Here is a 230,686-nt window from a genome sequence, read left to right on the forward strand (position 1 = left end):
GACATTGAAGGTGTTGAAAACGGTAAATACGTATTTAATCAGGAAGATTATAATGTGCCACTTTTAAACATCTACTCAGACTCAGTCTACCCACATCTTTTTGAGGCTGATTTTTCCGAATATGCCAATAATAAATTATTTTTAGAGCGTTCGAACGAACAGTACACAACTATCCATTACGAGGGTGTGGGACACATGGGACTTTGCGACTTATCACGACAGTCACCAATCTTAGCAGCTATGTTTAGTGGTGGCTTCCAGAAAGTAAATGCCAGAATACAGCTGGATACTCTAAATAAAGATTGCCTGGAATGGATAGAAAATCTGAGCAAATAGATTTTTTACATCGCGGGGGGAATGAAATGGTTACAACTGCAAGATTTGCTGTGTCATAGACTTGAAATAAGAGGGAAAAAATGAATTATAAAATTATTGATAAAGAAAAATATTACAGACAGGGTGTCTTTCGACATTTCATGGAGGACTGTAAGTGCTCAACATCAATTACTGCAAAGATTGATGTTACTGAGCTTGTAAATTATTCAAAGCATACAGATACTAAATTTTACATTAATTTTTTGTATCTGTTATCAAAGGTTTTAAACTCTAGAGACGATTATAAAATGGGATTTTTATGGGAAAGTGGAGACTTGATTTGCTATGAAACAGTGAATCCTATTCAGTACATTTTTCATGAGGATACAGAGACCTGTACACCGGTTTATACTACCTACTATGAAAACTATGAGACATTCTACGTAAATGCGATAAATGATGTTGAAAAAGCAAAGGAAACAAGAGAGTATCAATTAGATATGATGAATCATCCAAATTGGTTTGATGCATCATACATTTCATGGCTTTCATATGATGCTTTACATGTTGAACTTCCAGATGGATATCCTCACTTTGCACCTATTATTAATTGGGGCAAGTATAGCCAGCAGGATGGAAGATTTATGATGCCACTGACAGTTAGGTTGAATCATGCTATTGCAGACGGTTATTTAGTTTCATTGGTATATAGACTTTTGGAGAAGGAAATAGCTTCTTTTTGCAGAGGTAATAAGGGATGAGAATAGAGACAGAACGACTAATAATTACAGAAATGACTATGGACATGGCTATGGATGTACATAAGAATTCTCTTGACGAAGATATCAGAAGGTATGTACCAGATGAAGTATTTGAATCATTAGAGGAAGCAGAAGAAACTATAGAGTTCATAATCTCTCAATATGGGCATACAGAGGGACCTTTAATATATGCTTTACTTACAAAAGAGACAGATAAAAACATAGGATATGTACAGTTGGTTCCAATCGGAGAAGGTAAATGGGAGATTGGCTACCATGTTGCAAAAACATTTACCAGAAATGGATATGCAACTGAAGCGGTCAAGGCATTTCTTCCTGTGATATCAGAGTATGTTGGAATAACTGAAGTATACGGAATTCGACTAAAGGAAAATGTTGCCTCAGGGCGTGTTTTGGAGAAATGCGGTTTTAAAACATTTTTTGAGGGAGAAGGACCTTATCATGATGGAGTATATGAGATAAGTAAGAGTGTTTGGAGAAAAATTTGCTGAAGATAGGAGAATTTTATAGTTATGCGAGTAAATGATAGCTGTGCAAAGTGTATGTATGACCGACAATGTGCTAAAAATGACAATAAGGAGTATCTTTCTGAGATAAAAAAGCTTCTTGATAATAGACCAGAGGATATAACTAGTGCTGAGCTTAATATGGAGTTTAATAGACTTCATGAGAAATATATTGGAAAGCTGCCAGATTTTAAAGATGAAAAGAAGCAGTTTAATGATTTGGTTCTATCTATGGAATCGGATTTACGTAAAGAAATAGAGGCAAGTGAAGATCCTCTTGCAACAGCTATTATTATGGCAAGAATCGGGAATTATATCGATTTTCCAGTACTTGGGAATGTTGATCCAGATGAGTTCCTGCAGCTATTTGATAATACGCAAATGCGAAATGATGAATTGGATGTATATCATTCATTTTGTAAGCAATGTGCAGAGGCAAAAAGCTTCTTGCTTCTCACAGATAATTGCGGTGAGATAGTATTGGATAAGCTGATGTTGGAGCAGCTGAAAAAGCGATTCCCAAATATGGAATTAACTGTAATGGTTAGAGGAGAAGATGTTTCAAATGATGCTACCATGGAAGATGCCACTTATGTTGGTATAGATAAAGTGGCAAATGTAATTACAAATGGAAGAAAAATGGCAGGAACAGTGTATGAACTTGTTTCTGATGAGGCAAGGGAAGCAATTGATAATGCAGATGTAATATTATCAAAGGGGCAGGCTAACTTTGAGTCATTTTCAGGTGATGGCCGTCATGCCTTCTATACATTTTTATGTAAGTGCCAGTTATTTATAAATAGATTTCAAGTGCCTAAATTTACAGGAATGCTTGTGGAAGAATAAAAAAATATAGGAGAATAAAATGCAAGAATTAGTATTACACAGAGTGTATAAGCACTTTAAAGGTGATTATTATTTAGTGGAAGATGTGGCCCGTGATTCTGAAACACAGGAGGAAATGGTTGTGTATCGCAAGCTTTATGATGATGGTTCTCTATGGGTCAGACCTAAGGAGATGTTTTTATCTGAAGTAGATCATGAAAAGTATCCTGAAGTAAAGCAGAAGTATAGATTTGAGCTTCAGGAAATTGCAAGTAAAAAACATTAAGCTATTTAAGAAGAGATTTTTTTGAAGATAAAAAATTCACACTTTTAATTTTCAGTGTATGATATAATAACTTTGCTAGAAAGAATTTTGTACATGGGGTTATTAATTTGGCGTTAATAAAAGGGGGTTATTATGCTAAAAGAGTATACTAAAATTCCTGCACCACTTAATTCAGAAGTTGCACTGAAGATTATTCCTGGTCACTTCGCTACCAACCACTCACACATCACTAATTATATGGAGATTGGTACAATGAAGACCAGATGCAACGAGGCACAGGGTGTTGCCCAGCTTCTTGCAATGCATTATTCAGTACAGACTCCCGTTGACACAATCGTATGTGCCGATGACATGGAGGTTGTTGGAACATTTTTAGCTATGGAACTTACAAAAGCCGGTGTTGCTAACTACAATCAGCACAAGACTATTTACGTAACATCACCAGAGCTTACCTCAACAGGACAGAGTATTTTCCGTGATAATATGCAGCTGACAGTCCGTGATAAAAATGTGCTTTTACTCTTTGGCTCTCTTTCAACTGGACGAACAGTAGAAAGTCTTGCAGAATGCGTTAAGTATTATGGAGCTAAGATTAGCGGAGCATGTGCTATTTTCTCAGCTGTACGCCAGGTTGCTGGTATCGACATTACAGCAGTATTCCATGATGAGGACATACCAAATTATGCATCTTATCCTCTTCATGATTGCCCACTTTGCAAGCAGGGAGTACCAATCGATGCCATTGTAAATTCATTTGGATATTCGGAATTACGATAATCAATCAAGCCACCTCAACCGAGGTGGCTTATTTTTTGAAAAATGTTTTCGGTTCACAAATCTGATATTAAATCATGGATTTGATAACAATTTTCAAAATCGCAGCGTATAATACGACACATCATAAGAAAACAAATTTTGTGAGGGGTATGGTATGTTAAAAACAATCAATACAGATAAGTTTGAGTTTTTAGATGACAAAGGAAGCTTTAAAATTGGCAGAGCTGAAGACACAAGCTACCTATATTTTCCTATAGCTGGTGAGAAAGGATTGAAGTCATCTGTCACACCTAATCTTGGTGGTGACGCTATGGTGAATCAGGAAACATTCCTTCTTGAGCCAGTGAGCGTGGAGAATCTTCACAATAATAAAAATGGCCGTAACTTCTGGCTGTATATGGATAATGGTTCAGTATGGTCAGCAGTTGGTACTTCTGCAGAGCAGGAGAGTAAGAAATTCACTATGGAGCAGGATGAAAGTCTTGTTTCAGCAGGATTCATGTGGCATACAGCTACAAGAGCAAATAGCAGTTTTGGCGTATTGGCAGAGATTACATCATTTGTCCCAGTGGATTTAAATGTTGAAGTCATGTCAGTAACAATAAAAAATATCTCCGATCAGACAAAGGTTATAACCCCTATCGCAGCAATTCCTATTTTTGGACGTTCTGCGGATAACCTTCGTGACCATAGAAATGTTACATCAATGCTCCATCGAATTTCTACTATAGATGAAGGTGTTACTGTTAAGCCTACCATGTCTTTCGATGAGAAGGGACATAGACTTAACAATAAGACATATTTTGTAATTGGATTTGACGAGAATGGCAAAAAGCCAGAGTCATTCTTCCCTACTGTAGAGTCATTTATCGGTGAGGGCGGAAGCTTTTCAAAGCCAAGAAGTGTATATCGCCAGGAATCAGGATGTGGCGCTGGGGAAAACTTCGCCGGTCTTGAGGCTGTTGGTGGATTAAAGTTTGCCAAAGCAACACTTGCACCAAAGGAGGAAATCGTATATACGGTTTTAATCGGTGTAGCTGAGGATGAGGCAGAGCTTGAGGCTGCAAAGAAAAAGCTTGCATCAAAGGATGATGTTGAAAAGGCTCTTGAAGCTACAAAGAAATATTGGAGCGACAAGGTAAATGTAAGCTTCCACACAGGCAATAAGGAATTTGATCAGTTTATGGCATGGGTAGCTTTCCAGCCATTCCTTAGAAGAGTATATGGCTGCTCATTCCTTCCATACCATGATTATGGTAGAGGTGGAAGAGGCTGGAGAGATTTATGGCAGGACTGCCTGGCACTTCTCTTCATGGAGCCAGATGATGTTCGCAAGATGTTAGTTGCAAACTTTGGTGGTGTCAGAATGGACGGAAGCAATGCAACAATCATAGGTGACGGTCTTGGTAACTTTATTGCAGACAGAAATGGAATCGCAAGAGTCTGGATGGATCATGCATATTGGCCACTTAAGACATTGCTTCTATATATTCACCAGTCAGGTGATTATGAGATTCTCAAGGAGAAGGTTCCTTACTTTAAGGATTCCATCGTACACAGAGGAAATCTCATAGATAAGAAGTTTGAGACAGAGGGCAACCACCAGTACCGTGAAGATGGCAAGGTTTACGAGGGCTCTATTATCGAGCACCTTCTTGTTCAGAATCTCTGTGCATTCTACGAGGTGGGAGAGCACAATACATTAAAGCTTCGTGGTGCTGACTGGAACGATGCTCTTGATATGGCATCACACAATGGAGAGTCAGTTGCATTCTCATATGCATATGCAGGAAATCTTAAAGATCTTGCTATCCTAATCCAGGAATATGCTAAGAATGTAGGCATCGACACTATTTCCATTGCATCTGAGTTAAATGTGCTTTTGGATTCTCAGGTTCGTATTTACGAATCAGTAGCAGAGAAGACAGAGCTTCTAAATAATTATTGTAAGCTTGTAGAAGGTGATGTCTCTGGTAAGCAGATTTCACTGCCAGTTTCAACACTTGTAGCTAAGCTTATGGAAATGTCAGAGTGGTTCACAGCACACTTGAATAAGCAGGAGTGGATTTCAGGTGATGAGGGCCAGGGATGGTTCAACAGCTACTATGATGACAGCTGCCGCAGAGTAGAGTGCTACGACATTGATGATGAAAAAACTCGCATGATGCTGACAGGTCAGGTATTTGCAATTATGGGTAATGTGGCAACTGACCAGCAGATAGAATATATAAGTAAGGCCGCTGACAGATATTTGTACAGGGAAGAGATTGGAGGTTACAGATTAAACACTGACTTCCATGAACTCAAGGGAGACCTTGGCAGAATGTTTGGCTTTGCTTACGGGGAGAAAGAAAATGGCGCGGTATTTTCACATATGGCTGTAATGTATGGAAATGCATTGTATAGAAGAGGCTTCGCAAAGGAAGGTTTCAAAGCATTAAATGCTCTTTCTGAAGCATCAATGAATTTCAATGTAAGTCACATGTATCCTGGTATCCCTGAGTATTTTGATGCTAAGGGACGAGGCAAATATCCTTACCTGACTGGGGCAGCATCATGGTATTTATTGACTATGATTACTGAAGTATTTGGTGTAAAGGGTGAAGCAGGAAATCTGTGTCTTGAGCCAGCTCTTTTAAAAGAGCAGTTTGATGAAGCCGGTGAGGCTAAGATTAGTTTGAACTTTGCTGACAAGAGATTTGATATCGTATATGCGAATCCATCAAAGTTCCAGCATGGTACATATAAAATAAAGGCGGCCAGCCTTAACGATGGTCAGCTCGCCTTTAATGATTCTAAGGTTACTATCTCGCGAGATGTTATTGATAACCTACCAAAATGCAATAGCATTATCGTGACTTTAGGATAACAATATATATCTTCATTCTTCATGGGGGATGTAATCCATTATGTCCCCCGCAGTTCCTTTCCAATGAGTACCGTAATACTTTTCACGGTACTTTTTTGGTGTAAGGCCAGTTTCTTTTTGGAAGAGCTGGCAGAAATGACTCTGAGATGTAAATGAAAAATAATTTGCTATATCAACAAGAGAGTAATCGCTATATCTAAGAAGATTCTTTGAAGCTTCCAATTTCGCATTTCTAATATAATCGCTGGTGGAAACACCTAATTCCTCTTTGAAAAGACGAGAAATATAGCTGGCTGAGTTGCTAGTGTACTCAGCGAGATCCTTTACGGTGATACGATCCTTTAAATGTGAATAGATGTAATTCATACATTCTGTCATAGGACGGGAAAGTCCAGCGTTCTGACGAATGATTTTCATCTTATATGTATAATCAGTAACCATTTTGTCGTGGAGTTGTTCCATCATTTCTATAGAAGTAATATCATCCAAACGCTGGATGTAAAAATCACTTAGTCTATAAGATTTTTCCATTTCCATTCCATTATCTACGCATAAGCGAGAGATGATGGCAACAGAAACTACAAAATGATATTTAAGATTCTGAAGGGGATCTTTGGAAAGCTGACCTACACCAGCCTGATTTAAAAACTCATGATTAAGACAGTTATCACGAATGGCGTCGATATCGCCTTTTGCAACCTGCTGATAGAATAGCAGCTCGGCATTCTGATGACGATGAACAATAGTTTCATCATCGTCGTTGACATTGTAAATAAAGAAATCTTTTTCCGCTTTCATAACATTACCTCCGCGGGTGGCCTAACAAAATTTTTATAAAGCATAGCATGAATTTATTATTTTCGCAATGAATTTGATATTAAAAAAATCGCCGAAAAATTAATATAGTAAACGTTTAAGGGAGATAAAAAAGAAATCCCAAAGTAGTTTTCTTTAAGGAGGAAAAAGTAATGAAAAAAAGAGTAGTTAGTCTTATGCTTGCCTTCTCGATGGTAGCAGGACTTACAGCTTGCGGGGGAGACGCAGCTGGCGCGGGCAGCGGTGCAGCAGATGCTGGTGCGGACAGCAGCTACGTTGCAGCAGGCGAAGAAGGAAAGGTAATTAACATTTACTGCTGGAACGACGAGTTCAGAACAAGGGTAGAAGCAGTTTATGACAAGGTTGATCACACATCTGACGATGGAACAATCACATACCTTACAGATGGTACAGAGATTCACTGGACAGTAAATCCTAACCAGGATGGTGTATATCAGTCAAAGCTTGATGAGGGTCTTTTAAATCAGGCAACAGCAGCTGATGATGACAAGATTGATATGTTCCTTTCAGAGACAGATTATGTTGTTAAGTATACAGATGCTGCAGCTGATGTAGCAATTCCACTTACAGACCTCGGTATTGACCCAGCAACAGATTTAGCTGATCAGTATGATTTCACAAAGACAGTTGCTTCTGATGCTAATGGTGTACAGAGAGGTTCTACATGGCAGGCTTGCCCATGTCTTTTCGTTTATCGTAGAGACATCGCTCAGGATACATTTGGAACAGATGATCCAGACGAGATTCACGCAAAGGTTGCTGATTGGGCAACAATGAAGGCTTCTGGTGAGGAGCTTAAGGCTAAGGGTTACTACACACTTGCAGGTTACGCAGATACATTCCGTGCTTATGGAAACAGCATTGCAAATCCATGGGTTGAGGAAGGTTCAACAGAGATTAACGTAGATTCACAGATCATCAACTGGATCAACGATTCAAAGGATTGGCTTGATGCAGGTCTTCTTGACAAGAACATCAAGGGTCAGTGGACAGATGATTGGAATAAGTCAATGGGTTCTGCTTCAAAGGTATTTGGTTTCTTACTTCCAGCTTGGGGTATCGATTTCGTACTTAATCCAAACTGGGATGGCGAAGCTGGTGCTTGGGCTGTAACAGATGGTCCACAGGCATTCAACTGGGGTGGTTCTTTCGTTCACGGTTGTGCTGGAACAGATAACCCAGAGCACGTTAAGGAAATCATCCTTGCAGTTACAGCAAACAAGGATAACCTTATGAAGATCACAAAGGATTACCTTGATTTCACAAACACAACTTCAGGTATGAAGGAAATCGCAGAAGATGACAGCTTTGGTGCAGAGTTCCTTGGTGGTGAGAACCCATTCAAGTACTTCCAGCCAGCAGCAGCTTCTATTGAGATGACAACACTTTCACCTTACGATCAGGGTTGCGTTGAGCTTATCCAGAGTTCATTTGGTGATTACTTCCAGGGACAGGTTGATTTCGATACAGCTAAGGCAAACTTCGAAAAGGCTATCATGGAGAGATATCCAGATATCACAGCTGTAAATTGGCCTGAGTAAGAATATTAAGTAGCTTTCTCTATTCATCCCAAATATATAAATGGGGCAGGCTTAAGTCTGCCCCGAATTTTTAAGGAGATTTACATTATGAAAAAAGCAAAAAGTATAAGCCGTGCAAAGTATGGCTACCTCTTTATCTTGCCTTTCTTTGTGACTTATTTCATTTTTTCATTGATACCACTGTTAGACACGATTAGGTATAGTTTTTATGAATATTACCGCTCTGGTCTTCGTATCGTAGGACCATCTTTCGTGGGATTTGATAACTATATCAATGTGATGGGTGCGGATTTCTTCACATATATGGGAAATACCTTTATCCTTTGGATGATTGGATTTGTTCCACAGATTATCATCGCACTTTTACTTGCTTCATGGTTTGTAGATGTTCGATTGAAAATCCATTGCGAACAGTTCTTCAAGGTGGTGATATATTTACCAAATCTTATTATGGCATCAGCTTTTGCAATGTTGTTCTTTACACTGTTTTCTACTTCAGGTCCTGTTAACAACATCCTTACAGGTCTTGGACTTGTAAATGGCCCAATCGATTTCATGGGTACACCAGTAGGAACAAGACTTCTTATTGCACTTATGAATTTCCTTATGTGGTTTGGTAATACAACAATCATGCTTATGGCGGCAATTATGGGGATCAGCCCTGACATTTTCGAGGCTGCATCAATCGACGGCTGCACACCTAGACAGTCATTCTTCCACATTACATTGCCACTTATCAGACCTATTTTGACTTACACATTAATCACATCACTTATCGGTGGTCTTCAGATGTTTGACGTTCCTCAGATACTCACAAACGGACAGGGAAATCCAAACAGAACAAGCTATACACTTATTATGTGGCTTAACAACTTACTTCGCGCTCCAGATTACGGTCGCGCAGGTGCACTTTCAGTTTATCTGTTTATTGTCAGCGGTATTCTTTGTCTCTTTGTTTATAAGATGGTAAACGGACAGGATAATGATGCCAAGGCTGAAAAGAAAGCTGCCAAGAAGAGAATGAAGGCAGCGAAGGGAGGAAAGAACTAATGGCAAGAAAAGATTTTGCGGGAGTTGCAAGAAGCTTCATAGCACATTTAGTTTTAATTATTCTTGCTTTTATGTGCTTATTCTTCTTCTATATTTTGATTATTAATTCTACATGTTCACATGCGGATTTACAGAAGGGCTTCTCAGCTCTTCCAAAGAATTACTTCGGTAAGAATTTTAGCGCAGTTGCTAATGACGGTACATTCCCAATGATGAAGGGTATCGGAAACAGTATTATCGTATCCAGCCTGTGCGCTGCAATCTGTACATACTTCTCAGCTCTTACAGCTTATGGACTTTATGTTTATGACTTTAAGCTTAAGAAGGTGGCATTTACATTCATCATGATTATCCTTGTAATGCCTACACAGGTTACAGCACTTGGTTTCCTTCGTCTTATTACAAATATGGGATTATACGATACATTAATCCCACTTATTTTACCTTCGATTGCAAGTCCAGCTGTTTTCTACTTCATGTACAGCTACCTTCAGTCAAATCTTCAGCTTTCACTTGTAGAGGCTGCAAGAATTGATGGATGCGGCGAGATGAAGATATTCAATAGAATTATCTTCCCTATCATGAAGCCGGCTGTTGCAGTACAGGCTATCTTCACATTCGTAGGTTCATGGAATAACTACTTCGTTCCAGCCCTTGTCCTCCAGTCAAAGGAGAAGGCTACAGTACCTATTCTTATTGCTACTCTTCGTGGTGCTGATTATATGAACTTCGATATGGGTAAGGTTTACATGATGATTACAGTTGCAATCGTACCTATTATCATCGCGTACTTGTTCCTTTCTAAATTCATCATTGCAGGAGTTGCTCTTGGTGGTGTAAAGGAATAGTGCTCCTTTAATTATTGAGTCTCCTTCGGGAGGCTCTTTTTTTGCCTAGGATAATTATCAGATAATACTCTCTAAAACTGTGAAATTTAATAGATAATTCACAGTTTTTTAATCTATGTTCCGTATACTAATTGGGGAGACATATGCTTACTAATAGGGCAGGAGGGGAAAACTTATGAGAAAGCAGATTAGTGTGTGGATGTGCTTGTTCCTGGTTATGGCCACTGTTTTGGGTGGTTGTGGAAAGCAGGAAGAGGCAGCAAGTGGTGATACTGGTGATACATCTGCTGGTGGCTCAATTACGATGGTAAACATCAAAAGTGAGATTAATTCTCAGGTTGAAGAGCTTGCTAAGGCTTATCAGGCAGCCACTGGCGTGGAGGTAAAGGTGATTAATGTCCCAGCTGGTGTTGATGCACAGGCAACATTAAAGGGATATTATCTGTCTGATCAGATGCCAGATATTATTGCCTGCGAGGCATCGGGCTTTGGCAATTGGGAAGGTCTGCTTGTAGATATGAGCGATCAGGATTGGGCAAAGAAGACAGAGGCAGCTTATGTGGACAGTACATATGGAACGTTGGGATTTCCATATACTACTGAGGCCATCGGCTTGGCATATAATGCTGATATTTTAGAGAAGTGCGGTGTTGATCCTGCTTCCATTACAGGACCAGATGCTCTTCGTGCTGCTTTCGAAGCAGTAGCTGCTAATAAGGATGCATTAGGACTTAAAGCAGTAATTGGTTATTGTGCAGAGCCAGTTAATTTAGGCTGGTCAGCTGGTAATCATATTACTGGTGCATATATAGATTCTGGATTGGCACGTGATGATACAACCTACATCGATATGATTGCAAATGATAAGAAGGTGGATGATTCCAGATTCCTAAATTTTGCAAATATGATAGGTTTGTTTAATCAATACTCTGACCCAGAGCTTTTAACAACTGGTATTTACGATGATCAGGTTGCAAATTTCGCAGCTGGAAAGTACGCATTTATCACACAGGGTTCATGGATTGGTGCATCTCTTACCTCTTCTGAAGCTTATGCAGCCGCAGGAAGCTTCAAGGTAGGAATGGTTCCATATGCATTTGAGGATGGAATGGAGACAATACTTACAGCGGCACCTTCATGGTGGGCAGTATTCAAGGAAGGAAATGTGGCAGCATCTGAGGCGTTTCTTCAGTGGTGTTCAGAGGATGCAGGCCAGAAGATTTTGGTAGAATCAGCAGGTTGTGTAAGCCCATTTACAGATTGCAAGTATGTGGCTTCAGATCCATTCGCACAGACTATTTCAGACTACATTGCGTCAGGAAAAACCTCCAACTGGCATTGGATGAACCTACCTGAAGGTATTGGTAACGGAGAAGGAGGCTTCTGCTACAGCTATTATAGATATGCAAGTGGAGAGCTTACTGCGGAAGGCTTTAGGGATGAGTTCAATCGTACCATTGAAGAATGGTACGCTAAATTGTAGGAAAGGGGGGATTATAGTGAACGAGAATAAAAAAGTAAAAGTAAGCGGAATTCATTCTATTATTGTTCAGATATCAACCCTAAATGTAGCAATGCTTATTTCGTTCCTGGTTGTTATGAGTTTGAGTATGAGGGCTATGAATACCTCTACAAGCAGCAGTGTGGAGATGTTTGACTCAATGATGGCGCAGACTACTCATGAATCAAATCTTAAAACTGATGTTATGACCCTATACGATCAGGTTATTGGATACGTTGCATCAGGATCGGTAGAAACCCAGGAAGCCCTCCTTCCTCAGATTGAAGTTGCAAAATCAAATATTGAACAGGATATTGCTGATTTAAAGAATGATTTTACTACATATCACAATGAGGCAGCAGTAGCACAGCTTGAGGAAATATCCGGTCAGTATACAAGAATGTGCAAATTTATAGATAACGCAATTGCAAAGAGCGATGCAGGTGATCAGGAAAATGCTTATGCGTTGCTTTTTGATAAGGCTGAAATCCAAAAGGTAGCAATTATTCATTCCATGAAGGTGCTTGATGAAGCTATCAGCGCTAATGCCGAAAGCACTAAGGCTGATATGAATTATTTGCTTAATAGAGGCACGATAGTAGCAGCTATCGGTACAATAGTTATTATTCTCCTTCTCACAGTCAACTTCATCATCAGCTACAGAAGTATTGTTCTTAGAATTAAGCAGATTAGCGATGAGGTTAACGGAATTATTGATAACATCCAGAAGGGACAGGGTGACCTTACAGCAAGAATTAATACAAAGACCAGATCAGAGCTTCTTTATATCAAGAATGGTATAAATCATTTCATTGAGACACTTCAGGGAATCATGAAGGATGTTAAGGACGGTACAGTTGTCCTTACAGAAAGCTCTGAGGAGGTTAATTCGCAGCTTCAAATTGCAGATGACAACGTAACAAGTTCTTCTGCAGCTCTTGAGGAGCTTTCAGCTAACATGGAATCTGTAGTTGGCATTCTTGCATCTATTAATCAGAGTGTAGAGGATGTTAAGGAAGCTGCTGAGAAGATTACAAATCAGGCTGAGGAAGGCGCGCAGACAGCAAACGAAATTAAGACTGAGGCAGATGAGCTTCAGATTAAGGTTAATACCAAGAAGTCAGATGTAGGCATTAAGATGGCAAATCTTTCAGAGACACTTGAAAAGTCAGTTAAGGATTCAGAGAAAGTTGATCAGATTAGTGATCTTACAAATGATATTTTGGACATTGCCAGCCAGACAAATCTTCTTGCTCTTAATGCTTCTATTGAGGCTGCAAGAGCAGGTGAAGCAGGAAAGGGCTTCGCAGTTGTTGCTGATGAGATTAGTAAGCTTGCTGCTAATTCAAGACAGACCGCAGCTACTATTCAGGAGATAGCCAGTGAAGTTACAGCGGCAGTTAAGACTTTGGCTTCCAGTGCAGAAGAGGTTCTTGATTTCATCAATGGAACTGTAATCGGAGATTATGATGAGTTCGTTGATACTGGCGAGAAGTATGGACATACTGCAGAAGTTATGAACGAGATGCTTACTGAGTTTACAGAAAAAGCTGAGAGCCTCAACGTGATAATGAAAGATATGGTTGATTCTGTAGATACAATTACAAATTCCGTTCAGGAGAGCTCTACAGCAATTACAATGAGTGCTGAAAATTCGGCTGAGATTGTTACCGGTATCAAGAACATTTTCAAAGCAATGGACAAGAATACCGAGGTTACAGAGCAGCTGAACGATACAACTCAGAAATTTACATCTCTGTAAAATAATAGTTGCAATTAGATTTGGTGCAACGTATAATACGGACATGGGTTAAAAGGTTTTCGCTTATTATGGCGAAAACCTTTTGTTGTCTAAAATTCTTTTTTATCTCTTTTTATCCCCAACAAAAGGTTCGAGCTCTGTAATTATAGTTTTATGTAGTAGAGAGAGGTCGACGATGACAATTGGAAATAAATATAGAATAACTGTGCTTACCAGCAGGCTTATTCGAATGGAGTATCAGGCTGATTATGATTTTGTTGATGCCCCAACTCAGATGGTGGTGAACAGATCATTTCCTAAGGTGGAGTACACAACCCTTCACAAGGATGGACTCCTTATTTTAGAGACAGATGATTTGATTTTTAAATACGATGGCAGGGAGTTTTCCACAGATGGTCTGACTATTGAGCTAAAAGAAAACGGCGAGGTTTGGCATTATAGCATCGTATATGGTAATTCTGACAGAAATCTTTACGGCACTGCCCGTACACTTGATAACGCAGATGGTGGTGTCTGTCTTGAATATGGAATTTTTGGAGAAAAGGGTTTTGCTGTCCTTGATGACAGTGACAGTGCATTGCTGATTGATGGAGAATTTGTAGCAAGAGAAAATAAAGGGCATGATCTTTATTTCTTTGGATATGGAAAGGATTACAGAGGCGGATTGAAGGATTTCTTCACACTCTGTGGAAAAACACCTATGCTGCCTAGATATGCGCTTGGCAACTGGTGGAGCCGTTATTATGCCTATTCAGCAGAGGAATACAATCAGCTTTTAGATAAAATGGAGCAGGAGAATATCCCTGTTTCAGTGGCAGTTTTGGATATGGACTGGCATGTTACAAATGTTGATCCAAAGTACGGAACTGGCTGGACAGGCTATACCTGGAATGAAGATTTATTTCCGGATTATAAGGGCTTTTTGAAGGGACTAAAAAATAGGGGACTTGCAACAACACTTAATTTACATCCAGCAGATGGAATCAGAGCATTTGAGTCAATGTATGAAAAGATGGCAAAGAGACTGGGAGTGGATCCTGCCAGTGAAAGACCAATTGAATTTGATTTTTCAGATGCTGAATTTAGAAAAGCTTATTTTGATATAGTAATGGATCCTTATGAGGATGAAGGTGTGGATTTCTGGTGGATTGACTGGCAGCAGGGCACCGGAGAGGAAAATGCTGTAGACCCATTATTTCTTTTGAATCATTATCACTATGAGGATTCAAACAGAGGTACTCGCCGTGGAATGATTTTCTCTCGCTATGGTGGAGTGGGAAGCCACAGATATCCTGTGGGATTTTCAGGAGATACTGTAGCTACATGGAAGAGTCTGGATTTCCAGCCTTATTTCACAGCGTTGTCTTCAAATATTGGATATGGCTGGTGGAGCCATGACATCGGTGGCCATATGATGGGAACAAAGGATGAGGAGCGTCTTATCAGATGGATTCAGTTTGGTGTGTTTTCACCAATTATGAGACTACACAGTAGCTGCAGCCCATTCTTTAACAAGGAGCCTTGGAATGTTTCTGAGCCTTATAGAAGAGTTATGGGAGAATTTATGCGCCTTCGTCATCAGCTGATTCCATACATCTATTCTATGAATTATAAGATGTACACAGATGGTCAGATGCTTTTGGAACCAATGTATTATCGTATAAACGATAAGAAGGAAGCTTACGAGGTAGGAAATGAATATTTCTTTGGAGATAATCTTTTGGTAGGAGCAATTACTGAAAAGACAGATGATAATCTCCGTATGGCAAAGGCAAATATGCTTATTCCAGAGGGCGTCTGGTTCGATATTTTCACAGGCTACAGATATACAGAAGGCAGAAGAAATCTTTACAGAACAATTGATTCCATTCCAGTTCTTATTAAGGCTGGTGGAATAGTGCCATTATCATTGAATGTTGGAAATGATGTAAGTAATCCAGTAAACATTAAACTTCTTATCGGTGCTGGAGAAAATGGTGAGTTTACCATGTTTGAGGATGATGGTTGCAGCAAGAACTTTGAAAATGGAGATTTTGTAACCACAAGATTTACCACTGAATATATTAGTGATAGGAATGTCACTCGTGTAGTTATCCATGGGGCAGAGGGCAATCTTGCACTTATTCCAGAAAAACGTATATACGAAATCCAGGTTATTGGTCTGGAAGGAAAAGTGGAGAACCATATTACTCCTGAGATTCCAGTTCAGCAGGATTATATTTGGGAGATTGAAGGAAGGCTTAAAGAGGAAAATGATATTGAGCAAGCAGCTTTTTCTATCCTTGAGAATGGCTGGATGGATATCTTGGAAAAGGAGAGAACCTTTGATGCAGTCAGAAGCTGTAAGTCTATGGATGAGCTAAAGCAGTGGATTTCAGGTGCTAATATTAACCTTATGGTTAAGGATGCTTTGCTTGAGTTAATGTAGGTGAATTAATTGACAATCAATTGGCAAAAGGCTTATAGTTATTAGTGGTTAATCGTTTAATCTAAGAATGGGGAATAAAGATGAATTTAAAAGATATTGCGGCACTTGCCGGGGTTAGTACCGCTACAGTGTCAAATGTTCTAAATGGTAACAATAGCAAGGTTTCTCAGGAAACCAGAGAAAAAATAGAAAAAATCATCAAAGAAGTAGACTATAAGCCAAATGCCATGGCCCGCTCTCTGGCTAAAAAGGAGAGTAAGATTCTGGGCCTGGTGGTTCCATATATAGGGGCTGAGGATGATTTCCTCATGAACCCATACTATGCCCGCATGGTGGCTGCCATCGAGCGTTTTGTAAGAAACAGGGATTATTATCTGATGTTAAGATGTGTTCCAGATTGCAGGGCGGTAATACCTCTGCTTTCTTCATGGAATGTGGATGGAGCATTTTTCCTTGGTGTAATGGAAAAGGATGTGGCAGAAATACAGGACGCTCTGGGTGCGCCTGTAGTATTTCTTGATACATATTCAGACATCAAGGATACAGTTAATGTTGGTCTGGATGACTATAGAGGTGGATATCTTTCTGCCAGATATCTGGCTGGAAAGGGGCATAGAAATATAGCTTTAGTCTGCCCTGACTATCATGAGGCAGGAGTAGTAAGAGAGCGATATCTGGGCTTTACTGCAGCCCTGAAGGAGCTTGATATAGATTTTACTGAGGATGATGTTTTCAAGGTAGATACTATATACAAAAACGCAGTAAGCGTAGGCCTGGATGTAATGCTGGCAAAGAAGAAATACACTGCGGTAGCCACTATGTCTGACGTGGTTGCCTTTGGTGTAGTGGAAGGAATAAAGCAGTGCGGTCTTAAGGTGCCGGAGGATATTTCCGTGGTAGGCTTTGATAATTTACCGGAGTGTGAATTTATGACACCTAAGCTTACTACAATCTCTCAGGATTTTGCTGCAAAGGCCAAGGCAGCTGTGGAAGGAATGTTCATGATTCTTGAGGGCCAAAAGGATGGCGGAGAGGATCTGCATCTGCCGGTACAGCTGATAGAACGCCAGTCAGTTAAAGATATAAGTGAATAAAAAAGAGTCAGCGCAGCTGACGGATGAGGTGTAAGGCTTCCCATTTTTGGGGAAGCCTTTTTTGTATTTTTTAGCCAAATTAAATTGGTCTCTTTTTGTCAATTAATCACAAAATAAAAAATCCCTCTTGACGATTTGGGGTTCGATGACTATATTTTAGTTAAGCGATTAACCTAAAACAAACCCAATGAAACAAATGAAGAAGATTGTTTAACTTCTCAAATGGAGTTAAACGCAAAACCAAAGAAAAGGTATGGAGGGAACAAAGAATGAAAATGAAAAGATTAGTAGCTACCATGCTTTCAGCTGCAATGGTAGCAGGCACAGTGACAGGCTGTGGAGCTAACAGCGGAAGTAGCGAGGGTAGCGCTACAGCTTCTACAGCTCAGGAGGGAGAGACACAGGATGTCACACTTAAGATCTGGGTACCTGAAGAAGAGGTAGAGATTACAGATGCAATGGTAAAAAAGTTTGATGAGATTCATGAACAATTTAACATCACTTATGAGATTGCAGTAGTCGGTATAGACGAGGCGCCACAGGCACTTGATACAGATGCTGATACAGCAGCAGATATTTTCTATACGCCATCAGGTGGTGTAGCTGATCTTGCAGGAAAGGGACTTCTTCTTCCAATCACTAAGGATTACGAAGAAATCAAAGATGAGCTTCCAGAGAGTGCATTAAATGCAGTTACAGTGGATGACATCACATATGCAGTTCCATTTTCACCAAACACATTCTTTATGTATTACAACAAAGATCTTCTTACAGAAGAAGAGGTGAAGGATCTGGATACTATCATGGCTAAGGATTTAGGAGATGGAAAGTACAACTTCAGTACACACATCACTGATTCATGGTACTCAGAGATGTTCTTCCTTGGAAATGGATGTACATTATTCGGTGATGACGGTAAGGATGCAACAGATTGCACATTCAACAACGAAGCAGGTCTTGCAGCAGGTCAGTATGTAATTGATCTTGTTAAAAATCCTAAATACATCGAGGACTTGGATGGTGCAGGCGGTTCTGAATTTAAGGCAGGAAACCTTGGTGCTATCACATCTGGTGCATGGTCAGCACCAGAGTTTAGAGAGGCTCTTGGCGATAAGCTCGGCGCAGTAGCGCTTCCTACAGCTACAATCGCAGGCAATAAGGTGCAGCTTTCAAACTTCGTTGATTTCAAGACAATCACTGTAAAGTCAAATACACAGTATCCACTTGCAGCACAGCAGCTTGCAGTATTTATGGGAAATGCAGAGAACTGTCTTACAAGATATGAGAATCAGGGAGATATTCCAGTGCTTGAGTCATTGGCTTCTAGCGACGCAATCTCAGCTGATTTCGTAGCAAAGGCACTTAATGAGCAGGCATCTTACGCGACAAACCAGCCAAGCATTCCTAAGATGGGAGACTACTGGGATCCTATGAAGGCTCTTGGCGAAGGAATCTACTATGGTGATATTACATCAGCAAACCTTCAGGCTCAGCTTGATTCATTAGTAGACAGCATTACAGGAACTCTTACAGAATAGAAGAAATTATTATGATTAAGGATATTTATACAAAATTATCATATGTGGTCTGGGGTCTTTTAAATATTATCCACGGACAGATAGTTAAAGGTTTGATTTTTCTTTCATTAGAAATTTCATACATACTCTTCATGATTATTAGCGGGGCGAGAAATCTCGCCCAGCTAATCACTCTTGGTGACAAGCTGCAGGGTATGAATTTCAATGAGGAAATCGGAATATACGAAATGACAGCTGGAGATAACTCCATGTTGATTCTTCTCTACGGAGTAATCACAATAGTCATTTCATGTGTTGTTATATCAATTGGATTATTTTCAGTTTCATCTGGAAAGGCTGCCAGAGACAGAGCTTTGGCAGGAAAACATAACAACAACTTTTTGGAGGATGTAAGAAGTCTTTCAAACAATAACATCAGATTTTTATTACTCAGTGTTCCAGTGGTTGGACTTATCGTATTTACGGTAATGCCACTTCTGTACATGATTCTGATGGCTTTTACAAACTACGATCAGAATCATCAGCCACCGGGAAATCTTTTTGACTGGGTAGGAATAAAGAACTTTATAACATTGCTTTCTACAGGCGACAGACTGGCATCTACATTCTGGCCTGTACTTGGCTGGACTCTTGTATGGGGATTTGCAGCCACATTTACCTGCTATTTTGGTGGAATGATTTTAGCAATGATTATCAATTCAAAAGGAATTAGATTTAAGAAGTTCTGGAGAACGATATTCGTATTTACCATGGCAATACCAGGTTTTATCTCACTCAGAGTAGTGGCTACTATGCTGGGTGAAAAAGGAATATTCAATGTGCTTCTTCAGCAGTGGGGATTTACCAATGCAGCACTTCCATTTTTATCAAATGCTACATGGGCCAGATTTTCAGTTATCATTGTAAATTTCTGGATAGGTGTTCCAGTTACAATGTTGATGGTGAGCGGCATATTAATGAATATTCCAGGGGAATTATATGAGGCAGCTAGAATCGATGGAGCAGGACCTGTGACCATGTTTAGGAAGATTACCTTCCCATATATGTGGTTCGTAACTACTCCATATCTGATTTCAAACCTGATTAGCAACTTTAATAATTTCAACACTATTTACTTCCTGACAGCAGGTGAACCACACACACTTGATTACTATAAGGGTGCAGGAAAGACAGACCTTTTAGTTACCTGGTTGTACAAGCTGACTAAGGATAGTAACGACTTTAATTTGGCGGCAACAATTGGAATTATTATCTTTGTTATTTCAGCGATTTTCACCCTGATTTCATTTTCAAGGTCGAATTCACTTAAGAATGAGGAGGGATTCAGCTGATGAAAAAAGCGGTTATAGGATTAAATATAAAGTATTTCACAAGGGCAGTTTTATTTGGCGTATTGCAGTTTATCTGCTTATTCCTCCCTTATGTGAATTTAAACGGCGACAAGCTTAACTTTTTTAAGATAGCAGGAATGTTAGCAGGCGCAGATGGCGCAAGCAGACTCAATGTAGTGGTCTATGGAACTATCGTATTTACGATATTATCTTTTGCATTTGTGGTTGTGAACTTAATCTCAAAATCAAAGGTAAAAGTACAGATATGGCAGTGCCTTCAGGCAATTAACACGGCTGCTATCACAATCTTATTGTTTTCTACAAAAACAATAGTTGAAAAGGCTGGACTGGCATCTGGATTTTTAAACAGAAATCTTGGAGCAGGTTATTTCGGCGGATTGATATTTGCTTTTTTGACATTAATCTTTGTTATGAAGGTAAATGAGACCAACACAGGCTACATTGTACTGACTATCATGGGAATAATCTGGATGTTTCCAATTCTTTGGATTTTACTTACAGCACTTCGTGCGGAACAGGGATATTATGTAGGATATTTCTTCCCAAAGGGACTTACACTTTCTAATTTTACAAAGTTATTTGCCAAGGATAGCGTAATTCCATTCGGAAAATGGTGGGTAAACACATTTATAGTGGCTATCTGTGGATGTGTGTTAAATACACTGATTATTCTTGCTACATCCTTTACACTGAGCCGTACAAGATTCGCAGGACGAAAAGCATTTATGAACGTGCTTATGATTATTGGTTTGTTCCCAGGATTTATGTCGCTGATTGCAGTTTATAACATCCTTAAGGGAATCGGACTTAATCAGTCACTTGTGGCACTTATCATTGTAAGTGCAGCGGGAGCGGCTATGGGATATCACGTAAGCAAAGGATTCTTTGATACTATTCCAAGAGCTGTTGATGAGGCTGCAATAATTGACGGGGCATCACGCTTACAGATTTTTACTCACATTACATTGCCTCTTTCAAAGTCAATTATCGTATATACGGCACTTGTTAATTTCCTTGCAGCATGGTCGGATTACATTTTCCCAAGTATGCTGTTTGGCGATAAGCAAAGCTCGTACACAGTTGCAGTAGGTTTATACTGGCTGACAGATTTCAGACGTATCGACAGATACTATACACAGTTTGCTGCCGGGGCAGTGATAGTAGCAATACCTATTGTCATTCTATTTATATGGTTACAGAAGTTTTATGTAGAAGGATTATCCGGTTCTGTAAAAGGTTAAATTACATGCGCAACTCTATTATGGGGTTGCGCATTAAAATGACAAAATAATGCTATTGACCTTTTTGTGTCAAAGCCTTATATTTTAAATTAATGGGGGAAGGAAATCTCTAAAAATACTTATGCGCAAGTAGTTGCGCAGATGCCTTAGGCAAGCATCAGAGAACCAGTATGTTTAGGGAGGTCAAATTAATGAAAAGAATGGGTAAGATGGCGAAGAGATTCGTCGCAGTTGCCATGTCACTTGCCATGGTAGCAGGCATTCCTGGTGCAAATCTTAGTGTGTTTGCTACAAAGGGAATGGATTCAGTTCAGGCAGCATCTGCTGTCACTAGGTCATCAATTCATGATGGCACGATTCTACACGCATTTTGTTGGAATTTTAATACTATAAAGGAGAATATGCCAGAGATTGCAGCTGCAGGTTACACAGCAGTTCAGACATCTCCAATCAACGAATGTCTTTCTATCCATGATGGAATGGCTCTTTATGGAGACACAGAAGACGAAGGCCGTTGGTACTATCACTATCAGCCAACTGACTGGAAGATTGGAAACTATCAGCTGGGTTCACGAGATGAGTTCAAGGCTATGTGTGACGAGGCTGACAAGTACGGCATTGGTATCATCGTAGATATCGCTCCTAACCACACAACACCTTTATATGATCAGGTTTCTGAGGATTTAAAGGCAGCTGCAGGTGGAGAGGATGCTCTCTATCACATCGGCGCAAAGGTTGAGAATGGCGATGATGGTGGAATGAAGTATGACAACCGTGTATCTGTTACATACGATGCAATGGGTGGTCTTCCAGACGTTGATACAGAGAATCCTGGATTCCAGCAGTATTTCTATGAGTTCCTTGAGGATTGTATCGACTGTGGAGCAGACGGTTTTAGAATTGATACTGCTAAGCACATTGCACTTCCTGATGACAAGGTACCAGAGGAGTATGCAGGTCAGGATGACAGAAATAACTTCTATCCTAATATGAAGTCTGCCATTGATGCATATGGTTCAAAGGACTATGCAGACCTTTTCGTATACGGCGAAGTACTTGATGGCGATGCATCACGTGTTGCTGCCTATCAGGATATGCTTGGCGGAACGGTTGCCAGCAATTACGGTGGAGCAATCAGAAATGCTACATCTTCAGGCAATGTTTCTGTAAAGAAGCTTCAAAGCTACAAGATTAGTGATGACACATCTATGGGAACTACCTACACAGCTGATTCAAACAAGCTTGTAACTTGGGTAGAGTCTCACGATAACTACATCAATGACAAGAGCTACAACGAGGTTGATGACAGAGAGGTTATTCTTGGCTGGGCAATTATTGCTGCACGTGCCGATGGAACTCCACTTTTCTTCAGCCGTCCAGAGGGAAGCTCAGCTGAGAACCCATGGGGTGCTAATCGCATCGGTGATGCAGGTAGCGATATCTACAAAGCACCTGAGGTAGCTGCTGTTAACAAGTTTAGAACAGCAATGGACGGACTTTCTGAGAATCTTAGAAATCCAGGAAATAACTCATCAATCTTAATGATTGAAAGAGGTACTAAGGGAGTTGTAATTGTAAATGCAAGCGAAAATGATTTTGCACTTGATTCGCAGACAAATCTGGAAGATGGAACTTATGTTGATTCAGTAGAGGGAAGAGAAGGACTTTATACAGTATCAGATGGAAACATCTACGGTACAGTTCCAGCTAAGTCAGTTGTTGTTCTTGATACACCAGCTGACGGAGATTATTCCACGATATTCTTCCACAACACAGATAATTGGGCTAGCGTTAGCGCTCTTGCTCTCGGTGATAGTTTTGCTTGTGATTATACACAGGATAACTGGTGGAAAGTTACTATTCCAGCGAAGGAATACAAAGTAGTATTTACAGACGGAACAAATAAGTCTGCTGAGTTTGCTATTTCTGCTACATCAGGCAAATTCATGACAGCTAAGTCAGATAAGGTATATGCTTCAAAGGCTGAGGCAGAGGATGCTCTTGGCATCGTTACAAAGACAGTTTACTTCCTCAACACAGAGGAGTGGAAATCCGTATATGCGTATGCGTGGACAGACGGAACACAGCACTTTGGTGGATGGCCAGGTGCACCAATTGTTAATGAAGAGGGATACTGGTGGAAAGCTGACGTAAAGATGGTTGGCGACCATGACTTCTCAATTATCTTTAACAACAACGACGGCGCTCAGACAGTTGACATTTCAATGTCAGACATGAGCAAGAATGTAATCGTAATTGCTGCAGAGCAGCCAGGTGGAAATCTTGCAGTAGAAAGATATTCATCTAAGGCAGAGGCAGAAGAAGCTACAGGTATCAACGGTACATCCACAACAGTTCATTTCTATGATGCAGCTGGTTGGGGAAAAGTTGGTGTTTATACCTGGGGCGATGTGGATTTAGGCGGCTGGCCAGGAACAGAATGTGAATATGAAGGTGATGGCTGGTGGAAAAAGACTATTGAGTGCGCTCCAAGCTCAAACTTCAACATCATCTTTAACAATATGCCAACAAGCGATGATGACAAGCGCCAGACAGATGATATGAAGTGTGACAGCCTAAAGAAGGTTTACTTCATCGGTGCTAATTATAAGTATGGTTCAAAGGCGGCTGCTCTTGAGGCACTTGCAAATGACAATCTTAAGTTAGAGAAGAACCTTCATCCAGAGCTTAATCCAATCGACGAGCCAACAGACAGACCTGTTGAGGAAGAGCCAGCTCTTAATGATGGAGAGGTAAAGATTTACTATTACAACAAGGCTGACTGGGATGAAGTTAGCATGTATTGCTGGACAGACGGCGCCAACACAGAGTACTTTGGCGGATGGCCAGGAAGACAGATGCAGCACATAGGTGGCAACTGGTATTCAGTAAGTGTCAGCGAGGCAGCATTAACACATGAAGGTTTACATCTCATTGCCAACAACAATGGTGATGGTGAGCAGATTAACGATGTTGATCTTATTTCAGAGAGACCTGATGTAAATGATAAGCCACAGGAGCCAGAGGAGCCTGAAGAGCCAGAAGTAAAGGTTAAGCCAATTCAGGAGGAAGAGGCTGACAAGGAAGGTTACACAAAGGTTTACATTAAGCTTGATGTTGAAAAGTATCCAGAGGCTGCAAACTTCTATGCATGGGCTGACGGTATCGGAGACGTTGAAGGCGTAGGCGGATGGCCAGGGCTTGCAATGACTCACATCGGAAATGGATGGCATTCAGTAAATGTTCCTGACAGCATTTTGAGAGAAGTGGCTGAGGATGCAGCAGAAGACGAAGAAACAGCCGATGAAGCAGAAGTGGCTGAGACAGCAGATGATGCTGAAGAGGTTGTGGAAGATGCTGAGGATGTTGTAGAGGAAGAGTCAGAGGAAGTAACAGAGGAACCAGAGGATGCTTCTGATGAGGATTCAGAGGAGACAAGTGTACTTGAGGATGTAGTTGAGGAAATCAAGGAAGTTGTAACAGCAGTTGTAAACTTCATTTCATCAGCATTAAATCCTACATTAAAGGTAATGGCTGCAGAGAGTGACATCTTTGCAGATGGAATTCATGTTATTGTAAACAATGGCAATGGATTCCAGGAGGATGATGTAAACGCTAGATGCACATTAGATAGACCAAGTGCAGAGGAGCTCAAGCAGGAAGAAGAGGCTGAGGAGCCAGTTCCAGCACCAGCTCCAGGCGGATCAGGAGAACCAGCTCCAGCAGAGCCAACACCAACTCCAGAGCCAACACCAGTACCAACTCCAGAGCCAACACCAGTACCAACACCAGAACCTACACCAGTTCCAGAGCCTACTCCTACTCCAGTAGTAGAGCCAACCCCTACACCAGAGGTTGAGCCTACTCCAGTAGTTGAGCCAACCCCTACACCAACTCCAGTTGTAACACCAACACCAACACCTGAAGTTAAGCCAACACCAACTCCAGTTCCACAGAAGCCATCTAGGGAACAGGTAGAGCAGGTAGTTCGATATGTGGTTCAGCAGGTAATTATCTTTGTTAAAAAGGTTGTAGATTTCTTTAGAAGTTTTTGGAGATAATAAAATGATTTTAGCCTGAGGCACTTAGCCTCAGGCTTTTTTTCTGAATTAATACAGGAAGCTGTGCTATAATGTGATTACATTTTTGAAAGGACACAATTTAAATGCCAAAGGAAATTAAAGCAGTTTTATTTGATTTAGATGGAACACTTACAGATACAGAGAAGATTTACCAGGAGCAGTGGCCAAAGGCCATGGAGCATTTTGGATATGAAATGACTCCTGAAAAGCCGCTTATTTTAAGATCACTTGGTAGTGCTTTTGCTACAGAGCAGTTTAGAGAGTGGTATGGCGATGATTTTGATTACATTAAGGTTCGCAATTATCGCAGACAGCTGGTGGAGGATGTTGTATCGGAAACAGGTATTCCTTTGAAGCCTGGTGCAAAGGAAATTTTGCAATGGCTTAGAGAACATGATATATTTATTGCTCTTGTTACTGCCAACGTAAAGGAAAGAGCAGAACGTTATCTTAAGAAGATTGGTCTTTTCGAATATTTTAATGCAGTGGTATGTGCAGATATGGTTAAGGTGGGCAAGCCAGCTCCAGATATTTATGCATATGCATGCGAGAGCCTTGGCATCAGCCCAGAGGAGACTTATGCTGTGGAGGATTCTCCTAATGGCTGCATGAGTGCTTACGGAGCAGGATGCAATGTTATAATGATTCCAGATTTGACTGAGCCAGATGAGGAGCTTAAGAGTAAGCTTTTTGCAAGACTTGATTGTCTTATGGATATAAAGAATTTATTTGAGGTATAGGAGTAAAATATGTCAGAAGCAATTGTTACTTTGAAAAAGGGAGAGGGACGCACTATTAAGGCAGGCGGTGCTTGGATTTTTGATAATGAAATTGATAGTGTGGCTGGTTCCTTTGAGAACGGAGATATAGTTATCGTTCATGATTTTGATGGATACATGATGGGCCGTGGCTTCATCAATACTAATTCGAAAATACGAATCAGAATGATGACTCGCAAAAAGGATCAGGTAATTGATGATGACTTTTTATATATGAGAGTGAAGAATGCATGGGAGTATCGTAAATCCGTATTACTTCCAGTGGATTTGAATTGCTGTCGTGTAATATTTGGCGAGGCAGATTTCCTGCCAGGTCTTGTTATTGATAAGTATGATGATGTGCTTGTTGTGGAATCACTTGCACTTGGAATCGACAAGCTGAAGCCTAAGATTGTAGATATGCTTAAGGAGATTATGGCTGCAGACGGCTTTAAGATTCGCGGTGTCTATGAGCGAAGCGATGCAAAGGTTCGTGTTAAGGAAGGTCTTGCTCCATACAAGGGATTTATTGGTGATGAGTTTGATACAAATGTGGAAATCGTGGAGAACGGTGTTCACTACATGGTTGATGTTGTTAATGGACAGAAGACTGGCTTCTTCCTTGACCAGAAGTACAATCGTCTCAGCATTCAGAGATTATGTAAGGATAAGAGGGTCCTGGATTGCTTCACACACATGGGAACCTTCGCACTTAACGCAGGTCTCGGTGGTGCAGCAGAAGTTACAGGTCTTGATATCTCAGAATTTGCTGTGGCTCAGGCTACTGCAAATGCCAAGCTCAATGGCCTTGATTCTACTGTAAAGTTTAAGCAGGCTAATGTTTTAGATGAGCTTCCAAAGCTTGCCGAGGCTGGAGAAAAGTTTGATGTGGTTATTCTTGATCCACCTGCATTTACAAAGTCACGTGAGGCTACAAAGAACGCCATGAAGGGCTACCGCGAGATTAACATGAAGGGATTGAAGCTTGTAAAGGATGGCGGATATCTTGCCACCTGTTCATGCTCACACTTCATGACTCAGGATTTATTTATAAAGGTAATCGGCCAGGCTGCACAGGCTGCACACAAGCGCCTCCGCCAGGTTGAGTTCCGCACCCAGGCTCCAGACCATCCAATTCTCTGGGCTGCAGATGAAAGCTACTACCTGAAGTTCTTAACATTCCAGGTTGTGGATGAGAAATAAAAAGCTTTACCCTCGAGAGGAAGGGGGACCGCTTTGGCTGTGGATGATGTGTCAAAAGGACTCTGTAAAGAGTCCTTTTTTTAATTTCACATTCTTAAAACAAATGAGGAGTATTATTTTCATAGGGAGAGTGGAGGAAGACTATGACTAGAATGATGAAGAGAGCTCTAATTAACTTCTTTTTTAGAGTATTTGTATTCTTCTTTGTATTTGGAATATATTTGACTGAAAAAGAGCGACTGATAGATTTCATGACCCATGAGTTTACATTTGGTATCTCTGAGTATGGAATTAGTCCACTTCATGTTCTCTGGTTTGTTTTCATGGTGATGATGATTCATCATATTTTCCCGAATAAGCAATTATCCATGGCTCATAAGAAGGGGAAGATTGAGGAGTTTAAAGAGGTTCCAGGATATTCCAGATTGGAGCTTTTAGAGTTTGTGCAGAACATGAATGTTAAGGCCTGGATTGTAATGCTAAGCTGGCTTATATTTAATTCTGTATTTGCGGTTCTCTATCTGTTTAAGATAATAGATGTGGCGGACATGCTAATGCTGACGGTGTTCTTTTATCTTAGTGATTATCTGTGCATTTTGTTTTTCTGTCCATTCCAGACAGTCATCATGCACAACAGATGCTGTATCAATTGCCGAATCTATGACTGGGGACATTTCATGATGTTTACACCTATGTTGTTTATAAAGAACTTCTTCTCATGGAGCCTGTTTTTTACATCACTGATAGTGTTAATCAGATGGGAAGTAAATTATGCCAAGCATCCAGAGCGTTTTTGGTACGGAAGCAATCAGCGGTTACAGTGTAGTCAGTGTAAAGAAAAGCTTTGTGTCATAAAGAATAAACTGAAAAAATAATAAAAAAAAACAGGTCGCTTTTGGCGGCCTGCTTTCGTATATGCGATATTAATTTAATTTCATATCTCCACTCTTTACCCAGCCAATTTTCTTGAGCCAGTTGTTGATAGCAGGGCAGATTATAGCAGGAAGTACAAAGCAGATAAGTACGAGACCTACCCAGTCCATTGTAGTGATAGCTGATTTTGTACCAGCTGCAATATCATTTACCCAACCTGTGTAGACACCAATCTGTCCAACGAGACCGCAGGTACCCATTCCTGAAGAAACTGCAGCGCCGTTCATCTCCATCTTGAAGATGCAGGTAGCAATAGGTCCTGTGATTGCAGAGCAGAGGATTGGTGCAATCCAAATGCGAGGGTTCTTGATGATGTTTGGCATCTGAAGCATGGAAGTTCCGATACCCTGTGAAACAAGGCCACCCCATTTATTTTCCTTAAAGCTCATTACAGCAAAGCCAACCATCTGTGCACAGCAGCCTGCTACGGCAGCACCACCAGCAAGACCAGTAAGTGAAAGGGCTGCGCATATTGCAGCAGATGAAATAGGAAGTGTAAGAGCGATTCCTACGATTACTGAAACAAGAATACCCATTAAGAATGGCTGCTTTGTGGTAGCCCACATAATAAGAGTACCTACTGAGCTGGCAGCTTTGCCAAGGGCTGGAGCCCACCATGCAGAAAGGGCGATACCAACACCGATAGTAACAAGTGGAGTCACAAGGATATCAATCTTTGTTTCCTTTGAAACAGCCTTTCCAACCTCAGCTGAGATGATTGCTACAAAAAGTACTGCAAGTGGACCGCCTGCACCACCTAGCGCATTTGAAGCAAAACCTACAGTGATGAGAGAGAAGAGAACAAGTGGTGGAGCCTGAAGGGCATATCCGATAGCCACAGCCATGGCAGGACCACTCATTGCCACTGCAAGACCTCCTACTGTGTACTCAACCCCGGCTACAACAGCTACTGGAGTAGTCAAAAAACTAATACCAAACTGTGCGCCTATAGTATTGATGATAGTACCAATAAGAAGGGAGCAGAATAATCCCTGTGCCATGGCACCTAAAGCATCAATAAGGTATCTCTTAACAGATATCTCGATATTTTTTCTTTTCAAAAATTCTTTCATGATAAGATTTTCTCCTTATACAAATTACTTTAATATTCTATATGAAAAATAATGTGTTCACAATCTCTTCACATGACAAAAATATGAGTGGATGTTATAATTCGGGATACAAAAAGAGAGATACGGCATAAATATAACGATGTAAAGATTGAGAAAGGTTTTAGATATGAGGATTCAATCAAATATGAATACATCACTTATTAAGAATACAAATAACCATATGAAGGTTACAGAACATAATCACAATAAATCAGCCAAGGAACTTGCATCAGGCAAGAAGGTTAATACAGCAGCCGATGATGCAGTGGCACTTTCAATCAGCCAGAAATTATTAAAGGAAGCATCATCACTTAAGGCTGGAACCAATAACATTTCTTATGGTATTGATGCTACAAATATTGCTGATGGAGCACTTGCAGGTATTTCAGATTCATTAGGAGATATGGAGCAGAACACTGTTAGAGCTATGAATGGTCTTTATTCAGAAAGTGATCGTCAGATTATGCAGGAAGCAAATAAGCAGTCTGTAGAGACAATTAATCAGACAATCAACCAGGCTAAATATAATGAGAAGAATCTCTTAGATGGCAGCACAGGTGATATCAATATCTACACAGGTGCCGGAAGTTCTACAATCAAGGAGACAGACGCCAGAGCATTAGCAGCAGATTTAGAGAACTTTGATATCTCGGGGAATCCAGATAAGATTTCTACTGATACACTTGATAAGGCATACTCATCACTTAATTCTATGAGAAGCCAGATTGGTGCTGAGGCAAACGGACTTGCTGCAGCATACAACACAAATAACAACACAGCTGAGAATCTGGTTAATAAGCTTTTTGAAGCATAAATTTTAAGTATATGATAGGTTCCAAAGCCTCACGTTTTCTTGCGTGAGGCTTTTTCTACAGCAGGAAACTGTTTTCGGGGAATTAGTTTATTTTCAAAACGTTATATGATATAATGCCCGAGATAAGATTTTTATCAAGGGAGGAAATAATTAATGAAAAAGCATTGCAAAGCTGCTTCTTTGGCACTTGCAGGAGTACTTGCTACACAAGTACTTATTCCTATGTCAGCTATGGCTGAAGAAGAGGAAATCCAGGTATTAGTAGAGAATGATGCGATAGAAGATTCAGTTGTAGAACAGGCAGAGCCATCTACAGAGGAGACAAGCAGTATTGAGACCACAGAAGTAGCTGTTGATCTTTCTAATAATACTGAAGAGACAAATTCAGAAAATGATTCAGAAGAATCTGATTCACATACACCTTCTACAGAAGCACCAGAAGAGGATGCTTTAGAAAATCTAGTCGAAGATGTTACCCCAGAAGACGAAGAAGTTCAGATTGAAGTGGATGAAGCTGAAAAGCAGAAGGAAGAGGAGCTTTTAAATGACGAAGAGCTTGAGCTTCTTGAAGCAAAGGCAGATGAGGATTTCAATGGCGACGGCATCAGTGATTTACACACAAAGATGCTCTGCGAAGGTCAGATTCTCACAGAGACTGGAAAGAGAGTATTTGGAGATTATTCATATCTTCATGTACAGGGCTCAAATGACTTAGACAGTGACGGTTTATCAAATGGTCAGGAAGTAGTCATCCAGGAAAGAGAAGATGGTTCTTTATATGCCATTCTTTCTTCAGATCCATGCAAGGCAGATACTGATAATGATGGTATCAGCGACAGCGATGATACAGACAAGTGGCATCGCGGATTACTTGGTGGCGTTATCGGAAATGTAAGACTTGTTGCTCGTCATGATGATGAGAAAGATTTCCATGATGGTCACGTTTACATTGTTTACACAAGCTATGTAGATAACAATAAGATTTCAGTTAGCAATCTTTACGGATATTACATCTCCAGTCCAGAATATAAGGACGACCTCAGAAAAGCATGCGAAGGCGAAAATGAGGATGTAGTTTCATGGAGAAGTACACTTGCTGAAATCGAGGAGTCAGAAAAGACTGATGCCAATGAAGCTGTCAGATTAGCAGCTGCAGAAGGCATGTATGTGGAGCAGCCACATACTCAGCATGATGGTGGTTACGTTGTACTTAACCGTGGTGATTATGTTTCTATCGGAAACTACGGTATGGCTACCACCAAGGAGATTATTTGCAACGATTACATTCCATTTTTAATGACAGAAGGCAACATGTCTCAGGTAGATATACATAAACTTACAGCCTTTGCAAGCAAGGTACTTAACCACCAGCTTACAGAGGAATATGTAGTTGAGAACCTTGATGAGATACTTGCTTTATTAGGTACTAATGGTGAGTTGTTCTTTGATCACATTACAAACGAAACTACTAAGGGTGGAGTTTATATTAACAGAGAGCTCTTCAATCAGAAGTATGCTTATGATCAGGGACCAAATGAGATAGTAGAGCAGGAAGCTACAGCAGATCAGTTAAATGTTATGCTTAACTACTTCAGTTCACACAGCTACTTCAATGAATTCACTCACAACTGTACAACAGTAGGTGCTGGTGCATGGAATGAAGTGTATGGTACAACAACTGATGAGAATGGCGACAAAGTTAAGACAGAGTATTATGTAAATTCAGGCACTCCTATCAAGACTACATTCAACAACCCATACACAAACAGCGAAGTAAACATCGATACACAGATTGATCATCCAGGTGCGGTTAAGAATTCTATTAAGAGCATGAAGGATATTCCAGGATATATCGGAAGCAAAGTGTACGTTACAGGTAAGAAGGTAGTAGACACTATTGCAAATGTGGTTAAGTTTGATATCTCAAATCTCTTCAGAAGAAAGGCTGCTTCGCCTGTTTCACCAGCTGAGAGATTTGCAGAAAACAGAACTACACCATCACAGAGTTCAGCTGGTTCTTCAAGCACATTAAACAATGTGGGAACAGTTGATGTTATCACAAGTGTCCCTGGCTCAGAGGACTTAGTTGGTGAAGAGGTTGAGGTTACAATCAATGCAGCTTCAGCTTTAAAAAATAATACAGTTAAGAAGACAGCTTCTGTTGAGACTACTGAGGAAGAGAATGCAGAGGATGTAACAGAAGATACAGCAGATACAGACGATACTCAGGTTTCAGAAGATGAGATTGAAAAGAAATCTTCAGTAGATGAACAGATTGAGGATACACCAGTACCTCTTTCTACTGAGAACCGTAATCCATTATTATGGGTATGGCTCACTCTACTTGGTATCATCGCTGTTGGTGGTATCACTACAGCTATTGTATTCGCAAGAAAGAAGAAATAAGCATTTATAACGTTTAAGCTTCAATACCCCAAGGAAAAAAGCCTTGGGGTATTTTGTTATTTCAGGAAACTATTTTCTTTAAATCAGTTTACAACCGAAAAAATTATGCATAATGCCAAAGCATATTTTTTTGGAGGATTATTTAGATGAAAAAGATTTTCAGGTATGGATTGGCTCTATATGTCTGTAATTGCAGTTGTTACATTAACAGCTATTGCAGTAGTTGCATTATTTAAGAAGAGAAACTCTTAAAAAGCATTTAACAAAATATTCAATTATTGATAATATAATTGATAAAGGCTTTGGGATATCAAGTCCTAAAGCCTTTTTTAAAATTTAAAAACACTGTTGACAAAAACAATTTAATTGTGTACAATTCAATTATAAAATAATTGTACGCAATTTAATCGAGATGTCAATGGAGGTATTAAATATGGAAAGGTACGATGTAGCAATAATAGGTACTGGACCTGCAGGTCTTGAAGCAGCTATTACAGCAAAGGTTAGAAATAAGTCAGTTCTTCTTATTGGAGGAAAGGGTTCATCAGATAAGGTTTCAAAAGCTCACACTATCCAAAATTATCTTGGTTTACCAGATATTGCTGGAGAGGATATGGCTAAGACATTCTTAGATCACGCCGCTAAGATGGGTGTTGAAATTACAGAGGATAAGGTAAATGCAATCTACTCTATGGGACAGTATTTCGCAATCCAGTGCCATAATGGAGATTATGAAGCGAGCTCTGTAGTTGTTGCAGCTGGTATGACAGCCATGAAGCCATTCCCAGGTGAGATGGAAAATCTTGGTAGAGGAGTAAGCTACTGCGCTACATGTGATGCAGCTCTTTACAAAGGAAAGACCGCTGTTATAGTTGCTTACAGTGCAGACGAGGAGCCAGAGGCAGAGTTCCTTGCAGAGAGAGCAGAGAAGGTTTACTACCTTCCACAGTACGAATATGCTGGTAATTTAGGTGGTAACATTGAGGTTACTTTAGATGTTAAGCCAGAGTCAATTGAAATGAAGGATGGTCAAGCAGTTGTAAATGCCAAGGATACTTCATTTACAGCAGACGGAATATTCATTTTGAGAGAACAGATTGCTCCTTCTCAGCTTGTTCCAGGTCTTGAGATGGATGGTAACCACATTAAGGTTGACCGTTCAATGGCTACAAACATCAAAGGCTTATTCGCAGCTGGAGATATTACAGGGGCTCCTTATCAATACATCAAGGCAGCCGGTGAAGGAAATGTGGCAGCACTTTCAGCTGTAACATATTTAAATAGCTTAAAATAACAATAAATTCACAAAATTAAATTGATTAAAATTGAAAGGAGATTTATTATTATGGTAAAGAAAATTACAACAGATGAGTTTAATTCAATGGATAAGGCAGGGGTTTCAGTTTTAGATTTTAATGCTGTATGGTGCGGCCCATGTAAGATGCTTGGCCCAGTTTTGGAAGAAGTCTCTGAAGAAATGGCTGACGATGCAAAGTTCTACAGCATCGATACTGATGAGAATCCAGATTTAGCAAAAGAATTTGGAATTATGAACATTCCTGCAGTTGTTATCTTGAAGGACGGACAGAAGGTTGATATGAATGTTGGCTTTGTTCCAAAGGATGCTCTTAAGGACTTCGTTACAAAGAACCTTTAATTTGTCCCCAATTAAGCTCTGATAAAAATTTTTAAACGATGAGGTGATAAATAATGGGTGATAAGTACGATTGCTTAAAAATTTCAAATCAATTATGTTTTCCACTTTATGCCTGCTCAAAGGAGATTGTTAAGAGATACAAGCCATATCTCGATCCAATCGACCTTACCTACACTCAGTATATTACTATGATGGTAATATGGGAGGAAAAGGAGATTACAGTTAAGGCTCTTGGAGACAAGTTATTCCTTGATTCAGGAACTCTGACTCCAGTACTTAAGAAATTGGAGCAGAAGGGCTATGTTAAGCGCAGCAGATCAAAGGATGATGAGAGAAATCTTATTATTACTTTGACAAAGGATGGAGAAGAATTAAAAAAGCAGGCATCTGCGATACCTGCTAAAATGGGTAAATGTGTGAGCCTTTCTCCAGAGGAGTCAGAACAGTTATATAAATTGCTCTACAAGATTTTAGGTACTTTCGAACAGGAATAAATCACTAATTGAAAAAGTTTAAAATATTTACATTTTCACGAGCTTGAGAAATGACATCGTCTACGAATGAGGCGGTGTCATTTTTTATTCTGTTCCAATCGATAATAGTGACATCTGATAAATCGGCATGAGCGTTTTTGAAAACATCACCCATGTCTTCTTTAGTTGTAATGCGACCATTGATATAACCTTCTGCAAGAACAGTGCTGTCCTGATTTACAGATATATCTGTGGCCTCGAATTTAATGCCGTCATCAACATAATTCATTAACATATTGAAATCAATAGAATAACTGCCACCTATGTCAGTGATATAGGTAATGTTATTAGTGAATGAATTAGTGTAATTGTTTTGACCATTACGAGTGATTGTGGCAACGACTCTTTCGTTATCTGGAAGAGGAGCAAAAATCTCGATTTTGTTAAAGTTCTTTCCAACGATGGAAATGTATGCTCCCGGTGTCTTATAAGAAAGGTCAAATGTAATCTTTCTGGTGTGATTGAATCTGTCCAGGAAGAGAGAGCATTTAATGTCATGGTCTGGAGCTTCCATACCTAAAAGATCCCAAATGAAACCGCCTTCGCCCTCAGGAATGGCGATTCTGAATTCGTTACTTTCAGTGCCGTCCTCGTCAACAAAGATAACATCGGTTTGTTCTATCTGAATCTTCTTAACAAAATTATAGATATTGCGTTTGTTCTTATGGAACCACTCATGGTTGATATCGTTATTCAGATTTGGCGCAGTCGGAAATAAATCAGAGCCTGTGTCAAAACCGTAGGAGATGCCACCCATAAGAGGCGCAACAAGATATACAGTCTCATCCTGAGCATATATATCCATTTCTCCTACATCTAAAATGAGTACGTCTAAATTAGATTTGCATGAGAACTTCTTTTGAGAAGCAGAGCGCTGACCCTTGATGCCGCCACTGATAGAATAAGGGAATCCCTTTAATTTTTTAATGTAGGCGTTTCCAGAGTAATCGATATCTGCGTTTGTGTAATTTCTAAACAAATCCTTCAAATCGATATTGTAGGCCAGATAGTCTGGATTATTTAAAGTACTCTCAGAAAAATGAAAAACTGAGGCAAGAATTCTCGCTGAAGGATTATAAATCAGCTCTGCTTTTGCAAGTATGGTCAGAGCCAGAACCATAACAACTATTATCCCAATTTTTTTCTTATTCATAAAATTCATTATAGTAATTCTAGTGGAGTGTCTGCAATAGACAAAGCAATCGATGTGTCCATCTCCATCAGGTGCTCTGCATCCTGAGCTTTCTGATAAGCTATGTTTTCTTCAGCATAAAGAACGCAGGCCTGGCGGTATTTATCCTCATCCCCACTTCTTTTATAGATATTCATATAAAGTTTTGCTGTCTCAAGCTTCAGGTGGTGATTATCTGTAATTGTGGCAGAGGACTCCAAATTTCTGGCAACAGCCTCAGCCCTTTCATATTCTTTCATACTACAGAAGGTCTCCACCAACAGTTTTAAATCCTCCAGATAATCGTGAATGGTTATGGAAGGATCTTTCATAAGACCAGCCAGCTCATCAAGGTGGTCATATATGTATTTATCATCACCCATTTGATGATGTAAGCTTGCATTTAAAACGGTAAGACTGAAGTCGTGATAATGCATGTCATTTTTGGTGGCAATGTCACTGGCTCTTCTAAGATATTTTTCAGCATCATTAAAACGGTGAGTCTGCAAATAACAATAGGCAAGATTGAGACATGCTACCAGATATGAGTGAGGTTTATTGTCGAAAGAATCACCATAATCCTCCAAATCCTGCATGGCCATCTTTCCGTAGTTGATGGCACTGTCATAGTCGCCCAGTAACATGTATCTGTTGCAGATAGTGGCATAGAAGAAATGCTTTGCACCACGAATTCTATTTTTATCTATAAAATCAAAAGCGTTGAGACACTTGTAGAGCATTTTAGAATCGTAGCCCATGATTCCATATGCAATGGCCAGTCCGCGGAGGGTCATAATGTAGTTTGTGGAGTCGTCTAATTCCTCATAAATACTTTTAGCCATATTGAGATTGTCAATTCCAAGCTCAATGCTATTTACGCGAATAAGCTCCATTCCTTTTTCATAATATTCTTTTGCAATTTGCTCTGAACTTGCCATAATGACCTCCTGAGAATAAGCCCATAATTCAATATGTTATAAGTATAAGAAAACTTTGTGACAATTTTCGTAAATTGTTGTTTATTCTCAGGCAAAATTTTATACTATAAAGTGATATTATGTATAAACTACGGGGATTTTTAGTATGAAAAAAACTAGTACATTTTTATATGGATTGATTCTAATTGTAGGACTTGGAATATTTACCTTTGTAATCGGTCTGGTTTTTATAGGGGAATTTACTCTTTCAGATGAGAGAACCTACACAGATACAACAGTTGAAAATTATAGTGATGGATGGGAAAGGGTTCATTGGGATGGCAGTACTGAAAGTATAGCCTTGCCAGGAAATTATGAGCCGGAGGGTTCCCACGAGTTTACGCTGAGAAAAAAGCTACATGTGTGGCAGAATCAGGACAGCTACATCAGCTTCAATTCTAACAAGCAGGATGTAGATGCCTATATTGATGATGAACTGAGATATTCTTTCTCTACAAAATCTACAAGAATATTGGGAAGCAATACACCAGGAACAATGGTGTTCATTCCATTACATCCATCAGATGAAGGTAAGACAATCAGGATTGTTCTTACCGGTGACAATAATTATTCTGGAGTATTAGATGAGATTATAGTAGGTACTCAGGTGGGTATAGTTATGCACACCTATAATCGTGAGCGATATACCCTGTTGCTTACATTATTCCTGTTGGTACTTGGCGTAATCGCATTTATTATTGGTGTAAGCGTAAAGATAGCATATAAAAAGACATTGTCATTATTCTTTATTGGATGGGCAATGATTTGTGCTTCCTTATGGTCTTTGGCAGAGACGGATTGCAGGCAGTTCTTTGTGCCAAACTTCTCGCTACTTTCATACATGACATATCTTAGTTTGATAATGTTGCCGTACACAGTGGCGTTGTACTTCGACCGTCTGCAGGAAGGCAGATATAGAGCATTATATATGGGACTTGCTGTACTTGAAGAATTCAGTGCTATGATTGCCATATTGCTCCAGTTCTTCAACAATACAGATTTGATAGGAATCCTGCCAATAGCGTTTGTTTCTATCGGATTGACTATGATTACATATATCATTACGGTAATTCCGGATATTATTCATGGCAGGGTTAAATCTTACTGGTTTGAGTTTATTGGCATTTGTGGCGCCATTATAATGGGTATCATGCAGATGTGCGATTACGCATTCCTGCATCCAACTAATATTGAACAATTGTATTTGATTATTGGTCTTTTGTTCCTGACAATCATGGCATATTTCCGCGCGTTGAAGGATATTAGAAATACTGAGCGAGAGATGTATGCAGCAGTACAGGCTCAGGATGCCAGCACAGCATTTATGACAAGAATGTCTCATGAAATGAGGACACCTATCAATGCTATTCTCGGAATGAACAAAATGATTCTGAGAGAGAGCAAGGATGAAAATATACTGGAATATTCCAGAGATGTTAACAGTGCAGGAAATTACCTGCTTGGAATCGTTAATGAGGTTTTAGACCTTGCAAAAGTTAGTGCTGGAAAGATAGAAATCGTTCCTGAAGATTACGATTTGATGGATATGATCCGAGAATGTTATTCTCTGGCACGACCAAGAGCGAAAGCCAGCAGACTTTCATTTGAGGTAGATATGAGTGATGTACTTCCTTCCAGACTTCGCGGTGACAAGGAAAGAATCATTCAGATAATAACAAATCTTTTGACCAATGCTGTTAAGTATACTCCTGAGGGACGTGTTACTCTTTCTGTGCAGGGTAAGATATCAGAAGGAAAGCTGATGCTTATCGTCACAGTAACAGATACAGGTATTGGTGTGGCAGAGGAAAATATTCCTTATCTCTTCGATACATTTACCAGAGTTGGTGAATTTAATAAGAAGAGAATTGAAGGCACTGGACTTGGACTTACAATTACAAAGCAGCTGGTTGATTTGATGGATGGTACAATTTCAGTTGAATCAGAGCTTGGAAAGGGGTCTTCATTTACAGTAATGATTCCACAGGAGATTCGTTCAGTGGAGCCATGTGGAATGTTCTCCATGGGACCAAATGGAGACCGTCGTGTTGCTGATCGTCACGAGATATTCGATGTACTTGGAAGAATTCTTGTAGTAGATGATGTGGCAATTAACCTTAGAGTTTTTTCTGTTCTGTTAAGTAATACGGACATTACTGTGGATACAGCTATCAGTGGTCCGGAGGCTCTTGAGAAGATTAAGAGAAATAAGTATGACATTATTTTTATCGATCATCTTATGCCAGGCATGGATGGACTCGAGCTGAAGAAGCTCATAGATTCAATGGAAGATAATCCTAATAGCAATACACCGCTTGTAATGCAAACCGCAAATGCGGTAGTAGGTGCAAAGGAAGAATACGAAAGACTTGGATTTACTGATTATATTGCCAAGCCAATTAAGGAAGAAGAGTTGCGAAAGCTGCTAAGAAAATATATTCTATAACTAGATTTGTTATATGAGAAGGAGTGAACTATCATGGCATTTAATCCAGCTGACTTATTTAAAGTAAAATCTGCAGCAGAGACATTTAACAGTAATCATCCAAAGCTTGTACCATTTTTCCATGCTATTCAGGGCAAGGCGATGACTCCTGGCACAGTTATTGAGATGGCTGTTACAGATCCAAGCGGAGAGCGAGTAGAGACAAATCTTCGCGTGCAGGAATCAGATATTGAATTGATCAAACTTTTAATGGAGATTGGTTCTAAAGGATAATCTAAGAATAACAAAAGCCAACCAGTTACGGCTACAAGCCTAATGATTTCTAAGTTCAGCTGAAGTTTAATGATACTCGCCCATTTTAAAATTGCTTCGCAATGGGCGAGTCATGTTCTAGATTTGCTTAGCAAATCTAGAAGTTTTTCACTTTAGAAATATTAGAGCTTGTTGCCTACTGGTTGGCTTATTTAAATTCAAAAAATTTTGTATCTAATTCCGGATACGCACGCTTCATGGAAATAGGGATGCCGGCTTTGCCTACAAAGCAGTGCACAGTTCTTGCAACAGCTCTGTCTTCACCAGTGGCTTTATCGTATATACGGTATGCTATTTCCATTTCATGTCCGTCATAAGAAATTAATTTCGTATCTATAATGACAGTCTCATCAAATTTGATGGCGCTTCTGTGCTCAATAGATGAAGATACGATAGGAGAGCTAATCTCCATATCAAGCATCTGCTTGAAACCAAGGCCCATCTGTTCCATTAAATCCATGCGGGCATCTTCCAGCCAGTTAGCATAATTAGATGTATGGATAATTCCCTGCTGATCTGTCTCATGATATTTTGTGTGATGCTCAAAAGGGGTAATCTTAATCTGCCTCTTAGCACCAGCAACTTCAATTTCTTGTTTTGCCATAGTCTTACCTCCTGATGAAATTCCTATCTATATTATAACACTAGAATTAAAAATCGATTAAAAAAATTAGTGAAATAAAAGACGTTGAATAGAGATTGTATAAGTGATAGAATATAATTAATTGATAATTTTTTAACGAGCGGAGGTTATTATGGATTTTCAAGCTGAGTATAAGAAGAAACTTACTACAGCAGCAGAGGCTGTAAAGGTAGTAAAGAGCGGTGACTGGGTTGATTACGGTTGGTGCACAGGCACACCTGATGCTTTAGATAAGGCACTTGCAGCCCGCACAGACGAGCTTAAAGACATTAAGGTTCGCGGTGGTATCTTAATGAAGCTTCCAGCAATTTTTGAGCGCGAGGATGCTGGTGAGCACTTTACATGGAACTCATGGCACATGGGTGGTATTGAAAGAAAGCTTATCGCTAGAGGATGCTCTTTCTATGCACCTATCAGATACTCTGAGCTTCCTAGATATTATAGAGAGCACATCGAGCCAAACGATGTACTTATGATTCAGACTACAACAATGGACAATCACGGATATTTCAACTTCGGTCCTAACGCATCACACCTTATGGCTGCAGTAGAGAAGTCAAAGCACATCATTGTAGAGGTTAACGAGAACATGCCTCGTTGTCTTGGTGGTTTCGAAGAGGGCGTTCACATTTCTAAGGTTGATGCTATCGTTGAGGGCAGCAATCCAGCTATCCTTGAGATGGGTGGCGGCGGAGCTCCTACAGACGTTGATAAGGCAGTTGCAAAGCTTATCGTTGAGGAGATTCCAAACGGTGCCTGCTTACAGCTTGGTATCGGTGGAATGCCTAACACAGTTGGTGCTATGATTGCTGAGTCAGATCTTAAGGATCTCGGTGTTCATACAGAGATGTATGTTGATGCGTTCGTTGACATTGCCAAAGCTGGCAAGATTACTGGTGCTAAGAAGAACATCGATCGCTTCCGTCAGACATATGCTTTCGGTGCTGGTACAAAGAAGATGTACGATTATATGGATGAGAATCCAGAGCTTATGAGTGCACCTGTTGATTATACAAATGACATCCGTCAGATTTCTGCACTTGATAACTTCATTTCTATTAATAATGCAGTTGATGTAGACTTATTCGGTCAGATTAATGCTGAGTCTGCTGGAACAAAGCACATTTCAGGAGCAGGCGGACAGCTTGATTTCGTACTTGGCGCTTATCTTTCAAACGGTGGAAAGAGCTTTGTATGTCTTTCATCTACATTTACAACAAAGGATGGTACTGTAAAGAGCCGTATTCGTCCTACTCTTGCAGAAGGTTCTATCGTTACAGATACTCGTGCTAACACACATTACCTTGTTACAGAGTATGGTAAGGTTTGCCTTAAGGGACTTTCAGCTTGGGAGCGTGCAGAGGCTATCATCTCTATCGCTCACCCAGATTTCAGAGACGAGCTTATCGCAGAAGCTGAGAAGATGAATATCTGGAGAATATCAAATAAATAATCGGATTTTAATGAGGCCAGATGGGTTGCAAGACTCATCTGGTCTTTTTTGTTTCTTAAAATACACACTCGTGTAAAACGTTATTTCAGACATAGATTTTTCATAATTTACATATAGTTATAACACAACTTCAAAGTAGAATCTCTATGTTTTTTGTAATGGTTTTTACGAGTGAGAGGGTTTTATGACAAAAGAAAAATTGTCTAAGATAGATAAGATAGATTTGATTAAATGCTTTATTAAAGCTCTGATAAAGAGTGCCCGACGGGCAGTTCGCCAGAGCAATCTTCGATATTTAATTCCATATAGAAAAATAATCAAGCATGCTTTTGGCACCCTTGTTATTATGGTAGTAATTATAAGCATGGCGTTGCCAAATTCTCTTGCGGCAGATATTGATGAAACAACTGCAGCTGGCACAAATGCACCTGCAGTTATGTCTGAAGAGGAGGCATTAGAGGCGTCTATCAGAGAGTTTACAGTCTATGGAATGTATTTGAAGGATGAAGAGACTGAAAGCCAGGCAGTAGAAGCGACTTTGCCAGTAGGTGATATTGGTAATAATGGATATCCATATGCCAAGAAAGCCGAAGAAGGAGTGACTCTTTCTATTAAATTAAATGATGGCGTCGCAGAGCCAACATATCAGTGGCAGTACAGCGATGATAAGACCCAATGGTCAGATATAGAAGGTGCTACAGATCAGACATTTGCGAATACATCACCTAAGGATGGAAGATGGTATAGATGTGTAGTCAATGGGCAGGAGAGTCAGCCTGTTCAGGTGGTAGGTCAGTTTAAATGTGAGTCTGCCAGTGAGAAGGATTCCCAGGGAAGAATTTGGACCAACCCACTTATGAAATGGTATGTCAGCAACGGAACAGTAGCCTATGGCATTAATGCTGCCGGTACAGTATTTGATGTAGTTGGTTTATATAGCAAAAGCGGCAACACATACATGATTCAGACAGCATATTCCGATGGGTGGAAAATGGTAACATCAGCCTCGGATGCTCCAGCGGTGGACTACACTGCGGCGCAGCTGGATGATTTGATTTGCAGCTTTAATGAAACAAATCCTTATGAGATATATTTAAATGCTGATCTTGCAGCAGGACAGTCTGCATTTGCCTTTGGATGTGATACTATGCTCGGCAATGATTCAACATCAAGAGCTCACTCTGATTTTGCAGCTCTTGAAGTTAACAAGAATCAGGATAATACAGTGGCAAATATTGCCATGGTAGGAGCAGGTTCATCCAGCCAGGCTGTGGGAAGTAATCCGGCATTTATGATTACACCTATCACATCAGAAGAGTTGGAATTCTGGCTTGGTCAGTACGATGAGAGACAGTATTTCAGCTTCAACTCTGGCACAGGAAATATCACTGTGGATGGAGAATACATTGACAACATAACCACTAAAACACAGGGCATTGACGCAGGAATGACTATGTCCTGGTTCAATGTCTCAGATGGTGGAGATGTTAGTTTCAAGTTTGCAGTTGGAGATGCATCAAGCATTGGTGTAGCAACTAACGGTGGAAATCTCAATTATATTGCAGAGCTAATTGAGGGACTCAAGCAGGATACAGATTATACGGTAACTATAGAGGGTGACGAAACTGCTTATTCAGTTAAGTCAAACGCCTTAGGTCATATTACATTAACAGGAGTGGATACAAATGGAAATTATTTCGATTTTACTGGTAAAACTATTCATATTACAAAGAATGGTAGTGAGAGTGAGAAAAGCACTGTCAATGTAAGTTCTCGCCCTTACAATGTACAGGAGATTCCGGATTCAGATGAAGTGGTTTCTATCGGAGATACTTCAATCAATGTAAGCATTCCACTTGGAAGTCTTCAGATGTTTGCTCAGGAATATCGTATCTGTGACCAGGATGGAAAAGAAATTGAAGGTTTTGGATGGACAAGGCTTTCAGGTGATGGAAGTCTTTTGTTCTCAGGACTTCAGTCTGGTACAACTTATATTATTAAGGCAAGAGTCTTTGCAAATGAGACTACACCAGCATCTATTGGACGCATTGTTTACAAGTTCATAACAAATTAATCAGTTATAGATTAGTTCTACTTTTTTGGTTCAGACTATGATAGAGTAGTGAAAGAATCAAAAGGGGTGGAACAGATGACTGAAAAAAGAGTATGTACCCGATGTCTGCTTCGCGACATGATTGATGCAGACATGGGAATGATAGAAAAATATAAGGCAGCCTTGAAGGCTGAGGATACAGTGGACGATGCCGAGTATGAAAGACGTCTTGGTATATGTACCAGCTGTGAGAAATTAAATGAAGGCACCTGCATGTCATGTGGGTGTTATGTGGAGCTTAGGGCTGCAGCAAAGATTTCTAAATGTCCTACCAAGAAATGGTAGGGCATTTATTTTAGATATTTATTTTAATTAAAATTAAAATAGTTATTGAAAATCTAAAGATATTTTGATATATTCTAAATGGATGCAGGTAGATACCTCATCCAAACTAAGCATATTATTTAGGGGCTTGATGCTTAGCGATAAGACAATTATGGAGGAGGAACCATGAAAAGATTTCTTTCATGTGTTCTGGCTATTTCTATGGCAGGTGGTCTTGTGGCATGCTCAGGCTCAGATTCAGAAGTGAAAAACTATACGGTCAGCTATGATGGCATTGCCACTGGCGACGTTTCTTCGGGCGTTTCTGTCCATGACCCATCTATACTAGAAGTAGACGGAACATATTATATTTATGGCTCTCATATGACAGCAGCAAAAAGTGATGATTTGCTAAGCTGGAAAAAGGTGGCCGACGGCTACAACAAGACTAATCCTGTTTACGGACAGATTTATGATGTAAAAGAAAAATCTTTTGCTTATTCTGGTAGCAAGGACAGTATTATCAAAACCGACGATGGAAAGACTCACGTGTGGGCTCCAGATGTGATTTACAACGAGACCATGGGGAAATATGTGATGTACTACTGTACCACAAGTACATTTAATGCATCAAACCTCTGCTTTGGAATCAGTGATTCTCCAGAGGGACCATTTGAGTGGCAGGGAGCTTTAATCTATTCAGGTTTTACAAACAAAAATATAGACGCCACAGATGTTCTTGATTATGTGGATGAAGACTATGCGAAGAAGCACTACATAAAAGGTGGTGCATATAATTTCGAGGATTATCCAAATGCCATCGATCCAACAGTTTTTTATGACAAGGATGGCAGAATGTGGATGACCTATGGTTCTTGGTCTGGTGGTATTTATCTGCTAGAACTTGATCCGGTAACTGGTCTTGTGATTCATCCTGAGGCTAATGAAGCAGCACGTGTGGATGCTTATTTTGGTAAAAAGCTTTTAGGTGGTGGGCACATTTCCATTGAAGGTCCATATATTATGTATGATGCTAAAACAGATTACTATTATCTGTTTGTATCTTATGGCGGACTTACAAGCAATGGTGGATACCAGATGCGAGTTTTCCGTTCTAAGACAGTGGATGGAGACTATGTGGATATGAATGACACATATCCTGAAAAGAGTGCTCTTCATCAGAATTTTGGACTTAAGCTTTCAGGAAATTATAAGCTTCCAAGTATAGACAAGGCATACATGGCAACAGGTCATAACTCAGCCTTTGTAGATTCGGATGGAAAAGAGTATATCGTTTATCACACCCGCTTTAATGACGGCGGTGAGGGGCATTCTCCAAGAGTGCATCAGATGCTGATGAATGAAGAGGGATGGCCATGCGAACTTCCATATCAGACTCAGGGTGAGACTGTTTCTGAAGCAGGATATGACAAAAAAGATGTTGTTGGCCGTTACTTTATGATTAATCAGGGAATGGATATCTCAAGTGATATCGCAAATCCGATAATTGTTTATCTTAACAAGGATGGAAGCTGTGATGGCAAGGAAGTAAGTGGTAAATGGGAAATGAAGGATGGCACTTACTATATGACTATTACTATTGATGGTCAGGACTACAGTGGTGTTTTTTGCCAGATGAAAGATGAAGCTGGCACAGATGTAATGACATTCTCGGCTGTTGGGAACAATCAGTCGGTTTGGGGCGTAATGTATGATAAATAATAAGGGAGATTATAAGTAATTATGGATAAGAATTTTGAATACAATAAACCGTGGATATTGCATCGTGCAGATCCATATGTATACAGACACACAGATGGAAAGTATTATTTTACTGCTTCAGTGCCAGAGTATGACAGGATAGTTTTGCGCTGTAGCGACACTCTTGAAGGGCTTAAGGATGAGTCAGAACTTGAGGTTTGGCATAGACATGAGTCAGGTCCGATGTCCAAGCATATTTGGGCTCCAGAAATCCACTTCCTTTTTGGGAAATGGTATATCTATTTCGCCGGAGGTGAAATGGAGGATATATGGAAAATTCGTCCATACGTATTGGAATGCCAGGGACCAGATCCTATGAAAGATCCTTGGGTTGAAAAGGGAAAGATTACCAGAGCTGAGACAGACGAATTCTCTTTTGAAGCCTTTTCTTTGGATGCTACTGTATTTGAGAATAAGGGTGTCTGGTATTATATTTGGGCTGAGAAAGTTGGTGTTGGAAAACAGATTTCAAATCTTTATATCGCCCGTATGAAAAATGGATATACTTTGGAGACTGACCAGGTGCTTCTCACTACTCCTGATTATGATTGGGAGCGTCATGGATACTGGGTAAATGAAGGACCATCTGTAATTATTAGAGATGGCAAAGTGTTTATGACATATTCAGCCAGCGATACAGGTGTAAATTATTGCATGGGAATGCTGACTGCTGATGCAGACAGTGATTTGCTTGATCCACTTTCGTGGAAGAAGGAGAGATATCCTGTATTGGCATCATCACCTGAACATGTGGTATATGGTCCAGGCCATAATTCATTTACTGTGGATGAGGAAGGCAATGATATTCTTGTTTATCATGCCAGAACTGAAACAGAGATAGTGGGAGATCCACTGTATAATCCTAACAGGCATGCGATGCTAATGCGTTTTACGTTTGTGGATGGTAAGCCAGTATTTAAGTTTTAGGACAATAAAGAAGCCAGTCTGTAGTTGACAAGCTCATAGATTTCTCAAGCGAGACGTGTTGTCGAGCGGAGAAATACTATGGCTTGTCAGCGTAACAGGCTGGCTATTTTTAATTATTCTATAGGCATATAATTTAATGACACTCTGATGTCCTGACTGTAATTTCCGAAAGTCTTTCCGAAGAGTGTTACACCTCCGATGTGCTCTGCATCATCATCTACAGCAATTCTGAAATCTAAAGGCTGGCCCTGTTTGATGTTTAAATCAGCGATAGTGAGATCTGAAATCTGAAGACCATCAATAAATGTGCCGTGCTTGTTTATAACAAGCAGCTTAAGCAATCCGTACTGATTCCAGTTCTGTGGCCACCAGTCTGGTGTAAACATTCCTAAGATATCTCCACCAAAATCTCCAGGGCTGGTCCACATACCAAGCTTGGTTCCGTTAAGATAGAAGCTGATATCGGAAGGCCAGTTGTTATCAACCCCTGGTGCCTCAGAGGAAATCTCAAAAGAGATGGAAATCTGAGTGATGCGGTTGTTGCTAGGTACAAGATTAGGGAAAGAGTACTCCACAAATCCCTTTGTAAACCACATAATATCTGCATTGAATCTGTCCGGATGACTAAAGTATCGTGCATCGTCGATTTCACCAATAACAGAGGTGCTGTTAGCAAGACCACAGGTAGGGCAGATATCATATTTTGAAAACTGTCCAACCTTTATGTCTGTAGTGAATACATTTGAAAGGTCGACAGGCTTTTCGATTTCTACAACTATTTTATCTTGAATAACAGAACATATTTTGGAATTTCCGTGACTAGCTGATTCATTGGATGTGGATATAAGTCCGCATTCTTCTAATTTCTTGATATGGCCAGTGAGTGCACCATTACTGAGGTTTAGCTGTGTTGCAAGCTGGTTCATACTCATGTGGTCATTCTCTAATAAGATATTAAGTATCTGGATTCGCACGTCTGAGCCTAATGCTTTAAATAATTCTAGTCCTTCGTCTAGTGAAGTGATATGAATCATCGTACTGCTCCTTTTTGTTAATAATAAATTACTTCATATAATTATAAAATTTGCTAATAACGCTGTCAATATGGGTGTGTAGAAAGGATTAAATATTTCAATTAGAATTAAAAGTAGAAGCACTTTGACGTGCTAAAGTCAATTAATTTGATGTCAATTAGTGAAATTTACTAAAAACAATGTGAAGTATTTGTGTATATTAAAAGAATATCCAAAATAGTTTAGTTTTTCCTAAAATAAATATTGACGTTGAGAACATCCAGCTTTATTATAATACCATAATCGTTAATGAGTTGTGCAGTTTCCGATTCATGTGGCTAACAAGCCTCAGCCTATTGAAGTAATAAACTGCAAAACCAAACGCAAAACATTTCTTTTTTTACAAGGAGGAGAAGAATGAAGAAGAAATTGGTTAGTGCATTACTTTGCACATCAATGGCAGCTAGCATGCTTGTTGGCTGTGGGGGAGCAGCTTCAGAAGGAGGAGTTGATCCAGACGCTGCAGAAGCAACAGAGGAGACTGCAGAAGAATCAGCAGAAGCTGAGGTAGTAACAAACACATTTGGTGATCCAAATGGTACTCATCTTGAGATGTGGACATTCGTTGAGCTTCACGGACAGCATTACGGTGTAATGGCTGAGGAGTGGAACAAGCAGCATCCAGATAACACAATCGAAATTACATGTACAACATATCCATATGGCGATATGCACACAAAGCTTCTTACAGCTCTTGAAGCAGGAACAGGTGCTCCAGACATCTGTGACGTAGAAGTAGGTCAGTTCCCTAACGTAGTTGAAGGTCTTGATCAGTGGTTAGTTCCACTTAATGACTACGCAAAGGATTATCTTGATACAATGGTTACATCTCGTATGGAGACATACCAGGGCGAGGATGGAAATTACTATGGTGCTCCTTATCACGTAGGTGCAACAGTAATGTACTACAACGTAGCTGCTATGTCAGAGGCAATGGGAATTAGCCAGGAAGAAGTTATTGCAAAGATTGACGCTGTTAAGACTTGGGATGATTATTCAAAGCTCGGCGAAGAATATCTTGGATCAGTTAATGAAGATGGAAAATACTGGACATCAGTTGATACAGGCGGAGTTGATTGGCTCTGGATTGCTATGGCTGAAAACGGAGATGACTGGACAGGTGGATTTGATAATCCAGCAAACGTAAATATTGATTCAGTAAAGACAATGCTTGAGATGCAGCAGGGATGGTTAAAGAGTGGTCTTGCAGAGGTTTCTCCTGATGGACACGTTGACCTTGAGGCTGGTTTCCAGAATATTATGGATCACAACATCGTTTCATTCCCTAAGGCAATGTGGTACATGTCACGTTTCACAAACTATATGCCTGATGAGAAGGGCAACTGGTACATTGCTAAGTGTCCTGTATTCAAGGCTGGACAGAAGTGCTCTGTAGGTATCGGTGGTACAGGTACAGTAGTAACACAGCAGTCTGAAAATAAGGATCTTGCAGCTGAGTTTACTTGCTGGGCAAAGATGTCTGAAGAAGGCGAGCAGCACATTTGGGATACACTTGGATTTGATGTATGTAATTCAGCTTTATGGAATGATGATGCATTCGCACATGATGACAACAACCAGTACAATCAGTTCTTTATAAATTATCCATATGATGTACTTAGCGATATTGGAATGGAAAACATCGGAAAGATTTCTGTTGTATCTATCAGCCCAACAATCAATGAGTACTTCTGCACAACAACACTTAATCAGGTTCTTGAGGATCCAGATTACTCTGTTGATGATGCACTTGAGGAAGCTCAGAATGCAGTGGACATGGAGCAATAATAAAAAAGGAAGATTTCTATGGATATAAATACAGCAAGGATGCCTGCCAGAGGGCAGGCATCCTCTTTTAAAAAGGTAGAAGGAGCAAAAGGCTTTATGAAGTTTAAGAAGTTATTCTATTCTCAAAAGGTTGCACCATATGTTTTTGTTGTGCCTTTTGTCCTCAGTTTCTTTTTCTTTTGGGTTTATCCTCTTATCACAGCTTTTACTATGAGCTTTCAGGATATAGGAGCGATAAAATCTGATTGGGTTGGTTTTGCAAATTACGCAAAGCTTTTAAAGGATAATGTATTTCATATTGCAGTTTTTAACAGTGTAAAATACATGTTCTTCACATTAGTACTTCTTATTCCATTCCCAATGCTTTTTGCTGTTTTGATGGATAGCAATTTAGTAAAGGCAAAGGGTGTATGGAAAGCCGTTCTTTATATGCCAGCTTTAACATCAGTAGTTATTTCTGGTACATTATTCCGTCTCATGTTTACAGAGTACACAACAGGTCAGATGAATATGGTAACAGCGGCTCTTGGCCTTGGAACATATAAATGGTTAAAGATGGGCTGGTCAGGAATGCTTGCTCTTTTAATCGTAGCTTGCTGGAGATGGACAGGAGTAAATATGCTTTACTTCCTTTCAGGACTTAAATCTATTGATACAGCTCTCTATGAGGCTGCAGATATAGATGGAGCGTCAAGCTGGCAGAAGTTTAGATTTGTAACACTGCCTCTTTTAAAGCCAACAACAGTATACGTACTTACAATATCTGTATATGCAGGTCTTGCAATGTTCCTCGAGTCATACATGTTATGGGCAGGAAATTCATCACCAAACAATATCGGTCTTACTATCGTAGGATACCTGTATAAACGTGGTATTGAAAAGAATGATATGGGTTATGCCTGCGCTGTTGGTGTAGTGCTTCTAGTTGTAGCTCTCATCATCAACTTCGCACAGTTAATTTTTAATGGAACATTTAAGAAGGAGGAGCAGTAGTATGGCAAAGCAGAAAACTATGGCAGCCACTCCTCAAAGAAGAATAGGAACAATTCTAGGAACAGGCTTCTTTCTGATTCTTAGCTTGATTATCGTATTTCCGGTATTTGCAGGATTATTGGCATCATTTCGACCAGGCACACAGCTCATTCGTAGAGGTTTATCTATAGATTTAGATTTCTCTACAATGAATTTAAATAATTATACCTATTTATTTAGTGGTAATGCAGACAGCCAGAAGTACTTTATGTGGTACAAAAACTCACTCGTTATCACAGTACTATCAGTGGCTCTTACACTTATTATTTGCTACTTTGTTGCATATGGACTTACAATGTACGATTTCAAATTTAAGAATTTACTTTTTACAATCGTACTTGCAACAATGATGGTACCATTTGAGATCCTTATGCTTCCATTATATAAGGAAATCATTGCACTTAAGTTGATTGACACCTACACAGGTGTAATCATAATAGGCGTGTGCAGCGCTTCAACAATTTTCTTCTTCAAGCAGTACCTGTCGGGTTTGCCAAAGGATTTATTGGATGCAGCGCGCATTGATGGCTGCAGTGAATATGGCATTTCGGTAAGAATAATCCTTCCACTTGCCAAACCAGCTTTTGCATCCATGGGTATTTTATGTGCAATGGGCAGCTGGAATGCCATCCTTTGGCCACTGCTTGTACTTAAAGGCGCAGAGAAGTTTACACTTCCAATTGGACTGAACACACTCCTTACACCATACGGAAATAACTATGATGTTCTTATTGCCGGTTCGATGTTCGGAATTTTACCTATTTTGGTAATTTTCTTAATCTTTAACAGATACATTATTGACGGAATGACTGCCGGTGCGGTAAAAGGTTAATAAACAATCGGAGATTGTTTATTAACCCTAATTGAAGGAGAAGAATTTAATGGCAAAATTAGTAATCAATAACGAAAATAAGAAAAGCACAATCGCTCCAGAAATCTACGGCCATTTCTCAGAGCATCTGGGCAGATGTATCTACGAGGGACTTTATGTAGGAGAGAACTCAGACATTCCAAATGTAAATGGAATGCGTACAGATGTAGTTGAGGCTCTTAAAGAGATGAAGGTTCCTGTACTTCGTTGGCCAGGTGGATGCTTCGCAGATGAGTATCACTGGATGGATGGAATCGGTCCAAAGGAAAAGCGTAAGAAGATGATTAACACCCACTGGGGCGGTGTAGTAGAAGATAACAGCTTCGGTACACACGAGTTCTTCGAGCTTTGTCGTCAGCTTGGATGTAAGACATACGTAAATGCGAATGTTGGCTCAGGCACAGTTCGTGAGATGAGTGAGTGGGTTGAGTATATGACATTTAACGGAGTATCTCCAATGGCAGATCTTCGTAAGGAAAATGGTCATGAAGAGCCATGGGTAGTTGATTACCTTGGCGTTGGTAATGAGAACTGGGGATGCGGCGGAAATATGCGCCCACAGTTCTATGCTGATGAATACAGACGTTATCAGACATATGTTAGAAATTACAACGGCAATCAGCCAATCGCAAAGATTTGCTGCGGTGCCAATGTAGATGATTATCACTGGACAAAAGAGGTTCTCGATACCTGTTTTGATCATACACCAGAGCACTTCCATGGATTTATGGATGGTCTTTCTCTTCATTATTATACCCTCCCAGAGACAGAGGATGACTGGAACTTCAAGGGAAGTGCAACAGATTTCACTGAGGAGGTATTCTACCAGACTCTTAAGAGATCTTACTTTATGGAAGAGCTTATCAATAAGCATGGTGCAATCATGGATCAGTACGACCCTGATAAGAAGATTGGCATGATGATTGATGAGTGGGGTATCTGGACAGATGTTGAGCCAGGTACAAATCCAGGTTTCTTATATCAGCAGAATACAATGCGTGATGCCTTAGTAGCTGGTATGAACCTTAATATCTTCAACAAGCATTCAGACAGAGTTAAACTTGCATGTATTGCGCAGATGATTAACGTACTTCAGTCTGTAATGCTTACAGATGGCGAAAAGATGATTAAAACCCCTACATATTACGTCTTCAAAATGTATCGTCATCACCAGGGAGCGACACTTCTTGATTCAAGCCTTGTTGGAAACAGCACAGTTGGATCAGAGAAGAATGAACTTCCAAAAGTATTCGAATCAGTATCAGAAGATGCTGATGGTGTTATCACAATTACTCTTACAAACAATTCACTTGAGTCTGGAGAGGAAGTAGATATCCAGCTTACAAAGGATGGAAATTCTTACAATGTATGTGAGGCAGTATTCGTATCTGGAAAGATGAATGCTCACAATACATTTGAGAATCCTGAGGTTGTTAAGGAAGAAGAGTTCAAGGATTACAGCAGAACTCCTCTTGGAATCACAGTTAAGCTTCCTGCTTGCTCTGTTGTTAGCATCAGAATCAAGAAGTAACTAAACTTTTTTTCATTCTTAAATTGGAAAGGCAGTCCTTAGGGGCTGTCTTTTCTTTTTGGGGATTGTGGAAGAGCCCACAACCTTATCAGGCAGATAATATAAGTGAGATTGTAAATATATCTGCTAAATCATCAATATCTGGCAGATAAAAACAAAGTTATTTTATACTTATCTGCTGAATCATCTGTAATCGGCAGATAAAATAAATGGTATTTTAAATATATCTGTTAAAAGCTCTTTATCAGGCAGATAGATTAGGAAGTATTACAATTATATCTGCTGGGAGTCCCATATTCAGATGATAGAATGAACAGAGTTTATCGCAATTCATATAGAAAATGCGGGGGGCCAATAACTTTTGTGATTATAAAAAAAGAATACTTGATTTAATTGCGTGCAATTGATATAATGGCCATAGTTAGTTTAGTGAAACATTTAATTTTATAAAGGAGGTCATGATGGGTAAGGCAGTTAGATATTATTCAAGAAGTGGTAACACAAAGGCTTTAGCAGCGGCTATTGCAAATGGCGCCAGCTGTACAGCAGTTTCTGTTGATGAGGCAGGGGCAGAGATTAAAGAGCCAGTAGAAATGTTATTTATAGGTGGTGGACTTTATGCCTATGGAATTGATAAGAAGCTTAAGGCTTATATCAGAACATTAGATGGAAATAAGGTTAAGAAAGCAGCTGTATTTTCTACATCATGGCTTTCAAAGCACGCTCTTGATTTACTTAAGGATGCGTTAAAGGGACGTGGAATAGAAGTAGTAGAGGAGACATGCTACGCTAAGAATATGCCAGGAGTAGAGGAACTTAAGGCAGCAGAGGAATTTGGAAAGAGGTATTAAAATGGGAGATTTTCTTGAACTTGCCAAGACCAGAAGAAGTGTAAGAACTTTTGATGGTAATAATGTGGATGAAAAGATTGTAGCGGAATTAAAGTCGTTTGCCGAAGGCATTGAGAATCCTTACGGCATTAATATTCGTTTTGAATTTTTGGACGGTGAGGCTAATAAATTATCAAGCCCTGTTTTAACAGGAGAAAAGCTTTATATAGCAGCTCTTATGGAGCCAGGCACACATGCAGAGGAAGCCTATGGCTATTCATTTGAGGCACTTCTTATGAAGGCTCATGAGATGGGGCTTGGCACTGTTTGGATTGGTGGAACACTTCCAAGAGAAAAATTCGAAAAGGCTTCTGAATTAAGTGGTAAAGAGGTTATGCCTTGCATGAGCCCTATAGGTGGAATTGCAAAGAGCATGTCACTTAAAGAAGGCCTTATGAGAAAGGGAGTTAAAGCAGATAAAAGATTAGATTTTGAAGAGTTATTCTATCTTGATAGTTTTGACAATCCATTATCAGAGCAGAAGGCTGATGGACTTGATATTAGAAAAGCACTTGAGGCGGTAAGAGTGGCACCATCTGCGGTAAACAAGCAGCCTTGGAGAGTAGTTATCTCTGACAATATGGCGCACTTCTTCGAAAAGCATGATAGAGGTTACGATAATGGTACCTATGATTTACAGAAGATTGATCTTGGAATTGCATTATTCCATTTTGAAAGTCAGATGAAATCAGAGGGAAGACCTCTTGAATTAGTAGTAGAAGATCCAAAAATTAATCTTCCTAAAGATGTTGAATATGTTGCATCATACAGATGTAAATAAAAAAGATGGCGGCAATAGCAGTAGCTTCGGAGTTGTCCACAGATGCTCTTAAAGATGGTACATTTACTGGCGAAGGAATGGGTAATAATGGTACAATAGCAGTTGAAGTAACCATTACTGGTGGAGAAATTTCTGATATCGTCTTTACGAAGTTTAGTGATGATGCAGAATATTTTGATGTGGAAAAAGATGGCAAGGAGATGATTGACCAGGCCGGTCAGTAACAATAATGTTTTTGAATTGTAATTCTTTTAAAATGAATTTTAAGAAAATGGGCGCAGGTTTACTTTGCGCCCTGCTTTTATGTGGTTGTGGTGCTGAGAAGAAAGTTCAGGAAAAGCTTACTGACACCAGTTCAACCACTTTTTTTGCAATGGATACAGTTATGGAAATCCAGATTACTGGAGATCAGGAGCTTTTATCTGAGGCAGAACAGAAGGTGGTTGCTCTTGAAAAGCAGCTTTCTGTTACAGAGGAGAATAGTGAGGTCAGCCAGATTAACAAAAATAAGATTGGGCGACTGACAGGAGCTGGCGCTGAGATTTTCAAAGGTGGTATGGATATTTGTGCAGCCACAGATGGAGCGCTGGATTTGACCATCTATCCTGTATTAAAGGAGTGGGGTTTTACAACTGGTGAATATAAGGTGCCAGATGATGAAGACATTAATCAGCTTTTAGAAGCTGTTGATTATAATAAAGTAGAGATATCTGATATGGAGAATGATTATATTGACATAGTTCTCCCTGAGGATATGGAGATAGATTTAGGAAGTATTACAAAGGGTTACACCAGCCAGATGCTTCATGATTATTTTGAGGAAAATGGTGTAGAATCAGCACTTATAAATCTTGGTGGAAACGTTCAGTGCCTTGGTGGAAAACTCACTGGAGATCCATGGAAGATTGCTATTAAAAGTCCTTTCCCTGACAGTAAGGACGGAATCCTTGGAGTGCTTCAGGCGAAAGATTTGGCCATAGTTACTTCAGGTGGATATGAGCGTTACTTTGAAGAGGATGGAAAAGTTTACTGGCATATTTTAGATCCAACCACAGGCAAGCCTGCAGACAAAGGCATTGCAAGTGTTACAATAGTGGGTAAGGACGGTCTGAGATGTGACGGATTATCTACAGCACTTTTTGTTAAGGGCTTGGATGAGGCTGTGGAGTATTGGAAGAATAGTGATGATTTTGACATGATTATTGTTATGTCAAATGGGGATGTACATATCACTGAGGGGATAGCAGAGGATTTTGCTTTGGCTCAGGAGTATGCCACATCAAAGCTTATTGTAGAGACGAGATAATATTATGAAAAAGAACGATTTGATATTAATAGGGGCTCTGCTTATTATCGCATTTACGATACTAGGGATTACCAGAGTATGGCAGAAGAATAATACTGATGAAACAGCTATGGTAATCGTCACTGTAGATGGGCAGGAAATGGGGAGATTTCCTCTTAATGAGGACATGGAGCAGCGTTTTGATTTCCAGGACGGAAGCTATAATGTTCTTCGTATATACGATGGTAAAGCAGAAATATCAGAGGCTTCATGCCCAGATCAAATATGCGTAAAACATCACAAGATTCACTATACAAAGGAGACTATTGTATGTCTTCCAAACAAGCTGGTGGTGGAAATCGCCGGCGGTGAAGAAAGCGATATTGATGCTGTGGCAAATTAAGGGGGGTAAGATATGAGTATGAACACCAGAAAAATTGCATATCTCGGACTGCTAATTGCCCTTGCATTTGTACTCAGCTATGTGGAGGTGCTTTTACCATTAAATATAGGCATTCCTGGGGCAAAGGTGGGACTTGCAAACATTGTTATCGTAGTGGCCCTTTATACCATTGGCGGGAAAAATGCCGGGATGCTTTCGCTGGTTCGTGTGATTCTTGTGGGACTTACCTTTGGCAATTTTGCAATGATGATGTATAGCCTTGCAGGAGCAACTTTATCATTCGTGATGATGTATGTGGCTAAACGTACAAAGAAGCTTTCAATAACAGGTGTCAGCGTAGTTGGAGGAGTGTTTCATAATGTTGGACAAATCATAGTTGCCATCTTTGTTTTAGAGACAAGTCAGCTGGTTTATTATTTACCATTTTTGATTGTTATAGGAACAATTTCAGGTGTGGTAATAGGTATACTTTCAGGTATGATTTGTAGGCGCGTAAAGGTTGCATTTGCATAAGCATATGGAGTATACTCTAACAGATTAAAAAGATTATTAATAGAATAGGATATTAGTATGAGCGATTATGTTATTAGCTGTTGTTCCACAGTAGATGTTACTGAAGAGTTTTTAAAAGAGAGAAATATTGAACACGTATGCTTCCATTATTATATGGACGAAGTGGCTTACACAGACGATTTGTTTAAGTCTATGTCAGCAAAGGACTTTTATCAGGCTATGGTTGACGGAGCAATGACTCGTACATCACAGGTTAATGCGGAAGAGTACACAGCTTACTTTAGAAAATTCTTAGAGCAGGGTAAGGATATTATTCATCTTACACTTTCAGGCGGTATCTCAGGAACTATTAATTCTGCACGTATTGCAGCTGAGGCACTTCAGGAAGAGTTCCCAGACAGAAAGCTTGTTGTATTTGACAGTCTTACAGCATCAGCAGGCTATGCCCTTATGATGGATAAGCTTGCATCACTCAGAGATGAGGGATACGATTTTGACAGACTTGTTAACTGGACAAATGGCCATATCCAGAATCAGAATACATGGTTCTTCACAACAGATCTTACATTCTTTATCAGAGGTGGACGTGTTTCAAAGCTTTCAGGATGGTTCGGAACAGCGCTTAATATTTGCCCATTGTTAAATATTAACGATGAAGGAAAGCTTATTCCTAGACAGAAGTGTCGTGGCAAGAAGATGGTTAAGAGAGCAGCTCTTGATGCAGTCAAGGCACGAATTGATGATGGAGAGAATTATAGTGAGAACATCATCATTACACATTCTGTTTGCTATGATGACGCCAGAGAGATGGCAGATATGCTTGAGTTTGCCTTCCCTCACATGAAAGAGAAGATTCGTATTTTCGATATAGGACCTACTATCGGTTCTCACACAGGCCCTGGAACAGTTGCAATCGGCTTCTGGGGCTCATTAAAGGAGCATTAATAAGTAGTACAAAAGTGTTGAGTTTATTATAATGAACTCAGCACTTATTATATTGGAGGGAGAAATAATGAAAGAAAAAATCAAAGGCTTACGTCTAAACATCACAATCTCAGGAATCATCAGTGTTGTAATAGGTATTCTTCTCTTGGTATACCCAACAGAGAGTCTTACTACAATCAGCAGAGTTATTGCTGCCATTGTTATTCTTTCGGGTATCTTTGTCATTATCAGCCAGGTATTTGAAAAAGGCTTTAATGCTATGGGAATAGCAGTTGGTGGAGTTCTTGCAATTATCGGATTATGGATTTTCCTTGCACCAGGTTCTATTGTTTCAATTATTCCAATTGCCATTGGTGTACTTCTGGTAGTTCACGGTCTTCAGGATTTAGGTCTTGCTATCGAGGCTATTAAGACAAAGGCTCCAAGACCATGGCTTACATTTATAATTGCTATTGTCACAATTCTTCTTGGTGCAGTTTGTATCGCAAATGCATTCCATTTAGTAGAGATTGCTACAAGACTTATTGGTTTAATGCTTATTTATGATGGCGTTACAGATGTCTTTACTGTTCACAAGGTTAACAAGGCAGAAAAGATTATTGATGTTGAGCTTTTACGCGAGGAAGATGTTATATAATGGGTCAGATGGAATTTAAAATGGAACGCACCGGTCTTCTTGAAGAAGGAGAGGTGCTTCCAATTACTGAATATGCCCTTTCCAACTCATATTACTATGTGTTGGGAAGGTCATTTGCCATGTCGGGTAATTACACTACTTTAGAGCGAATCAAAGCAAAAGAAGGTAAGGTAATCGACATTAAAGAAACACCAAAAGGATTCTATGTTACAGTAGAATACGAGGATTCTTAAGGAGCAATAATGAACAATCAATCACAAAATGCTATTGATATTGTGCTTGCTGAGAGTTTGAAGGAGCTTGCAGCCACCAAGCCAATTGAAAAGATTACAATAAAAGAAATTACAGATAAGGCAGGAGTTATTCGTCCTACCTTTTATAATCATTTTCAGGACAAATATGAATTGCTTGAGTGGATCACTGTAAATGAGCTTTTTGCGCCTGTAGAGCCATTTTTGTCTAACGGTATGTTGAAGGAAGCGGTGACGTTTATCCTTACAACAATGGAAAAGGAAAAAGATTTTTATAAGAGAGCTGCCTTGTTGGAAGGGCAGAATTCTTTTAATGAGATTTTTAACAGATGCGTTGCCAATGCAGTGCAGAAGTATCTTGATTTGGAAAGTCTTGCAAAGGTTGCAAATTATCCATGGCTGAAGGAGGAGCTTGTGGCGGACTTTTTAGCTCACTCTATTAGCTGGGTTACAATCCAGTGGATAATGTGCGGAATGAAAGTTCCGGTAGAGGAGCTTACTGACGTTTACGTTAAGATTTTCCACAGTCCATTCATAGAAATTGTTTCCAGTCTTAAAAAATAATACAAACTAAATGCATTGTATCTTGTACACTAACTGGGTTTAGTGGTTGAATATTAGATATAGGGAAATGTGTAAAATATGCGAACAATGTTCGTATTTTAATGGATTGGAGTATAATAATTCTATGAGTTTATTAGAAGACTTGCTAATTATAGTAGGTGTGCTTTTAGATGTGTTTGCCACAATGGAAATACAGGGGGCTATGATAGCTCAGATTAAAAAGAAGACGCTGTTTATTGCCTGCGGCGTGGTTGCAGCTATTGAACTGTCCTTCTTTTTCGCAGGATATACCATCTGCTGGCTGTTAGCCGGAAGAGGAGCTATCGATAATCCGTATTATTATGGTGAGACTGTGGCGGTCATTGTCCTGACTATTCTTGGAATCAGACTTATTGTAAAGGCTGTTAAACAGGAATTTGTTCAGGAACATTTAAGAGATTCACTTAGAGTTTGGGACTATGTGAGATTTATCGTAGTTTCCAGTTTTTATACAGCCGCAGCGGGCTGTGTTTGCGGATTGGTTGGTATTACAGTATGGCACGTAATAGTCATTATTACTGTTATATCGATTCTCATGGTTATAATGGGCTTATATACAGGCCTTCATTTTGGCTTTGAGAACAAGACTATTGCCTATGTTATCGGGGCAATATTGTTATGGGGAGTAAGCTTGGAAATGTTATTGCATAGGATATTTGAGGTTATCTAGTAGGACATTTTTAGGGGCAGGAGTTTGAAAAAACATTATTTTCCTAAAACATTATTTCAAAAGCTGATTTTTACATTTATCATTATGGCGGCTTATTTGGTAGGTAGAGAGCTGCCGCTTTATGGTGTGGATTTAGCAGCTTATGATGCTTTTAGGGATAAAAGTGCGGATTTAATAATGCAGACTATTGGAGGAGATAGGTACAAGACAAGCTTGCTTGCTCTTGGAATATCTCCTTTTATGTTTTCTACACTGTTTGTACAGATGATAGTGGCTTTTAAAAGTGCAGACAGCAAATCACATACATCACCTAAGAAAATTACAAGAGCCACTCTTATTCTTATGGTTATCTGGGCCAGCGTTCAGGCCTATCTCACAACGAAATCTACAATTTACATTTATGACGGTGGTACAGAGCTGATCCTTGCCAAGGTTATTTCAGGTATTGAAATGGTGACAGGAGCCTTTGTTATTCTGTGGCTTGCTACAAGGAATGGAAAGTATGGAGTGGGCGGTCAGACTATTTTGATTTACGTTAATATCCTGGATAGTGTTGTTAATACCGTTAAAAATATTGAGTTTAAAGAGCTAAAGGTGGTAGGAATTCTATCTGTGATAGCCCTGGTATTTACCATTATTTTTGAAAATACCGAATACAGAATCCCTATGCAGCGCATCTCAATTCACAGTATTTTCTCAGATAAGAATTATATTCCTATTAAGCTTAATCCTATTGGTATGATGCCAGTAATGTTTGCTTCAGCCTTTTTCCAGTTGCCAGCATATATAATTACCTGGCTTGCTGAATCCTTCCAGGATAATGGAGATTTGCAGTGGCTTAGTGAAAACATGGATACAAATCATCCTCTTGGAATCGGGATTTATATTGTGGTTTTATACGTAATTACGATAATATTCTCATTTATTTTTATCAGCCCGAAGAATCTGGCAGAGTCTTTGCAGAAGGCTGGAGATAGTATCACAGGATTAAAAGCTGGAAGAAAGACAAGGGTTTACATCAGGAATCGACTGCTGATTATAGCTATTTTTTCAGCTACGTTTTTGAGTTTGTTCATTGCATTGCCATTGTATTTGCATATGGAGGGAATGATTCCGGCAGCTGGTATGAGCCTTCCTTCAATCCTCATAGCAATGGCCAGTATTAATTGTAATTTGTACCGAGAGTTCAGGGCGGTTAAAGAGTACGACGCATACATTCCGTTTATATAATTGGGGGAGCCTATGCTTTACTTCATTCCTGCATGGTACCAACAGAATAAGTGGAAAGAGCTGGAGCAGAGCTGGCACACCAGAAGAATGCATACTGAGTTTGATGATACCGTAAAACAGGTGCAGATGTTCCACAGAAGTGGAATGCACGACTTCAGAATTCTTCTTTTGAGCCACACTCCAAACTTCAGACATTTCCTTCATCGCCAGGGTGTTTTGCATGCATCTTACTGGTCTTGTTTTGATGCCATTCAGGAAGTTACAAAGAAGAAGGCAGTGGTTTTCTCTTTCCACAATTTAAACTGGCCTGAAGGAATTGAATTCGTATATACCCCATTTGTTGTGGTGGCTTATTTGAAAAATGAAAAATATGCTCAGATAGAATTTGGTGAAGCGGGAAATCCTATCGAAGTGGCCATGTATAAAAATGGTCTGGTGAGCAAAAGAAATATATATGATGACAGAGGATTTGTGTCTGCCATGGAAGTATATGATCAGGGCAAGCTTTTGTACACTGACTATCTTACAGAAGCAGGCGTTGCCAAACTCAGAGAGTATGCAGATGATGGTCGCGTGGAAATCAATCCGCAAAATAATACATTCCTGGTTTTTGTCGATGATGAAGTGGAAACAGTAGAATTTAGTTCTCTTAATTACCAAAATCTGGGAGAGGTGATCCGAGAGGTTTTCTACACTCATATTTTGATGAACAACGAGGATGACATTTTCTGCATTGCCATGCATGACCAGAATGTTTTGGTTGCCAATGAACTGATTGGACGAGAAAAATGTATTCTGTCATTTTATGGAGACAGATATCGTATAAAGGATCATCCTGAGGCAAAGGAACTGGTAAAGAAGGCTGGATACATCATCACTGATTCGGAGGCTACCAGTAGATATCTGGTGAGAGAGCTTGGTGAGGAAATCGAGAATCTGATTGACATTTCTCCATATGATTCACGAATGGATTTTGGTATCAGTGGAGAATTAACTGTGCAGAAGGTACTGGTGCCTGTTGATGATTTACCTGAGGACAGATTTAAGGCGTTGATAATTCAGCTGGCCACATATCTTCCTCAGAATGAGAATGCAATGATTCATCTGTTTACCAGAAATGCTACCTACAACTGGCCGGATGTGCTTTTGAACAGGGTGGCAGATATAGTTGAGGAAGCAGGATTTGACAGAAGGATGGTCATTCCGGAAGAAATCGAAGATGATACAGCAGAAAATGACCTGGATCTGGAAGACGAAGATGAAGAAGAGATTCCAGTAAGATTTTTTGTAGAACAATGTGTGGATGAACTTTCTGTAAGTAAATGTATCCGTGAGCAGCGAATCATGGTTGATATGAGACATAATCCGGATTTGTACTTACAGATAAACTGCATCAGTACTGCAATACCTCAGATTATCAGGCGCGAGACTCAGTACATGCAGAATATGTACAACGGTTTTGTTGTGAAGGATTTTGAGCAGATTCCAGCAGCCCTGGACTATTTCCTTGGTTCGCTTGCAAATTGGAATCAGGCTAAGGTTTATTCCTATGAGATAGCCCAAAAATTTACAACCAGAAAACTTTTGGAAAAGTGGAAGGAAGTAAGGGCCTATATGGAAGGTCAGGAAAGTAAGTAATTATGGAAAAAGCCAGTTGGACAGTTTATTGGAATGAATATAGTTCGGATACCTATCTCTATGGCTCTGAAATAGAGTATGTGGCCAGGAATAATGTGCGCTTCAAAAATGAGCTGATGCCACCGGGAACTGTTATTAAACAGTGGTATTCCCTTACAAATTATCAGGCCCAGAGAATAGAGCCGTCATTGCCTATCATCGATGGAGAAAGCAGGTATCGAATAAAGGTAAATGTGGAGACTCCTGGCGATACAGGTTGTCTTATCCGCCTGGTATTTCTGGACAGATACGAGAGAGAGGCGGGAGATTTTACATTGAGAGGCAAGGAGGCAGAATTTTCCTGCCCATTAAAAACCTACAGCTACAGAATGCAGTTGATAAATGCAGGTATGACAGAGTTTGTTTATCATTCAGTAATCATTGAAGAGATAGAAAACGAGAAGTAATGAAAATCAAAAAGACCAAGGGTATCGTAAAGCAACTTTATAAGGAGCTGAAGAAGGTAAAAAGCTACAAGGAAGAGATGGCGGCTCTCACTGACGAGGAGCTGAAGGCTAAAACTGGGGAATTCAGACAACGTTTTGAGAACGGGGAGAGTCTGGATAAAATGCTTCCTGAGGCTTTTGCTGCTATGTGTGAGGCAGACATGCGAGTGCTTCACATGTTTCCTTTTGATGTTCAGATTTTGGCGGGTATTGCTTTGCATTTAGGATATCTGGCCGAGATGAATACGGGAGAGGGAAAGACCCTTACTGCGACCTGTCCTATGTACCTTAATGGTCTTACAGGAAAAGGCGCCATACTGGTTACAAATAACGAGTATCTGGCTCTTCGTGATGCTGAGGAGATGGGACCTGCTTATGAATTTATGGGTCTTACTATTTCAGCCGGTGTAAAGCGAGATGCTGATGATAAATTTGAAAATGATGAGAAGAAGGAAATCTACAATTCAGATATCGTATATACCACACATTCTGCTTTGGGATTCGATTATCTGATTAACAATCTGGTGAAGTCTGCAGAAGAGCGGTTCATGAGAGATTTCTATTACATCATCATCGATGAGGCAGATTCGGTACTATTGGACAGTGCCAGCACTCCTCTTGTTATTTCTGGCGCACCACGTGTCCAGTCTAATCTTTATGATATGGCAGACTTTTTTGTACGAACACTTCAGGAGGATGTGGACTATGAGGTGGAGGAAAAGAATGTCTGGTTTACAGAAAAGGGGCTGGAATATGCTGAGAGTTATTTTGGAATAGATAATATTTTTAGCCCAGATTATTTTGAGATATACAGGCATCTGGTGCTTGCCCTTAGGGCTCATAAGATAATTGAAAAGGGAACGGAGTATATGATTTCTGAGTCTGGTGAGGTGGCCCTTATCGACGCCAGCTCAGGTCGTATGTTAAAGGGTGTAAAACTTCGTGGAGGACAGCATCAGGCTCTTGAATGTAAAGAGAAGGTGGAGATTACCCAGGAGAACCGTTCCATGGCATCTATCACTTATCAGAATTTCTTCTCTATGTTCCCAAAGATGGCGGGCATGAGTGGAACTATTTATGATGCCAGAGACGAGCTATATGACGTGTATGGAAAGAAGGTTGTGGTTATACCTACCAACAATCCAATCCAGCGTGTGGACTGTCCGGACTGGTTCTTTAGTGATTCTGAAAAACAGTTTGAGGCAGCCATTAAACTGGCGGTTAAAAAGCATGAGACGGGGCAGCCTGTTCTTATAGTTACCACTATGATTTCGGATACAGAGATAATATCTCATCTTCTGGTAAAGGAAGGATTGGCTCATTCGGTTTTGAATGCCAACAACGCATTCTGGGAGGCTGAGATTATTAAAGAGGCTGGTCAGATGGGAGCTATGACAGTGGCTACATCCATGGCTGGTCGTGGAACTGATATTAAGCTGGGACCTGGTGTAAAAGAGCTTGGTGGACTGGCTGTTATCGGTGTAGGCCGCATGCTTAACATTCGTGATGAACGTCAGGCCAGAGGAAGAGCAGGCCGTCAGGGTGACCCTGGATACAGTAGATTTCTTGTATCTCTTGAGGATGACATTGTGGAGAAGGGTACTGACCCTGAGAAACTAAAAAAATATATTGATGGTAAAAAACGTATAAGCGATAGAAGGATTAAAAAGATTGTAAACGGCGCCCAGCGAACCAACGAGGAAATGGGTGTAACAAACAGAAAGAATTCCAAGGATTATGATGTAGTTCTCCAGCTGGAAAGAAAGCTTATGTATGATACCAGAGATATGCTTTTGGATGGTGGTACAGTTGAAAAAGAAAAGCTTATGGCCATTGCAGGGGAAAACATAGATGAGTTCCTTAGGGAAAATCGAAAGCTCGATGCATCAACTTTAAACAGATATCTTCTGGATAACATTTCATACAGGATGGAGAAGGAAAGCAGCCTGATTAATCTTTCGAACAAGGCCAGAGTAAAGGCTTATATTCTGGCTAGAGTGGAAAGGTCTTTAGAGGAAAAGAAGGAGGCCATTGGCTCTGAAAATGGAATGAATGATTTTATCAGGGTCTCAGCTCTTTCAGCCATAGATGAAGCCTGGATTGAACAGGTTGACTATTTGCAACAGCTTCAGGGAGCTGTCTCAGGAAGAAGCTCCGCCCAGAGAAATCTTATGTTTGAGTACCAGGGCGAGGCTTTGGAATCCTTCAGAAAGATGGAAAGCAGAATTAAGAGAAACATAATCAGAAATGTATTGTTGTCGGAAGTCAGCATGGATAAGAAAAATAAGTTAAGGATAATTCTTCCATAGGTGTCGTATGATTTATAACTTTAACCTTGGCATTGGCTGGGCGTCTTCAGGTGTTGAGTATGCCCAAAGCTACAGAGCCAACATTCTAAGAAAAATAAATAAGCCTGCCAAATTCATTTTCACCGATATGTTTCCAAGGGATAACCTTATCGATATGACAAGAAACATAGGCTTTGAGGATGATGAGATTATCTGGCTGTACACTTTCTTTACTGACTTTGTTCCTGAGCCGGTGACCTATGAGCTAAAGGATTTTAAAGCATCCATAGGTCATGATGAATACACTTACGAGAGAGAAGGAAAGATAGGCAGGGTAATTTTTGGTGGAAGCAATAATTTTTTTAGAATCTATTTTTTGAATGAAACTGAAGAAAAGATACATAGAGTGGAGATGGTTTCCGCAGGTTGTCTGATTCGAAAAGATTACTTCATGTCTAAGAGAGTTTTTACGGAATACTATGCGCCTCTTGATGGCAAGGCACATCTTTACCAGAGAAGATTTTTCAACAGGGATGGTTCCGTAGCCTACGAGGAAGCCATTGATGACGATTCTGTAATGTATAAATTCCCTGATAAACTGATTTGCTCGAAGGAAGAGTTGATAGGTTATATGACCCAAAGGCTTAACCTTACAAAAAATGACATTGTCATAATTGACAGAGCTACCGGGCAGGCGCAGGCAATCCTTGAAAATTCTGGTGAGGCCAGAATAGGTGTAGTTATTCATGCAGATCATTTTAGCGAAGGTTCAACAGACGAGAATTATATTCTCTGGAACAACTATTATGAGTACACATTCTCAATGAACAGGCATATTGATTTTTATATTACGGCCACTGATGATCAACGTACTCTTTTGATAAGTCAGTTTGAAGAGTATATGGGAGTGACTCCTACCGTATATACGATACCTGTAGGAAGTCTCACAGGGTTAATGTATCCAACTGAGCCTAGAAAGAAGCATTCCTTCATTACAGCTTCACGACTGGCTACAGAAAAGCATGTAGACTGGCTGGTTGCAGCAGTTGTGGATGCCCGTAAGAGGGTGCCGGATATCAGTCTTGATATCTATGGCAAAGGCGGTGCTGAAGAGGAACTGAAAAAACAGATTGAAAAGCTTGGGGCTGAAGATTATATAAAGCTCATGGGTCAGCATGATTTAACAGATGTTTACAAGAACTATGAGGGATATTTATCTGCATCCACAAGCGAGGGCTTTGGATTGACATTGATGGAGGCCATCGGTTCGGGACTTCCGATAATTGGTTTTGATGTAAGGTACGGAAATCAGAATTTTATAGACCAGGGATTAAATGGCTATAAACTGCCATATCTGATTGGAATGGAAAGAGCAAGACGCCAGGAGAAACTGGTTCAGGCAATAGTAAAGCTGTGCACAGAAGACGATATAGAAGCCTTTAGTAAGCATTCATACGAAAAGGCAAAACAGTATTTAACTGAAGAGGTAGAGTTGAAATGGAAAAAGCTGATAGAGATGAAATAATTTTATTATTTGATTATTTTAACAGAGGCAGCCAGAATCTCTTTGAGTCTTTTTCCAATGCAGAGATTCCAGTGAAGGCGTTTGTTATCAACGATGATGGTTTTCTTCCTGATGGTGTAATCAATATTTATGAACACTTTTTGGGGGATTATCGTAAATGCGATAGTTGTCCGGGAAAGCCGCTGTATTTTAATCAGATTACTGTGCCTGACTACTGGGAGATTAGTGCAAATAACACCAGTGGAAGTATTCATGATAAGGACAAGGAAAGGGGCAGAATATTCTTTGCACAGCCTACCCACAAACGCTATGTCAGACTTGTGGATTATCTTGATGAAGTGGGGAATGTTCGGTGTACAGAGCACTACAACAAATATGGCGCCCTATATGCCCGCACTATGTTTAACAAGAAATCAGAGAAGGTGAACAAAACCTTTTTTGATATTGAGGGCAGAGAGGTAATCGTAGAAAACTATGTTACCTCAGACATTATTTTAAACTATCAGGGCAAGACTTTTATTTTTAAAAACAGGACGGACTTTATCTGTTTCTTCCTGAAGCTGAGAGGGCTGGAAAACAACAGAATTTATTTTAATTCTCTTTCTGTTCCATTCTTTGTTTCCAATACGTTAAAGTCTCCGGGGCAGCCAAAAGAAGACCTGCTTTTCTGGCAGGAGCCACCGAGGGATGATATCCCTGGAAATATGCAGGTGATTTTCGACGGGAAGGCCAATAGCTGCGGCAGGGTGGTAGTTCAGAATCGACAGGCATATGAGAAGCTGCTGGAGCTTGGAGCACCAGAGGAAATGATGACTCAGATGGGATTCATTTACACCTTCCACAAGAAAAACATGGGAAGACCGGAGGCTTTGATTTGCACCAATACAGAAAATGTGGAGAAGCTGAAGGAGATTGTAGAAGGATTGCCACAGGTGACATTCCATGTGACAGCCATAACAGAAATGTCCGCGAAACTTTTGTCCCATGAAAAATATGACAATGTGATCATGTACCCGAATATAAAGGCTATAACCCTTGAAAGATTGTTTAATAGATGCGATTTTTACCTGGATATTAACCATGAAGGGGAAATTGTGGAGGCAACAAGAAGGGCTTTTGTATATAATCTTCTGATACTTTCCTTTAAAGATACACAACATGGAGTATATACAGCCAAGGAAAACCTATTTGAAAGTACAAATTATACTGCATTAATCCATAGATTGAATAATCTGTTAAAAGACAAATCAATGCTAGATGAGGCAATAACCACACAGCATTCGGAAGGTTCAACAACTAGCACAAAAGAATTTAAACAAATTTGTGAACATTAACGAATACGGCCCATTTTGTGAAGTAAAATTGCACAAAAATGAGGGCCGTTTTTTTATGTTCCATACAACCAAATTCCTTGAATTGGGGTGCAATCTGTGTTTAAATAATAGCGGACTGTCTGTAACCCCTTAATTGCAGACGGTAATTTTCAGTTTTTTTATTTTTAGGAGGATATTGTAATGGCTAACAAATGGGTGTATATGTTTAGCGAAGGTGACATGTCAATGCGCAACCTTCTCGGCGGAAAGGGTGCTAATCTTGCAGAGATGACAAGCATTGGCTTACCAGTACCACAGGGTTTCACAATCACAACAGAGGCTTGTACTCAGTACTATGAGGATGGCCGTAAAATTAACGACGAGATCATGGCTCAGGCTATGGAGGGTGTTAAGAAAATGGAAGAGATCAACGGCAAGAAGTTCGGCGATCTTAAGAACCCACTTCTCGTTTCAGTTCGTTCAGGTGCTCGTGCATCTATGCCAGGTATGATGGATACAATCCTTAACCTTGGTCTTAATGATGAAGTAGTTGCAGCTATGATCGCTGGTAACCCAGATCCAGCTTTCGAGCGTTTCGTATATGATTCATACAGAAGATTTATCCAGATGTTCTCAGATGTAGTTATGGAAGTAGGTAAGAAGTACTTCGAGCAGCTCATCGATGAGATGAAGGAAAAGAAGGGTGTTAAGTTTGACGTAGACCTTACAGCTGCTGACCTTAAGGAACTTGCAGAGCAGTTCAAGGCAGAGTACAAGAATCAGCTTGGTTCTGACTTCCCTTCAGATCCAGTAGAGCAGTTAAAGCTCGCTATCGAGGCAGTATTCCGTTCATGGGACAACCCTCGTGCAAACGTTTACAGAAGAGACAACGATATCCCTTATTCATGGGGTACAGCAGTTAACGTAATGCCAATGGTATTCGGTAACTTAAATAATGAGTCTGGTACTGGTGTTGCATTCACTCGTGACCCAGCTACAGGCGAGAACAAGCTTATGGGTGAGTTCCTTATCAACGCACAGGGCGAGGACGTAGTTGCTGGTGTTCGTACACCAATGCCAATCGCTCAGATGGAGAAGGAGTTCCCAGAGGCATACGCAGAGTTCATCAAGGTATGTGAGACTCTTGAGAATCACTACCATGATATGCAGGATATGGAGTTCACAGTAGAGAACAAGAAGCTTTACATGCTCCAGTGCCGTAACGGTAAGAGAACAGCTCCAGCTGCTCTTAAGATTGCTTGCGACCTCGTTGATGAGGGACACAAGACTCCAGAAGAGGCTGTAGCAATGATCGACCCACGTAACCTTGATACACTTCTTCACCCACAGTTCGAGGCTGCTGCTCTTAAGGCTGCAACTCCACTTGGTAAGGGCCTTGGTGCTTCTCCAGGTGCTGCATGTGGTAAGGTTGTATTTACAGCAGACGATGCTGAGGCATGGGCTGCTAGAGGAGAGAAGGTAGTTCTTGTACGTCTTGAGACATCTCCAGAAGATATCACAGGTATGAAGGCTGCTCAGGGTATCCTTACAGTTCGTGGTGGTATGACATCACACGCTGCAGTAGTTGCTCGTGGTATGGGTACATGCTGCGTTTCTGGTTGTGGCGACATCAACATGGATGAGGAGAACAAGAAGTTCACTCTTGCAGGCACAACATTTACAGAGGGGTCTGAAATCTCTATCGATGGTACAACAGGTAACATCTACGCTGGTATCATTCCAACAGTTGACGCTGTTATCGCTGGCGAGTTCGGTCGAGTAATGGCTTGGGCAGATGAGTTCAGAAGACTTAAGGTTAGAACAAATGCAGATACTCCAGCTGATGCTAAGAAGGCTAGAGAGCTTGGTGCAGAAGGTATCGGTCTTTGCCGTACAGAGCACATGTTCTTCGAGGCTGACAGAATTGCAGCATTCCGCGAGATGATCTGCTCAGATACAGAGGAAGAGAGAGAAGTTGCTCTTGATAAGATTCTTCCTTACCAGCAGGGAGACTTCAAGGCTCTTTACGAAGCACTTGAGGGATGCCCAGTTACAATCAGATTCCTTGATCCACCACTTCACGAGTTCGTTCCTACAGAGGATGCTGATATCGAGAAGCTTGCAAAGGCTAAGAATAAGTCAGTAGAGGAAATCAGAAACATCTGCGAGTCACTCCACGAGTTCAACCCAATGATGGGTCACAGAGGATGCCGTCTTGCAGTTACATATCCTTCAATTGCTAAGATGCAGACAAAGGCTGTTATCCGTGCAGCACTTGAAGTACAGAAGGCTCATCCAGATTGGAATGTTAAGCCTGAAATCATGATTCCACTTGTATGTGAGGTTAAGGAGCTTAAGTATGTTAAGGACGTTGTTGTAGAGACAGCTGATGCTGAAATCGCAGCAGCAGGCGCTAAGCTTGAGTACGAAGTTGGTACAATGATCGAGATCCCACGTGCAGCTCTTACAGCTGATGAGATTGCTAAGGAAGCTGACTTCTTCTGCTTCGGTACAAACGACCTTACACAGATGACATTTGGTTTCTCTCGTGATGATGCTGGTAAGTTCTTAAATGCTTACTATGATACAAAGATTTTCGAGAACGATCCATTTGCTAAGCTTGACCAGACAGGTGTTGGTAAGCTTATGGAGACAGCTATTAAGCTTGGTAAGCCAGTAAATCCAAACCTTCACGTAGGTATCTGCGGTGAGCACGGTGGAGACCCATCTTCAGTAGAGTTCTGCCACAAGATTGGTCTTGACTATGTATCATGCTCTCCATTTAGAGTACCAATCGCTAGACTTGCAGCTGCACAGGCAGCTATCGCTAACAAGTAATTGGCGGTTTTGTTGTTTGGCTAGTGAAATATAATTGAGTATTGGGCCCAGCCCTTCGGTTCTGCCGAGGGCTGGGTCTTTTTTTGTGGGTTTGCCTAGGCGTTTCCGGTGGCGCGGGCAGTGCTGGCGGCGGTTTTAGGATTTGCACTGCCTGGAAACAGCTGCACAGGCAGTGCAGATTGGGAGATTTATGATTTGAACTGCCCTTATAGAGCGATTCGAGCAGTGCTGGAAAAGAAAATGAAATTAGCACTGCTTTAGAGAAGAGATTGGAGCAGTGCAAAGGGAGAAAATGAATTCAGCACTGCTCTGGAGAAGTGAAAAGGGCAGTGGTAGAAAAGAAAAAGAATCCAGTACTGCTTTAAAAGATAAGGAAGATGTGGCCTGGGTATTGAAACAGAGAATAGCGGGACTAATATAGATTCGGTATTTCATGAAGACTAAGGAATCTGTATAATTAAAGGCAGTGAAATTTACAAAACGAGATTTTTAGAGGCAAATTATATTTCAGTAAAACTTTCCATGGAGAGAAAAAGAATGAAGTTTCATTCATATGGAGATAAAAAGAATAAGACGATACTGGCATTGCACGGAATGCTTTGCGACTGGCAGAAATTCCGGGAATTGCTTAAACCGTTGGAAGAAACATATTATGTCATATATCCCGCAATGACCGGATGCTATGACGGTTCAGAGAATTTTGTTTCTTTTGCAAAAGAAAGTGAGCAGATTGAGGCCTATGTTACGGAGAATCTTGGCGGCGAACTCTATGCCGTTTGGGACGCTTCTCAGGGTGCAACCGTACTGACAGAGCTTCTTGCAAGAAACAGGATTAGTATAGAAAAAGCAATCCTCGACGGAGTATATCTGGCGCATCAGGGGAAAATATGTGCCAAGCTGGGGCTGAAGGCATTTCTGAAGATGCAGAAAAACGGCGGACAGATTTCAAAACGAATGCAGGTCGTGAGTAAACTTATGGGACTTGGCAAAGAAGATCTCGCTGAGTTTTCGTTACTGTACTGGGGAAGTAGCAAAGAGTGTATGCAGGCTAATCTTATCGAGAATTATACATATCGCGTGAATGAAGATATCAGCAAGACCGAAACAAAAGTATATCTTTGGTGTGGCAGCAAGGAACCTTATGCCATAAAATCCCATGAGATTTTGAAAAAGTACTTAAAGAACTATGAAGAACATATTTGGCCGAATGTCGGTCATGGAGTCATGCTGTATTTTCATACGGATGAGTATGTTGATGCAGTAAGAGAAAAATTGAAGGAATAACTTACAGGATAATGAAATAAGCAAATCGGGATTAGTGGAGTAGAACATGGATAAAAAAAAGGCTTTGTCTGGCGCCATAACATTTATAACCCTGATGGGAATCGTAAGTCTGTTTTCGGACATGACTCATGAAGGCGCAAGAAGCATATTGGGCGAATATCTGAACCTCGCAGGGGCATCCGCTGCAACCATCGGATTTGTGTCCGGTATAGGAGAATTGTGCGGGTATTCACTAAGGCTCATATCTGGATTTATAGCAGATAAAACAAAGAAATACTGGACATTTGTTATCACAGGCTATGTAATACAGGCTCTGGCGATTCCTGCACTGGCACTCGTACCTGAACATGGCTGGATTTGGGCCTGCGGTCTTGTGATCCTGGAGCGTATCGGAAAAGCGATAAAAAAGCCTGCCAAAAACACATTGGTAAGCTTTGCGGCAAGCGAGATCGGAACCGGAAAAGGCTTTGCCTATCAGGAGTTTCTGGATCAGCTTGGCGCGTTTCTCGGACCGGTACTGCTTTTTGTAACAGCTCTTGTAAAAGGTACAGACGACCTTTTTACAACATATAGAATCTCTTTTGCGATACTGCTTGTTCCTGCAATGATCACCATAGCTCTTGTTTTGACAGCAAAGATAAGATACCCTGATCCGGAGATCTTTGAAAAGCAGGAAGATAAACCGGCAAGCTTTGAATTCAGGAAGTCATTTGTTCTGTTCATGGCGGCCATCTGCTTTTTTGCTTTTGGCTTTGCAGACTTCACCCTGATCACACTTCATTCGGCTAAAACCGGAGCATTTAATGAATCCATGCTCAGCCTGCTATATGCTGGGGCAATGGCTGTGGATGCCTTTGCTGCACTATTCTTTGGCTGGCTTTATGATAAGGTCGGGCTGAAGGCTCTGATCATTTCCACACTATGCAGCACATTCTTCTCATGTTTTGTTTTTATGACTGGAAATGCCTGGTTGATCGGAGCTGGGATAATTCTGTGGGGGATTGGAATGGGTGCGCAGGAAAGTATTATGAAAGCAGCTGTCAGCGGAATCGTCCCGCGTTCCATGCGAAGCACCGGTTTCGGAATATTTGAGACAGGATTTGGTATTGCGTGGTTTCTGGGCAGTTGGCTTCTCGGTGCCCTGTATGATTTGAATCCTGTGTATCTTGTCACTGTGTCTGTGGTATCACAGTTTCTGGCGATTGCATTTTATGCTTTATGCCTCCGGTGCAATAAGACAGAGTGTTAACAATTCCAGTTTGTTGGAATGAGCATTATATCGGAAGTTAATCGCACAACTTCCAGTTTGCGGAGGTAAAGATGGTAATAATTATAACGGGAGCATCCCATGTCGGGAAAACGATTCTGGCACAACGGATGCTTGAGAAATACAAATACCCTTATTTTTCAATTGACCATTTGAAAATGGGACTTATTCGTAGCGGCATTACTCATCTCACCCCAGAAGACGATGATGAACTTACTGACTATCTTTGGCCAATCGTTCGAGAGATAATAAAGACTGCTATTGAGAATGAGCAGAACCTTATTGTTGAAGGCTGCTATATACCTTTTGATTGGAGGAATAGTTTTGGTGAACAGTATCTTCAGTCGATAAGATTCATCTGTCTTGCTATGTCAGATGAATATATAGACACGCATTTTGAAGAGATAAAGTCACATGGTTCAGATATTGAAACAAGACTAGATGATTCTTATTGCACAGTCGAACAGCTGAAGCAAGACAATCACCAGGTCATAGATGGTTGCAAGTCTAATGGAGAAAAGATTACTCTGATCACCGAAAGCTATGAGGATTCTATAAAACACGTTTTGGATTAACAAATTCAAGTTTGTCCAGCTCTTAATTGAATAATGAACATTACATATGGCAGTTATCGAAAGATAACTGCCATTTTTTACTTTCAAAAAAATAAATATATTTAAAGTTTTGAAAATGCGGCGTAAAAATTTACGTTGCACTTGCGTCGGGTTTAATAGTTTTCGCCTGTAAAAATGTATTTCTACACTAATTTAAAAGACTGCGCGGATATAAATCGAAATATATGCCGATATATGTTAAAATATAATAGAAAAGGAGGCGGATATTATGACTAATGCTGACGCATGGAATTATGCAATAGGTATGATTAAAGTAGACGGTCTAGAGCCAACTAAAGATTTTAAAGAATATATAGAAAAAGAAAAACGTGGTGAAGTAACAATGGAGGATGCAAAGCGTTTTTTAGATAAGAAATATAAGATGAAGGAGTCCACAAATGCGTGATCCTTATCTTTATGAGGACGTTCCTGTACTAAAAAATATTCTTGGTATAAAATCTCAAGAATTGCTGGATGAAGCTGAGGCTGATTATGTTGTATATCGATTAAAAGATGTAGCAATTAATCCATTGCCTGGAGATTATCACACGGAACATTTTCTTAAGATGCATCAGGTTATCTTTCAAGATATATTTGATTGGGCGGGTTCGCCTCGAACTATTTCGATTTATAAAGAGGAAGATGTTTTAGGTGGACAATCTGTAGAGTATTCTGATCCGTTTGATATTGTTTCTGATATTCATCATGTATTGAAAGACATGAGAGAAAAAGAATGGGATGCATTTAATCATGAAGAATTAGCAAATCAATTCTGCGATTCTTTAGCGGCATTGTGGAAAATTCATCCATTTAGAGAAGGAAATACTCGAACTACAATAACTTTTTGCTGTCAATTCATTGAAGCACAAGGAATAATGATTAATCGAAAGCTTTTTGAAGAAAATGCTGGCTATGTTAGAACTGCTCTTGTTGCATACAATGCATTCTTTTCTGATGGAAGTGATTTTAGCAAAAAAGAGTATTTATATAAAATTGTTTATGATGCTTTTTCTGAGCAATAATGTGAACGTTGCAAAAAGTGTCGTAGGATAGCACACCACTACAGGCAGCTATCGCTAACAAGTAATTGGCGGTTTTGTTGTTTGGCTAGTGAAATATAATTGAGTATTGGGCCCAGCCCTTCGGTTCTGCCGAGGGCTGGGACTTTTTTTGTGGGTTTGCCTAGGCGTTTCCGGTGGCCTGGGTTTTGAAACAGAGAATAGCGGGACTAATATAGATTTGGTATTTCATGAAGACTAAGGATTCTGTATAATTAAAGGCAGTGAAATTATCAAATCGTCTTGGATTTGAATTGAAATCATATGAGGAAGTGGCAGACGTCAATTTATACGATACAATTATTTATGTTGGTGCATTATATGCTGGCGGAGTACTGGGGATGAAAAAGACATTTAAGGGCATGAAGAATCAACTGCCAACAGAAGTATATGATAAAGCTTCTATTTTCCATTTGAGAGGTGGAATAGATTATTCAAAGTTAGGATTTAAGCACAAAACCATGATGGGAATGCTTTATAAAAAAGCTGTAACACTGCCGGAAGACAAGAAAACTTCTGAAGTAAGGGCAATGATAGAAACCTATAATAAACAGGTGGATTTTGTGGATTTAATCACGATAGAGCCAATTGTCAAAGCATGTTTTGAAATATAATTCCTGTTTATTGACATAAATAATTATGAGATTTGATTGCAAGGCAATTTGTATTAAACTTATATGATGATTAGTAATTTAAGAAGCTGGAATTTATTATGTGAAGAGAGGGCGGGTTTTTCGATTATTTATGTTTTTCAAGAAAAAAATTGAGAAAAAAGAATATGATAAATCAACCAAGAAACCTGTTATTAAGGCTAGTATATGCACTGGTGAACAGGTTGCGGGTTTTAAAGATATTTCCACAGGGGTATTTGAAGATGTAATGTTGATTAAAACTCCTGAAGATCTTGCAGTCTTTAAAGAAATGTATGATATAAAAGAAGAAATAGAAAAGATATATTAAAAAGATAAAACATATTTTTGCTCAAGCGAATATGTTTTATTTTTTTATCAAATAATAGTTGACACAGTGTCAAGAAGGTGATATGATGCAATCATCAATTGACACGATGTCAACAGAAAGGAGTACATAAAAATGATAAAAGCATTACCTAAGATCGCACTTGGTGCATGGGCATGGGGCAATGATATGTGGGAAAAGAAGATGTAAGGAGAAAAAACATGGCAGTAGAAAATAAAGAGACAATTGATAAAAGAAGAGAGGAAATAATGGATGCCTGTGAGAAGCTTTATGAAACAATGGGCTTTCAGAGCATTAACATAAAGGTTATTAGCACAGAGACCAGCTTTTCCAGACCTTCCATATACAATTATTTCCAGACTAAGGAAGAAATCTTTTTAGGACTTTTGACCCGTGAATATATGAAGTGGAATGAAGATCTTAAAAACATTATCGGAAGAAACTCTGATATGGATAAAGATTCCTTGGCGCAAGCAATAGCAAAATCTATGGAAGAACGAAAGACACTTCTGAAAATTTCTGCCATGAATCTGTATGAGATAGAGGAAAATAGTAGGGAAGAACTTCTTGTTGACTACAAGAGAACTTTCAAGAATTCGATAGAACTTTTTGATGAATGCTTAAAAAAACACCTTAAGGTGTCCAATCAAAAGAGCGAACAGATACGATATGCATTCTTCCCATATATGTATGGAATCTACCCATACTCATATCCTACAGATAAACAGATATCTGCAATGGATGAGGTAAAGCTCTCTCATATGGATACGACAATTTATGAAATGACTTATCAGTTTTTAAAGCTGATCTTATGATTGAAGAAAGAAGGAATTAAAATGAAGAAGAATATTGGAGCAACACTTGCATTATATCCATCACCTGTAATCGTTGTAGGAGCAATGGTTGATGGCAAACCTAATTGGACACTTGTAGCACATGCAGGAACAGTGGCACATAGTCACCTTATGGTTTCTATGGTTCAGGCGCACTATACAAATAAGGGTATCCGTGAGAACAAAATGTTTTCAGTAAATGTGGTAGACGAATCTTGGCTTAAGGAAGCTGACAGAATGGGAGTCATCTCAGGAAATAAGGATGATAAGTCGGAAGCATTTAAATATACCGTTGGAGAAAACGGTGCCCCACTTATTGATGATGCAAAGGTATCCATTGAGTGTGAGATGGATTATAACTACGAGCTTGAGAATTTTGATAATTTCATTGGAAAGATTCTTGCTACTTACGCAGATGAATCTGTCTTAAACGAGGCAGGTAAGATTGATTATCACGTATTTAAGCCTGTGCTCTTTGAATTCCCTACATATGAATACTTTGTAACAGGTGAAAAAGTTGGTAACTGTGCAAAGATGAATCAGTGATTGGAGGTTTATGATGAGTATTACAGTCAATTTACGTTATAAAGGAACAGATGGTGCTGCAAAAAGATTTGCAGAGGAAATGACAAAAAGCGGAACTGTTGAAAAAATACGAAACGAGGCAGGAAATCTCAGGTATGAGTACTATCAGTCATTCGATGACCCTGAGACTATCCTTCTGATAGACAGCTGGGAAGATCAGGAGTCTATTGATGTACATCATGCTTCACCTATGATGCAAACAATAATGGACCTTCGTGAAAAATATGATCTTCATATGACGGTGGAAAGATACGTATCTGATACAAGCATGCCAGACAAGGATGCTGATTTTATAAGAAAATAAGAGATGTGCAAAATGAGATAAAAAATTGGATATCAGGATTAGAGATTGATTAGAAGGAGTGAGGAACATGAGTGAAAAGATAGTACAGACAGCAGGAAGAGAACAGCTTGGAGAATTCGCCCCAGACTTTGCGCATTTTAATGATGATGTTTTATTTGGAGAGAACTGGAATAATCAGGATATTGATGTAAAGACGAGGAGTATCATTACAGTTGTGGCATTAATGTCTCAGGGAATTACTGACAGCAGTTTGAAATATCACATTATGAATGCAAAAAATCATGGTGTATCACAAAAGGAGATGGCTGCTATTATCACACATGTGGCTTTTTATGCGGGATGGCCAAAGGCGTGGGCTGTATTTAACCTGGCAAAAGAAGTTTATAATGAGCCTGTTGCTGAGATTACTCGCTAAAATATATAAGGCTGCAAGGAGTAATCTTTGCAGCCATTTACTTTACGGGGTGTGTCTCAGATGGTAGAGCGCTACATAGCAGTTATCTCAAATCGAGATAGCTGCTCTTTATTGTTTCCATATTTTAATTGTAGCCAAAAGCTTTTCTTTTTGATTATCATTAAGTGTTTTTATTGCATTCTGAAGGAGAGCTTGATGAGACTTCTGTCGGTATTTCCGACAAAAGTTCTGGAGGTAGAAAACCAAAAATTTATAATTGCTATTACACTTATGATTGCAGAATCAAATCCGGAAGAAAAAGATATCATGACAACATTGGTCATGAATTTATTGAAGATGTAGGCAAATCGGCAGTTTGTAAGGTTCTTATGTTAGAGAAGGAGCTCGATAACTTCCAGTTTGAAGAATTAAATAATTGAATTGTTAGAGCCTGCCCTTGTGGCGGGCTCCTTTTTTTCTGTGAAGGTATAATCTTGGGCTGATATGGGAGGTGGTTATACCTTTTTGTCTAGTAGGTAAGTTTCAATGGTTCTTTTAATAATATCTTCAGTAAGCGGTGAATTAATGATATGTGTGGATTATTTTAATTTGGCTTTAGGTTTTGTATAATTGAATGCAAATAAAGAAGTGGCATTAACTAGAGGAGACAACCGAAATGAAAATTTTATTCATAGGCAACAGCCATACATACATGAATGACATGCCAGAGCTTGCCAGACGTATGATAGAAGATGCGACAGGAGAAGCTTGTGAAGTTTACATGCTAGCTTATTCAGGTAGATCACTAAGGTGGCATATGGAAGAAGAGTATTTCTCGGAGCGATTTAATATTTTACATGGGAAATATGATTACTGTGTTATTCAGGAACAGGCGCATCCAATGCCTGCAGAGGAAGACACTATAAAGTACGCAACAAAGATAGTGGAACTCTGCAAACGGGTGGGGACAGTGCCAGTTATCTTTGAGACCTGGGCTGAGAAGGCAAAGCCAGAAAATCAGATAGAGATGAACCGTAGATACAGAAGCCTTGCGACAAAGCTTGATGCTAGGCTTGCACCAATTGGTGAGTTATGGAGTGAAGTTTTAAATTCATCTGACGTTGATTTATATTTTAGAGATGGCGAACATGCATCAGCAATTGGTGATTTTCTGATTGCAATTGTACTTACGAAGGTTATTGCAGGAAAGCTTCCTAAAGAGAGCTTTAAAACTGCGTTTGATTTCACTGTGCCAGAGCAATTCCAGCCAGTTAAGGAAAATGTTCAGGATGAAGTGGTTGAGTTGGAGGCAGCAGTTATTTCATTAATAAGAGAACAGGTAGGCAAGGGATTATAATGACAGAAGAGATTTTTGACATCGTAGATGAAAAGGGACAGCCTACAGGTGAGACAGTGACTAGATCGCAGGCTCACGCTGAAGGTGTTAGACACAGAACTGCTCATATATGGGTGGTTCGTGACAATGGAGACAAAACAGAGGTACTTTTGCAGAAGAGAGCATTAAACAAGGACTCTTTTCCAGGCAGATATGATACTTCATCAGCTGGTCATATCCAGGCGGGTGATGAGCCGTTGGAATCTGCAATTAGGGAGCTTTCTGAGGAGCTTGGTATTCAGGCTGATGCAGATGATTTGAATTTTGCAGGAACATTTCCTATTCAGTATGAGAAGGAATTTCACGGCAAGATGTTCAGGGACAATGAGATTGCATTTGTATATGTGTATGATGAAGATGTAGACATTGATAAACTTACTATCCAGAAGGAAGAACTGGATAGCGTGGAATGGTTTGACCTGGAGGAAGTGTATCAGGCTTGCCAACCACCGAGGGATGAGAAGTTCTGCGTTCCTATGGGTGGGCTGGAGATAGTTCGTAAATACGTTAGTAATCAAGAGAATGTGGCTAAGAGTATGTCTTTAGGAATGTCTATGGGTATGCTTTTTGGAATGGCTATTGGAATTACCACTCACAAGATTGGCACATGTATGTGTACAGGAATGATGTTGGGAATGATTCTTGGTTTGGTCAATGGAACAAGGAAGAAAAGAAAGTAAAGTACAAAAGCAAGGGGACCATCCCTGAAAATGAATATGAAAATGAGTTGTTAGGTGAAGAATAAGTAATATCGTGGAATGAATATTAAATTAGGTGCAAAACGCAATGGAAATGCACCCAATAGGTTCGAAAACTTGACAGATTTATGCTTGTGGATGTAAAATACAATCAGAGTAGTGATATACTATAGCTTACAAATTGGAGGTTTATGATATGGGACAGGCAACTTTTAGTGTTCGTATGGATGAGTCATTAAAAAAGCAATTTGATGGTCTGTGTCAGGAATTTGGCATGAATGCCACTACAGCAATTAATGTATTTGCAAGAGCTGTTGTTAGACAACGTAAAATTCCATTTGAAATAGCATCGTCATCAGCTGAAATTACAAGAGAGGGAGCAATGCAAGCTTTTATGGATCTTCGTAATCAGGCTAAAGCTAATGGTGTCTCTGATATGAGTTTAGAAGAAATAAATAAAGAGATTAGCCTTGCTCGCAAGGAGGCTAATAGTTAATGGGATATTATGTAGTAATTGATACGAATGTATTCGTGTCTGCACTTCTTTCTAGTAGAGATGATTCGGCTACAGTTCAAATTATTTCAAAAATGATTCAGGGTGAGATAGTACCTGTTTATAGTGAAGAAATAATGAGTGAATATAGGGAAGTTTTGGCCAGAAAAAAGTTTAAGTTCTCACCTGAGACAGTTAACTACTTATTGGCTGCTGTTGAAAAATATGGTTTGAATGTTACACCATCACCTACAAATACTATACTTCCAGATATGAAAGATCTTCCTTTCTATGAAGTAGTAATGGAAAAGAGAGATGATAATTCGTATTTGGTTACAGGAAATAAAAAGCATTTTCCTATAGAGCCTTTTATTCTAACACCAAGAGAGTTTTTGGATATAATTAAATAACATGACAAAGAGTAGGACTTACAGATTAAAAATCTGTAGGTCCTTATTTTTTGAATAATTTTTGGATTTTACATTGCGCGATATAGCCTCACTGGAAAATTGGTAGCACCAATGCATTAACTATAATGATATAATAAAAGCAGAATAAGCGAGGGATAATAATGACTTATGGTAGTGCAAATCCACACCAAAAACACCTAGCTTGACAAGAAACCAATCTATTCTGTGCAAATTTGCATCAATATGAACTTTCGAAAGCATCAACTTTGGTTGGTGCTTTCTTTTTTGAAAAGAAGTACAATACCCTTATACAAAACATAAGTAAGGGGGCAATAATGACAGAAAAGATTAAAGTATTTAAGCACAACAGTATTTGCATTGATGTTGGAGACAGGGCGGTTTATGTAGATCCATTTGAGATGGATGAAACACCACGTGATGCTGCATTTATATTAGTTACTCATGACCATTATGATCACTTTTCGCCAGAAGCCATTGAAAAGGTCGCTAATAAGAATACAGTGTTAGTTGTTCCTGAGAAGATGAAAGGAAAGGCAGCAGAAGTTTCAGCAATTGTTGGCAAAATAGAATATGTCAATCCAGGAATGAACTATGATGTGGATGGATTAAGGTTTGAAACTGTTGCTGCTTACAATATTTTAAAACCATTTCATCCAAAGAGTGCTGGTTGGGTTGGCTACATCATTTCTGTAGATGGAAAACGTATTTACGTAGCGGGAGATACTGATGCTACTAAAGAGGCTAAAGCCGTAAACTGCGATATTGCCCTAGTGCCAGTTGGCGGAACTTATACTATGGATGCAAAGAAGGCAGCTGAACTAATCAATACAATTGCACCAGAAGTGGCTATTCCTGTTCATTATGGTCTGATAACTGGAACTTCTAAGAATGCGGGAGAAGAGTTTTCTAGGTTAGTAAAGTCGCCTGTAAAGGTTGAAGTAAGGATATAGGAGGGGCTTCATGAAATTCATCGGAAACGTAATTTGGATAATATGCGGCGGTTTGCTCAGTGCCATAGGCTGGTGGCTAGCAGGAGCATTGTGGTGCATCACAATTATTGGCATTCCAGTAGGTGTACAGTGCTTTAAGCTTTCATCAATCTCACTTAATCCATTTGGAAAAGATGTGGTAGATGAGGGCGGCGCTGTGTCTTGCCTGCTGAACATAATCTGGTTTTTTGTTTCAGGGTTGGAGCTTGCTATCGGCAATGCGTTAATAGGAATATTGCTATGTATTACAATTATCGGGTTTCCATTTGGTAAGCAGTTTTTCAAGATTGCAAAGCTTGCGATTGCACCATTTGGAGCCAGAGTTGTGAAGGTGGGGTAACTTAGCATGTACAAAATTGAAACTTTCATACCAAAAGAATCACTGCAGGAACTTCGCCAGGCATTGCTTGAAGTGGATGCAGGTCATATAGGAAATTACAGGGGATGTTTGTCTTACTATCCTGTTACAGGCGTATGGTTCTCAGATGAAGGCTCGAATCCTACAGTTGGCCAGAAGGGTCAGTGGAGTGAGGAGCCAGAGCTGAAAGTAGAGTTTAACGTAGAGGATGCTAACAAGGATAAAACGGTTGAAGCTATCAGGCGGGTTCATCCATATGAGGAGCCGGTAATTAATGCAATTAGGTTAGAATAACGTGGGGGGCGAATAAATGGCATCAAGCAAAGAGTACTTAGAATATGTCTTAGAGCAACTGTCATCACTGGATGATATCACATACAAGGCAATGATGGGTGAGTACATCATTTATTTTCAGGGGAAGATTGTAGGTGGAATCTATGATGATAGATTTCTTGTGAAGCCGACAAAATCTGCCATGATTATGATGCCAGAAACTTCTCGAGAATTGCCTTATGAGGGAGCGAAGGAAATGTTGCTGGTGGAGGATATAGATAACAGAGATTTCCTGCATGAGTTATTTAATGCGATGGTAGATGAACTGCCAGCACCTAAGAAAAAGTAGAAAGAAGGAATTAGCTTGAAGTACATTGTAAAAAGAATCCAGGAAGCAGACTATGGCTGCGAGGAGCGGCCAGCGGGTTATCTGCCGCAAGTGTTGCTTCGCTTACGTGACGAGACAGGACAGGAGATTGATATGGAGGTGGCGGATGCAGAGCTGCTGGCCAAGGATATCAATGAAGGCGACTGGGTATTCTTTGATAAGGATAATGAGATTTTTAAGGAAGATTAGAGGCTTATGTTTTTTATGTAGTAATTGTGGCTATGAGACAGCTGAAGATTTTGATTATTGCCCAAAGTGTGGGGTGAGGTTTTAGAAGTAGATTTAGGTGGTTTGGGAGAAGAAGATGATTGACTGCAGAGAGATTACAGAAGCGGACAATGCAGCAGTAGCTGCGCTTGTGCGCGATAATCTAAAGGCTCTTGGGCTGGATATCCCTGGAACGGTATATTTTGATGAGGGCTTGGACCATCTGAGCGACTTTTACAACAATGATGAGCGCAGATACTATGTCATTGAGGATGATGGCGGTCAGGTGATTGGTGGTATAGGATTTGCCAGGTTTGAACCTATGAAAGATACTGCGGAACTTCAAAAGTTGTACCTTTCAGATGGAGCGAAGGGCTCAGGTCTTGGATATGAACTGATTGATTTTGTTGAGGAGAAGATGCGCGAGGCAGGATACAAGGTTTCCTATCTGGAAACACATGATAACCTGCAGGCTGCTATTCATATTTATGAGAAGAAGGGGTATGTAGAGATTGAACGGCCAAAGGCAGTTGTGCATAGCACGATGAATAGGTTCTTTAGAAAAGAGTTATAAAACCGCATAAAATCAAGGAAAATATATGTGATTTACTGTCCAATAAACCGCGCATAAAAATGATAGTAATGAAGTTGGAATTTTGATAGATTTATCCAATTGGTCCGATATACTTATTAAGGGAAATGAAAATAGTATATCTATGAAGAATAATGCGGATGCTATGATGAAGATGAAATATTCACCTAAGAATAGTTTGATATTCCTTCATAATCATCCACAAAATACTTGTTTTTCCGAGGTTGATTTACGATCGTTTATGACTGCAGATGCAATATATATGATGTCTGTGATTGGTAATAATGGAAGGATTTTTTTTCTAATTAAGACAGATGATTATGATAAAGCTGCATCTCTGGTTTTTTATGAAAAATTATTTGAAAACTTTGAAGGAAGCAGTGTAAAAGAATTTTTGCGCACTTGTAGAAAAGTCGGTTTGAAGTTTGTATATGGAGGTGAATGATATGAGAAAACGTGATTTTGTTCAACCTACAGCAGAAGAGATAGAAAGTCGTGAAAAGATGTATGAAGAAGCTGAGCGTCTAGGAATAGATTTAATGAGTTTTGATGGAAAGAATGAGAATGATGCAGCTAGTAGAGATATTCGCAAGGCTATCGTATATCTAGGAACAGGAAAATCAGTTCCTAAAGATTTAGAAGAGCGTATTTTAAAGAGGAAGACAGTAGCCAAATAGGTTGATTAATAAGGATTTTTAGTGAATCTTGTACCATAAATTACCCTCTGTGATATACTAACGATAGTTATCACAGGGGTATTTTTATGGCAAAAGGGGCAAATCAAAAACTAAAGCTAAGCTATCTATGTAAAATCATGCAGAAGAAGACTGATGATGAGCATAGTCTTACATTGGCACAGATTATAAAGGAATTAGAGAAGTACGAAATTACTGCTGAGAGAAAGAGTCTTTATGATGATTTCAAGGTTATGGAGAATGATCTTGGAATTGAAGTTATAAAAGAGACTGTGGGCAGAGAGACTTTATATCATGTAGGCAGTCGTGCTTTTGAATTAGCAGAGGTTAAGCTACTTATCGATGCAATTCAGGCTTCTAAATTTATATCTAAAAGCAAATCAGATCAGCTGATTAAAAAGATGAATACGTTCGTCAGTGAGTACCAGGCTAAGCAGCTGAAAAGACAGGTCTATGTAAATGACAGAATCAAGACCATGAATGAGAGCATCTATTATTCAGTGGACTCTATTCATAATGCTCTGATGAACAATAAGCAGATAGAATTCCTGTATTGTGCCTGGACCTTGGATAAGAAGCTGGAGCCGAAGAAGGAAGGCAAGAAGTATAGGGTAAGCCCTTGGGCTCTTATCTGGGCGGATGAAAATTATTATCTGGTGGCTTATGATTCTGAAGAAGATAAGGTTAAGCATTATCGTGTAGATAAGATGATAAAGCTTTCTGTTGCGGATGAAAAAAGAAAGGGCGAGGAGCACTTCAAGAACTTTGATATGACAACGTATGCACTTGAAAACTTTTCAATGTTTGGAGGAGAGATTAAGAAAGTGCATATTGAATTCCCGAATGAGAATGTGGGAATTTTTATTGATAGATTTGGTAAAGATATTACTATTCGTCCAGCGGGAGAAGGAAGAAGCAAGATAGCAGTTGATGTGGCTGTTAGCTTACAGTTCTTCGGATGGATATTCAGTCTAGGAAAGGATGTAGCCATTATTGGTCCAGATGCAGTGGTGGATATGTATAAGACTGAACTTCAAAATAGATTAACAGTTTAATAACTAATCTATGTGAATTATATATGAGCAGCATTTGGTCTTAATTGACTGAGTGCTGCTTTTTTGGATGCAAAAACACAGTAAAACCAAGACTTTGAGTAGTCCAATTTATCTCCACTGTCATATGTACAATAAAGATTGATGAACCAACGAAGCTGTAATAAATATTGGAATTCATAGCTCGTTGAAAAAACATCAAAATTGATGTATTATACAGATAGGAGCAATGTAATGGAAATTTATGATTATCAAACTTCCGGAGGTAAAAATGTAATCGTAGATTATATTGATGGACTTTCTAAAGCGGAGCAGTTAGAAATATATGATATCCGCGATGAAATAAGAGAATCTGGTTTAGATGCCTTTGAAAAATTAAATACTCGACAGTTGCGAGGGAAGCTTTGGGAGATTAAGGCATCTCAAACAAGAATTATGTATGTAATTATAGATAGTGAAGGAGTTGCTTTTCTACATATATGTAAGAAACAGAAGGGTAAAGCAGAGAAACAAGAAATTGATAAGGCAATTAAGCGTGCAAAGCGTGAAGGTCTTATGTAGGAGGTTGGAATGTTAGTAAAGAGTGATGCAAAGAAAGAAAAGAAAATTATAGATCAACTTATAGAAAATGATCCAGAGCTGATGAGGCAACATGAATTATTTAAAGCAGAAATGGCATTCAAGCAAGAGTTGATTAATACAAGAAAAATGAATAGTCTTACTCAGAAGGATATTAGCAAATTGAGCGGGTTATCTCAGCAGGCTGTGAGTAGAATGGAGAATGGGACAGGCGGAACAATTGAAACTATTATTAGATACTTGAGTTCCATGGGGTATTCATTATCCATAAAGAAAAATAGCTAATTTAAGGAAGGATGGAAATCGGCTTCGCCGATGGGGGACGAATAAAATAAGCCCCATAAATCCGGCTTTTATGCTATAATTTTACTAGCGTTTTGCTCAATAAATTCACAGGGGAAAATATATTGGGGAAATTAGTAAGGGACAAGATTCCTCAGATAATTAAGGACGATGGAAAGCGCCCTATAATTAGGACTTTATCCATTGAGGAATACTTAAAGGAATTAGATATAAAACTTAATGAGGAAGTGGCAGAATACCAGGCGGACAAATCCATAGAGGAGATGGCTGATGTACTAGAGGTACTAAATGCTATATGTGTAGCTAGAGGCTATTCTTTAGAGGAGCTAGAAAAGATTCGTAAAGAGAAGTGCGAAGCTAGAGGAGCTTTTAAAGATCGTATCTATTGGGAGGGGTAATTGCTGATGGTTCTGCCTTATTCTGATGAACTTCATATAGAATATCTTAGTAGACTTTTTGATAATACTAGCGAGTGCTACAAATTCTTTTGGTTCAAAGCGATTCTTGAAAAGGTAATTGCTGGCACCAATGAAATATCATTCAAAGAGCTTGTGGATGATATGATTGCGAATGCTTGGTATATGGGTACAGAGTACTGTCTGAACCTAGGGCCAAAGGATACTCTGGAGGATGTTGTAAAGCTCATCCAAAAGAAAAATCCTAGCTTTAAATCCAGCATCAAAAAGTCCGACCTTTTAGCGTATCTATCAGAAACAAAAGATAAAGAAATCATTTCAAAGAAGAGGACATTGATACTCAATGTACCTTATCGCCTTCAGGCTCCTTTTATGCCAGGAATAAAAGGTAAAGCCTGGGATGTTCCAAAAGATAATCTTATGGAGAATATTAATAATCACAGTCATATTATGTATTACTTCTTGGGAATTAATGGCCTGTCATCACGAATCGTTGTGAAGGATGAATGGGTTAACTATTTCGTGAAAAATCAAGAGATAATACGAGGCTGGCTAGAGTACAATATGATTCTCTATCTGCAAAGAAGAAATCCAAACGTGCCTGGCATAGCAGACAAATTATATCCACCACAGGAAAGAAAGCTGGATGATGTTAAGAAATACTGGAAGCTGATTTTGGCGGTTTCTCCAGAGCCAGTGAAGGAGATTTATGGCGAGAACATTCTTACCGCGAAGGATATTTCTATAGATCATCATGTGCCATGGTCGTACGTGGCACATGATGAGATGTGGAACCTGAATCCTACCACGAAAAGCATTAATAGCTCGAAGAGCAATAATTTGCCAGACTGGAACACATATTTTATACGCCTGGCGATGTTAGAGTATCAGTCATACAGAATGATGCGAGAGTATGATGTGGTGCATAAAGAGTTTGAGAAATGCGCAAAGAAGCATTTCAATGATGATAGATTAAGATATCGTATATACGAATCTGATATTGAATACGAACGATTTGAAAAGGAACTGGAGGCAGTGATTCTTCCGGTTTATAAGTCTGCTCAGAACTGTGGGTTTGGGGAGTGGAAGTATATATAGGTGATTAGCATTTTACTACTGAAGATTTTGATGTCTTCAAGGAAACGTATGATACAAAAGACGATAAAGCTGACCTATCTCAATATATATCTGAGATAATAAACTGATATGCTATATCACGGTTAACCCTGATGTAGAAATATATTTTGATTGTCTATATTATTAGATAAGTTATTTACTAAATGGATAGACGAGTAATAGATATACATAGGTATGTTCTGATAATAAATAATTATGAGAAGGAGCATGTACATGAGCAATTTTACATTTTTAAAATCTCATTGGGAAGATTTAAGTAAAACTGGTGAGTTAGCTGAGGCTTATGTTTATTCAGATCCAAACGGTTCGATGTTTAAGCAGGGCTTATTTGCTGAACGAATAGTAAAATATATGTTGGCTTATGATGGAATAGCTGAGCCAACTTATGATAATACCCACGCTAATAGAATAAAGCTTTTAAAATATAATGGCTTACTTCCAAAAGATATCGATGATGCATTGTATGTCATAAGAAAAACTAGAAACGATGCATCACATAATGATTTGGATAATCAGAAAAAGGCAAAAGATAACCTTCAATTGGCTTTTAATGTCGGTGTTTGGTTTATGCAGACTTATGGAGATTATACTTTTGAGCCACAGCCATATGTTGAGCCTGTCGATGTAGCAGTTCAAAATGAAGAGCTTTCTAAAGAAAATGATGAACTTGAACAGAAATTGAAAGCGCTTGAGGCTGAAATTGAGAATATCAGAAAGAAAGGTAAGTCTGATTCTAACCGAAAGAGTAGTGCGTTCAAAAATGCTCAATCAGTTCATTTGTCTGAGGCTCAGACAAGAGAATTGATTGATGAGCAATTGCGCCTTGCAGGGTGGGAAGTAGATACGCCTAATATCAGATATTCAAAAGGTAGTCGTCCAGAGAAAGGGCGTTCTTTAGCAATTGCTGAGTGGCCTACTGATAGTAGTCTTGGGAATAAGGGATTTGCTGACTATGCTCTTTTTATTGGAGAGCAGATGGTTGGAATCATTGAGGCTAAAAAGATGGATACAGATGTATTTGGCGCTCTGAATGTCCAGGCAAAAGACTATGCCAAGAATATCCGTATGCAGGATAGAGCATATGTGCTGAAGAAATATGCTGAGTATTTTGTGCCATTTGTATATGCAACTAATGGTCGTCCATATTTGGAACAGTATAAGGAAAAGTCTGGCATCTGGGGATTAGATACAAGACAGCCATATAATGTTCCATCAGCTGTTGCAGCATGGCCAAGACCAGAAGAGTTAGTTCTTGATTTGCAGATGGATATTGATGAAGCTAATGACGAACTAGAGCATACTGGCTTTGACGATTTAGAGAATCCTGATGGATTAAATTTGAGATATTATCAGATTGAGGCAATAAAGGCTGCAGAAGATGCAATTATAAAAGACCATAAGAAGACTGCTCTTTTAGCAATGGCTACTGGAACTGGCAAAACTAGAACTGTTTTAGGCATGGTTTACCGATTCCTCACAGCAAAAAGATTCAAAAGAATCCTTTATTTGGTAGATAGAAACTCACTTGGTGAGCAGACTATGGATACATTTAAAGAGGTTAAGTTGAAAGACTTGCTTACACTTAACCAGATTTATGATGTTAAAGAATTAAAAGATAAGGAATTTGATAAAGATACAAAAGTACACATTTGTACGGTTCAAAGCCTTGTAAAACGAGTACTTTATGATGAGTCTGATCAGAAGTTGGGTTCTACAGATTATGACTTAATTATTGTTGATGAAGCGCATCGTGGTTATATTCTTGATAGAGAAATGGCTGATGAAGAATTACTTTATCGAGATCAGGAGGATTACAGAAGTAAGTATCGTTCTGTAATTGATTATTTTGATGCCATAAAGATTGCACTTACAGCCACTCCAGCTTTGCAGACTACCGAGATATTTGGTGCCCCAGTTTATACATACGATTACAGAACAGCCGTAATTGACGGATATCTTGTAGATCATGATGCACCACATATTATTGGAACAAAGCTTAGTAGAGATGGTATTAAATTTGCAGCTGGTTCAACTGTGCCTATTTATGATCCAGACACAAAACAAATATTGAATTCAGCTGAGCTGGATGATGACTTAATATTTGAAGTAGATAAGTTTAATAAAGAAGTAGTAACAAAAAATTTTAATACAACAGTGCTAGAAGAGATAGCAAAAGATATCGATCCAAATGCACCAGGAAAGACTCTTATATTTGCTGTGGATGATGCACATGCAGATATGGTTACAAATATTTTGCAAAATATCTATTCAAAGCAGGGAGTTAGCTCAGAGGCAATTATGAAGATTACTGGTTCTATTGAAAACGGTAATCAAAAACGAATAAATGAAGTTATTCGTAAGTTTAAAAATGACACATTCCCAAGCATTGTTGTTACGGTGGATTTATTAACAACAGGTATCGATGTTGAAGAGATTGTAAATCTTGTGTTCTTAAGACGTATTAAGTCTAGAATTCTCTTTGAGCAGATGCTTGGACGCGCAACAAGACTCTGCGATGACATCGGAAAAGATCACTTTGAGATCTATGATGCAGTAGGCGTTTATAATGCACTTGAGCCAGTAACAAACATGAAGCCTCTTGTAGTTAGTAATAAAACTACATTTGAGGATATTATTGATGGATTTGACTCATTGGAAACAGAATCTCAAAAAGAGAATCAGGTTGATATTCTTATTGCGAAAATGCGTCGTAATAAGAATGGAATGAGCGATGAAAACTGTGAAAAATTTGAGTTTTCAACTGGGTTTGATCCAGATGAGTTTATTGCTCAGCTTAAGAAGAGTAATGCTAAACAGGCAGAAGAATTAATAAAAAAGAACCGTGAGGCATTTAAATATGTAAAGCGTATGCCTAGGGAGCGTGGAAAGGTAATCAGCGATAAGCCGGATGAACTTATAGAGCATTCACGTGGTTATGGCGATGCAACAAAGCCGGAGGATTATCTTAAAGAGTTTTATGATTTCATAAATACGCATGTAAATGAAATAGCTGCTCTTAAGATAGTTAAGACAAAGCCTCAAGATCTGACTAGAAAATCTTTGAAGGAATTGAAACTGATACTTGATCAGAATAATTTCAACGAAACCATGCTGAAAACTGCTTGGCGTAGTATGACAAACGAGGACATTGCAGCGGATATTATTAGTTTTATTAGACAGCAGAGTATCGGTGATGCATTAATTAGCAAGGAAGATAGAATCCATAATGCATTAGCAAAGGTAAAGAAGGCCCACCCAGAGCTTACTAAAATACAGTTAGGCTGGTTAGACAGAATTGAAGCTCAGTTATTAAAAGAGACTGTATTGAATCGAGAGACATTTGATTCAGCCGCATTTAAAAATAAAGGTGGTTACAATGTTGTAAATAAAGCCTTTGATAATAAGCTGGAAGATTATATTGCGGAAATAAATGACGCAATGTATGCAGCACAATAAAAAACAGGAGAGTTATAACTAATGACAAACAATGAAATAGTAGCTAAGCTTTGGAATTTATGTAATGTATTGCGTGATGATGGAATTACATATCAGGATTACGTAACAGAGCTTACATATATTTTATTTTTAAAAATGGCCAAGGAGACAGGTGCTGAGAAAAATATTCCAGAGGAATATCGCTGGGATAATCTTAGTAGCAAGGATGGTATTGAATTAAAGAAATTCTATGCAACTCTTTTACAGGAACTTGGAGAAAATGGCACTGGTAAGATTCAGCATATTTATTCAGGTGCTAGTAGTAAGATTGACGAGCCTGCAAACCTAAAGAAAATCATTACAAGCATCGATGATCTTGACTGGTACAGTGCCAAGGAAGAAGGTCTTGGAAATCTTTACGAAGGTTTATTAGAGAAAAACGCTAATGAGAAAAAGTCTGGTGCGGGCCAGTATTTCACACCTCGTGTTCTTATTGATGTAATGACTGAACTTGTTGCCCCACAGCCTGGAGAAAGATGTAATGATCCGGCGTGCGGTACATATGGTTTTATGATTGCAGCAGATAGATATGTTAAGAATCACACAGATGACCTTTTCGACTTATCTGAGGATGAACAGCATTTCCAAAAGTATGAAGCATTCACTGGAGCAGAGCTTGTACATGAGACACATAGGCTTGCACTTATGAACTCAATGCTTCATGACATTGAAGGTGAGATTTACCTTTGTGATACGCTTTCTAATCAGGGAAAGGTTTTAAAGAATTACGACGTTGTTCTTACCAATCCACCATTTGGAACAAAGAAGGGTGGTGAGCGTGCTAGTCGTGATGATTTAACATTTATGACAAGCAATAAGCAGCTAAATTTTTTGCAGCATATTTATCGTTCATTGAATACGGATGGTAAGGCTAGAGCTGCAGTGGTTCTTCCTGATAATGTTCTTTTCGCTGATAACGATGGAGAAAAAATTCGTAAGGATTTAATGGAGAAATGTAATCTACATACGATTCTTAGATTGCCTACTGGTATTTTCTACGCCCAGGGCGTAAAGACAAATGTGTTATTCTTCAACCGTGGGACTAAGGATGAAGGAAATACAAAGGAAGTTTGGATTTATGATTTACGTTCCAATATGCCATCTTTTGGTAAGACAAATCCTCTTACTAGGGAGCATTTCAAAGAGTTTGTCGAATGCTATTGCGCTGGTCATATGGAAGATCGTAAGGAAACTTGGTCAGAGGAAAATCCAGACGGACGTTGGAGAAAGTATACCTATGAGCAGATTCTTGAGCGTGACAAGACGAGCTTAGACATTTCATGGATTCGCTCTGGCGATACTGTTGATGACAGATCATTAGCAGAGTTGTTGGATGAAATCGAAGAGAAGGCTTCTAACATTAATAATGCAGTAGAAGCATTGAAATCATTAATTGGAGATTTGGAGGAATAAGTTAATGGATACAAAGGCATTACGCCAGAAAATATTAGATTTAGCTATCCGTGGCAAGCTTGTTCCACAGGATCCTAATGATGAACCAGCATCAGTTCTTCTCGAAAGAATACGTGAAGAAAAGAAGCAGATGGTTAAAGAGGGGAAGTTGAAGCCAAAGGATATTAAGAACGATACTATTATCTTCAAAGGTGAGGATAATATGTATTATGAGAAGTTTCAGGATGGAACGGTGAATTGTATTGAGGATGAGATACCATTTGATATTCCAAACGGATGGGAATGGAGTAGAATAGGAAGTCTTTTTTTCACTGTTACTGGTAGCACTCCTTCTACAAAAAATAACGAATACTATGGTAATGATTATCCCTTCTATAAACCTACTGATTTAGATGATGGTTATGATGTCCATGATTCAATTGATCATGTTTCAACAGCGGGGTACGAGACAGGACGATCATTACCTGTAAATTCAGTTTTAGTTACATGTATAGGCGCAACAATAGGAAAAACTGGATTGATTCATTCTGCTGGTATCTGTAATCAGCAAATAAATGCATTGCTTCCTAGTCCATATGTTAATTCGGACTATACGTTTTATAGTATGTGTTCTGAATTTGAACAAAACCAGATAATAGGTAATGCTTCTGCAACGACCTTGCCTATACTCAACAAAGGTCGATTTGACAATTTGCTTTTTATTGTTCCACCAATTCATCAGCAAATCAAGATATCGGAGGAAATAAAAAAGATATTGGAATTAGTAAGTGTTCTTGAAGAAAACAAGGATAGTCTGGTTGATATTATTTCTGATACTAAATCAAAAGTTTTGGACATGGCAATAAGAGGAAAGTTGGCTCCACAGAATCCAAATGATGAACCTGCATCTGTTTTCATTGAACGTCTCAGGGGAGAAAAAGAAGCGTTAATAAATTACGATAAACCTAAACGTGATAAGAGGAAATCTATCATTTATAAAGGGAAGGATAACTATTATTATGAGAAGTTAATGGATGGAACTATAAAATCTATCATGGACGAAATCCCATATGAGTTACCCGCTAACTGGACGTGGTGCAGAATACGTGACATTGCCTCTATTAAAGGAGGAAAAAGAATTCCAAAGGGATACAGCTTTTCTGATAATGAAACTGCCCATGCTTACATCAGAGTTACCGATATGAAGTATAATACAATAATTATGGATGGTATAAAATATATTGATGATGATATTTATGAGAAAATAAAAGCATATACTATTTCTTCAGATGATTTGTACATTACTGTTGCAGGAACAATTGGTGCAGTGGGAACAGTACCGAAAGAAATGGATGGTATGAATCTAACTGAAAATGCTGTAAAAGCTACAAATATACAAATAAATAAGAATTATTTATGCGTAGCTATCCAGAGCTCTTTTATACAAAATCAATTTCAAGATAAAACGCACCATGTCGCAATGCCTAAGCTGGCTATTGAAAGAATTCTTAGTACATTAATACCGATACCTCCAATTAAAGAGCAAGAAATAATTGCCGATACTGTTGTAAATATAAAGGAACATATTGCACAGATTGAAGCCAATCTCATTTGAGATTGGCTTCAATTATATCTATATTAGTACCTGTTATATATAGATTATATTATATGAATTCTGTTAGCATTATGATTGGTGGAACTATAAAACATATAGTGATTTACTATAGAAATGTGTATAGCTTTAAACGGTTGTTCCATTAGAATGGGCATATATTAGATATTAATATGTTGGATTGAATGAAATGCTTAAAATGCTATACTTTAATTTAGATGAAATTAGTTGATTTTTGAATAGAAAGATAGAAGCGGAAGGTGAATCGATGAAGTTAGTATATATAAAAGTAGATGGATACAAAAATCTTAACAAGTTTGAATTGAATTTTGAAAAACCAAGTTCTATAGCAGCAATTATAGGAAATAATGGAAGCGGTAAATCAAATCTTCTAGAGGCGGTAGCTATTATCTTTTCATCTATTAAGGTAAACGAAGAAATCCCTTTTATTTTTGATATTGAATATTATGAGGGGGATGAAAAGTATAGATTGTCAAATGAAAATGGTAAATATTGCTTGAATGGCGAAAAGATTACTCCAAGCATGCATAAATATTTGCCTAGATCTCTTTTCCTTTATTATTGTGGAGAGACTAATCGTTTGAGAATGATTGCAGAGTCAAAAATAGATAAGTCGTTTGATAAATCCTTAAAGACAGATGGTGAATTTGTGCTTAAGTACAACACATATATTGGACTTAGAGAATTTGGCCCTGCAATGCTTGCCACAACAGCTTTTGAAAATGAACTCTATTATAAAATTTGTAGATTGCTAAATATCGATGGAATGACAGGAAAGGCCGTTTTTAAGCTAAAGAACCCAGGCTGGAGTAAGTCAGCTAAAGTTAGCGATAATTCGTTTTGGAATGCGAGAGGAACCGTCGATTATCTTCTTAATGCTATAAAGAGAACAGGTACACTAAAAATATTGAGTAACGATAGTGCGGAAATTCTTGTAAATGATTTTTCTAAAATAGATTTTCAGGCAGAGAATGCATTTGATCTATTCATAAAATATGAATTGTTGGTTCAGGCTGGAATATTGGATAGCATTGATTTTGAAGTAAAAAAATGTGATGCTTTGTTTTCAGCTAATGATTTGAGCGAAGGTGAAAAACAACTTGCTTTAATTCTAGCGATTATGGACATTACTAAAGAGTACCGAGCATTATTTTTATTGGATGAGTTTGATGCGTTTTTACATCCAGGATGGCAAAGAAAAATTTTGCAAATACTTTCTAGTTATGAAATTAATGGACAAGTTATTTTTACAACACATTCCCCATTGACATTAGGGAAAATGGAACATGACAACATAAGAATACTGAAAGATGGAGAAGTGTTTAAGCCTACCACAAGTTCATATAATAGAGATGTGTCAGAGGTATTAGAAGAAATCATGGAGGTGAAAAAACGTCCGGAGGAGGTAACTCAATTAATTAGTTTATTCAGAAGTAGTATAGCTAAAAAAGAAATAGATAATGCAAAAAGAACATATGAGGAAATCATTAAGTATTTAACAAGTGAAGATCCGTTTATTTTACAGGCAGAAAGCAGCATTGCTAGATTGGAGAGACATAAAAAGTGAAGCATATAAAAAAGGAAAGTGAACCAGAAGATTTAAAAGAATATAAAAAATTGGAAGGCGCGTGTTTTAGGGATTTATCGAAAAATGTAAAAAAAAATCTGAGAGATTCTCTGAGGCAGGAGCAAGGTGGGATATGTTGTTACTGTGAACGAGAATTAAAGGGAAAAACTGTGATAGAACACATTAAACCTAAAGAACGCTTTCCAGCGCTACAACTTGAGTATTCAAATTTGGTTCTATCATGTGATGGCGGTGAGTGTGAGCGAAAGAAGCATAATAGAAGAGAAAATAAAAACTATCCACTGTATTGTGATGCCAATAAAAATAATAATCGTATTTGTGTTTCGCCACTTGATGATAATTGTGAAAAAATGTTTGGTTATGGCGAGGATGGAGAAATCTATGGGCTGTCAAAGGAAGCAAATGATACTATTGCTGTTTTAAATCTTAGTGTTCCATTTTTAAATCACCAAAGGAAAGCTGTCATTGACAGTATTAAAAACACAGATTTGTCAGAGAGCGAATGGGAAGAAGAATTGGTTTATTATCAGAATAGAAAATTTGATGGTGATTTTGAACCGTTTTGTACAGCGGCAATATATTATATTGAAAACTATGTTCTATAGCTTGCAAACAAATAATGTGTGGGGGAATTTTGTTGTAATTGTGAGGGGGAATAATGGCTGTTTGTTTTTTTAATAATGATTTGAATAATAGATATCGTTGTACTTATACTATCGAAAAGGATTCCATCACTGTGTCTGCCGAGTATGATATTTTTGATGAAATTCCAAGTACTAATGGATTTCATGCAATTGGTAACAATAATTTTGAATCAAGAGATATTTTAATAGCGGATTCTGATAACAGTAAATTTTATTTACTTAAAGATGCTTATTATGCTGGTAACAGTAATAGATATGCATTGCTAGATAATAAGTCAGTTACTATTTTTAAGTCAGGAATATATTTTTCACATGGTAAATATGACAAATTGACAAGTCTTCCAGAAACACCAAAATGTTCGTCTATACGTATTTTTAGTAAAGACTTCATTGCAATTGTGGGAAATAACTCTTATCAAAAAAAGAAAAATGATGATGAGTTGATTATTTCATTGAAAAAGAAAAATGAGCCAATAGATTTTGACATTTCCACATCGAAAATAAAGAAAATCCTGTTTAATGATTGGTGGGAACAGAATGAAGATTGGAAGATAGGAAAAGTTGTTATTGATATCACTCCGTATGTTGAAATCCAATTTAAACGAAGACAAAATTACAATGATATTTATAAATATGTATATGAATTTGAAATATATATGCAGTTGTATACAAAAGGCGGGTTTAAGGTTGATGATATTTGGCTCAATATAGAAGATTCATTTTATAGATTTAAATGTCAAACACGTGGTTTTGAATACAAAGAACGGAAAAATTATGTTGTTACCGATAGTATGGCGTCTTTCTTGGAGAAATGCTATTCAAATATAAACTATGCTCATACAAACAAGATGTGGCTACGTAATATTCCTTATGCTATTGGTGTGACATCAAGAAATATAGAAGATTCATTTTTATTATATTACAAGTTTGTTGAATGCTTCTTTAAATCTAAAAATGAAAAAGGTGCTTCAAACAGATTTATTGCTAAAGCTATAGAAGAAAACTATAAGTGTATGAAATACACAGATGATGAAGTATCCTGTCTTTCAAGAGAGATTGTTTGTTTACGTAATCATTACATACATTCTGGCTATTTTATAAAAAATAATAAATTAAAAATAAGTAGGCCTAAAGAGGATTCATCATTTCAAGAGTATGTAGCAAATGCGGATTTTGAATGGTTATATGAGCGGACTAGTATTTTGAAAAAGGCATCAATTGACATTATTTATAAAGAAATATTAGGGTATGATAACTACTCATATTAATTTTACTCGGGGAGGATTTTGTGACAGAAGCAAGAGAATTTAGACTTATGGAATGCAATAGTATTTCTGAGTTTCTTACTATGTTTTTTGGCTTAGGTAAAAAGGAAAAACAGAGTGTTTTTTCGGAGAGAATGTATATAAAGAAAGGGACGGAATTTTTCAGGGTTCGCCGAGCAAAAGGGTTTAATAATTCAAATATTTTTGATGATAATGAGTGGGGGCCTGTTCCTCTGAAATATGCAAGGCAAGGAAGGTTTAATGCAGATGGTCAATCTGTTTTATATTTAGCGTCCTCTTCAGAATACTTAGGTAGAGAAGTTGGATTATAGGAGGGGGAAGAGTATTACCTTGCAAAGTATGTATGCACAAAATCTTTTTGGGTAGGGACATTTTTATCTACAAATAATTATGTCAACGCTTTAATGTATAAAATAACCATGTCTGTTGCAGAAGATACAGATTTAACCGTACGAGAAAGAAATCTTATAGAAGATTATTTTAAACAAGGACATTTGGGCTCTTTATGTGATATCGCAGTTAATCCGTTATCATCATTATTTCTGCATAGAATGATAAACAACTTGTATGATGTTACAAATAAACTAGGACGGATTGTAATGGAAAAGGAAGAGTGTGGAATAAGATACTCGTCGGTATATGTCCCAATAGAGTTTTCTGGCGGGCCACAGATTTTAACTCTTGATGGTGTGGAATACGGAAACTTTGTTTTGACAGAAAAAGGATATGAGAATATTGAGCTTTGTTCTGTTGAAAAGAAAAAATATGTGACATCCGAGGATTTGAGCAAACTAATTGAAGTATTCATTGAGGAGGAGCAGAAAGCATCTGATGGTTCTGGGGGAAAAAGAATTGTCACAGGAAATAGATAATAAGTATCTTTTGAGTGACTTATATCTTGTTCTTGTAAATATTGAATCTAATGTAATTGAAAAGGTTAAAAAAGGAAAACTGCTTGGAAAAGAGGATGATGTTGATTTATTAGTGCCAGCATTAACTTCAAGTTTATCATTATTACGTCAAATTATTTATTTGTGTGAAAAAGGATTTCCTGACGGTGCATTAATGCTTGCTAGAAATATCTATGAGCAGATGATTATTTGCTCATTTATAGAAAGCCAAGAAGATGAGGATAATCATAATGAACTGCTAAAAAAGTATTTCCAGGATGCTGATCTTATAAAAATAAAGTATCAAAATGAATTGTCTAAAAGGTTCGGTTTAGATAAAGAAGTACATAAAACGAGTAAATTAATAAACATCATAAATGGTTGAGAAAGATACAATACAATCTACCCAAAATGCTTCAGGATATTATAACTACTCGTTTCTATGAGAGAGATTATAATGATATTACCAAGAAACTTTTGTACGAAGATGTGTCATACGATGAGGCTATTGATAAAGGGATAAAGATTGTTGCATATTGGAATCTTTTTGAATATAAATATTGAAAGATAAAGTCATGACTCATTCTTGAGTTATGGCTTTTTTTTAATCGTATTCTATTATAATGGGATGATAGTACACGCTAAACTAATTTTTTCAAAAAGAATAATCATAGTGGCTACAGACATTCGCACAATAAATTTCTCTAAAATAATGTGTGAATGCTCATAATTTTATTGACATTCACACATTATTCGATATAAAATTAATGTGTGAAAGGTGGTGGCGAAATGAGCAATATTATTGAAAAATTAATTGCAGAATCGACAGATGGCCTTGTAAAAGTTACTGATGTTGAAGCTTATGGCGGAGATCGTCGAGCATTAAAATCTTATGTAAATAACAATAAACTGATGAGAGTCGGTCGAGGACTATATCAGATTACGGATGAATGGGAAGATGATTTATATATTCTTAGCGTAAAATATCCCAAGGGTATAGTGTCTCATGATACAGCATTATACATTCATGGATTTACAGATCGAACTCCTGCTATATATTCATTTACATTTCCCCAGGGCTATAATGCACCATCTTTAAAAAATGAAAACGTGATTATAAAAAGAGTAGTACAAGAAAAATACTCTTTAGGATTGAGTGATGCACTGTCTTTCAGTGGGAATCCAATTCGAGTCTATAATATAGAAAGAACTTTGTGCGATATTGTTAGGGGCGAAGGTTCTGATATTCAAATTGTTCTTGACGCAATGAAGAGATATGCAAAATATGAAAATAAAAATATCAATCTTTTAATGGATTACGCAGAACAATTACATGTTAAGAAAAAGATTTTGCGATATATTGAGGTACTACTATAAAAACCAAAAATGCTCTTGTTCGGGCTAATTATACAAATATTAAAGAAGGCATTTATGAAACGACGGAGTTTCTTGAATTGTTTTTGAGGGACCTCCTGTTAAGTGAAAAAAATGAACTACATAATCGAGAGATGCATGTTAGTGGAAAATTTTTATTGGGTCATGATGACCCAATAAATGACCCAATAAATGACCCAATAAATGACCCAATAAATGACCCGATAAATTTGGAGTAGGAGAAGAACATGTTTGAACTTACATTTTTTGTCCCGGTATTGATAGTTGCCGGTGTCTGGGGATTTTTCCTTTTGAATTTTGCAGGAAATAACCGAAGAATTCTGGATGATGACATCCTAAGCGCAAATGAAAAGCAGCGTAAAGAAGCTGAGAGCAGCATGCGGGTGATTCGACTGATGACACCTGTATTAGTAATCGTGGTGGCTATAGCTGTTATTTTTCTGGTGAATGCATATCATCCATTTATAAAAGTCAGCGTAGAAGGTGTGGCGCTGATTGCAGGGGGACTTTTCTCCGCTTACCTGGGCTGGGCACTTGGGATGATTTTCAGAGGACTCAAGGATCAGATGAGTGAAAAAGATTCCAAACTCTGTTCAAGAGTGTTTATGATTTCTTTTATGGGCACAGGGATTATTTTGATTGTGATTGGTGTCATAGCTTGCATTCCTCAGCTCCAGGCTGCAATTGCAAACAAGTAATTTGCAATCATTAATAATTTAGTTAGCTAACAAAAAATTTGTTTATATAGAAAATAATGGAGATGACTATGTATTACGTACCAGAAGGAACTGCTTTGGCAGGATTTTATGAATGTAAGGAATGTGCAAATAGATTTTTATCGGTGCAGGTAGGGCCAAGCCTTGTTTGCCCATACTGTGGTGAGCAGCCAAATATGGAAATTGGTCCAGATGAGGAAATGCCAGTAGCTCAGGAAACAGCAAAGCTTTTGCAGGTGGTTCAGGGTGAAGAAGAGGTGGAGCGAATGGATGCACTTCTATCACTGGCCGTTACTGGTGGAGATTATAATTGGATGTAAAAAAAGGAGAGGCAGTAGTATCGCCTCTCCATTTTTTATCTTTAATATTATTTTTAGAAATCAACCTCTGTGTCATAGTAGCAGCACTTAAGAAGTTTTTCCATTTCCTCCTGACTAGGCTGTCTTGGGTTAGAGCCTGTGCAGGCATCTAAAATAGCATTTGCAGCAATATCGTGAAGTCTCTCAAGGAAAATGTTCTCAGGTACAAAGCCCTGCTCAGCTGGAAGTCCATCGGCACCGTAGTGATTGATACTGTGAGGAATGTTAAGGTCATCATTCATCTTACGTAAATAATCAATAAGAAGCTTAACCTTCTCATCATCATTTGAACCGCCAAGATGCATGTAATCAGCAATTACGCCATAACGCTGTTTAGCAACAGGGTCCTTAGCGTTGAATGCGATAACCTTTGGAAGATACATTGCATTAGCAGCACCATGGATAATGTGAGCTCCCAAATCTGCAAAAGCAGCACCAGTCTTATGAGCCATAGAGTGAACAATACCAAGAAGAGCATTAGAGAATGCCATTCCTGCAAGGCACTGTGCATCATGCATTTCATCTCTTGCATCCATATCCCCATTATATGATTTTACAAGAGTGTTCATAATCATCTCGATTGCATGGATTGCAAGTGGGTCTGTGTAAGCGCAGTTTGCAGTAGAAACATAAGCTTCAACAGCGTGTGTGATTGCATCCATACCTGTGTGTGCTACAAGTTTTTGTGGCATTGTATGAGCAAGCTCTGGGTCAACAATAGCTACATCAGGTGTGATTTCAAAGTCAGCGATTGGGTATTTGATTCCCTTCTGATAATCAGTAATAATTGAGAATGCTGTAACCTCTGTAGCTGTTCCAGAAGTAGAAGAAATAGCGCAAAATTTAGCTTTTGTGCGGAGTTTTGGAAGTCCGAAAACCTTGCACATATCTTCAAATGTTGTCTCTGGATATTCATATTTAATCCACATAGCTTTGGCAGCATCGATAGGTGAACCTCCACCGATTGCAACAATCCAGTCAGGCTGGAATTTTGACATTGCCTCAGCGCCTCTCATAACTGTCTCTACTGATGGATCAGGCTCTATTCCTTCAAAAAGCTCAGTTTCCATACCAGCTTCTTTTAAATAGTCCTCGACCTTCTGTAAAAATCCACCCCTTTTCATGGAACCGCCGCCAGTACAGATGATGGCACGTTTGCCTTCAAATGTTTTTAGCGCTTCAAGAGCGCCCTTTCCATGATAAATGTCTCTGGGCAAAGTAAATCTTGCCATAGTAAAATACCTCCCTTTTGTTAAATAATTTTAGCTTTTATATATTATACATAATATGGAAATTTTGTTCCATATTCCACAATATGTTTGCTAAAAAAGCCAATTTTATTAGGCAAAATATCTAATTTGCCAATACCAACTTTAGCGGTTATAATAAGAAAGATTTTGTTTTAAAGGAGTATAAAATGAGAATAGCAGTTACATATGAGAACGGTCAGGTTTTCCAGCATTTTGGACATTCTGAGCAGTTTAAGATTTATGAAGTAGAGGATGGCAAGGTAGTATCTTCTGAGGTTATTGGTTCTAATGGTCAGGGACATGGTGCTTTAGCAGGTCTCCTTGGTAATAATGGTATTGATGTACTTATCTGCGGTGGTATCGGAGGTGGCGCTCAGGCAGCTCTTAGCGAGCGTGGAATCGAGCTTTGCGCTGGTGCATCAGGTGATGTTGATGCTGCAGTTGAGGCATACCTTAAGGGTGAGCTTATCAACTCTGGCGTAAATTGCAATCACCACGGTGAAGGTCATACATGTGGCAATCATGAGGATGGCCACAGCTGCGGCGGACATTCTGGTTGTGGCGGATGTCATTCTGAGCCTGAATTCGAGGGTAAGAATGTTGGTAAGACCTGCCGTACACATTACAGAGGTACATTCAACGACGGTACACAGTTTGATTCTTCTTATGACAGAGGCGAGCCACTTGAGTTCGTTTGTGGTGCTGGAATGATGATTAAGGGATTTGATAAGGCTGTTGCTAACATGGAAGTTGGCGAGAAAGTTGATATTCACCTTATGCCAGAGGAAGCTTATGGACAGCGTGATGAGGATGCAGTTATTACATTAGAGATTGCACAGCTTCCAGGTTCAGAGGATTTAGTGGTTGACCAGCAGGTGTACTTACAGGATCCATATGGCAGACCATTCCCAGTAAAGGTTGTTGCAAAGGATGAGACTAATATCACTCTTGATGCAAACCACGAGATGGCTGGCAAAGAGCTTAATTTCACAATTGAACTTGTAGAAGTAATCTAGTTTACTAACATATAAATAATGTAACCTATAATTAAGGTAGCTATCGTTGGGGTGGCTACCTTTTTCATACGTTTAAATAGTATGCAATCAATTTACGAATATTGAATGAAATATCTGTGAAATTTAGAAATCAGCTTTCTTAGATGTTATTATAGCAATATCAACCGCTGTATTACTTTTGGGGAAAAGGAGTACATATTTATGGTTAAGAAGAGGGGTTCTTTAAAGACAGTACTTATAGCAGTCATTCTGGCAGCTGTAGTAATTACTGCAGGTATCATTTCAACATTCACAGTTATTAACACATTAAATACTAACGCTGAGCAGACAGCGGCATACAAGGATAGACTTTATGCTGATGTAAAGAATCAGCTGAAGTTTGAGACAGAGGAGGCAATGAGTATCTGTGCCTTTATGTATGCTAAGTCTCAGGCAGGGGAAATGACTCTTGAGGAGGCTAAGAAGCAATCTGCGGATATTATCAGAGAGCTTAGATATAATGATGGAAGTGGTTATTTCTGGGTTGATACCTCGGAAGGTGTAAACGTAGTTCTTCTCGGTAGAGATACTGAGGGACAGTCTCGTTGGGATGCCACCGATTCCAGTGGAAACAAGTACATACAGATGATGATTCAAAATGGTTTGCAGCCAGGTGGTGGATATACAAGCCTTATGTTTGCTAAGCCAAATGAGACTGAAGAGCTTCCTAAGATTAACTATACAGCTCATTACGAGCCATTCGACTGGGTAATGGGTACTGGCGTATGGGTAGATGACTTGGATGCCATGTCTGTAGAATATGGTAAGACTGCCAATGCAGCTCTTAGAAAGAGTATTATTGCCACAATTATAATTCTTATTGTACTTATTATTTGTGGTGTTGTTGTAGCTCTGTTCTTTGGTACAAAGATTACACAGCCTATTTCCCTTGCTGCAAGTCAGATTGTTCGTATGTCCAACAGTGACTTTACAGAGAATGAGGAGATGGATAAGGTTAGAACCCTTGTTAATAGAAATAACGAGATTGGTCTTATTGCTGACTCCCTTGATATGATGCATAGAAATATCAGAGATTTGATGATGGAGATTTCTGAAACTACAGCTTCTGTTGCAGCTGCATCAGAGGAGCTTTCAGCATCAGCATCTCAGTCTGCAGAGGCATCAGAGATGGTTGCAACTTCATGTACTAACGTTGCAAATTCATGCTCAGGCCAGATTAATGCCGTTACAGGTGCAAGTAATGAAACCGATTCCTTTGTTACCAATATGGAAAACTTCCAGGAAGCTATTAATCGTACTACAGATATGATTAAGTCTACAAATGAGGCTGCTGTTAACGGTGCTACCGACATGACTAATGCTACAGATATGATGGATAGCATCAGAGAATCAGTTGAGAATACAGCTCAGGTTGTAGAAGGACTTGGGGAGAGACTTAAGAGTATCAATGATTTCGTTGTTACTATCTCAGAAATCGCCAGTCAGACAAACCTGCTTTCACTTAATGCAAGTATCGAGGCTGCCCGTGCTGGTGAAATGGGTAAGGGCTTCGCGGTTGTAGCAAGTGAGATTTCAAAGCTTGCCGATGATTCTAATCAGGCGGCTCAGAAGATTACTGAGCTTATCGCCGGAATTACAAAGAATTCCGAGGAAGCTGTGGAGGCAATGCGTGATGGTGCCCAAAACGTTGTAAATGGTGCAGAGCTTGTAAATGAAGCTGGTAGCACATTCAATAACATTGTAAACATGGTTAACTCTATCTCAGAGGAATCATATACAATGAGCAGCATTGTAGAACAGCTATCTAGTGGAACAGAGACAATTGCTAAGAATATCAAGGATATTGAGCAGATGAGTATTGAGGTTGCAGATGAGACATCAAATGTATCTGCAGCATCAGAGGAGCAGACAGCATCATCTTATGAAGTTGCTCAGGCATCTGATAAGCTTGCTGGAAATGCTCAGGAGCTTCAGGATTTTGTGGCTCGATTCTCTCTTTAATATTTGTTTTCAAAAGTCACCCTGTAAAGGGTGACTTTTTTGTGACATGACTATACAATAGCGGGGCGAAAGTGATAGAATTTAGACAAGTATATAATATAGTGGTTGAATTCTACGCATCATTAAAGGGAGAAAAGTGTATGCATGAAGAATACAAAGGGAAATCTATATTTACTCGTAGATATGTTGGCATGAGTGAAGAGGCCATCAGAGATGAGATAGACAGACTTCAGGGGCAGGTTTACGCACTGGAAAAGGCATTGGATTCTCTGAAGGAAGATGACAAGAATTTCATAGATGCCATAACGGATAATCAGGCTAAAATGGAGAGACTGATTAATGATATAGATAAGAAGATTACCAAGCTTCAAAGTTCGCTGGACTATGATGCGCCAATTAAAAATCAATTGGATATTGCCACAAAGGATATTGGGGCTAAGCTGAAAGCGGCGAACAAGGAAAGCCTGGATAAACTGATTCGAGTATTACAATTTAACACAGTAATTTTAATACTGTTATTATGTGTGGTGATTTATAGATTTGTAGTTATTTAACATCGGGGGCTACTATGAATTGGTTTACAGTTAATGTGGTAGTTTTTTTGGCTGCGCTAAATTTAATGATAGGTTTGCCTATTCATTTTGTTAGAAAAAATGCCAGAAGAGCTGCACAGCAGCAGTTCCAGGAATATTGGCAGGGGATGGTAAGTTTGGACAAAATTTATGCCCCTCATATTAATGAGCTCAATAAGCATCTCAACACAATTAACTATTGGCTGAAGACCACAATTGATCCTACTGAGTCTGAGGAAGATCAGGAAAGAATCGAGCAGGAGGACAGGTTCTTTGCAGGCTTAATGAATCCACTGGAAGCAAAAAAGTGGAAGGAAGCTGTCAAAGCTGCGAAGGATGAAGCAGCTACAGACGAGAGTATAAAAGAAGCTCGCCAAAAGGAATTTTACGTAGATGGAATGGAGCCTATGGAGGTGGAGCAGACAAAGATGAACTTTGTTTATGCTCCAGAGCACGATGATTGTATTTATTATTGCGTTACTCCAGAGGCTATTATAAAGAAAGAATACAGACACATTATCTTTTTCACTACATCAAGACCTACCAGTATTCCAATCTCATATCCGTTTAAATATGAGGGGGCACAGATGCTTTCACTGTATAAGCATCCTGCTCAGACAGTATGGTTCCTGAAAAATTGGAAACTAATAAGAGAAGGTCTGGAGGGTGGTCCACCTGAAGATATAGTTGAGCTGGATGATAGTGTTGTAGATTTCGACCTATAAAACAGTATTTTAAATTTTTACAGGTGTTTTTATGGGGAAAAAAGAAGATATTGAAAAATTCGAAAAAGAGTTCCTTGAACGTAAGCCTAATCGATGCTCCAAGTGCAAAGGCCGTCTGAAATATATAGGCGGCGGCTACTACGAGTGCTACGACTGTGGTCATCAGGAAATCGATGATTTCGGTAGAATCAAGGACTATATCGATGAGTATGGAGCTGCTCCTGCGGTTGTAATTTCTGATAACACCGGAGTTCCAATTGAGCTGGTAAACGGAATGCTCAGGGAAGGGCGCCTGGAAATACCAGAGGGAAGCAGCGTGTATATAAAATGCGAAACCTGTGGTTGCAGCATCCGCTACGGACGTTATTGCCCAGATTGCATTCGCAACCGCACCAACAGCTTAAAGGGGGTGTTCTTTAATCCCGATGTTGGAGAAAAACCTCAACACGAAGTAAAGACCCAGGACGGGCGTATGCATTTCTTAGGGTTTGATAAGTAATTAAGGTAGCTGGTATGTCACAAGCTCTTAGGTTTCTGAATGAAGCATTCTAAGCTGAATGAGGAAACACTAAGGCTTGTGACAGTAACCAGCTTTTTTTAGTATGGTGGAAAACACTTTAGCGTGCTAACGCATTACCGTGGTGTGCTGACAAATGTCCGTAGAAGGTGTACAATCGGTCTTGTTGTGTTACAGAGAATAATTTTATGGAGACACTATGAGACAGATTTTTAAAACAGCTTTGATTGTAGTATTAGGAAATTTTTGTTATGCCCTTGCGGTGGCGTTCTTTATTGAGCCATCACATTTGATTACAGGCGGTGGTACGGGACTTGCACTGTTTATACATCATATGTGGGGTATTCACACATCCTATGCGGTATTTGTAATAAATACCATATTGTTCCTGGTTGGCTGGCGTGCTATGGGTAGAAGATTTGCGGCCAACACTTTATTGTCTACGTTTTGTCTTCCAGTTGAAATTCATATAGCTGAGATTATTGCAGCTCAGTATGAGCCAGTCGATGATATTGTTTTATGTACAATATTCGGTGGCCTTATTATTGGTGCCAGCCTGGGCGTTGTTATTCGTACAGGCGCATCTACCGGTGGTATGGATATCCCACCTATCGTTTTGAATAAATACCTAGGTACATCCATTTCAGGTGTAATGTGGATATGTGATATCTGTGTACTTGTTGTGCAGGCTTTGTTTACAGACAAGACTATGGTTCTTTACGGAATTATCCTTGTGGTTATTTACACCATGACACTTGATAAAACTTTGATTCTTGGAAAAGCCAAGACGCAGATTAAGATAGTAAGTAAGAAGAGCGACGATATTAGAAGAGCTATCTTACAGAGCATCGACAGAGGTGTTACTGTAATGTACGGTCGTACAGGCTACCTTGGTAAAGATACAGAGATTTGTTTATCAATCGTATCCACAAGAGAGCTTGCCAAGACAGAGCAGCTTGTTCACAGCATTGATCCAGAAGCATTCATAATTATCAGCCGTGTATCCGAAGTAAAAGGCCGAGGATTTACAGAGCAGAAGAAATATTTATAAAAGATTCAAGAGTCATCAGAAGTTTCTGATGGCTCTTTTATTGCATATACACTTTACTACACTAAAGCGTTTTGCTAAACTAGTTGTGAGTATAAGAAAAGGAGAGAGAATGTTATGCCAGTATTTGATTTTGCAAATGATGAGAACGTGAAAAAAGAAGCAGTGGTGACATACACTACTTTTAAGTCAGATGAGCCTGTTGCTACTGCAGAGAGGCCTATTCTTGTTTTAACTGACAAGAATGGGAATATGAAGCATCACACAAATGGTACTTTTACAAATCCTGTTACAAGAAGCAGCTTTGAATTTGAATCAGATAATGGCGTTATTTCTTCAGATATATTACGAATCGATTCCAGATTTACAAGCCTTATAGGGTGGCTTGGAGAGAATCATATTCCAGTGAGACTTTCAGGCGCAAATACTCCTGAGGGCTATGCTGTTTACAAAATCAGAGAGACTGCCACAGGCAATGGAAAGCTTTCTTCGGAGGATGGATTTCTTCAGTTTATGATGGAGAGATTGTTTGCATCATCAGCTCCTTCAGAGGAAGAACTTGATGAGGAGGATGCTGAAGATGGCGATGATATGAAACTCACCAGTATTCAGTCCATCACTGATTTTATTACCTGTGCAGGCAGAACTTTCCCGGACAATATCAGACTTTGGGCAAGGAGAAATCTTGCTGTTGCAAAGTCTGCTGAGGTAACAATTGAAGAGAGAAGACATGCCCAGCGAGCTCTTTCTATAATGACCAGCATCCACTGGAAGAGTGATTATTTTGAAGCCATTGATCCTGTGGAAGCAAGAAGAATTCTTGATGAAGAACTTTACGGTCTGGAGTCTGTAAAGCAGAGAATAATGGAAACAGTAATTCAGGTAAACCGCACCCATACTCTGCCAAGCTATGGTTTGTTACTTTGTGGACCTGCAGGTGTAGGTAAATCTCAAATCGCATATGCGGTAGCAAGAATTTTAAAGCTGCCATGGACTACACTTGATATGAGTTCAATTAATGACCCAGAGCAGCTTACTGGTAGCTCACGTATCTATTCAAATGCAAAGCCTGGAATTATTATGGAGGCATTTGCAAATTCTGGCACAAGCAACCTTGTATTTATCATTAATGAGCTTGATAAGGCAAACTCCGGTAAGGGCAATGGAAACCCTGCTGACGTGCTGCTGACACTCCTTGATAACCTTGGATTTACGGATAATTATATGGAATGTATGATTCCAACAATGGGTGTTTATCCAATCGCTACAGCAAACGTTAAGGCCGATATTTCTGCACCACTTATGTCACGTTTTGCAGTCATAGATATCCCTGATTACACGGTGGAAGAGAAGAAGGAAATCTTTAGAAGATTCTCTCTTCCAAAGGTATTAAAAAGAATGGGAATGTCACCGGAAGAGTGTCAGGTTACAGAGGATGGAATTGATGCTGTTATGGAGAAATTCGTTATTTCAACAGGTATCAGAAACGTGGAACAGGCCGCTGAACATCTTGCAGCTAATGCCCTCTATCAAATAGAAGTAGATAAAGTAAAGTCTGTTGTCTATGATAGAAAAATGGTTGAAAAACTTTGTTTATAGGGTAGCAAAAACTCATTTTTTGTGTTAAAGTTTTCTTGTTAATATCTATAATATATTCAATTAAAACGAAAGGAGAGCAGCTATGGATAAATCCGACAGTCACGGGCGATTATGTAACTATTTTGCAGCTGCTCTTTTCTTATTTTAATCGGGCAGTTTTCCTTTATTGTGTTTTTGCAATTACATATTCAGTGACTTTTTTATGCCTATAGTTCAAGTGAAACTATGGAAAATAAGGACTTATTAGAGGACAACAAGATTCAGGAGATTATAGACTTACTGCGCTCAGATATGGGTGCGGAGCAGATGATTGAGGCGTTGGATGATTATCATGAAAATGATATCGCCGAAGCTTACGAATCCCTGGATACAGAGGACAGACAAAGACTTTTCGGCATCTTAGGTGCAGAGCTTCTGTCTGAGATTTTCCCTTACATCGAGGATGTAGGAGAGTACTTAACTGAGATTACACCAGAGCAGGCGGCAGATGTCCTTGAAAACATGGATGCCGATGATGCGGTTGATGCCTTGGAAGACATCGAAGATGAGGAGCAGAGAGAAAAGCTCATCGAATTGATGGATGAAGATGCATCCGCTGACGTCCGACTGATCAATTCTTACGATGAAGATGAAATCGGTAGTATGATGACTACTAACTTCATTGTTATCGAAGAGGATTTTTCAGTTAAGCAGGCTATGCGCTCGCTTATTTCGCAGTCTCAGGACAATGATAATATCAATACTATCTACGTTGTAGATAAGGAACAGAAATATTGTGGTGCTATCGAGCTTAGAGATTTGATTCTTGCTCGTGCTGATACGCCTCTTGGAGACATTATCAGTCACAGTTACCCAAGCGTTCAGGCTGATGCTTCTATTTCAGACAGCATCGAAATGTTAAAGGATTACGCTGAGGATTCTATCCCAGTACTTAATTCAAACGACGAAATTATCGGTGTAATTACATCTCAGGATATCATCGAGGCCGTAGATGATGAGATGGGTGAAGATTACGCTAAGTTGGCTGGTTTGACAGCAGAGGAAGATTTGAATGAATCCCTTCCAGAAAGTATCAAGAAGCGCATTCCTTGGCTGTTATTACTTTTAGGACTTGGACTTGTGACCAGCTCCGTTATCGGTATTTTCGAAGGAGTTGTTGCATCTGTTGCAGTGGTAGTAGTATTCCAGTCTCTTATTTTGGACATGGCCGGAAATGTTGGAACACAATCACTGGCTGTTACCATCCGAGTTCTTATGGATGAGGAGATTTCTGGTGTTGAAAAAGCAAAGTTTGTACTGAAAGAAATGAGAGTAGGTGGTACCAACGGACTGATTCTTGGATTGCTTGCATTTGTATTTGTAGCTTTATACCTCCATGGATTAAAGGCTTACGCATGGTATGCAGCCTTTAGCGTATCAGGTATTGTTGGTTTCTCACTTTTTATAGCGATGATTGTATCAAGCTTTATTGGTACCATTATCCCAATTTTCTTCCACAAAATTAAAGTCGATCCTGCTGTAGCATCTGGTCCACTCATTACGACAGTAAATGACTTGGTTGCAGTAGTTACTTATTACGGTTTGGCTGGCCTTCTTTTGGTTGGAAGACTATAAAATATACGTATTTTAGATAACCCTGTATATTGTTATTTATTATAACAATATACAGGGTTATTTTCACACAATTATCATAAAAAACAACAAAATGTTGTAGAACTTACTGTGCAAATAGGATAGAATTAAATTATAAAAACTACCTTCTATACAGTCGATATATTAAGTACAGAAGCTCTTGTTTTTTAAAATTAAATAGGTAAGGAGTGTGACCCCATATGAAGAAAAATTACGTCCTGGATACCAACATTCTGATCCATTGTCCTACTGCGATATTTGGTTTTGATGATAACAATGTTATTATCACCACCACCACTCTTCAGGAACTTGATTCCAAGAAGACAGCCTTTGCGGAGGTGGGCTATGGCGCCAGAGAGTCAATTCGAAACATCGAATCAATCGAGGGAGATTATGCCAACGGGGTTACAATGCCGAATGGCGGTACCTTTAAAATCGCCAAAGAATCTGAATTTGAGAAGCTGGTTCCAGCTGAGTATACGCTAGACAGACCTGACAACAGAATAATTAATGGTGTGCTTGCTATTGCGAAAGCCAGTGAGCTTGAAACCATTCTTGTAACTAATGATATTTCAATGAGAATCAATGCTACAATGTGTGGCTGCGTGGTACAGGGTTATCACAATGAGATGATTCTTGATAATGAAAATTATACAGGACGAAGGGATATCACACCGGAAGATATAGAGAGCCCGTTTAATAAGGGATTTCTTGAAAATGAATTTGGAATTTGTAGAGATGGCAGCAATTCAGCCCTCTATACATTTAAAGAAGATGGATGGCATTTATTGAAGGACAGAGATTACTATACTCCATATTGCCAGCCTAGAAATGTTGGACAGAGATTTGCTTTATATGCACTCCTTGCTCATCCAGAAGATTTGCCGCTGGTTATTTTAAAGGGTAGTGCTGGTACAGCTAAAACATTCCTTTCACTTGCTGCGGGACTTCAGGGTTATTATCACAACGGATACGACAGAATCATGATTACGAGAAGCAACACTCTTTCTGATAATGATTTGGGATTTTTACCAGGTGATTTGGAAGAGAAGATGACTCCTCTTATTGCTCCATTTATGGATAACCTGCAGGTACTTCTGAAGGGGCAGAATGAAGAAAAGGAACAGGTTAAGCTTCAAATTGAGGATATGTTTGATACAGGTATTATTGAAATCTGTTCATTGGCTTATATGAGAGGTCGTTCTCTTGTAAATTCATTTATTATCGTTGACGAGGCACAGAACTGTACAATTGGTCAGATTCTTGAAATCATCACAAGAGCCGGCAAGGGTTCGAAGGTAGTTCTTCTTGGTGATCCAGACCAGATTGATTCTCCAAAGCTGGACAGAAAGAATAATGGTCTTTCTTTTGCGGCTGAGAGAATGAAGGGCTCAAAGCTCTGTGCACAGATTACATTCGATGAGAGTGAGACAGTTCGAAGCCCACTTGCAGCTGAAGGAGCAAAACGATTGGTTATTAAGTAAATAATTCTCTTGGTTATTTATAAATCCTCCTTTTTATGGCCCCGGGAAAAGCTCGGGGCCTGTTCTTTGAAATTTATTAAGAATTCTTAAAAAATCACTGTACTACTTGATACAATACAGGGGATGTGTATACTGAGGTACAAACATAGTTTTAGAGTTTTAGGTAATACGGAGGGAACGTTTAATGAAAAAAAGAATAGCTATGCTTTTAATCTGTGCAGTAGCAGGTGCATCTATGATAGCCTGCGGAAAGAAGACAGAGCCTATAAATACTGACAACACTCAGGCTACAGAACAAACACAGCCTGCAGAAGATAATAATGAATCAGATAAGGAGCCAGTTAGCACATCGGCACCAGATATTACATTTACTTCTGTAAAGGCAGAGGACTATGACTATTTCATAGGAAGTGTTCAGTGCATTCAGGTTACGGATGACAAACACCCAGAGCTTAAGGCGGCTATGGATGAGTATTTTGACGGTATAGTTAAGACATTTAACTCTGGTATCGAGGATATGAACGCTCAAGCTAAACAGCAGAATGAGGAAATGGGAGATTCAGAGGACACAATGAAGTATTCCCAGGATATTAAAAATGAGCTTATACGCCGTGATAACAAAGTGCTAAGCTTTGTTCTTAACACTTATACATTTATGGGAGGAGCTCATGGTGGTGGAACCTACACAGGTGTAAATTTTGATGTAGCCACTGGAAAGCAGATTACACTTGATGATTTAGGTGATGCAGAAGCAATCAGACAGACATCAAAGCAGTATATTTTAGATACAATAGCAAATTCCTCAGATGCAGCTAGAGGAAACCTATACAGTGATGATATAATAGACTACAAGCAAGTAATTGAGGAGTATTTCTCAAATGGTAATCAGCCTGAATTCTATTTAGACAATGTAGGTATTACATTTATCTTCCAGCAGTATGATATTGCACCATATGCTGCAGGTACTATTTCTGTTACTGTACCTTACAGCCAGTATGAAGGACTTAACGATCGTTACACACCACTTTCAGATGCACCATACGTACTCAAGCTTTCTAATGCTGGTATCGATAGCAGAATAGATTTTAATGGCGACGGTACCCTTGATACTATCAGTGTAGTCAACACTTGGGAAGAGGAGACTGATAAAAACTACGTTGTATTAAGAGTAAACGGCGAGGAGTTGAAAAACGAGTCTGGCAATGGTAGCTGGTACACGGGTTATTTCATCCATAACGATGAAGGTAACTTTGTTCTCCTTGCAAATGATGGCATCAGTATGGACCTTTATGATGTTTCAAATGGCATCAAGGCTAAGGGCCATATGGATACAACACTTTCCGTAAAGGAAGTAACTGAAACAGGCATTACTCTTGGTGAATACACATACAATGATAATAACATTGAATGGAGTAACGAACAGCAGATAGGATTTGACTTTAAATAATTGATATAGGAGGGGGTTATGAAAAAGAGATTGATTCTTTTGGCGTTGATTGCAATATTAATTCTTTCTACTATGGGGTGCGGCAGCTCGGCAGACTATGATAGTTCTGGAAGCAGCGCTTTTTATACTAAGGATGTTGCGGAAGAAGGCTGGGCTGATACAGCTACAGCGGACACCGGCATTGCTGAAGAAAAATCTGTCGAAGCGCCAGCAGAATCAGGTCAAGAAGATTTGGAGGGCTACGACCTTAGTCGTAAAATCGTCTACACTTCAAACATTGGTATCGAATCCAAAAAGTTTGATGAGGACGTGGCTAATGTTAAGGGCTTGATTTCATCAAACGGTGGCTATATTCAAAGCTCATCTCAGTATGGTAGTGCGGAGTATGGCAACAGAGACTGCCATTTCACAGCTCGTATTCCGGCTAAAAGCTACGATGCTTTTATGACGGCGGTAGGCTCGGTAGGCTCCATGACATCAAAATACGAGGACGTGCAGGATATCACATCTGAGTATGTAGATGTTCAGGCTAGACTAAAAAGCCTAGACACTAAAATGGAAAGGCTTCGTGAACTGGAGGCTAAAGCTGAAACTGTTGAGGAACTACTTCAGATAGAAGACAGAATCAACGACGTTCAGTACCAAATCGAAAGCTATACAGCTCAAAAACGTGTATACGATGATCAGGTAGACTACAGCACTGTGGATATCACCATAGAAGAGGTGGCTACCTTCACAGAGGTAAAAGCGGACACAGCCTGGAACAGATTTGTAGATGCAGCCAAGGATTCATGCTCAGGCTTTATCACATTCCTACAGGATTTTGTAATCGCACTGATTTATATATTCCCATATGCGTTAATTATTGTAGTGATAATCTTTATCATTGCATTCATTCGCAGGAAAAAAGGTAAAGGGCCACTGTTCAAATATAAGAAAAAGAAAAAGGAACAAGAGGTTACAAATACTGAAAAATAGTAGTAATTAAAGGAAGGGGTCTGTTAAACGGGCCCCTTTTTTGTTATAATTTTTAAATTAGGATTATTATATGATTTTTAGGAGGCAATATGAGGATAGGTACAGGTTATGATGTACATAAGCTTGTAGAGGGCAGAGACCTCATTATAGGCGGCGTGAAAATTGACCATACACTCGGTCTTTTAGGCCACTCAGATGCTGATGTACTTTTACATGCTATAGCTGATGCTGTTCTCGGAGCAGCAGGCTTAAAGGATATAGGCGCTCATTTTCCAGATACAGACCCTAAATACAAGGGGGCTGACTCCATGAAGCTTTTGGAACAGGTTCGTGAGCTTGTTATGGACAAGGGTTACGTGGTAGGAAATGTGGACGCTACTGTTATCGCTCAAAGACCTAAGCTTCGACCATTCATTGAGCAGATGGAAGAAAACGTTGCACGATGTTTGGGCATCGATGTTGATCAGGTCAATATAAAAGCTACTACAGAGGAGCATCTTGGCTTCACAGGTAGAGAAGAGGGAATTAGCGCACAGGCTGTCTGTTTGCTTTACGAGTTTTACGACGGAAGCAATGTAGTATTTGACAGTGGACGCAGCTGCGAGACTTGCGGTGGTTGCGCTAGAAATAAAGGAGAGTAATGAAAATGGATTTTAAATTTTATAATACAGCATCTAGAAATGTAGAAGTTTTTAAGCCTAATGAAGAGGGTAAGGTGGCAATGTACACATGCGGCCCTACAGTTTATCATTTCGCGCACATCGGAAATATCCGTACATATATCATGCAGGATGCTCTTATCAAATCTTTAGAGTATGCAGGCTATGATGTTAAACGTGTTATGAACATCACAGATGTAGGTCACCTTTCAAGCGATGCTGATACTGGCGAAGATAAGATGGTTGCTGGTGCAAAGCGTGAGCACAAAACAGTTATGGAGATTGCAAAGTTCTATACAGATGCTTTCTTCAAGGATTTCGATGCAGTAGGAAACAAGCGTCCAGACGTTGTTGAGCCAGCTACAAATTGCATTCCAGAATTCATTCATATGGTAGAGGTTCTTCTTGAGAAGGGCTACGCATATGTTGCAGGTGGAAATGTTTATTTCGACACAAGTAAGCTTCAGGATTACTACGTATTTTCATCATCAGTTGAAAAGGAAGCTCTCGAGGTTGGAGTTCGTGATGATGTAGAAGAGGATACAAACAAAAAGAACAAGACAGACTTCGTTCTTTGGTTTACAAAGTCTAAGTTCGAGGATCAGGCTCTCAAGTGGGACAGCCCATGGGGCGTTGGTTATCCAGGATGGCATATTGAGTGCTCATGCATTTCAATGAAGCACCTTGGAGAATATATGGATATTCACTGTGGTGGTGTTGATAACATCTTCCCACATCATACTAATGAGGTCGCTCAGTCTGAGGCATACCTTGGTCACAAGTGGTGTAATTACTGGTTCCACAGCAATCACCTTAATGACCAGTCAGGAAAGATGTCTAAGTCAAAGGGCGCTATCCTTACTGTTTCAGTTCTTCAGGAGAAGGGTTACGATCCACTTGTTTACAGATTCTTCTGCTTACAATCGCACTATCGTAAGCCACTTGTATTCTCATGGGAGAATCTTGATAACACAGTTCAGGCATACAACAAGCTTGTAAAGAGAGTGGCTGAGCTTAAGGCTGAGGGTGCTGTTGATGAGGCAGTTAAAGCAGAGTTTGAGAATAAGTTCTGCGAGGCAGTTGCAAACGACTTAAATACATCAATGGCTATCACAATCCTTTATGATGCATTAAAGGCAGATACAAATGATGCTACAAAGCTTGCTCTTGTAGAGAGCTTTGACAGAGTACTTTCACTTGATTTGATTGGTCACGCAAAGGCTCTTAACGAGGCTGGCAGCAATGTTGATGCTGAGCTTGAAGCATTTATTAACGATGCAATCGCTCGTCGTGCAGAAGCTAAGAAGGCTAAGGATTTTGCAACAGCAGATGCAATCCGTGATGAGCTTTTAGCTAAGGGTGTAGAGATTAAGGATACTCGTGAAGGAGTAGTATGGCATCTGGTTTAAATGATTATTTGAACGAAAAATTTAACATTGAACCTAAGGATATAAGAACATATTCACCACTGACACTGGCATACATTGGAGACGCCATATTTGACGTGGTGATTCGTTCTATCCTTGTTAATAAGGGTAATACCGCGGTAAACAAGCTTCATCAGAGGACCAGTTCAGTTGTTAAAGCGCCTACACAGGCCAAGATGGCAGCTGCTCTCATGGAGGACTTCACTGAGGAAGAGGCTGACTGGTATCGCAGAGGTCGCAATTCAAAGCCACACACAAAGGCTAAGAATGCCACCACTATGGATTATCTTGAAGCTACAGGCTTTGAGGCAGTGATGGGATATCTTTATCTCACAGGAAATATGGACCGTGTATGTGAGCTGGTGAATCTCGGTATTGAACGTTTGGAATTAGATATATTGGAGTAAATATGGAAGAAAGTAGAATTGTAGAAGGTCGTAATGCCGTTCTTGAGGCATTTAGATCAGGAAAAACTATAGACCGTTTATTTGTTTTGGAAGGCTGCAAGGATGGCCCAGTTCAGACTATTCTTAGAGAAGCTAAGAAGAGTAAGGACACTGTTGTCAGCTTTGTAAAGAAGGAGCGCCTTGACCAGCTTTCAGAGACAGGTAAGCACCAGGGCGTTATCGCTTATGCTGCAAGCTATGATTACGCAGAGCTTGATGATATTTTAGCTGCAGCCCGTGAAAAGGGTGAGGATCCATTCCTTATTATCCTTGATAATATTGAGGACCCACACAATCTTGGTGCTATTATCCGTACAGCAAACCAGGCTGGTGCTCATGGCGTAGTTATTCCAAAACATCGTGCAGTTGGTCTTACAGCTACTGTTGCAAAGGCTTCTGCCGGAGCAATCAACTACACTCCAGTTGCTAAGGTTACAAATATTAGTAAGACAATGGAAGAGCTTAAGGAGCAGGGGATGTGGTTTGTCTGCGCAGACATGGGCGGCACTACAATGTACGACCTTAACCTTACAGGCTCTATAGGTCTTGTTATTGGTAATGAAGGTCACGGTGTTTCTGAGCTTGTTAAGAAGAACTGTGATATGGTTGCCAGCATTCCAATGTATGGAGATATCGATTCTCTTAATGCGTCAGTTGCATGTGGTGTTTTAGCTTACGAGGTTGTTAGACAGAGAATCAACAAAGCAAAATAATTCCTGCGGGGGTTAAAGATGGACCTGAGAGAAGAATACGGCAAGTTTTCCGATGAGGAGCTGGTAAAAATCTACCAGTCAGGAAATGTAGCTGTTGTAAATTATATTTGCGAAAAATATAAGCCTCTTGTTTTGAAGCTTTCAAAGAAATATTTTTTGATTGGTGGAGAAAATGAGGACCTTATTCAGGAAGGTATGATAGGTCTTTTTGGAGCTATTGGAGATTATGATACCAGTTCTGAAGTAACCTTTTATCACTTTGCCCAGCTCTGTATCGACAGACAGATGATAAAGGCGATTGAGGCCAGCAATCGAAAAAAGCATTCTCCATTAAATGCTTATGTTTCTATATATAATGAGGATGGAGGAGAATTGGATGAGCCTACATTTACATCCGACGATCCTGCAGAGCTTATTATTGAAGCAGAGGAAAATCTGGATTTAATCGAACGATTGAAAAAAGCTTTGTCTCCAATGGAGAAAAAGGTCTTTGATTTATACATGCAGGATTACGATTACAAGGAAATTGCAGTCAAGCTTGAGAAACCGGAAAAATCTATAGATAATACACTTACAAGAATCAAACAAAAAGCACGGGTACTTTAGAAGTACTCGTGCATTTTTTTAATTATATCTGAAAGGTCATCTGCTGGTATCTGTCCTGGGGCAGACGCGCTGCCTGCAGAACCAAAGGTGATGGCAGAACCGGAAAACTCTCCACAAATTCTACTGATGACACCGACTTTACTCATGGACATGGTGACGATTGGTCTGTCGGCATAATTGGTAACCATTTCTTCAGTGGCACCTAAAAGAGTGAGCACATCTGCTTTATCAACAGGCATCACAGCAATCTTTGGGATGTCAGCCCCAAGGTTCTGCATGCGCTGAAGTCTTGATATTAATTCTTTTTTTGCCGGAGTTCTTTCAAAATCATGATTTGAGACAACTACTTTTATATTTCTTCTGTGGGCTGCCTCAACAATGGAGCTTACCAAATCATCTCCAGTGAATAGCTCCACATCAACTAAATCAATAAGACCGGTGTCAATTGCATTAAGGTTTATTTGAAGATATTCCTCTTTGCTGATTTCAAGCTCGCCGCCTTCTACTTTTGTTCTGAAAGTGAATAGAAGTGGAGTATCATCCAAAATGTCTCTGAGTTTATATAAAATGTCTGATACGGCTGAAGGGAAAAGAACGTTTTCAAAAAAGTCCACTCGCCATTCAACCAGGTCATGTTTTATTTCTTTTAATGCCAAGGCGGATTCTAGTATTTCCCCTGAAGTTTTACCTACAATAGGTACGCATATTTTAGGAATGCCTTCGCCGATTTTTACACCTCTGATATCAATGCAGTTATTCATGCCAGCCTCTTTTCCGTAAATACGTTACTAAAAATCTTACAATAGAGAGTATCACAATTAGTGTTTAAAAACTAGCAATTCTCTTTTAATTTATTTGAATATTTGGTAGCATTAGAAAAATATTATTAATACTAACGGAGAGGGACTATGTCTAATATATTTTTAATAGGATTTATGGGCACAGGAAAGTCTACAATCGCAGAGGCTTTGAAACGTAAATACGATATGCAGATTGTAGATATGGATGCTGAAATTGAAAAAGAGCAGCAGATGGCCATTTCTGATATTTTTGCCACTAAAGGCGAGGAATATTTCAGAGATTTGGAGACTCAGCTTATTAAAGATTTGCAGAAAAAAGATAACGTTGTTGTCTCTTGTGGAGGCGGTGCTGTACTTAGAGAAGAAAATGTTGATGAGATGAGAAAAAGTGGAAAAGTAGTTCTTCTCAATGCTACTCCTGAAACTATTTTACAACGTGTTAAAAATAGTCATAACAGACCTCTTCTTGAGGGAAATAAAAATGTAGATTTCATCCGTGAGCTGATGAGTAAAAGAGAAGATAAATATAACCGTGCTGCAGATGTTACTGTTAGTGTCGACAATAGAGCTGTAGGCGAGATAGCAGATGAAGTCTACAGTGAAGTATTTAAATAGTAAGTTATGAATTTAAATGAAAAAGCCTAAGGCTTTCCTATAAAGGATAAGCCTCAGGCTTTCTGTTTTTATAAACTACGAATTCTTTAAATCCGCAATCAGCTAACAATTCTGGAAGCTTTTCAAAATCAGCTGCCACATGCTCAGGCATATGTGCGTCTGCTCCAAGTGTAATCATTTTTCCGCCCAATTCGTGATAGCGTTTTATGATTGATTTGGTTGGATTAGGATTGGAAAGTCCTTTTCTGAGTCCGCCGGTGTTGATTTCCAAAGCTTTATCCATTTTAATAATTTTGTTAAGAATTTCATCTACGATTTCATAATAAGGCTGATGAGTATCTTCCTTTACTGCAGAATCTTTTGCATATCTGAATGCATAATCAAGATGAGCCACAGTATCAAAATCAGTAAAGGCTGAAATATTTTCTAAAACACACTCATAATAACGGGTGAGAAGCTGTCTGGCATCCCCTGATTCCCAGAAGGTGTCGAAATATGGATCCTGCTTATCAATCAGGTGGGTACTTCCTATTATAAAGTCAAAAGGAATATCCTTAGCTACCTTATATATATCATCAGCGATGTGAGGCTGGATGCCAAGCTCAATTCCGGTGAGCACTGTGAAATTAGCATCTGACTGCTCCAAAGCAAGCTTGTGCTGAGCTTCATAATAGCTGTATGGGTCTAGTTCGAAGAAACCATATTTAGGTGGATAGTCTAAATCCATATGATCGGTGAAGGTGATTCCTCTGAGCTTCTTGGCTCTGGCTGCATTTATCATATCGATAGGAGCAGCATCGGAGTCGCCTGAGAAATTGCTGTGCATGTGATTATCCCAAAACATAATTCTGCCTCCTTTTGAGGCTAATTCTAGCAGATTGAGAATTTTTTAACAATATTTCATTTTGGGGTTGAATTATAAAGTGGTTTTGTTTAAAATGTAGTACATACGGGGTGCTTTTTTGAGGCGCTTCAGAAAATTAATATTTTAAAAGAATCTTTAGGAGGATTTAAAAATGGCAGTAAGAGTAGCAATTAACGGTTTTGGCCGTATCGGACGTCTTGCATTCCGTCAGATGTTCGGTGCAGAAGGTTACGAAGTAGTAGCAATCAACGACTTAACTAGCCCAAAGATGTTAGCACATCTTTTAAAGTATGATTCATCACAGGGAAAGTACGAGCACGCAGATGAGGTTTCTTGCACAGATGATTCTATCATCGTTTGCGGTAAGGAAATCAAGATCTATGCATTCCCAGATGCAAACAATTGCCCATGGGGTGAGCTTAAGGTAGACGTAGTTCTTGAGTGTTCAGGATTCTACACATCAAAGGAAAAGGCACAGGCTCACATCAATGCAGGTGCTAGAAAGGTTGTTATCTCTGCTCCAGCAGGAAACGATCTTCCTACAATCGTTTACAATACAAACCACACAACACTTAAGGCTTCTGATACAATCATTTCAGCAGCTTCATGTACAACAAACTGCTTAGCACCTATGGCTGACGCACTTAACAAGTACGCTCCAATCCAGTCTGGTATCATGGTAACAATCCATGCTTACACAGGTGATCAGATGACACTTGATGGCCCACAGAGAAAGGGTGATCTTCGTCGTTCACGTGCAGCAGCAGTTAACATCGTTCCTAACTCAACAGGTGCTGCAAAGGCTATCGGCCTTGTTATCCCAGAGCTTAACGGAAAGCTTATCGGATCTGCTCAGCGTGTTCCTACACCAACAGGTTCTACAACAATCCTTACAGCAGTAGTAAACAAGAAGGATGTTACTGTTGAGGGTATCAACGCAGCTATGAAGGCAGCAGCTAACGAGTCATTCGGTTACAACGAGGATGAAATCGTTTCTTCAGATATCGTAGGTATGAGATTTGGTTCTCTCTTCGATGCTACACAGACAATGGTTTCTAAGGTTTCTGATGATCAGTACGAGGTACAGGTTGTTTCTTGGTATGATAACGAGAACAGCTACACATCACAGATGGTTCGTACAATTAAGTACTTCTCAGAGTTAGCTTAATTCGTTTATCGAAATTAACGACTTTATTAGGGGTCCGGTCCACATGGACCGGACCCCTTTTTATTTAAGGAGGAATAGAAAAATGGCATTAAACAAAAAGACAGTTGATGATATCAACGTAAAGGGCCGTCGCGTTCTCGTTCGTTGTGATTTCAATGTACCACTTAAGGCTGGCGAGATCACAGATGATACACGTATCAAGGCAGCTCTTCCTACAATCAACAAGCTTATCGCTGATGGTGGAAAGGTTATCCTTTGCTCACACCTTGGTAAGGTAAAGAATGGTCCTAACGAGGGCGAGTCACTTGCTCCTGTAGCTAAGCGTCTTTCAGAGAAGCTTGGTAAGGAAGTTACATTCGTTTCTGATTACAACGTAACAGGCGAGGCTGCTACAAAGGCAGTTGAGGCTATGAAGGAAGGAGATGTAGTTCTTCTTCAGAATACTCGTTTCCGTGGCGAGGAAGAGACAAAGAACGGTGAGGCATTCTCTAAGGAGCTCGCTGATCTTGCAGACGATTATGTATGCGATGCTTTCGGTTCATCACACAGAGCTCACGCTTCTGTAGCTGGTGTTACAAAGTTCATCACAGCTAAGGGTGGTTCTAACGTAGTTGGATACCTTATGCAGAAGGAAATCGACTTCCTTGGCAACGCTGTTGAGAATCCAGTACGTCCATTCGTAGCAATTCTTGGTGGTGCAAAGGTAGCTGATAAGCTTAACGTTATCAACAACCTTCTTGAGAAGTGTGACACACTTATCATCGGTGGTGGTATGTCTTACACATTCCAGAAGGCACTTGGTTATGAAATCGGTACATCACTTTGTGATGATACAAAGCTTGATTACTGCAAGGAGATGCTTGAGAAGGCTAAGAGCATGGGTAAGGAGATTCTTCTTCCTACAGATGCTGTTACAATTGCAGAGTTCCCAGATCCAATCGATGCTCCAGTTGAGACTGCAGTATATGATTCAGAGAAGATGCCTGCTGACAGAATGGGTTGCGATATCGGACCTAAGACAGTAGAGCTTTTCTCTAACAAGGTTAAGACAGCTAAGACAGTTCTTTGGAACGGACCAATGGGTCTTTTCGAGAACCCAGCACTTGCTGTAGGTACAGAGTCAGTTGCTAAGGCTCTTGCTGAGACAGATGCTACAACAATCATCGGTGGTGGTGATTCAGCAGCAGCTGTTAACCAGATGGGATTCGCTGACAAGATGAGCCACATCTCTACAGGTGGTGGAGCTTCTCTTGAATTCCTTGAGGGTAAGGAGCTTCCAGGCGTTTACGCTGCAGACGATAAATAAAAATTTACATTTTCCAAAATTCCGGCGTTAATAAACAGTTGCAGTACCTAGTACAGCTGCCTGTTTATTGCCTTGGAATTTAGAAAAATGAAAAATTTTAATAAATAAGGAGAATTTTTAAAATGGCAAGAAGAAGAATTATTGCCGGCAACTGGAAGATGAACATGACACCTTCTGAGGCTGTAAAGCTTGTTGCTGAGCTTAAAGATTTAGTAAAGAACGATGATGTAGACGTAGTATACTGTGTACCTGCAATCGATATCGTTCCTGTAGTAGAGGCTGTAAAGGGCACAAACGTAAACGTTGGTGCTGAGAACTTCTACATCGAGGATAAGGGTGCTTTCACAGGCGAGATTTCAGCTCCTATGCTTGTAGACGCTGGTGTTAAGTACGTTATCATGGGACACTCTGAGAGAAGAGATATCTTTGGTGAGGATGATATCCTTATCAACGCAAAGGTTAAGAAGGCATTCGCTGCTGGTCTTACACCAATCCTTTGCTGTGGCGAGTCACTTGCACTTCGCAAGGCTGGCACATACAAGGAGTGGATCGAGAGACAGATCACATGGGATCTTACAGGTGTTACAGCTGACCAGGTTAAGAACCTTGTTATCGCTTACGAGCCAATCTGGGCTATCGGTACAGGTGAGACAGCTACAGCTGATCAGGCTGAAGAAGTTTGTGCATTCATCCGTGAGCTTATTGCTAAGCTTTATGATGGTGCAACAGCAGAGGCTGTTCGTATCCAGTACGGCGGTTCTATGAACGCTGGTAATGCAGCTGAGCTTCTCAGCAAGCCAAACATCGATGGTGGTCTTATCGGTGGTGCTTCTCTTAAGCCAGACTTTGGTAAGATTGTTAACGCTTAATTAGTAATAAAAAACTCCTAAAGTTTTTATAAATGCACTAGGTTTCTAGTGCATTTTTTTTATTCAAAACCCTTGAGTTTTATGATATAATTTGCGCTGATGGACGTTTTGTGCCCAAAGGAGTTTTTTATGACACGATTATCTCGTTTATTCCTTATATCAGGATTTTGTTTTTTAGCAATGACGGCTTGTGGTAAAGAGGATGCTGAGCAGGCAGAAGATGCAGTTGATACCACTGAGCAGGTTGCTTTCGATGATGTAGAGGTTGAGGACTACACGGTCCTTTCTTATAGTGAGTTAGAGGTACTTGCTTATCAGGGCGATACCGAAGCTCAGGTTATGCTTGGCAGGATGCTGGAATATGGCACCGAGGATGTTAAGCAGAATTTCGCAGAGGCCATTTCATGGTATCAGATGGCATCTGATTCGGGCAGTGTTGATGGTACCGATGCACTTGGTTATTTCTATCTTACAGGTGCCGGTGTTGATCAAAACCTTGATAAAGCAGAAGAGCTTTTCAAATCAGCAATAGATGCAGGTTCGGTAAATGCAAAGGTCGGTCTTGCCAGAGTACTTTTGGAAAAAGGCGACTACGAAGCAGCTTTAGCTGATATTGATGAGATGACAGAAGATAAATCCCAGGAAAAGTCAGAAGAGAAGACTTCCAAAAAGAAGGATGATTCTGAGGAGCCAGAAGAAAATGAGCTTTCGCAGATAGTTGAGTTGCTTATAGTAGCTCAGCAGGCAGGCGACCTGGATGGTGGCTATTATCTTGGATACATCTATGAAAAGGGAATCGGAGTCACTCAGGATTACAAAAAGGCTTATGACTATTACAATAGAGTAGTCAGAAGCACTAGCACGGCATTAAATGACAGAGATTCAATTAATCTTTCTAATATTGCCATCGGTCTTATGTACATAAAAGGCTACGGCGTTGGTGTTGATACCGATGCAGCCTTGGAACATTTCACTGTGGCATCAGATAATTCTTCCCCAAAGGCCAGCTATTATATCGGTCAGATGTATGAAAAGGGCATTGGAGTTGATAAAGATTACGAGAAAGCCATGGAGTACTACTTAAAGGCAGCGGACTTTGATTTTGCTCCGGCACTTAATCAAATCGGATATCTTTATTACAATGGTTTTGGGGTTGATGTGGATTTCGCGTCAGCAGTTTATTATCAAAAACTTGCTGCATTGCAGGGATATGCAATCGCACAGGTTAATCTAGGTTTTCTTTACGAAAACGGATACGGGGTTGAGAGGAATTTGGAAACAGCTTTATCCTATTACGAAATGGCTGCAAATTCAGGTTATGAAGGAGCGACGGAGGCTGTTGTCCGAGTAAAGGCACAGATAAATGAGGAAATGTAGTTATGGCTTAGCTATGATTATGTTTTTCACTTTATTACTAGTTGGATGCGGCATAAAAGAGACAAATGTGGAGACATATGCGAAACTAAAAGAGAGCCAACCACAAAAAATACAAATAGCAGACTTAAGTGATGCTTGGGATACCATTCTGAATAATAGTACAAGAGCGTTTATAGGCGGTCATCCTATCGATGAGACCTTTTTATCAATGGTCACTCATGAGTATGGGGACGATATTGTCCAGGAGATTGCCAGCTACGCAAATTTTGAGACACCAGAAATATGGTATGAGCTTACAGGCAAAAGTATTCACGTTCTATGGTACGAATATTGTAAGAGTACCGGAATAGAAAATTACTCTTTTGACAGAATCCATGAAGTAGATATAGATAGCGAGGATATAGTGCTTGATTTCACAGGCGATATATCTTTTGCAAATGGTGTAGCAACCACAGAATATATGGATCATCAGATAGGTGGAATTACAGATTGTTTCTCCGAGGACTTATTGGCAGAAATGCGTTCGGCTAATATTTTGATGATAAATAACGAGTTTGCCTACACTACAAGAGGAGCTGCTCTTGAGGGAAAAGCATATACCTTCAGAGGAGACCCTAGCAGAGTTTCTCTTTTAGAGGAGCTTGGAGTTGATATTGTTAGCGTTGCTAACAACCATGTATTTGATTACGGCGAGACTGGTCTTAAGGACACACTTGATACACTGAAAGGTGCTAATATGCCTTTTGTAGGGGCAGGTGTGAATTTAGATGAAGCTAGAAAGCCAGTCTATTTTATAGCAGGAGGCAGAAAGATAGCTATTTGTTCTGCCACACAGATAGAACGCACTCTTAGTTTTACACAGGAGGCTACTGACACATTGCCAGGCGTTCTAAAATGTCTTCATCCAGAGATTTTCTGTGATGTGATCAGAGAGGCCAAAGCCAATGCGGATTATGTTATTGTTATTCCACATTGGGGCACAGAAGGTAATGCCAATTACGGTGAAGACCAGGTAGCACTTGCAAGAAGCTTTGTGGAAGCAGGAGCAGATGTTATCATTGGCGGTCACACCCATTGCTTACAGACAGTAGAGTATATGGATAATGTTCCTATTTTCTACAGCCTTGGAAATTATTGGTTCTCCATTACAGGAGAGATGCCAGCAGATTATCAGACTGGATTAGCTCAGATTAAGATTTCTAAGGACGGACAGATTGATGCAAATTTCTTTCCATGCAAATTTACATCAGGTGTCACGAGCCTTTTAAATAAAGACGATAAAGCATATAGCGATATCATAGACGGTCTCAATAGTCTTTCAAGCACAGCTGCGATAGACGCCATGGGACACATTACAAAAAAACAATAGAATAATGGACTAGTAACACACTAGGCATTTAAGGAGGAATTACTATGAGTAAGAAACCTGTAGTACTTATGGTTCTCGATGGATATGGTCTCAATGACAATCCAAAGGGAAACGCCATTGCAATGGCAAAGACACCTGTTATGGATAAGCTTATGGCTGAGTGCCCATTTGTTCCGGGCCAGGCATCAGGCTTGTTCGTTGGTCTTCCAGATGGCCAGATGGGAAATTCAGAGGTAGGTCACATGAATATCGGTGCAGGCCGTATCATCTACCAGGATCTCACAAGAATCACTAAGGCTATCAATGATGGCGAGTTCTTCGAGAACAAGGTTCTTCTTCAGGCAATTGAAAACTGCAAAAAGAACGATTCTGATTTACACCTTTGGGGTCTTCTTTCAGACGGTGGCGTTCACAGCCACATTGAGCACCTTTACGGTATGCTCGAGATGTGCAAGAAGAACGGTCTTACAAAGGTATTCGTTCATGCATTCCTTGATGGTAGAGATACACCACCAGCTTCTGGTAAGGATTTCTTAGCACAGCTTCAGGCTAAGATGGACGAGATTGGCGTTGGTGCAATCGCTTCTATTTCTGGTCGTTACTATGCTATGGATAGAGATAACAACTGGGATCGTGTACAGAAGGCTTATGACTCACTTGTTAAGGGTGAGGGCGTTAAGGCTACTTCAGTTCCAGATGCTATGCAGGCTTCTTATGATGAGGGAGTTACAGATGAGTTCGTACTTCCTACAGTTATCACAGATGCTGCAGGTGCACCACTTTCAGTTGTAAAGAACGGCGATTCAGTTGTATTCTTCAACTTCCGTCCAGACCGTGCTCGTGAAATCACAAGAGCATTCTGCGATGATAAGTTCACAGGATTCGACAGAGAATTCCTTGATTTATACTATGCTTGCTTCAAGGATTATGATGAGACAATCCCTAACAAGCACATTGCTTTCGAGAAGGAGAGCATTACAAATACTTTCGGCGAGTTCCTTGCAAACAATGGTTTAAAGCAGCTTAGACTTGCTGAGACAGAAAAATACGCACACGTTACATTCTTCTTCAACGGTGGTGTTGAAGAGCCTAATAAGGACGAGGAGAGAATCCTTGTTAACTCACCAAAGGATGTAGCTACATATGACCTTAAGCCTGAGATGTCGGCTCCAGAGGTTGGCGCAAAGCTTGTAGACGCTATCAAGTCTAACAAGTACGATGTTATCGTTATCAACTTTGCTAACCCAGATATGGTAGGTCATACTGGCGTCATAGAGGCAGCTGTTGCAGCTGTAGAGCGTGTTGACTCACTTGTAGGAGAGGCAGTAGAGGCAGTTAAGGAGATGGATGGAGCATTATTCATCTGTGCTGACCACGGAAATGCTGAGAAGATGTTAGATTATGAGACAGGAGAGCCACACACAGCTCACACAACAAATCCTGTTCCATTTATCTTAGTTAATTATGATAGTGATTACACACTTCGTGAAGGCGGCGCATTGTGTGACATCGCTCCTACACTTATCGAGATCATGGGTCTTGAGCAGCCAAAGGAGATGACTGGTAAGTCACTTTTAATTAAGAAATAATTGTTCGCCCCCTTTTAGGGGGCTGAGCGATTAAAATAAACTAAATAAAAAGAGAGAGGATTTGATTATGAAACCAATTAAAGAGGGAAAAGTAAGAGAAGTATACGATAACGGAGATAGCATTATCATGGTGGCAACAGATCGTATATCTGCATTCGATGTAATTTTAAAGAATAAGATTGTTAATAAGGGTGCTGTTCTTACACAGATGTCTAAGTTCTGGTTCGACCTTACAAAGGACATCGTTCCAAATCACATGCTTTCAACTGATGTAAAAGATATGCCTGAGTTCTTCCAAAACGAGGAGTACAAGGGTAAGTCAATGATGTGCAAGAAGCTTACAATGCTTCCAATCGAGTGCATCGTTCGCGGTTACATCACAGGCTCTGGCTGGGCTAGCTACAAGGAGAACGGTACTGTTTGTGGCATCGAGCTTCCAGCAGGTCTTAAGGAATCTGATAAGCTCCCTGAGCCTATCTACACTCCTTCTACTAAGGCAGAAATTGGTGATCATGATGAAAATATCTCTTTCGAGCGTTCCATTGAAGTTCTTGAAAAGGAATTTCCTGGTCACGGTTTAGAGTACGCTACTGCTCTCCGTGATAATACAATTGCTCTTTATAAGAAGTGTGCTGATTATGCCCTTACAAAGGGTATCATCATTGCAGATACAAAGTTTGAGTTTGGTCTTGATGAGGCAGGCAATATTGTACTTGCCGACGAGATGCTTACACCAGACAGCTCACGTTTCTGGCCATTAGAGGGATATGAGGCAGGCCATGGTCAGCCATCCTTTGATAAGCAGTTTGTACGCGATTGGCTCAAGGCAAATCCAGAGTCTGATTACCTCCTTCCACAGGATGTTATCGACAAGACTATCGATAAGTACCTTGAGGCATACAAGCTTCTTACTGGAAAAGAATTAGCAGCCTAATGGCTGTTAGTAGCTTTGAAATGACTAACACTGTAATAGGAGTAATTAATGGGAGATTTTAACTTAAAGGACATGCCATGGGACGGACTGCATGAGGAGTGCGGCGTCTTTGCTATGTATGATTTCGACGGTGGGGACGTTGCCTCCTCTATTTATTATGGCCTTTTTGCTTTACAGCACAGAGGACAGGAGAGCTGCGGTATCGCCGTATCAGACACAAATGGTCCAAAGCGTAACTATGCTTTGCATAAGGACATGGGCCTTGTTAATGAAGTTTTTAATCAGGAAATCTTAGAGGGAATGCACGGAGATATCGGTGTAGGTCACACCAGATATTCTACAGCAGGTTCATCTTGCCGTGAGAATGCGCAGCCTCTCGTACTTTCCTATGTAAAGGGACTTCTTGGAATGGCACACAATGGAAATCTTATCAATGCTGAAGAGCTTCGTGATGAGCTTTCTATGACAGGTGCTATTTTCCAGACAACTATCGATTCAGAAACAATCGCATATATTATCGCAAGAGAGCGTCTTAACAGCACCACAGTTGAGGAAGCTGTTGCAAGAGCCTGCGACAGAATCAAGGGAGCATATTCTCTTGTAGTAATGTCGCCTCGAAAGCTTATTGCTGCACGTGATCCACAGGGATTCAGACCTCTTTGTATTGGTAAGCGTGATAATGCTTATGTTATCGCATCTGAGACATGCGCTCTTGATACAATCGGAGCAGAATTTGTTCGCGATGTTGAGCCAGGTGAGATTGTTACTATTTCTCCAGATTTTGGAATCAAATCTGACAAGAGCAGATGTGTAGATAAATCAAAGCACGGTCGCTGTATTTTTGAATACATTTATTTTGCAAGACCTGATTCTGATATAGATGGAATTTCTGTTTATGAATCAAGAATTAAGGCTGGTCGATTCCTTGCTCAGGATTCTCCAGTTGAGGCGGACTTAGTTGTTGGTGTTCCTGAATCAGGAAATGCTGCTGCCCAGGGATTTTCTCTTGAGTCTGGCATTCCTTATGGAACAGCCTTCGTAAAGAATAGTTATGTGGGCAGAACCTTCATAAAGCCAAAGCAGGCCAGCAGACAGTCATCTGTTCAGGTAAAACTTAATGCCTTAAGAGAGGTTGTAAGAGGAAAGAGAATCATTATGATAGATGATTCAATCGTTCGTGGTACTACATCTGACCGCATTGTTAAGATGCTTAGAGATGCTGGTGCAACAGAGGTGCACGTTCGTATTGCATCACCACCATTCTTATGGCCTTGTTATTTCGGTACAGATGTACCATGTCGAGAGCAGCTAATTGCATACAAGCATTCAGTAGATGAAATATGCAAGATTATTGGAGCTGATTCAATGGCATACCTGAATTTTGAACGTTTGCCACAGATGGTTGATGGATTAGACATTTGTCATGGATGTTTCGATGGAAACTACCCAATAGAACCACCAAAACATGATATAAGAGGAGAATACGATGAGTAACACAGATAGATACAGTAGCCCACTTTCAGAGAGATATGCAAGCAAGGAGATGCAGTACATCTTTTCACAGGATAAAAAGTTTTCTACTTGGCGCAGACTTTGGATTGCCCTTGCAGAGACTGAGATGGAGCTTGGCCTTTCTCAGGACGGCAAGCCAGTCATTACACAGGAGATGATTGACGAGATGAAGCAGCACATCGAGGATATTAATTATGATGTAGCTGTTGCTCGTGAGAAGGAAGTTAGACATGATGTAATGAGTCACGTATACGCTTATGGCAAGCAGTGCCCTAAGGCTGCAGGTATTATTCACCTTGGCGCTACAAGCTGCTACGTTGGTGATAATACAGATATCATCATTATGCGCGATGCACTTCTTCTCATCAGAAAGAAGCTTGTGAATGTAATTGCAGAGCTTGCAGCATTTGCTGATAAGTATAAGAATCAGCCTACACTTGCATTTACTCATTTCCAGCCAGCACAGCCTACAACAGTAGGAAAGCGTGCTACACTCTGGCTTAATGAGTTCGTTATGGACCTTGAGGACCTTGATTATGTGCTTTCTACACTTAAGCTTCTCGGTTCTAAGGGTACTACAGGTACACAGGCAAGCTTCCTTGAGCTTTTCAACGGAGACAACGACACAATCGATAAGATTGATCCTACAATCGCAAAGAAGATGGGATTTGAGTCTTGCTACCCAGTATCAGGCCAGACATATTCACGTAAGGTAGATACAAGAGTTTGCAACATTCTTGCAGGCATTGCAGCATCAGCTCACAAGATGTCAAACGATATTCGTCTTCTTCAGCACCTTAAGGAAGTAGAAGAGCCATTTGAGAAGAGCCAGATTGGTTCATCTGCTATGGCTTACAAGAGAAATCCTATGAGAAGCGAGAGAATCGCATCTCTTTCAAGATACGTAATGATTGATGCACTTAATCCTGCTATCACATCAGCTACTCAGTGGTTCGAGCGTACACTTGATGATTCAGCTAACAAGCGTCTTTCTATCGCAGAGGGATTCCTTGCTACTGATGGTGTATTAGACCTTTGCCTTAACGTAGTAGATGGTCTTGTAGTTTACGATAAGGTTATTACAAAGCGTCTTATGTCTGAGCTTCCATTTATGGCTACAGAGAACATCATGATGGATGCTGTTAAGCTTGGTGGTAACAGACAGGAGCTTCACGAGAAGATTAGAACTCTTTCTATGGAAGCTGGAAAGAACGTAAAGGTAGAAGGTAAGGAGAACAATCTTCTTGAGCTTATCGCAGCAGATGATGAGTTCCCAATGGGCCTTGAGGAGCTTGAGGCTACAATGGAGCCAGCCCGCTACGTTGGCCGTAGCCCACGTCAGGTAGAGGTTTACCTTCGTGATGTTATTACACCTATCCTTGATGCAAACAAGGATATCCTTGGTGTAAAGGCTGAGATTAACGTATAATTTTAAATGTTGATTTAAGAGTGACTTCGAAATTTCGGAGTCACTTTTTTATTTACTTCTTTACTTTATCGGTTTAAAGCGCTAGAATTAAATCAATATTTTATAAAAAGGGAGAAATATAATATGGAACTAATAAAAAAGTACAACAGTACAAGTCTTATTTTGCGAATTGTAATAGGACTAGTGATAGGTGTAATCCTTGGATTATTATTTGATAACCTGTCATTTATCGCATTACTTGGAAGCATCTTTGTAGGAGCTTTAAAGGCTGTAGCTCCAGTGCTTGTATTTGTCCTTGTTATTTCTGCACTTGCTCAGGGTAATGATAAGCTTGATAGAAGATTTGGGCTTGTTCTTATTCTTTACATGGCTAGTACCTTACTTGCATCTGTAGTAGCTGTTATCGGAAGCTTCCTCTTCCCACAGACACTTACACTTACAGAAGCTGCCAGCGCAGATACTATTCCTACAAGCGTAGGAGAGGTTCTTGCAAACCTTCTTAAGACTATGGTATCAAACCCTGTAAGCTCACTTGCAGAGGGAAGATACATTGGTATTCTTTTCTGGGCAGTAGTTCTTGGTGTTTCGGCAAAGAGAATTGCCAGTGACAGCACAAAGCAGATGCTGGCTGATATCGCTGATATCGTATCACAGGCAGTTAGATGGATTATCAACCTTGCACCATTTGGTATCATGGGTCTTGTTTACGAGAACGTATCTACAAATGGTATGTCTATCTTTACAGATTATGGAAAGCTTTTAATTCTTCTTGTAGGATGTATGCTTGCAGTTGCACTTATTGTAGATCCACTTCTTGCAGCAATCGTTCTTAGAAGAAATCCATATCCACTTGTATTTAGATGCCTTAGAGAATCAGGTGTGACAGCATTCTTCACAAGAAGCTCAGCTGCTAACATACCTGTAAACATGGAGCTCTGTGAGAAGCTTGGTATGGATCCTGAAATGTATGCAGTTTCAATTCCTCTTGGAGCTACAATCAACATGGACGGTGCTGCTATTACAATCGCAGTAATGTCACTTGCAGCTGCAAATACAGTAGGAATTCAGGTTTCATTTGCCACAGCACTTATCCTTGCTTTCATCGCTACTCTTGCTGCATGTGGAGCTTCAGGTGTTGCCGGTGGTTCACTCCTTCTTATCCCAATGGCATGCTCATTGTTCGGAGTTAATGCTGATGTAGCTATGCAGGTAGTAGCTGTTGGATTTATCATCGGTGTAGTTCAGGATTCTGTTGAGACTGCTCTTAACTCATCTGGTGATGTTATGTTTGCCGCTACAGCAGAGTATGCTCAGTGGAAAAAGCAGGGTAAATCACTTCCTACATTTTTAGGCGGAGATACCAAACTTGATATCTAATTTTTATTGATTTTTATCCATCCCAATGTGGGCTTAGTGCTTCACATTGGGATTTTTTTTGCCGATATATAGTAATGGAATATATCCTACATTATTATGGGGCGGTGAAAATAAATGGATAAAAAGTATCTTATACGAATATTGGCACTGACTATGGTTGTGGTGCTGGTTCATACGTATTTAAATAAAGAATTCCTTTTTACTGAAGCAGACGAGTTGGACTTAAATATAGGCACTATTTTGGAAATGAGCGCTGGGAACGCTGAAGAGGTGGAACAACCAGCTGAGCCTGTAGAAGAGCCTAAGGGTGAAGAAGAGGTAAAGTCTGAAGAGGAGCCAAAAGTCGAAGAAGAAGCTGTACCTGGTGAAGGTAAAAGTACAGAGGAAGAAAAAAAGCCTGAGGGAACAGAAGAGGTAAATGGGGAGGTGCCAAAATCGTCAGAGGAAACTGCTGATGAGGATGGTCAAAATAAAGAGGGCCAAAAGAAATCTGTCAAACTACTAAAAAGTGGTGCAGGCACTACAGATGGAGATGACCCAGACGGAGATGATAATCAGGATGGTCAGGATGGGACTGGTGATTCAACGGGAGAAGATGACAAGTGGACAATATCTGTAAGAGATGGTATTGAGCATGTATCAATTGAAATATCAAATTGTAATCCAGCTACTGGGGATACTGTGTCAATTTTAGCCAGACCAGATGATGGATACAGGTTAAAGAGTCTTACTGTAAAGCCAACAGAGGCAGATACATTTTCTGAAATATCATTTACACCTATAGAAAGTAATACCTATGAGTTTACCCAACCAGAGGGAAATGCAGTAGTAGAAGCCTCGGCAGAAATAATAAGCTACACCATAGCAACTCCTACAACAGAGCAGACAGAGTGTAGCATTCAGATTCAAAGTATCATTAAGCAGCCAGGTTCTATAGCTGAAGGTAATGCTAATGCCTGTGTGGGCGACAAGGTAGTTTTGGCAGTAACATCAAAGGTGGGATGCATTCTTTCATCTATTACCGTTACAGCCAGTACAGGTAATATAGATGCTGTAATGAATCTGGATGGTAATTACGAATTCATAATGCCAGCTGCAAATGTTGATTCTATAGTTGCAGTCTTTACAGATTTTATTATTCTCGAAGAGACTACAAAACCATTTATAGTAAATGCCAATGGTAATGCTGTTCCACAGGTGGGAGACCGACTGACAGGTGTTACATATGCATTGCCAAGTATTCAGTGGCAATGGTATGCAGATGATACGCCTATAGAAGGTGCCACCGAGCAGATTCTTGTATTAACAGAAAGAGAACTTGGAAAGACCATAAGGGTACAGGCTACACAGCCTCGCAATGCTGCAGGAGAAGGCCGACCAGGTACGGATATTTCTCTTATGTCTGATGCAACTCCTGCTGTAGTGGGTAAAGTGGTTGGAACTATTACTACTGAAGAAGTGACAGCAGCCACTATATATGATTATGTAAACGAGACTATTAATGTGACAGCTGATTATGAGGTGGCTTTGTCCGATTCAGTATTGGAAGGGCAGGCATCTTTAGTTATCACGGAAATACTAGATAGAGAAGTAAACAGGGTAGTTTATGTCAGAAGAAAGGCTACAGAGACATCGCCTGCAAGTGAGTGGCTTCCTGTATTTCTTCCAGAACGACCAGCGGCACCAGTATTAAGTGTGGAAAATGCTGTGGTTACTGACTGGGATAATGGTGGATTGGTGGGAACAACCGCTGCCATGGAATACAGGCTTGCATCAGAAACAACTTATATCAGAGCAAACGATTCATACACCAAAGTAAAAGTTGGTAAGTATGTGGTAAGATATGCAGCCAGCGACACCTCCTTTGCCGGAAAGACAGCAGAGTATACAGTACACAGGCAGTTTGTTGAGCTGACAGCCCAAAGCAAACCTATTATTGTGAATATTACCGCATCCAGAACTCAGCCTGTTGTTGGTGATACCCTTGAGGTACAGGTAAATGCCGGCCCTGGACTTTCATATCAGTGGTATGCAAACAGTACTGCCATCAGTGGTGCAACAGCCACAAGATTTACTTTGCCTTCAAGCACATATAATAAGAGGATTACTGTAAAGGTAACACAGGCTGCAAATGTGGACGGAGAAGGACATCCAGCAAATGCCATAACAGTATCTTCGGATTATGTGGGCCCAGTAAAGAAGGCTCCGGGGGATTCCATTGGGGAATCAGAAATACGAGGACACCTTAGCTACAATTATCCTATGGAGGTAGTAGCTGTTAGTTCAGGTTATGAGATTTCTACAGGCTCTGGTTCATCTGGTTCATCAAGCCTAAAGCTGACAAGTGTTCTGGATAGAAGCAGTGCTAAATATATTTACGGAAGGAAGAAAGCTTCTGACTGGCAGGAGGCAAGCTCATGGGTACGTGTTAGTATTCCAGAACGACCTGCAAGTCCTGGTAATCTTTCCACAGAAAGTGCATCAAGTGCTACTGCAGCTGATGGCAAGATAATTGGTACAAGCCCTTCAATGGAATATAAACTGAGTGGCTCTTCATCTTATACTCAGGCTTCACCTGGCGAAACTGTAGTTAAAGCAGGTACCTATTTAGTGCGAGTGGCTGCCACAGGTTCAAATTTTGCCAGCAAATATGTGACAGTAAAAGTTGATTCAAAAAAGGAAGAAACTACAGTAAAAACTAAGACTACAGCAAAGAGAACCACTACAAAGAGTGCCAAGAAGGTCACCAGTGTTAAGAAAGATACAGAAGAGGAAGAGGTATCGGATTTAGATTTTGATCTTATTGATAAGGATGAATTATGGAAAACTCTTCCACAGGATATCAAAACCACTTTAAAAGAAGTATTAGAGGAGTCAAAGGGAGAACTGGTAGATGCAAATGCAATTTTAGACCCTTCATTGGATACAGGCATTCAGGTTGCTGTAAATGATGTCCCTATAGCCCTTGTAGTAGGAAAAGGTGTTATTATCATCGAACTGGAAAAAATAGATTCAGGGGTAATTTTACCTGATGCTTATGGCGTGGCTAAAGGAATCCTTACAGAGGAGCAGATCGATTTAATCTCAAGAGGTGGAGTAGTTGAGTTAAAGATAGCTGCAGATTCTGTTATTGAAGATAGAATATCAGCAGAAGAGAAAACTGTTTTTGAAAATAGTTTTACTGAGTACAGTGGTGATTATCCTAATCTGACAAAAGCAGGATATATGGAAATAAATATATCCTACAAATTCAGCGATCACGATTGGAAGGAAGTCACTGAGACACTGCAGCCAATAAAGTTTGTTTTCGCTTTACCTGATGACCTTAAAAATATATCAGATATCTTTTATATGATACGAGTACACAATGGTCAAAGCGCGCTTTTAAGCGATATGGATGAAGATGCTGAGACAGTTACCATCTGTTCAGAACAGTTTTCAACGTATCTTTTGGTTCGCACACCGTTTGTACCAGTAGCCAGTGAAGAATCACAGGCAGAGGTCACAGATGAAAAACAAGGAAATCCTATAAAGTTCTTTATAGCCAACCAATGGCCGATTCTTTTCTGGGCGTTAGTTGGACTTGACGTATTTTACATTGTTTTGAAAAAGGTTAGAAAAGTAAGACGGCTGAAAAGATTAGAGGCTGCCAAATAATGAAATAACTCCCTTGCCAAAAGGCAGGGGAGTTTTTCTTTATGATTTTCACATAGCCGTCACATTCTATTCAGCCAGCTATAAGATTACTCTTTTATATTTATCAAAGAATAAAAAGGTAAGGAGAGTAATAGCTATGATAACCGTAGAGCATTTATCGAAAAGATATGGCGATGTTCTTGCAGTAGATGATTTGTCCTTTAAGATTGAGGACGGTCATATTTATGGTTTCCTGGGACCAAACGGTGCAGGAAAATCAACTACATTAAATATCATTACAGGCTGTCTTGCTGCCACAAGTGGCGAAATAAAAATCGATGGTCACGATATATATGAGGAGGAAAAAGAGGCAAAGAAGCTTATCGGCTATTTACCAGAGATACCACCACTTTATGTCGACCAGACTCCGAGAGAATACCTGAAGTTTGTGGCAGAGGCTAAAGGTGTCAAAAAAGCAGACATTGAAACAGAAATAGACAGGGTACTCGAAGAGACTCACATCACAGAGATGCAGAATCGTTTGATTAAACATCTTTCAAAGGGATACAGACAGAGAGTGGGAATCTCCCAGGCTCTGATTGGCAATCCATCTGTAATTATTCTAGACGAGCCAACTGTTGGCTTGGATCCAATGCAGATAATTGAAATCCGAAGTTTAATTGCAGAGCTGGGAAAAAAGCATACTGTAATTTTAAGCTCACACATACTTTCTGAAATTCAGGCTATATGTGAAAAGGTGCTCATTATTTATAAGGGCAGGTTGGTTGCTTTTGATGATATAGAAAGTCTTGGAAAAACTATGGCTTCTGGAAATGAGATAGATATTATATCTTCAGGAAATCCAGACCAGACTATTGAAGTGCTTGAAAAGCTTTCAAGTGTAGAAAGCTATAACCAAAATCAGTCTGCTGATGGTTTTAGCAGTTTTAGACTTACTGTTAAATCAGGAGATGTTTATGAAACATGTAAGGTTATATTCATGACCTTTGCAGCTAATAATATACCTCTTGTAAAACTCAATCCTATTCAGACTACACTTGAGGATATCTTCATTGAATTAACTTCATCTGAAAAAGAAGAAGGTATTAATGAGGAGATTGAATCTATAGAAGAGGCAGATGAAAACATCATGCCAGAACAGGAGGCAAGATAAATGGTTGCGGTACTTAAACACGAACTAGCACTTTATTACCATAGTCTTTCGGGCTATGTATTCGGAGCATTTCTGCTGGCATTTACAGGAATAGGAGCTTTGATTTACAACATAAATGCATCAGTAGCGAATTTCGAATATGTCCTTAGCTTTATACAGGTTGTATTTATAATTATTGTGCCTATTCTTACCATGAGAATAATCGCCGATGAGAAAAGACAGAGAACAGATCAGCTGCTCTATTCACTTCCAATCAGCACCAGTGATATTGTTGTAGGAAAGTTTATGGCGCTGCTTATAGTTTTTTTGATTCCAATGGTACTGATTTGTGTATACCCATTGATCTTTTCAGTTTATGGCGATGTATATTTACCAACAAGCTATGGTTCTATTTTTGCTTTTGTCTTTTTAGGATTAGCGCTAATAAGTATTGGAATGTTTATCTCTTCACTGACGGAGTCCCAGGGGATGGCTGCAGGTATATGTGTAGTCGTAATGCTTTTGAACTATTTCTGCGTTCAGATTGGTAATACGATTCCAAATGAAACTGTGCAGAAGATATTCAGACAGATTTCGTTATTTGAAAGATTTACCTTGTTTTACAATGGTGTTTTTGATTTGACAGCGATTGTTTATTACATAAGTGTTATCGCCTTTTTCTTATTCTTATGTGTGCAGTCACTTGAGAAGAGGAGGTATAAGGGATAATGAAAATTCAAAAACCAAATATTAAGTTTAAAAGGTTTATATATAAACAAAGAGATTATTTAAATACAAGGGCAGCCAGAATAGGTGGATACAGTTTTGTTATGTCGATCGTTGTTCTTGCTATCGTAATTGCGGTAAACATTTTTGTATCATCACTGCCTACAAAGTATACACAGTTTGATATTTCAGCAGTGAAGCTTTATTCACTTACATCATCCAGCAAAGCAGTTGTCAGCAATATAGAAGATGATGTGACTATCTATTGGATCTGTCAGTCAGGCCAGGAGAATGCTGTTATAGAGAAATTACTGGATGTATATGATTCACTTTCAGATAAGCTGACTGTAGTAAAGAAGGATCCAGATACATATCCTACCTTTGCGAAGGAATACACTGACGAGAAAGTGACTAACAACTCCCTGATTGTAGTGTCAGGTGACAAGAGCAGGTACATCAGTTTTGAATCAATGTATAAGACAGATGCCAGCTCATATTACACTACTGGCTCAGCTTCCCAGTCTTTTGACGGAGAAAGCCTTATTACAACAGCCATAGATTATGTGGTATCTGATGTGTTGCCACAGGCATATGTTCTCACAGGTCATGGTGAGGCAGATATGAGCAACACTATGAAGACAGTATTGGAAAAAGCAAATGTTGAGACAAAGGAGTTTTCTTTGCTGAATGAGGATAGTGTTCCTGAGGATGCAGCTATAATTCTCGTAAATTCTCCAGCGAAGGATTTATCGGATAAAGAATTATCCATTTTGGAATCCTACATGGATAATGGTGGACATATTATTGTGCTTTCCGGTACAGAAAATGAGAATGATCTTACCAACTTCAAAGGGCTCCTCACTTATGTAGGCGTGGCAATGACAGATGGAATAGTTATTGATACAAACAGGGATAACTATGCTTTTGAATACCCATATTTTCTTCTTCCTACATTAGGAGAATCTGATATTACAAATGCTCTTGTGGAGGATAACAGCAAGGTTATTATGCCTATTGCAGCAGGACTTACAATTGAGAATACCGCAGGGGCCTATGATGTGAAATCACTCTTAAGCAGTTCATCAGATTCATATTCTAAGGCAGCAGGTTATTCATTAAGCACATATGAGAAGGAAGATGGAGATATAAATGGACCATTCTCACTTGCAATATCTGCAGAGAATTCAAGTGAAGGTTCACTCGTATGGATTGCATCAGATTATTTACTTGATGACCAGTACAATTCATACTCATCAGGAGCCAACTCAGACTTCTTTATGAATGCCCTGTCATGGAAAATGGCAGATAACGAATCTCTTTCAATTAGATCAAAGTCACTTGACTATAACTATCTTACAATAAGTGCATCTGCAGCCACTATGATTAAGATAATCATGATTGGTGTGATTCCGCTTATTTACCTCTTATATGGTATTGACGAGGTATTTCGAAGAAGAAGATATAGTCTTGAGTAGGAGGACGTAATGAAACGAAGGAAGAAACTGATAGTTCTTAGCTGTATTTTGGCTTTAGCTATCGTTGGAATAATTACTGAGAAGGCAGTAGCACAGCATGTAGATAAAATAAATACAATTGATGAGTCAGTATTTAGTATTTCAGAGGATGAGGTTACTCAGGTTGCAGTTACAAAAGGGGGCAATACTGCTGTAATCGAAAAGGTGGATGACAGCTGGAAAAATACAGCTGATACAGATTTTCCTGTAAATCAGGATTACGTTGCCAAGATATTTGATGCATTTAAATCTGTAAATGCCAGCTTTATCATTGATGATGTAGAAGATTACAGTCAGTATGGTATCTCAAATCCTGAGGGTAAAATTACATTTACAACTACAGAGGGGACAAAGGAAATAGCATTTGGTTCATTTTCGACAATCGATGAAAAGAGATATATCTGTGTAGATGGTGGTAGTGTTTATTTAATAGATACAGATTTACTTGAGAAGCTTTCTGGAGATGTGGAAGACTATCTGGACAGAGATAAGGTTGAAGAATACTCTCAGCTTACAGCAATGAGAGTTACCGGCGCCAGCAAAGTCAATGTTGTTTATGATCCAGATGGAAAATATACCTATACTGATACATATGATTATTACAATGTAAGTGACAATGAGCATCAGCCTCTAGCTGATAGTAAGGTCCAGGGATATTTGAGTACATTATCACACCTGGACTTAAGCAAGTATGAAACATATAAGGCCACCGAAGATGATATGGCAAAGTATGGTCTTGATAATCCTACTCTTACTGTTACCCTTACTGGAGAAATAGCTGCAGATGATGACAGTGAAGACGCTGTTAAGTCTGTAAATCAGACTTTGTACTTCAGCCATAAGGATGGTAAGGATAAAGCATATCTTTGTTTCGACGGTTCTACTATCGTATATACCATAACAGCCGAGGAATATGAGGACATCCTCAAGGTAAATTATGAAGACCTGAGACCAGATGAGGTCGTTTCCATTGACTGGACAAAGGTTGCTCAGATTTCTGCCAAGATTGACGGAGAGACAAACATAGTGGAGGTTGAACATAGTGGTGATGGAAATAAATATTACATCGGAGAGGATAAAGTAGATTTTATTTCTGTTACAAGCAAGATTGATGGCCTGACTCTCACAGAGGCAGGAGAAGATTATAACAAGGGAACAGAGGAATTGGCATTTGCCATAACTTTAGACGATGATGATGCCACAGTGGTAAATGTTGTTATGTACCAGTATGATGGTGATTCATGTGTTGTTGCAGCAGACGGTAAGATTGTTGGCCTTTGTGACAGATCTTCGATGTCTAACCTTAGAGAGGAAATTACAAGTGCCATATTAAATAAGGGCAAGGACAAGTAGTCCTTACCCTGAGATTAACTTAAAAGTGACACAACACCTTCAGTACTACTATTAGCCTGGGCCAGGACAGCTTCTCCTGCCTGGGCTAAAATTTTAATACTTAACTATTTATTATTTCGGTAACAATAGGTATATTATTAGAGGAAAAAATTGTATTTTATATTTAAAAATTTATTGCTTTAAAGCACTAAAAGATGTACAATCTTTTCTAGGTTTTGATGAAGCATAGGATGGCTTCATCAAAATCTAGCTTAAAGCTAGATAAACTTTTTGAAAGATTTCAAAAAGTTTACATGTACAGAAATAAATAATCTTGATGATTATTTATTTCTTAGATTGTGCCGGTAGAGGTCTCCGGTGCACCTGAACTTATTTTTGGAAGGAGAGAATAACAAATGAATTTTAAGAGTAGTTATTTACAGGGCGTTTATGACGGACTTGAGTCAAGAAACGCAGAGCAGAAGGAATTCTTACAGGCAGTAGGAGAGGTTCTTGAGTCTTTAGAGCCAGTTGTTGCTGCTAATCCAAAGCTTGAGGAGCTTGGTGTTATCGAGCGTATCGTTGAGCCAGAGCGTATTATTCAGTTTAGAGTATCTTGGGTTGACGACAAGGGCAAGGTTCAGGTAAACCGTGGATACAGAGTACAGTTCAATTCAGCAATTGGACCTTACAAGGGAGGTCTTAGACTTCACCCTTCAGTAAATCTTTCAGTTATCAAGTTCTTAGGTTTCGAGCAGATCTTCAAGAACTCACTTACAACACTTCCTATCGGTGGTGGTAAAGGTGGTTCTGATTTCGATCCTAAGGGTAAGTCTGATATGGAAATCATGAGATTCTGCCAGGCATTCATGACAGAGCTTGCTAAGCACATCGGTGCTGATACAGACGTTCCAGCTGGTGATATCGGTGTAGGTGGACGTGAGATTGGTTATATGTATGGCCAGTACAAGAGACTTCGTAACGAGTTCACAGGTGTTCTTACAGGTAAGGGACTTTCTTACGGCGGATCACTTGCTCGTACAGAGGCTACAGGTTATGGTGTTTGCTACTTTACACAGGAGATGCTTAAGTCTGCTAAGAACACATCATTCGAAGGCAAGACAGTAGCTGTTTCAGGTGCTGGTAACGTAGCTATCTATGCTATCCAGAAGGCATATCAGCTTGGCGCTAAGCCAGTTACATGTTCTGATTCTACAGGTTGGATTTATGATCCAGAGGGAATCGATGTAGATCTTCTTAAGGAAGTTAAGGAAGTTAAGAGAGCTCGTCTTTCTGAGTACGCAGCAGCTAGACCATCAGCTGAGTACCATGAGAAGAAGAACGGTGAGCACGGTGTATGGCAGTACAAGGTAGATATCGCTCTTCCATGTGCTACACAGAACGAGCTTAACGAAGAAGATGCTAAGATGCTTATCGCTAACGGCGTCCTTGCTGTATCTGAGGGTGCTAACATGCCTTCTACTCCAGAGGCTGTTGCTGCATTCCAGAAGGCTGGCGTTCTCTTTGGACCAGCTAAGGCAGCAAACGCAGGTGGTGTTGCTACATCAGCCCTTGAGATGTCACAGAACTCTGAGAGACTTCACTGGTCATTTGAGGAAGTTGATTCTAAGCTTAAGGGTATCATGGAAGGTATCTTCCACGCATGTGATGACGCTTCTAAGAAGTATGGTATGGAAGGCAACTACGTTGCAGGTGCTAACATCGCCGGCTTCGAGAAGGTTGCAGATGCTATGATCGCTCAGGGTATCGCATATTAATCACATATTCTTGATATTATATCTCCAGAACTATAATGTTCTGGAGATTTTTTTTGTCTAAAAATGGCAAAATATACTTCATTTGGCAAGAAGTTCCCATATTTGGCAAGAAAAGCGTTATAAAAGGGCTTTTCAAATGAAAAAATCATGCTACAATAACATTGCTAATTTTGGGTTATAAAAGATAAGTGTTTCTTAAAATATTGAGGTAAAAGTAATGTCGAGAAAGAAAGTTGAAAGTTTATTGAAAGGTGTTGCTATCACAGGAGCCACAGTTGGAGGTGCTTCTGTACTTGGTGATGCAAATTTAGCATACGCTGCTGAATTAGGTGAAGAGCAGGCAGCTGCAAGTGCACAGGGTGTTATTACTATAGAAGTGACACAGCAGCAACAGCAACAGGTTATTGAGTCAACAGTTCAGAGTGTTCAGGAAGAAACAGCTCAGGAATCTGCTAACGAGCAGGCTAAGGAAGAAACTGAAAAGCAGACAGAAGAGATTGATTCTACAATTACAGCTGAAAGCCAGTCTGCTAGTGATTCAGCTGCAACAGAGTCATCTGAGCTTTCATCTCAGTCAGAGGTAGCCAGCGATTCTTTATCAGAAGAAGATTCAACAATTTCATCAACTTCAACATCGGCATTAGAGTCATTAACATCAGAGAATGAAAGTTTAGCAAGCACATCAGTGTCAGATTCGGAGAGACTTGCATCAGAAAGCACAAGTCTTTCTACAGCTATGTCTGAGGCTGAGGCTACATTTGATTCAGCTTCAACATCATTCTCAGAGGCAGGTCTTCAGGATGAGTATCTTGAGAATCTTATAAAGGAAATCGAGGAGGCTCAGGCTGAGCTTAAGGCAGCACAGGCTGATGCTCTTGCTCACGGCGAGAGACTTAACCATACTGGAGCTTCTAATAACTACTATGGTTATGGTGATAAGCTTGCAAACCTTCTTATTCAGTATTCTTTCTATCAGGAAGGTTATGTTGGAGAAATCCTTTACAGTGATTGGGATAGTTCTAATTACAACACTAACAGTGTAAAGGTTACTTATATTGATGCTGCAGGTGAGACAAAGTATGCATATTTTGATTATGTAACAGTTGATCAGAATGGTGATGCTTTAATTCCTGGAATGACAACAGGATGGGGACAGAATGATAACGCAAATATCGTTTCTGGAATCATGGTTGTTAAGAAGACAGCACAGTACACAGATGCTGCTGGAAATGTTCTTACATGGAAGTATGAGACAGAGTTTTCTGCAGATGGAACACCTCAGACTGTATGTAAGTACTATGTAAATGGCTACCAGCTTCAGGATGTCGTTAAGGTAAATTTAAATGATGACAATACATTTACACTTTCTTGGAATTCAGAAGAGTCTACAGGAAAAATTGTAAATTTAGGTTGTGGCGACGATTACTATACATGTGATGGTAATGTATATAAGAATTTAGGTTATTTCTCATCAAAGGATAACGACTGGAATAACACTTTTGTAGGTATTTATAGAAATTCTTTCAATGACAATGTTGGTGTAATTGTTAATAACTGGAATGGAACAGGTACTTACAGTGAATTAACAGATACACAGGGCAATGTTGTTAGCCTTGTTACAAAAGAAAAGGCAGTTAATAAAGTGAACAAGTGGTGTTGGCAGATGGAAAGATACACTGCCATCTCTATTGGAGGTAAGACTTATTATTATGAGTCTTCAAATATCACAAAGAACCCAGATGGTACATACCACCTTGTTGCTTATTTAGATGGAGTTGGAGAGACATATGAGGCACAGCACATCACATTAAAGGCTGCTACTGTTTCTACAACAACTACAGTAAATTACAAGCTTAATTTTGTAGCTAAGGAACATGAAGATAGTGATATCTACTTTAACTATAATGGTGAGGCCAGAGATGGTAATTTCGATGTAAAAGGTTACACATACTTTGGAGAAGATGCATTTAACAAGGGTAAGGATGATTATCATGAGGCTAGAAGTGAGGTTACATCATTATCTGAGTCTGTAAGTGCAATTGCATCACAGTCAGCTGCATGGTCAGAGTCTGTTAGTGCAAGCCAGGCTGTATCAGAGTCAGCATCAGCTCAGAGAAGTGAATCTATTTCAGAGAGCTTAAGAGTTTCAGAGAGTGCATCACAGTCTAGAAGTATGTCTCTTTCAGAGAGTGCTGCAGCATCAGAGTCTGCATCTTCTTCAAGATCAGAGTCTGCAAGCCTTTCTGCAAGTACATCAGCAAGTACAAGTGCATCTATGAGTGAAAGTGCATCTGCAGCTGCAAGTGAGTCAGCTAGCACATCAATGAGTCAGAGTATCTCAGAGTCTGCATCTACAAGTGCATCAGAATCTGCATCAACTAGTGCAAGTGAGTCAGTAAGTACTTCAGCATCTGAATCAGCAAGTACAAGTGCAAGCAACTCAGCTTCTGAAAGTGCATCAACATCAGCAAGCACATCAGCTTCAGAGTCAGCAAGCACTTCAATGAGCAATAGTGCATCAGAATCAGCATCAACAAGTGCAAGTGAGTCAGCAAGTACTTCAGCATCTGAATCAGCAAGTACAAGTGCAAGCAACTCAGCTTCTGAGAGTGCATCAACATCAGCAAGCCAGAGTGCTTCAACAAGTACATCAGCTTCAGAGTCAGCTAGTACTTCGATGAGCAATAGTGCATCAGAGTCTGGATCTATTAGTGCAAGTGAGTCAGCTAGTACAAGCGCATCAGAATCTGCATCAACAAGTGCAAGTGAGTCAGCAAGTACTTCAGCTTCTGAATCAGCTAGCACAAGTGCAAGCATCTCAGCTTCTGAGAGTGCATCAACATCAGCAAGCCAGAGTGCTTCAACAAGTACATCAGCTTCAGAGTCAGCTAGTACTTCGATGAGCAATAGTGCATCAGAGTCTGGATCTATTAGTGCAAGTGAGTCAGCTAGTACAAGCGCATCAGAATCTGCATCAACTTCAGCAAGCCAGAGTGCTTCAGCAAGTACATCAGCTTCAGAGTCTGCTAGTACTTCGATGAGCAATAGTATGTCAGAGTCTGCATCTACAAGTGCATCAGAGTCTGCATCTACAAGTGCATCAGAGTCTGCATCAACTAGCGCAAGTGAATCAGCAAGTACTTCGGCTTCTGAATCTGCAAGCACATCAGCTTCAGAAAGTGCATCAACATCAGTAAGTGAGAGTGCATCTGCAAGCACATCAGCATCTGAAAGTGCATCAACATCAGCAAGCCAGAGTGCTTCGGCAAGTACATCAGCATCAGAGTCAGCTAGCACTTCAATGAGCAATAGTGCATCTGAGTCTGCAAGTACTTCAATGAGCCAGAGTATGTCAGAGTCAGCATCAACAAGTGCATCAGAATCAGCATCAACTAGCGCAAGTGAGTCAGCAAGTATTTCTGCATCTGAATCAGCTAGCACAAGTGCAAGCATCTCAGCATCTGAAAGTGCATCAACATCAGCAAGCCAGAGTGCGTCAGCAAGTGCATCAGCTTCAGAGTCAGCTAGTACTTCAATGAGCAATAGTGCATCAGAGTCTGCATCAACAAGTGCATCAGAATCTGCATCAACAAGTGCAAGTGAGTCAGCAAGTACTTCTGCATCTGAATCAGCAAGTACAAGTGCAAGCACATCAGCATCTGAGAGTGCATCAACCTCAGCAAGCCAAAGTGCATCTGCAAGTGCATCAGCTTCAGAGTCCGCTAGCACTTCAATGAGCAATAGCATGTCAGAGTCTGCATCAACTAGCACATCAGAGTCTGCATCTACAAGTGCATCAGAATCTGCATCAACAAGTGCAAGTGAATCAGCAAGTACTTCAGCATCAGAATCTGCATCAACAAGTGCAAGTGAGTCAGCAAGTACAAGTGCAAGCATCTCAGCATCTGAAAGTGCATCAACATCAGCAAGTGAGAGTGCGTCTGCAAGTACATCAGCATCAGAGAGTGCATCAACATCAGCAAGCCAGAGTGCTTCTGCTTCAGCAAGCATGTCTGAGAGCATGAGTGCATCTGCCTCAATGAGTACTTCAGCATCTGAGTCAGCTAGCATGTCAGAGTCTGTAAGTGCAAGTACTTCAGCAAGCATGTCTGAGAGCATGAGTACATCCGCATCATTAAGTGCTTCAGAGTCTGCTAGTGTTTCTGAGTCAATTAGCGCTTCAGAATCAGCAAGTATTTCTGAAAGAATTAGTGAATTAGAGAGTGTATCTCTTTCATATAGTATGAGTCAGTCTGCTTCATTAAGCATTTCTGAGAGTACTTCAGTAAGTGCTTCAGAGTCTGCTTCAGTAAGTGAGAGCATCTCAACATCAGAGTCTGTATCAGAAAGCATCAGCACTCTGGAGAGCCTTTCAACTTCTGTAAGCCTTAGTGAGTCAGTATCAATTAGTGAGAGCACAAGTGTAAGCATTTCAGAGAGCATCTCAACAAGTGAGAGCATCTCTGTATCAGAATCAGTTTCAACAAGTGAGAGTATCTCAACTTCTGAATCTGCTTCTGTAAGACTTAGCGAGCTTGAGAGCGCATCAGCTTCTCAGAGATTAAGTGAGCTTGAAAGTACATCAGCTAGCCTTAGCGCTTCTGAATCTGCTTCTGCATCAGTAAGTATGTCAGCATCACTTAGCATGTCAGAGTCAGCAAGCACATCAGCATCAGAGAGTGCCTCAACAAGTGCAAGTGAGTCAGCAAGCACATCAGCTTCAGAGTCTGCATCAACAAGTGCATCAACATCTGCTAGTGAGAGTGCATCAGCAAGTACATCAGCTTCTGAATCAGCTTCTGCAGCAGCATCTACTGCTAACCAGGGAAGCAATAATGGAAATGGTTCAGGAAATGGATCTGGTTCTTCATCATCTGCAACAGAGACAGCTCATGTTGCACCTGAGACTACAGCTACTAACAACTTTAATGAACTTGCAGATGCTAAGGTAACTGTAAAGACTACTAAGTTCAACGAGGTAGATGTGGCTCTTGAGAATCAGGAAGTTAGCCTTGCAGTAGTTCTCGATGACGAGGCTTCAAAGGTTGATGATGTAGTAGAGATTCTTGAGGAGGAGACACCTCTTGGAATGTCAAAGGCAGGCGTAGGCGGAAGAGTTTGGTGGTACTGGATTCTTATTCTTATCAGTGCTATTTCTGGAAAGATTGCAAAGGATAAGAGAAAGAGTAAGGTAAACGAAATTTCTGAGTAAACAGGCTGCAGTGAATAAAAAATTCACAAAAGTTTGTAGATTGTAAAAAATAATTTTTCTATAATAAGAGAGTAGTGGGGTGTTATTGCTACTCTCTTTACTTTTTTCTGAAATGAGAGGAGATACTTATGAACAGAAAAGTAAAATCTGCATTGGAGGCACTTGCAATTCTTTCAATCACTTTGATTATTGCCATGTCCAGTCCTTTCAATCCTTGGATCGAAGGATATTTCACAACAATTCAGTCTGAAATATTAGACATAGCATATTCTGTGCGACAGGGATTTCTGGCCTATGTAGAGCTTGATGGACACTATGGTCCTGTGTTGTACGAGTTTTATGGACTGGGATATCTTCCAACAGATACTCATATTGTTCATTTCATAATGGAGAGTGTAGTAATCTTCTTTACAGTTTTATTTAATTTCAAAACTGCAAAGTTATACACCTCTGATGTTTTTGCCTTGATAAGCACATTTTTCCTTACGGTATTTGAAATGGGTTCCCTTACCCATGCCGGAGCAGAAGAGTTCATGTTCTTCCTGTTCTCGTTGACAGCTTATCATGTTGCAAGACAGCTAAAGTATGGATTTCTTTCATACCATACATATCTTCTTACAATTGATTTTGGATTGGTATTTTTCCTTCAGCCAGTCTATTCACTTATATGGATTGTTTTGATTATTTTCTTTGCTGTAAAATTCAAAGCAGAGAAACTACCATCAGATGCATATAAAGCTTTCGTTATTTCGGTAATTGAAGGTCTTGTTACAGTAATTATTCCGATGGGACTATATCTTTGGTACTTCAAAAATGCCAAAGCATTCTGGCAGCAGGTTGTAGTATATAACTTCAGCAATATGGGTACATTGGGCGAAGGTCTGAAAATTGTATGCGGCACCCCTTGGATTATCCTGCTTGTAGTACTAATCGTTGTGATTATTATCAAATATAATAAAAAAGAAAACGTTACGGATTTATGTTGTTGGCTTGGATTCATGTTTGTATCCTATATTGTTATAGCGTTACAGGGAGAGAATCCAGATACAATAGTGCAGTTGTCAAAGGCTCTTTATATTGTTCCTTTAGCCAGTGCTTGTTCCCTTTTTGACAAGTTTCTTGGTTTGACAGTGGAAGAGCGTAAATTTTAATTAATCAAATGGAAGAAAGCCATGGATAGAATTAGAATACTGCAAATTGGACAGAATAGCTGGGAAAACAGATTTCAGCTACCAGCCCGGGTAAAACTTATACATTCCGAAGACAAGGTTGAGCTCAAAAAGGAAATTTATGAGCTTGTTGTTTTGGAGCGTAATATTACCGAGGAGGAGTTCAAAGCAGTAGATAAGATGTCCATGGCTTATTGTTTTTTTGTGGTGGATTCCTTTGTATTGTCGCCATTAACAAAACAGCTTTTTGAACGAAAAATGGGCAAAATCATTCCTGAGGAAAAGATTCAGCATTTCCTTGATAATGAGATAAAAAAGTATTTCCCAAAACCATATGGTGAGAAATTTAGACCGGAGGCACTTGGTATTGCCCAGGGATTTAAAGGAAACATAAAGTGGTATGGTCAGTACAGTGTCACCGTAGAAGGAGATTTTGGTCAGGAGTACACCCAAATAGCATTCTGGAGAGGAAATATTCCTATCGAAGAAGGTCAGGCTATAGATTTTTGGCTGGAATATAAAAAGGAGCCAGGGGTTGAGATAATGCTTGTAATAAAGCAGTTTGTCTCAGGTAGTCTGGCGGATATTTGTGACAGCTGGGAATTCAACGAGGAGGACCTTAATAATCCAGTTTTAATCGAAGGCAGAAATGGCGCTGGAACAATCTTTTGCGAGCTGAAAGCAAAAGGAAGCGGCAGACTGGACATTATAGGATTACACGACCGTATTTCCAGATGGAATATGGGAACGTTCATGGTAGGCGGAGAAAGATATGTGACCTCGGATAGAGAGGAGATTTTCGCCTATTTTGATCCAGGTGATATGAAACCACCAATGGCAGTATATTTCTCTGGTTATAAGACCATGGAGGGCTTTGAAGGGTATTACATGATGAAGAAAATGGGATGCCCTTTCCTGCTTATTGCTGAGCAGCGCTTCCAGGGTGGCGGTTTTTATATGGGAAATACTGAATATGAAAAGCTGATGATTTCGGTGATTGAAGGATATCTGAATCGGCTGGGATTTTATTCTGATCAGTTAATCCTGTCAGGAATTTCAATGGGAACTATAGGTTCCATGTATTATGGCTGTGACTTGAGACCACATGCCCTGATACTTGGCAAGCCACTGGCAAGCCTTGGAAATATTGCAGAGAATGAGAGATTAAAGAGACCGGGAGGATTTCCTACCTCTCTTGATTTGCTGCGCTTTCATGGCGGTGGAATGAACCGTGATGCAATAGAAAATTTAAATGACAGATTTTGGAATAAAGTAAGAAATAGTGACTTTGGTCACACTAAGTTTATAGTTTCTTATATGTATGAAGACGATTATGATGATACGGCTTACGACAAGCTGTTATCAGAATTGCATTCATCAGGAGTGCAGGTCTATGGTAAGGGGCTGCATGGACGCCATAACGACAATTCCGCAGGAATCGGCGCCTGGTTTAAGAGCCAGTACGAGCGAGTCCTGCGGGAAGATTTTGAACGTATATAATTCTAAAATGCTCTACATACCGGAAGCTTTGATGACAGGGCAGAGCGCACATGATTGTGAGCTATCTCTGTGTCACTTACGTTGAAATACTGATATGAGTAGGTATGTAAAGTTTCATTGATGGTATCATCTCCAGTAACATCTACGTTATAGAAATTTCCACCAATCTTTACGATGTTCCAGGCGTGTTCTTCGCCATTTGCAATGCCAGTAACATAATAACAGGTGATGCCAAGTTTCTGGCAGGCAACCTGGAAAGCTCTTGAATAGCCAGCACATACACTGCTTCCTTCAACCAAAGCAGAGTAGGCACTTTGATGGCTGCAATTAATGTTGTCATAGGTAGACAGGTCACAAATCATGTCATGAACGATTCGCTCCCTCTCTAAATCAGTAGGATAAGCAGCCGCCTGCTCAACTATATTGTTGACGGCGGAATTAAAAGCTAAAGTGGCAGATGCCAGATTAGACTTAGGAATGCAATAATTAAGTTTTATCTGTATAACTAAACCTTTGGAATTGTAGCCATACTTATAGGATGTGTTAACCCAGAATAGCTCAGGATGATCATTATATACGGCATTCATTGTGACGTATAAATCATCATGAGTCAGTGGAGTTACCAAACGGAATATACCCTCGTTAAAGGACAGAATGTTTTCATAGACCTGGGTATACACCTGCCTCTGGCTAGAATTAAGAACAGTATTGTAGATATACATATCATTAACGGCATAAGCCTCAAAATCGCAATTCACAAAAAGCATTATAAGAATCGAAATGATGCATATACCGGATATCCCTTTTCCGAAGTGCTTTCTTACTAATCTTACCATATAATACACCTCAAAAGTTAAAGTTTCGGGTAGTAATTGGAGTAGGTAATATTATTATAATGGATGATGTCAGATAATATATGAAGAAACTGTTAACTACACAGAAAATTCATATTTGTTTAACCTAAAAAATACGATTGAATTGTGCCTACATGGTATTATTAGGCTACATTCCTTTGTTCTATTGGGAGGTGCCTATGAGTTTTGTTGAATTTAAAAATGTAGGTAAAATTTATAAGACTGGAGAGGTGAAAATTGAAGCTCTTCATGATGTGAATTTTGAGATTGAAGAGGGGGAGTTTTGCATTATAGTAGGCGCTTCTGGCGCCGGCAAAACCACCATTTTGAATATACTTGGGGGAATGGATACTCTTTCAAGCGGAGGTGTTTACCTGGCTGATAGGGATGTTTCTGGATATTCCCCTAGAGAGCTAACCAGCTACAGACGTTTTGATGTAGGATTTGTATTTCAGTTTTACAATCTGGTAGGAAATCTTACAGCTAAAGAAAATGTGGAGTTAGCCGCACAGATATGTAAGGATCCAATTCCGGCAGAAGAAATATTGGAAGAGGTGGGACTTAAAGAGAGAATGAATAATTTCCCAGCCCAGCTTTCAGGTGGAGAGCAGCAACGAGTGGCAATAGCCCGAGCGTTAGCAAAGAATCCGAAGTTACTTTTATGTGATGAGCCTACAGGAGCTCTTGATGATGAAACAGGCCGTCAGGTCTTAAAGCTTTTGCAGGACACCTGCCGTAAAAACGGAAAGACGGTTGTGGTAATTACCCACAATCATGCATTGACTGCTATGGCTGACAGAGTAATAACAGTTAAATCTGGGACTATCGCAGATATGTATATGAATGAAAAACCAAAGAGTGTGGATGAGATTGAATGGTAGCAAAGGCTCCCATTGAGGTGAAGCTGTCAGCATAGCTGACTGATGAGGTGTAAAAAATATGTTAGCTTTATCAACATTTAGAGAAATAAAACAGTCTCTAGGGAGATACATCGCACTTCTAATGATTATTGCCATCGGAGTAGGCTTTTTTGCAGGTCTGAAGGTCACAGACCCTGCTCTTCGTGCGTCCATGCAACAATACTTTGAGGATAATGAATTCTATGATTTTCGTCTTATTTCGTCCCTCGGCTTTGGAGAGGATGAAATCGAGTATATTAAGAATAATATTGATGCCAGATATGTAGAGGAATCTATAGCATTTGATGTAATGATGTCGTACGCGGATAGCGAATATGCTATGAAGATAATCAGCCTTTCAACAAACATCAATAAGGTAGTTCTTATGGAGGGCACCTGGCCAAAATATGAAAATGAGTGTCTTGTGGATGCAGCAGCATTTGATGAGATTCATGTTGGGGATACCATTAAGGTGGCAGACGGTAATGAGAAGGAGGACAGGGATCGCTTTAAATACAGTAGCTTTAAGATTGTAGGAATAGCAAAATCACCTCTATATATTCAGTATGAAAGAGGTACCACATCTATTGGAACAGGAGTACTAGATGGATTCTTATATGTAAAAAATGAAGCATTTAAGGATGATATCTATACGGATTGCTACGTTAAGCTTGATTCAGATCCACCTATTTATTCAGATGAATATGACAAGCTCATAGAATCTAAAGAAGATGCTGTTCAGGCAGTATTGGATAAGGCGGCTGAGGACAGGTACGCTGGAATTATTAAAGAAGCACAGGATAAGCTGGATGATGCCAGGGAAGAACTGGAGGATAAGAAGGCATCCAAAGGTAAAGAGTTGGATGATGCCAAATCAGAATTGGATTCCGCCAAGAAAAAGTTAAATAGCGGTAAAAAGCAGATAGAGGAGTACGAGTCCCTGGAGTCTCAGTTAAAGGATGGGTTGGATCAGATGCTTTCTGGCATTAATCAGATGGAGATGGCCCGGTCTGTGAATTCAGCCATGTTTGATGAGAATCAGTACAATGCACTTATGGCACAGTATCAGGAGAAATCTGCTCAGTTATATACACTTCAGTCTGGACTTGAAAAAGCCCGAAAGGAATACAACAGTGGTAAGAAGGAATACGAAGATGGTTTGACTGAGTATGAGGATGGTGTTAAGGAGTTTGATGAAAAGATAGCAGAAGCAGAGGATGAGATTGCTGATGCACAAAAGGAGATAGATGACATTGAGGAGGCAGACACATATCTTCTGAAAAGAGATGGAAATGCTGGATATGTTTGTTTTGAAAGTGATTCTACTATAGTAGGTGCTATCGGTAACGTATTTCCAATATTCTTCTTCCTGGTTGCAGCGCTGGTTTGTATGACTACCATGAACCGAATGGTGGAGGATCAGCGAACTCAGATAGGTGTGCTGAAGGCATTGGGCTACAGCAATGGAGCCATAATGGGAAAGTTTGCATTTTATTCAGGCTCAGCAGCATTTGTTGGTACATTGTTGGGATTCTTCCTTGGTACATTCGGATTCCCGCAGGCAATCTGGTATGCATATCAGATGATGTATAATACCAGAGGGGTGGATTATTACTTTGACCCTGTTATGCTTGTGATTTGTTTTGTAGTTGCTTTTTTATGTTCAGTTGGGGTGACACTTGTTTCATGTCGTGTGGAAATGACTGAGATGGCAGCATCCCTGATGAGACCAAAGGCACCTAAAGCAGGAAAGCGAATCTTTTTAGAATACATTCCGTTCTTCTGGAACAGACTTAAGTTTTTACGCAAGGTAAGTCTTAGAAACATATTCAGATATAAAGGTCGTCTGATTATGATGGTAATGGGAATCGGAGGATGTACGGCACTGCTTGTTGCTGGTTTTGGTGTGTATGATTCCATCGCTGATATAGCGGAGAACCAATACACAAATATTTCGTTATACGATATGGATATAACCCTAAAGAAGGGAAGCAAGGTGCCAGTACATGTTTTAGAGAAGAATGGATATGATACAGAGGACTATATTCTTTTCTATCATAGCTCGGTAGACTTGAAATTTGGCAAGCATACCAAGAATATCTATATGAACGTATATGATGACGGCGCTGACATCGATAAGTTTTTTGACATCCATGATGTGAAGGGCAATCATATAGATATGGAAAGTCTTGGGGATGATGAGATAGTTCTTAACATGGGTATATGTGACAGGTTTGATATAAAGAAGGGGGATAAGGTTACAATATCTTCTGAGGATATGAAGCCTGTGACTCTCACAGTAGGTGCAATCAATCAGAACTTTATTAACAACTATATGTACATGAATGCCAGCACCTATGAGAAGAACATTGGCCCTATACCTGAAAAGAAAAATCTCTTTGTGGTTGTTGATGAGGGAATAGATTCTCACGAGGCAGGTGCTGCTCTTATGGGGGATAACGCCATAAGCATCGTTCAGCCAACTCAGGATATGTTAGACAGAGTAGAGAATATGATGGGCAGCTTGAATATCATAATATACCTTGTTATTGGTTCAGCTATGGCACTTGCGGCAGTAGTTGTATATAATCTAACAAATATTAATATTTCTGAGCGCGTAAGGGAAATTGCAACAGTGAAGGTGCTTGGCTTCTATAAGGAAGAGACCAGATCTTATGTGTTTAGAGAAAATATTCTTTTAGCTATTATGGGTGCAGCAGTAGGTCTTGTGCTGGGTAAGTTTTTCCATGCATTTATAATGAGCCAGATTATTGTGGATCTCATCACCTTTGATGTGAGGGTAACTCCTCTTAGTTATGTTCTTTCATTTGTACTGACTGTAATATTTACGTTAGTAATAAATGTGCTGATGGGACCAAAGCTTGATGAGATTAGTATGACGGAGTCTCTGAAAGCAGTTGAATAAAAGTGAAATTTCATCTAGACTTTACTTCTTTACTGTGCTACAGTAAACTGAAAAGAAATTTATAGATAAGCGAGGGAAGAATCATGTCAGTTAATTATGTAAGTACTAGGGATTTGAATAAGCAGGAAATCACTGCTTCACAGGCTATCTTAAAGGGCCTTGCAGATGATGGCGGTTTGTTTGTCCCAACATCTATTCCAAAGCTGGAGGTTCCTGTAGAAGAGCTTGCCAAGATGACATACCAGCAGGTGGCTTATGAGGTATTAAAGCTTTTCCTTTCTGATTTTACAGAAGACGAGTTAAAGCATTGTATCAACAGTGCATATGACAGCAAGTTTGACACAGAAGAGATCGCACCACTCGTATTTGCAGACGGAGCTTACTATCTTGAGCTTTTCCACGGTGCTACAATTGCATTTAAAGATATGGCACTTTCGATTTTGCCACATCTTATGATTACTTCCGCTCGAAAAAATAATATTAAAAATGATATCGTTATTCTTACAGCTACATCAGGTGATACAGGTAAGGCTGCTCTTGCAGGTTTCGCAGATGTAGAGGGTACAAGAATCGTTGTATTCTATCCAAAGAATGGTGTTTCTGCAATTCAGGAGCGCCAGATGGTTACACAGAAGGGTGATAACACTCACGTTGTTGGTATCAAAGGAAACTTTGATCAGGCACAGACAGGTGTTAAGCAGATGTTCAATGACAAGGCTCTTGCAGCAGAGCTTGATGCAGCAGGGTTCCAGTTCTCATCTGCAAACTCTATCAACATTGGACGCCTTGTTCCACAGATTGCTTACTACGTATATGCGTATTCAAAGCTTCTTGCTGAGGAGAAGATTACTTCTGGCCAGGAGATTAATGTAGTAGTTCCTACAGGAAACTTTGGAAATATTCTTGCAGCATACTATGCAAAGAACATGGGTCTTCCAATTGCCAAGCTTGTTTGTGCATCAAATGAGAATAAGGTTCTCTATGATTTCTTTACAACAGGTGAGTACGACAAGAACAGAGAATTCATTCTCACAAATTCTCCTTCAATGGATATTCTTATCTCAAGCAACCTTGAGAGACTTATTTATCATATAGCTGGTGATGATGCCGCTAAGAATGCTGACCTTATGGAATCACTTAAGGTTACAGGCAAGTATCAGATTACTTCAGATATGAAGGACAAGCTTGACAGCTTCTATGGGAATTATGCATCTGAGAAAGAGACTGGTGAAATAATCAAGGCTCTTTACGAAAAGACAGGTTACGTTATCGATACACATACAGGTGTTGCTGCTTCTGTTTACAACAAGTATAAGAATGAAACAGGAGATGACAAGGTGACAGTTATCGCATCTACAGCAAGCCCATTCAAGTTTACACGTGCGGTAATGGGAGCTATCGACCATGCATATGAAAAGGAAGAGGATTTTGTGCTTGTAGATAAGCTTTCAGAGCTTGCAAAGGTTAATGTACCTAATGCAATTGAGGAGATTCGCTCAGCTCCAGTTCGTCACGACACAGTTGTTGAAGTAGATGACATGTGCGCCGAAGTAAAGCGTTTCCTTGGAATTTAGTTTACGTTAATTATTTATAAAAAGTAAGAGCCTTAGGTAGGTAACAAGCTCTAAGATTTCTCAAGCGAATCATGTTAGATGAGCGGAGAAATACTTAGGCTTGTTACTGTAACTTAAGGCTCGTAATATTTAGAAACAAACTAAAAGGTGCACAGTTCCGAATGGATAAGCCACTGGGAAATCTACACATTTATTTGGTCCTGAAAGTACACCTTCCTCTGTTATCACAGGTGGTGACAGGGAAATATCTTTTGAAAGCTGATTGGATGCATTTACAATAAATAGTCCGTTGTGGAGATTAAGGAAATCCTCCAATGCAGCTACAATATATTCATTGAATTCGTTAAAATCTTCTTTTGCATATCTTGATGAAAATGCAATTGCAGTTTCTCTGTCGCAGTCAATATGAGTGATAAATTCATGGTCACTGCTGACGCCCTGAGATACACCAAATGTCACTGGGAACTCATCCAGTACCATAGGTGTAAGCGGAGAGAAGTCCTCTCCAATAAACCTTATTAAACTGTTAAACATCAACTCAAGATACATTAAGTTCAGGTCGTTGGTAGGCATTTCTGCCATAAGGAAGAACTTGGAAATAATATTCTCGATTGCATCCTGATTCTCAACATCAAGATCTAAATCATAAAGTTCAGCCTCGTTCTTATAGTCAAAGATAATTCTTTCCAGTTCTTCGTAAGAAAAAACTCCATCTTCAACTAAGTTTTGGCCCAACAATACAAAATCCGGAGTTTGCTTTGAAAGCAATTCTTCCACCTGAGATTCGTCGAGATAACCTCTTGCTATGGCTATTTCTCCAAAACGCTTATCTTCTCGAGTTTGTACATAGAGACACTCGTCCACTTCATTGGCCGTCATCAGACCCTCGTGGATGGCAATTGTACCAAGCTTTATATGGGTCTGAGAAAGTCGGGACATAGCATTGAAAAGTTGCTCCTGGGTTACAAGTCCCTTTTGCAACAAATAGTTACCTAAGAACTGTGTATACATAAACTATTTTCCTCCAAGGCGAAGTTCGATTATTTCCTTGATTTGGTTTTTCTCAAACGGTTTCTGTATAAAATCTTTTGCGCCCAGCTTAATTGCCTTTTTTAACTGCTCCTGTGTTCCAACGGAAGAAACGATGATGATTACTGCTTCCTCATCGAAAGACTTAATCTCTTTTAGAGCTTCGGTACCATCTTTTTCAGGCATAACGATATCCATGAAAACAAGATTAGGCTTCTCTTTTTTGTAAAGCTCTACAGCCTCAGCCCCATTTTTTCCTTCGATGAAGGTAGCACCGGTAGCAACTTCATTCACTGCATCAACTAATTGTTTTCTGGCAAGTACTGAATCATCACAAACTAGGATTTTTTTATTAGTTATGTCCATAAAGCCAATACCTCCTGCATATTATAAATTAATAATACAATAACAATTATGTATATTCAAATATATTTATCAGATAAAATAAGGAGATTTTATGAATTTAAGAAAAATTCAAAGGCGCAATTTATGCCAATTAAATTCGTGTATTTAATAGAAATACAGCGGAATGTTGGGTATAATTAATTCATTAAGTTTTTGGAGGGAACAATAATGACAATGAATTTTTTCTCAATTTTTGATGCGATTATTTCTTTACTTGGAGTATACCTTGTATTCGCTGGAGTAAAGGGATATAAGCGCGGCGAAGTAGATCCTATGGTTATTACAACAGAGGAACTTACAAGATGCGGAAATATAAAGGGACTGTCTGCTTACCTGATGCCTAAGGTTGCTATCTTCGGTGGGTTTTGCATGCTTTTTGGTGCCCAGGGACTTTTAAATGATTCACAGGTATTTGAATTTCCAAAGTATGTAAATGTAGTTTTCCTTGTTGCATTTGTTATTGTTTGGATTCTATTCTCAGCTGTCATTCACAAAGCAAAAAAACAGTATATTCATTAAAAAATTTGGATAACATCACCTAGAATTCACATAAATAATGGATACTATAAATTGATAGTTTACGTATCATGTTTTAGGAGGCTTACATGAAGAAGATTTTAGTAGTTGATGACGAGGAAAAGATTCGATCAATTATTCGTAAATACGGTGAGTTTGAAGGGTATGAAATTGATGAGGCCTGCGATGGAATGGATGCCATCGAAAAGGTAAAGGCCAACAGTGATTACGATGTTATTATAATGGACGTTATGATGCCGGAGCTGGATGGTTTCTCGGCATGCAGTGAGATAAAAAAGATAAAGGATATTCCTGTTATCATGCTTTCAGCAAGAGGTGAGGAATACGACAGAATTCACGGTTTTGAAGCTGGCGTTGATGACTACGTGGTTAAGCCATTTTCACCTAAGGAATTGATGATGCGTGTAAACGTTGTCACCAGTCGTACCAAGGCTGATACTGGGGCTGCAATGGACATTTTCAAATACGAGGGATTGGAGATTAATTTCACTGCCCGTACTGTTTCCATAGATGGAAAACGAATTGATATGTCCCCAAAAGAATATGAGCTTCTGTTTTATCTGGTTCGCAATAAAAATATTGCACTTGAACGAGAGAGACTTATCACTGAGGTATGGGGATACGATTATTATGGCGATGACCGAACATTGGATACCCATATTAAGCTGTTGAGAAACAGCCTTGGTGATTACAGAAAATTATTAGTTACACTTCGTGGCGTAGGCTACAGATTTGAAGCGTAACCCAGGGGGTATTCTTTTGAGAAATAATCGTATTAGTATAAAATGGAAGACCTTTTCAATATTTCTGATTTTTACCATAGTGCTCTTAGGGGTACTATGGTTTTTTCAGATAGTCTATCTTGATGACTTTTATAAGATAATAAAAAGGCAGGAGACTGAGGCGGTCCTTAATCATGTGGAGAGTCTGATCTGTGATTCTGACGACTGTTCTGATGATATAGAAAAGATAGCGGCAAATCATAATCTGGGAATTTATATCACTGATGAAGAAGGTAATTCCATCTACAACGCAGAATATATTTACAATTCCCAGATGTCATCTATTCCACCTTTCCTGTTTGAGATTTTCTATGACGAGGCAGTTGCCAATGGTGGCGAGGCTGTCATCGAATACAAAGGCGGGGAGATGCAAAACAAGGTCCGCGAGGTTCTTGATAGTCTGATGGCAGTTCAGGAGGCAGCAGAGCCTGAGCATGAAGGAAAAATAGCATACACCATACCACCTAAGAGAGAGAACGAAGGGCAGTTCCGCCAGAACATTGGTGATGATATGGCCGAGTCGGTTATCTATGTCAGAGTTATTGATGTTGGTAATACTAAAAATGTAATCATGATCAACTCAGTTCTTACACCTGTTAATGCAACGGTTGATACTTTAAAGGCTGAACTTAAATATATCTCGTTTATTATTATCGTAATTGCGTTTATTCTTGCGGTAGGATTATCGAGAAGTATTTCAAAGTCAATCATCAAGATTAATGACGGCGCAAAGAAGCTTGCATCAGGAGATTATTCAGTTAAGTTTAGTTCACATGATTACATGGAGGTTTCTGAGCTTTCTGATACTTTGAACTATGCAGCATCAGAGCTGGGTAAGGCGGACAGCTTCCAGAAGGAGCTTATTGCAAATGTATCCCATGATTTGCGTACACCACTTACCATGATAAAAGGGTATGCTGAAGTTATGCGTGACATTCCAGGAGAAAATACACCTGAGAATGTGCAGGTTATAATTGATGAGACTGAAAGACTTTCAGGACTTGTTAATGATATGCTTGATATTTCAAAACTGAAGGCTGGAACTATTACAATTCAGCCTGAAGAGTATAACATCACGGAAAGCATCCGCCACGTATTAGAACGTTACAACAAGCTTCGTGAGGTTGATGGATATACTATTGATTTTATCTACGACGACGAAGTTATCGTATATGCGGACGAGCAGAAGATGTATCAGGTACTTTATAATCTTATTAACAACGCCATTAATTACACCGGCGATGACAAGAAGGTTACAGTTACCCAGAAGGTTTTGGATAACATCCTTCGCATTGAAGTAAAGGATACAGGCCAGGGCGTAAAGCAGGAAGATATTCCATATGTATGGGATAGATACTATAAAGATTCATCGACTCACAAGAGAGCTATTCAGGGCACCGGACTAGGCCTTTCAATTGTAAAGAATGTGTTGGAGCTTCACGGTGCAAAATACGGAGTTTTCTCCACTACAGGCCAGGGCGCTACCTTCTGGTTTGAAATAGTAATCAATCCTTTTGATGAGGATGAGGAATAATAAAGAGCCCCCAATTTTGGGGCTCTTTATTGATAGATGTTTACTTAATTTGAACAACAACTTTTTCAACACTTGATACTCTTTGCTTTATTTTGGAGTGTAAGGTAGAAGATATTTTAATTTATAAAGAAGATGAGTAAAAAGAAATTTCTGAGGATTTTAGTTTTGACTAAAATCCTTTTTTATTTTCATCCTGCTGATTACATTATACCCATCAAGGCAGCGTATCAATGATACCCTTCGGCGCTGCGCGTCATTGACTCGCTACCTTTTGATGGGCGCAAATTAATCAAGCAGGCTTGAAAATGAGACTGTGGCTACGCCCAGTTTTACTACCTAATTGGAGAAATGTTTTATAGGCAGTAAAAAATAGGGATATTTTACTACCTAATTATTGAAAGTGGAATTGAGGTAGTAAAAATGAGCAAAAAATTACTGCCTAGATTTTGAGTTGAAATATAGGTAGTAAAAAAGTGGTTTTATATACTGCCTGTAGATTTTTTGGGGTTCTAGGTAGTAAATAGAAAGATAGAATTATCACAGGTAAACGAAAATATAGCTGATTTCAGAGGGTGAGTGATAAATATTAAGGAAATTTGCTGTAGATTTATCGCAGATGAGCGCAGCCAAGCGCTTAAGGAGGGGTGTTGCGATAAAAAATAGGGCTTATTTGGCGTAGAAAGCAATATTTTTATCACGGCATAGTATTGAAAGATTGATCTTTCGCTGTTCTGCGATAAAAGAATACTCAATGTGTAGTGCTTTTTATCGCAATACCTTGGCTAGAGATTGTAATTACATTTTCTTGTGATAAATATGACTCGTGGCTTGCCACATATGCAAAGCAGGTTGAAAAAAAGGATTCTAGCCAAGAACTAGAATCCTTTAAATTATTGTGTTGTTTATTAATCTACAACTCTGTCTTCGATTGGAATGTATTTCTTGTGCTGGCATACTGTCATGTAAGCAGGACGCATAATCTTGCCCTTATGGCAGATTTCCTCCATGCGGTGAGCACTCCAGCCAGCGATACGAGCGATGGCGAAAATAGGAGTGAAGAGTTCGCCTGGAATGCCAAGCATCTGATAAACAAAGCCTGAATAGAAATCCACGTTTGGCGAAACACCCTTATAGATCTTTCGCTCTTCAGCGATAATCTTTGGAGCAAGCTTTGCAACTAATTCGTAAAGACGATATTCCTTTTCCATTCCTTTTTCAATGGCAAGGTCTTCAACGAATGAATGGAATGTAAGAGCACGAGGATCTGATACTGAATAGATAGCGTGTCCCATACCATAAATAAGACCAGCATTGTCAAAAGCTTCGCCGTGAAGAAGAGCTCTAAGGTAAGTGCTAACTTCTTCTTCATCTTCCCAGTCCTTAAGATGAGACTTCATATCCTCAAACATTCTAACAACCTTTATATTGGCACCACCATGCTTAGGTCCCTTAAGTGAACCAAGGGCAGCAGCGATAGCAGCGTAAGTATCTGTACCTGAAGATGATACCAGGTGAGTGGTGAATGTAGAGTTGTTACCACCACCGTGCTCCATATGAAGAATCAATGCAACATCAAGAAGCTTTGCTTCAAGTGGAGTGAACTTGCTGTCTGGTCTAAGGCAGTGAAGAATGTTCTCTGCTGTAGAATAGTCAGGTCTTGGCTGATGAATGATGAGAGAATTCTCATTATAGTAATAATCATAAGCTGCATAGCTATAAACCGAAAGCAATGGGAAATTAGCAATGAGCTGTAAACACTGTCTTAATACGTTTGGTTCTGAAGTATCATCTGCGTAATCATCGTATGAATAAAGAGCAAGTACTGAACGAGCAAGGGAATTCATCATATCCTTTGAAGGGCTCTTCATAATCATGTCACGAACGAAATTTGGTGGAAGAGAGCGATAGTGAGCAAGGATACCCTTGAAATCCTCTAACTGCTCTTTTGTAGGAAGAGTACCAAATAAAAGCAGGTAAGCACATTCCTCGAAACCAAAATGCTGTTCCTGTGGAAGGTTTTTCACAAGATCCTGCACATTGTAACCGCGGTAGAAAAGCTGACCGTCGCAAGGTACTTCTTTGCCATCAACAAATTTCTTTGAATTAACTTCAGAAATTTCTGTGATTCCGACAAGTACACCTTTACCATTAAGATCTCGAAGACCTCTTTTTACATCATAGGTTGTGTACAACTCTGGATCTATATATGAAGATTTTTTAGAAAGCTCTGCAAGGCTTTCTAATTCAGGAGTTATCTCGCTGTAATTCTCTATGATCATGAAACATTTTCCTCCTTCCAAATTGCAATTACAAATTTCACTTTAGCACACTAAATTGCAATTTAAAGTATACTACCATAAAACATGGCTTAGATACAAGTGGAAAACGATTTTATCTGAAGAGGAAATAGATTATAATTCATAAAGTATAGATAGATTTTTATAAGGAGAAGTTTATGACACTTACACAGCTTAGGTACGTAATCGTACTGGCAAAGGAGAATTCAATAAATGAGGCAGCAAAGAGACTGTTCATTTCTCAGCCATCACTTACTGCGGCTCTTAAAAGCCTGGAGCAGGAAATTGGGTTTGATATTTTTAATAGAAGTAAGAATGGAATTTCTCTTACGGTAAAAGGTTCTGAGTTTATTGGATATGCCCGTTCTGTAGTAGAGCAGTATGATATTTTGGATGCGAAATATGTTTCCAAGAGTAATATCAAGAGAACCTTCCATGTATCTATGCAGCACTACACATTTGCTGTTGATGCCTTTGTGCAGGTAATCAAGCAGTACGGTATGGATGAGTACGAGTTCGAAATCCACGAGACTCAGACATATGAAGTTATTAAAAATGTAAGTGACCGTAAAAGCGAAATCGGAGTTCTATATTTAAATAATTATAATAAGGCAGTTCTTGAAAAGATTTTTAAGGATTCAGGAATACAGTTTAATCCACTTTTTGATTGTCGCATTTACGCATACATGCATAAGAGCAATCCTCTTTCTAAAAAGAAGTCAGTTACACTTAAAGAGTTGGATGATTATCCTTGTCTGGTCTTTAGCCAGGGTGATCATAATTCCCGTTCATTTGCAGAGGAAGTACTGAGCGATTATGACTACAAACAGATTGTTAGAGCAAGCGACAGAGCATCTATGCTAAACCTTATGGTGGGCATCAAGGGTTACACACTTTGTTCCGGTATTATCTGTAAGAATCTTAACGGAGACGACTATGTGGCAGTTAAACTGGATGAAGATGAGACTATGACAATCGGTTATATAGCTCAGAAAGATACAGTACTCAGTGACATTGCTCGAAAGTATGTAGAGGAGCTACAACAATATAAAAATGAAATACTTTTATAATGAAAGACAGTTGTCTTTCAGATAAAGACACTAAAGAATCGCCGAGACCCTATAAATTGGCGATTCTTTGGCGTTATAGGCAAAACCTATAACTGATTATAAAATATGTGTATTTTACACGCGTACAGTAATTTTCTATACTCATACAAGTAAAACCTAGATTTAACTAGGTTAACGATCGATCGGAGGCAATTTTAAATGATACGACTTGAAAACGTATCCAAAGAGTTCAAAACAAAAGGCGGAAAAGTTGACGCCGTTCACAATGTTAGTTTTGAGATTCGCGATGGCGAAATATTTGGAATAATCGGTTTTTCAGGAGCAGGAAAATCTACACTTGTTAGATGTTTAAACCTGCTTGAAAGACCAACAGAAGGACATGTTTGGTTTGGTGATTTAGACCTTACCCAGGCTAGTGAAAAAGAATTACGCAAAGCTAGAAAAAGCATAGGAATGATTTTCCAGCAGTTCAATCTTTTGGCTCAGAGAAATGTTATTGATAACGTTTGTTATCCACTGGAGATATCTGGTGTAAGCAAGAAAGAGGCAAGAGAGAAAGCCAGAGAGTTACTTAAAATAGTAGATTTGGCCGACAAAGAAAAATCATATCCAGCACAGCTTTCAGGTGGACAAAAGCAGAGAGTGGCAATAGCAAGAGCGCTTGCCACAGACCCAAAGGTTTTACTTTGTGATGAGGCTACTTCAGCACTTGATCCTCTCACCACAAGAAATACTTTAAATCTTCTCAAAGAGATTAATGAAAAGATGGGAGTTACCGTTGTTATCATTACTCACGAGATGAGAGTAGTTGAGCAGATTTGTGACAGGGTTGCAATCATGAGCTCAGGTGTGGTTGAAGAAATTGGAGAGGTAAAGGAAATCTTTAGAAATCCAAAATCTGAGACAGGCAGAAAGCTTGTTACTCCAGAGGAAGAAGATGGTGGAGTTCCAGTGCCAACAAAGGACTATATAAGAATAGTCTTTGATGGACAGTCATCATACGAGCCAGTGTTAGCTCAGCTTATTTTACAGACTGGATTAGAGCTTAACATTTTGGGCGCCAGCACAGCAGATATTAACGGAAGCGCATTTGGTCAGCTTCTTATAGAAACTCCAGAAAAAATAGAAGATCTTAAGAAGATAAGAGAGTTTCTTTCAGCAAAAGGAGTTTTTGCTGAGGAGGTTAAAACCCTTCAGGAAGGAGGACTAAATGAGTAGTATTTTAAGTTATCTTGGTTTAGATCCAAGACTTGGTGAAGTAATAATAGCTGGTATTGGAGAGACTTTTTATATGGTAGTTATCTCCACTGTAGCAGCCTATATTATAGGAATACCTGTTGGTGTTATTCTTTACATTACTGGTAAGGGTGGAATTAGAGAAAATGGAATTATTAATGGCATTCTTAGCTTCATAGTTAATGTGCTTCGTGCCGTACCATTTTTGATTCTGGTTGTAACAGTTCTTCCAATTACAAGAGCAATCGTACATACAACTATCGGTTGCAATGCTACTATTGTTCCTCTTGTTATAGCAGCTGCACCATTTGTAGGCAGAATGGTTGAGTCTTCACTTAAGGAAGTTGATGAGGGCGTTATCGAAGCGGCAAAAGCCATGGGGTCATCAAACTGGCAGATTATTAGCAAGGTTCTTATTCCAGAAGCAAGACCTTCACTTTTAGTTGGTTTTACAATTGCATTTGCAACAATTCTTGGTTATTCAGCTATGGCCGGAATTATGGGTGCAGGCGGACTTGGAGCTATCGCTATAAATTATGGATACTATAGATTCCAGCCAGATGTTATGTGGGTTGCAGTCGTATTACTAGTTATCTTCGTAATTGTTTTCCAAGAAGGCGGTTTGAGATTAGTAAATAAGATAGATAGGAGAATTAAAAAATGAGAAAGAGACTACTTACATTACTTACAGCAGGGGTTCTTGCAACATCTTTATTTGCAGGATGCGGTTCTAATGCAGCTGGGGATGCTGCAAAGACAAATTCGGCAGAGGATAAGGTTATCACTATTGGTGCTACACCATCACCACACGCAGAGATTCTTGAACTTGTAAAGGAGAATCTTGCTGCAGAAGGTTATACACTTGAAATCGTAGAGTACAACGACTACGTAATTCCTAACACAGCACTTGAAGATGGTGATTTGGATGCAAACTTCTTCCAGCATCAGCCATACCTTGATGATTTCAATGCGGAGAAGGGAACACACATTGTAAGTGTTGCAGCTGTTCACTTTGAGCCAATGGGTATCTACGCTGGAAAGACAGCTTCAGTTGATGAGGTTTCAGATGGCGCAGTAGTTGCTGTTCCAAACGATACAACAAACGAAGCAAGAGCATTACTTCTTCTTGAGGCAAACGGTCTTATCAAGCTTAAGGATGGCGCTGGTATTACAGCTACAGTTCTTGATATTGAGGAGAATCCACTTAACCTTGAGATTCAGGAGCTTGAGGCAGCACAGATTCCTAACTCACTTCAGGATGTTGACATCGCAGTTATCAACGGAAACTACGCACTTTCAGCAGGTGTTTCAGATCCAATCGCAGTTGAAGCTTCTGACTCACTTGCAGCTGAGACATATGCAAATATTGTTTGCGTAAAGGAAGGCAATGAAAATACAGACAAGACAAAAGCTCTTGTAGATGCAGTTCTTCAGGACAATGTAAAAGAGTTCATCGAAGGCAAATATGAAGGAGCAGTAGTACCTGTTTTCTAATATAAAAATGATTGTAAAAAGCGCCATCTTTTGATGGCGTTTTTATTTTGTAAATGTAACAAAAATTAAGGTGCAAAATTGTACAAAACATAAAGTACTTTTTTTGTGAATTTATTGACAATAATTTGTGTAACGTCTAGAATGATATTTAGCGAAAATTAGTTTTTAGCCTTTATTTTATAGGGGTTAGCTAGTAAAAATTTATTTAGAAAAGTGAGGTAAGACAAGATGGCTAATGTTGATTTAACAAAGTATGGCATCACAGGAACAACAGAAGTTGTTCACAACCCTTCTTATGAGGATCTCTACAAGGAAGAGCTTGATTCTAAGCTTGAGGGATACGAGGTAGGTAAGGAAACAGAGCTTGGAGCTGTAAACGTAATGACAGGTATTTACACAGGTCGTTCACCTAAAGATAAGTACATCGTTATGGATTCAAACTCTAAGGATACTGTTTGGTGGACAACAGAAGGATATCCAAATGATAACCATCCTATGTCTGAAGAGGTTTGGGAGAAGGTAAAGGAGCTCGCTAAGAAAGAGCTTTGCGATAAGAGATTATTTGTAGTAGACGCATTCTGCGGTGCTAACAAGGATTCTCGTATGGCAGTTCGTTTTATTATGGAGGTAGCTTGGCAGGCACACTTCGTTGAGAACATGTTCATTAAGCCAACAGCAGAAGAGCTTGCAAACTTCGAGCCAGATTTCGTAGTTTACAATGCATCAAAGGCTAAGGTTGAAAACTTCAAGGAGCTCGGTCTTAACTCTGAGACTTGTGTAGCTTTCAATATCACATCTCGCGAGCAGGTTATCATTAATACATGGTACGGCGGAGAGATGAAGAAGGGTATGTTCTCTATGATGAACTACTTCCTTCCACTTAAGGGTATGGCTTCAATGCACTGCTCAGCTAACTGCGATATGGATGGAAAGCACACAGCAATCTTCTTTGGTCTTTCTGGAACAGGTAAGACTACACTTTCTACAGATCCTAAGCGTCGTCTTATCGGTGATGATGAGCACGGCTGGGATGATAACGGCGTATTCAACTTCGAAGGTGGTTGCTACGCAAAGGTTATCGGTCTTGATAAGGAGTCTGAGCCAGATATCTACAACGCAATCAAGAGAGATGCTCTTCTTGAGAACGTAACAGTAGCTGCAGATGGAAAAATTGATTTTGATGATAAGAGCGTTACAGAGAACACTCGTGTATCTTACCCAATCGAGCACATCAACAATATTGCAGCTGAGGTAAATAAGGTTTCTGCAGGTCCTGATGCTGAGAACGTAATCTTCCTTTCAGCTGATGCGTTCGGAGTACTTCCTCCAGTATCTATCCTTACACCAGAGCAGACAAAGTACTACTTCCTTTCAGGATTTACAGCAAAGCTTGCTGGTACTGAGAGAGGTATCACAGAGCCTACACCTACATTCTCTGCTTGCTTCGGTCAGGCATTCCTTGAGCTTCACCCAACAAAGTATGCTGAGGAGCTTGTTAAGAAGATGGAGAAGTCTGGAGCAAAGGCATACCTTGTAAACACAGGTTGGAACGGAACAGGTAAGCGTATCACAATTAAGGATACAAGAGGAATCATCGATGCTATCCTTTCTGGTGACATCAAGAAGGCTCCTACAAAGACAATTCCTATGTTCAACTTCGAAGTTCCTACAGAGCTTCCAGGTGTTGATCCTAAGATTCTTGATCCTAGAGATACATATGCTAACGCTTCTGAGTGGGAAGAGAAGGCAAAGGATCTTGCACAGAGATTCAACAAGAACTTCGTTAAGTACACAACAAACGATGCTGGTAAGGCACTTGTTTCAGCAGGTCCACAGCTCTAAGATTGTAGCTTAAGTATTATAAATACTAATAATTTACCCACCTTGTGACATATTGTTACGAGGTGGGTTTATGTTTGTAATATAGGACTTACGTGTAACTTTGTGAAAAATCTGTTCTTTATTTTGTCACAAATATATTGTAATATAATTGCAGGTACAAGATACCGACTTTTACCTAACCTGGGATGTGCGATTTAACTTATCCTTTTTGAACCTACATTTACTTTAAATGGAATGCCTATATTTCTAATCGGCTGTCAGGCCTCCTTTGCAGTGGAAGGCAAAAGATTAGTTGCGGCGATCCACCTAGCTGGCGCTAGGAGTCAATTGATAGGCCCGGCATTTTGGGTTAGGTTTGTTAGAAACCTACAGCGGCTATGCGTTGCATAGTCGCTTTTTCTTTGCTAAAATTTTGCATTGAGGAGAATATATATGTGGACATTTTTAGGATATGGAAAAACATATTTAGATAAATGCGGCAGAGATAACATTGGAGCATATGCGGCCCAGACAGCATACTTCATGATTATGACTGCTATTCCTGTGACCATGCTTTTGGTGTGGATTGCAGGTCTTATTCCATCTATCAGTCATTACCTTAATGAGCTGATTTACGAGGTTATCCCTGCTGAGTTTTCGCCCTTCATGGCAAAGGTAGTTCATCTTGTCACAAAGGGTTCTGTTGGTGCGATTTCCATCTCAGCACTGATGGCTATCTGGTCATCTGGAAAAGCCTTCCAGAATCTTATGGTTGGTCTTAATCAGGTTAATCAGATTGAAGAGACAAGAAATTGGTTTGCCAGACGAATCAAGGCTGTTTTTTATACCATGTTTCTTCTGTCTATTATTGTGGTAATCATGCTTATGCTTGTATTTACACAGAAGCTTCAGGGCTATGCGAAAAGCACATATGGATTCCTTGCTTACATGTTTGGAATTCGCCCGTTGTTTAGAAGTATTTTTGTGTTCATATTTTTGGTTATCGTATTTACGTTTTTATTTACTGTTTTGCCAAATAAAAATCTCAAGTTTATGAGTCAGCTTCCAGGTGGAGTAATCTGTGCTGTCAGCTGGTATGTATTCAGTTTGTTCCTTGCTATATGGGTAAAATACTTTAACGGTTTTTCTATGTACGGGGCACTGGCTACCATGATGATTTTTATGTTTTGGCTTTACTTTTGTATGTACTTTATGCTCATGGCTGCAGAGGCAAATGTATTCTTTGCAGATGCATTTGGACTGGCATGGGAAAAGTTTAAAAATGACTTTAAAGCAAAGCATTTTAGCAATTGGACTAGTAAGTAATTCTGTGCTAAACTAGATTGAATGTTTATAAAAAGCTTAGAAAGAAATTAAGATGTTAGTAAAAGATTTTGATTATGACCTTCCTGAGGAGTTAATAGCTCAGGATCCTCTTGAAAAGAGAAGTAATTCAAGACTTATGGTCTTGGATAAAAAAACAGGCGAGATTGCTCATCGCCATTTCTATGATATCAAAGAATATCTCAGACCAGGCGACTGTCTGGTTATCAATAACACTCGTGTTATTCCAGCAAGATTATATGGAGCCAGAGTAGGTTCAGGCGGAAAGGTAGAGATTCTTCTATTAAAGAGACTCAGTGACAATCAGTGGGAATGTCTTGTAAAGCCTGGTAAGAAAGCCCGCCCTGGAATGGAGATTTCCTTTGGAGATGGTCTTTTAGTAGGAAAGATTATCGATATTGTTGATGAGGGAAATCGTATTATCGAGTTTACATATGATGGTATTTTCGAAGAGATTTTAGATAAGCTTGGAGAGATGCCACTTCCACCGTATATCACACATAAGCTTAAGGATAGAGACAGATATCAGACTGTATATGCGAAGTTTGATGGAAGTGCGGCAGCACCTACAGCAGGTCTTCATTTTACACCAGAGCTTTTAGAGGAAGTAAAGGCAATGGGAGTGAAGATAGCAGAGGTTACTCTTCATGTTGGTCTTGGTACATTCCGTCCTGTTAAAGAGGATGAGGTATTAGACCACCACATGCACTCAGAATATTACGAACTCACTCAGGAAGCCTGCGACATTATTAATGAGACAAAGGCTAACGGAGGAAGAGTCATTTCAGTTGGTACCACAAGTACACGTACTCTTGAATCAGCTGCGGAGCCAGGAAAGCCACTTGTTCCAAAGAGCGGATGGACACAGATTTTTATCTATCCTGGTTATGAATTCAAGGTAATAGATTGTCTGATTACTAATTTCCATCTTCCACAGTCCACACTTATTATGCTGGTTTCAGCACTGGCTGGAAGAGAACATGTCCTTGCTGCATATGAGCAGGCTGTTCAGGAGAGATACAGATTCTTCTCCTTTGGAGATGCTATGATGATTACCGATTTACATCAGGGAGAGTAACTGATAAAATTTTAACTTAGTGAGAATTTAGTTTAGGGAGGCCACCTATGGTAGATATTATTTCAGAGTTAAGTGCCAAGTTCGAGACAGAACTTCAGAATATCAAGAATTCTGAAGAACTTGAGAACATCAGAGTTTCATACCTTGGCAAAAAGGGTAGTGTTACAGCTGCCATGAAAGAAATGGGCAAGCTCTCAGCGGAAGAGAAAAAAGAGTTTGGTCAGAAAATTAATATGCTTAAGAACACTGTAGCAGACAAGATTGCAGAGAAGAAGGATGAGCTTGCAGCTTTAGAGCTTCAGAAGGAAATCGATAAGGTTCCTGAGTTTGATATTTCCCTTCCAGAGCATTTTGATCAGGGAAGCTATCATCCAATTACACTTGTTCAGCGTCAGTGCGAGACAATATTTAAGTCAATGGGATTTACCGTTGAGGATTACAGTGAGGTGGTTACAGACTACGAGTGTTTCGAGTCAGTTAATATCCCTAAGTATCATCCTGCCCGCGATATGCAGGATACATATTACCTTGAGAATGGTCAGCTCTTAAAGTCTCAGACAACAGCTGCCCAGAACGCTATCTACAAGAAATACAGAAAGCAGCTTCTTGAGAATGGTACACCTATCAAGGCTATCTTCCCAGGTCGTTGCTTCAGAAACGAAGCTACAGATGCATGTCACGAGAACACATTCTTCCAGATGGAAGGTGTTATGGTAGGTAAGGACATTTCTATTTCAAACCTTATCTACTTCATGAAGACTATGCTTTCAGAAGTATTTAGAAGAGATATTAAGGTTAGACTTCGTCCAGGTTTCTTCCCATTTGTGGAGCCAGGTTTCGAGCTTGATATCAACTGCCTTAACTGTGGTGGTAAGGGTTGTCCTTCATGCAAGCACTCAGGATGGCTTGAGCTTTGCCCATGTGGTATGGTTCATCCAAAGGTTCTTGAAGAGGGTGGCATCGATCCAGAGAAGTATACAGGTTTTGCCTTTGGACTTGGCCTTACAAGACTTGCAATGATGAAATACGGTATTAAGGACATCCGTGATCTGAATAGCGGTAATCTTAACAGCTTAGCTCAGTTCACTGATGACGAGCAGTAAGGGAGGACGAAGACATGTTTATTTCAATGAATTGGATCTCTGATTTCGTTGACCTTTCAGGTCTCGACAAGATGGAGCTTATCGCTAAGTTCTCTCTTGCAACAGCAGAGGTTGAAAATGATATTTTCCATAAGGGTGAGGATTTATCAGGCGTAGTTGTTGCCGAGATTAAGTCAGTTGAGGAGCACCCAGAATCAAAGAAGCTTCACCTTTTAAAGGTTGATGCCGGCGATGGAAAGCTTACAGATGTTGTCTGTGGAGCACCAAACGTTCGCGTTGGTATGAAGACAGCTTTTGCAAAGGTTGGAGCAAAGCTTGGTGAGATTACAATCGCACCACGCCCACTTGCAGGCTTTGAGTCACATGGTATGTGCTGTTCAGAGAAGGAAATCGGTATCTCTGATAACAACGACGGTATCATGGATATCACAGAGGATGTTGCAAATGGTACAGATATCAAGGATTTATATGAAATTGACGATATAATCTTTGAGGTCGACAATAAGTCACTTACAAACCGTCCTGATCTTTGGGGTCACTACGGTATTGCCAGAGAGTTCGCTACAATTGCAAAGCGTCCACTTAAGGAGCTTCCTACAATCGACTTAAGCAAGTACGACAATCTTGAAAAGATTGATCTTAAGATTGAGGACGAACTTTGCCAGAGATATTCTTCAATCAAGGTTGAGAACGTTGAAAAGAACGTTGCTCCTATGAACATGAGAATCCGTCTCTTCTATTGTGGTATGAGAGGAATCAACCTTCTCACAGACCTTACAAACTATCTTATGCTTGAAATGGGTCAGCCAATGCATGCTTTTGATTCACGTAAGGTTGGCAAGATTCGTATCAAGAGATTTGATAAGCCATTTACTTTCACAACACTTGATGGTGTTGAGAGAAACATAGATGAGAACACACTTATGATTTGCAACGATAACACACCAGTTGCTATCGCAGGTATCATGGGTGGTCTCGATTCAGAAATCGTTGAGGATACAACACAGCTTACTCTTGAGTCTGCTACATTTAACGCAGCTTCAATCAGAAAGAGTGCAGTTCGTCTTGCCCACAGAACAGATGCTTCTGCACGTTATGAGAAGAGCCTTGATCCAGAGATGACTACAGTTGCCATCGCTCGTTTCATGAAGCTTCTTCTTGATATCGACCCAGGTGTAAAGGTTGTATCAGCACTTACTGATGAATATGCATTCCATTATCCACACATTGCCCTTGATTTTGACAAGAACTTTGTGGATAAGTACACTGGAATTGAGATTACAAACGAGCATATTGTGGATACACTTACAGCTCTTGGATTTGGTGTTACACACGATGGAGACAATTTCCATGTGGATGTTCCTTCATACCGTGCTACAAAGGATATCAGCTTAAAGGCAGATATCATCGAAGAGATTACACGTATCTACGGTTATGATAACTTTGAATTAGTTACAACAGCTGCTCCTCTTTATCCAGTTCGTATGGATGAGACAAAGAACGTAGAGGACAGAATTAAGGATATCCTTGTTAAGAGATTTAAGCTTCACGAGGTACATTCTTATGTATGGCAGTATGCTGATGAGTACAAGAAGCTTGGAATGGAAGTAGAAGAGAATGTTAAGCTTGCTAATTCTACTAACCCTAACATTGAGACTCTCAGAAACTCAATGATTCCAACACAGCTTTGCCAGGTTAATTACAATACAGGCTATGCTACTGATTTTGGTATTTTCGAAGTTGGTCGTGTTGTTGAAGGACTTAAGGCTGATGGTCTTTGCGACGAGAAGAAGAAGCTTTGCATCACATTATTCTCTAAGACAAAGTCACTTGAGCAGCTTTACTTCGAACTTCGCGATATGATTGCTGAGACAGTAGATGATGTTAGAAATAAGGCTCTTACATATAAGAAGCTTGAGGCTACACATTCATATGAGCATCCAAAGAATCTTAATGCACTTGTTCTTGATGGTGTTCAGATTGGTAAAATCGGTGTTGCTCACCCAGTAGTTTCAAAGAAGATTGATAAGAAAGCAGCTATCGTATTTGCAGAAATCGATGTTGAGGCCCTTTCAGATATCAATCCAGAGCCTATAAAATATGTAGAACCATCAAAATATCCATCAATTGAAGTAGATTTATCATTTATTGCCGAGAAATTTTCAGAAATAAATGATACAATAAAAGAAAGTGCTAAGGATATCTTGAAGAAGGTCGGTGTATCTGACGTATATTCAGATGGAGATAGCAAGTCAATTACCGTAAGATTGCTCTTTGGGGATGATGAGCGTACTCTTACACATGACGAAGTTCAGAAGGTAGTTGACGAGATTATTGAGAAGCTTAAGACTAAGGGGATAAATCTTAAAGCTTAAACGGGTAACTACTAATTAATGTATTGGGGGGCATGAGATGGAGGAGAAAAGAAAAAGCAAACGTTTAGACATTGGTGTAAAGGTTGAGATCGAGCGAATTGATGAAGCCAACATCACCACCGTGAAGTACATGGAGGTTGAGGTAACCAATATCTCGAAGACAGGTTTAGCTTTTAGGGTTCCTAATGTTGAATTTGAAATTGGAGCATGCTTTGATGCTAAGATTCAGATTTGGACAAAGGAAACCATTGATTCCGTATTTAAGGTTGTTCGCTCAAACAAGCTTGATGGCGACATCTATGAGTATGGCTGTATCTTTGTCGGCATGACAGATACAGATGCGCTGAAGATTGAGATTTATCAGTTGTTTAGCGACGCAGAATAGAGGAGACATAAATTGGATTCTAGCATTATTTTTCCAAATCTTCATATCACTCTAAACAATATTGAAAAAGGATTCCATATCGGGTCCTTTTTCATTGCGTTTTACGGCGTTATTATTGCCATCGGTATGTTGGTAGGGGTATGTTTTATTTTACATGAGGCAAAGCGACAGGGCTTTGATGAAGATAAGTTTTTAGATATTTGTATTATCACTATTATTGTTGGCGTCATAGGCGCCAGACTGTACTATGTTATATTTGCCTGGGAATATTATAAGGACAATCTGCTAAGCATATTTAACATCAGGCAGGGTGGACTTGCTATTTATGGTGGAGTTCTTGCAGGTATAGCAAGTGTTGCAGTCCTTTGTAAGATTAGAAAGCACAATTTCCTGCAGGTTATGGATATTTGCATTATCGGAGTTGTAATCGGCCAGATATTTGGACGCTGGGGCAACTTCTTCAACAGAGAAGTCTTTGGACAGTACACAGATGGACTTTTCGCCATGTTGTTACCAATCAATTCCATTAGAAGCCAGCAGGATGTTACAGCGGAAATGCTGAGCAACCTTGTTCAGATAAACGGAGTCGATTACATATCTGTACATCCTACATTTTTATATGAATCATTATGGAATCTAGGCCTGCTTATTATCTTGCTTTTGATGATTAAGAATAAGAAGTTCAATGGACAGGTATTCTTTACTTATCTCTTAGGCTATGGAGCAGGACGCTTCTGGATAGAAGGTATCCGCACAGATCAGCTTAAGCTTTGGGGAACAAGCATCCCTGTATCCCAGGCATTAGCTGCTATCTTAATTGTGCTTGGCACAGGATTGTATGTATATAATCTGCAGAAATTAAAAAATAATTAAATTAAATTGTATTTTTTTAAGAACAATCAAAGACATTGGTGCTTCCAATGTCTTTTTTTTATGTCTTTTTTAGCATATCTAGTGCCAATAGTGGGAACTGCCACCACTTTATACCACATGTGGGGAATATTGATTTTACGGGCTTCGCGGGTTGCGAAGAAGGGGAATTTGGTTTAGAATGTAGTTAAAAGTGGAGGAAAGTGGAATAAAAGTGTCATAAAGTGGTGGATATGGAGACAGTCTGCCATTTGGAAAGGAGGAAGTGTCTCATGTTCATGGGCGAATACAGTCACAATTTAGACGCGAAAAACCGTCTTATTATGCCTGCCAAGTTTCGTGAGCAGTTGGGAGATCACTTCGTTGCCACTAAGGGACTTGATGGATGCCTCTTCGTTTATCCACTTAGCGAATGGCAGACTATCGAGGAAAAGTTCCGAGAAATTCCACGTACCACAAAGGATGCTAGAAAGTTCTCCAGATTCTTCTTTGCAGGAGCAGCAGAATGCGACATTGATAAGCAGGGAAGAGTACTTATTCCAGCTACTCTTAAAGAATATGCTGGAATCGATAAGGAAGTGGTTTCTGTAGGTGTACTTAATCGAATTGAAATTTGGTCTAAGGAACGCTGGATTGAGGAAGGCACTTACGACGATATGGATGAAATTGCAGAGCACATGGCTGAGCTTGGTCTCGGAATTTAAGGAGTTAAATGGAATTTAATCATTATTCGGTTCTCTTACATGAGACAGTGGACAATTTAAATATTAAGCCTGATGGAATTTATGTTGACGGTACACTTGGCGGTGGCGGACATTCATTTGAGATTGCAAGTCACCTTACTACCGGACACCTTTATGGATTCGATCAGGACACCGATGCCCTGAAGGCAGCTGGGGAGAGGCTTGCATGCTACGGGGATAAGGTCACCAGAATTCATAGCAATTATGAATTCATGAAGGAGCGTCTTGCTGAGCTTGGCGTCACAAAGGTAGATGGCATTATGCTTGACCTTGGTGTTTCCAGCTTCCAGCTTGATGAGGCAGACAGAGGTTTTACTTACAGAGTAGATGATGCTCCACTTGATATGCGTATGGACAAGGACAATCCTATGACGGCTGCTGATATTGTTAATACATATTCAGCAGAGGATTTGACCCGTGTCCTATACACATATGGTGAGGAGAAATTTTCAAAGCAGATTGTTAAGAACATTATCAAAGAAAGAGAAAAGGCTCCTATTCTTACAGCTGGTCAGCTGAATAAGATTATTGCTGAGAGCATTCCAAAGAAGGCTCAGGTGGGACAGGGCCATCCTTCAAAGAGAACCTATCAGGCTCTTCGAATTGAATTAAACAGAGAACTTACAGTTCTTGAAAATCATATAGACGATATGATTGATTTACTTAATCCAGGTGGAAGACTTTGTATCATCACCTTCCATTCGCTGGAGGACAGAATCACAAAGGTTGCTTTTAAGAGAAATGAGGACCCTTGTACATGTCCAAAGAATTTCCCGGTTTGTGTATGTGGGAAAAAGTCAAAGGGAAAAGTGGTTACGAGAAAGCCAATTTTACCTAGTGATGAGGAGCTGGAGGCAAACTCTCGCTCAAAGAGTGCAAAGCTTAGAGTTTTCGAACGTGGTGATGAAGCCTGAACAATTAGAGAAATTATATGCTAGTTTTGATTGCTAGTTGGGATAGAGGAATAGAGATATGCAGGAATTAAAGACTTACTACTACAACGATGGCAATGCCGTCCGCAAAGAGACAGGATATCAGATGCGTCCGGCTAGAAGTCTGCCTAATCGTGAACAGCGTGAGCGTGAGAAACGTGAAGAGGCCATCCGTCGTCAGAAGATTACAGATAGAAAACGTGCGAGAGCACTTAGAAAAAATAGATTATTAACAGCATATATGATTATGGCGGTAGTACTTACATGCCTTATGCTTGTAAGCTACGTGGCACTTCAGACAAATGTTACTACAAGAATGAGTCATATTGCAGATATGGAAAATGAGCTTTCTACTATCAATGCAGATAACAATGCTGCAGAGAGCAGAATCGCCACAAATACTAATCTTTCGGATATAAAAGACAAGGCAATAAATGAGTTGGGAATGGTATATGCAACCAGCAACCAAATAGTGTATTATAGTATAGATGGTTCTGACTACATGAGTCAGTACAAGGATATACCATAGGAAGATAATGCATAATGCCTAGTAATAAAAAACGAAGAAGAATAAAACCTAATAAAAAAATCTTAAAAAGAATGCAAAGAAAACTCTGGCTAGTCTTTGGAGTTGTTTGTATTCTTTTTGTTGTTCTAATAGGTCGTATTATGTACATCCAGTACACTAGTGGAGACAAATACGAAAAGATTGTTTTAGCTCAGCAAAAATACGACAGCACGATTATTCCATTTCAGAGAGGAAACATTGTTGATACCAGAGGAACAGTACTTGCTACCAGTGTGGATGTTTACAACGTTATTCTTGATAGCAAGGTGCTTAATGAAAATGAAAAGAAAGCTAAGGATAAAAATAAGGATAGCTGTATTACAGCTACAGTAAACCTTGTAGCAGAATGCTTTCCTGAAATAGATAAAGAAAAGATTAGAACTCAGCTTGAGAAACATCCAAAATCAGCATATTATGTTCTGGCAAAAAAGGTTCCCTATGAAGAGATGGCTGCATTTGAAGAGAAGAAAGCTTCAAAAGAATACAAAGGAAAGGTCTTTGGTATTTGGTTTGAAAAGGAATACGTCAGACAATATCCATATGGAACACTTGCTGCAGCTACAATAGGTTATGCCAGCAGTGGTAATGTGGGTGTTATAGGTCTTGAAAATAAATATTCTAATGTGTTAAACGGAATCAACGGCCGTACATACGGTTATCTTAATTCAGACAGTAACCTTGAGCAGACAACAATCGATGCCACAAATGGAAACAACATTGTATTGTCACTTGATGTTAACATCCAGACTATTGCAGAAAATGCCATCAAAGAATGGAATGAAAAGACAATGGCTCAGTATAATGCAGATCATCCTGACGAGCCAGAGTATCAGGGTTCACTTCATACGGCAGCACTGGTTATGAATCCAAATACTGGCGAGATTCTTGCCATGGCTCAGTATCCTTCATTTGATTTGAATAATCCTAGGGATTTATCTGCATACTATACAGAAGAGCAGATATCTCAGATGTCCACAGATGAAAAGATGGATAAGCTCAATAAGATTTGGCAGAACTTCCCAATTACCTACACTTACGAGCCAGGTTCCACATTCAAGCCATTCACGGTGGCTATGGGACTGGAGACAGGAGCTTTGACTGGAAATGAGACATACTTCTGTGATGGTGGTGAGATGATTTCCGGCTATCCAAAGCTGGTAAAATGTGTTGCCCACAATAAAGGTGGTCACGGCACACAGACTATTGCAGATGCGCTTTCTAATTCCTGCAATGATGCTTTGATGCAGATGGTAAGAGTAATTGGACCTGATATTTTTTCAGATTACCAGTCAATATTTGGTTTTGGACAGAAAACCGGAATAGATCTTACTGGAGAGGCCAGTACAGCAGGCTTGATTTACAGTAAGGAGGATTTGCATTCAGCAATCAACCTTGCTACTAATTCCTTTGGACAGAACTTTAACACCACCATGATTCAGCTTGGAACAGGATTTTGTTCTCTTGTAAATGGTGGAAATCTTTATGAGCCTCATCTTGTAAAAAAGATAACCGACTCAAATGGAAACACAGTTAGTGAGATAGAGCCTACTCTTTTAAAGAAGACAGTTTCAAAAGAAGTTAGTGATATGTTAAAAGAGTATCTTCATTTCGTTGTATCAGATGGTACAGGAAAGACTGCCGGTGTTAACGGATATACCATCGGTGGTAAGACTGGTACAGCGGAGAAGCTTCCTCGAGGCAATCACAAATACCTGGTTTCCTTCATTGGCTTTGCACCTGTTGATAATCCGCAGCTTGTAGTATATGTTATTGTTGACGAACCTGGAGTAGGAGCAGAGGGCAACAATCAGGCCCACAGTAGCTTTGCTCAGGAAATTGTTCATAATATTTTTGAACAGGCATTACCTTATATGGGTGTAGAATCTTCTCTTACAGAAGAAGAGGAGGCTGCCGCAGCATCAGCTCTTACCGAGGCTGCACAGCAGAGTGAGAGCGAGCCAGATGAAGGTGTAGCTGAAGACACACCAGAAGGAGGCGAATCTACAGCAGATCCGTCCGTAACACCAGACAATGGTAACGAAGAAGAACATAATTAAAAAATTAGATGAGCTGGTAAGTGACAAGCTCCTAGATTTCCTTAGCGAATCGTGTTAGATGAGCGGGGAAATACTAGGGCTTGTTACTGTAACCAGCAGATTGGAGTAGTTAGAATGTTAGAAGTTTTTTTACCTATGTTAATTGCATTTTTTATAGTTATTGCCCTTGCGCCAATTTGCATCCCTCTTTTGAGACGTCTTAAGATGGGAAACACTGAGCGTGAGTACATCAAGGAACACAAGGCTAAGAATGGTACACCTTCCATGGGTGGTATCATGATTCTTATTGCTTTTGCTGTAGTTTCATTACTTTTTGGAAGAAACGTTCCACACATCTATCCAATTGTTATTCTTACAGTAGGTTTTGGTATCCTTGGGTTTGTTGATGATTTACTCAAAGCATTAAAGCGCAGTTCAGATGGCCTTAAGGCATGGCAGAAGATGCTTGGACAGATTCTTTTAACAACAGGTTTTGCAGTATACATGGTAAAGTTTTCTGATGTTTCATTAGAGCTTCGCATCCCAGCTACAGGTGCGTTTGTTGATATTAGCTGGCTTTCAGTGCCACTTCTTTTCCTTGCAGTTCTTGGAACAGTCAATGGCGCCAACTTTACAGATGGTCTTGATGGTCTTGCTACTTCAGTTACACTTGCTATCGCAGGTTTCTGGGGTCTTGTAGCCATTCACCTTTCTTCAGATATCACTCCAGCAATTGCAGCTATGATTGGTGCGTTGTTTGGATTTTTAATGTTTAATGTTCACCCTGCAAAGATTTTCATGGGAGATACAGGTTCACTTGCTCTTGGAGCATTTGTTGTTTCTGTAGCATACACACTTCAGATGCCTATTTTCATTATTGTTGTGGCTCTGATTTATCTTGCAGAGGTACTTTCTGTTATTCTTCAGGTAGGTTACTTTAAGATGACAGGCGGAAAGAGAATTTTCAGAATGGCTCCAATTCATCATCATTATGAGCTTGGTGGCTGGTCTGAGGTGAAGGTTGTTGCTGTTTTCACTACAGTTACAATTTTCTTATGCACATTTGCATACTTTTTGGTATAGGGGAGTTAATTTAGTTTTATGAAAAGAGACAAGGAGTTGGCCGCTTCAAGACGAGAGGCCAGACAACGAAAGAAAATTAAAAAGCTTCTGAATTTCGATTACACACTGCTTTTTATCGTTGTGTTTATTTTAGCCTTCGGTCTGGTTATGCTTTACAGTACATCAGCTTATGCAGCATCGCTGAAGATGGGAGATTCCACATTCTATCTTAAGAAGCAGTTGTTTGCTGCCGGGCTTGGTTTTGTGGGCATGAGCTTTTTTACTAAGGTTGATTATAGAAGGTGGAGTGCTTTTGTTATTCCACTTTATTTCATATCTATTTTCTTATGTGTAATTGTTAATTTCGTAGGTACCACTTTAAATGGTTCTACACGTTGGCTCAAAATCGGTGGAGTTTCTGTTCAGCCTTCAGAGATTGGTAAGGTTTCAGTTATTTTACTGATTGCTTTTGTTGTGGACAGAGCGCCAAAATATCAGAGAACTCTTCAGGGTACAGTCCGTACATTGGCATTGATAATTCCTATTTTCGGTGTTGTTGCCTACAACAACTTGTCTACAGCTATCATTATTGCCGGAATAGCATTTATCATGACATTTGTGGCATCACCAAAATACAGACCATTCTTCCTTGCAGGTGCTGGATTTATTGGCTTGGGATTTTTGGCTATTCACTTTGTAAGCTACAGAGCACAGCGTATCGCAGCATGGCTTCATCCGGAAGATTATATCGAGGAGACTGGTTTCCAGATTCTTCAGGGTCTTTATGCCATTGGTAGTGGCGGATTGTTTGGAAAAGGCCTTGGCGGCAGTATGCAAAAATACATTGTGCCAGAGGCTCAGAACGATATGATTTTTTCAATTATCTGCGAGGAATTAGGAGTTTTCGGTGCAGTGTGTATCATACTGCTTTACATTTTGTTGCTCTACAGATTACTTTTCATTGCAAATCACGCCAAGGACATGTTTGGCTCATATATTTGTATAGGAATAATGGCTCATATCGCGCTCCAGGTTGTACTTAATATTGCCGTTGTTACCAATTCTATTCCAAACACAGGTGTGTCCCTTCCATTAATCAGTTATGGTGGTACATCAGTAGCGATTCTTTTATCGGAATTTGGATTAGCCCTTAGCGTTTCTAAGAATATGGATTTTGACATGGAGGAATATGAGTAAACGAAGACGAAGACGTAGAAAAGCCATTGTGCTTATTCTTGTAGAGTTAATATTAGCTGTAGTTATCGTAGCTACTTTACTGGCCGTGGGTGCATATTTCCTTTGCCCTATTAAGGAATTGTCAGTAGAGGGAACAGATCTTTACACGTCTGAAGAGATTAAGAATTACATATTGGATGATAAATATTCCGGAAATGCAATTTATGCTTTTGCCAAAAATAAGCTGTTCCCTAAGGGGGATGCGGAATTTATTGATTCCTTTGATGTAAAGCTTACAGGAATGAACTCAATTACGATTGTTTGTAATGAGAAGAAGATTCTTGGCTATATTCCTCAGGAAGATGGAAAGTACATTTACTTTAACTATAGTGGAGAAATAGTAGAGATTAGTGACACCTTTGTGGATAGAGGCTATATGAAGGTGGAAGGAGTGGTCTGTGAGGACCCAGAGATTGGTGTGAAACTTCCTATAGGAAAGGAACAGATTGGATATCTCACCTCATTAATCAAGATATTAAATAAAAATGATTTAATGCCAAATGTGGTTTCATATGATGAAGATGGTCGAATTACATTGTCATATGACACCTATAATATATCCCTTGGAAGTAGTGTTTATCTGGAGGAGAAGATAGACCGTGCACTACGCATCCTGCCACAGCTGGAAGGAATGGTCGGAACACTACATCTTGAAAATTATTCCACCTCCAGCACAGATATTGTATTCGAAAAGGACTCTGGAGAGGAAGAAAATTAACTTTTTTTGATAAAAAACGGTTGATAAATAGAGTGAAAAAATATAATATTATATATAGTATTTTGGTATTAGAGAATTTGTTTGACCTCCCTTAGAGGTTTAATAATAAGGAGGATAAAGTTTTGATTAACATTACGACTGACGAGACAGGGGCTCCTGTCAGAATCATTGTTGTAGGCGTAGGCGGCGCTGGCAATAATGCAGTAAAGCGTATGGTTGAAGAGGGAATTGGGGGAGTTGAGTTCATTGGCATCAACACTGATAAGCAGGCGTTGGATTTATGTAAGGCGCCTACTCTTTTAGCTATAGGTGAGAAAACAACAGGTGGTAAGGGCGCAGGCGCTAATCCAGAAGTAGGCATGAAGTCTGCTGAGGAGAGTGCAGAAGATATTTCAGCAGCTATTAAGGGTGCTGATATGGTATTCATCACATGTGGTATGGGTGGTGGTACTGGTACAGGTGCTGCTCCAGTTGTTGCTAGAATCGCAAAGGAACAGGGCATCCTTACAGTAGGTATCGTTACAAAGCCTTTCCAGTTTGAAGGAAAGCCACGTATGAACAATGCCCTTAATGGTATTGAAAGATTAAAGGAGAGCGTAGATACTCTTATCGTTATCCCTAACCAGAAGCTTGTTGAGATTTGCAACAAGTCTATGGGTATTGGCGAGAGCTTCCGTATGGCAGATCAGGTGCTTCACCAGTCTGTTCAGGGTATCACAGATCTTATTACTAAGAATTCGCTCATTAACCTTGACTTCGCAGACGTTCAGACTGTTATGAAGGACAAGGGATTAGCACACGTAGGTATCGGTTCTGCTAAGGGTGATGAGAAGGCTCTTGAGGCTGTTAAGGCAGCTGTTGCTTCTCCACTTCTTGAGACAAGCATCCAGGGTGCTACAGATGTTATCGTTAATATCTGTGGTGATGTTGGTCTTAACGATGCAAACGAGGCTACATCATATGTTCAGGATATGACAGGTGCAGATGCAAATATCATCCTTGGTATCACAGTTGATGAGTCTATGGATGATGAGGTTTCTGTTACAGTTATCGCTACAGGTCTTGGCGAGCCAGTTGCAGCACCAACAGGTGCATTCCGCAACTCAGCAGGTATGGTTTACAATGCACAGCCTAGACAGTCTAGCGCAGATTTACTTGCCAGCATGAACAGAGCAGCAGCTCCAGCTGGTCAGGCAGGTGTTACAAATCCTACACCAGTAGTTAACAGACCTGTTACACCTACACCATCTATTCATAAGCCAGTTACACCAGTGGCTCCTACAGAGAGCTCAGTACCAGAGCTCAACATCAAGATGCCAGATTTCATGAGCTCAATCAAGAAATAATATATATGTAAATACGAAACTCCCTTACATTTGTAAGGGAGTTTTTTTATATTTCGTACTTGGATTTTTTCTTTGTTATCTCAGCCATGTAGGCTGCTGTAATAATACCTGTTGGAAGGGCGATGACAGCCATTCCGACCAAAGCTGAAATCATAGTAATGAATCGTCCTACCGGTGTGATAGGAGAAATATCTCCATATCCGATAGTGGTAATTGAAATGGTCGCCCAGTATAAAGCATCAAAGAAGGTATCAAACAGGTTTGGCTCCAATTGGAAAACCAGCATTGCAGATACTATGATATAAACGATAATCAAAATCAATACTGCAAAGAGCTGAGCCTTTACCTTTCTTACAACATTTGCGATAATTACCATGGTTTTTGAGTATCTTACTAGTTTAAGCACTCTGAAGATTCTAAAAAGTCTAAAGAGTGAAATGATGGTGGATACTGGGAAGAAGATATATAAAACCGGAGAAATAGATAACAGGTCAAATAAAGCCAATGGAGTAAAGATATAAGCTATATATGCTCTGTAATGCTTATATCCCATTTTATAATCTGCGGTATATATTCTGGCTATATAGTCAATAATAAAGAGGATGCTTACAGTTAGATCTATAATCAGAGTGAGAGTGTTATTTCCTTTTTGAGTCAAAGGAACAAGGCCTACGACTATGGCTACGGTCATTAGTCTGTCGTAAGCACGACTGGAAACATCACCTACAGAAGATACTTCCAGAACCTCATAAATCCTTCGCTTGAAATCATATTCATTATCCATTAGATGTTACCACCTTTGATAAACGCAACTATACCAAGAATAATTAAAGCAATAGTAAGAATGTTGCATAACAGCACAAATATCCTGGCTTGCTTTGTATGGGCATCCTGTGTTAGTCCTGAATCACTTATTAAGATGTCTTTATTAGATTTCTCTTTTTTATTCATAGAAACAATCTCCTAAAATAGATAATATCATTGGAATGTGAAAAATAATTATACACATTATGATAATTTTCGTATCTTTATCTCAACAGCGTACTTGCAAATCTTGCAAAGTATGGAAGGCTGGAGAATCATTTTTTGTAAATCACGATTTTATTTTAAAAATAATCTAAAAATTCATATTGACACCATGTAATTGTAATGATATAGTTACTTCAACGTAATAAAGTACTAAACCGATGAGGGAGAAGAGTACCTCTACATGATTCTTTAGAGAGAGCTGCGATGGTGGGATGCAGTAAGATAGTGTTTTGGGAATGGACTCCTGAGGGCGTGAGGAAATAGCATTTGCTAGAGTATTGCACGACGTAAGACACACGTTAGTTGTCAGGGATATGATGGTATCCTGTAAAGAGCATAAGCATTGCTTATGAATTCAAGGTGGCACCGCGGAATAGATTTTTCGTCCTTGATAGAAACCAGAGGTTTCTGTCAGGGACTTTTTTATTAGGCAGAAACCAAATATACATCAGGAGGATAAGAAAATGATTAAAGAAGCAATCGCAAAAATCGTAAACAAAGGTGACCTTGCATATGATGAGGCTTACCAGGTAATGAATGAGATTATGAATGGAGAAACATCTCAGACCCAGAACGCAGCTTTCCTTGCAGCACTTTCAACAAAGAGTGCAAAGGCTGAGACTACAGACGAAATCGCTGGATGTGCTACAGCAATGAGAGAGCATGCACTTAAGGTTGAAACTGGTATGGATGTTTTTGAGATAGTAGGAACTGGTGGAGACAATGCACACAGCTTTAACATTTCAACAACTTCAGCTTTAGTAGCTGCAGCTGGTGGAATGAAGGTTGCAAAGCATGGAAACAGAGCAGCATCTTCACTTTGCGGAACAGCTGATTGTCTTGAGGCACTTGGAGTAAACATCCAGCAGGATCCAGAGAAGTGTGTAGAGCTTTTGGAAAAAGTAGGAATGTGTTTCTTCTTCGCTCAGAAATATCACACATCAATGAAGTATGTAGGAGCTATCAGAAAAGAGCTTGGATTCAGAACAGTATTCAACATCTTAGGACCACTTACAAATCCAGCTACTCCTTCAATGCAGCTTCTTGGTGTTTATGATGAATACTTGGTAGAGCCACTTGCACAGGTACTTGTAAGCCTTGGTGTTAAGAGAGGAATGGTTGTATACGGAATGGATAAGCTTGATGAGATCTCATTAAGCGCACCAACTAAGATTTGTGAAATCTACAACGGAGAATTACTTACATACACAATTAAGCCTGAGGACTTCGGATTTAACAGATGTACAAAAGAAGACTTACAGGGAGGCACACCTGAGGAGAACGCAAAGATTACAAGAGAAATCTTAAACGGTGCAAAGGGACCTAAGAGAGATGCAGTACTTTTAAATGCAGGAGCATCACTTTTCATCGGAGGAAAAGCAGAGAGCTTCTCAGAGGGAATAAAACTTGCAGCTGAAATCATTGATTCAGGAAAGGCTCTTGAGACATTAGAGAAATTTGTTTTAGTTAGCAACGAGATAAAAGCAGGAGAAACAGATGAACATACTACAGCAGCTAGGGCAGCATGCAACGCATAGAGTTGAGGAAGCAAAAAAGAATATTTCTTTGGAAGAATTAAAGGCACAGGCACTTAGTCTTCCAAAGGGAAGCTTCGAATTTGAGGAAGCCCTTAAAAAGCCTGGTATTAGTTTTATCTGTGAGTGCAAAAAAGCTTCTCCTTCAAAGGGAATCATTGCTGAAGAATTTGATTATCTGCAGATAGCTAAGGATTATGAAAAAGCTGGTGCAGACTGTATATCAGTTCTCACTGAACCTAAATGGTTTTTAGGTAGTGATGAATATCTTAGAGAAATTGCAAATACGGTAAAGATCCCATGTATCAGAAAGGATTTTACTGTAGATGAATATATGATTTACGAGGCGAAAATACTTGGTGCCAAGGCAGTACTTCTTATTTGTGCCATCCTCACAGAGGAGCAGATAAAAGAATATATTCGTATATGCGATATACTTGGACTTAGTGCTTTGGTGGAGGCTCATGATGCTGATGAAGTAAAAATGGCCATTAGGTCAGGAGCACGACTAATCGGTGTTAATAACAGAAATCTAAAAGATTTCTCAGTAGACACAGGAAACAGCAGAGGATTAAGAGAAATGGTTCCAGAGGATGTGATTTTCGTATCAGAAAGCGGTATCCAAGGACCAGAAGATATAAAGCTATTGAGAGATGCCAAAGTAGACGCAGTGCTAATTGGTGAAACCTTAATGAAGGCGGAAGATAAGGCAACAAAACTTAGAGAGTTAAGAGGAAATTGAGATGACAGCTATAAAATTATGCGGACTTACAAGAGAAGAAGATATAAGAAAAGCTAACGAAGTTAAGCCAGAATATGTTGGTTTTGTCTTTTACGAGAAGAGCAGACGTAATGTCACAAAGGATAAGGCAAAGAAGCTCAGAGCTATGCTTAATCCAGAGATTAAAACAGTAGGCGTATTCGTTGATGCTAATCCTGTTGATATCGAAAATCTTTATGATGAGAGAATCATCGATGTGGCTCAGCTTCACGGAAATGAAAGCGAGGATTATATCAAGGAGCTTCAGGATAAGAGCATTCCTGTTATCAAGAGATTCAAGGGAGATGAGCCAGAGGAGCTTATCAAGGCTGAAAAATCCAGCGCAGACATGATTCTTTTTGATGTAGGACAGGGAGATGGAGAGACTTTTAACTGGAAGCTTTTAGGTTATGTGGACAGACCTTTCATTTTAGCTGGAGGTCTCAATCAGGAAAATGTTGCAGAGGCTATTGAGGCTACAAATCCATATGGAGTAGATGTCAGCTCAGGTATCGAGACAGATAAACTCAAGGATGGCCACAAGATGCGTGAATTCGTAAATGCGGTAAGAGAGGATAAGAAAGTGGGAAAGACTACAGGAAGATTCGGAGTCCACGGTGGTCAGTATATTCCAGAAACACTTATGAATGCAGTAAAAGAGCTGGAAGAGGCGTACAACCACTATAAGGATGATCCAGATTTTAATAGAGAATTGAAGGAACTTCTTGATAACTATGCAGGTCGTCCAAGCCTTCTTTACTACGCAGAGAAGATGACTAAGGATTTGGGCGGAGCAAAGATTTACCTTAAGAGAGAAGATTTAAATCACACAGGTTCTCATAAGATTAACAATGTATTAGGTCAGGCTCTACTTGCAAAAAAGATGGGTAAGACAAGACTTATTGCTGAGACAGGAGCAGGACAGCATGGTGTGGCAACTGCTACAGCAGCAGCCCTTCTTGATATGGAATGTGTAATCTTCATGGGTGAGGAAGACACAAAGCGTCAGGCTCTTAATGTATATAGAATGAAGCTTCTTGGCGCAGATGTTGTTCCAGTAACAAGCGGTACTGCTACTCTTAAAGATGCTGTTTCTGAGTGTATGAGAGAGTGGACTACAAGAATTGATGACACACATTACTGCCTTGGTTCTGTAATGGGACCACATCCATTCCCTACTATTGTTAGAGATTTCCAGGCAGTTATTTCCAAGGAATCAAGAGCACAGATTCTTGAGATAGAAGGCAGACTCCCAGATGCAGTTCTTGCCTGCGTAGGCGGTGGAAGTAATGCCATGGGTTCTTTCTATCACTATATTGGTGATGAGAATGTAAAACTTATCGGCTGCGAGGCTGCTGGTCGTGGAATAGATACATTTGAGACAGCAGCTACAGTTAACACTGGTAAGGTAGGAATTTTCCATGGTATGAAGTCATACTTCTGCCAGGATGAGTATGGTCAGATTGCACCTGTTTACTCTATTTCAGCTGGTCTTGATTATCCAGGTGTTGGTCCAGAGCATGCTTACCTTCACGATATTGGCAGAGCAGAGTATGTACCAGTTACAGATGACGAAGCAGTAGAAGCATTTGAGTATATAGCAAAGACAGAAGGCATTATCGCTGCAATCGAAAGCTCACATGCTATCGCATATGCGAAGAAACTGGCACCTACTATGGACAAGGATCAGATTATCATGGTTACAGTTTCAGGTCGTGGTGACAAGGATTGTGCCGCAATTGCACGTTACAGAGGAGAGAACATCTATGAGTAAGATAGCAGAAGCATTTAACAATAAAAAAGCATTCATTCCATTTATCACATGCGGTGATCCAGACCTTGAGACCACAAAGAAGATAATAAAGGAACTTGAGAAAAACGGGGCAGATTTAATTGAGCTTGGAATTCCATTTTCAGATCCTACAGCAGAAGGTCCAGTTATCATGGAAGCTAATATAAGAGCTCTCAAAAATAAGGTCACAACAGATGACGTGTTTAACATGGTTGCAGAGGTCAGTGGAGAGGTTAGCATCCCACTAGTATTTATGACTTATGCTAATGTTGTTTATTCATACGGCAGTGACAGATTCTTTGAAAAATGTAAGGAGACTGGAATCTGCGGAATTATCCTTCCTGATGTTCCATTTGAGGAAAAGGCTGAGTTTGAAGATGCAGCTGTTGAGTATGGAGTTGAGTTTGTATCAATGATAGCTCCTACTTCAGAAGACAGAATTGATATGATTTCAGCTGATGCAAGAGGCTTTATTTACATCGTATCAAGCCTTGGTGTTACAGGAACCAGAAAAGAGCTTAATGGAAATATTAAGTCTTTGGTAGAACGTGTAAGAAAGAACACTGATGTACCTTGTGCTGTTGGTTTTGGTATTTCCACACCGGAGCAGGCAGCAGAGATGGCTAATATTTCAGACGGCGCTATTGTAGGTTCTGCCATTGTAAGAGTTATTGCAGAGCATGGAAAAGATGCACCAGAGCATGTAGGTAAGTTTGTTAAGGAGATGAAGGAGGCATATTATGTTTCCTAGTTTAGAAGAGGTAAAAAAGCTGTCTGAAAGCGGAGAATATAAACGTATTCCAGTGGCGATTGAGATGCTTTCTGACAGCCTTACTGCCATTGAGACAGTAAGAATTTTAAGAAATGCCAGCCATCAGTGTTATTTACTTGAAAGTGCCAGCCAGTCTGAGACCTGGGGCAGATATTCATTCCTGGGATTTAACCCTAAAATGGAAATTACCTGCCAGGACGGAATTGTAAAGATTAAAGAGAATCATGGAGCAGACAAAACTCTTGTTGAAGAGAGAAAAGTTGCTCATCCAGGCCTCATATTACGTCAGGTGATTGCTGATTATAAGACTCCTACAGTAGAAGGACTTCCTACTTTTACAGGCGGTCTGGTTGGATATTTTTCTTATGATTACATCAAATATGCTGAGCCTAAGCTTGCCCTTGAAAATCACGGCGAGGATGATTTTAAGGACATGGACTTAATGCTTTTTGATGATGTAATTGCATTTGATAATTATAAGCAGAAGATTTTTATCATTACAGGAATTATGCTTGATACCGGTTCTCTTGAGGATGCCTATGAGCAGGCAGCCAATCGTTTGGCGCAGTTAAAGAAGCTTCTTAATGAGGGTGTAAAAAAAGAGTTTAAGCCACTTAAGCTTAATTCAGAAATCACTCCAAAGTTTACAAGAGAAGAGTATGGACAGATGGTGGAAAAGGCCAGACATTACATCAAGGAAGGTGATATCTTCCAGGTGGTGCTTTCGAATCCAATGACTGCAAAAGCTGAAGGTAGTCTGTTTGATACATACAGATATCTTCGTTCGACAAATCCATCACCATATATGTTTTACTTCAACAGTGATGATATTGAAATAGCAGGAGCATCTCCTGAGACACTTGTTAAGGTGGAACAGAAGAAGGTTAGCACATTCCCACTTGCAGGCACTCGCCCACGCGGCAAAAGTCAGAGCGAGGATGAAGCACTTGAGGCAGAACTTCTCAAAGATGAGAAAGAGCTTGCCGAGCACAACATGCTTGTGGACCTTGGCAGAAATGATATTGGAAAAATAAGCAAGCTTGGTTCTGTGAGTGTGGAAAAGTATATGGGAGTAGAGCGTTATTCCCATGTAATGCACATTGGTTCTACAGTGGTAGGACAGCTGGCAGATAATAAAGATGTTATTGATGCAGTGGATGCTATTTTACCTGCAGGAACTCTTTCTGGAGCACCAAAGTTCAGAGCATGTCAGATTATTGAGGAGCTTGAGCAGAGCAAGCGTGGCATTTACGGTGGAGCATTAGGATACATCGATTTCGCCGGCAATCTGGATGTGTGCATTGCCATAAGACTTGTCTACAAGAAAAATGATACAATCTGTATTCGTTCTGGAGCCGGAATTGTCTATGATTCCGTTCCACTTACAGAGGCAGAAGAGTGCATCAACAAAGCAAAGGCAGTAGTAAATGCTGTGAAATATGCAGAGGGGGGATTGGCATGATTTTACTTATAGATAATTACGATAGTTTTTCTTACAATCTCTACCAGCTGGTAGGCGAAATCAATTCTGATATTCTGGTAATTCGTAATGACGAACTTCGTCTATGCGATATTGAAAAGCTTAACCCAGATCAGATTATTATTTCGCCAGGTCCTGGACGACCTATAGATGCAGGAATCTGCGAGGATGTTATTGCTCATTTTGCAGGAAAGATTCCTATCCTTGGAGTGTGCCTGGGACATCAGGCAATATGTGAGACTTTTGGAGCAAATATTACCTATGCAAAGGAATTGATGCATGGTAAACAGTCAGTGGTTTCTATTGATAAGGAATGCAAATTATTCAAGGGACTTCCTGAAGAGATAAAAGTAGCCCGCTATCATTCCCTGGCTGCGGATCCAGAAGTTATTCCTTCCAATCTTAAGATAGTTGCCACTTCTGAAGATGGAGAAGTAATGGCTGTAAAGCATAAAGATTACGAAATCTATGGACTTCAGTTCCATCCGGAATCAATACTTACACCTGATGGAAGACAAATGATAAAGAATTTTATAGCATAAAAAACAGTTGAATTTGCCAGCCTTCGGGCTGGCGTATTTTTTGCATTTTGGTATACTAATCATATGTGTAAATGAGAAATTGGAGGAAGAATATAACAACAATGAAGGACTTTGATCATTTTGATTACAACAAGAAAGCTTCCAGCCGAGGAAGGAAGCAAAAAAATATTATTAAACGCAGGATACTTATTGGCGGCATCGCTGTAGGTATTCTGTTTTTCACCCTGGGGACTATTTTTATTGTGAAAAAATTCTCCGGAGGAAAGGAGGAGCCTGTGGAAGTGGCTGAAGAGCTGGAACCTGAAGATGATGTTAAAATCGAAGTGGTTATAGACGAGCCAGAGGAAGAGACGCCTGAAGAAACAGAGGATGATAAAGACGCTAAGGACCCACAGGTAGACGTAAAAGTGGAGTCAGGAGAGGCTGTTGATGTAGGAACTCTTGTTAGTGCCAGCACAGTAGGAGAGAATTCAAACATCACTTATGGTATAGATGTTTCTAAATTCCAGGGCACAATCGACTGGGCCAAGGTTGCTTCATCTGGTATCAATTTTGCGATGATTCGTGTTGGTTACAGAGATTCATCTACAGGAGAAATCAAAGCTGACACAAATGCAAAATATAATATGCAGGAAGCTGAAAAGAATGGAATTAAGATTGGTGCTTATTTCTTTTCTACAGCGATAAATTCTACAGAGGCTAATGAGGAGGCTACCTGGGTTGCAAATTATATTGCTCAATATCCTATAACATATCCTGTTGGATATAACTGTGAGGGATTTGAAAATAGCTCAAGTCGACAGTACAATCTGACAAAGGATGAGAGAAGTGCAGTTGCAGATGCTTTTTTGGATGCCATATATAAGGCCGGCTATACACCTATTTTCTACGCTTCAAAAAATGAGCTGACAAATGATGCCAAGTGGAATGCATCTTCGTTAGAGAAAAAATGGAAAATCTGGATGGCATGGTATAACCAGGACACATCAGCCATTGCTACAGGTCCTGCATATAGCGGAAAATGCGCTATGTGGCAGTATACAAATCAGGGAACTATTCCTGGAATTAGCAAAAAGGTAGATGTTGATGTGGCATACTTTGGTTACAACGGCACAGAAACAGCCAAGGATACATCTGAAAGAGCAGTGGCGTCAGCTGATGTGGAAGCACTTATGAAGTTCGATGCTGTGGAGGAAACAGTTACAGCGAAGAGTAAGACAAACTTAAGAGATAAGCCTAGCCAGGGAGCAGACAGTACAGTAAAGGTGACCTTGCTTAATGGCCAGACAGCCACACGTACAGGAGTCAGCAAAAGCGGATGGTCCAGAGTAGTATATGAGGGTGGCACATATTATGCCGTATCAAGTTACCTTACAACAGATTTATCTGCAGCCGCCCAGACAGCACCTTCACCAACTCCTGCACCAGCAGCTGAAACAACTCCAGCGGAGCAGGCTACTGCCAATTCAGGCTTCAAGACTAAATTTACAGACTGCAACGAGCTTATTACTGCAAAGGAAATAGTAAACCTTCGCTCTAAGCCAAGCGTTACCGATGCAGATTCGCAGGTTGTTGTCACTTTATACAATGGAATGACAGCCACACGTACAGGAATTAACAATGAATATGGCTGGTCCAGAATTGATTACAATGGACAGACACTATATTGCGTAAGCAGTTATATAAAAGTAGTAGAGTAAAAATGATACTCGCCAATTTAAAGTTTTCCTTCTGAAAAAGGAAACTCTAAAAAAAGACCCGATTTTTTTGTAAGAAAAAATTGGGTCTTTTTTAGTAAATATGCACAGTGAAAAATTAAATCGAAAGAGTAAAATATTAACAAAATATTACGGGAATGATACAAAATGCATAAAAAAATACTACAATTAATTGTTAAAAATACTAGTATATTAGTCTTGACAGAGTTTTTGCGACGTGAAAACTGCACGTGTGAAATAATACACAGTGGGGTATAAGTTATTGACTATAACGTTTTCGAAAACTTATTATATATATAGGTCGCGACAGTAAGACGAAGGGAGATGCATAAGAATGCATAATGTTAAAAAAATTAAGCGATTATTATCGTTAGTATTGACATTAATAATCGTTGTAACAGCAGTTCCTGTAAAAACAGCAAATGCTGCCAGCGGTACAAATAAAACTGCTACACAGGTTGTCTCAGACATGACAGTAGGTTGGAATATAGGAAACAGCCTAGATTCTTATGGTCAGAAGTCAAATTTCCCATATACAACTTCAAATGAGACATACTGGGGAAACCCAAAGACAACAAAAGCTTTAATTGATGAAGTAGCTAAGGCAGGCTTTAATACAATTCGTATTCCTGTTTCATGGGGACAGTATACAACAGGATCTAATTATCAGATTCCTGATTTCTTCATGAAGAGAGTACATGAAGTAGTAGATTACTGTATTGCAAATGATATGTATGTGATCTTAAATACACATCATGATATCAATAGTGATTATTGCTTCTATGTTCCAAACAATGCTAATAAGAATCGTTCAGAGGCTTATTTCAAGTCAATCTGGACACAGATTGGTAAAGAGTTCAAGGATTATGATTATCACCTTGTTTTTGAAACAATGAATGAGCCAAGACTTGTTGGACACAGCGAGGAGTGGTGGTTCCCAAGAAATAATCCAAGCTCTGATATTAAAGAGGCTGTTGCATGCATCAATGATTACAATCAGGTAGCACTTGATGCAATCAGAGCAACAGGTGGAAACAACGCTACAAGATGCGTAATGGTTCCAGGTTATGATGCTTCTATCGAAGGCTGTATGACAAATTCATTTGCTATGCCTAAGGACTCAGCAAGCAACAGACTGATTCTTTCAGTTCATGCTTATATTCCTTATTATTTCGCTCTTGCAAGTGATACATACACAACAAAGTTCGATGATAGCAACAAGGGAGATATTGATTCATTCTTCAATGATTTAAATTCTAAGTTCTTATCAAAGAACGTACCAGTTGTTGTTGGTGAGACAAGTGCAACAAACAGAAACAATACTTCAGAGCGTGTAAAGTGGGCAGATTATTATTGGGGAAAGGCTTCAAAGTATAGCAATGTTGCAATGGTTCTCTGGGATAACAATGTATATGACAATAACTCAGCTGGTTCTGACGGTGAGTGTCATAGATACATTGACAGAAACTCTTTGAAGTGGTGTGATCCAGAAATCATCAGCGCTATTATGAAGCATGTTGATGGAACTCCAGCTACAATCAATGGTAGCTCAGCTCCAACACCAACACCAACACCAAAGCCAACACCAACACCAAAGCCAACACCTACACCAACGCCAAAGCCAACACCTACACCAACTCCTCAGCCAACAGCAACACCTTCAGCTACAGGTGATTTAAAGGCTGAGTACACAATTAATAGTTGGGGTTCAGGCTATCAGGTATTAATCAAGGTAAAGAATGATTCTTCAGCTAAGGTTAATACATGGACAGTGAAGGTAAATAAGAAAGATGTAAAGATTGATTCAAGCTGGTGTGTAAATGTTGCCGAGGATGGTGACTATTATGTAATCACACCAATGTCATGGAATTCTTCTATAGAAGCGGGAGCGTCGGTAGACTTCGGAATTCAGGGCAATGGTTCAATTGGTACAACAGTAGATATAACTGTTAAGTAAGATTAAAAAATTAGAGAATGCGGGTAGATTTTTAGAGTAAATTTTACTCGCATTCCTTTTAATCAGAAACTCAAACGTTTAAGTAAACTATGATATCAAGCGCGCGGATATCATAATATAAAAACAATTTTTAAGGAGGAAAATGTTATATGCACAAAAACACAAAATCTTTTTGCAAAAAGGTTCTGATGTGCTCTCTGTCTGCATCCATGGTGATTGGAGGCTTTAGCCTTCCAACACTTAAGGCTGATGCTGCAAATTACAATTATGGTGATGCTCTTGCAAAGTCATTATTGTTCTATCAGCTTCAGGAATCTGGAAAGCTTTCAGAGGAAACATTATCAAGAACAAACTGGAGAGCAGATTCTGCACTTAAGGATGGCGCAGACAACGGACTTGATCTTACTGGTGGATGGTATGATGCTGGTGATAACGTAAAGTTTAATTTACCAATGGCATATTCATCTATGGTTCTTGGCTGGTCATACTTAAATAATCCAAAGGCATACAAGGAGTCTGGACAGGAAAAGTGGATGCTTCACGATATTAAGTGGGCAAATGATTACTTTGTAAAATGTAATCCAGATTCAAACACATATTATTATCAAGTAGGCGATGGTGGAAAGGACCATGGATTCTGGGGCGCACCAGAGCTTGTTGAAACAAAGATGTCTAGACCATCCTTTAAGGTAGATGGAACATCTGCAGGTGGTGGTTCTTGTGTAACAGGTGAGGCTGCAGCTTCACTTGCAGTAGCATCTCTTGTATTGAAGGATTCAGATCCTTCAAGAGCTGCAACTTATTTAGCTCATGCAAAGACTTTATATAAGATGGCAGAAAGTGCTAAGAGTGATGCTGGTTATACAGCAGCAAGTGGATTCTACACATCATACAGCGGATTCTATGATGAGCTTGCCTTAGCTGGATGCTGGTTATACAAAGCAACGGGAGATAAAACATATCTTACAAAGGCTGAGCAGTATGCTGAGAACTTTGGTTCTGAGTTCCAGGGTGGCGATGATATCGCTTATTCTTGGACAATGTCATGGGATGACACACACATGGGTGCATGCTTACTTCTTGCTGAGTTAACAGGTAAGGATAAGTATTACACACCAATTGAGAATAGTATTGATTGCTGGAATGGCAAGCTTGAAGGTTCTAATTCAGTAAGAATTACTCCTGGTGGACTTTCATTCTTAAGTGAGTGGGGCTCAGTTCGTTATGCTTGCAACCAGGCATTCATTGATACAATTTATCTTGGTCTTGATAAAGCAGATAAAGCTCATAAGGATGGAGCAAATGCTTATATCGAAAGAACAATCAATTACACACTGGGAAGCAATGGCCAGAACTTCATGGTTGGCTACAATGCTCAGTCACCAAAGAATCCTCATCACAGAGCAGCTCATGGTTGCTGGTCAAACAACCTCAACGCAGCTCCTGAGAATTCAAGACATACACTTGTAGGTGCTATCGTTGGTGGACCTGGTTCTGCAGACGATTCATACAAGGATGTTCGTAGCGATTATCAGGCTAATGAAGTAGCATGTGATTACAATGCAGGTTTCACAGGTGCTTGTGCATATCTCTATGAGAAGAATGGATTCGGTACAGTTGTAACTCCATCTGCAATCGAAAAGACAGATGGTGCTGAGTTTGTTCTTAACGCTGGTATCAATGCTCAGGATAAGAACAACAAGATTAACTTTGTTGAGCTTAAGACTGTTATCGAGAATCATACAGCTTGGCCAGCAAGAGTTACAGACAACTTAAAGCTTCGTATGTACTTTGACCTTAGCGATGTAATTGAACAGGGTTACAGTGCATCTGACATGAAGGTTTCTACAACATACATGCAGCATCCAGTAAAGATTTCTAGCTTCAAGAAATCTGGAAATGCAGGCCTTTACTATGTTGACCTTGATCTTGCAGGCGCAGAAATCTATCCAGGTGGACAGAGTGAGTGCAAGTGCGAGCTCCAGGTAAGAATTACAGCTCCTGGTAAGTGGGATTACTCTAAGAGCCCATGTGTTGCAGGTCTTGGCGGAACAAGCAATTCTCAGATGTCTACACCTAAGGGAATGCAGTTGTTCGAAGGTTCTACATTAGTACTTGGAGAGAAGACAGTTGACGTTGTTGATGATCCAACACCTACACCAACACCAAAGCCAACACCTACACCAACACCAAAGCCAACACCTACACCAACACCAAAGCCAACACCTACACCTACACCAGTACCAACACCTACACCAACACCAAAGCCAACACCTACACCTACACCAGTACCAACACCTACACCAACACCAAAGCCAACTCCAACTCCTACACCAGTTCCAACTCCAGTTCCTTCTGGAAAACTTGGTGTTAACTACACAGTTAATAACTGGGGTTCAGGCTTCCAGGTACTTATTGATGTAAAGAATGATTCTAAATCAACAGTTAATGGTTGGACTGTAAAGGTTAAGAAGAGTGAAGTTAATATTGATAATAGCTGGTGCGTAAATATTGATGAATCTGGCGATTATTATGTAATAACTCCTATGTCTTGGAATTCAACTATTGATGCTGGACGTGCTGTAAGCTTCGGTATTCAGGGTACAGGTTCAGTAGCGGAAACATTAGACATTACAGTTGAATAGGAGGCTTTCTATGCAAAATAAGAAAAATGCTTTTTGTAAAAAGGCCTTATCTGCATCGTTAGCTACATTTATGATTTTATCAGGATGCAATCTTGCACCACTTAGTGTAAGAGCAGCAGAGAAGGAATTAACTACAGCCTATACAATTAATAACTGGGGCTCAGGCTATCAGGTATTGATTAAGGTAAAAAATGATACAACAACAAGAGCTGATTCTTGGGCTCTTAAAGTTAACAAGAATGATGTTGGAATTGATTCAAGCTGGAATGTTAAGGTAAAAGAGTCTGGTGACTATTATGAAATCACTCCAATGGAGTGGAATTCAGTTATCGAGCCAGGTAGTACAGTAGAATTTGGCGTTCAAGGTTCAACACATGTTGGTTCTACAGTTGAGATTATTGCAAATGGGGATGGACAGGCTGATACTCCAAAGCCAACACCTACACCAGTAGTTACACCAACTCCAACACCGGTTGTAACACCAACACCTACAGCAAAGCCTACACCAACACCTACACCAAAGCCAACAGTTACACCAACACCAACACCAACTCCTACACCAAAACCTACTCCAACTCCTACAACAGTGGTAGAGGATCCTTCAGTTCAGGGAGATGATTGGCTTCACACAGATGGCCATAAGATTCTTGATAAGCAGGGACGTGAGGTATTTTTAACTGGTGCAAATTGGTTTGGATTCAACTGTTCTGAAAAGGTATTCCATGGTTTATGGAGTGCTAACATGAAGGACGTAGTAGAAGGCATGGCTGATCACGGTATCAACCTTGTACGTGTACCTATTTCTACAGAGCTTCTCCTTGACTGGAAGGCTGGTAAGAAAGTAAAGGTTAACGTAAATACCTACGCTAATCCAGAACTTAAGAACGCAGATGGAAGCGATATGGATTCAAGAGAAGTCTTTGATACATTCGTAAAGCTTTGCAGACAGAATGGTATCAAGATTATGATGGATTGCCATAGTGCAGACGCTAACAACTCTGGACATAATTACAACGTATGGTATGGACCAAAAGGCTTTACAACTCAGGACTGGATCGACGGTTGGACCTGGTTTGTAAAAGAGTATAAGAACGATGATACAATCATCGCTTGCGATCTTAAGAATGAGCCACATGGCAAGTATTCTACAGGCGAGGAGCCTGCAGCCAAATGGGATGATTCTAAGGATGAGTGCAACTGGCAGTATGCTGCCAGCCGTTGCGGAAAGGCTATCCTCGATGTAAACCCTAACCTTCTTATCATGGTAGAAGGTATCGAGGAGACACCAAGACCTGGTTATGATTACAACTCAGGATTACAGGATCCTAATGCTTCAGAAGATCAGTTGAAGTATTACGGCGGATGGTGGGGTGGAAACCTTAGAAACGCTGGCAAATATCCTGTAGACCTTGGAAAGTATCAGAATCAGTTAGTATATTCTCCACATGATTACGGTCCACTGGTATACGAACAGACATGGTTCAAGAAAGACTTCACAGAGCAGACATTGCTTGATGATGTTTGGTATGACAGCTGGTTCTATCTTCAGGATCAGGATATCGCACCTCTCCTTATTGGTGAGTGGGGTGGATTTATGGACGGTGGTTCAAATGAGAAGTATCTGAATCTTATGTCAGATTTCATCGCTAAGAATCACATTAATCACACCTTCTGGTGCATCAATCCTAACTCTGGTGACACAGGCGGACTTCTTGAAGGCGACTGGGTAACATGGGATTCAGCTAAGTACAATATGATGAAGCAGACACTTTGGTCTGATTCAAAGACAGGTAAGTTTGTAGGTCTTGACCACAAGGTTCCTCTTGGAAGCAACGGTGAGACAGTAACTACATACTACAAATAATCTAATTTAAAAAGAGGACTCGACACTAATATTAATTATTGGTGTCGGGTCTTTTTTATACATACTGAAAAATTGTAATGGTATAAATCCCATGAATTGTCACAAAGAATAATATGTTATTTTGTATAACATTTTTGTAACTAATATGATAAACTTCTGTAACGTGTGGGTTGGGTATAGTAATTATGAGGAGAATTATGAAAAAAGGAGAGAGTGTGGAATGAAAAAAATTCTAAACTCAAAGCCAGGAAAGGTAATAGTAACTATTATTGTTATCTTATTACTTCTTTTGGTTGGATTTTTCTACGTAAGCGGCGATAGAAAATCCGAAGTCGCTGATTCTAATGTTGAGATGGAGTCAGAGGAGACAGTTCAGACTAGCGATCTGGAAGAAGATGATTCTGAGGAAGTAGAGGAGGAGTCATCAGAGGAAGCTACAGAAGAAGAGACAGACGAGGAAGAGACAACAGAGGAAGCTTCTAATAATACTATCAAGGCTGCTAAGAAGCCAGCAACAAACACTACAGTTGCTCCAGTAGTTGAGGCACCAGTAGTTACAGAAGAAGAAAACATCGTTGTTGCAGCTAATATCCCAGTAGCAGCACCTGCAGCACAGCAGTCAGCCCCAGCAGCACCAGCTACACAGCAGACAGTTGTTGCTCAGCCAACACCAACACCTACACCGGAGCCAACTCCAACACCTACACCGGAGCCAACTCCAACACCAACACCAGTACCAACACCAACACCTACTCCAGAACCAACACCAACACCTGTAGTTGTTGAGAATGGTACACTTGCTGGAACAGTTCGTTTAGCTTCAGACAGAACTACACCAGTAGAGAACGCTTCAGTAGTTATTAAGAACACTGATGGCGAAACATGGAATGTTGTAACTGACAGCGAAGGAAGATTTAACATGGTTCTTCCAGCAGATCAGTACTCAGCAGAGATTAGCGCAGAAGGCTTCGAAGTTAACCACGTAGACAACGCAGTAGTTCGTCCAAACGAGACATTAAATCTTGCAGTTGTTTATTTGATTGCAAGCGAAGCTGAAGAGAATGGTATTGCTTCAGGTAACATTACAGATGCTCTTACAGGACGTGGCGTTGCAGGCGCAACACTTAAGGTTCGTAGAGGTTCAAACAATGTTGAAAGTGGCGATATCGTAGCAACAGCTACTACAGCAGACAATGGTGATTACTCAGTTGAGCTTCCAATCGGTAACTATTGCATGTCAATCGAGAAGGAAGGCTATATCAGCGGTTCAATCAACATCATTGTTCAGCAGGGAACAACAGCAAACCAGAATGGCTCAATCACACCAATCGTTTCAGAAAACGATGAGGATGAGTTATATAGAATGGTTTTAACTTGGGGTGAGGATCCACGTGACTTAGACTCACACTTAGTAGGAAACCTTTCAAATGGTGAAACTTACCATGTTTACTACTCACACAAGACACAGATGGATGGTGAAGAAGAGGCTTGCAAGCTTGATGTAGATGATACAACAAGCTACGGTCCAGAGACTGTTACACTTGATGCAGAGCTTGACTCACCATACTACTATTACGTACACCTTTACGCTGGTGATGGCACTATCGCAACATCAGGCGCTAAGGTAGAAGTATACAAGGGAACAACTCTTGTTAGAACATTCAATGCCCCTTCTGTAGGTGAGGGAAGGTATTGGAATGTATTTGCACTCACAGATGGACAGATTATCGTAAAAGACGTTATCGAGGCAGAGCCTGACACAGAATATGCAACAAACGGTAGCGCAACAGAATCTGAGCCAACTGACACAACTGACGAAACAGAGTCTTCTGAGACAGAAGAGTCTGAGCCAGCTGAGACAGAGGCTACAGAGACAACTGAAGCAACAGAAGCAGAAGCTGAGGAGACTGAGGAATCTGCAGAGACAGAGTCTGAGGACACAGAGGCAGAAGCTGAATAATCATTGTAATATTTAGTGTAGGGTTACAATAAGAATGCCTGGCACCAATAGAAATATTGGCGCCGGGCTTTTTTTATAGGTGTGTTATGGCTTTGTAAATATTTTTTAAAATTTTATTCATAAATTTGATATTTATTGCATGATTTTTATATCCTCACTTTTCAAGAATAGGGTAATATCCTTTTTAAGAGGAGGTAATATCAATGAAAAGAAAAGTTTTATCAATGGTTCTTGCGTCTTTTCTGACGCTGTCAGGCTGCTTTTTAAATGTGGGTAATGTAAATGCAGCAAATGCCTGGACAGGCACACACTTTGGCATGGATTTTGATTACCATGATTCTGGTAAGTATGAAATGTCAAGCTGGTCCAACGGGGGAATGTTCAATTGTACATGGTCACCAAACAATGTAGGTTTCGAGAATGGAAAGATGAAGCTGACCATTGGCGGAAACTGGGGCGGTTTTACTGGGGGAGAATACCGTACCAGAGATTACTTTGGATATGGTATGTACCAGGTAAACATGAAGCCTATTAAGAATTCAGGAGTTGTTTCTTCATTCTTTACTTACACTGGTGAGTCTGACGGAACAAAGTGGGATGAGATTGATATCGAGTTCCTTGGATATGACACAACAAAAGTACAGTTCAACTATTATACAAATGGACAGGGAAATCATGAGTACCTTTATAATTTAGGATTTGACGCATCTCAAAGTTTCCATACATATGGATTCAACTGGTATAACGGTGGAATTACATGGTATGTAGATGGCAAGGCAGTATACACAGCTACAAGCAATATTCCTGATACACCAGGAAAGATTATGATGAATGTATGGCCAGGTACAGGAGTAGATAACTGGCTTAAGCCATACGATGGAAGAACTAATATCAGTGCATATTATGACTGGGCTTCATATGATGCACCTGTGAGCGGCTCTGGTTCTTCTCAGTCATCAAACAATCAGTCGTCAAACAACCAGCCATCTTATAATCCAGCACCTCAGAATCCATCCACTGGAAATACATCTTCAGCAATGTTTGATTCTTCAAAGGCTTATAAGATTATCAATTACGGAAGCACACATTCTCTTGATGTGCAGGGAAACAGAAATGCAAATGGAACTAACGTATTACAGTATCCATTTAGAGGCAATGCAAATCAGAAGTGGTATTTTGTAAAAGAGGGAGATTACTATATTATAAAGTCAGCTTCTACAGGCAAGGTTCTTACAGTAGACAATTCAGCTACATGGGACGGAGCCAATGTAAACCAGTGGGATTACTATGGCGGAAATAATCAGAAGTGGGAAATCTATCCTGCAGAAAACAACACCTATAAGATAATTAATCACAATAGCGGAAAGTGTTTAAATATCGCCTATGGAAGTAATGATGCCAATGCAAATGTAGAGCAGTACAAAGATGCAGGCAGCAATTACGAGCGCTGGTGGATAGATGTAGCAAATTAATATATATATAGGAAGAAAATGAGAAAACAGCCAGATATCAATTTGATATCTGGCTGTTTTGCTGAGAGTTTAAATCTTTAATATAAGGAAGTTAGAACTGATTATGCTAAATTACTTTTTTCTTCTGCTTCAACGTCAGTAGAAGCATTTATCTTAACATTCTGATCTTTGTCCTCAGTCATTCTGCGGTAAACATTTGCAAGTAATGCGCCTGAGATGTTGTGCCATACAGAGAAGATTGCTCCAGGTACTGTAGCCATTGCAAGATCAGGAAAAGCTGAAGCTGCAAGTGAAGTAGCAAGACCTGAGTTTTGCATACCGATTTCTACTGAAAGAGCCTTCTTCTTTGAAAGAGGAAGCTTTAATAACTTGCCAAGTAATAATCCGCAGCCATAACCAAGAAGATTGTGAAGGATTACAACAAGGAAGATAATTGCACCAGTTGTAAGAATCTGCTCTGAGTTGTGAGAAACAACAGCAGCTACAATCATTGTGATTGCAAAAACAGATACAAGTGGAAGTGCTTCCTTTACCTTTGCTGTGTATTTTCCAAAGAAGTGATTGATAACAAATCCAAGTGCGATAGGTACGATTACTACCTTTATAATAGAAATAAACATTGCAAGCACATCGACAGATACTGTTGTGCGAAGGAATAAATATGTAATAACTGGTGTAAGAAGTGGAGCGAGAAGAGTATTTACACTTGTCATTCCTACTGATAAAGCAACATCACCTTCACTAAGATACGTAATTACGTTACTTGATGTACCGCCAGGGCATGTACCAACGAGAATTACACCTGCTAAAAGTCCTGCTTCAAGACCAAATGCCTTTCCAAGAAGGAAAGCAAGAATTGGCATGATAGTAAACTGTGCAAGGCAGCCAATTAAAATATCCTTTGGACGAGTGAAGACTGTTACAAAATCTTCAGGCTTAATAGTAAGACCCATTCCGAACATAACTATCATAAGAAGATAATTAATCCAGCTAGTCTGAATCCAAAGACAAGTGGCAGGCTTGAACAAAGCCAATGCTGCAACTACAAGTACAATGATTGCCATGTACTTACCGATGAAACTACTGATTTTTTTCATAACTTTAAAAACCGTCCTTTCTGAAATATGAATTTAGCACTTTAAAGTAATATCGCTTTAAATCACAATATCACTTAATTCCTCATTTTTCAAGGGTTTTTGGACTGTTTGAAACCTGAAAATACACAATTTTTGAAAAAATACCCTTGCATAAAAATACTAAAAGTTGTATAGTTTTGCACAAGACAAAGGCGTCTAAAGAAATACCCAAAGTGGGTACTTCTTTAGGCGTCTTTTTTGTTATGTAAAATGTGGAAGGAGTAGCAGACATGGATAATGACAATCAGCAGATGGGATTATACAATCCTGCCTTTGAGCATGACAATTGCGGTATCGGTGCCGTAGTTTCCATCAAAGGAATCAAGACTCATCAGACTGTATCAGATGCTTTGAAGATTGTAGAGAATCTTGAGCACAGAGCAGGTAAGGATGCAGCTGGAGAAACAGGTGATGGCGTAGGTATTTTACTTCAGATTTCTCACAAGTTTTTCAAGAAGGCTTGTAAGTCTTTAGGTATTGCCATCGGTGATGAGAGAGAATACGGAGTTGGTATGTTTTTCTTCCCTCAGGATGAGCTGAAGAGAAAACAGGCCATGAAGATGTTCGAGATCATTGCTGAAAAAGAAGGCTTGGAGTTCTTAGGTTGGAGAGAGGTTCCAACTAAGGCTGAAATTCTTGGTAAGCTTGCAGTGGAGTGCATGCCTCATATTATGCAGGGCTTTATTAAGAAGCCAGAAGACTGTAAAAAGGGACTTGATTTTGATAGAAAGCTTTACGTGGCACGTCGTGTATTTGAGCAGACTGCTGAGGACACATATGTAGCATCTCTTTCTAGCAGAACTATTGTATTTAAAGGAATGTTCTTAGTAGACCAGCTTAGACTTTTCTTCGAGGATCTTCAGGATCCTGATTATGAGTCAGCTATCGCTACAGTTCACTCAAGATTTTCTACTAACACAAATCCATCATGGGAGCGTGCTCATCCAAACCGTTTTATTGTGCATAATGGTGAGATTAACACAATAAAGGGTAATGCAGACAAAATGCTTTCCCGTGAGGAGACAATGGTATCTCAGGTTCTTGAATCTGAGATGACAAAGATTACTCCAGTATGCAATCAGGCAGGCTCAGATTCAGCCATGCTTGATAACGCATTGGAGTTCCTTGTAATGAATGGCATGCCATTACCACTTGCCGTTATGATTACAATTCCAGAGCCATGGGTAAAGAACAAGGCTATGGAGCAGGCTCGTCGTGACTTCTATCAGTATTATTCTACAATGATGGAGCCATGGGATGGTCCTGCATCAATTCTTTTCTCTGATGGTGATATTATGGGTGCCGTTCTTGATAGAAACGGTCTTCGTCCATCAAGATACTACATTACAAATGATGATTACCTTATTCTTTCTTCAGAGGTTGGTGTACTTCCAATCGAGGAGAGCAGAATCAAGGCAAAGGATAGATTAAAGCCAGGCAAGATGCTTCTGGTTGATACAGTAGAGGGAAGACTTATTGCAGATGATGAGCTTAAGGCTACATTTGCAGCCCGTCAGCCATACGGCCAGTGGCTTGATGCAAATCTTGCTCACCTTGCAGATATTAAGATTCCTAATGAGTCTGTACCTGTTTACAGTCAGGCTGAGAGAGATAAGCTTCAGAAGGCATTTGGATATTCATATGAGGAGATAAAGGATTCAATCCTTCCTATGGCGTTAAATGGTGGTGAGAATACAGGAGCAATGGGTATCGATGTACCACTTGCTGTTTTATCAAAGCATCATCAGCCATTATTCAATTACTTTAAGCAGCTTTTTGCGCAGGTAACAAATCCACCAATCGATTCTATTCGTGAGGAGATTGTCACAGCTACAACTATTTATCTTGGAACAGCAGGAAATGTCCTTGAGGAAAAGGAAGAGAACTGCAACATGCTCCAGATTAATAACCCAATCCTTACTACAACAGATTTAATGAAGATTAAGTCTATGAAGGTGCCAGGTCTTAAGGCTGAGACAGTACCTATCATTTACTATAAGAACACTTCTCTTGAGAAGGCTATCGAGCATCTCTTCGTAGAGGTAGACAGAGTAAACAGAGAGGGTGCAAATATCATCATCCTTTCGGACAGAGGTGTGGATGAAAATCATGTTGCCATTCCATCACTTCTTGCTGTTGCTGCTGTACAGCGCCATTTGGTTCAGACAAAGAAGCGTACAAGCCTTTCAGTTATCTTGGAGTCAGGTGAGCCAAGAGAGGTACATCACTTTGCAACACTTTTAGGTTATGGTGCGTCTGCAATCAACCCATACCTTGCACAGGAGACTATCGCTGAGCTTATCCAGAAGGGTCAGCTTCAGAAGGATGTTCACGCAGCAATTGATGCATATAACGAGGCAGTTATTTCCGGCATTATCAAGATTGCATCAAAGATGGGTATCTCTACAGTACAGTCATATCAGGGTGCAAAGATTTTCGAGGCTATCGGTATCAGCTCTGATGTTATTGACAAGTACTTTACAGGAACTATCAGCCGAATTGGTGGAATCACTTTAAAGGATATTCAGGATCAGGTAGACATGCAGCATTCACATGCCTTTGATCCACTTGATTTAGATGTAGATGAGACTCTTGATTCAAGAGGTCAACATAAGATGCGCTCAGGTGCTGAGGAACATCTTTACAATCCAGCTACAATCCATCTCCTTCAGCTTTCAACAAGAACAGGAGATTACAATACATTTAAGGAGTACACTGCTCTTGTAAATGAGGAGGATAATATCAGAAACCTTCGTGGTCTTATTGATTTCAATTATCCTAAGAAGGCTATCAGCATTGATGAGGTAGAGTCTGTAGATTCTATCGTTAAGAGATTCAAGACTGGTGCCATGAGTTACGGTTCTATCTCAAAGGAAGCTCACGAGACAATGGCCATCGCCATGAACATGCTTCACGGAAAGTCAAATTCCGGTGAAGGTGGTGAGGAAGATGAGAGATATGAGATTGGTCCAGATGGATTAAACCGTTGCTCTGCAATCAAGCAGGTTGCCTCTGGTAGATTTGGTGTTACAAGTAAGTACCTCGTAAGTGCCAAGGAAATCCAGATTAAGATGGCTCAGGGTGCAAAGCCTGGTGAAGGTGGACATCTTCCAGGAAAGAAAGTTTACCCTTGGATTGCAAAGACTCGTCTTTCTACTCCAGGTGTAGCTCTTATTTCGCCACCACCTCATCACGATATTTATTCAATCGAGGATTTGGCTGAGCTTATCTATGATTTGAAAAATGCAAATAAGGATGCCCGCATTTCTGTAAAGCTTGTATCAGAAGCAGGTGTTGGTACTATCGCTTCCGGTGTAGCAAAGGCAGGTGCACAGGTAATTCTTATTTCAGGATACGACGGTGGTACAGGTGCAGCTCCTAAGTCATCTATCCACAACGCAGGTCTTCCATGGGAGCTTGGTCTTGCTGAGGCTCATCAGACACTTATGATGAATGGCCTTAGAAACAAGGTTGTCATTGAGACAGATGGAAAACTTATGAGTGGTAGGGACGTAGCTATCGCATGTGCACTTGGTGCAGAGGAGTTTGGTTTTGCAACAGCTCCACTTGTAACTATGGGATGTGTGATGATGCGTGTCTGCAACCTTGATACATGTCCAGTAGGTGTGGCTACACAGAACCCAGAGCTTAGAAAGCGTTTTGCTGGTAAGCCAGAGTACGTTGTAAACTTCATGCGCTTTATTGCTCAGGAGCTTCGTGAGTACATGGCACAGCTTGGCTGCAAGACTGTAGATGAGCTTTGCGGACGTACAGATTTACTTAAAGTTAAGGACAACTGCAAGAATGGTGCTTATGGCAAGGTAGATATGTCTGCAGTCCTTAACAACCCATTTGAGGGAGAGAAGATTTCTTACGAGAACAAGAATGTATATAACTTTGAGCTTGAGAAGACTGTTGATGAGAAGATTCTTCTTAAGAAGCTCTCTAGCGCTATTAAGTCAGGAAAGCCAGGAGAGCTTTCTGTAGATATTTCAAATACAGACCGAAGCCTTGGAACACTTCTTGGTGCAGAGCTTACACGTCACTTTGGTGAGAGCCTTGAGGAGGATACATACAAGGTTAACTGCCACGGTGCAGGCGGTCAGTCCTTCGGTGCATTTATCCCAAAGGGACTTACACTTGAGCTTGAAGGTGACTCTAACGACTACTTCGGTAAGGGACTTTCAGGTGGAAAGCTGGTGGTTTATCCATCAAAGGAAGCTACCTACAAGCAGGATGAGAATATCATCATTGGTAATGTAGCACTTTATGGTGCCACAAGCGGCAAGGCATTCATCAACGGTGTTGCCGGTGAGCGTTTTGCAGTTCGTAATTCCGGAGCAACAGCTGTAGTAGAGGGATGTGGTGATCACGGTTGTGAGTACATGACAGGTGGTCGTGTAGTAGTTCTTGGCACAACAGGAAAAAACTTTGCTGCTGGTATGTCAGGCGGTATTGCATACGTTCTCGATGAGGATGCTACACTTTACAAGAGACTTAATAAGTCCATGGTAAGCTTGGAGACTGTAACAGATAAATATGACGTATTGGAACTTAAGGAAATTATCAAAGAGCATGTTAAGGCAACAGGTTCTGTAAAGGGTAAGGAAGTATATGAAAACTTCAGCAAATATCTTCCTAAGTTCAAGAGAATTGTGCCATTTGATTACAAGAAGATGATGCAGACTATCGTCCAGATGGAGGAGAAGGGCTTATCATCAGAGCAGGCACAAATCGAAGCCTTTAATTTACTGTGCAGATAGGAGGATTATCATGGGAAAGCCAACAGGATTTTTAGAATATGAGCGTAAAGAGGCTTCTGCAGTAAGTCCTCTTCAGCGAATCAAGAATTTTAATGAATTTCACACACCACTTCCAAAGGAGGAGCAGCAGAAACAGGCTGCTCGCTGCATGGAGTGCGGTGTTCCATTTTGCCAGGCAGGTATGACAATTAAGGGGATGACTTCAGGCTGTCCTCTTAACAACCTGATCCCTGAGTGGAATGATTTAGTATATCAGGGAAATTATGAGATGGCATACAGACGCCTTCACAAGACAAGCAATTTCCCAGAGTTTACCTGCAGAGTATGTCCTGCTCTTTGTGAGAAGGCATGTACCTGCGGACTTAACGGTGATGCTGTCTCTACAAAGGAAAATGAGATGGCTATTATCGAGTATGCATATGCCAATGGTCTTGCAGATGCAAAGCCACCAAAGGTTCGTACTGGAAAGAGTGTAGCTGTAATCGGTTCTGGCCCTGCAGGACTTGCTGTCGCAGATCAGCTTAACAGACGTGGCCACAGTGTCACTGTATATGAGCGTAATGACAAGGTTGGTGGATTACTTCGCTATGGTATCCCTAACATGAAGCTTGAGAAACAGATTATCGACCGCAAGGTAAAGGTAATGGAGCAGGAGGGCATCAGCTTTATCGTAAATGCGAATGTAGGTGAGAATGTTAAGGCTGGTGATGTAGTATCAAAGTATGATGCTGTAATCCTTTGCTGTGGTTCTTCTAACCCTCGTGATATAGCAGCAACAGGCCGTAAGGAGGCTAAGGGAATACATTTTGCTGTGGATTTCCTTACTTCAACTACAAAGTGCCTCTGGGCAAACAATATGCAGCTTGTGGATGGTGAGTATATCTCTGCCAAGGGTAAGGATGTAATCATTATCGGTGGTGGTGATACAGGAAATGACTGTGTTGGTACAGCTATTCGCCATGGCTGCAAGTCTGTAACACAGCTTGAGATGATGCCAAAGGCTCCAGATGAGAGAGCTGAGACTAATCCATGGCCACAGTGGCCACTTGTGTGCAAGACAGATTATGGCCAGCAGGAGGCTATTGCCAAGTTTGGCCACGATCCACGTATCTACACAACAACTGTAAAGGAATTTAAGACTGACAAGAATGGTAACCTTAAGTCTGCAGTTTTAGTATCCTTAGAGTCACAGGTGGATAAGAAGACTGGACGTAAGATGATGGTGCCTGTAGAGGGTACTGAGAAGGAAGTGCCATGCCAGCTTTGTCTTATTGCAGCAGGCTTCCTTGGTTCACAGGATTATGTTACAAAGGCATTTAAGGTAGAGGTAGATGGACGTACTAACGTTGCATCCGTAAATGCGAATTCTTTCGCCACAAATGTGAAGAAAGTCTTTACTGCTGGAGATATGCATACAGGCCAGTCTCTGGTTGTAAAGGCCATTCGTCAGGGCCGTGATTGTGCCCGTGAAGTAGATGAATATCTTATGGGATATTCAAATTTATAAAAAAAGTTGTTGACAACGAATTGTCAAAGTTTTATTATTCAAATCAATAAAAATCAGTGGAACGACAAAGGCGTCGTGAGAAACACTTAATGTGTTTCTCACGGCGCCTTTTTTGTTTCATACTGGGAAGGTGATTTATATGTGTTCAATTATGGCTTTAAGCAAATGCCACGTCGACATGAAAGATTTCGAAGCGGCATTCTCTAAAACAGTGTCTAGAGGACCAGATATGCAAAAGGTGATACGCATAAACGATTCGGTCCTGGGATTCCAAAGATTGTCAATTATGGGCCTTACAGAGGCAGGAATGCAGCCCTTTGAACTGAATGGCAATTATGTAATCTGCAATGGTGAGCTATACGGATTCAAACCAGTCAGAGAAGAGCTGAAAGCAGAAGGCTACAAGTTCTTAAGTGACAGCGATTGCGAAATCATCTTACCGATGTATCGCAAATACGGAACGGAGATGTTCAAAAAGCTGGATGCAGAATTTGCAATGGTCATTTACGACAAAGAGACAGACGATTTGGTGGCAGCAAGAGATCCAATCGGAATCAGACCTCTGTTCTATGGATACGATAAAGCTGGTTCAATTATGTTTGCTTCTGAGGCAAAGAACTTAATAGGTCTTACAGATGATGTCAAGCCATTCCCACCGGGACATTACTACAAGGGTGGTCAGTTCATTTGCTACAGAGATTTGGCTGAGCGCAAGCCTTACAGCAAGGATGGTGTAGAGGAAGCGGCAGCCAAGATAAAAGAACTTCTTGTTGCAGGTATTGAGAAGAGACTTGATGCAGATGCACCAGTTGGTTTCCTTCTTTCAGGTGGACTTGATTCTTCGCTTGTTTGTGCAGTGGCACAGAAGATGATGGATAGGCCAATTAAGACTTTTGCAATCGGAATGAACGAGGATGCAATTGATCTTAAATATGCAAAAGAAGTTGCTGATTACATTGGAAGTGAGCATCACGAAATTATCATCAACAAGGACATCGTTCTTGAATCCTTAGAAGAAGTTGTTGCTGCTCTTGGAACATACGATATCACAACAATCAGAGCAAGCATGGGAATGTATTTGATTTGTAAAGGAATCAAAAAAGAGTTCCCAGATGTGAGAGTACTTCTTACCGGTGAGATTTCAGATGAGATTTTCGGATATAAATATACTGACTTTGCTCCAAATGCTGAAGAGTTTCAGCTGGAAGCAGAGAAGAGACTGAGAGAGCTTTACATGTACGATGTACTTAGAGCTGACAGATGTATCTCAGTTCACTCAATGGAAGCAAGAGTTCCATTTGGAGATTTAGCCTTTGTGGATTATGTTATGAGCATTAATCCTGAAATAAAAATGAATAAGTATAACAAAGGAAAATATTTATTAAGGCATGCATTCGAGGGAGACGAATACTTGCCTTACGACATTCTCTTCAGAGAGAAGGCGGCATTTTCCGACGCAGTTGGACATTCAATGGTTTATTACTTAAAGGAGTATGCAAACAGTATTTATTCAGATGAAGACCTCGAGAATGCAAAACGTAAATACGAATACAGAGCACCATTCACAAAGGAATCTCTCCTTTATAGAGATTTATTTGAAAAGTATTATCCAGGTCAGGCAGAAATGATTGTGGACTTCTGGATGCCTAATAAAAATTGGGAAGGATGTAACGTCAACGATCCTTCGGCAAGAGTATTAAGTAATTATGGAGCTAGTGGAATTTAAAAGGAGGAATAATGATATGAGCAAGGTAACAGAAATTTTTGGAAGCAAAGTTTTCAATGATGAGACAATGAAGGAACGTCTTCCAAAGGATGCCTACAAGGCACTTAGAAACACAGTAGAGGAAGGCAGACCACTTGATAGAGAGCTTGCAAATGTAATTGCACATGCTATGAAGGAATGGGCTATTGAGCTTGGTGCAACACACTTCACACATTGGTTCCAGCCAATGACTGGTGTAACAGCTGAGAAGCACGATTCATTCATTCAGCCAGAAGAAGGTGGAAAAGTTATTATGACTTTCTCAGGCAAGGAGCTTATTAAGGGCGAGCCTGATGCATCTTCATTCCCTTCAGGTGGACTTAGAGCTACATTCGAAGCTAGAGGTTATACAGCATGGGATCCAACAAGTTATGTATTCATCAAGGATGATACACTTTGCATCCCAACAGCTTTCTGTTCATACTCAGGCGAGGCACTTGATAAGAAGACTCCACTTCTTAGATCTATGGAGGCTCTTGATAAGTCAGCTGTCAGAGTACTTAAGCTTTTCGGACACGAAGATGTAAAGAGAGTTATTACAACAGTAGGTCCAGAGCAGGAATATTTCCTTATTGATTCTGAGATGTACAATAAGCGTCCAGATTTAATTTACACAGGCCGTACACTTTTCGGAGCAAAGCCTCCAAAGGGACAGGAGCTTGAGGATCACTATTTTGGAACAATCAAGCCTAGAGTATCGGCTTTCATGAAAGAGTTAGACGAGGAGTTGTGGAAGCTGGGAGTTCTCGCAAAGACAAAGCACAACGAGGTTGCTCCTGCACAGCACGAACTTGCACCAGTTTTCTCAACCACTAATATAGCTACAGATCATAACCAACTCACCATGGAAATGATGAAAGTAGTTGCTGGTAGACATGGCATGACATGTCTCCTCCATGAGAAGCCTTTTGCTGGTGTTAATGGTTCTGGTAAGCACAACAACTGGTCTATATCAACTGATACCGGAGTAAACCTGTTAGAACCTGGCGCTACTCCTTCCCAGAATGCTCAGTTCTTATTATTCCTCACAGCCGTGATCAAAGCTGTTGATGAATATCAGGAGTTACTCCGAGTATCTGTTGCTTCTGCTGGAAATGATCACAGACTTGGCGCAAATGAGGCACCACCTGCAATCATCTCAATGTTCATTGGTGATGAGCTTGAGGCAATTGTAGAGTCTATTATCGATGGTAAGGATTATGCAGATATCAAGAAGAAAAAGATGTCAATCGGTGCTGCAGTAATCCCAAGCATTTCACAGGATACAACAGATAGAAATAGAACATCACCATTTGCATTCACTGGTAACAAGTTCGAGTTTAGATCCCTTGGTTCATCAGCATCTATCTCTGGACCAAACGTAATCTTAAATACAATCGTAGCTGAAGAACTTGATAAGTTTGCAGATGAGCTTGCTAAGGCAAAAGATTTTGACAAGGCTCTTGATAAACTTATTAAGAGAGAGCTTACAGCTCACAAGAGAATCATCTTCAATGGAAATGGTTACTCAGAGGAGTGGGTAAAGGAAGCTGAAAAGAGAGGTCTTAAGAATCTCAAGTCTACAGTAGATGCCCTTCCAGCATTTGTAGATAAGAAGTCAATTGAAGTATTTACAAAGCATAACGTATTTACGGAGCAGGAAATCTTAAGCCGTTACGATATCCAGCTTGAGAACTACTACAAGGTAATCGACATCGAGGCTCTTACATTTGACTCAATGGTTAAGAAGGATATCATGGCAGCAGCTTCTGATTATCAGTACACACTTGCTGAAACACTTAATGCAAAGGCTGCAACAGGTCTTAAGATTGATTCATCAGTTGAGAAGAAGCATCTTGAGAGAGCTGCCAAGCTTACAACAGATATGGATAAGAAGCTTGAGAAGCTTGAGAAAGATATCGAGAAAGGTAAGAAGCTTACTGATACATATGAGCTTGCTAAGTTCCATCATGATGTAATCTTTGCAGACATGAATGACCTTAGAGAGGTTGTAGATGAGCTTGAGACAGTAGTACCAAGTGACATCTGGCCATATCCAACATATGGAGAAATCTTATATTCAGTTAAATAATTAGGGTGCAATGGGGCACAGTTTGGAGATACCAGACTGTGCCCCATTTTAAATATATGATTTAGGAGGAAAGTATTATGGAAGAGTATACTAGCATTTTATTTGGTGTGTGGTTCCTGATAGGTGCCGCATTGGTTTTCTGGATGCAGGCAGGTTTTGCGATGGTCGAGGCCGGTTTTACCAGAGCAAAAAACACAGGAAATATCATTATGAAAAACTTAATGGATTTCTGTATCGGTACTGTAATGTTTATTTTCTTAGGCTTTGGACTTATGTTTGGAGAAGATTGTCTCTTTGGTTTAGTAGGAAGACCAACACTTGGAATCTTCACTGATTATGCAAGCTTTGACTGGAGCAATTTTGTATTTAACCTTGTGTTCTGTGCTACAACAGCAACAATTGTTTCAGGAGCTATGGCTGAGCGTACAAAGTTCGTTAGCTACTGTGTATATTCAGGTGTTATCTCACTTGTTATATATCCAATCGAAGCACATTGGATCTGGGGTGGCGGCTGGTTAGCTCAGATTGGTTTCCACGATTTTGCAGGTAGCTGTGCAATCCACATGGTAGGTGGTATCTGTGCTCTTATAGGTGCAAAAATCCTTGGACCACGTATTGGTAAATTTAGTCACGATAGAAATGGTAAGATTACAAAGGTAAATGCTTTCCCTGGTCACAACATCGCTCTTGGAGCCCTTGGTGTATTTATCCTTTGGCTTGGTTGGTACGGATTTAACGGTGCTGCAGCAACATCATTAGAGCAGCTTGCTTCAATCTTTGTTACAACAACAATTGCGCCTGCAGTTGCTACAGTAACAACAATGACATTTACATGGCTCAAGTTTGGTAAACCTGATGTTTCTATGTCACTTAACGCTTCACTTGCAGGTCTTGTAGCCATTACAGCTCCTTGTGATGTAACAGATGCATTTGGCGCAATTGTAATCGGTGTTGTTTCTGGTTTCCTTGTAGTATTTGGTGTATGGCTTCTTGATTACAAGCTTCACGTTGATGATCCAGTAGGTGCCGTAGCTGTTCATATGATGAACGGTATCTGGGGCACAATTGCAGTTGGTCTTTTTGCAACAACTAGCGCTCCAGCAAGTGAGCTTTCAGGTCTTTTCTATGGGGGCGGATTTAAATTATTAGGTATACAGTTACTCGGTGTTGTTACAGTAGGTGCATGGGCAGCAGTAACAATCACAATTACATTCTCAGTTATTAAAGCAGTTATCGGTCTTCGTGCTTCAGCAGAAGAGGAAATCGTTGGTCTTGACAGAACAGAGCATGGTCTTCCATCAGCATACTCAGGATTTAACATGCTTGATGATGACTTTGATTCAGATGAGTACGATGAGGAGACAGCAAGTCTTATTACAGAGACTCTTGAGGCAGCTGGTCTTGCAACTCCTGAGGAGGCTATCGAGGTTGAGTACGCACCATCACAGATTACAGCAGCTGGTCGTCCTCGTATGACAAAGGTAGAAATCCTTTGCAAAGAGCGTAACCTTGAGAAACTTAAGAACGCACTTCTTAAGCTAGGTATTACAGGTATGACAGTATCTCACGTAATGGGTTGTGGTGTTCAGAAGGGTGCTCCTGAGTACTACAGAGGTGTTGCTTTAGAGCCTTCACTTCTTCCTAAGATTCGTGTAGACGTAGTAGTTTGCAAGGTACCTGTTAAGGATGTTATTGAGACAGCCAAGAAGGTTCTTTACACAGGTCACATTGGTGATGGAAAGATCTTCGTTTACGATGTAGAACAGGTTGTAAAGATTCGTACAGGAGAAGAAGATTTTGCAGCTCTTCAGGATGTTGAATAAAGTAAGATTAATCAATTGCAAATGAGATTATTGCGCAAGATGGAATATAAAAAAGCTTAGGGTGATTCGTCACCCTAAGCTTTTATGATTATGCCATAAGCATACGGAACATCTCGATTACCTGCTCCTTTGTAGCCTCACGTGGGTTACCTGGATAGCATGCATCATTAAGCGCATCTGTTGCAAGAGTATCAAGATCTTCTTCTTTAATCTTATCAAGAGTTGTAGGGATTCCTACATCCTCTGAAAGTTTCTTAACTGCAGCGATTGCGGCATCACGATATTCTTCCTGTGTCATGTTATCAACACCTTCTACGCCCATTGCTCTAGCTACCTCGCGAAGTCTCTCTCCTGTATACTCGCGGTTGAATTCCATAGAAATTGGAAGGAACATAGCACAAGCTACACCGTGTGGTGTGTCATAGTGAGCTGAAAGTGTATGAGCCATAGCGTGGTCAATACCAAGACCTACGTTTGAGAATCCCATACCAGCAATGTACTGTCCAAGAGCCATGCCTTCACGGCCAGACTTCTTATTTTCTACAGCGTCGCGTAAGTTAGAAGAGATAAGACGGATAGCTTCAAGATGGAACATATCTGTCATTTCCCAAGCAGCACGTGTTGTGTATCCTTCGATAGCATGTGTAAGAGCATCCATACCAGTTGCAGCTGTAAGTCCCTTAGGCATTGAGCTCATCATCTCAGAATCAACAATAGCAACGATTGGCATATCGTGTGTGTCAACACATACGAACTTTCTTTCCTTCTCAACATCTGTGATAACGTAATTGATTGTTACCTCAGCAGCAGTACCAGCTGTAGTTGGAACAGCGATGATAGGTACGCATGGGTTCTTTGTAGGTGCAACGCCCTCAAGTGAACGAACATCTTCAAACTCTGGGTTTGTGATGATGATACCGATAGCCTTTGAAGTATCCATAGAAGAACCACCACCGATTGCAACGATGCAGTCAGCACCTGATTTCTTGAACGCTTCAACACCATTCTTTACATTTTCGATTGTTGGGTTTGGCTTGATGTCTGAGTAGATTTCATAAGGAATCTTTGCAGCATCAAGAAGGTCGGTAACCTTTCCTGTTACACCAAACTTGATAAGATCAGGATCAGAAGCTACGAAAGCCTTCTTGAATCCGTTGTTGTTAATTTCTGTCACTACTTCGTTGATTGCGCCAGCACCATGGTATGATGTGGCATTGAGTGAAATTCTGTTTGCCATTTTCTCTATTCTCCTTTTTATTAATACATTGTGTTAAATAATTAACACATCCCTTTGATTACAATTTTATCATTTAGGATATGGAGAATATAAGTTACAGATGTTCAGTTGTGTAACATGCTAGAGAATATGAATTTCTTTAAATAGTTCATGCAGCTTCGGTGGCATGGCATCAATCATCAGGTCTGCCAAGGCTTCTTCTGGCTCCTTCATTCCCTTCATCAGCCACTGTACAGTCATGTAAATAGAAGACCAACAGTACATTTCTAGCAGTTTTCTGGTTTTAGTGTCAGGTGGGGTGCCAGTTTTCTCGCGAATGATAGCACAGTAGAATTCATAAATCATAATGAAATCGTGCTCTTTTAGATTATTTTGATTGTCACCCTTGAAACCGGCGGTGAAGAACAGTTTCTCCTGCTTAATGTACTGGAATTTCTTGATGAGGCCTTCTCGAATAGTTTCTCCTTTACCCATTTCCTTGAAGGATTGCTCAAGAAGACGGTCGAAGTACCAGTTTACCAAATCATATTTATCTATGAAGTTTCTATAGAAGCTTTGTCTTGAACAACCTGCAGTTTCTACTATCTGTTTTACAGTAATATTTTCAACGGAGGTAGTTCGCATACAGGCCTTCATGGCTTCTGCTAATTTATATTTAATATCCATAATTTCATATACCTAATATTTTAGTCTGATGTTGTTGCGGTAGTAATATTGTGATTACAGTGGAAAATGAGTGAAGCCATTTCTGGTATCGACATATCAAAATCATTCATAATCCAGGTTCTTAGTACATTCAACGAACCATTCATTATAAAAACGAAAATGTATTTATCTGATTTCATTTCATTAAAATCGGGAACTGATTCCTTAACGTGATTTGCTATTTTTTCTATTATTGAATTTTGAAAATCGATAGTATCTGACTGGCAAAGTAGCACGCCAAAGGTTTCCTTATTTGATTTTACATAATTAAGGAAGTTTTCTACCGATTCTATAGTATTAAAATCTCCTCCTAAATCTTCCAAAGCCTCAAAGGATTTATCTAAAACTTCATTTTCAATATCTTTTAGCAGTTCAAACTGATCCTGATAGTGTAGGTAAAAAGTAGAGCGGCTCATTTCTGAAAGGTCGCATATTTCTTTAATAGAAATTTTTGTAATAGGTTTTTCTGCCATAAGCGAAAGCAGAGATTCCTTCAAAATTCTCTTTGTCACTAAGGTTCTTCTGTTGTTTTTGACTGCCATTTAATTTCTCCTTAAGAATGTTAACAAAAATTTTAGATTTTTAACGCTACGTGGCAACAGTGCCTTGTTCTTAAGACTACACATTGTCGAAAAGTGTAGTAAACAATACGTTCTAAAAAATATTGCAAGTTGTAAACTGTACATTGCGTCTATATTATACAGTCAAGAGCTCACAAAAACAAGCAATCAAAAAAAGGAAGGATTATTTTTAGACATCAAATAAAGAAGGTAAATGACATGAAAAAAGTATTAGTTACCGGCGCGGCTGGTGGAATGGGATATGAGTCTCTCAGACAGATGGCAGAAGATGGATGTGATTACGAGATTGTTGCCTGCGACTTACCAAATGACAAGTCAAAGGAAAGATTACGGGAGTTTGAGGGCAACAAGCGTGTAACGATTATGCTTGGTGATTTAACAAATTACAGATTTGTAGTTGAGGCTGTGAGAGGTTGTGACCTTATTATTCACATAGCTGCTTTTGTTTCTCCGGCTGCAGATTACTTCCCTAAGAAGGCAATGGAAGTAAATTATGGCTCTACAAAGAACTTCGTAAATGCGTTATATGAGTTGGGTCAGCAGGATGCTACAAAGTATGTTTCTATTGGAACTGTTGCTGAAACTGGAGACAGAATGCCTCCTATCCATTGGGGTAGAGTTGGTGATCCAATCAAGCCTAGTATGTATGACTATTATGCAGTGTCTAAGGTTGCGGCAGAGCGTCTTGTTGTAGAGTCTGGTCTTAAATATTGGGTAAGCCTTAGACAGACAGGAATTATGGGAACTGCAATGGCAAAGGTTAGAGACTCTATTCAGTTCCACAACTGCTTGGATAACGTACTTGAGTATGTCTCAGATAGAGATAGCGGTAGAGCCATGAGAAACCTGGCAGCATTTGATAATGACGGAAGTTTAGCAGAGGATTTCTGGGGACATATATACAACATCGGTGGAGGCGAAAGCTGCCGTGTTGCCACAATTGATATGTACAAAATCATGTATGGTGAAATGGGCTTTACTTCATTAGATTCAGTTATCGAGCCAAAGTACAATGCCACAAGAAATTTCCATGGGCAGTATTATTTGGATTCAGATAAATTAGAGGACTATTTACATTTTAGATCAGATTCAATGCAGTATTTTTATGATGCATATCTGAAAGAAGTAGGGGCTGCAAAGCCATTTGCTAAGGTTATCAATAGGCTTCCTGGTGGACAGAAGTTTATGGGATGGATTATTAGAAAGACCTTCTTAAAGCTTCAGATGGGACAGAATGGAACACGAAGATGGATTCAGGATAACGATGAGGCTCACATTGATGCATTCTGGGGCAGCAAGAAAGCATGGAAGGCAATTCCTGACAAGGTAAGTGATATTAACGGATTTACGGATTGGGATACAGTAGTAAATATTGACCATGGTTATGATGAGACTAAGCCTGAGTCAGAGCTTACTCTCGAAGATATGAAGGGGGCTGCAGAATTTAGAGGTGGTACCTGCGACTCTACAGAAATGACTACAGGTGATTGGAAAACTCCACTTAAGTTCACCTGCCAGTATGGTCATCACTTCACTGGAAGCCCAAGACTTATTCTAGAGGGTGGCCACTGGTGCGACGAGTGCGAGCGCAAATCTTGGAATTATGGCAACAGAGCTAAGAAAGATAAGTTCTTTGCGCAGGTTTGGAATCCACTTCATGACGAGGATGAACTTAGGGAATATCCAAAAATTGTTAATGAATTAGAGGTGTAGAAGAAGGCGCTGAAAAGCTTGGCGTTCAGGCAGATGATATTGAAGGCGCTATTGCTGATTCAATGAAGCTTTGCAAAGACATCATGGATAAGAAAGTAAATTCTATTTCAATGCGAGGAGAATAATCTTTGGTTACTAAAGTAAATAAGATTTTTGACAGCCATTTTTTGGCTTCAAGAATTAGCTCGGAAGATACAACTAAAAAAGAGAAATATTTAGGCTATTTATTGGGCCCCACAGGAGCGCTACTTCTGAATGGTGTCCTTGCCTCATACTTAAATGTTTTTTACACGGATGTATTGAATCTTACTGTGGTTGGGGCGGGTTTGTTTTTGGCGATTTTTCCAATTGTATCAAGAATGTTAGGCGCATTCATAAATATTGTAATTGGAAGATGGATTGATAAGACAAAGACTAAAGAAGGGAAAGCCAGACCTTGGCTTTTGATGTCAGCTCCGCTAATAACCATAAGTGGAATACTGCTTTGTATGGTACCAAGCAGCAATGTGACTGTGCAGGCAATCTGGGTGGTGGTCTCATTCAATTTGTTTTATGGATTGGCCTTTAATTTATTTAATATGAGCCATAACCTTATGGTTCCTCTTTCTACTAGAAAGATTGAGCAGAGAGGAAATTTATCTGTATTAAATAATATCTCTAATACTATGATGACGGGAATTCTTGCGGCCCTATTTTTCCCAGCAGTAATACTTCCTGTCATTGGTGCTAATCAAAAGTTGTGGTTAATTACTATATCGACACTTTCGATTATCGCATTTCCGCTAATAGTTTTAGAGTACTACTTCACAAGAGAGAGAATTACTTTAGAGGATGCAGGAAAGGCAGAGGATTTAGAAAAGCAACAGCCTACAGGAAGACAGCAGTTAAAAGCAATCTTTTCAGATAAATACTGCCTTATTATTTTTGCCTATTTTGCGATAAATCTAGTTGCAGCTCAGTTGAAAAACACATCTCTCGTTTATTACTGCAATTATGTCCTTGGAACTTACAATGATGGTTACACTCAATCATTAGTCTCTATTTTAGGGGGCTTACCTATGGGAATTGGACTATTTGCTGTGTGGCCTATAGCAAAGAAGTTTGGTAAGAAGAATACCACTGTGGCAGGATTTATTCTTATGGCAGTTGGCAGTTTAATTTGTTTTATTGCTCCTAAGAGTCTTCCAATAGTTCTTGGTGGTCAATTCATTAAGAACATAGGTGCATTGCCATCTGCATATATTTTCATGGCTTTATTTGCAGATGTGTTAGATCACTTAGAATGGAAGCACCATTTTAGATGTGATGGAATGGCAATGTCCATTTATTCAATAGTATTTACTGTCGCTGCAGGTGTTGCTACAGGCGTTTTAAACCTTGGCCTTAGTCTATCAGGCTATGTGGCACCAGTATTCGATGGCGCTACAGGAGTTACTATAGGGGCAGTCCAGTCAGGGACCACTCAATCCGTAATTACGTTTTTCTTTGTGGGATTAGAGGCAATCACAGGTTTAATCTGTGCCGGATTGTTACATTATCTTGATGTTGAAAAGGTAATTGAAAAGGAACAGGAAGAAATTCTTCAGCGAAAGAGCGCTGAAGCTGTTTGTTAGAAATGAGGTTTTATTATGTTATTAGGAAACATGTATATTTTGACTGGTATTGTAAGCATGATGATGGTGGACTGTCATTTTGGCAGAGGAAGCGAAGTCTTACTTGTTTTAATTGTGATGCTTACTGAAATTATTGGAGCAATCTTCTATGCGCGAGAAGCTATGAAAAGAGGAGAGACTTTATCTATTCAGAATAAACTGATAGTAGTTTTAGGCGCTTTTTCTATTCTTGTAGGTTATCTTTTCTCATTAATTACAAGCAATATTTTAGGAATTATGTTTGGTGCAACAGTAGCAATCATTGGTGCAATTATTAAAATGGAATTTTTACTTCCAATTATACATGAAAAGATGGAAAGAAAGATAAGAAGAAAATAGTAGAACACATATATACAATATATTTCACATATCTACAATAAGTCGTCTGTGACAAAAGGTAGAATTCATAGAAAAATGTATCTATAGAAGTGGAGAAGGTAATGAAAGCAATTAACTTAAAAACTGAATACTTAACAAATCCTATTGGGATTGATGTCACAGAACCAAGATTTAGTTGGAACTGTGAGGGTGGAATTAGACAGAGTGCTTACCAGATTATAGCTTATAATTCAGATGGAAATGAAGTGATGAACACAGGAAAGGTTACATCTAACCAGATGCATCTTATCCCGTGGAGCGGAAATAAGCTAAAAAGTCGTGATTATATTCAGTGGCAGGTGCAGCTTTGGGATGAAAATGATGAGGCTGGTGAAGTAAGCGACTTAGCTACTTTTGAAATAGGATTACTTGATGCAGATGACTGGAGAGCAGAGTGGATTACTGGCAATTATGAAGTAGATAAAAAGAAAAGATATCCAGTGGACTGCTTCAAAAAGTCATTTCTGATTCCAAGTGATAAAAAGGTAAAATCTGCAAGAGCATATATGACTGCCTGCGGTATTTATGAAGGTCAGATTAATGGAGAAAAGATTGGTGATTTCTGTCTAGCTCCAGGAATCACAGATTATAGAAAGAGAATCCAGTATCAGACAGTAGATATAACATCGCAAATACGTAGTGGTGAAAACCAGCTGTGCTTTATGTTAGCAGATGGCTGGTACAGAGGCTCTGTAGGTGCATGGGGCATGAAGAACTATTATGGTTCTGAGACAAAACTTATTGCACAGATAGAAATCAGATATACAGATGGAACAGTGGGTTATGTTGTGACTGATGATAAATGGCAGTGGACAAATGAAGGTCCTATTAGATTCGCTGATAACAAAGATGGAGAAATTTACGATGCCCGATTAGATGACTTCGTAAAGACGAATTGGGCATTTGCCAAGATTACAAATCATAATATAACACCTTCTGCTTCAAACAGCTTGTCTCTTACAGAAAACGAGAGATTATCAAATCCTAAGCTGATTAAGACTCCAACAGGAAAAACTGTTCTTGATTTTGGTCAAAATATTGCAGGTTATATAGAATTCAATGTGACAGCCAAGGCAGGACAGAGTATCTTTATGCGTTTTGGAGAAAAGCTTGATAGTGATGGAGAATTTACCCAGAAGAATATTCAGTGCGTGAAGAAGGACTACATCACTCCTCTTCAGCAGATAGAGTATTTCTGTAAGGAGGGAGTCAATAATTACAAGACTCGTTTCGCAATCTTTGGATTTCAGTATGTGTTAGTAGAGGCTGATTTTGAGATCAATCCTGAAGACTTCACTGCCATTGCAGTTTATTCAAATTTTGAAAGAACCTTCAGATTTGATAGTTCAAACAAGCTTCTAAATCAGTTCGTGGAAAACACATTATGGTCTTTAAAGAACAATTCAGCCGACCTTCCTACTGATTGTCCTACACGTGAGCGTCATGGATGGTCTGGTGATGCACAGCTTTTTGTTAATACCGCAAGTTACATGGTGAATTACGAACCATTTGCACTTAAATATCAGAATGATTTATGTGATTGGCAGACAGAGGATGGCTGCTTCCCTCAGATTGCACCAGAAGGTGGAACAGATTCCTATATGCGTGTTATGAACGGGTCTACTGGCTGGTCTGATGCTGGTATTATGATTCCATACCGTTTGTGGAAAAAGTACGGAGATAAACAGATTATCGAAAAGTACTATGAGAATATGAAAAAGTATGCTCATTACATGATAGGCAGAACTGGCAAAACCAAATTTATGAATTCTGAAAAGGTAAAGCTTAGTAAGGAGGATAGAAAATACCTCTACAACATTGGGCAGCATTATGGTGAGTGGGCTGAGCCAGCAGAGGTTCATTCTATGAGCTGGAAGGATTTCATAAAATCACAGCCTGAGGTTGCTACTGCATATTTATCATATGTAATGTCTCTTATGATAGAAATTGCAGAGGAGCTTGGAAGAGTGGATGACATTCCAAAGTTCAAGGAATATCGAGATGGTGCAAAGCGTACATATCAAAAGCTTGTAGAAACAGATGGCTTTAAGCTTGATACTGAAAGACAGGCGAAGCTTGTACGCCCATTATATTTCAATCTTTTAAATGAGGATCAAACCGTATTTGCGAAGCACAGACTAATTAAAGCACTTGAGAAATACAATTGGAGAGTTGGAACCGGATTTTTATCTACACCATTAATTCTCTATGTGCTCCAGCAGATTGATATCGAATATGCCTATAAGCTTCTTGAAAATGAAGAGAAGCCAGGCTGGCTTTATATGCCTAAAACTGGTGCTACAACAATTTGGGAAGATTGGGATGGACCAACATCAGATAATGGTAAAGGTGGTGGAATAGCCTCACTTAATCATTATTCAAAGGGTGCAGTATGTGAATGGGTATTTGATGAAATGTGCGGTGTGAAGATGGATGGAGAGAATCATTTTGTGATTGCACCACATCCAGGCGGAAGCTTTACAAATGCAAGCTTTAGTTATGACAGTATATATGGAACTGTAACCAGCAGCTGGAAAAAGAAGGAGGATGGCACATATGAGTACCACATAGAGATTCCTTCTAATACAACAGCGCAGATTATTCTTCCAGGCCAGGATACCAGAGTTTTAGAATGTGGCTCCTACGACTTATAAAGTCTGATTTCGATATTCTTTAGGAGTCATTCCGTATTTAGCTTTAAATACATTTTGAAAATAGCTCTGACTAGAGAAGCAAAGATACTCACTAATTTCGCTGATAGTTTTATCAGTGTAGTGAAGGAGGCTCTTTGCTTCTTCTAATTTACGGCGCATGATATAGGTACTGATGTTAAATCCTAGCTCGCGCTTGAACTTTTTGGATAGAGTACTTCTGTCCATGTGAAGCTCATCAGCGATTTGTTCAACAGTAATATTCGTATTTACGTGATTAGATATGTATTGAATAACAGAAAAGATTTCCTTTGACATACCCATAGGAACCTTAGCTTCGGAAACACGTTTTGCGAAATCAATGATGCAGGTCATATTTAAAATATTAATGGCATTAACATCAGACATTTTCTCAGCTTCTAAGATATATGAGTCAGATAATTGATAAGCTGTTTCTATGTCTAAACCACCATCTATGGCACGTCTGGTGATAAGAGTAGTAGAAGCAATAAAAAGATTCTTAGCCTGTCTAATTGAATCTGTCGCAGTTCGGCCAACATTCATATTTGGAATCCTTTTTATGAACTCTTTTAATCCCTCTACATCACCTTTTTCTACATAGGAATAGTATTCCTGCTCGAAGTAGTAGGTGTCGTGGTATAGTTCATTTTCTTTGTTTTCCATTAATTGGTCGGAATGATGTTTGCCAATTTTCTTTTCAGTTAATCTGTTGTGTTCTTCAAGATCACTAAGAATTTTATCAAGCATTCCGGCAATATTAAGTTCAATAATTGATGAATCCGATGCCATAGCGCCCTCCGGTTAAACATAGTATTACGACACGATATTACAACATTTTTCACGTGATTACAACAAAATAAGTCTGTCACTCTTTAAAATACAATTACAGTTTAGGGCTAGGGAGAAAAGCCTTGTATTTTAAGGAGGATTGAAAAATGTCAAAGAAACCATTGGGGAAGGATCATGATGGAATTCAAAAGGTTATGAGAACGGGGGATTATTTTGCAGATTCCCTTGGCCAGTTTGCTTTAAATGCAATGTCAGGTCTTATTGCGCAGATTGCGTATTTTTACACAGATAAAGTTGGCGTTGCAGCTGCTACAGTAACTGCAGTATTGATGATT

200 protein-coding genes, 1 other RNA gene, 4 pseudogenes and 1 other annotated feature (2 of these 206 cut by a window edge) are annotated in these 230,686 nt (G+C 39.7%); of the genes and pseudogenes, 185 read left to right on the forward strand and 20 right to left on the reverse strand.

Features of this window, described 5'->3' with window-relative positions; all coding sequences use genetic code 11:
* The 7 genes from G592_RS0103105 to G592_RS0103135 form a co-directional block, all read left to right on the forward strand.
* Positions 1-336: the 3' portion of an alpha/beta hydrolase gene (locus G592_RS0103105; protein WP_028246517.1), read on the forward strand. It extends 348 nt beyond the left edge of the window; the window shows 336 of its 684 coding nt (coding positions 349-684); the start codon falls outside the window, past its left edge; its stop codon occupies positions 334-336.
* Between the two features lie 80 nt (positions 337-416).
* On the forward strand, positions 417-1,076 hold the full coding sequence (locus G592_RS0103110; protein WP_028246518.1) for a CatA-like O-acetyltransferase, family 3: 660 nt from the start codon (positions 417-419) through the stop codon (positions 1,074-1,076).
* On the forward strand, positions 1,073-1,588 hold the full coding sequence (locus tag G592_RS16895; protein ID WP_051194733.1) for a GNAT family N-acetyltransferase: 516 nt from the start codon (positions 1,073-1,075) through the stop codon (positions 1,586-1,588). Before G592_RS0103110 ends, G592_RS16895 begins: the two co-directional genes overlap by 4 nt.
* 21 nt (positions 1,589-1,609) lie before the next feature.
* A complete protein-coding gene (locus G592_RS0103120) occupies positions 1,610-2,449 on the forward strand; it encodes a damage-control phosphatase ARMT1 family protein (protein WP_028246519.1) in 840 nt (279 codons plus the stop codon).
* Between the two features lie 19 nt (positions 2,450-2,468).
* Positions 2,469-2,714, forward strand: coding sequence for a DUF1653 domain-containing protein (locus tag G592_RS0103125; RefSeq protein ID WP_028246520.1), 246 nt, complete (start codon positions 2,469-2,471; stop codon positions 2,712-2,714).
* 132 nt (positions 2,715-2,846) lie between these two features.
* A complete protein-coding gene (locus G592_RS0103130; RefSeq protein ID WP_028246521.1) occupies positions 2,847-3,491 on the forward strand; it encodes an orotate phosphoribosyltransferase in 645 nt (214 codons plus the stop codon).
* A 154-nt stretch (positions 3,492-3,645) separates the two neighbouring features.
* Entirely contained in the window at positions 3,646-6,360 is a 2,715-nt protein-coding gene (locus tag G592_RS0103135; protein WP_028246522.1) for a GH36-type glycosyl hydrolase domain-containing protein, read from the forward strand.
* A 12-nt stretch (positions 6,361-6,372) separates the two neighbouring features.
* On the opposite strand, the gene G592_RS0103140 is transcribed toward G592_RS0103135, so the two are convergent.
* Positions 6,373-7,158 (reverse strand): helix-turn-helix domain-containing protein, encoded by a 786-nt coding sequence (locus G592_RS0103140; protein ID WP_028246523.1) that lies wholly within the window; start codon positions 7,156-7,158, stop codon positions 6,373-6,375.
* Between the two features lie 170 nt (positions 7,159-7,328).
* Between G592_RS0103140 and G592_RS0103145 the strand changes: the two genes are divergently transcribed.
* The 14 genes from G592_RS0103145 (at position 7,329) to G592_RS0103215 (ending at position 28,470) form a co-directional block, all read left to right on the forward strand.
* On the forward strand, positions 7,329-8,738 hold the full coding sequence (locus G592_RS0103145; protein ID WP_028246524.1) for an ABC transporter substrate-binding protein: 1,410 nt from the start codon (positions 7,329-7,331) through the stop codon (positions 8,736-8,738).
* 84 nt (positions 8,739-8,822) lie between these two features.
* Positions 8,823-9,788, forward strand: a complete 966-nt coding sequence (locus G592_RS0103150) for a carbohydrate ABC transporter permease (protein ID WP_028246525.1) — start codon at positions 8,823-8,825, stop codon at positions 9,786-9,788.
* A complete protein-coding gene (locus tag G592_RS0103155) occupies positions 9,788-10,636 on the forward strand; it encodes a carbohydrate ABC transporter permease (protein ID WP_028246526.1) in 849 nt (282 codons plus the stop codon). The genes G592_RS0103150 and G592_RS0103155 overlap by 1 nt, the downstream gene beginning before the upstream one ends.
* Before the next feature lie 175 nt (positions 10,637-10,811).
* Entirely contained in the window at positions 10,812-12,119 is a 1,308-nt protein-coding gene (locus tag G592_RS15520; RefSeq protein WP_036951652.1) for an ABC transporter substrate-binding protein, read from the forward strand.
* A gap of 16 nt (positions 12,120-12,135) precedes the next feature.
* Positions 12,136-13,899 (forward strand): methyl-accepting chemotaxis protein, encoded by a 1,764-nt coding sequence (locus tag G592_RS0103165; protein WP_028246527.1) that lies wholly within the window; start codon positions 12,136-12,138, stop codon positions 13,897-13,899.
* 175 nt (positions 13,900-14,074) lie between these two features.
* Positions 14,075-16,327: a glycoside hydrolase family 31 protein gene (locus tag G592_RS15525; RefSeq protein WP_051194734.1), complete on the forward strand. Its 2,253-nt coding sequence runs from the start codon at positions 14,075-14,077 to the stop codon at positions 16,325-16,327.
* An 80-nt stretch (positions 16,328-16,407) separates the two neighbouring features.
* On the forward strand, positions 16,408-17,421 hold the full coding sequence (locus G592_RS0103175) for a LacI family DNA-binding transcriptional regulator (RefSeq protein ID WP_036951655.1): 1,014 nt from the start codon (positions 16,408-16,410) through the stop codon (positions 17,419-17,421).
* 269 nt (positions 17,422-17,690) lie between these two features.
* Entirely contained in the window at positions 17,691-18,959 is a 1,269-nt protein-coding gene (locus tag G592_RS0103180) for an extracellular solute-binding protein (protein WP_028246529.1), read from the forward strand.
* 11 nt (positions 18,960-18,970) lie between these two features.
* Positions 18,971-20,290, forward strand: coding sequence for a carbohydrate ABC transporter permease (locus G592_RS0103185; RefSeq protein WP_081660297.1), 1,320 nt, complete (start codon positions 18,971-18,973; stop codon positions 20,288-20,290).
* A complete protein-coding gene (locus G592_RS0103190; protein WP_196801819.1) occupies positions 20,290-21,552 on the forward strand; it encodes a sugar ABC transporter permease in 1,263 nt (420 codons plus the stop codon). The genes G592_RS0103185 and G592_RS0103190 overlap by 1 nt, the downstream gene beginning before the upstream one ends.
* A 191-nt stretch (positions 21,553-21,743) precedes the next feature.
* Complete coding sequence (locus tag G592_RS17480) at positions 21,744-25,613, forward strand: starch-binding protein (protein WP_051194735.1); 3,870 nt, start codon at positions 21,744-21,746, stop codon at positions 25,611-25,613.
* 104 nt (positions 25,614-25,717) lie between these two features.
* Positions 25,718-26,374, forward strand: coding sequence for an HAD family hydrolase (locus G592_RS0103200; RefSeq protein ID WP_028246532.1), 657 nt, complete (start codon positions 25,718-25,720; stop codon positions 26,372-26,374).
* 9 nt (positions 26,375-26,383) lie between these two features.
* Positions 26,384-27,595, forward strand: a complete 1,212-nt coding sequence (locus G592_RS0103205) for a class I SAM-dependent rRNA methyltransferase (protein WP_028246533.1) — start codon at positions 26,384-26,386, stop codon at positions 27,593-27,595.
* A gap of 143 nt (positions 27,596-27,738) precedes the next feature.
* Positions 27,739-28,470 carry a hypothetical protein gene (locus G592_RS0103215; RefSeq protein WP_028246534.1) on the forward strand — a complete coding sequence of 244 codons (732 nt, stop codon included), beginning with the start codon at positions 27,739-27,741 and terminating at the stop codon, positions 28,468-28,470.
* A 48-nt stretch (positions 28,471-28,518) separates the two neighbouring features.
* Here the strand turns inward: G592_RS0103215 and G592_RS0103220 are convergent, their stop codons facing one another.
* On the reverse strand, positions 28,519-29,601 hold the full coding sequence (locus G592_RS0103220; protein WP_028246535.1) for a PTS transporter subunit IIC: 1,083 nt from the start codon (positions 29,599-29,601) through the stop codon (positions 28,519-28,521).
* 184 nt (positions 29,602-29,785) lie between these two features.
* On the opposite strand from G592_RS0103220, the gene G592_RS0103225 reads away from it, so the two are divergent.
* The 5 genes from G592_RS0103225 (at position 29,786) to G592_RS0103250 (ending at position 35,011) form a co-directional block, all read left to right on the forward strand.
* Positions 29,786-30,454 carry a flagellin gene (locus tag G592_RS0103225; RefSeq protein WP_028246536.1) on the forward strand — a complete coding sequence of 223 codons (669 nt, stop codon included), beginning with the start codon at positions 29,786-29,788 and terminating at the stop codon, positions 30,452-30,454.
* Between the two features lie 153 nt (positions 30,455-30,607).
* On the forward strand, positions 30,608-32,860 hold the full coding sequence (locus G592_RS0103230) for a hypothetical protein (protein WP_028246537.1): 2,253 nt from the start codon (positions 30,608-30,610) through the stop codon (positions 32,858-32,860).
* Positions 32,861-33,293: 433 nt separating this feature from the next.
* Positions 33,294-34,154, forward strand: coding sequence for an NAD(P)/FAD-dependent oxidoreductase (locus G592_RS0103240; RefSeq protein ID WP_028246538.1), 861 nt, complete (start codon positions 33,294-33,296; stop codon positions 34,152-34,154).
* Positions 34,155-34,205: 51 nt separating this feature from the next.
* Positions 34,206-34,517, forward strand: a complete 312-nt coding sequence (trxA, locus tag G592_RS0103245; protein WP_028246539.1) for a thioredoxin — start codon at positions 34,206-34,208, stop codon at positions 34,515-34,517.
* 53 nt (positions 34,518-34,570) lie between these two features.
* Positions 34,571-35,011, forward strand: coding sequence for a MarR family winged helix-turn-helix transcriptional regulator (locus tag G592_RS0103250; protein ID WP_028246540.1), 441 nt, complete (start codon positions 34,571-34,573; stop codon positions 35,009-35,011).
* A 4-nt stretch (positions 35,012-35,015) separates the two neighbouring features.
* Here G592_RS0103250 and G592_RS0103255 read toward each other — a convergent pair whose 3' ends face one another.
* Together G592_RS0103255 and G592_RS0103260 are read right to left on the reverse strand one after the other, a co-directional pair.
* On the reverse strand, positions 35,016-36,203 hold the full coding sequence (locus G592_RS0103255) for a hypothetical protein (protein ID WP_155942148.1): 1,188 nt from the start codon (positions 36,201-36,203) through the stop codon (positions 35,016-35,018).
* Between the two features lie 8 nt (positions 36,204-36,211).
* A complete protein-coding gene (locus G592_RS0103260) occupies positions 36,212-37,159 on the reverse strand; it encodes a tetratricopeptide repeat protein (protein WP_028246542.1) in 948 nt (315 codons plus the stop codon).
* A 145-nt stretch (positions 37,160-37,304) separates the two neighbouring features.
* Here G592_RS0103260 and G592_RS16905 point away from each other — a divergent pair, with 145 nt between their 5' ends.
* Together G592_RS16905 and G592_RS0103270 are read left to right on the forward strand one after the other, a co-directional pair.
* Positions 37,305-39,644, forward strand: a complete 2,340-nt coding sequence (locus G592_RS16905; protein ID WP_051194736.1) for a hybrid sensor histidine kinase/response regulator — start codon at positions 37,305-37,307, stop codon at positions 39,642-39,644.
* Positions 39,645-39,677: 33 nt separating this feature from the next.
* On the forward strand, positions 39,678-39,917 hold the full coding sequence (locus G592_RS0103270; protein ID WP_028246543.1) for a hypothetical protein: 240 nt from the start codon (positions 39,678-39,680) through the stop codon (positions 39,915-39,917).
* 187 nt (positions 39,918-40,104) lie between these two features.
* Here G592_RS0103270 and G592_RS0103275 read toward each other — a convergent pair whose 3' ends face one another.
* The gene (locus G592_RS0103275) at positions 40,105-40,560 is read right to left on the reverse strand and encodes an acyl-CoA thioesterase (protein ID WP_028246544.1); all 456 of its coding nucleotides are present in this window, start codon (positions 40,558-40,560) and stop codon (positions 40,105-40,107) included.
* Positions 40,561-40,711: 151 nt separating this feature from the next.
* On the opposite strand from G592_RS0103275, the gene G592_RS0103280 reads away from it, so the two are divergent.
* From G592_RS0103280 to G592_RS0103300, 5 genes are all read left to right on the forward strand, one after another.
* Entirely contained in the window at positions 40,712-42,052 is a 1,341-nt protein-coding gene (locus G592_RS0103280) for a butyryl-CoA:acetate CoA-transferase (protein ID WP_028246545.1), read from the forward strand.
* A gap of 184 nt (positions 42,053-42,236) precedes the next feature.
* Positions 42,237-44,126 carry a hypothetical protein gene (locus G592_RS0103285; RefSeq protein ID WP_028246546.1) on the forward strand — a complete coding sequence of 630 codons (1,890 nt, stop codon included), beginning with the start codon at positions 42,237-42,239 and terminating at the stop codon, positions 44,124-44,126.
* A 75-nt stretch (positions 44,127-44,201) separates the two neighbouring features.
* Positions 44,202-44,450: a DUF6171 family protein gene (locus G592_RS0103290; protein ID WP_028246547.1), complete on the forward strand. Its 249-nt coding sequence runs from the start codon at positions 44,202-44,204 to the stop codon at positions 44,448-44,450.
* Between the two features lie 165 nt (positions 44,451-44,615).
* Positions 44,616-46,151 (forward strand): glycoside hydrolase family 43 protein, encoded by a 1,536-nt coding sequence (locus G592_RS0103295; protein ID WP_028246548.1) that lies wholly within the window; start codon positions 44,616-44,618, stop codon positions 46,149-46,151.
* Positions 46,152-46,172: 21 nt separating this feature from the next.
* Complete coding sequence (locus tag G592_RS0103300) at positions 46,173-47,117, forward strand: family 43 glycosylhydrolase (RefSeq protein WP_028246549.1); 945 nt, start codon at positions 46,173-46,175, stop codon at positions 47,115-47,117.
* Positions 47,118-47,230: 113 nt separating this feature from the next.
* Here G592_RS0103300 and G592_RS0103305 read toward each other — a convergent pair whose 3' ends face one another.
* Entirely contained in the window at positions 47,231-48,151 is a 921-nt protein-coding gene (locus G592_RS0103305; RefSeq protein ID WP_028246550.1) for an ArsR/SmtB family transcription factor, read from the reverse strand.
* A gap of 396 nt (positions 48,152-48,547) precedes the next feature.
* On the opposite strand from G592_RS0103305, the gene G592_RS0103310 reads away from it, so the two are divergent.
* The 66 genes and pseudogenes from G592_RS0103310 to G592_RS0103635 all read left to right on the forward strand — a co-directional run bounded on the left by G592_RS0103310 (position 48,548) and on the right by G592_RS0103635 (position 102,390).
* Complete coding sequence (locus tag G592_RS0103310) at positions 48,548-49,978, forward strand: ABC transporter substrate-binding protein (RefSeq protein ID WP_028246551.1); 1,431 nt, start codon at positions 48,548-48,550, stop codon at positions 49,976-49,978.
* Between the two features lie 96 nt (positions 49,979-50,074).
* Positions 50,075-50,971 carry a carbohydrate ABC transporter permease gene (locus G592_RS0103315; protein ID WP_028246552.1) on the forward strand — a complete coding sequence of 299 codons (897 nt, stop codon included), beginning with the start codon at positions 50,075-50,077 and terminating at the stop codon, positions 50,969-50,971.
* Position 50,972: 1 nt separating this feature from the next.
* Entirely contained in the window at positions 50,973-51,842 is an 870-nt protein-coding gene (locus G592_RS0103320; protein ID WP_242830141.1) for a carbohydrate ABC transporter permease, read from the forward strand.
* Between the two features lie 49 nt (positions 51,843-51,891).
* On the forward strand, positions 51,892-53,412 hold the full coding sequence (locus tag G592_RS0103325; RefSeq protein WP_028246554.1) for an alpha-N-arabinofuranosidase: 1,521 nt from the start codon (positions 51,892-51,894) through the stop codon (positions 53,410-53,412).
* Positions 53,413-53,873: 461 nt separating this feature from the next.
* On the forward strand, positions 53,874-54,263 hold the full coding sequence (locus G592_RS16910; RefSeq protein WP_051194737.1) for a flavodoxin family protein: 390 nt from the start codon (positions 53,874-53,876) through the stop codon (positions 54,261-54,263).
* 1 nt (position 54,264) lies between these two features.
* A complete protein-coding gene (locus G592_RS0103335) occupies positions 54,265-55,083 on the forward strand; it encodes a nitroreductase family protein (RefSeq protein ID WP_028246555.1) in 819 nt (272 codons plus the stop codon).
* Positions 55,084-55,088: 5 nt separating this feature from the next.
* Complete coding sequence (locus G592_RS0103340; protein WP_028246556.1) at positions 55,089-55,307, forward strand: hypothetical protein; 219 nt, start codon at positions 55,089-55,091, stop codon at positions 55,305-55,307.
* A 32-nt stretch (positions 55,308-55,339) separates the two neighbouring features.
* Positions 55,340-56,389 carry an FAD:protein FMN transferase gene (locus G592_RS0103345; RefSeq protein WP_028246557.1) on the forward strand — a complete coding sequence of 350 codons (1,050 nt, stop codon included), beginning with the start codon at positions 55,340-55,342 and terminating at the stop codon, positions 56,387-56,389.
* A 4-nt stretch (positions 56,390-56,393) separates the two neighbouring features.
* Complete coding sequence (locus G592_RS0103350; RefSeq protein WP_028246558.1) at positions 56,394-56,771, forward strand: NusG domain II-containing protein; 378 nt, start codon at positions 56,394-56,396, stop codon at positions 56,769-56,771.
* Positions 56,772-56,789: 18 nt separating this feature from the next.
* Positions 56,790-57,284 (forward strand): Gx transporter family protein, encoded by a 495-nt coding sequence (locus G592_RS0103355; RefSeq protein WP_155942164.1) that lies wholly within the window; start codon positions 56,790-56,792, stop codon positions 57,282-57,284.
* Positions 57,285-57,341: 57 nt separating this feature from the next.
* Positions 57,342-58,229 carry a DegV family protein gene (locus G592_RS0103360; RefSeq protein WP_028246560.1) on the forward strand — a complete coding sequence of 296 codons (888 nt, stop codon included), beginning with the start codon at positions 57,342-57,344 and terminating at the stop codon, positions 58,227-58,229.
* A 67-nt stretch (positions 58,230-58,296) separates the two neighbouring features.
* Positions 58,297-58,866 carry an HdeD family acid-resistance protein gene (locus tag G592_RS15550; protein WP_051194739.1) on the forward strand — a complete coding sequence of 190 codons (570 nt, stop codon included), beginning with the start codon at positions 58,297-58,299 and terminating at the stop codon, positions 58,864-58,866.
* A complete protein-coding gene (locus G592_RS0103370; protein WP_028246561.1) occupies positions 58,866-59,099 on the forward strand; it encodes a hypothetical protein in 234 nt (77 codons plus the stop codon). Before G592_RS15550 ends, G592_RS0103370 begins: the two co-directional genes overlap by 1 nt.
* A 9-nt stretch (positions 59,100-59,108) precedes the next feature.
* Positions 59,109-59,681: a TetR/AcrR family transcriptional regulator C-terminal domain-containing protein gene (locus tag G592_RS0103375; protein WP_028246562.1), complete on the forward strand. Its 573-nt coding sequence runs from the start codon at positions 59,109-59,111 to the stop codon at positions 59,679-59,681.
* Positions 59,682-59,805: 124 nt separating this feature from the next.
* The gene (locus G592_RS0103380) at positions 59,806-60,390 is read left to right on the forward strand and encodes a manganese efflux pump (protein WP_028246563.1); all 585 of its coding nucleotides are present in this window, start codon (positions 59,806-59,808) and stop codon (positions 60,388-60,390) included.
* Between the two features lie 24 nt (positions 60,391-60,414).
* Positions 60,415-61,620 (forward strand): preprotein translocase subunit SecY, encoded by a 1,206-nt coding sequence (locus G592_RS0103385; RefSeq protein WP_028246564.1) that lies wholly within the window; start codon positions 60,415-60,417, stop codon positions 61,618-61,620.
* A 12-nt stretch (positions 61,621-61,632) separates the two neighbouring features.
* Positions 61,633-63,258, forward strand: coding sequence for an accessory Sec system protein Asp1 (gene asp1 / locus G592_RS0103390; protein ID WP_028246565.1), 1,626 nt, complete (start codon positions 61,633-61,635; stop codon positions 63,256-63,258).
* A 2-nt stretch (positions 63,259-63,260) separates the two neighbouring features.
* Complete coding sequence (asp3, locus tag G592_RS0103395) at positions 63,261-63,704, forward strand: accessory Sec system protein Asp3 (RefSeq protein ID WP_028246566.1); 444 nt, start codon at positions 63,261-63,263, stop codon at positions 63,702-63,704.
* On the forward strand, positions 63,704-66,052 hold the full coding sequence (gene secA2 / locus G592_RS0103400; protein ID WP_028246567.1) for an accessory Sec system translocase SecA2: 2,349 nt from the start codon (positions 63,704-63,706) through the stop codon (positions 66,050-66,052). Before asp3 ends, secA2 begins: the two co-directional genes overlap by 1 nt.
* Positions 66,053-66,059: 7 nt before the next feature.
* Entirely contained in the window at positions 66,060-67,556 is a 1,497-nt protein-coding gene (gene gtfA, locus G592_RS0103405; RefSeq protein WP_028246568.1) for an accessory Sec system glycosyltransferase GtfA, read from the forward strand.
* Entirely contained in the window at positions 67,529-68,890 is a 1,362-nt protein-coding gene (gtfB, locus tag G592_RS15555) for an accessory Sec system glycosylation chaperone GtfB (protein WP_036951666.1), read from the forward strand. The genes gtfA and gtfB overlap by 28 nt, the downstream gene beginning before the upstream one ends.
* Before the next feature lie 180 nt (positions 68,891-69,070).
* Positions 69,071-71,707 (forward strand): pyruvate, phosphate dikinase, encoded by a 2,637-nt coding sequence (gene ppdK / locus G592_RS0103415; RefSeq protein WP_028246569.1) that lies wholly within the window; start codon positions 69,071-69,073, stop codon positions 71,705-71,707.
* Positions 71,708-71,815: 108 nt separating this feature from the next.
* A complete protein-coding gene (locus G592_RS17485; RefSeq protein WP_155942149.1) occupies positions 71,816-71,968 on the forward strand; it encodes a hypothetical protein in 153 nt (50 codons plus the stop codon).
* Positions 71,969-71,999: 31 nt separating this feature from the next.
* Entirely contained in the window at positions 72,000-72,128 is a 129-nt protein-coding gene (locus tag G592_RS17910; RefSeq protein ID WP_278244617.1) for a hypothetical protein, read from the forward strand.
* 116 nt (positions 72,129-72,244) lie between these two features.
* On the forward strand, positions 72,245-72,991 hold the full coding sequence (locus tag G592_RS0103430) for an alpha/beta fold hydrolase (RefSeq protein WP_028246570.1): 747 nt from the start codon (positions 72,245-72,247) through the stop codon (positions 72,989-72,991).
* Positions 72,992-73,037: 46 nt separating this feature from the next.
* A complete protein-coding gene (locus G592_RS0103435) occupies positions 73,038-74,240 on the forward strand; it encodes an MFS transporter (RefSeq protein WP_028246571.1) in 1,203 nt (400 codons plus the stop codon).
* A 71-nt stretch (positions 74,241-74,311) separates the two neighbouring features.
* Positions 74,312-74,833 carry an adenylate kinase gene (locus G592_RS0103440; protein WP_028246572.1) on the forward strand — a complete coding sequence of 174 codons (522 nt, stop codon included), beginning with the start codon at positions 74,312-74,314 and terminating at the stop codon, positions 74,831-74,833.
* A gap of 268 nt (positions 74,834-75,101) precedes the next feature.
* The gene (locus tag G592_RS0103445; RefSeq protein WP_176757607.1) at positions 75,102-75,278 is read left to right on the forward strand and encodes a hypothetical protein; all 177 of its coding nucleotides are present in this window, start codon (positions 75,102-75,104) and stop codon (positions 75,276-75,278) included.
* Positions 75,271-75,894: a Fic/DOC family protein gene (locus G592_RS0103450; protein ID WP_028246573.1), complete on the forward strand. Its 624-nt coding sequence runs from the start codon at positions 75,271-75,273 to the stop codon at positions 75,892-75,894. Before G592_RS0103445 ends, G592_RS0103450 begins: the two co-directional genes overlap by 8 nt.
* A 308-nt stretch (positions 75,895-76,202) precedes the next feature.
* A complete protein-coding gene (locus tag G592_RS15560) occupies positions 76,203-76,544 on the forward strand; it encodes a hypothetical protein (protein WP_051194740.1) in 342 nt (113 codons plus the stop codon).
* A gap of 130 nt (positions 76,545-76,674) precedes the next feature.
* Positions 76,675-76,890, forward strand: coding sequence for a hypothetical protein (locus G592_RS0103460; protein WP_028246574.1), 216 nt, complete (start codon positions 76,675-76,677; stop codon positions 76,888-76,890).
* Positions 76,891-77,108: 218 nt separating this feature from the next.
* Entirely contained in the window at positions 77,109-77,723 is a 615-nt protein-coding gene (locus tag G592_RS0103465; RefSeq protein ID WP_028246575.1) for a TetR/AcrR family transcriptional regulator, read from the forward strand.
* A 21-nt stretch (positions 77,724-77,744) separates the two neighbouring features.
* On the forward strand, positions 77,745-78,287 hold the full coding sequence (locus tag G592_RS0103470; protein ID WP_028246576.1) for a flavin reductase family protein: 543 nt from the start codon (positions 77,745-77,747) through the stop codon (positions 78,285-78,287).
* Between the two features lie 13 nt (positions 78,288-78,300).
* Entirely contained in the window at positions 78,301-78,630 is a 330-nt protein-coding gene (locus G592_RS0103475) for a putative quinol monooxygenase (RefSeq protein WP_028246577.1), read from the forward strand.
* 67 nt (positions 78,631-78,697) lie between these two features.
* Positions 78,698-79,015: pseudogene (locus G592_RS0103480) on the forward strand (carboxymuconolactone decarboxylase family protein); the annotation flags it as partial.
* 203 nt (positions 79,016-79,218) lie between these two features.
* The gene (locus tag G592_RS17490) at positions 79,219-79,464 is read left to right on the forward strand and encodes a hypothetical protein (RefSeq protein WP_196801823.1); all 246 of its coding nucleotides are present in this window, start codon (positions 79,219-79,221) and stop codon (positions 79,462-79,464) included.
* Positions 79,465-79,700: 236 nt separating this feature from the next.
* Complete coding sequence (locus tag G592_RS0103490; RefSeq protein ID WP_028246580.1) at positions 79,701-80,381, forward strand: hypothetical protein; 681 nt, start codon at positions 79,701-79,703, stop codon at positions 80,379-80,381.
* Positions 80,381-81,100, forward strand: a complete 720-nt coding sequence (locus tag G592_RS0103495) for an NUDIX hydrolase (RefSeq protein ID WP_028246581.1) — start codon at positions 80,381-80,383, stop codon at positions 81,098-81,100. The genes G592_RS0103490 and G592_RS0103495 overlap by 1 nt, the downstream gene beginning before the upstream one ends.
* Positions 81,101-81,314: 214 nt before the next feature.
* Positions 81,315-81,614 (forward strand): type II toxin-antitoxin system RelB/DinJ family antitoxin, encoded by a 300-nt coding sequence (locus G592_RS0103500; RefSeq protein WP_028246582.1) that lies wholly within the window; start codon positions 81,315-81,317, stop codon positions 81,612-81,614.
* On the forward strand, positions 81,614-82,021 hold the full coding sequence (locus tag G592_RS0103505; RefSeq protein WP_028246583.1) for a putative toxin-antitoxin system toxin component, PIN family: 408 nt from the start codon (positions 81,614-81,616) through the stop codon (positions 82,019-82,021). The genes G592_RS0103500 and G592_RS0103505 overlap by 1 nt, the downstream gene beginning before the upstream one ends.
* A 335-nt stretch (positions 82,022-82,356) precedes the next feature.
* Positions 82,357-82,992, forward strand: coding sequence for an MBL fold metallo-hydrolase (locus G592_RS0103510; RefSeq protein WP_028246584.1), 636 nt, complete (start codon positions 82,357-82,359; stop codon positions 82,990-82,992).
* 10 nt (positions 82,993-83,002) lie between these two features.
* A complete protein-coding gene (locus G592_RS0103515) occupies positions 83,003-83,371 on the forward strand; it encodes a YccF domain-containing protein (RefSeq protein ID WP_028246585.1) in 369 nt (122 codons plus the stop codon).
* 6 nt (positions 83,372-83,377) lie between these two features.
* Positions 83,378-83,683, forward strand: coding sequence for a cytochrome c biogenesis protein (locus G592_RS0103520; protein WP_028246586.1), 306 nt, complete (start codon positions 83,378-83,380; stop codon positions 83,681-83,683).
* A gap of 16 nt (positions 83,684-83,699) precedes the next feature.
* Positions 83,700-84,011 carry a TfoX/Sxy family protein gene (locus G592_RS0103525; RefSeq protein ID WP_028246587.1) on the forward strand — a complete coding sequence of 104 codons (312 nt, stop codon included), beginning with the start codon at positions 83,700-83,702 and terminating at the stop codon, positions 84,009-84,011.
* Between the two features lie 15 nt (positions 84,012-84,026).
* Positions 84,027-84,239, forward strand: a complete 213-nt coding sequence (locus G592_RS0103530) for a hypothetical protein (protein WP_028246588.1) — start codon at positions 84,027-84,029, stop codon at positions 84,237-84,239.
* Positions 84,240-84,354: 115 nt separating this feature from the next.
* Positions 84,355-84,831, forward strand: a complete 477-nt coding sequence (locus G592_RS0103535) for a GNAT family N-acetyltransferase (RefSeq protein WP_028246589.1) — start codon at positions 84,355-84,357, stop codon at positions 84,829-84,831.
* Between the two features lie 82 nt (positions 84,832-84,913).
* The gene (locus G592_RS0103540; protein ID WP_028246590.1) at positions 84,914-85,294 is read left to right on the forward strand and encodes a hypothetical protein; all 381 of its coding nucleotides are present in this window, start codon (positions 84,914-84,916) and stop codon (positions 85,292-85,294) included.
* A 1-nt stretch (position 85,295) separates the two neighbouring features.
* The gene (locus G592_RS0103545) at positions 85,296-85,526 is read left to right on the forward strand and encodes a hypothetical protein (RefSeq protein ID WP_015549271.1); all 231 of its coding nucleotides are present in this window, start codon (positions 85,296-85,298) and stop codon (positions 85,524-85,526) included.
* 86 nt (positions 85,527-85,612) lie between these two features.
* Positions 85,613-86,599 carry a helix-turn-helix transcriptional regulator gene (locus tag G592_RS0103550; RefSeq protein ID WP_028246591.1) on the forward strand — a complete coding sequence of 329 codons (987 nt, stop codon included), beginning with the start codon at positions 85,613-85,615 and terminating at the stop codon, positions 86,597-86,599.
* Positions 86,600-86,830: 231 nt separating this feature from the next.
* Entirely contained in the window at positions 86,831-87,157 is a 327-nt protein-coding gene (locus G592_RS0103555) for a type II toxin-antitoxin system RelE/ParE family toxin (RefSeq protein ID WP_015549273.1), read from the forward strand.
* A 9-nt stretch (positions 87,158-87,166) separates the two neighbouring features.
* Positions 87,167-87,460: a helix-turn-helix domain-containing protein gene (locus G592_RS0103560; protein ID WP_028246592.1), complete on the forward strand. Its 294-nt coding sequence runs from the start codon at positions 87,167-87,169 to the stop codon at positions 87,458-87,460.
* A gap of 122 nt (positions 87,461-87,582) precedes the next feature.
* A complete protein-coding gene (locus G592_RS0103565; RefSeq protein ID WP_242830142.1) occupies positions 87,583-87,876 on the forward strand; it encodes a nucleoside triphosphate pyrophosphohydrolase in 294 nt (97 codons plus the stop codon).
* 6 nt (positions 87,877-87,882) lie between these two features.
* Positions 87,883-88,992, forward strand: a complete 1,110-nt coding sequence (locus G592_RS15565) for an HNH endonuclease domain-containing protein (protein ID WP_051194741.1) — start codon at positions 87,883-87,885, stop codon at positions 88,990-88,992.
* Positions 88,993-89,244: 252 nt separating this feature from the next.
* On the forward strand, positions 89,245-92,487 hold the full coding sequence (gene hsdR / locus G592_RS0103575; protein WP_036951678.1) for a type I restriction-modification system endonuclease: 3,243 nt from the start codon (positions 89,245-89,247) through the stop codon (positions 92,485-92,487).
* Positions 92,488-92,508: 21 nt separating this feature from the next.
* Positions 92,509-93,939: an N-6 DNA methylase gene (locus tag G592_RS0103580; RefSeq protein WP_028246596.1), complete on the forward strand. Its 1,431-nt coding sequence runs from the start codon at positions 92,509-92,511 to the stop codon at positions 93,937-93,939.
* A 4-nt stretch (positions 93,940-93,943) separates the two neighbouring features.
* The gene (locus G592_RS0103585) at positions 93,944-95,533 is read left to right on the forward strand and encodes a restriction endonuclease subunit S (protein ID WP_028246597.1); all 1,590 of its coding nucleotides are present in this window, start codon (positions 93,944-93,946) and stop codon (positions 95,531-95,533) included.
* Positions 95,534-95,798: 265 nt separating this feature from the next.
* Complete coding sequence (locus G592_RS0103590) at positions 95,799-97,118, forward strand: AAA family ATPase (protein ID WP_028246598.1); 1,320 nt, start codon at positions 95,799-95,801, stop codon at positions 97,116-97,118.
* A complete protein-coding gene (locus tag G592_RS0103595; RefSeq protein ID WP_028246599.1) occupies positions 97,115-97,744 on the forward strand; it encodes a retron system putative HNH endonuclease in 630 nt (209 codons plus the stop codon). The genes G592_RS0103590 and G592_RS0103595 overlap by 4 nt, the downstream gene beginning before the upstream one ends.
* A gap of 53 nt (positions 97,745-97,797) precedes the next feature.
* On the forward strand, positions 97,798-99,051 hold the full coding sequence (locus G592_RS0103600; protein ID WP_028246600.1) for a hypothetical protein: 1,254 nt from the start codon (positions 97,798-97,800) through the stop codon (positions 99,049-99,051).
* 20 nt (positions 99,052-99,071) lie between these two features.
* Positions 99,072-99,380 carry an RES family NAD+ phosphorylase gene (locus tag G592_RS0103605; protein WP_028246601.1) on the forward strand — a complete coding sequence of 103 codons (309 nt, stop codon included), beginning with the start codon at positions 99,072-99,074 and terminating at the stop codon, positions 99,378-99,380.
* 288 nt (positions 99,381-99,668) lie between these two features.
* Positions 99,669-99,941, forward strand: coding sequence for a hypothetical protein (locus tag G592_RS0103610; RefSeq protein WP_028246602.1), 273 nt, complete (start codon positions 99,669-99,671; stop codon positions 99,939-99,941).
* Positions 99,922-100,344 carry a DUF5677 domain-containing protein gene (locus G592_RS0103615; protein ID WP_155942152.1) on the forward strand — a complete coding sequence of 141 codons (423 nt, stop codon included), beginning with the start codon at positions 99,922-99,924 and terminating at the stop codon, positions 100,342-100,344. The genes G592_RS0103610 and G592_RS0103615 overlap by 20 nt, the downstream gene beginning before the upstream one ends.
* A gap of 404 nt (positions 100,345-100,748) precedes the next feature.
* On the forward strand, positions 100,749-101,336 hold the full coding sequence (locus tag G592_RS0103625; protein WP_028246604.1) for a type IV toxin-antitoxin system AbiEi family antitoxin domain-containing protein: 588 nt from the start codon (positions 100,749-100,751) through the stop codon (positions 101,334-101,336).
* Positions 101,337-101,341: 5 nt separating this feature from the next.
* Positions 101,342-101,482 (forward strand): annotated as a pseudogene (locus G592_RS18055) (cell filamentation protein); the annotation flags it as partial.
* Between the two features lie 99 nt (positions 101,483-101,581).
* Positions 101,582-102,052, forward strand: coding sequence for a hypothetical protein (locus tag G592_RS0103630; RefSeq protein ID WP_028246605.1), 471 nt, complete (start codon positions 101,582-101,584; stop codon positions 102,050-102,052).
* 68 nt (positions 102,053-102,120) lie between these two features.
* Positions 102,121-102,390 (forward strand): hypothetical protein, encoded by a 270-nt coding sequence (locus G592_RS0103635; protein WP_028246606.1) that lies wholly within the window; start codon positions 102,121-102,123, stop codon positions 102,388-102,390.
* 53 nt (positions 102,391-102,443) lie between these two features.
* On the opposite strand, the gene G592_RS0103640 is transcribed toward G592_RS0103635, so the two are convergent.
* Positions 102,444-103,661 (reverse strand): iron-containing alcohol dehydrogenase, encoded by a 1,218-nt coding sequence (locus G592_RS0103640; RefSeq protein ID WP_028246607.1) that lies wholly within the window; start codon positions 103,659-103,661, stop codon positions 102,444-102,446.
* A gap of 185 nt (positions 103,662-103,846) precedes the next feature.
* On the opposite strand from G592_RS0103640, the gene G592_RS0103645 reads away from it, so the two are divergent.
* The 16 genes from G592_RS0103645 (at position 103,847) to G592_RS0103720 (ending at position 120,549) form a co-directional block, all read left to right on the forward strand.
* Positions 103,847-104,695, forward strand: coding sequence for an FKBP-type peptidyl-prolyl cis-trans isomerase (locus G592_RS0103645; protein ID WP_028246608.1), 849 nt, complete (start codon positions 103,847-103,849; stop codon positions 104,693-104,695).
* A 201-nt stretch (positions 104,696-104,896) separates the two neighbouring features.
* Positions 104,897-106,696: a methyl-accepting chemotaxis protein gene (locus G592_RS0103650; protein WP_028246609.1), complete on the forward strand. Its 1,800-nt coding sequence runs from the start codon at positions 104,897-104,899 to the stop codon at positions 106,694-106,696.
* A gap of 140 nt (positions 106,697-106,836) precedes the next feature.
* The gene (locus G592_RS0103655; protein ID WP_028246610.1) at positions 106,837-107,250 is read left to right on the forward strand and encodes a hypothetical protein; all 414 of its coding nucleotides are present in this window, start codon (positions 106,837-106,839) and stop codon (positions 107,248-107,250) included.
* A 14-nt stretch (positions 107,251-107,264) separates the two neighbouring features.
* The gene (locus G592_RS0103660) at positions 107,265-107,993 is read left to right on the forward strand and encodes a hypothetical protein (protein WP_028246611.1); all 729 of its coding nucleotides are present in this window, start codon (positions 107,265-107,267) and stop codon (positions 107,991-107,993) included.
* 31 nt (positions 107,994-108,024) lie between these two features.
* Positions 108,025-108,492 carry a hypothetical protein gene (locus G592_RS16915; protein ID WP_051194742.1) on the forward strand — a complete coding sequence of 156 codons (468 nt, stop codon included), beginning with the start codon at positions 108,025-108,027 and terminating at the stop codon, positions 108,490-108,492.
* Between the two features lie 217 nt (positions 108,493-108,709).
* Positions 108,710-109,561, forward strand: coding sequence for a YitT family protein (locus G592_RS0103670; protein WP_028246612.1), 852 nt, complete (start codon positions 108,710-108,712; stop codon positions 109,559-109,561).
* Between the two features lie 114 nt (positions 109,562-109,675).
* Positions 109,676-111,157: an AAA family ATPase gene (locus G592_RS0103675; RefSeq protein WP_028246613.1), complete on the forward strand. Its 1,482-nt coding sequence runs from the start codon at positions 109,676-109,678 to the stop codon at positions 111,155-111,157.
* Between the two features lie 225 nt (positions 111,158-111,382).
* Positions 111,383-112,771 (forward strand): magnesium transporter, encoded by a 1,389-nt coding sequence (gene mgtE / locus G592_RS0103680; RefSeq protein WP_028246614.1) that lies wholly within the window; start codon positions 111,383-111,385, stop codon positions 112,769-112,771.
* Between the two features lie 218 nt (positions 112,772-112,989).
* Entirely contained in the window at positions 112,990-114,273 is a 1,284-nt protein-coding gene (locus G592_RS0103685; protein WP_028246615.1) for a PhoH family protein, read from the forward strand.
* A 184-nt stretch (positions 114,274-114,457) separates the two neighbouring features.
* Complete coding sequence (locus G592_RS0103690; RefSeq protein WP_028246616.1) at positions 114,458-115,720, forward strand: DUF3298 and DUF4163 domain-containing protein; 1,263 nt, start codon at positions 114,458-114,460, stop codon at positions 115,718-115,720.
* Between the two features lie 18 nt (positions 115,721-115,738).
* The gene (locus G592_RS0103695) at positions 115,739-116,698 is read left to right on the forward strand and encodes a DUF4349 domain-containing protein (protein ID WP_028246617.1); all 960 of its coding nucleotides are present in this window, start codon (positions 115,739-115,741) and stop codon (positions 116,696-116,698) included.
* An 89-nt stretch (positions 116,699-116,787) separates the two neighbouring features.
* Positions 116,788-117,339, forward strand: coding sequence for a 2-C-methyl-D-erythritol 2,4-cyclodiphosphate synthase (gene ispF / locus G592_RS0103700; RefSeq protein WP_028246618.1), 552 nt, complete (start codon positions 116,788-116,790; stop codon positions 117,337-117,339).
* Complete coding sequence (gene cysS / locus G592_RS0103705) at positions 117,339-118,766, forward strand: cysteine--tRNA ligase (RefSeq protein ID WP_028246619.1); 1,428 nt, start codon at positions 117,339-117,341, stop codon at positions 118,764-118,766. Before ispF ends, cysS begins: the two co-directional genes overlap by 1 nt.
* On the forward strand, positions 118,751-119,191 hold the full coding sequence (locus G592_RS0103710; protein WP_028246620.1) for a Mini-ribonuclease 3: 441 nt from the start codon (positions 118,751-118,753) through the stop codon (positions 119,189-119,191). Before cysS ends, G592_RS0103710 begins: the two co-directional genes overlap by 16 nt.
* Before the next feature lie 2 nt (positions 119,192-119,193).
* Positions 119,194-119,943, forward strand: a complete 750-nt coding sequence (rlmB, locus tag G592_RS0103715; RefSeq protein ID WP_028246621.1) for a 23S rRNA (guanosine(2251)-2'-O)-methyltransferase RlmB — start codon at positions 119,194-119,196, stop codon at positions 119,941-119,943.
* Positions 119,944-119,961: 18 nt separating this feature from the next.
* On the forward strand, positions 119,962-120,549 hold the full coding sequence (locus G592_RS0103720; RefSeq protein WP_028246622.1) for a sigma-70 family RNA polymerase sigma factor: 588 nt from the start codon (positions 119,962-119,964) through the stop codon (positions 120,547-120,549).
* Here the strand turns inward: G592_RS0103720 and aroD are convergent.
* Positions 120,546-121,310, reverse strand: a complete 765-nt coding sequence (gene aroD, locus G592_RS0103725; RefSeq protein WP_028246623.1) for a type I 3-dehydroquinate dehydratase — start codon at positions 121,308-121,310, stop codon at positions 120,546-120,548. The two genes, G592_RS0103720 and aroD, sit on opposite strands and share 4 nt — an antisense overlap.
* A gap of 147 nt (positions 121,311-121,457) precedes the next feature.
* On the opposite strand from aroD, the gene G592_RS0103730 reads away from it, so the two are divergent.
* The gene (locus G592_RS0103730) at positions 121,458-121,964 is read left to right on the forward strand and encodes a shikimate kinase (RefSeq protein WP_028246624.1); all 507 of its coding nucleotides are present in this window, start codon (positions 121,458-121,460) and stop codon (positions 121,962-121,964) included.
* A gap of 37 nt (positions 121,965-122,001) precedes the next feature.
* Here the strand turns inward: G592_RS0103730 and G592_RS0103735 are convergent, their stop codons facing one another.
* Positions 122,002-122,808, reverse strand: a complete 807-nt coding sequence (locus G592_RS0103735) for a histidinol-phosphatase HisJ family protein (protein WP_028246625.1) — start codon at positions 122,806-122,808, stop codon at positions 122,002-122,004.
* A 172-nt stretch (positions 122,809-122,980) separates the two neighbouring features.
* Here G592_RS0103735 and gap point away from each other — a divergent pair, with 172 nt between their 5' ends.
* The 19 genes from gap to asp2 all read left to right on the forward strand — a co-directional run bounded on the left by gap (position 122,981) and on the right by asp2 (position 153,779).
* Positions 122,981-123,997 (forward strand): type I glyceraldehyde-3-phosphate dehydrogenase, encoded by a 1,017-nt coding sequence (gene gap / locus G592_RS0103740; protein WP_028246626.1) that lies wholly within the window; start codon positions 122,981-122,983, stop codon positions 123,995-123,997.
* An 82-nt stretch (positions 123,998-124,079) separates the two neighbouring features.
* Positions 124,080-125,303, forward strand: a complete 1,224-nt coding sequence (locus G592_RS0103745) for a phosphoglycerate kinase (protein WP_028246627.1) — start codon at positions 124,080-124,082, stop codon at positions 125,301-125,303.
* 122 nt (positions 125,304-125,425) lie between these two features.
* Positions 125,426-126,172, forward strand: coding sequence for a triose-phosphate isomerase (gene tpiA / locus G592_RS0103750; RefSeq protein ID WP_028246628.1), 747 nt, complete (start codon positions 125,426-125,428; stop codon positions 126,170-126,172).
* A gap of 129 nt (positions 126,173-126,301) precedes the next feature.
* Entirely contained in the window at positions 126,302-127,549 is a 1,248-nt protein-coding gene (locus tag G592_RS0103755; RefSeq protein WP_028246629.1) for a tetratricopeptide repeat protein, read from the forward strand.
* Positions 127,536-128,918 carry a CapA family protein gene (locus G592_RS15575; protein WP_081660304.1) on the forward strand — a complete coding sequence of 461 codons (1,383 nt, stop codon included), beginning with the start codon at positions 127,536-127,538 and terminating at the stop codon, positions 128,916-128,918. The genes G592_RS0103755 and G592_RS15575 overlap by 14 nt, the downstream gene beginning before the upstream one ends.
* 44 nt (positions 128,919-128,962) lie before the next feature.
* The gene (gene gpmI, locus G592_RS0103765) at positions 128,963-130,507 is read left to right on the forward strand and encodes a 2,3-bisphosphoglycerate-independent phosphoglycerate mutase (RefSeq protein ID WP_028246630.1); all 1,545 of its coding nucleotides are present in this window, start codon (positions 128,963-128,965) and stop codon (positions 130,505-130,507) included.
* Between the two features lie 67 nt (positions 130,508-130,574).
* Positions 130,575-131,441, forward strand: coding sequence for a phosphoribosylaminoimidazolesuccinocarboxamide synthase (locus G592_RS0103770; protein ID WP_028246631.1), 867 nt, complete (start codon positions 130,575-130,577; stop codon positions 131,439-131,441).
* A 48-nt stretch (positions 131,442-131,489) separates the two neighbouring features.
* On the forward strand, positions 131,490-132,935 hold the full coding sequence (purF, locus tag G592_RS0103775) for an amidophosphoribosyltransferase (protein WP_028246632.1): 1,446 nt from the start codon (positions 131,490-131,492) through the stop codon (positions 132,933-132,935).
* Positions 132,928-134,382, forward strand: a complete 1,455-nt coding sequence (gene purB / locus G592_RS0103780) for an adenylosuccinate lyase (RefSeq protein ID WP_028246633.1) — start codon at positions 132,928-132,930, stop codon at positions 134,380-134,382. Before purF ends, purB begins: the two co-directional genes overlap by 8 nt.
* 123 nt (positions 134,383-134,505) lie before the next feature.
* Positions 134,506-135,759, forward strand: a complete 1,254-nt coding sequence (gene sstT / locus G592_RS0103785) for a serine/threonine transporter SstT (RefSeq protein WP_028246634.1) — start codon at positions 134,506-134,508, stop codon at positions 135,757-135,759.
* Between the two features lie 114 nt (positions 135,760-135,873).
* Positions 135,874-139,416 (forward strand): hypothetical protein, encoded by a 3,543-nt coding sequence (locus G592_RS0103790; protein ID WP_028246635.1) that lies wholly within the window; start codon positions 135,874-135,876, stop codon positions 139,414-139,416.
* A gap of 136 nt (positions 139,417-139,552) precedes the next feature.
* A complete protein-coding gene (locus tag G592_RS15580; RefSeq protein ID WP_036951686.1) occupies positions 139,553-140,569 on the forward strand; it encodes an ABC transporter ATP-binding protein in 1,017 nt (338 codons plus the stop codon).
* The gene (locus G592_RS0103800) at positions 140,570-141,277 is read left to right on the forward strand and encodes an ABC transporter permease (protein WP_028246636.1); all 708 of its coding nucleotides are present in this window, start codon (positions 140,570-140,572) and stop codon (positions 141,275-141,277) included. It begins immediately after the preceding gene.
* Positions 141,277-142,749, forward strand: a complete 1,473-nt coding sequence (locus G592_RS0103805) for a Gldg family protein (RefSeq protein WP_051194744.1) — start codon at positions 141,277-141,279, stop codon at positions 142,747-142,749. The genes G592_RS0103800 and G592_RS0103805 overlap by 1 nt, the downstream gene beginning before the upstream one ends.
* Before the next feature lie 9 nt (positions 142,750-142,758).
* The gene (locus tag G592_RS0103810; RefSeq protein WP_028246638.1) at positions 142,759-144,141 is read left to right on the forward strand and encodes a DUF4340 domain-containing protein; all 1,383 of its coding nucleotides are present in this window, start codon (positions 142,759-142,761) and stop codon (positions 144,139-144,141) included.
* 395 nt (positions 144,142-144,536) lie between these two features.
* Positions 144,537-145,898 carry an NADP-specific glutamate dehydrogenase gene (gene gdhA, locus G592_RS0103815; protein ID WP_028246639.1) on the forward strand — a complete coding sequence of 454 codons (1,362 nt, stop codon included), beginning with the start codon at positions 144,537-144,539 and terminating at the stop codon, positions 145,896-145,898.
* 217 nt (positions 145,899-146,115) lie between these two features.
* A complete protein-coding gene (locus tag G592_RS17915) occupies positions 146,116-151,110 on the forward strand; it encodes a hypothetical protein (RefSeq protein WP_051194745.1) in 4,995 nt (1,664 codons plus the stop codon).
* 128 nt (positions 151,111-151,238) lie between these two features.
* On the forward strand, positions 151,239-152,261 hold the full coding sequence (locus tag G592_RS0103825) for a hypothetical protein (protein WP_028246640.1): 1,023 nt from the start codon (positions 151,239-151,241) through the stop codon (positions 152,259-152,261).
* A 21-nt stretch (positions 152,262-152,282) separates the two neighbouring features.
* Positions 152,283-153,779, forward strand: coding sequence for an accessory Sec system protein Asp2 (gene asp2, locus G592_RS0103830; protein ID WP_028246641.1), 1,497 nt, complete (start codon positions 152,283-152,285; stop codon positions 153,777-153,779).
* Between the two features lie 2 nt (positions 153,780-153,781).
* Here the strand turns inward: asp2 and G592_RS0103835 are convergent, their stop codons facing one another.
* Positions 153,782-154,615, reverse strand: coding sequence for a transglutaminase domain-containing protein (locus G592_RS0103835; RefSeq protein WP_028246642.1), 834 nt, complete (start codon positions 154,613-154,615; stop codon positions 153,782-153,784).
* Between the two features lie 197 nt (positions 154,616-154,812).
* Between G592_RS0103835 and G592_RS0103840 the strand changes: the two genes are divergently transcribed.
* The 3 genes from G592_RS0103840 to thrC all read left to right on the forward strand — a co-directional run bounded on the left by G592_RS0103840 (position 154,813) and on the right by thrC (position 160,032).
* A complete protein-coding gene (locus G592_RS0103840; protein WP_028246643.1) occupies positions 154,813-155,514 on the forward strand; it encodes an ABC transporter ATP-binding protein in 702 nt (233 codons plus the stop codon).
* A gap of 58 nt (positions 155,515-155,572) precedes the next feature.
* Positions 155,573-158,458, forward strand: coding sequence for an FtsX-like permease family protein (locus G592_RS0103845; RefSeq protein WP_028246644.1), 2,886 nt, complete (start codon positions 155,573-155,575; stop codon positions 158,456-158,458).
* A gap of 83 nt (positions 158,459-158,541) precedes the next feature.
* Entirely contained in the window at positions 158,542-160,032 is a 1,491-nt protein-coding gene (thrC, locus tag G592_RS0103850) for a threonine synthase (RefSeq protein WP_028246645.1), read from the forward strand.
* A gap of 129 nt (positions 160,033-160,161) precedes the next feature.
* Here the strand turns inward: thrC and G592_RS0103855 are convergent, their stop codons facing one another.
* Together G592_RS0103855 and G592_RS0103860 are read right to left on the reverse strand one after the other, a co-directional pair.
* On the reverse strand, positions 160,162-161,043 hold the full coding sequence (locus tag G592_RS0103855; RefSeq protein WP_028246646.1) for a hypothetical protein: 882 nt from the start codon (positions 161,041-161,043) through the stop codon (positions 160,162-160,164).
* Positions 161,044-161,046: 3 nt separating this feature from the next.
* Positions 161,047-161,427 (reverse strand): response regulator, encoded by a 381-nt coding sequence (locus tag G592_RS0103860; RefSeq protein ID WP_028246647.1) that lies wholly within the window; start codon positions 161,425-161,427, stop codon positions 161,047-161,049.
* Positions 161,428-161,634: 207 nt separating this feature from the next.
* Between G592_RS0103860 and G592_RS0103865 the strand changes: the two genes are divergently transcribed.
* From G592_RS0103865 to G592_RS18125, 4 genes and pseudogenes are all read left to right on the forward strand, one after another.
* Positions 161,635-161,985, forward strand: a complete 351-nt coding sequence (locus G592_RS0103865) for a hypothetical protein (RefSeq protein WP_028246648.1) — start codon at positions 161,635-161,637, stop codon at positions 161,983-161,985.
* 86 nt (positions 161,986-162,071) lie between these two features.
* The gene (locus G592_RS0103870; RefSeq protein ID WP_028246649.1) at positions 162,072-162,746 is read left to right on the forward strand and encodes a response regulator transcription factor; all 675 of its coding nucleotides are present in this window, start codon (positions 162,072-162,074) and stop codon (positions 162,744-162,746) included.
* 16 nt (positions 162,747-162,762) lie between these two features.
* On the forward strand, positions 162,763-164,319 hold the full coding sequence (locus G592_RS0103875; RefSeq protein WP_036951694.1) for a HAMP domain-containing sensor histidine kinase: 1,557 nt from the start codon (positions 162,763-162,765) through the stop codon (positions 164,317-164,319).
* A gap of 68 nt (positions 164,320-164,387) precedes the next feature.
* Positions 164,388-164,459 (forward strand): annotated as a pseudogene (locus tag G592_RS18125) (helix-turn-helix domain-containing protein); the annotation flags it as partial.
* Between the two features lie 765 nt (positions 164,460-165,224).
* Here the strand turns inward: G592_RS18125 and G592_RS0103880 are convergent.
* On the reverse strand, positions 165,225-166,598 hold the full coding sequence (locus G592_RS0103880) for a citrate/2-methylcitrate synthase (RefSeq protein WP_028246651.1): 1,374 nt from the start codon (positions 166,596-166,598) through the stop codon (positions 165,225-165,227).
* A gap of 176 nt (positions 166,599-166,774) precedes the next feature.
* On the opposite strand from G592_RS0103880, the gene G592_RS0103885 reads away from it, so the two are divergent.
* The 20 genes from G592_RS0103885 (at position 166,775) to ftsZ (ending at position 188,033) form a co-directional block, all read left to right on the forward strand.
* A complete protein-coding gene (locus G592_RS0103885; protein WP_028246652.1) occupies positions 166,775-167,686 on the forward strand; it encodes a LysR family transcriptional regulator in 912 nt (303 codons plus the stop codon).
* 198 nt (positions 167,687-167,884) lie between these two features.
* Positions 167,885-168,904, forward strand: a complete 1,020-nt coding sequence (locus G592_RS0103890; RefSeq protein ID WP_028246653.1) for a methionine ABC transporter ATP-binding protein — start codon at positions 167,885-167,887, stop codon at positions 168,902-168,904.
* Complete coding sequence (locus tag G592_RS0103895; RefSeq protein ID WP_051194747.1) at positions 168,897-169,586, forward strand: methionine ABC transporter permease; 690 nt, start codon at positions 168,897-168,899, stop codon at positions 169,584-169,586. Before G592_RS0103890 ends, G592_RS0103895 begins: the two co-directional genes overlap by 8 nt.
* The gene (locus tag G592_RS0103900) at positions 169,583-170,416 is read left to right on the forward strand and encodes a MetQ/NlpA family ABC transporter substrate-binding protein (protein WP_028246655.1); all 834 of its coding nucleotides are present in this window, start codon (positions 169,583-169,585) and stop codon (positions 170,414-170,416) included. Before G592_RS0103895 ends, G592_RS0103900 begins: the two co-directional genes overlap by 4 nt.
* A gap of 228 nt (positions 170,417-170,644) precedes the next feature.
* Positions 170,645-172,258 (forward strand): phosphoenolpyruvate carboxykinase (ATP), encoded by a 1,614-nt coding sequence (gene pckA, locus G592_RS0103905; RefSeq protein WP_028246656.1) that lies wholly within the window; start codon positions 170,645-170,647, stop codon positions 172,256-172,258.
* A gap of 174 nt (positions 172,259-172,432) precedes the next feature.
* Positions 172,433-172,613, forward strand: a non-coding RNA gene (ssrS, locus tag G592_RS17325) — 6S RNA.
* Between the two features lie 77 nt (positions 172,614-172,690).
* Complete coding sequence (locus G592_RS15595) at positions 172,691-173,563, forward strand: YihY/virulence factor BrkB family protein (RefSeq protein ID WP_051194748.1); 873 nt, start codon at positions 172,691-172,693, stop codon at positions 173,561-173,563.
* 52 nt (positions 173,564-173,615) lie between these two features.
* Entirely contained in the window at positions 173,616-174,659 is a 1,044-nt protein-coding gene (gene queA, locus G592_RS0103915; protein ID WP_028246657.1) for a tRNA preQ1(34) S-adenosylmethionine ribosyltransferase-isomerase QueA, read from the forward strand.
* Positions 174,660-174,706: 47 nt separating this feature from the next.
* A complete protein-coding gene (locus G592_RS0103920) occupies positions 174,707-175,762 on the forward strand; it encodes a phenylalanine--tRNA ligase subunit alpha (protein ID WP_028246658.1) in 1,056 nt (351 codons plus the stop codon).
* A gap of 14 nt (positions 175,763-175,776) precedes the next feature.
* A complete protein-coding gene (pheT, locus tag G592_RS0103925; RefSeq protein ID WP_028246659.1) occupies positions 175,777-178,137 on the forward strand; it encodes a phenylalanine--tRNA ligase subunit beta in 2,361 nt (786 codons plus the stop codon).
* 37 nt (positions 178,138-178,174) lie between these two features.
* The gene (locus G592_RS0103930) at positions 178,175-178,522 is read left to right on the forward strand and encodes a PilZ domain-containing protein (RefSeq protein ID WP_028246660.1); all 348 of its coding nucleotides are present in this window, start codon (positions 178,175-178,177) and stop codon (positions 178,520-178,522) included.
* A gap of 12 nt (positions 178,523-178,534) precedes the next feature.
* On the forward strand, positions 178,535-179,395 hold the full coding sequence (lgt, locus tag G592_RS0103935; RefSeq protein ID WP_028246661.1) for a prolipoprotein diacylglyceryl transferase: 861 nt from the start codon (positions 178,535-178,537) through the stop codon (positions 179,393-179,395).
* A gap of 269 nt (positions 179,396-179,664) precedes the next feature.
* A complete protein-coding gene (gene mraZ, locus G592_RS0103940) occupies positions 179,665-180,096 on the forward strand; it encodes a division/cell wall cluster transcriptional repressor MraZ (RefSeq protein WP_028246662.1) in 432 nt (143 codons plus the stop codon).
* Positions 180,097-180,104: 8 nt separating this feature from the next.
* A complete protein-coding gene (rsmH, locus tag G592_RS0103945; RefSeq protein WP_028246663.1) occupies positions 180,105-181,049 on the forward strand; it encodes a 16S rRNA (cytosine(1402)-N(4))-methyltransferase RsmH in 945 nt (314 codons plus the stop codon).
* Between the two features lie 58 nt (positions 181,050-181,107).
* On the forward strand, positions 181,108-181,596 hold the full coding sequence (locus G592_RS0103950) for a hypothetical protein (protein ID WP_028246664.1): 489 nt from the start codon (positions 181,108-181,110) through the stop codon (positions 181,594-181,596).
* Positions 181,597-181,610: 14 nt separating this feature from the next.
* Entirely contained in the window at positions 181,611-183,692 is a 2,082-nt protein-coding gene (locus G592_RS0103955; protein ID WP_036951699.1) for a peptidoglycan D,D-transpeptidase FtsI family protein, read from the forward strand.
* A gap of 114 nt (positions 183,693-183,806) precedes the next feature.
* A complete protein-coding gene (gene mraY / locus G592_RS0103960; RefSeq protein WP_028246666.1) occupies positions 183,807-184,754 on the forward strand; it encodes a phospho-N-acetylmuramoyl-pentapeptide-transferase in 948 nt (315 codons plus the stop codon).
* 18 nt (positions 184,755-184,772) lie between these two features.
* Positions 184,773-185,930: an FtsW/RodA/SpoVE family cell cycle protein gene (locus G592_RS0103965; protein ID WP_051194749.1), complete on the forward strand. Its 1,158-nt coding sequence runs from the start codon at positions 184,773-184,775 to the stop codon at positions 185,928-185,930.
* The gene (locus G592_RS0103970) at positions 185,923-186,687 is read left to right on the forward strand and encodes a cell division protein FtsQ/DivIB (protein ID WP_028246668.1); all 765 of its coding nucleotides are present in this window, start codon (positions 185,923-185,925) and stop codon (positions 186,685-186,687) included. The genes G592_RS0103965 and G592_RS0103970 overlap by 8 nt, the downstream gene beginning before the upstream one ends.
* 122 nt (positions 186,688-186,809) lie before the next feature.
* The gene (gene ftsZ / locus G592_RS0103975) at positions 186,810-188,033 is read left to right on the forward strand and encodes a cell division protein FtsZ (RefSeq protein ID WP_028246669.1); all 1,224 of its coding nucleotides are present in this window, start codon (positions 186,810-186,812) and stop codon (positions 188,031-188,033) included.
* A 46-nt stretch (positions 188,034-188,079) separates the two neighbouring features.
* On the opposite strand, the gene G592_RS0103980 is transcribed toward ftsZ, so the two are convergent.
* Together G592_RS0103980 and G592_RS17500 are read right to left on the reverse strand one after the other, a co-directional pair.
* Positions 188,080-188,817 carry an ion transporter gene (locus tag G592_RS0103980; RefSeq protein ID WP_028246670.1) on the reverse strand — a complete coding sequence of 246 codons (738 nt, stop codon included), beginning with the start codon at positions 188,815-188,817 and terminating at the stop codon, positions 188,080-188,082.
* Positions 188,817-188,984: a hypothetical protein gene (locus tag G592_RS17500; RefSeq protein ID WP_155942153.1), complete on the reverse strand. Its 168-nt coding sequence runs from the start codon at positions 188,982-188,984 to the stop codon at positions 188,817-188,819. The genes G592_RS0103980 and G592_RS17500 overlap by 1 nt, the downstream gene beginning before the upstream one ends.
* Positions 188,985-189,211: 227 nt before the next feature.
* Positions 189,212-189,455: a binding site (T-box leader), on the forward strand.
* Between the two features lie 71 nt (positions 189,456-189,526).
* Here G592_RS17500 and trpD point away from each other — a divergent pair.
* From trpD to bglS, 13 genes and pseudogenes are all read left to right on the forward strand, one after another.
* A complete protein-coding gene (gene trpD / locus G592_RS0103990) occupies positions 189,527-190,600 on the forward strand; it encodes an anthranilate phosphoribosyltransferase (RefSeq protein ID WP_028246671.1) in 1,074 nt (357 codons plus the stop codon).
* On the forward strand, positions 190,560-191,339 hold the full coding sequence (trpC, locus tag G592_RS0103995; protein WP_028246672.1) for an indole-3-glycerol phosphate synthase TrpC: 780 nt from the start codon (positions 190,560-190,562) through the stop codon (positions 191,337-191,339). The genes trpD and trpC overlap by 41 nt, the downstream gene beginning before the upstream one ends.
* Before the next feature lies 1 nt (position 191,340).
* Positions 191,341-191,907: pseudogene (locus tag G592_RS18060) on the forward strand (phosphoribosylanthranilate isomerase); the annotation flags it as partial.
* Positions 191,902-193,131 carry a tryptophan synthase subunit beta gene (gene trpB / locus G592_RS0104000; protein ID WP_051194790.1) on the forward strand — a complete coding sequence of 410 codons (1,230 nt, stop codon included), beginning with the start codon at positions 191,902-191,904 and terminating at the stop codon, positions 193,129-193,131. The pseudogene G592_RS18060 and the gene trpB, both read left to right, overlap by 6 nt.
* Positions 193,124-193,900, forward strand: a complete 777-nt coding sequence (trpA, locus tag G592_RS0104005; RefSeq protein WP_028246674.1) for a tryptophan synthase subunit alpha — start codon at positions 193,124-193,126, stop codon at positions 193,898-193,900. Before trpB ends, trpA begins: the two co-directional genes overlap by 8 nt.
* Positions 193,890-195,383, forward strand: a complete 1,494-nt coding sequence (trpE, locus tag G592_RS0104010; protein ID WP_028246675.1) for an anthranilate synthase component I — start codon at positions 193,890-193,892, stop codon at positions 195,381-195,383. The genes trpA and trpE overlap by 11 nt, the downstream gene beginning before the upstream one ends.
* A complete protein-coding gene (locus G592_RS0104015; RefSeq protein WP_028246676.1) occupies positions 195,380-195,943 on the forward strand; it encodes an anthranilate synthase component II in 564 nt (187 codons plus the stop codon). Before trpE ends, G592_RS0104015 begins: the two co-directional genes overlap by 4 nt.
* A gap of 101 nt (positions 195,944-196,044) precedes the next feature.
* On the forward strand, positions 196,045-197,643 hold the full coding sequence (locus G592_RS0104020) for a glycoside hydrolase family 25 protein (RefSeq protein ID WP_028246677.1): 1,599 nt from the start codon (positions 196,045-196,047) through the stop codon (positions 197,641-197,643).
* A 352-nt stretch (positions 197,644-197,995) separates the two neighbouring features.
* Positions 197,996-199,618, forward strand: a complete 1,623-nt coding sequence (locus G592_RS0104025) for a cellulase family glycosylhydrolase (RefSeq protein ID WP_028246678.1) — start codon at positions 197,996-197,998, stop codon at positions 199,616-199,618.
* Positions 199,619-199,767: 149 nt separating this feature from the next.
* Positions 199,768-202,263 (forward strand): glycoside hydrolase family 9 protein, encoded by a 2,496-nt coding sequence (locus G592_RS15600; RefSeq protein WP_051194750.1) that lies wholly within the window; start codon positions 199,768-199,770, stop codon positions 202,261-202,263.
* Positions 202,264-202,273: 10 nt separating this feature from the next.
* Positions 202,274-204,127, forward strand: coding sequence for a cellulase family glycosylhydrolase (locus G592_RS0104035; protein WP_028246679.1), 1,854 nt, complete (start codon positions 202,274-202,276; stop codon positions 204,125-204,127).
* Positions 204,128-204,347: 220 nt separating this feature from the next.
* The gene (locus tag G592_RS17920; RefSeq protein ID WP_028246680.1) at positions 204,348-206,087 is read left to right on the forward strand and encodes a carboxypeptidase regulatory-like domain-containing protein; all 1,740 of its coding nucleotides are present in this window, start codon (positions 204,348-204,350) and stop codon (positions 206,085-206,087) included.
* 203 nt (positions 206,088-206,290) lie between these two features.
* Entirely contained in the window at positions 206,291-207,559 is a 1,269-nt protein-coding gene (gene bglS, locus G592_RS17925; protein ID WP_028246681.1) for a beta-glucanase, read from the forward strand.
* Between the two features lie 101 nt (positions 207,560-207,660).
* Here the strand turns inward: bglS and G592_RS15605 are convergent, their stop codons facing one another.
* Positions 207,661-208,656, reverse strand: a complete 996-nt coding sequence (locus tag G592_RS15605; protein ID WP_051194751.1) for a bile acid:sodium symporter family protein — start codon at positions 208,654-208,656, stop codon at positions 207,661-207,663.
* 269 nt (positions 208,657-208,925) lie between these two features.
* Between G592_RS15605 and gltB the strand changes: the two genes are divergently transcribed.
* From gltB to G592_RS0104075, 5 genes are all read left to right on the forward strand, one after another.
* Positions 208,926-213,458: a glutamate synthase large subunit gene (gene gltB / locus G592_RS0104055; RefSeq protein WP_028246682.1), complete on the forward strand. Its 4,533-nt coding sequence runs from the start codon at positions 208,926-208,928 to the stop codon at positions 213,456-213,458.
* A gap of 10 nt (positions 213,459-213,468) precedes the next feature.
* Entirely contained in the window at positions 213,469-214,965 is a 1,497-nt protein-coding gene (locus G592_RS0104060; RefSeq protein WP_028246683.1) for a glutamate synthase subunit beta, read from the forward strand.
* A 139-nt stretch (positions 214,966-215,104) separates the two neighbouring features.
* Complete coding sequence (gene asnB, locus G592_RS0104065; protein WP_028246684.1) at positions 215,105-216,691, forward strand: asparagine synthase B; 1,587 nt, start codon at positions 215,105-215,107, stop codon at positions 216,689-216,691.
* A 16-nt stretch (positions 216,692-216,707) separates the two neighbouring features.
* Positions 216,708-218,801, forward strand: coding sequence for a glutamine synthetase III (locus G592_RS0104070; RefSeq protein WP_028246685.1), 2,094 nt, complete (start codon positions 216,708-216,710; stop codon positions 218,799-218,801).
* A 77-nt stretch (positions 218,802-218,878) separates the two neighbouring features.
* Positions 218,879-220,624 (forward strand): ammonium transporter, encoded by a 1,746-nt coding sequence (locus G592_RS0104075; RefSeq protein WP_036951706.1) that lies wholly within the window; start codon positions 218,879-218,881, stop codon positions 220,622-220,624.
* Between the two features lie 88 nt (positions 220,625-220,712).
* Here G592_RS0104075 and fucO read toward each other — a convergent pair whose 3' ends face one another.
* The 3 genes from fucO to G592_RS0104090 all read right to left on the reverse strand — a co-directional run bounded on the left by fucO (position 220,713) and on the right by G592_RS0104090 (position 223,108).
* On the reverse strand, positions 220,713-221,861 hold the full coding sequence (gene fucO, locus G592_RS0104080; RefSeq protein WP_028246687.1) for a lactaldehyde reductase: 1,149 nt from the start codon (positions 221,859-221,861) through the stop codon (positions 220,713-220,715).
* Between the two features lie 120 nt (positions 221,862-221,981).
* The gene (locus tag G592_RS0104085; protein WP_028246688.1) at positions 221,982-222,527 is read right to left on the reverse strand and encodes a TetR/AcrR family transcriptional regulator; all 546 of its coding nucleotides are present in this window, start codon (positions 222,525-222,527) and stop codon (positions 221,982-221,984) included.
* Positions 222,528-222,547: 20 nt separating this feature from the next.
* The gene (locus G592_RS0104090) at positions 222,548-223,108 is read right to left on the reverse strand and encodes a TetR/AcrR family transcriptional regulator (RefSeq protein WP_028246689.1); all 561 of its coding nucleotides are present in this window, start codon (positions 223,106-223,108) and stop codon (positions 222,548-222,550) included.
* A gap of 237 nt (positions 223,109-223,345) precedes the next feature.
* Between G592_RS0104090 and G592_RS0104095 the strand changes: the two genes are divergently transcribed.
* The 4 genes from G592_RS0104095 to G592_RS0104110 all read left to right on the forward strand — a co-directional run bounded on the left by G592_RS0104095 (position 223,346) and on the right by G592_RS0104110 (position 229,544).
* Positions 223,346-224,860, forward strand: a complete 1,515-nt coding sequence (locus G592_RS0104095) for an NAD-dependent epimerase/dehydratase family protein (protein WP_028246690.1) — start codon at positions 223,346-223,348, stop codon at positions 224,858-224,860.
* 227 nt (positions 224,861-225,087) lie between these two features.
* Positions 225,088-226,473: an MFS transporter gene (locus G592_RS15610; RefSeq protein WP_242830149.1), complete on the forward strand. Its 1,386-nt coding sequence runs from the start codon at positions 225,088-225,090 to the stop codon at positions 226,471-226,473.
* Between the two features lie 15 nt (positions 226,474-226,488).
* On the forward strand, positions 226,489-226,851 hold the full coding sequence (locus G592_RS0104105; RefSeq protein WP_028246691.1) for a hypothetical protein: 363 nt from the start codon (positions 226,489-226,491) through the stop codon (positions 226,849-226,851).
* Between the two features lie 101 nt (positions 226,852-226,952).
* On the forward strand, positions 226,953-229,544 hold the full coding sequence (locus G592_RS0104110) for an alpha-L-rhamnosidase (protein WP_028246692.1): 2,592 nt from the start codon (positions 226,953-226,955) through the stop codon (positions 229,542-229,544).
* On the opposite strand, the gene G592_RS15615 is transcribed toward G592_RS0104110, so the two are convergent.
* The gene (locus tag G592_RS15615; protein ID WP_051194752.1) at positions 229,539-230,351 is read right to left on the reverse strand and encodes an AraC family transcriptional regulator; all 813 of its coding nucleotides are present in this window, start codon (positions 230,349-230,351) and stop codon (positions 229,539-229,541) included. The two genes, G592_RS0104110 and G592_RS15615, sit on opposite strands and share 6 nt — an antisense overlap.
* A gap of 146 nt (positions 230,352-230,497) precedes the next feature.
* Here G592_RS15615 and G592_RS0104120 point away from each other — a divergent pair, with 146 nt between their 5' ends.
* On the forward strand, positions 230,498-230,686 hold the 5' portion of the coding sequence (locus G592_RS0104120; RefSeq protein ID WP_028246693.1) for an MFS transporter. The gene runs 1,215 nt beyond the window's last position; the window shows 189 of its 1,404 coding nt (coding positions 1-189); it begins with the start codon at positions 230,498-230,500; the stop codon falls past the right edge of the window.

Source organism: Pseudobutyrivibrio ruminis CF1b (genome assembly GCF_000424005.1).
Taxonomy (GTDB): domain Bacteria; phylum Bacillota; class Clostridia; order Lachnospirales; family Lachnospiraceae; genus Pseudobutyrivibrio; species Pseudobutyrivibrio ruminis_C.

What these genes read in the sequence shown, in the direction of transcription:
- G592_RS0103770 (WP_028246631.1), top strand. Translation starts at nt 130,575, where the DNA reads ATGAAACCAATTAAAGAGGGAAAAGTAAGAGAAGTATACGATAACGGA.
- G592_RS0103600 (WP_028246600.1), top strand. Translation starts at nt 97,798, where the DNA reads ATGGCTGTTTGTTTTTTTAATAATGATTTGAATAATAGATATCGTTGT.
- G592_RS0103470 (WP_028246576.1), top strand. Translation starts at nt 77,745, where the DNA reads ATGAAGAAGAATATTGGAGCAACACTTGCATTATATCCATCACCTGTA.
- rsmH (WP_028246663.1), top strand. Translation starts at nt 180,105, where the DNA reads ATGGAATTTAATCATTATTCGGTTCTCTTACATGAGACAGTGGACAAT.
- G592_RS0103190 (WP_196801819.1), top strand. Translation starts at nt 20,290, where the DNA reads ATGAAAAAAGCGGTTATAGGATTAAATATAAAGTATTTCACAAGGGCA.
- G592_RS0103355 (WP_155942164.1), top strand. Translation starts at nt 56,790, where the DNA reads ATGAACACCAGAAAAATTGCATATCTCGGACTGCTAATTGCCCTTGCA.
- G592_RS0103580 (WP_028246596.1), top strand. Translation starts at nt 92,509, where the DNA reads ATGACAAACAATGAAATAGTAGCTAAGCTTTGGAATTTATGTAATGTA.
- G592_RS0103260 (WP_028246542.1), bottom strand. Translation starts at nt 37,159, where the DNA reads ATGGCAAGTTCAGAGCAAATTGCAAAAGAATATTATGAAAAAGGAATG.
- G592_RS0103240 (WP_028246538.1), top strand. Translation starts at nt 33,294, where the DNA reads ATGGAAAGGTACGATGTAGCAATAATAGGTACTGGACCTGCAGGTCTT.
- G592_RS15580 (WP_036951686.1), top strand. Translation starts at nt 139,553, where the DNA reads ATGATAACCGTAGAGCATTTATCGAAAAGATATGGCGATGTTCTTGCA.
- G592_RS0104070 (WP_028246685.1), top strand. Translation starts at nt 216,708, where the DNA reads ATGAGCAAGGTAACAGAAATTTTTGGAAGCAAAGTTTTCAATGATGAG.
- G592_RS0103655 (WP_028246610.1), top strand. Translation starts at nt 106,837, where the DNA reads ATGCATGAAGAATACAAAGGGAAATCTATATTTACTCGTAGATATGTT.
- G592_RS0103525 (WP_028246587.1), top strand. Translation starts at nt 83,700, where the DNA reads ATGGCATCAAGCAAAGAGTACTTAGAATATGTCTTAGAGCAACTGTCA.
- gdhA (WP_028246639.1), top strand. Translation starts at nt 144,537, where the DNA reads ATGAATTTTAAGAGTAGTTATTTACAGGGCGTTTATGACGGACTTGAG.
- G592_RS16915 (WP_051194742.1), top strand. Translation starts at nt 108,025, where the DNA reads ATGGGGAAAAAAGAAGATATTGAAAAATTCGAAAAAGAGTTCCTTGAA.
- G592_RS0103305 (WP_028246550.1), bottom strand. Translation starts at nt 48,151, where the DNA reads ATGATTCATATCACTTCACTAGACGAAGGACTAGAATTATTTAAAGCA.
- trpE (WP_028246675.1), top strand. Translation starts at nt 193,890, where the DNA reads ATGTTTCCTAGTTTAGAAGAGGTAAAAAAGCTGTCTGAAAGCGGAGAA.
- G592_RS0103730 (WP_028246624.1), top strand. Translation starts at nt 121,458, where the DNA reads ATGTCTAATATATTTTTAATAGGATTTATGGGCACAGGAAAGTCTACA.
- gpmI (WP_028246630.1), top strand. Translation starts at nt 128,963, where the DNA reads ATGAGTAAGAAACCTGTAGTACTTATGGTTCTCGATGGATATGGTCTC.
- G592_RS0103215 (WP_028246534.1), top strand. Translation starts at nt 27,739, where the DNA reads ATGACTAGAATGATGAAGAGAGCTCTAATTAACTTCTTTTTTAGAGTA.
- G592_RS0103870 (WP_028246649.1), top strand. Translation starts at nt 162,072, where the DNA reads ATGAAGAAGATTTTAGTAGTTGATGACGAGGAAAAGATTCGATCAATT.
- G592_RS0103380 (WP_028246563.1), top strand. Translation starts at nt 59,806, where the DNA reads ATGAGTTTATTAGAAGACTTGCTAATTATAGTAGGTGTGCTTTTAGAT.
- G592_RS0103675 (WP_028246613.1), top strand. Translation starts at nt 109,676, where the DNA reads ATGCCAGTATTTGATTTTGCAAATGATGAGAACGTGAAAAAAGAAGCA.
- rlmB (WP_028246621.1), top strand. Translation starts at nt 119,194, where the DNA reads ATGGAAGAAAGTAGAATTGTAGAAGGTCGTAATGCCGTTCTTGAGGCA.
- G592_RS0103255 (WP_155942148.1), bottom strand. Translation starts at nt 36,203, where the DNA reads ATGAATAAGAAAAAAATTGGGATAATAGTTGTTATGGTTCTGGCTCTG.
- G592_RS0103695 (WP_028246617.1), top strand. Translation starts at nt 115,739, where the DNA reads ATGAAAAAGAGATTGATTCTTTTGGCGTTGATTGCAATATTAATTCTT.
- G592_RS0103200 (WP_028246532.1), top strand. Translation starts at nt 25,718, where the DNA reads ATGCCAAAGGAAATTAAAGCAGTTTTATTTGATTTAGATGGAACACTT.
- G592_RS0103635 (WP_028246606.1), top strand. Translation starts at nt 102,121, where the DNA reads ATGTATTACGTACCAGAAGGAACTGCTTTGGCAGGATTTTATGAATGT.
- G592_RS0103895 (WP_051194747.1), top strand. Translation starts at nt 168,897, where the DNA reads ATGAGTAGTATTTTAAGTTATCTTGGTTTAGATCCAAGACTTGGTGAA.
- G592_RS0103930 (WP_028246660.1), top strand. Translation starts at nt 178,175, where the DNA reads ATGGAGGAGAAAAGAAAAAGCAAACGTTTAGACATTGGTGTAAAGGTT.
- G592_RS0103520 (WP_028246586.1), top strand. Translation starts at nt 83,378, where the DNA reads ATGTACAAAATTGAAACTTTCATACCAAAAGAATCACTGCAGGAACTT.
- G592_RS0103755 (WP_028246629.1), top strand. Translation starts at nt 126,302, where the DNA reads ATGACACGATTATCTCGTTTATTCCTTATATCAGGATTTTGTTTTTTA.
- G592_RS0103505 (WP_028246583.1), top strand. Translation starts at nt 81,614, where the DNA reads ATGGGATATTATGTAGTAATTGATACGAATGTATTCGTGTCTGCACTT.
- G592_RS0103490 (WP_028246580.1), top strand. Translation starts at nt 79,701, where the DNA reads ATGAAAATTTTATTCATAGGCAACAGCCATACATACATGAATGACATG.
- G592_RS0104075 (WP_036951706.1), top strand. Translation starts at nt 218,879, where the DNA reads ATGGAAGAGTATACTAGCATTTTATTTGGTGTGTGGTTCCTGATAGGT.
- G592_RS0103555 (WP_015549273.1), top strand. Translation starts at nt 86,831, where the DNA reads ATGGAAATTTATGATTATCAAACTTCCGGAGGTAAAAATGTAATCGTA.
- G592_RS17910 (WP_278244617.1), top strand. Translation starts at nt 72,000, where the DNA reads ATGAATTCAGCACTGCTCTGGAGAAGTGAAAAGGGCAGTGGTAGAAAA.
- G592_RS0103295 (WP_028246548.1), top strand. Translation starts at nt 44,616, where the DNA reads ATGAAAAGATTTCTTTCATGTGTTCTGGCTATTTCTATGGCAGGTGGT.
- G592_RS0103205 (WP_028246533.1), top strand. Translation starts at nt 26,384, where the DNA reads ATGTCAGAAGCAATTGTTACTTTGAAAAAGGGAGAGGGACGCACTATT.
- G592_RS0103920 (WP_028246658.1), top strand. Translation starts at nt 174,707, where the DNA reads ATGGTAGATATTATTTCAGAGTTAAGTGCCAAGTTCGAGACAGAACTT.
- tpiA (WP_028246628.1), top strand. Translation starts at nt 125,426, where the DNA reads ATGGCAAGAAGAAGAATTATTGCCGGCAACTGGAAGATGAACATGACA.
- G592_RS0103650 (WP_028246609.1), top strand. Translation starts at nt 104,897, where the DNA reads ATGGTTAAGAAGAGGGGTTCTTTAAAGACAGTACTTATAGCAGTCATT.
- G592_RS0103185 (WP_081660297.1), top strand. Translation starts at nt 18,971, where the DNA reads ATGATTAAGGATATTTATACAAAATTATCATATGTGGTCTGGGGTCTT.
- gltB (WP_028246682.1), top strand. Translation starts at nt 208,926, where the DNA reads ATGGATAATGACAATCAGCAGATGGGATTATACAATCCTGCCTTTGAG.
- G592_RS0103845 (WP_028246644.1), top strand. Translation starts at nt 155,573, where the DNA reads ATGTTAGCTTTATCAACATTTAGAGAAATAAAACAGTCTCTAGGGAGA.
- G592_RS0103645 (WP_028246608.1), top strand. Translation starts at nt 103,847, where the DNA reads ATGAGAATAGCAGTTACATATGAGAACGGTCAGGTTTTCCAGCATTTT.
- G592_RS0103825 (WP_028246640.1), top strand. Translation starts at nt 151,239, where the DNA reads ATGAACAGAAAAGTAAAATCTGCATTGGAGGCACTTGCAATTCTTTCA.
- G592_RS15595 (WP_051194748.1), top strand. Translation starts at nt 172,691, where the DNA reads ATGTGGACATTTTTAGGATATGGAAAAACATATTTAGATAAATGCGGC.
- G592_RS0103840 (WP_028246643.1), top strand. Translation starts at nt 154,813, where the DNA reads ATGAGTTTTGTTGAATTTAAAAATGTAGGTAAAATTTATAAGACTGGA.
- trpD (WP_028246671.1), top strand. Translation starts at nt 189,527, where the DNA reads ATGATTAAAGAAGCAATCGCAAAAATCGTAAACAAAGGTGACCTTGCA.
- G592_RS0103155 (WP_028246526.1), top strand. Translation starts at nt 9,788, where the DNA reads ATGGCAAGAAAAGATTTTGCGGGAGTTGCAAGAAGCTTCATAGCACAT.
- ispF (WP_028246618.1), top strand. Translation starts at nt 116,788, where the DNA reads ATGAGGATAGGTACAGGTTATGATGTACATAAGCTTGTAGAGGGCAGA.
- G592_RS0103440 (WP_028246572.1), top strand. Translation starts at nt 74,312, where the DNA reads ATGGTAATAATTATAACGGGAGCATCCCATGTCGGGAAAACGATTCTG.
- G592_RS0103275 (WP_028246544.1), bottom strand. Translation starts at nt 40,560, where the DNA reads ATGGCAAAACAAGAAATTGAAGTTGCTGGTGCTAAGAGGCAGATTAAG.
- G592_RS0103970 (WP_028246668.1), top strand. Translation starts at nt 185,923, where the DNA reads ATGAGTAAACGAAGACGAAGACGTAGAAAAGCCATTGTGCTTATTCTT.
- gtfB (WP_036951666.1), top strand. Translation starts at nt 67,529, where the DNA reads ATGGAAAAAGCTGATAGAGATGAAATAATTTTATTATTTGATTATTTT.
- G592_RS0103745 (WP_028246627.1), top strand. Translation starts at nt 124,080, where the DNA reads ATGGCATTAAACAAAAAGACAGTTGATGATATCAACGTAAAGGGCCGT.
- G592_RS0103835 (WP_028246642.1), bottom strand. Translation starts at nt 154,615, where the DNA reads ATGGTAAGATTAGTAAGAAAGCACTTCGGAAAAGGGATATCCGGTATA.
- trpA (WP_028246674.1), top strand. Translation starts at nt 193,124, where the DNA reads ATGAGTAAGATAGCAGAAGCATTTAACAATAAAAAAGCATTCATTCCA.
- G592_RS0103175 (WP_036951655.1), top strand. Translation starts at nt 16,408, where the DNA reads ATGAATTTAAAAGATATTGCGGCACTTGCCGGGGTTAGTACCGCTACA.
- G592_RS0103430 (WP_028246570.1), top strand. Translation starts at nt 72,245, where the DNA reads ATGAAGTTTCATTCATATGGAGATAAAAAGAATAAGACGATACTGGCA.
- G592_RS0103560 (WP_028246592.1), top strand. Translation starts at nt 87,167, where the DNA reads ATGTTAGTAAAGAGTGATGCAAAGAAAGAAAAGAAAATTATAGATCAA.
- G592_RS0103800 (WP_028246636.1), top strand. Translation starts at nt 140,570, where the DNA reads ATGGTTGCGGTACTTAAACACGAACTAGCACTTTATTACCATAGTCTT.
- G592_RS17480 (WP_051194735.1), top strand. Translation starts at nt 21,744, where the DNA reads ATGAAAAGAATGGGTAAGATGGCGAAGAGATTCGTCGCAGTTGCCATG.
- asp1 (WP_028246565.1), top strand. Translation starts at nt 61,633, where the DNA reads ATGCTTTACTTCATTCCTGCATGGTACCAACAGAATAAGTGGAAAGAG.
- asnB (WP_028246684.1), top strand. Translation starts at nt 215,105, where the DNA reads ATGTGTTCAATTATGGCTTTAAGCAAATGCCACGTCGACATGAAAGAT.
- G592_RS0103625 (WP_028246604.1), top strand. Translation starts at nt 100,749, where the DNA reads ATGAGCAATATTATTGAAAAATTAATTGCAGAATCGACAGATGGCCTT.
- G592_RS0103690 (WP_028246616.1), top strand. Translation starts at nt 114,458, where the DNA reads ATGAAAAAAAGAATAGCTATGCTTTTAATCTGTGCAGTAGCAGGTGCA.
- G592_RS0103810 (WP_028246638.1), top strand. Translation starts at nt 142,759, where the DNA reads ATGAAACGAAGGAAGAAACTGATAGTTCTTAGCTGTATTTTGGCTTTA.
- G592_RS0103805 (WP_051194744.1), top strand. Translation starts at nt 141,277, where the DNA reads ATGAAAATTCAAAAACCAAATATTAAGTTTAAAAGGTTTATATATAAA.
- G592_RS0103890 (WP_028246653.1), top strand. Translation starts at nt 167,885, where the DNA reads ATGATACGACTTGAAAACGTATCCAAAGAGTTCAAAACAAAAGGCGGA.
- G592_RS0103535 (WP_028246589.1), top strand. Translation starts at nt 84,355, where the DNA reads ATGATTGACTGCAGAGAGATTACAGAAGCGGACAATGCAGCAGTAGCT.
- asp2 (WP_028246641.1), top strand. Translation starts at nt 152,283, where the DNA reads ATGGATAGAATTAGAATACTGCAAATTGGACAGAATAGCTGGGAAAAC.
- secA2 (WP_028246567.1), top strand. Translation starts at nt 63,704, where the DNA reads ATGAAAATCAAAAAGACCAAGGGTATCGTAAAGCAACTTTATAAGGAG.
- G592_RS15605 (WP_051194751.1), bottom strand. Translation starts at nt 208,656, where the DNA reads ATGAAAAAAATCAGTAGTTTCATCGGTAAGTACATGGCAATCATTGTA.
- G592_RS0103545 (WP_015549271.1), top strand. Translation starts at nt 85,296, where the DNA reads ATGAGAAAACGTGATTTTGTTCAACCTACAGCAGAAGAGATAGAAAGT.
- G592_RS0103880 (WP_028246651.1), bottom strand. Translation starts at nt 166,598, where the DNA reads ATGATCATAGAGAATTACAGCGAGATAACTCCTGAATTAGAAAGCCTT.
- G592_RS16905 (WP_051194736.1), top strand. Translation starts at nt 37,305, where the DNA reads ATGAAAAAAACTAGTACATTTTTATATGGATTGATTCTAATTGTAGGA.
- trpB (WP_051194790.1), top strand. Translation starts at nt 191,902, where the DNA reads ATGCGTGAATTCGTAAATGCGGTAAGAGAGGATAAGAAAGTGGGAAAG.
- G592_RS0103630 (WP_028246605.1), top strand. Translation starts at nt 101,582, where the DNA reads ATGTTTGAACTTACATTTTTTGTCCCGGTATTGATAGTTGCCGGTGTC.
- G592_RS0103300 (WP_028246549.1), top strand. Translation starts at nt 46,173, where the DNA reads ATGGATAAGAATTTTGAATACAATAAACCGTGGATATTGCATCGTGCA.
- G592_RS0103250 (WP_028246540.1), top strand. Translation starts at nt 34,571, where the DNA reads ATGGGTGATAAGTACGATTGCTTAAAAATTTCAAATCAATTATGTTTT.
- G592_RS0103280 (WP_028246545.1), top strand. Translation starts at nt 40,712, where the DNA reads ATGGATTTTCAAGCTGAGTATAAGAAGAAACTTACTACAGCAGCAGAG.
- bglS (WP_028246681.1), top strand. Translation starts at nt 206,291, where the DNA reads ATGAAAAGAAAAGTTTTATCAATGGTTCTTGCGTCTTTTCTGACGCTG.
- G592_RS0104015 (WP_028246676.1), top strand. Translation starts at nt 195,380, where the DNA reads ATGATTTTACTTATAGATAATTACGATAGTTTTTCTTACAATCTCTAC.
- G592_RS0103360 (WP_028246560.1), top strand. Translation starts at nt 57,342, where the DNA reads ATGAGCGATTATGTTATTAGCTGTTGTTCCACAGTAGATGTTACTGAA.
- G592_RS0103550 (WP_028246591.1), top strand. Translation starts at nt 85,613, where the DNA reads ATGGCAAAAGGGGCAAATCAAAAACTAAAGCTAAGCTATCTATGTAAA.
- G592_RS15550 (WP_051194739.1), top strand. Translation starts at nt 58,297, where the DNA reads ATGAAAGAAAAAATCAAAGGCTTACGTCTAAACATCACAATCTCAGGA.
- G592_RS0104110 (WP_028246692.1), top strand. Translation starts at nt 226,953, where the DNA reads ATGAAAGCAATTAACTTAAAAACTGAATACTTAACAAATCCTATTGGG.
- G592_RS0103450 (WP_028246573.1), top strand. Translation starts at nt 75,271, where the DNA reads ATGCGTGATCCTTATCTTTATGAGGACGTTCCTGTACTAAAAAATATT.
- G592_RS0104020 (WP_028246677.1), top strand. Translation starts at nt 196,045, where the DNA reads ATGAAGGACTTTGATCATTTTGATTACAACAAGAAAGCTTCCAGCCGA.
- G592_RS0103860 (WP_028246647.1), bottom strand. Translation starts at nt 161,427, where the DNA reads ATGGACATAACTAATAAAAAAATCCTAGTTTGTGATGATTCAGTACTT.
- G592_RS0103125 (WP_028246520.1), top strand. Translation starts at nt 2,469, where the DNA reads ATGCAAGAATTAGTATTACACAGAGTGTATAAGCACTTTAAAGGTGAT.
- G592_RS0103315 (WP_028246552.1), top strand. Translation starts at nt 50,075, where the DNA reads ATGAAGTTTAAGAAGTTATTCTATTCTCAAAAGGTTGCACCATATGTT.
- G592_RS0104090 (WP_028246689.1), bottom strand. Translation starts at nt 223,108, where the DNA reads ATGGCAGTCAAAAACAACAGAAGAACCTTAGTGACAAAGAGAATTTTG.
- G592_RS17915 (WP_051194745.1), top strand. Translation starts at nt 146,116, where the DNA reads ATGTCGAGAAAGAAAGTTGAAAGTTTATTGAAAGGTGTTGCTATCACA.
- cysS (WP_028246619.1), top strand. Translation starts at nt 117,339, where the DNA reads ATGAAAATGGATTTTAAATTTTATAATACAGCATCTAGAAATGTAGAA.
- G592_RS0103180 (WP_028246529.1), top strand. Translation starts at nt 17,691, where the DNA reads ATGAAAATGAAAAGATTAGTAGCTACCATGCTTTCAGCTGCAATGGTA.
- G592_RS0103685 (WP_028246615.1), top strand. Translation starts at nt 112,990, where the DNA reads ATGAAGAAAAATTACGTCCTGGATACCAACATTCTGATCCATTGTCCT.
- G592_RS0103965 (WP_051194749.1), top strand. Translation starts at nt 184,773, where the DNA reads ATGAAAAGAGACAAGGAGTTGGCCGCTTCAAGACGAGAGGCCAGACAA.
- trxA (WP_028246539.1), top strand. Translation starts at nt 34,206, where the DNA reads ATGGTAAAGAAAATTACAACAGATGAGTTTAATTCAATGGATAAGGCA.
- G592_RS0103900 (WP_028246655.1), top strand. Translation starts at nt 169,583, where the DNA reads ATGAGAAAGAGACTACTTACATTACTTACAGCAGGGGTTCTTGCAACA.
- mraZ (WP_028246662.1), top strand. Translation starts at nt 179,665, where the DNA reads ATGTTCATGGGCGAATACAGTCACAATTTAGACGCGAAAAACCGTCTT.
- mgtE (WP_028246614.1), top strand. Translation starts at nt 111,383, where the DNA reads ATGGAAAATAAGGACTTATTAGAGGACAACAAGATTCAGGAGATTATA.
- G592_RS0103980 (WP_028246670.1), bottom strand. Translation starts at nt 188,817, where the DNA reads ATGGATAATGAATATGATTTCAAGCGAAGGATTTATGAGGTTCTGGAA.
- G592_RS0103270 (WP_028246543.1), top strand. Translation starts at nt 39,678, where the DNA reads ATGGCATTTAATCCAGCTGACTTATTTAAAGTAAAATCTGCAGCAGAG.
- ppdK (WP_028246569.1), top strand. Translation starts at nt 69,071, where the DNA reads ATGGCTAACAAATGGGTGTATATGTTTAGCGAAGGTGACATGTCAATG.
- G592_RS0104105 (WP_028246691.1), top strand. Translation starts at nt 226,489, where the DNA reads ATGTTATTAGGAAACATGTATATTTTGACTGGTATTGTAAGCATGATG.
- G592_RS0103720 (WP_028246622.1), top strand. Translation starts at nt 119,962, where the DNA reads ATGGACCTGAGAGAAGAATACGGCAAGTTTTCCGATGAGGAGCTGGTA.
- fucO (WP_028246687.1), bottom strand. Translation starts at nt 221,861, where the DNA reads ATGGCAAACAGAATTTCACTCAATGCCACATCATACCATGGTGCTGGC.
- G592_RS0103135 (WP_028246522.1), top strand. Translation starts at nt 3,646, where the DNA reads ATGTTAAAAACAATCAATACAGATAAGTTTGAGTTTTTAGATGACAAA.
- G592_RS0103350 (WP_028246558.1), top strand. Translation starts at nt 56,394, where the DNA reads ATGAAAAAGAACGATTTGATATTAATAGGGGCTCTGCTTATTATCGCA.
- thrC (WP_028246645.1), top strand. Translation starts at nt 158,542, where the DNA reads ATGTCAGTTAATTATGTAAGTACTAGGGATTTGAATAAGCAGGAAATC.
- G592_RS15575 (WP_081660304.1), top strand. Translation starts at nt 127,536, where the DNA reads ATGAGGAAATGTAGTTATGGCTTAGCTATGATTATGTTTTTCACTTTA.
- G592_RS0103285 (WP_028246546.1), top strand. Translation starts at nt 42,237, where the DNA reads ATGACAAAAGAAAAATTGTCTAAGATAGATAAGATAGATTTGATTAAA.
- G592_RS0103515 (WP_028246585.1), top strand. Translation starts at nt 83,003, where the DNA reads ATGAAATTCATCGGAAACGTAATTTGGATAATATGCGGCGGTTTGCTC.
- G592_RS0103710 (WP_028246620.1), top strand. Translation starts at nt 118,751, where the DNA reads ATGGCATCTGGTTTAAATGATTATTTGAACGAAAAATTTAACATTGAA.
- G592_RS0103145 (WP_028246524.1), top strand. Translation starts at nt 7,329, where the DNA reads ATGAAAAAAAGAGTAGTTAGTCTTATGCTTGCCTTCTCGATGGTAGCA.
- G592_RS0104085 (WP_028246688.1), bottom strand. Translation starts at nt 222,527, where the DNA reads ATGGATATTAAATATAAATTAGCAGAAGCCATGAAGGCCTGTATGCGA.
- G592_RS0104025 (WP_028246678.1), top strand. Translation starts at nt 197,996, where the DNA reads ATGCATAATGTTAAAAAAATTAAGCGATTATTATCGTTAGTATTGACA.
- trpC (WP_028246672.1), top strand. Translation starts at nt 190,560, where the DNA reads ATGAACATACTACAGCAGCTAGGGCAGCATGCAACGCATAGAGTTGAG.
- G592_RS0103510 (WP_028246584.1), top strand. Translation starts at nt 82,357, where the DNA reads ATGACAGAAAAGATTAAAGTATTTAAGCACAACAGTATTTGCATTGAT.
- G592_RS0103495 (WP_028246581.1), top strand. Translation starts at nt 80,381, where the DNA reads ATGACAGAAGAGATTTTTGACATCGTAGATGAAAAGGGACAGCCTACA.
- G592_RS0103955 (WP_036951699.1), top strand. Translation starts at nt 181,611, where the DNA reads ATGCCTAGTAATAAAAAACGAAGAAGAATAAAACCTAATAAAAAAATC.
- G592_RS0103140 (WP_028246523.1), bottom strand. Translation starts at nt 7,158, where the DNA reads ATGAAAGCGGAAAAAGATTTCTTTATTTACAATGTCAACGACGATGAT.
- G592_RS0103370 (WP_028246561.1), top strand. Translation starts at nt 58,866, where the DNA reads ATGGGTCAGATGGAATTTAAAATGGAACGCACCGGTCTTCTTGAAGAA.
- G592_RS0103640 (WP_028246607.1), bottom strand. Translation starts at nt 103,661, where the DNA reads ATGGCAAGATTTACTTTGCCCAGAGACATTTATCATGGAAAGGGCGCT.
- G592_RS0103310 (WP_028246551.1), top strand. Translation starts at nt 48,548, where the DNA reads ATGAAGAAGAAATTGGTTAGTGCATTACTTTGCACATCAATGGCAGCT.
- G592_RS0104095 (WP_028246690.1), top strand. Translation starts at nt 223,346, where the DNA reads ATGAAAAAAGTATTAGTTACCGGCGCGGCTGGTGGAATGGGATATGAG.
- G592_RS15520 (WP_036951652.1), top strand. Translation starts at nt 10,812, where the DNA reads ATGAGAAAGCAGATTAGTGTGTGGATGTGCTTGTTCCTGGTTATGGCC.
- G592_RS0103375 (WP_028246562.1), top strand. Translation starts at nt 59,109, where the DNA reads ATGAACAATCAATCACAAAATGCTATTGATATTGTGCTTGCTGAGAGT.
- G592_RS0103585 (WP_028246597.1), top strand. Translation starts at nt 93,944, where the DNA reads ATGGATACAAAGGCATTACGCCAGAAAATATTAGATTTAGCTATCCGT.
- G592_RS0103950 (WP_028246664.1), top strand. Translation starts at nt 181,108, where the DNA reads ATGCAGGAATTAAAGACTTACTACTACAACGATGGCAATGCCGTCCGC.
- G592_RS0103335 (WP_028246555.1), top strand. Translation starts at nt 54,265, where the DNA reads ATGGGAGATTTTCTTGAACTTGCCAAGACCAGAAGAAGTGTAAGAACT.
- G592_RS0103290 (WP_028246547.1), top strand. Translation starts at nt 44,202, where the DNA reads ATGACTGAAAAAAGAGTATGTACCCGATGTCTGCTTCGCGACATGATT.
- G592_RS0103325 (WP_028246554.1), top strand. Translation starts at nt 51,892, where the DNA reads ATGGCAAAATTAGTAATCAATAACGAAAATAAGAAAAGCACAATCGCT.
- aroD (WP_028246623.1), bottom strand. Translation starts at nt 121,310, where the DNA reads ATGAATAACTGCATTGATATCAGAGGTGTAAAAATCGGCGAAGGCATT.
- purB (WP_028246633.1), top strand. Translation starts at nt 132,928, where the DNA reads ATGAGTAACACAGATAGATACAGTAGCCCACTTTCAGAGAGATATGCA.
- G592_RS0103735 (WP_028246625.1), bottom strand. Translation starts at nt 122,808, where the DNA reads ATGTTTTGGGATAATCACATGCACAGCAATTTCTCAGGCGACTCCGAT.
- G592_RS0103435 (WP_028246571.1), top strand. Translation starts at nt 73,038, where the DNA reads ATGGATAAAAAAAAGGCTTTGTCTGGCGCCATAACATTTATAACCCTG.
- G592_RS0103120 (WP_028246519.1), top strand. Translation starts at nt 1,610, where the DNA reads ATGCGAGTAAATGATAGCTGTGCAAAGTGTATGTATGACCGACAATGT.
- gap (WP_028246626.1), top strand. Translation starts at nt 122,981, where the DNA reads ATGGCAGTAAGAGTAGCAATTAACGGTTTTGGCCGTATCGGACGTCTT.
- hsdR (WP_036951678.1), top strand. Translation starts at nt 89,245, where the DNA reads ATGAGCAATTTTACATTTTTAAAATCTCATTGGGAAGATTTAAGTAAA.
- G592_RS0103885 (WP_028246652.1), top strand. Translation starts at nt 166,775, where the DNA reads ATGACACTTACACAGCTTAGGTACGTAATCGTACTGGCAAAGGAGAAT.
- G592_RS16910 (WP_051194737.1), top strand. Translation starts at nt 53,874, where the DNA reads ATGGGTAAGGCAGTTAGATATTATTCAAGAAGTGGTAACACAAAGGCT.
- G592_RS0103465 (WP_028246575.1), top strand. Translation starts at nt 77,109, where the DNA reads ATGGCAGTAGAAAATAAAGAGACAATTGATAAAAGAAGAGAGGAAATA.
- G592_RS17500 (WP_155942153.1), bottom strand. Translation starts at nt 188,984, where the DNA reads ATGAATAAAAAAGAGAAATCTAATAAAGACATCTTAATAAGTGATTCA.
- G592_RS0103590 (WP_028246598.1), top strand. Translation starts at nt 95,799, where the DNA reads ATGAAGTTAGTATATATAAAAGTAGATGGATACAAAAATCTTAACAAG.
- G592_RS0103855 (WP_028246646.1), bottom strand. Translation starts at nt 161,043, where the DNA reads ATGTATACACAGTTCTTAGGTAACTATTTGTTGCAAAAGGGACTTGTA.
- G592_RS0103790 (WP_028246635.1), top strand. Translation starts at nt 135,874, where the DNA reads ATGGATAAAAAGTATCTTATACGAATATTGGCACTGACTATGGTTGTG.
- G592_RS0103320 (WP_242830141.1), top strand. Translation starts at nt 50,973, where the DNA reads ATGGCAAAGCAGAAAACTATGGCAGCCACTCCTCAAAGAAGAATAGGA.
- gtfA (WP_028246568.1), top strand. Translation starts at nt 66,060, where the DNA reads ATGATTTATAACTTTAACCTTGGCATTGGCTGGGCGTCTTCAGGTGTT.
- G592_RS0104035 (WP_028246679.1), top strand. Translation starts at nt 202,274, where the DNA reads ATGCAAAATAAGAAAAATGCTTTTTGTAAAAAGGCCTTATCTGCATCG.
- G592_RS0103110 (WP_028246518.1), top strand. Translation starts at nt 417, where the DNA reads ATGAATTATAAAATTATTGATAAAGAAAAATATTACAGACAGGGTGTC.
- G592_RS0103445 (WP_176757607.1), top strand. Translation starts at nt 75,102, where the DNA reads ATGACTAATGCTGACGCATGGAATTATGCAATAGGTATGATTAAAGTA.
- G592_RS0103670 (WP_028246612.1), top strand. Translation starts at nt 108,710, where the DNA reads ATGAGACAGATTTTTAAAACAGCTTTGATTGTAGTATTAGGAAATTTT.
- G592_RS0103865 (WP_028246648.1), top strand. Translation starts at nt 161,635, where the DNA reads ATGACAATGAATTTTTTCTCAATTTTTGATGCGATTATTTCTTTACTT.
- G592_RS0103225 (WP_028246536.1), top strand. Translation starts at nt 29,786, where the DNA reads ATGAATACATCACTTATTAAGAATACAAATAACCATATGAAGGTTACA.
- pckA (WP_028246656.1), top strand. Translation starts at nt 170,645, where the DNA reads ATGGCTAATGTTGATTTAACAAAGTATGGCATCACAGGAACAACAGAA.
- G592_RS16895 (WP_051194733.1), top strand. Translation starts at nt 1,073, where the DNA reads ATGAGAATAGAGACAGAACGACTAATAATTACAGAAATGACTATGGAC.
- queA (WP_028246657.1), top strand. Translation starts at nt 173,616, where the DNA reads ATGTTAGTAAAAGATTTTGATTATGACCTTCCTGAGGAGTTAATAGCT.
- G592_RS0103610 (WP_028246602.1), top strand. Translation starts at nt 99,669, where the DNA reads ATGGAAAAGGAAGAGTGTGGAATAAGATACTCGTCGGTATATGTCCCA.
- G592_RS0103345 (WP_028246557.1), top strand. Translation starts at nt 55,340, where the DNA reads ATGAATTTTAAGAAAATGGGCGCAGGTTTACTTTGCGCCCTGCTTTTA.
- G592_RS0103660 (WP_028246611.1), top strand. Translation starts at nt 107,265, where the DNA reads ATGAATTGGTTTACAGTTAATGTGGTAGTTTTTTTGGCTGCGCTAAAT.
- G592_RS15615 (WP_051194752.1), bottom strand. Translation starts at nt 230,351, where the DNA reads ATGGCATCGGATTCATCAATTATTGAACTTAATATTGCCGGAATGCTT.
- G592_RS0103460 (WP_028246574.1), top strand. Translation starts at nt 76,675, where the DNA reads ATGTTTTTCAAGAAAAAAATTGAGAAAAAAGAATATGATAAATCAACC.
- G592_RS0103475 (WP_028246577.1), top strand. Translation starts at nt 78,301, where the DNA reads ATGAGTATTACAGTCAATTTACGTTATAAAGGAACAGATGGTGCTGCA.
- G592_RS15600 (WP_051194750.1), top strand. Translation starts at nt 199,768, where the DNA reads ATGCACAAAAACACAAAATCTTTTTGCAAAAAGGTTCTGATGTGCTCT.
- G592_RS15525 (WP_051194734.1), top strand. Translation starts at nt 14,075, where the DNA reads ATGACAATTGGAAATAAATATAGAATAACTGTGCTTACCAGCAGGCTT.
- pheT (WP_028246659.1), top strand. Translation starts at nt 175,777, where the DNA reads ATGTTTATTTCAATGAATTGGATCTCTGATTTCGTTGACCTTTCAGGT.
- G592_RS15565 (WP_051194741.1), top strand. Translation starts at nt 87,883, where the DNA reads ATGGTTCTGCCTTATTCTGATGAACTTCATATAGAATATCTTAGTAGA.
- G592_RS0103130 (WP_028246521.1), top strand. Translation starts at nt 2,847, where the DNA reads ATGCTAAAAGAGTATACTAAAATTCCTGCACCACTTAATTCAGAAGTT.
- G592_RS0104060 (WP_028246683.1), top strand. Translation starts at nt 213,469, where the DNA reads ATGGGAAAGCCAACAGGATTTTTAGAATATGAGCGTAAAGAGGCTTCT.
- G592_RS0103230 (WP_028246537.1), top strand. Translation starts at nt 30,608, where the DNA reads ATGAAAAAGCATTGCAAAGCTGCTTCTTTGGCACTTGCAGGAGTACTT.
- purF (WP_028246632.1), top strand. Translation starts at nt 131,490, where the DNA reads ATGGGAGATTTTAACTTAAAGGACATGCCATGGGACGGACTGCATGAG.
- sstT (WP_028246634.1), top strand. Translation starts at nt 134,506, where the DNA reads ATGGAACTAATAAAAAAGTACAACAGTACAAGTCTTATTTTGCGAATT.
- asp3 (WP_028246566.1), top strand. Translation starts at nt 63,261, where the DNA reads ATGGAAAAAGCCAGTTGGACAGTTTATTGGAATGAATATAGTTCGGAT.
- G592_RS17920 (WP_028246680.1), top strand. Translation starts at nt 204,348, where the DNA reads ATGAAAAAAATTCTAAACTCAAAGCCAGGAAAGGTAATAGTAACTATT.
- G592_RS0103220 (WP_028246535.1), bottom strand. Translation starts at nt 29,601, where the DNA reads ATGAAAGAATTTTTGAAAAGAAAAAATATCGAGATATCTGTTAAGAGA.
- G592_RS0103500 (WP_028246582.1), top strand. Translation starts at nt 81,315, where the DNA reads ATGGGACAGGCAACTTTTAGTGTTCGTATGGATGAGTCATTAAAAAAG.
- G592_RS0103340 (WP_028246556.1), top strand. Translation starts at nt 55,089, where the DNA reads ATGGCGGCAATAGCAGTAGCTTCGGAGTTGTCCACAGATGCTCTTAAA.
- mraY (WP_028246666.1), top strand. Translation starts at nt 183,807, where the DNA reads ATGTTAGAAGTTTTTTTACCTATGTTAATTGCATTTTTTATAGTTATT.